This window comes from Mycobacterium sp. 050272, from assembly GCF_039023525.1.
GTDB lineage: Bacteria > Actinomycetota > Actinomycetes > Mycobacteriales > Mycobacteriaceae > Mycobacterium.
Map to the genome: position 1 here is coordinate 1 of NZ_JBCHKV010000003.1, position 228,737 is coordinate 228,737.

Genomic DNA, 228,737 nt, shown 5'->3' on the forward strand with positions numbered 1-228,737 from the left:
ACCAAACGGGCCTTGGACATGAGGACACCTCGCGATCACTGGGCTGTCCTCTATGTCGGGAGACATCCGTCCTCTATGTCAATGAATCACAGACCTCCGCCACCGCAGCGTTTAGTGGCGCGGCCAATCGCGTCCAATCGCGGCCGGCAGCGGTGGCAGCGACCGTTGTCATGCCTTCGTCGGCGACCACCGCGGCGTCGTCGGTTTAGCTGCCGCCACCCTCGGTGTCGTCGAAGAACGACCACTCGCCGTCGTGCTCGACTTCCATGCGCCAGCCCAGTTCGGTGTTGTCGGCCTTGCTGTCGACGAACCAGGCGTGCGCGTCCTCGGCGCTGGCGATGTCCTTGGTCGCGACGACCTCTCCTTGCGGGTTCAGCACTCGATAGTTGGCCATCGATGCAGTGTTCCCACTGGCGGCGTGCTCAATCGGCCGGAATCTCCGCGGCGATGGTGTTCATCAGAGTCGTGTAGCGGCGCAGTTCCGGATCGCGCCCGGGTTTGCCGCTGCTGATCAGACCGGCTGCCAGGTTGCGCTGAGGGTCGGCCCAAATTGCGATGTTGCTCAAGCCCAGGCTGCCGAACGCTTCCGGCGCATCGCGCCCGAACGGACCCCACCGGTTGGTGCCGAGAATGAAACCGGTACCCCAGCGCGCTGGCATCAGGCCCACCGCGAAATCCGGTCGTAGCCGCCGTGATTCGGTGACCGCGCCCCGCAGCGTTTCCGCTTGCAGTACCCGCACACCGTCGAGTTCGCCATAGCGGCGCCAGATTTCGGCGAAGCGTGACATCTCGTTGGCGGTCGAGACGGTATTGGACGACGGGATCACGGTGGTCAAGAAGAAGGGCTGGTTCGTCACCGGAATCATTTCGTGCACGGTGCCGCCGATGGCCTTCCGGAATATCTGCGCAATCACCGGCGGTAAGGGCCGACCGGTGGCATGGCTCGGGGCGACCAGATCGAGGTCTTGCTTGGCGACGCCAAAGTTGGTCCACCGAAACCCAAGCGGGTCAAGGATTTCGGCGGCCAGGATTTCGCGGATGTCCTTGCCGGCGGCCGTGTAGACGATCTCGCGGATCAATGGGCCCCAGGTCAGTGCGTGATACAGGTGGATCAACCCCGGCCGATACAGCGGCCGAAGATTGCTCAGCATTTCCTGCACGTACTCGTGATCGTCGGTCCGTCTGAGGTCCGGCAGCGGCCCGGTCGGAAACGGCAGGCCGGCGCTGTGCGTCAGCACGTGCCGGATCGTGATGCGGTCCTTGCCGTGGCTGGTGAAAGTGGGCATGTACTCGCAGACCCGGTCGTCCAGGGAAAAGACGCCCCGCTCGACCAGCTGGTGCACCACGGTGGCGGCGACGGCCTTGGCCGCCGAGTACACGCAGAACGGCGTGTCCGTCGTGACGGGGACCTTCTCGGCGTCGGGGGTGTCGGTCGGCGCATTGCCCCAGCCGTGCCCGATGGCGCGGTTGAGCACCACGCGACCGCGGTGCCGGATGCACAACTGGATCGCCGGGTGCATGCCCGCCTGATACCAGTGGCGGGCGGCCTGCCAGATTCGTTCAACGGCGGCGCCGTCGATCTCCGAGTGGTCCTCGTCGCCGAGCGCGGTGACCGAGTCCAGGTCGGCCGGGACACGGATCTTGCCGTCTGCAGTCATCGTTGCCACTCCCGCGAGGGTACGTGGCGCCCGGCTACTCCCCGGTGAACTGCGGCGGACGCTTGGCGAACGTCGCCTGGATGCCCTCGGTGAGGTCCTTGGACGGCAGGAAGGCCGAATTCCAGGCGGCGACGTAGCGCAGGCTTTCCGACACCGCCGCGGTGCGTTGCTGGTCGAGCACGTCCTTGACGCCGTAGACGGCCAGCGGCGGGTTGGCGGCGATTTCGGCGGCAGTGGCGTGGGCCGCGGCCAGCGCGGCCTCGGCGTCGGCATAGACATCGTTGACCAGGCCGATCTTTTCGGCGCGGGCCGCGTCGATGTCCTTGCCCGTGAGCGCCAGCTCGCGCAGCTGGCCGTCGTTGAGGATCAGCGGCAGCCGGGCCAGGCTGCCGACGTCGGCGACGATCGCGAGTTTGACTTCACGCACCGAGAACTTGGCGTCGGCGCTGGCATAGCGGATGTCGACCGCCGAGATCAGGTCGACGCCCCCGCCGATGCACCAGCCGTGCACCGAGGCGATGGTCGGCGTGCGGCAGTCGGCGACCGCGGTGATCGCACCCTGCATGCGCCGTAGTTCGGTGTGAAAATCCGTCCGGGGGCGGGCCAGCGCCCCTTCGGCCAACAACGGCGCGAACGTGCCGCCCATGGCGGGCAGGTCCAGGCCGTAGCTGAAGTTCTTGCCCGATCCGGTGATGACGATGGCGCGCACGTCTCGGTCGGCATCCAGGGTGCCGAACACGTCCGGCATCTCCGCCCAGAACGCGGGCCCCATCGCGTTGCCCTTGCCGGGTCCGACCAGCGTCACCTGCGCGACGTGATCTTTGACCTCGACGGTGACGGATTCGTATGTATCGCCCATATCGAGACCGTAGCGTGGGAATTATGTCTCGTGATTTGCGACCCGGCCCCCATTCCCGGCCCACGGACGAATTGCACAGCGCCGAGGACACGTTAGGGATCTTGCAGCGCGTGCTGCATCCCATCGCCACCGACGATCTGTCCAAGCAGACGCCGTGCACGGAATACGACGTGAACCAGTTGACCGAACATCTGCTGAAATCGATCGCCGGCATCGGCGGAATGGTCGGCGCGGAAATTCCGGAGCGCCAACCCAGCGACTCGGTGGAACGACAGATCATCCTCGCGGCTCGCCCGGCGTTGGACGCGTGGCACCGACACGGCCTGGACGGCACCGTGCCGTTCGGAAAGAGCGAGATGCCGGCTAAGTCCGCCTGTGGCATCTTCTCGATCGAATTCCTGGTCCACGCTTGGGATTACGCCGTCGCGGTGGGCCACGAACTTGACGCCCCTCAACCGTTGACCGAGTACGTGCTGGACCTGGCGCACCAGACGATCAGGCCGGAATTGCGTGGCGCGGCCGGGTTCGACGACCCGGTCGACGTGCCCGCGGATGCCGGGGCTTTGGAGAAGCTTGTCGCGTTCACCGGCCGCGATCCGGCCAGATAATTCACGCGGTCGATTCGGACGCGGTGCGGACCTTCTCGCGCAGCCAGCTGTGGGACGGGTCCTGGTCGAAGCGCGGGTGCCACACCGCGTAGAACTCGAGCTCGATCAACTCGCGAGGCGCCGCCAGGATGCGGGTATGCGCGGGGTCGGCGTTCTTACGGGCGACCCGCTCCGGAAGGGTCAACACGAGCTCAGTGCCGGGCAGGATGCTGGGCGCCAGCGCGAAATACGGCACGCTGACGGCCACCCGACGCGTGACTCCGAGCGGCTCGAGGGCCCGGTCGATCCAGGGCTGACCGATGTCGATGGTCAGGTGCGGCCACCGAAGATACGTTGGCAACGAAACCGATGCCTGGCCGGCCAGCGGGTGCTCGGCGGCGACGACGCAGACGAAGCGATCGCTGAAAACGTGTTGGCTGCAATATCTTTCGGGTGCAGCCCGGCCATAGATCGCCAGATCTATCGTCCCCGCGTCGAGCTTGTCGAATGCGCGCTCGTCCAGAACATCGCAACTCACCGTCGAATTGGGCGATTCAGCCAGGACGGTCCGCACCAGCGCGGGTCCGAACGTCGCGACGGTGTAGTCGCTGACGGCGAGGCGAAACGATTGTGCCGCCGTCGCCGGGTCGAACGCTTCGGCGGCAAACAGTTGCTCCAAATGCGTTATGGCCGTGGTTAGTTGGTCACGAAGGCGCTCGGCGCGCGGGGTCAGCGAGTAGCCATCCGGTCCGCGCACCAGCAGCTCGTCGCCGAAGTGCCGGCGCAGCCGCTGCAGCGCGCGACTCATCGCGGGCTGGCTCAATCGGACCCGGTCGGCCGCACGCGAGACGTGTTGCTCCTCCAGCAGGGCCACCAATGGCGGCAACAGATTCAGATCGACCTGATCGATATGCGTAGTGCGCATGGGTGACATGCTAACGATTCATTTCACAAATAGCAGCAGAGAACCGACGTCTCGAGTCTGCACTCTGGACGGCGTAGCTGCACACTCACCACCCTGAGCGCACACTCAAACGGTAAGGGGGCTATACGCGTTCGAGGTAGAAGTAGTAGTGACGGCCATTGTCCAGCACGCCCTTGCCGTTCATGATGCCCATCACAGCCTGGTCGTCGATCTTCTTGAAGTGGTCGTGCACGGGAGCCCCGTCGTAGACCATCGTGGCGGTGACCTCGCCGCGGAAGTCTTCCAGCCACAGGCTGGCCTCGCCGTTCATCCGCTCCACGTTGGAGTACTTGTTGCCGTCGTCGTCGAGACACACCAGCGGCTGGCAGTCCGAGATCGACTTGAAGTTCTTGCCGAACCAGCGGAGCTTTTCGAGCATGCCATTCGCGCGGTGTCCGGTCGGAAAGTCGCCGCCCTTCCATTCGCCGATCATCTCGTCAAGCGTCGCGGGTTCCAGCGTCGCCCAGAAATCGTCGAGCTCGGCGTCGGTGACGTCGGTCCGGTCTTTCAATTCGTTGAAGTTCTTGCGGGCCAAACTCATTCGTCAACCTCCGGGTGTCTGATCCAATCGCGGGCAAACGCTAGCAGTGCATCGTTTTCCTTGGGGGCACCGATCGAGACGCGGACCCCGTCGTCGCCGTACTGGCGGACGACAATGCCGGTGTCGGCCGCGCGCGTGACGAAGTCCCGGGTGCGCAGGCCCAACGGCAACCAGACGAAATTCGCCTGTGACGGCGGCAGGGTGAATCCGGCATCCCGCAGCCCGGCGCTCACCCGAACCCGGTCGGCGACCAAAGCTTCTGTGCGGGCCAACAATTCGTCGGCGGCGTCCAGTGAAGCGATCGCGGCCGCCTGCGAGACGTTCGTCACCGAGAACGGCACGAATACCTGGTCCAACGCCGTGATCAGGTCGGGATGGCCGACCGCATAGCCGACGCGTAGGCCGGCCAGCCCATAGGCCTTCGAAAAGGTACGCAGCACAACGACATTACGGCGGGCGCGGACCAGGCCCAGGCTGTCGGGCAGCATGCCGTCGCGGATGTATTCGACGTAGGCCTCGTCGATCGCGATCACGATGCGCGGTGGAACCGCCTCGACGAAGCGGATCAGCGTGTCGGGATCGACGACGGTCGAGGTCGGGTTGTTGGGATTGCAGACGAAGATCAGCCGGGTGCGTTCGGTGATCGCGGCCAGCATCGCGTCGAGGTCGAAGGTGTGGTCGGTCAGCGCCACCTTGACAGCGGTCGCGCCGGCGACCTGGACCAGCGGCGGGTAGAGCTCGAAGCTGCGCCAGCCGAAGATCACCTCGTCGCCGGTCGAGGCGGTGATCTGCACCAGCTGCTGGCACAGGCTGACCGAACCGGCGCCGACGGCGATGTGCTCGGGATCGAAACCCGGACCGACATGCTTGGCCAGCGCCGCCTTGAGTTGGACGCAGCCGTTGTCTGGATAGCGGTTGACGACGTCGGTCGCGTGCTCGATGGCGGCGCGGACACTGGGCAGCGGGCCGAACACCGTCTCGTTGCTGGCCAGTTTCATCGAACCCGGCACGGTCTTACCAGGAACGTAAACTGGCAGCCCGGCCAGCTCAGGCCGTAGGCGGGCAGTCACTTCGACAGCATATGTCCCCGCTGTGTACGCTATGCCTCCGGCGGTTCAGGGACGCCCGCGTCGAGTCGGGTACCCTCATGAAGTCCAAGGGAGGCGTGCCAGAGCGGCCGAATGGGGCTCACTGCTAATGAGTTGTCCCCCCTAAAGGGGACCGGAGGTTCAAATCCTCTCGCCTCCGCTGAAGTCCTTTCGGGGACACAACTGAAGTACCGGCGCCCGTAGCTCAACGGATAGAGCATCTGACTACGGATCAGAAGGTTAGGGGTTCGAATCCCTTCGGGCGCGCTTCGCTACCAGCTTGGGTCGGTCCCTCGTCCCGTTTCTCGGCTGATTTCTCGGTGAGGTCGACGACTTCGGACTGGGCCAACCGATCGCCGGTGTCGGGGTCGCGCGCTTCCAGCTTCCACTCGCCGGCGGTGATGCCACTGGTGTCCAGCCACCCCCGGCACGCCTGCGTCAACTCCGTCGGGCTGTCCAGTTCGCGGTGGGTATACGGGTCGTGGTCGTACTCCACCCAGCCTGCGGCCTCGCGGCGCATCAGCGCATGCGTCACCAGCAGGTGCGTACGGCACCGCGCGGCGCGGTCATGGACACTGCCCGGTTGGGTGGGAAAGTACGCGCTACAGACCTGGCAGGTTCTCATCACGTGGTCGGGCTCGTCGTCCGCCGCGATCGGCGTGAACGAGAGTGCGTCCGCCGGGAATCCGGGGTCGTCTTCCGTGCTCATCAGCCGCTCCTCGAGCCGTGGCTTCGGGATTTTGACGATAACCCTTGGCGCGCACGGCCGAGACCGCCGGCTACTGCGGTAAGCCGTTGTTCGGCAAGACGTCACAGAGTGGCTAGAAAGCCCCCGGGAAACGGCGTGTCCCTACGCGTCGCCGTCGTCGGACTCGCTCGCCCCATCCTGTTCGGGCATCGGCCCGACCGTCGCGATCATCGGGATTCTCAGCGTCTTGCCGCCGGCGATCGGCAGGTGCACCGCGAAGAACACGATCTTCAGCTCCACGCTGACCTGCCGCATGGGCTGGGCGTAGAGGTCAAAGCGCATGTCCCGCAGCCGCGCCAGGCCGCGTTCGAGCCGACTCATGGCCTCGACCCTACCGGCCCGCTACGGACGCGGATCGAACGGACGACGTGTCGGCACGGTGACGGTCTGGGTGACCGTGCTGGTCTCCGTGCTTGGTGACAGCGTGACTGTGCTCGTCGGCGGAACGGTCGTCGTGGGGACGGTCGTCGTCGGGGTGTCCGTGCTCGGCGGCGGCGCCGTTTCGGTCACGGTCTGGGTCGGCGGTGGCGCGCCGCCGCCTCCGGGTGGGTGGTGCCGCGTGGGTTCCGCGGAGGTGGTCGTCACCGTCGTCGTGGGCGACGGGGTGGGCGTCGTCGTGGTGGTCGGACTCGGCGCCGGCGAACCGCTCACCAGCGTCACGATCGCGTAGGCCACCAGGCCCAGCACGACCACGCCCAGCGCGCCCGCAGCGACCAGAGCAGCCGGGCGCCGGTACCAGGGTGTCGGGGGCGGCGGCTCGGGGTCATAACCGCCCTGGTCATAACCGCCGCCGTACCGCGCGGCCTGCGTCGGCTCGTACTCGGAGTAGTAGTCGGGTTCCTCGGGATAGGGAGGCACGTCCAAAGATGCTAGCCGCTGCCGATCTGGGTCAGCGCGCGCTCGAACAGGTGCACCGTGGCCGTGTGCAATTGATCGCCGACTTCTTTCTCGGCCTTACCGGCACACGCCCGGGCCAGCGTGCCCTCGATGACGATGCCCAGCTTGAAACAGGCCAGCACGGTGTACCAGGTGATGTGCGACAGGTCGCGGGTGGTGTTGGCGGCGTATCGCTGGAACAGCTCGTCGGTGCTGGCCAACCCGTCCTGACCGCCCAGCGCGTGGCTGAACACGCTGGTTCCGTCGTCTTGACGCCAAGTGGCCAGCAGCCAGCCCAGGTCCAGCAGCGGGTCACCGATCGTGCACATCTCCCAGTCCACGATCGCGACCACGTCCGGCCCGGAATGGGAGAACATCACGTTGGCCGCGTGATAGTCACCGTGCATAATCCCGGGCTTCCAGGTCGCAGGTCGGTGGCGTTGCAGCCACGACGACACGTCCTCGATCCCGGGGATATCCGGACCGGGGTAGCCGTCGTACTCGCGGTAGGAGTCCAGCTCCGAAAGCCAGCGCGGCACCTGACGTTCCAGAAAGCCCTCCGGCTTACCGAAATCGGCCAGGCCCACCGCGACGTGGTCGATGGCGCCCAGCTTCGCCAGCGAGTCGGCCATCGACAGCCCCATCCCGTGCCGCACGCCGGCATCGCCGGCATGCAGTGGCGGCAGTCCCTCGCCGGCGTTGAACCCGTCGACCGGGTCCATCAAGTAGAAAACGGCGTCGCCCAGCACGCCGGTGTCCTCGCACGCAGCGATCAGATGCGGATGCGGCACGTCGGAACCGGCAAGGGCCGCAAGGACTTTAGTCTCCCGCAGGATCACGCTGTTGCTGCGCGGACGCAGGTGTCGGGGCCCACGCCGCAGCACATAGGGCCGCCCGGATCTGGTGAACCGCAGCATCACGTTCTGGGTTCCGCCCGTGACGGCCGAAACCTCCTGCAGCGGCCCGTCGCCCAGCCCCTGCTGGGACATCCATTCCGCGACCGCGTTCAAGTCCACGTGCTCCACGTCGCAGAACCTACTCCGCGGCCGCGGCACCCCTAAGCTGTGGACCCTCTGTGAAGACAGCGCATGTCAGCGTCCGCGAGTGCCAAGGGGCGTTGGCAACTGGAAGAATAGTGAACGCAACCGACTATCAGGGTGAAAGAGGGCTGGCGATGCCACGTACCGACGACGATTCTTGGGACATCACTCAGAGTGTGGGTGCCACGGCACTCGGCGTGGCGGCGGCCCGCGCCGCCGAGACCGAGAGTGAGAACCCGCTGATCAACGACCCGTTCGCCCGCGTATTCGTGAACGCCGCGGGAGAGGGGATGTGGAGCGTCTACGCAAATTCGGACGTGCGGGCCAAGCTGCTCGAGATCGAACCGGACGCGCAGAACCGGCTGAAGCTGATGGTCGACTTCATGGCAACCCGGACCGCGTTTTTCGACGAGTTCTTCCTGGGTGCCGCCGACTCCGGTGTCCGGCAGGTGGTGATCCTGGCGTCCGGGCTGGATGCCCGCAGCTGGCGGCTGCCTTGGCCGGAGGGCACCGTGGTCTACGAGTTGGACCAGCCCAAGGTCCTGGAGTTCAAGGGCGCGACGCTGCGTGAGCACGGTGCGAACCCGACCGCTCAGCTGGTCAACATCGCCATCGACCTGCGCCAGGATTGGCCGAAGGCCTTGCAGGAGGCGGGCTTTGACGCATCGAAGCCGAGCGCCTGGTCTGCCGAGGGATTGGTGCGGTACCTACCCGCGCAGGCCCAGGACCTGTTGTTCGAGCGCATCGTGTCGTTGAGCGCGCCCGGCAGCTGGCTGGCTTCCAACGTTCCGGGGGAGGGCTTCTCCGATCCCGAGAAGGTGCGGCGGCAGCGGGAGGACATGCACCGCATCCGCGCCACGGCCGCCAAGCTGATCGACGCGGAGATAACGGATTTCGACGAACTGTGGTACCCGGAGCAGCGCACGGCCGTCGACAGCTGGCTGCGCGATCGCGGCTGGGACGTGCTGTCGTTGAATTTCCCGGAGTTGATGGGCCGCTACCACCGCAGCATCCCGCCGGGATCCGAGGACTCGATGCCACCCACCCAATTCATCTCCGCACAGCTCAAGGCGTGATCACGATCCGCTGATCGGCGTCGGTGTCGTTCCATGCGGCTTCGACATCGGCAAGCGGCACCGCACGAGTGTCGAGTTCGAAAGCACCCCTGCCGATTTCGGCGGTGATCTCGGGCAATGCGGCCAGGATATCGCGGGCCGGCACCGAGCCCTGTCCGCTACCGACGATCTGCAGCCGCACGGCGCGCAGTGCCGCAGAGAGTATTTCGGCCGACGGCCCGGTCACCGATCCGATCTCGATCCAGGTGAGCGGTTTGCCGCGATCGGATCGGTGGGTGGCGATACCGGCCATCACCCGTGCGGTGATCGGTCCCCACAGGTAGTCGATCACGACGTCGACGTCACGTGCGGCGTGCGCGAGATCGTCGATCTCCGAAGCATTGTCGATCTGTACGACGGCATCGGCGCCCAGCTTTTCCAGCGTGGCGAGCCGCCGTGCGTCGCGGCCGGCCCCGACCACGTGCCCGGCGCCGAGCTGCTTGGCGACCTGCACGGCCATCCGGCCCGAGCTTCCGGTGGCGCCGAGAATCAGCACGGATTGACCTGGCTCGAAGACGATACGGCGGCGCAGGGCCAACCACGATGACATGACGGGGTTCATCGCCGCGGCCACCAGGATGGGGTCGGTGCCGTCCGGAAGAACAATGCTGCGGCGCAGGTCGATGACGGTCTGCTCGGCCATCGCGCCCATTGTGGTGTCCGGCAGCACGAAGTAATGCAGCGTGCCGTCGGGCGCGCGGCCGACTCCGTCGACGCCGGGGACCAGGGGCAACTCGCCAGTGCTGGTGTAGTGCGAGCCGTCGGCCTGAGACCGCACCCGCGGATGCAGGCCGGCGGCGATCACGTCGACGACGATTTCGTTGGGGTTTTGTGTTGTGGGACTTGGAAATTCGCGATAGGAGGGGGGCTTGTCGAAGGTGGTGACGACGGCCGCGTGCATGACGATTCTCCTCTTGGACTTCGAGAGTTAGTTGGTAACGCGAACTATATTAGATGGTAGTACGAACTTATTTCAAGGTATGCTCGCCGCTATGGAGACCGAGGACGACCTCAGGGACAACCTTGTGCAGGTGTCATTCGCAGTGATCGCGGTACTCAACCGCGTTGCCGCCGAACATGATCTGTCGCTGACTCAGCTGCGGGTGCTGGGGATACTGCGTGATCGCGAACCCGTGATGGCCGAACTTGCGGCGTATCTCGGCTTGGAGCGCTCGACCGTCAGCGGGCTCATCGACCGCGCGGTCCAGCGCGGACTGGTGCGCAAGACCACCGATGCCGTCGACGGTCGTTCGGTGCGGGTCAGCCTCACCGCCGAGGCGCGGCGGCTCGAGGTGCGCATCATCGCGCAGATCGGTGAGCTGCTGGCGCCCATGACCGGCAGGCTCAACGTCGCCGACCAGAAGCGGCTCATCGCGCTGTTGGCGAAAGTGCTTGAGCGTTAAGGTCGCGCTATGCCCGATCGAGCCGCCCGAGTAAGCGACGTGCATCGGATCGCCGCGTCGATGCCGCACGTGAAACGGCTGGAGGGGCCCAAGGGCAACGCGATCTATCAGGTCGGCGGAAAGTCATTCGTGTTCTTCCGTACTCCGCAGCCCGACGCGACCGACCCGGACACCGGGGAGCGCTACACCGACGTGATCATGCTCTGGGTGGACTCGGAGAGCGACAAGTTGGCGTTGATCCAGGATCCCGGGTCGCCGTTCTTCACCACTGACCACTTCGACGGGCATCCGTCGGTGCTGGTGCGAGCCGGTCGGCTGCCGGAAATCACCAGAGCGGAACTGACCGAGCTGATTCAGGACGCGTGGCTGTCCAGGGCTTCCAACAAGCGCGCCGCGGACTGGCTGGCCGCCCACGCGTAGTGCTGTCTGACACGGCCGATATGTTAGCCACGGCGAGGTTTAGACATGAGTCCAATGGGTATCGCTAGGCGACGGGAAATTCTTTCTCGAACACAACGGAGGTCACGATGCGTGGTCGCGGAATAATCGGCGCGATCGTCCTGGTGTGGCTGCTCATAGGGGTATTCGCAGCATGGCAACGCGGGTACTTCGAAACAAGCCAAACGAATTGTGTCACCGCGGGAAACATCGCGCTGACAGTGGTCGCAGGGCCGTTGAACTATGGGGGTGTGAACCCCAAAGTCAAGGATTGCCATGTGCCGCAACCCAGTTCAATGCCCAGCAGTCTAGTGTCGCTCACGTAAAGGAAATGTCATGGTCGTCTTAGGTATCGTGCTACTCATTCTCGGATATGTGTTCGCTATTCCTTTGCTCTGGACGATCGGCATTGTCCTGATCGTCATCGGCGCGGTGCTGTGGATCCTCGGGTCGGTCGGTCGCCCGGTGGCCGGCAGGCGCTATTGGTATTAGGTCCTGCCTGCTGTTTCACAGGACACACAAAGGAACGTCATAGCGTCGGCCCAGTCCGGCGCGGATACTGGAATCTGTGACGCAGTCTCGAGCCTCCGTGGAGCGCGTTGTCATGTGCCGCGCGGACGGCAATCCGATCAACGTGCTGGTCGTGGACGACGAATCCGTGTTGGCCGAAATGGTGTCGATGGCGCTGCGGTATGAGGGCTGGAACATCGCGACCGCCGGGGACGGATCGTCGGCGATAGCCTCCGCTCGTGCCCAGCGGCCGGATGTCGTCGTACTCGACGTGATGCTGCCCGACATGAGCGGGCTCGACGTCTTGCACAAACTGCGCGAAGAGAATCCACAACTGCCGGTGCTGCTGTTGACCGCAAAGGACGCGGTGGAAGATCGCATCGCGGGATTGACCGCGGGCGGCGACGACTACGTCACCAAGCCGTTCAGCATCGAAGAGGTGGTACTGCGGTTGCGCGCGTTGTTGCGGCGCACCGGCGTCACGACGATCGACAGCGGCGCGCAGCTCGTGGTCGGCGACCTGGTGTTGGACGAGGACAGCCACGAGGTGACTCGTGCCGGCGAGCCGGTTTCGTTGACCTCCACCGAGTTTGAGTTGCTGCGCTTCATGATGCGCAATTCCAAGCGAGTGCTGAGCAAGGCGCAGATCCTCGATCGAGTGTGGAGTTACGACTTCGGCGGTCGTTCCAACATCGTCGAGCTCTATATCTCTTACTTGCGCAAGAAGATCGACAACGGTCGCGAACCGATGATCCACACGCTGCGCGGCGCGGGCTATGTCCTCAAGCCCGCCGTCTAGGGCGCGGCGAGTCTGGTCGCTTCGGCTACGGCTGCTGGTCGGCCAAGTCATTGTGCTCGCCCTGGTCTGTGTCGGGATCACCGCGGCGACCGAACTGTCGCTGAACCACCACTTGATGCGACAACTCGACGGCCAGCTGGGCGGAACCTCGCATCGCTCGGCGCTGATGTACCCGGAGCCGAATCGTCCGGGCTGGCGTCACGACCACGGCTTCAACCCGCGGCCCGGTCCCGGCCCGCGGTTCCTCGACGCTCCCGGGCAGCCGGCGGGCATGGTCGCGGCGGTGGTCAGCGACGGCAAGACGGTCGACGCCGGCTACCTGACCAGCATTGGTTCGCGGGCCGCGCTGACCGATAGGGCCCAGGAGCAACTGGCGGCAATCGCCGGCAGCCGCAAGCCGGTGACGCTGGATCTCGACGGCCTCGGGCGGTACCGCGTCGTGGCCGCCCCGAGCCGGCGCGGTGGCGACTTGATCGTCACCGGCCTGTCCATGGAAGACGTCGACGCCACGCTGATCCAGATGCTGGCCATCTTCGGGATCGTCACCGTAATCGCATTGGCCGCAGCGACGATCGCCGGGATGGTGATCATCAGGCGAGCCCTGGCGCCGCTGCGGCGCGTCGCGCAAACCGCGCGCAGGGTTTCAAATCTGCCGCTGGACCGGGGCGAGGTCGAACTGCCGGTTCGCGTTCCCGAATCCGACGCCAACCCCTCCACCGAGGTGGGCCAATTGGGGTCGGCGCTGAACCGGATGCTGGACCACATCGCGGCCGCGCTGTCGGCCCGGCAGGCCAGCGAGACGAGGGTGCGGCAGTTCGTCGCCGACGCGAGTCATGAATTACGCACCCCGCTGGCCGCGATCCGCGGCTACACCGAACTCACCCAACGGATGGGCGACGATCGCGAGGCGGTGGCCCACGCGATGAGCCGTGTCGCGTCGGAGACCGAGCGGATAACGCGCCTCGTCGAGGACTTGCTGCTATTGGCCCGACTGGATTCGGGCCGGCCCCTGGAACGCGAGCCGGTTGACTTGTCGCGGGTGGCGGTCGACGCGGTCAGTGACGCCCACGTTGCGGGACCGGATCACCAGTGGGAGCTCGACCTGCCCGAGGAGCCGGTGGTTGTCGTCGGCGATGCGGCACGGCTGCACCAGGTGTTGACGAATCTGCTTGCCAACGCGCGTATTCACACCGGCGCCGGGACCGTCGTGACGACGCGATTGAGCACCGAGCCGACCCACAGCGTGCTGCAGGTGATCGACGACGGCCCCGGCATACCCGCGGCTTTGCAGTCGGAGGTGTTCGAGCGGTTTGCCCGCGGTGATACCTCACGCTCCCGCAAGGGTGGCAGCACCGGGCTGGGGCTGGCGATCGTCTCCGCCGTCGTCAAGGCGCACAACGGAACGATCACCGTCGACAGCGCGCCCGGTCGTACGGAGTTCACGGTGCGGTTGCCACTCAACGGGTGGCAACCGCCCGCGGCCTGAATTAGCTAGTGCAGGTTACGTCGATCTCGAAGGGCTTCTTCACCGGCTGGGTCGGGTTTGCCATGTCGACGCCAGTGGCTGTCCCGGTGATCTTGTAGCTGTTGCCGCTCTTGGTGGCCGAGGCATTGCCCCCACCGCCGGCCGCGGCGTACGCGAGCGTCACGCCGTTGACATTGCCCAGCCCAACGGAGGTCACCTGGGGCGGGTCGGCGTCGGTCAGCACCGCGGCGATGCCGGTCGCGGCGCCGCCGATCGCGATGTTGACGTTGCCGCCAACTTTCGAGCACACGACCGAGCCGCTGACGTTCTGGTCCTTGCCATCGATGATCACCTTGGTGCCACCACCGCCGCCGGAACTGGCCGAAGTGCTGGCACTCGATGAGGAACCACTCGAACTATTCTTGTCGCTCGAACAGCCGGAAATGCCGGCGACCAGAATCGCCGCTCCAGCTACCGCGACCGTCAGTTCACGCTTCACCTGTTCTCCTTTGCCCGATCGTTGCGGTCCTCGACATTGAGGGCCGTCAAGGCAGTATGCGGGTTAACTGGATCGAAGGTCCAGAGCCTCCGGCAAGTGATTCTGTATCCCTAAGTCACTTGACAAGTCGCGTATTAGCGCTGCCGCGCAGGGCGCCGTAATGGCAAGGTATTGCCGTGGACCACAAACCCCCCACCGCGGTCATCGAGTCGGCGCATGGTGAACATGTTTTGCCCTGGGATGACACGACGGATTTCGACAACGCCGATCGTGGATTCATCGCCTCCCTGTCTCCCTGCGTCATCAAGGCGGCCGACGGACGGGTGGTATGGGACAACGATGTCTACGCCTTCCTCGACGGTCCCGCGCCAACCTCGGTGCACCCCAGCCTGTGGCGCCAATCGGGGCTGAATGCGAAACAAGGCCTGTACGAGGTGGTGCCGGGCATCTATCAGGTCCGCGGCTTCGACATCTCCAACATCACTTTCATCGAGGGCGACACCGGGATCATCGTCATCGATCCGCTGGTCTCCACCGAGGTGGCCGCCGCCGCGCTGGACCTCTACCGCACCCACCGCGACGCCGAGCGCCCAGTCGTCGCGGTGATCTACACCCACAGTCACGTCGATCATTTCGGCGGTGTGCTGGGCGTGACATCACAGGCGGATGTGGATGCCGGGACGGTGGCCGTGCTGGCACCCGAAGGGTTCACCGCGCATGCCGTGCAGGAGAACGTCTACGCGGGTCCGGCCATGCTGCGACGCGCGACTTACATGTACGGAAGCCTGCTGCAGCGTGGACCGCAGGAGCAGGTGGGCTGTGGGCTCGGCCAGATTCCGTCGGCGGGCGAGGTCGCGATCATCGTGCCCACCATCGACATCCGGGAGACCGGTGAGACGCACACCATCGACGGCGTGGAGATCGAGTTCCAGATGGCGCCGGGCACCGAGGCTCCCGCCGAGATGCATTTCTATTTCCCACGTTTCCGTGCGTTGTGCATGGCCGAGAACGCCACCCACAACCTGCATAATCTGCTGACCTTGCGCGGAGCGCTGGTCCGCGATCCGCACGCCTGGGCGGGATATCTGACCGAGGCCATCGATGCCTTCGGCGGCCGCGCCGAGGTGGTATTCGCCTCGCACCACTGGCCGACCTGGGGACAGGAAAACATCGTCACGTTCTTGTCGCTGCAGCGCGACCTTTACGCCTACCTGCACGACCAGACGTTGCGCCTGCTCAATCAGGGTTACACCGGAGTCGAGATCGCCGAAATGTTCCAGATGCCACCGGCTTTGGATCAGGTGTGGCACACCCGCGGCTACTACGGATCGGTAAGCCACAACGTCAAGGCGGTCTATCAGCGCTACATGGGCTGGTTCGACGGCAACCCGGGTCGGCTCTGGCCGCATCCTCCCGAGGCCCTCGCGCCCCGCTACGTCGACGCGATGGGTGGGATCGATCGTGTCGTCGAGCTGGCCCAAACGGCGTTCGACGCCGGCGATTTCCGTTGGGCCGCAACGTTGCTTGATCATGCGGTTTTCACCGATAGTGAGCACACCGCGGCTCGCACGCTCTACGCCGACACCCTCGAGCAACTGGGCTACGGCGCCGAGAACGCGACGTGGCGCAACTTCTTCATGAGCGGGGCAACCGAATTGCGCGAGGGTAATTTCGGCACAGCGGGCCAGGTCACGTCGTCGACAATGCTTTCCCAACTGACGCCGGAGCAAATTTTCGACGGCCTCGCGATTCGCGTCAACGGGCCCCGCAGCTGGGATCTGGATCTCACCATCGACATCTCTTTCGCCGACCTGGCCACGAACTATCGGCTCGCCCTGCGCAACGGCGTGCTCGTCTATCGCAACGTTGCCGCCGACCCCGCGACCGCGACCGTTACGGCCAAGCTGGACAGCAAATCTCGGCTCCTGAGAACGGCGATGGGCGACTTCACCTCACCTGGTCTGGAAATCGCCGGCGACAAGAACGCACTGCAGGCGTTTCTCGACATACTCGACGAGCCGAACCCGAAGTTCAACATCGTCACGCCGTAACTCACGCGACGTCGATGACCACCTTGCCCAGCACCTTGCGGTCGGCGACGTGTCGCAATGCCGCCGGCGCCTCGGACAACGGGAATCGCGCGCCGATGTAGGGGCGGACCGTACCGTCGGCGAACATCTGCGTCAGCTCTTCGATGTCGCGGACGAATTCCCTCGGATAGTCGGCCATGAACGTGCGGATCTCCATCCCGCGCACGCAGATATTCTTGAGCATAACGAGATTGAGCGGGATAGCCGGAATGCTGCCCGCAGCATAACCGAGGGTGACAAAGGTGCCGCCGCGGGCCAGGGCGCGCAGCGCCGGCTCCGAATACGACCCTCCGACCGGGTCCAGGACCACCCGCGCGGCATCTCCGGTGAGTTCACGGATCCGCAATTTGAGGTCCTCGCGGTCGTAGTCCACGACGGCCTCGGCGCCGCGCTGCCGACACAGTTCCAGCTTCTCCGGGCTCGACGCCGCGGCAAGCACCCGCGCCCCCATCGCCACCGCCAGATCAACGGCGGCCAGACCCACTCCACCTGCGGCACCCAACACGACGACCCAATCACCTTGCCGCACAGCGGCAGTCGTGCGCAGCGCGTGATAAGCGGTGCGGTAGGTCACCCCGAACGCCGCGGCCGACGCGAAGTCGGCGTCGTCGGGCACCAGCGAGGCCTGCGTCGAGTCGAGCAGTGCCTGCTCGGCGAACGCTCCGAACGTGGTGCCGGCCACCCGCTGACCGGGGCGAAATGGCGCGCCCTCTCCGACGGAGAGCACCTCCCCGGCAATCTCATTGCCCGGGATGAACGGCGGTGGGATCTTGACCTGATACTTGCCGGCGATGAACAGCACGTCGGGGAAATTGACCGCCGCGGCGTGCACCCGCACCAGCATCTGGCCGGGTGCCGGGACGGGGTCCGCAACCTCGTCGAGCACCAGGCTCTCCGGTGGCCCGTAGCTGCGACAGACGACAGCGCGCATCAATTAGCTCCTAACCCGTTGAGACAGAACCGCACCACGTGTGCGATGTCGTCGGGCTCGGGCCGACCGGCCGAGCCCATGTATCGGCGCATCGTCGCCGCGGTGCAGCAGAACACCGCTTCGACGTCGCGCTCGACATCGGTACTTCCCAGTGCCGCAACCGGTTCGATCAACAGATCGCGCAAGGGGTACATCATTGCGTGATCGGCCGTACGCCAGTTCGTCGCGGCGGCCATCTGACCGGCCGCGGCGCGGCTTTTCCTGATCAGGTCGGGTTCGGCGACTTGTGCCAGCGTGCCCTCGATCCAGCGGGCGATCTTATCCCGCGGTTGGGGTTCCTTGGCCATCTGGTGCCGAAGGTAGGACACGACGATGCCGACGCCACGCTCCATCACCGCCAGAATGAGGTCGTCCTTGCCGGCAAAGTACCGGTAGAAGGCCTTGTTCGACGACCCGGCTTCGGCGACGATGTCGCTGACCCGAGGCTCATCGGGCGCAACGCGCTCCATCACCCGCACCGCGGCGGCCAGGATTCGCTCGACCTCCGCGGTCGCCCCCCGTTGCCGCTCGTCGAGGGCGCGTTCGACGGCTGCGGCGACCCTGTCGGTCACGGCGAATGTGGTTGTGCCGGAAAGCTACCGACCAGAGCGCCGTATTTCTGCCGGGCAGCGTCGCGGCGCACATCGAGCATTTCGCTCGGCCATTCGCCCTCCTCGGCCTCATACCCTTTGAGCAGCATGCGAGCCAGGTTCACCTTGTGCGCCTCCGTCGGCCCGTCGGCAAGCCCGAGCGCGATGCCACCCAGCAGCGCGTTCACCAGCGGCAGCTGGTCGGTGAGGCCGAGCGCACCATGCACCTGAATCGCCCGCAGCGCAATCGATTTCAGCACCTGCGAGGCCAGGATCTTGCACGCGCCGATCTCGGCGCGGGCGCCATGCTCGTCGCCGTTGTCGATCAGCCAGGCTGCGTGCAGCACGGTCAGCCGAAACGGGATCAGCTCGGTGTAGGAATCGGCGACGAACTCCTGCACGAGTTGCTTGTCAGCCAGCGGGCTGCCTTGGGTGAAACGGCTTTTCGCGCGCCGTGCCATCATGTCGACGGCGCGCTGCGCCATACCAATCGATCGCATCGCGTGATGCAGCCGCCCGCCGGCCAGCCGGGTCTGCAGAATCAGGAAGCCCTGACCGGCTTCACCGAGCAACGCATCCGCCCCCACCCGCACCCCGTCGTAGTGCACCAGCGAATGTCCCGGTTCGTGCGGGTCCGCGCCCACCAGATGATGGTTGGCTTCCAGATTCAGCCCCTCGGTCCCGGCCGGGATCAGGAAGGTCGAGGCGCCACGGTGGACCGGCACGTCGGGATCGGTGATCGCGACGACGATGAAGAACGATGCGACAGCAGCGTTGGAGGAGAAATACTTTCGCCCGGTGATCACCCAGTCCTCACCGTCGCGCACGGCGCGGGTGGTGAACACGCGCGGGTCCGCACCGCCTTGCGGCTCGGTCATCGAGAAGCAGGAGAAGATCTCCCCGGACAACAACCCCGACAGATACCGGTCCTTTTGCTCCTGCGTTCCGAAGCGCGCGATGATCTCCGCGTTGCCGGTATCGGGTGCTTGGGTTCCGAAGACGATCGGTGCCCACGGGCTGCGGCCAAGGATCTCGTTGATCAACGTCAGCTTGACCGCGCCGAAGCCCTGCCCGCCCAGCTCCGGTCCCAGATGCGGTGCCCACAAGCCATTGTCGCGGACCTGCTGCTTGAGCGGATCGACGATGCGCCGGCGTTCGTCGTTGAGCGGCAGGAACTCGCAGCCCGGGAACAGCACCTCGAGCGGTTCCACCTCTTCGCGGACGAACTCGCGGACCCAGGCCAGCTTTTTCTCGAACTCCGGCTCGGTAGAGAAGTCCCATGACACGTGAATACTCCTGCCTTTTAAGGGATTCCGCCGTCGGTCCGCAGAATCGAACCGGTGGTGAAACTGGACGCGTCGGACGCCAAGAACAATGCCGCACCGACAACCTCGCGCGGATCGCCGGCGCGCTTGAGGTGCAGGTGGCTGAAGTTGTCGTTCCCGGACAGATCCCACGCCTTGCTGACGTCGGTCAGGTAGGGCCCGGCCATCAGCGTGTTGACCCGTACCGTCGGACCGAAGGCCTGTGCCAGCCCTTCGGTCATCGCGTTGAGCCCGGCCTTGGCGGCCGCGTAGGGGATGATGCCGCCGTTGGGCCGCAGCGACCCAGTCGAGCTGACGTTGATGATCGACCCGCCACCGGCGGCCACCATTCGTTCACCCACCAACGCCGACAACCGAAACGGCCCTTTGAGATTCAGGTTCACCACCGCGTCGAACAGCTTCTCGGTGACGTTGCTCAGCTTGTCGTACAGCGGCGACATGCCCGCGTTGTTGATCAGGGTGTCGACCTTGCCGAACCGCTCGTAGGTGGCCTCGACCAGGCCGTCGAGCTGGTCCCAGCGTCCAACGTGCACGCCGTAAGGCAGCGCGGATCGTCCGGTTTCGGCCGCGATCTCCCTGGCCACCGCCTCGCAGTTCTCCAAGTTCCGGCTCGCGATCACTACGTCGGCGCCGCAGTGCGCGACGGCGAACGCCATCTCCCGCCCGAGTCCACGGCTGCCTCCGGTGATCAGCACTACGCGATCGGTGAGGTCGAAAAGTTCGTCGGCGTAACCCATTTCAGCGGCGCCTGGTCGGCAGGCCGCGAGCCATCTCGGCCGCCGTCGCGATGAGCTGAAGAATCATCGGGCCGAACGCGTCGGTGATCTTGGAGTCGACCTTTCCGGTCCGCACACCGGCGGCATACGTCTTTTCCAGCACGATGCCCAACTTCCAGTTGGCCAGTACCAGGTAGTAGTCGATGTTCTCGGTGGAAAGCCCGCTGACTTTCTCGTAGTGGCTCAGCAACTCGCTGCGCTTGGGCATCCCGCTCATGTCCAGATAAAACCCGTCGCCCTTGGGGTTTTCGCCGTCGTAGCCCAACAGGCACCAGGCCAGATCGAGCAGCGGATCACCGACCGTCGTCATCTCCCAGTCCACGATCGCGGCGAGCTGAGGCTGACTGCCGTGCGCGAACATCACGTTGGCGAACTGGTAGTCGCCGTGCATGATGCCCGGCTGGTACTGCGCGGGCCGGTTGCGGCGCAACCAATCGGCGGCCTCGTTCAGGCCGGGCAGCTCGCGCACCTGGTAGGCGTCGAGGAATGCCAGCCATCGATCGACCTGCCGATCGTGGAATCCGTCCGGGCGCCCGAAGCCCTCGAGTCCTTGGCCGCGCCAGTCGACCCGGCCCAGCTTCGCGGCGCCCTCGACGAGTTCGAACGCGAGGCCGCGGCGCGCATCGAAGTCGGTGTCGAACGGTGGCTGCCAGCCGCCCTCCATCGGGCTCCATCCGTCGATCGCCTGCATCACGTAGAACGGCATGCCCAGCACGGTGCCGCTGTCGTCGGCGGCGATCAGCGCGGCGTGCGGCACATCGGTACCGGAAAGCGCCCGCACCAGCCGGATCTCGCGCAGCAGGCCGTCGATGCGCGCGGCGTCCGCGCGGGCCCCGGGCATGCGCAGCACCATGCGCTCGCCGCCCCGCCGAATCAGATACAGCGTGTTCTGCGAACCGCCTTTGAGCTGCTCCAGGAGCGGCTTTTCGCCGCTTCCGGGAGCGTCTTTGGTGTCGAGCCATCGACCCAGTACGCCCGGGTCCAGTTGGGTTTCTCCAGCAGTCGTCATTGTCCGCACACCCCACTCTCTGTGTGGAGAATACCATTCTCCACACCCGCCGCTAGTCCGGCTTGTGCGCGCTGAGCAGGAACCCGCGTGCCATGAAGTGCCCATCGTCGTCGCGTTCGATGTTCGGCAGGTCGGCATCGAGGGCGGCCGCGTTGCCGTAGAGCTTCGCGGGGTGGACCTCGTCGACCTGCCACACCGTCGAGACGACGTCGCGCAATTCGCCTTCGGTGAAGCCCTGCGGACCGGGCCGGTCGCCGGGTTCACCGAGCGCCCCGGCCGCGAAGGCCAGAATGTACAGCGCCGCACCGGGCGCAGCTGCCCGAAAGATCGACCGCAGATAGCCCGAACGCCCCTCGGCCGGCAGGGCATGGAACAGCCCGCTGTCGAGGATGGTGGAGAAGCGGCCTTCGGAATCGGGTGGGTAGTCACCGAATTTGGTGACGTCGGCTTGCGCGAAAGTCGCTGTTGTCAACCCTTGTTCGGCGGCAGCCGCGGCCGCGGCATCGATCGCCGTCGCGCTGGCGTCCAGCCCGACGACCGTGTAGCCGCGCGCGGCGAGGGCCAACGACAGGGCGGCGTGGCCGCACCCGGAGTCCAGCACGTCGCTGCGGATCTTGCCTTGACCGATGAGGACCGCCAGTTCGGGCTGCGGCCGGCCGATGCTCCACGGCGGTGGTGATTCTTGTCGGTAGGCGGCGTCCCAATCGATGCTCGGCTGGGTCATCTGTCCTCCTCGGGATGGGGCCTCCCTTGCAGATTAGGCGGCGGCCGCGCCCGTGGCGGCGGGCGATGAGAAACTGCGAACAATCCACTCCGACGACAGGGAGAGACATGCAAGTGCTTCTGGTCCGGCATGCGCTGCCGTTGCGCAGCGAACACGGCCAGGGTTCGGACCCGGACCTTTCGGAAGAAGGGGTAGCCCAGATCGCGCGGCTGCCCGAGGCGCTCGCCAGGTTCCCGATCTCCCGGGTGATCAGCAGCCCGCAGCGGCGTGCCGTCCAGACCGCCGAACCGGTCGCAGCGGCCCGGCAGCTGTCGGTCGAGATCGACGATCGCTTCGCCGAATACGATCGCGACCTTCCGGTGTACATCCCGGTCGAGCAGATCCGTGCGGAAAACCCGAAGGAGTGGGAGCGGCTGGCGCAGGGTCACTTACCCAGTGCGGTCGACGAAGACGCGTTCCGCGCACGGATCCGGGCGGCGATCGACGACCTCGTCGCGTCCGCGGACCCCGAGGACACCGTCGCCGTGTTCAGCCACGGCGGGGTGATCAACCTCTTGCTGCACGAAATCCTAGGCACGAAGCGGCTGTTGTCGTTCCCCGTCGACTACGCATCGGTGACCCGATTGTTGTATTCGCGGACCGGTCAGGCGACCGTGGCGGGGGTCAACGGTGTCGAACACGTGTGGGACCTGTTGCCGCGCAATCAGCGATGGTAGACAAGTTCGGTGACTTCGGCTGATCGACTCGACGGGCTGGACCTGCCCGCCCTGGACCGGTATCTGCGTTCGCTCGGTATCGAGCGCGACGGCGAGTTGCGCGGAGAATTCATCTCCGGCGGCCGCTCCAATCTCACCTTCCGGGTCTACGACGACAAAACGAACTGGCTGGTGCGGCGTCCACCGCTACACGGGCTGACCCCGTCGGCGCACGACATGGCACGCGAGTACAAAGTGGTGGCGGCACTGCAGGACACGCCCGTTCCGGTGGCCCGCGCGATCGCGCTGTGCGAGGACGACTCTGTGCTGGGTGCGCCGTTCCAGATCGTCGAGTTCGTCGCCGGGCAGGTCGTCCGCCGCCGCGCTCAGCTCGAGGCCTTCAATCACACCGTGATCGACAAATGCGTCGACTCGTTGGTCCGGGTACTCGTCGACTTGCACAACGTCGACCCGAACGCGGTGGGACTGGCCGATTTCGGCAAGCCCAGCGGTTATCTGGAGCGCCAAGTGCGGCGCTGGGGCTCGCAATGGGAACTGGTGCGGCTGCCCGACGACCACCGCGACTCCGATGTCGAAAGATTGCATTCCGGTCTGCAGCAAGCGATTCCGCCGCAGAGCCGTACGTCGATCGTGCACGGTGACTACCGGATCGACAACACCATCCTGGACGCCGACGACCCGACGCGGGTGCGTGCCGTGGTGGATTGGGAGCTCTCGACGTTGGGGGATCCGCTCTCTGATGCGGCCCTGATGTGTGTGTACCGTGACCCGGCACTGGATCTGATCGTCAATGCGCAAGCCGCCTGGACGTCGCCGCTGCTGCCGACAGCCGACGAGCTGGCCGACCGGTATTCGCTTGTCTCCGGTTTGCCGTTGGCGCACTGGGAGTTCTACATGGCGCTGGCGTACTTCAAGCTCGCCATCATCGCCGCCGGCATCGACTTCCGCCGGCGCATGTCGGATCAGGCCAGCGGCAAAGACTCCGAGCACACGCCCGAGGTGGTTGCGCCGTTGATCTCTCGTGGACTCGCGGAATTGGGCAAGCTGCCCGGTTAGGCGCGCACCGCCGCCGCGTGATGTTTCTTGGCCGCGCGACGCAGCTGCAGAATCCGTGCGGTGCCGACGGCCACCGTGAGCAGGCCGCCAACCACCGCCGCCAGCAGGATGGCCACGCCTAGCGGCAGGCTCCAATGCCACACCAAGAACTGAAACGGCGTCGATGTCGTGTTCTGCGTGATGAAGATCAGCAACAGGATCAGGATCAGGAAGCCCGCGATCAGTGCGGACCACAGCGCGCCGGCGCGGGTGAACCCGATGGCCGGTTCCTTGGGGCGCGTGGCCGCATGGGGCGGTTGCGCGCCGCCGGGAGGCGCTGGGGGAGGCACAGGGGCGGGCTCGGCGGGATGCGCCGCAGTCGGCTCATGCGGCGGCTTACCCGGCAAGCCAGGGTCGGTGCTGCTCATAGATTCATCTTTGTCCCATCCTGGCGAGAATGAAACCAAACCGGGCAAACCGCCTGCTTCGTGGCCACAGCGCCCGGCCTGCTATGCCGTTACTGTCAGCGTCATGAGGATGCTGCGGCGCCCGCACCGCGTGATCATCCCCGCGGCGGCGTGCCTCGTGGTCAGCTGCCTCGTCGCGGCGTGCAGCAATTCCGATCCGCTGGCGCCGGAGACGCGCAGCATGAAATCCATCGTTATCGGGTCCGCCGACTTCCCGGAATCTCAGATCATTGCCGAGATCTATGCACAAACGTTGCAGGCCAATGGGTTCGACGTGGGACGACGGATGGGCATCGGGAGCCGCGAGACGTATATTCCGGCGCTCAAAGACCATTCCATCGATTTGGTACCGGAGTACGTCGGCAATCTGCTGCGCTACTTCGCGCCCGACTCGACCGCGACCATGCTCGACGCGGTGGAATTGGAGCTCTATCAGAAATTGCCGGGTGACCTGTCGGTTCTGACGCCGTCACCGGCGTCGGATACCGACACGGTGACCGTCACGGGCGCAACGGCCGCCGCGTGGAACCTCAAAACCATCGGCGATCTGGCCGCGCACTCGGCGGAGGTGAAATTCGGGGCGCCGTCGGCCTTCGTGAACCGGTCGTCCGGCCTGCCCGGGCTCCGGCAGAAATACTCGCTCAACATCAGTCCCGCCAACTTCATCGCGATCAACGACGGTGGCGGTGCGGTTACAGTACGCGCACTGGTGGAGGGAAAGGTGAACGCGGCCAACATCTTCACTACTTCGCCGGCGATCGCGCAGAACCATCTGGCCGTGCTGGCTGACCCCGAACACAACTTCGTGGCCGGCAACATCGTGCCGCTGGTGAATTCGCAGAAGAAGTCCGATCGCCTCAAGAATGTCCTGGATGCGGTCTCGGCCAAGCTGACCACTGAGGGTCTGGCCGGTCTCAACGCCGCAGTGGCCGGCAACTCTGGCATCGACCCCGACCAAGCCGCACGAAACTGGGTGCGGGACAACGGCTTCAACCATCCGATTACGCAATGACGACCGGTCTGGGGGTAAGACGGTGATCGTCTTCGACGATGTCTGCAAGACATTCGCCGACGGGACCACCGCCGTCCATCGGCTCAGCCTGGTGGTCCCCAACGGCAAGCTGACGGTGTTCGTGGGTTCCTCCGGGAGCGGCAAAACCACCGCGCTGCGGATGATCAACCGAATGGTCGAGCCGACGTCGGGCACCATCACCGTCGACGGTCGGGACGTCAGCGGCGTCAACCCGGTGCAGCTGCGGCTCGGAATCGGTTACGTGATCCAGCATGCCGGGCTGATGCCGCATCAGCGGGTGATCGACAACGTCGCGACCGTGCCCGTGCTGCGGGGGCAATCCCGCCGACAGGCCCGCAGGGCCGCCTACGAGGTGCTAGAACGCGTCGGGCTGGACGCCAAACTTGCCAACCGTTACCCGGCGCAGCTCTCCGGCGGAGAACAACAACGCGTCGGCGTGGCACGCGCACTGGCCGCCGATCCGCCAATCCTGTTGATGGACGAGCCATTCTCGGCCGTCGACCCCGTGGTTCGCCTTGAGCTGCAGAACGAAATACTGCGTCTGCAAAACGAACTGCACAAGACGATCGTGTTTGTCACGCACGACATCGACGAGGCGCTCAAACTCGCCGACCGGGTCGCGATCTTCGGCCGTGGCGGCGCGCTGCAGCAGTACGACGAACCCACCCAACTACTTTCACGACCGGCCAACGATTTCGTGTCCAGATTCATCGGCCTCGGCCGCGGCTACCGGTGGCTGCAGCTGATCGATGCGAATGGCCTGCCGCTGCACGACGTCGACACGCTCCCGGTCGGCGGCCTTACCGATCGTCCGCTGACCGGGTGGGCGGTGGTGGTCGACGACGACGGCCGCCCGCTGGGCTGGATCGACGGCGAGGGCCTGCGGCGCCACGGTGGCGGCGCGTCGTTGATCGACAGCATGAGCGGCATCAGTGCGTTGTTCCGGCCCGGCGGCAATCTCAGCCAAGCGCTCGACGCGGCGCTGTCGTCGCCCTCGACGGTGGGGATCGCCGTCGACGGGGAAGGCAAGGTCATCGGCGGGGTATTGGCTGCCGACGTGCTGGCCGCGGTCGAATCCCAGCGGCGGATCTGACCATGCACTATCTGTTCACCCATCTCGGCGACGCCTGGACGCTGACGGTGATCCATCTGCGGTTGTCTTTGGTACCGGTGCTGATCGGGCTGCTGATCGCGGTGCCGCTGGGGGTGCTGGTACAGCGTGCTCCGATTGCGCGGCGGCTGACGACGGCGACCGCCAGTGTGGTGTTCACCGTGCCGTCGCTGGCGTTGTTCGTGGCCCTGCCGGTGCTTATCGGAACCCGAATCCTGGACGAGGCCAACGTCTTGGTCGCTCTCGCCGCGTACACCGCCGCGCTGATGGTGCGCGCGGTGCTCGAGGCCTTGGACGCGGTGCCCGCTCAGGTCCGCGACGCCGCCACCGCTGTCGGCTACTCCTCCGTCAAACGGATCCTGAAAGTTGAGCTGCCGCTGTCAATCCCGGTCATGATCGCGGGGTTGCGGGTGGTCGTGGTGACCAATATCGCAATGGTGTCGGTCGGTTCGGTGATCGGCATCGGCGGCCTGGGCACCTGGTTCACCGAGGGATATCAGACCGACAAGAGCGATCAGATCCTGGCCGGCATCATCGCGCTGTTCGTACTGGCCGTCGTGATCGACATGTCGATCGTGCTGGCAGGCCGATTCGCCACCCCCTGGTCCCACGCGGGTGCGGTCACGCGCCGACGGTCCGTGGTGGCCCCGGTCGTCGGTGGTGCGCGATGAACTTCGCCCAGCAGGCGGTGTCTTATCTGCTGACCGCCGACAACTGGACCGGTCCGGTCGGCCTCGCGGCGCGCATCTTGGAGCATCTGGAATACACCGCCCTGGCGGTGGGCGCATCGGCGGTGATCGCGATCCCGATCGGGATGGTCATCGGCCACACCGGCCGCGGCACGCTGCTGGTGGTGGGTGCGGTCAACGGGCTGCGCTCATTGCCGACACTCGGGGTGCTGCTGCTGGGTGTGCTGATGTTCGGCCTGGGCCTCGGGCCGCCGCTGGTTGCCTTGATGCTGCTCGGTGTGCCGTCGCTGCTGGCCGGCACCTACGCGGGCATCGCCAACGTCGACCCGGTGGTGGTCGACGCAGCCCGCGCGATGGGCATGACGGAGGCCCAGGTGCTGCTGCGCGTCGAGACGCCCAACGCGATGCCGTTGATCCTCGGCGGGTTGCGCAACGCGACGCTGCAGGTCGTCGCCACCGCGACGGTGGCCGCTTATGCCAGTCTCGGTGGGCTCGGCCGCTACCTGATCGACGGGATCAAAGAACGCGAATTTCAACTCGCCTTGGTCGGCGCGCTGATGGTGGCCGGGCTCGCACTGATCCTCGACGGCCTGCTGGCAATGGCGGTCTGGGTTTCGGTGCCCGGCACCGGGCGATTGCGCAGGCCTCATCGGCGAATCGATGTGACGGCGGACCCAGTTGCCGACCAGCCTGCCGTAGCGGGTGGGCACGTCTTACGGTAGGGAGTGTGAACAGCCCCTCTGACCCAACCGGCAGCGTCTGGCCCGCGATGCTGACCTGGCGTGCACCGGACATCTCGCGCATGGAATCGGTGCGAGTGCAGGTGTCCGGCAAGCGGATCAGGGCGGCCGGACGCATCGTGGCCGCGGCTACCGCGACGAACCCGGCATTCGGGGCTTTCTACGAAGTGCAGACCGACGAAACCGGAGCTACCAAGAGGTTCGGGCTGACGATCACCCTGGCCGAGCGGGAGCGCCAGCTTGCCATCTCCCGCGACGAAGAGAACATGTGGATGGTCACCGACCACCAGGGCGAGCGTCGCGAAGGGTACAACGGCGCACTCGACGTGGACGTCGTGTTCAGCCCGTTCTTCAACGCGCTGCCCATCCGGCGGCTGGGGCTACACGAGCGGGCCGAAACCATCACGCTGCCGGTGGTCTACGTCAACGTGCCGGACATGACCGTCACCGCGGCCACGGTGAGTTACGCCAGCTCCGGTGGCGGTGCGGGGATCAAGCTGCACTCACCGGTCGCCGACACCACGGTGAGCGTCGATGCCGATGGGTTCATCGTGGACTATCCCGGATTGGCAGAGCGGATCTGATCACCCCGCCCGCCCGGCCGGCGGCGGCCAGCTCTTGGCGCCAGCCGTCCGCGCCGATCGTGACGGTGAAGATGTCGGAGCGCGGGAAGCGGTCGTAGCGCGTTCGCGCGGCATGGCCCGCCTCGACGAGTTCGGCCACCGAGTTGTCCCAATCCAGCGAGTCGCGGGCACGGCTGAGCAGGTCCAGCACCCGGTCGACGGCCGTCAGCAGATGGGCGGTGTTGCCTTCGCACATCGCGCGCACCAGGTCGGGGGCGCTGCCCGCCACCCTGGTGCCGTCCCGGAAGGACCCGGCGGCCAGCGCGAAGGCCAGCGGCACCTCGGCGGCCGTCACCGCCAGCGCCTCGGCGAGCAGGTGCGGCAGATGTGAGATGGCGGCCGCCGCGGCGTCATGCTCGTCGGATCTGGCCGGCACCACGGCCGCACCGCAATCCAGCGCCAGCGTCATCACCATCCACCAGACGACCGGGTCCACATGGTCGTCCACGCTGACAACCCACGGTGCCGCCGTGAACAATCCGGCATGGCCGGCCGCCCAACCCGAGCTCTCGGTGCCCGTCATCGGGTGACCGCCGACAAAGCGGTCCTGCAGACCGGCCGCGACCACCTCGTCGAGGACCGCTGTTTTGACGCTGGTGACGTCGGTGAGAGGGCATTTCGGAGCCAGATCGCTGATGTGGGCGAGCATCGCCGGCAGGGCGGGCATCGGCACCGCCAGAACGATCAGGGCGCCGCTATCGGCGGCGCGCGTCAACGTGTCGGCGAGCTCGGTCGATGCGTCAAAGCCGTCGGCCAATGCGCCGCGCGCGCCCTCCACCGAGCGGTTGTAGCCGAACACGTCCCGGCCGGCGGCCGCGGCCGCGCGCATGAGCGAACCACCGATAAGTCCCAACCCGAGGACACACACCGGGGGCTTGTTCCCGGTCCCAGTCGCCGTCCACGACACAGACCTAGGTTGGCACAGTCGGGTCGGCAACCGCGGCTGGAGGTCCCCTTGCTGGGTTGCGCTGTCTGGTCAAGCCGCCTGGTCAGCGACTAGCGTAGGCGCCCATGGGACGAGAGCGGGCCGCAACGCAAGGCCCGTCCGTGGATACACCGGACGGCTTTGGCATCGCCGTGGTGCGCGAAGAGGGCCAATGGCGGTGCTCGGTGATGGCCCCCAATTCGCTGACGAGTCTGGCTGCGGCCGAGACAGAACTGCGTGAACTGCGTAGTGCGGGAGCGGTCTTTGGTCTTCTCGACATCGACGACGAGTTCTTCGTCATCGTGCGCCCGGCGCCGTCGGGAACCCGGTTGCTGTTGTCGGATGCCACGGCCGCATTGGATTACGACATTGCCGCCGAAGTTCTGGACAGCCTGGACGCCGACATCGATCCCGAGGACCTCGAGGACTCGGAGCCGTTCGAAGAAGGCGATCTCGGGCTGCTGTCCGATATCGGGCTGCCCGAGGCGGTTCTGGGTGTCATCCTCGACGAGGCCGACCTCTACGCCGATGAGCAATTGGGCCGCATCGCTCGCGAGATGGGCTTTGCCGACCAGCTGTCGGCGGTGATCGACCGCCTCGGTCGGTGATCGACCGCTTGAGTCGCCGCCATCAAACTCGGTCGGTGAGGACTGACGAAGATCTGATCCGCGCCGCGCTGGCGGCCGCCGCAACGGCAGGCCCCCGAGATGTGCCGATCGGTGCGGTGATTGTCGCCGCCGACGGAACCGAACTCGCCCGCGCGGTGAATGCCCGTGAGGCTTTTGGTGATCCGACCGCGCACGCGGAAGTCTTGGCAATCCGCGCGGCGGCCGCCGTGCTGGGCGATGGGTGGCGGCTGGAGGGAGCCACGCTGGCGGTCACCGTCGAACCCTGCACGATGTGCGCGGGTGCGCTGGTGCTGGCGCGTGTCGCGCGGCTGGTGTTCGGCGCGTGGGAGCCCAAGACCGGTGCGGTCGGATCGTTGTGGGACGTGGTCCGCGACCGTCGGCTCAATCACCGCCCCGAGGTGCGGGGCGGTGTGCTCGCCGCGGAGTGCGCCGCACCACTGGAGGCGTTCTTCGCCCGCCAGCGATTGGGGTGAGTGGCTCCTGGTTCTGTAAGCTGCTCGGCGGTGGCGTGTCCGAGCGGCCTAAGGAGCACGCCTCGAAAGCGTGTGACGGCTAAAACCGTCCGAGGGTTCAAATCCCTCCGCCACCGCCAATAGCTTCCCGCGAAGAATCGCGGGTGATTGCCAGCGCCAGGAAGCCTCGACCCGCCGGGCCCGGTTGGCGCGTTGCCGGTGCGGCCATCCACCCCGGCTTTCTCGGCGATTCGCGGCATTTGTAACCCGCGATCCTATTTACTGTGACCCAACTCACTCGGTGGCAACCGGCCGCGTAGTTCGTGGGGCTAGTGAGTGCGGGAGGGGCTGGACGATGACGTGGCTGGCGACGTGGTGGGAGCAGGATCACCATTTCGATTGGCTGACAGGCTATTTGCAGTCGCACGGGCTGGGTTCCAACACACGCAGGCTGTTGGCCGGGGTGGCGGCCTCGTTGATCCTCGTGCCGGCCAACGTGTGGTTGGATCCGACCTTGCCGCTGCGGCCCGTGGCGCTGGCCTATTCGGCCTTGGCCGCTGCGATCGGGCTGGGCATGGCCTCGCTGTGGTTGCGCGGGTGGCCCACCCGGCGGCAATCTCTGTTCTTCATTCTGACCGGCAGTGTGATCATCGCCCTCGGCTGCATTTGGCAACCCCAGCCACTAATAGGGCTGATGGCCTGCTCGGCCATGGCGGTCACCGGCGGTTACCTCGCGTTCTTCCACACCGCCAAGTACATGGCCCTGAACTTCGGCCTGGCCTTCACCATCGCCGTCGTGGAAGCGGCGCGTCTGGCCGCCACGGGGCAAGTGATGCTGGCGTTCACCGGCTGCTTTCTGGTCCTCGAACTCAACGTGGTCGTCCCGTTGGCGATTCAGATCGTCGTGCGCGCACTCTGGGTCGATCTATTGCGCGCCAACCGCGACCCGTTGACCGGCCTGCTGAATCGGCGCGCCTGCGATCGGGCCATTGTGGGGCGGATGCTTGTCGGCGCCGACGACATGTTTTTGATGGTGGCGATGATCGACCTGGACCGGTTCAAAACCCTCAACGACACCCGCGGCCACGCCGCTGGTGACCAGGCGCTGGTCGCGGTTGCCGGCGCATTGAACACCGCCTGCAGCGAGACCGCCATCGTCGGTCGCGTCGGTGGGGAGGAATTCCTGATCGCCGAGATCGTGACGGCAGAACAGCGACCAGGGTGGGGTCTTTACCTCTGTGACGCCGTGGCCGCAATCGACGACCCCGTGACCGCGAGCGTCGGAATCGCCGCCCTGCCGTTGCGCGACATGGTCACCGATTATGCCGACGAAGCGTTTCGCCAGGTGGTCGCCCGTGCCGACAACGCCATGTATGAAGCCAAACGTCGCGGGGGCAATCAAACTCGTCACCACGAGGTTGCAGTCTGAGTCGGCGCGGAAATCGCTTGGTGACCAATTCGATTGCCCGCGTGACCAATTCACCGTCTTCCAGCGACAGACCGGCCACTGGTTCGGCGACCGTGTGCAGCGAGTCCGGGCCGATTCTGTAGGCCATCAAGCAGGGGCGTCGTACTACGGTTCAAATCCTTCGGCGACCGTGGGTATGGTTCGACGATGACGCCGAACGGCGCAGCGCGAGAGCGGCGGGACACGTCGGCCATCCGAGCTGACGAATCCGACGCGGCGCGTGGGCGCCCGCGCGACATGCAGCGCCGCGCCGCGGTAATCTCGGCCACCCGGGAACTGTTGATCGCCAACGGCTATGAAGAAATCACGTTGGCCGGCGTCGCGCGTCATGCCGGAGTGTCGCGGCCGTTCGTCTACGAACACTGGGGCAGCAAGTTCGCGCTGGTCGAGGACGCCATCTTTTCCGTCCCGGGCGAATATCCCGCTATCGACCACCTCTCGTTCGCCGATGCATTGACCAGCCTGATCACCGGCATGGTCCGCGTCCAGTCGGACCCTGCCTATTTGGCGGGCATGCCGGGAGTCGCGACCGTGCTCTACAGCCGGCCCGACTTGGTCGAACAGGTCGAAGCGCGCTACATGGCCCCGGTCCGGGCGATGTGGGTCCGACTGATCGAACGCGGAAAGGCCGAAGGTCTGGTGCGATCGGAGGTCGACGGGAGTGCGCTGATGGACACCATGCGCGGTGCGGTCACGCTGCACACCTCGGTGAACAAGGCACTCGGCGAGGCCGAACTGATCGCGCACCTGAAGTCGTTGATCCTGCACGGGATCGGCGTGCGCGAATGACTCTCGTCTGATTTTCTTACACGATGTAAGGTAATGGCGCCATGAAATCGCTGCAGGCACTCTTCGACCTCACCGGCCGCACCGCCATCGTCACCGGCGGCACCCGCGGCATCGGCCTGGCCATCGCCGAGGGATTGGTCGAGTACGGCGCCAATGTGGTGGTCGCCAGCCGAAAGGCCGACGCGTGTGCCGCGGCGGCCGACAAGCTGCAGACGCTCGGCCCTGGTCGAGCCATCGGCGTGCCGACACACGTGGGCGACCTGGACGCCATCGGCCGTCTCGTCGACGCCACCGTCGCGAAGTTCGGCGGAATCGACATGGTGGTCAACAACGCCGCCAATGCCCTGGCGCTGCCACTGGGTGAGTTCACCCCGGAAGCGTGGTCGAAGTCGTTCTCGGTCAACCTGCAAGGCCCGGTGTTCCTGGTCCAGGCGGCGTTGCCGCACCTGCGCCAAAGTGAGCACGCATCGATCCTCAACGTCGTCTCCGCTGGTGCCTTCATCTATTCGCCCGCGACGTCGATGTATTCGGCGGCTAAAGCCGCGATGGTGTCGTTCACCCGGTCTATGGCCGCGGAGTTCGCGTCGCAGGGCATTCGGGTCAACGCCTTGGCGCCCGGTTCGGTCGACACCGACATGGTCCGGGCCAACCCGCCGGAGTTCATCGAGGTGATGAAGGCGTCCGCCCTGCTGAAGCGGATCGCCGACGCCACCGAGATGGTGCCTCCCGCACTGCTATTGCTCTCCGACGCGGGGAGTTACATCACCGGGCAGACCATCATCGCCGACGGCGGCATGGTGGCCAGGTAGGAGGCGATCGTGACCGACACCCACAGCGCGACGCGCGAAGCCAACAGGCAGACCCTGCGGCGGGCGATGGACGGCATCAGTGCGCTCGACCTCGACGCGGTCCTGGCTGAACTCCACGACGATGTCCGATTCGAATTACCTTACGAGGCAGCGGTTCCCGACTCCGGCCGAGACGGCATCCGGGAACTACTCGGGTCCATGTTCGTCATGTTCGGCAAGTTCACGGTCACGCCGACCGACATCTATGACCTGCTTGACCCGAACATGTTGGTGGCGCGCTATCGGGGCGACGCCCTTGGTCGGGACAAGCCCGTCGTCTACCAGAATGACTACCTCGGCGTGTTCGAGTTTCGCGACGGTAAGATCACGCTCTGGCGCGAGTTCGACAATCCCATGGTGTCGGCCGCGATGGTCGCCGGTTTCGCCGCCGACTCCTCCGGGACCGGCTCGTGAGCGCCGCGATCAGCGTCGAGCGCCTCGACGAGGGTGCGATCGCCATCGTCACGATCAACCGACCGCAGCGCCGAAATGCCTTGGACTCACAGACTCTCGTCGACATGCATCGGCTGCTGGACGGAATGAACGGCGATCCCACGCTGCGCGCGATCGTGGTGACGGGTGCGGGTGTCTCGTTCTGCTCCGGAGCGGACCTGAAGTCGCGGCCGGATGACCTTTCCGACAGTGCCGGCGTCCCGTACGCCGAGCTACGCTCGACCGCCACGTCGACCGTCGCCGTCACGATGGCCGCACAAGAACTCATGGCCTCGGCCTTCGAAAAGATTCACCGGCTGCGGGTGCCGGTCATCGCCGCGGTCAACGGATTCGCGTTGGGCGGCGGCTTCGCGCTGGCGTTGGCCTGCGATATTCGGTATGCCGCGGAATCGGCGACCTTTGGTGCGGTTTTCATCCGGCACGGGGTGTCGGCATGCGACATGGGCACCAGCTACTTCCTGCCGCGGTTGGTCGGAGCGGCGCGGGCGGCCGAATTGATGCTCACCGGAAGGGTTTTCGACGCGGCCGAAGCGGCCGCCATCGGGCTGGTTTTTGAGGTGGTCGACGCGGCGAGCCTGCTCGACACGGCGATCGTCAAAGCCCGTGAGATAGCTCAGAATTCACCATTGGCCGTCTGGATGACCAAGGAAACGATGTGGCAGACCATCGACTCGCCGAGCCTGCGTCATGCGCTCGACCTCGAGAACCGAACACAGGTGATGTGCACGGGCACGGGAGACCTGGCCAACTCGTTCGCCGCCTTCCGCGACGACGGCACCGCTCGTTGGAACCCACTGTGACTCAGAAAGGCGACTGAAAGTATGGCGAATTCCCTGTGTGAGCGTCTCGGCATCGAGTTCCCGCTATTCGCGTTCTCGCACTGCCGCGACGTGGTCGCCGAGGTCAGCAAGGCCGGCGGATACGGGGTGCTGGGCGCGCTGGCCTACAACGCCGAGCGCCTCGAGGTCGAGCTGTCCTGGATCGACGAGCACGTCGGTGGCCGGCCCTACGGGGTGGATTTCGCGATGCCGGAAAAGTTCGTCGGCAAGGGCGAGCCCTTCAGTCTTGATGCGCTGCGTGAGCTGATTCCGGCCAGCCACACCGAACACATGGAGAAGGTGCTCGCCAATCACGGCGTGCCGCCGCTGCCGGAGGACGCCGAGCGGCGGGTAATCGCCGCCGGTCTCGGGGTCGAGGCCGAAGGGCCGGGCCAGGTAGAGGTCGCGCTGCGGCACCCGGTGTCGATGATCGTCAACGCGCTTGGCCCGCCACCGGCCTACGCCATCGCCGCCGCACACGAAAAGGGGGTCCTGGTAGGCGCTTTGAGTGGTTCGCCGCGGCACGCTCGGCGTAACGTCGATGCGGGAGTCGACGTGATCATCGCCCAGGGCGGCGAGGCCGGGGGACACACCGGCGAGATCGCCACGATGGTGTTGGTGCCCGCGGTAGTCGATGAGGTCGGGCCGGACATCCCCGTGTTAGCCGCCGGCGGCATCGGTAACGGCAGGCAGATGGCGGCCGCGATGGCCCTTGGCGCACAAGGGGCTTGGACCGGATCGCTGTGGCTGACGGTCGCCGAGGCGTCGACGGAGCCGTGGGTGGTGGAGAACTTGTTGAAGGCCGGCTACTCCGACACGGTGCGTTCGCGCGCGATGACCGGCAAGCCGGCCCGTCAGATCCGTACCGAATGGACCGAGGCATGGGAAGGCCCCGACAATCCCGAACCCTTGCCAATGCCGTTGCAGGGCATCGTGTATGCGGATGCATCCGCGCGGTTCATGCGGGCGCGCTCGAGTGCGTTGTCGGGCTCGCCGGCGGGGCAGATCGTCGGGTCGATCAACAAGGTACGGCGCTCGCGCGACGTGGTTCTCGACATCGTCGAGGAATACCTGGCCACGGTCCGGCGACTGGCAGAAGACGGCTAAGGAGGAATCGCTGTGGTTAGCAACGACGACGTCCGGGACATCGACACCGGCGTACCCATGACGCGCTTCGCCCGCGGCTGGCACTGCATCGGCCTGGCCGAAAACTTCCGCGACGGAAAACCCCATGCGATCAACGCATTCGGGACCCGTCTCGTGGTGTTCGCCGACGCGGCCGGCGAGGTGCATGTCCTCGACGCGTACTGCCGCCACATGGGCGGCGACCTGTCCCAGGGGACCGTCAAGGGTGATTCGGTGGCCTGCCCGTTTCACGACTGGCGCTGGCAAGGCTCGACTGGGCGTTGCTCATTGGTGCCCTACGCCAAGCGCACACCCCGATTGGCACGGACACGGCGCTGGCCGACCGGAGAGGTCAACGGCCAATTGCTCGTCTGGCACGATCCCGAGGGGTCGACGCCGGCGCCGGAGCTCTTCCCGCCGACGATCGACGGGTACGCCGAGGGGCAGTGGTCCCCGTGGTCGTGGAACTCGATCCTCATCGAGGGCTCACACTGCCGCGAGATCGTCGACAACAACGTCGACATGGCCCACTTCTTCTACATTCACCATGCTTACCCGACGTTCTTCAAGAACATCATCGAAGGCCACACGGCGACCCAGATCATGGAATCCAAGGCCCGGCCCGACACCACCAAGAACTACGAGAAGCTCTGGGAAGGAACGAAGCTTCGCTCGGAGGCAACGTATTTCGGCCCCGCGTACATGATCAACTGGTTGCACAACGACGTGGCGCCGGACTTCACGATTGAAGTCGCGCTGATCAACTGCCACTATCCGGTCACGCACAACTCATTCGTGCTGCAGTGGGGCGTGGCCGTCCAGGAACTTCCCGGCCTGCCGGCCGACAAGGCGGCCAAGCTCGCGGCCGCGATGAGTCGATCGTTCGGCGAGGGTTTCCTCGAAGACGTCGAGATCTGGAAGCACAAGACACGCATCGAGAATCCGTTGCTCACCGAGGAGGACGGCGCGGTGTATCAGCACCGGCGCTGGTACGAGCAGTTCTACGTCGATGCCGCCGACGTCACCCCGGCGATGACCGACCGCTTCGAAATCGAGGTGGATACCAACCACGCCAACACTTCTTGGCAGCGCGAGGTTGCGGAGAACCTCGCGGCAACCGTGCGGTAATCGTGACGGCGGGCTAGCCCAGCCCGCCGGTCAGTCCCCGAGCCGCCTGCATTTCGGTCGCCCGGTATGGGCGTCCATCGGGTAGCAGCAGGTCGTGGAACCACAGTTTGGGCGGTGCCGGGTACGGGTGATTCCACGAGTCCCACGGAAAATAAGTCTGGGTTTTGCCCGCCACCAAACCCCAGTTGAACGCACCGACGTTGTGTCGCTTGGCAATTGGCAGGATCGTTTCCAGCGTGCTGCCTTGGGACCGAGCCATGTACTCGGTGCACAGGATCGGTCGCCCCAGCGGAGCCAATTCGTTGATCTTTGACTCGAACTCGGCCGGTTTGCCGTAGTTATGGAAGGTGATCACGTCGGCGTTGTCGAGTTGGATGGCACTGATCGCGCTGCGGCTTCCCGGGTCTCCCCAGGCTCCCTGCCACACACCGCTGGTCAACGGCTGCGCGGGGTCGACCGCTCGCGCCCACCGGAACACCTGGGGAAGCAGGTCGGCCACCCGCTGCAGCTTGTCTGCGCGCTCGACCTTGCGGTACTCCTTGGCGGGATTGTCGGGTTCGTTCCACAGATCCCACCCCAAAACCCGGTCGTCATTGCGGAACTGGCTCAACACTCCCGTGACGTAGTCCTGCATGACTGGGACGTAGCGGGGATCGCCGAGGCGCTCGGCGCCCGGACTCTGCACCCAGCCGGAGTTGTGCACCCCGGGTACTGGCGCGTGCTGCGGGCCGGCCTTCGGCAGCGGGTCCCAACAGGAGTCGAACAAGACGAAGAGCGGCTTGATGCCATGGCGCGACGCGATTCCGACAAACTGGCTCAGACGGCTTTGGAAACCCTGGCGGTCCGTTGCCCACAACTGATCGTGAAGGAAGACCCGCATGGTGTTGAAACCGAGTGTGCGGGCTACGCCCAGCTCGCCGTCAATGCGTTGTGGGTCAAACGTTCCCGGCTGAAACATCTCCAGCTGATTGATCGCGGTCGACGGGATGTAGTTCGCGCCGACAAGCCAACCTTGTGCGCGATACCAGGCGTTGGCACGGTCCGGCGACCACCGTGTTGCCTCAGCAAAAGCGCGGGGCGCTTGGGTCAGCGCCGCACCCGCTGCCAGCATAATGGGCAACTTCAGGGCCGTTCGGCGGTTCACGAAGTGACACTAGATTTCCCTTGTCGCACAGGCGGTTCGACGCGCCGATCGCAATGTATTGAGATGGGAATTGTGACCTGATCGTGATCTGTGAACTAGCGAAGCTTGCGGCCGTAGCTGTCTTTCACGCTGCCGGTGAACATCATGATCGCATCGACGACGGCCCACACGGCGCTGCCGAGTAAGACCGGCAATGCGATAAAGCAGAACAGGCTGAGGACAAGTCCGACGAGACCGAGTACCAGCTGCGCAACCGCGATCTGGGTCGAGTCGATGTAGAAGCGGCCAATGCCGAACACCCCGAAGAAGAGCTGCAACAGACCCGCCGTGGTACCGGATTTGTCGGACAGCGCGACGCCCGTGGCGGGATCGCGCCCGAACGGCGCTTGGGGATCAACCCCCGGATACCCGCCATAGCCGGGATACGGCTGCAAAGGTGGGTAGCCGGGATGCGGCGGCACGTAACCGGGGTGCGGCGGCACGTAGCCGGGCTGCGGAGGGTAACCGGGGTACCCCGACTGCGGTGGCATCGGCGGGCCCGGCGGCGGCACGTAGCCGGGCGGCTGCCAGCTCTCGGGCGGCGGGCCGCCGGGAAACCCGGGCGGGTTGGGCGTCGACATCGCCTGAGTTAACCCCGCCGCGGCGGGTGAGTCCATTCGCCCTGGATACTGCCCGACCACTCCGCGACCGACCGTCTAGCAGAAGGCAATATTTGTAGATCAAAACAATTGCATACTGCTACTATCGTATCCTACATTGTTTTGCTGACCCGGGAGTGCGCCGATGCGGTCCATGTCCTTCGACCCTGCGGTGGCCGTCGTGGGCACTGAGATCGTCGGCAGCGCGACGCAGGCACTTGCGACCAGTGCCGGGGCGGCGCCAGCCGTGGCCGCGCCGGCTCCCGCCGGCGCCGAAGAGGTCTCGGCTCAGGCGGCCGCGGCGTTCGGGGCGGAGGCCAGCCATATGCTGGCTCTGCTCAACGCGGCGCACGCGGAACTGGCGCGGACGGGCAACGCCCTGGTCGAGATTGCCCGGATCTATGCAGACACTGATGCCGTCGCGGCTCGCCGGCTGAACCAGGTCCGCACTGACGTCGCCTTCCGGCTGGCTGGGTGAGGCCAGTGGCACGGCAGATTCACAGGGCACAGTCGGTGCTGTCTCTTCTAACTTTGGCCCCGACGGCGCGATACTAACCAGATGTCCGATCGCAACGTGCTCGGCGGCCCGCTGCAGCCATGTGGCACCGAGCCCTTGACCGGCTTCTACCGCGACGGTTGCTGCTCGAGCGGAGCCGAGGATGTCGGTCGCCACACGATCTGCGCGGTGATGACCGCCGATTTCCTTGAGCACCAACGTTCCATCGGCAATGATCTGCTGACGCCGGTTCCCGAGTACCGTTTTCCCGGCCTGCTGCCCGGCGACCGATGGTGTGTGACCGCCCTGAATTGGTTGCGGGCTCACCGCGATGGTTGCGCCGCGCCGGTCGTGTTGGCCAGCACCCACGAACGCACGCTCGAGGTGGTGCCCCTCGAGGCGCTGCTGGAGCATCAAGTCGACGTTCCCGACGATTTGGCTAACTTGTAGGGCTCGGGATCTGCGCTTCGATCCGTCGGGCCGCGGCGCACACCTGCTCACTGAGCCTCGCGACGTCCGACCTTCTCAGGTCGGTGAAGGGTGCGACGCTGACCGACATCGCGACCACTGCGTCGTCGTCGAAGATCGGGGCGGAAATGGTGGCGATACTGTGCGCCGAGTTCTCGGTGAGCTCGGCGTCGAGCACGTCGATCACCGTGAGGTCCGCGAAGGCCCGCGCCAGGTGTGCGGTGATCGCGTCGGGCTCGCCGTCACCGCGCAGTGCCCGCAGTGCCGCATACACCTGAAGGTATTCGCGGCTGAGCCGTTCGACGGTGTATCCACGATGCCGAATCTCGCTGAGCACCGCGGTGATTCGCCGGGACAGCGCGGTGGACGGTCTTCCCATGCCCTGCAGCCAGGCACGCTGCGCGGGCGCCTGGCTCCAGGCGAGGTAGTCGCGGCCGAACGGCGCTACCAACGGCATGCGCAGTCCACGGTCAATGCGCATCCCGGACGAGGATTCGCCGGCGGTATCGGTCACGACAATGGCATTCCCCTCGCGGCGCGCCAGAAATGCTTGTGCCGCCGACGTTTCGGCGAGCTGCTGCAAGACTCCCCGAAAGACCCGGTCGCCGGTCGGCTTCGCCAGCGCAGCGATGCCCGGCCCCCAGGAGTAGGCGGCCGTGTCGATGTCACGCACCACCCAGTGATGGGCGGTCAGGGTCGTCAGGATCGCGTGCCCAGTAGCGCGGCTGATGCCGAGCTCGCGGGTGATCTCCGCGAGTGAGAACGCTCGCGTGGGTCGGGACCCCAGCAGCCGCATGACCGCGACCACGCGCTCGGTCGGTGGCGACGCGGGTTGACGAGGCGTCAGTCCCGCGTCTACCGTCCGTATCACATGTCGAATGATACGTCGAATATTCGACACCTCAAGGAGGCGGTCGCATGGGCGCTGCGGGCTCCGACATCGCTGACATCGATTTCGACGATCTGACCTCGCCGCAGCTGACCGACGTCCAGCGGCAGATTCTGGAATTCACGGAGGCCAAACGGATCGATTTCGACGTCGACCGGATGCTCGGGGAGGCCGTCGAACAAGCTGGCGTCGACGATCTGGACGACACGGACGGATTCGGGAACCGCCTGACCGCTCACGTCGCGGCGATTGAAGCCGACGACGCACTGCGACAGCTCACCCGGTCGACGTTGCGGCAGCGCGTGGTTCGACTGCTGCGAAACCGCCTGTCACTCAACGATCTCATCAAGCGGTATCCCGAGATTGAGTCCATACCGATCGAGGGGCCCTTCGTCGTTGTCGGAATGCCGCGGTCCGGCACCACCCATCTGGTGAATCTCATTGCCGCCGACCCGCGCCGGCGCGCCTTGCCGTATTGGGAAAGTCAGGAGCCGATCCCCGCGCGCGGCGAAGGCCCCGACATTTACGGGGTCGACCCGCGCTATGCGCGCGCCAAGGCCGAACACGACGCCCTGATGGTCAGCGCTCCCGTGGTGGCCGCGATGCACGACCGGTTCCCCGAGGCGATCGAGGAGGAGGTCGAGCTCCTCGATCTGGACCTGGCAGGCTACGTCCTGGAATGGCATGCCCGCGTGCCGGATTGGCGAGACTACTACCTCGCGCTCGACCAAACACGGCATTACGCGTACCTGAAGAAGGTGCTGCAGGCGCTGACGTTTCTGCGCGGCCCGCAGACCTGGATCCTCAAGAGCCCGCAGCATTGCGAGCAGCTCGGCCCGCTGATGGCGACCTTTCCCGATGCGACGGTCGCGTTCACACACCGCGATCCGGTCGCGGTCGTGCAGTCCGCGATCACGATGATGGCCTACTCGGATCGGCTGCGCCGAACGAGTATCGATCCGGGCTGGCTTCTCGAGTACTGGACGGATCGGGTGCACCGACTGCTGAGCGCGTGTGTCCGCGACCGCGACCTGGTGCCGCCCGACCGCAGCATCGACGTCAACTTCCACCAGCTCAACGGCAATGAATTGCCGGTGCTCGACGAGCTTTACCGCCGTGGCGGGGTGGAACTGACACCGAAGGTGCGCAAGCGATTTCAGCAGTATCTCGACGGCAACCCGCGCGGCAAGCACGGGCGAATCCGCTACGACCTACAGCGGCACTTCGGCGTCTCGGCCGACGAACTGCGTGGGCGGTTCGAGTTCTACTTCGACCGGTTCGACGTCCGTCCCGAATGAGGAGCATCGATGAGCGCCCAGGACTTTGAACCGGTCTACCGCAGCAGGCCAGGCGCCGACGGGCTGCGGCCCGCGTCCGCCGAACAGGCCGAGCAGATCGCCGAGGGACTGTGGTGCTCGCCCGGCCTGTCCAACGCGTACCTGCTGACCACCGGCGACGGTCGGGTGATCGTCAACACCGGCATGGGCTTCGAGGGGCCGGTGCATCGGGCCAACTTCGACGCCGTCGACTCCTCACCGGTGCGCTACATCATCCTCACCCAGGGCCACGTGGACCACGTCGGCGGCCTGGACAGCGTTCGTGACCCCGACACAACCGTTGTCGCCCAGGCGAACTGGACCCAATGGCGAGACGACAACGAGCGCCTCATCCGGTACCGCGCCAGCCGCAGCGCGTTCGCCTTCTCCGATACGTTGGCGACAGGAATCCAGGCCATCCAGCGCCGTCTCGGTACCACGCGGCTACCCGCCCAGAGCGTCCCCTCCGTCGACCTCGACTTCGAAGACACGCTCACCCTCGACGTCGGCGGACGCCGACTGGAGCTGATCTCCGTCCCCGGTGGCGAGACCACCGACTCTTTGGTCATCTGGCTGCCCGATGAGCGAATATGTCTGTGCGGAAACACCTTCGGCCCGATTTTCGGCCACATTCCCAATCTAGTCACGATCCGCGGCGATCGCTACCGGGACGCTCTGACGGCAATCGCGTCGGTCGAGCGGGTGCGCGACCTGCAGCCAGAACTGCTGGTGACCGGCCACTTCGAACCGATCGCTGGAGCAGACCGCATCCACCAGGAGCTCAGTCGGCTGCGCAATGCCATCGAGTACGTCCACGACCAGACGGTGGCCGGTATGAACGCCGGGAAAGATGTCCTGACCCTGATGCGTGAGATCACATTGCCCCCGGAATGCGAAGTGGGCCAAGGCTATGGGAAGGTCTCGTGGGATGTGCGGGCGGTGTGGGAGAACTACTCCGGGTGGTTCCATCACCGGTCGACCACCGAGCTGTATCCCGTCGGCTTCGACGCCGTCGGCACCGACGTGGTGGAACTCGCCGGCGCCGATGCGCTCATCGGCCGAGCGCGAGCACACCTCGCCGAAAACCGTCCCTTGCACGCCATCCACCTTGCCGAGCTCGTCACCACCGCGGAGCCCGGCCATGCGGGGGCGCGCGAAGTGCTGCGGGATGCGCATGAAAGTCTGCTGGGCAGCACAACGAATTTCTGGGAACGGGCCTGGCTCTCGCGGCAAATAGCGAGTAACTCGTGACGGCACGGGAAGGGACATCACGATGACATTTGTGTTGCAGCCCAAGGACTTCTATCACACCGGCATCGTGGTGCCCGACCTCGACACCGCCATGGCCCGCCTCACCGCACTGGCCGGTTACCGGTGGATCACCCCACTGCGCTATACGCTGCCGTTTCGCACCACGGCCGGGGTCCGTGAGCTGACCTCGACGATCGTCTACTCCGTGCAGAGCCCACACATCGAACTGATCCAGGAGGTTCCGGGAACTGCGTGGACCGCCGCAGCGGGCAACTCGGTGCACCACGTCGGCTATTTCACCGACAACCTCACCGAGACCGCGCGCGCGTTGGAGCGCAACGGCTTTACCTTCGAAATGACCGGAGAATTACCGGACGCCGAGTTCGGGATGTTCGCCTACTACGTCGATGCGGTCGGCACCCGCATCGAGATCGTCGACCGCGCGTTGTTCCCCGACTTCGCCGCGTTCGTGGAGTCCATCGCCGCGCCGGCCGCAGACGGAGCCTGACATGGTTTTGACGGTGTTGCGATTCAATTTCGCGTCGCCACAAGGGGATCCGCGCACCCAGAGTAAGCTCTTGTCCGCCGCGCTCGAATTGGCGCAATGGGGTGAGTCGCACGGCATCACGTCGGTCAGCGTCGATGAGCACCACGCCACCGGTCACGGCTGGAGCTGCAACCCGATTATGGCTGCCGCCATGTTCCTGGCGCGCACCTCGACGATGATTGCCAGCGTGGACTGCGCGCTGGGGCCGTTATGGAACCCGGTCCGGCTCGCCGAAGACATCGCGCTCGTGGACAACATGAGCCGTGGCCGGCTGCACACCACGGTGGGCCTGGGCTACCGCACCGTCGAATACGACTCACTCGGAATGGATTTCACCCAGCGGGGCGCGCTGATGGACAGCCTGGTCGAACGGATGCTGGCGGTCTGGTCGGGCGCCGGAGCAGAGACGGGGATTTGCACCGGCACCTGGAGCCGGCCGCATCCGCCGCTGTACGTTGGTGGCGGCGCCCGCGCCACCGCGCGGCGGGCCGCGCGATTCGGGCTTCCGCTCAGCCTGGCCGACCATCTGCCCGATATCGCCACCTACTACCGCGAACTGTGCGCCACAGCGGGCATCAAGCCGCTCATCCTGATGCCCGGGCCGATCAACCGCGGAATGATCTACCTGCACGAGGATCCCGACCGGGCGTGGGCCGAACTCGGCGAGCACATCTTGTGGGAGGCGGTCACTTACGGGGAATGGTCCACTGACCAACGATCGCTGATGCACCTGCCCGGCGTCCGGACGCTCGACGAGGTCCGGGCGTCGGGGCGATACCGCTTCCTGACTCCCGACCAGCTGATCGCCGAAATCCGCGTCAGCGACGACTACGGGCCGTTGGTGTTGCATCCACTTGTCGGCGGCATGCCCGTCGACGAGGCGTGGAAGTCGGTCCAGTTGCTGACCGACACCGTGCTGCCGGCCCTCGGCTAACCCGTGATTGAGCTCGCCGCCACCGGGTATCGCCGCACAATGACCAATATTCGTGCGCTGAAAAAGGGATCAGCTCTGCTGGGTGGTGTGGCCTTGCTCGTGCTGGCGGTCGCCTGCGGAGGTGGCACCGCGGGCCGGGTGGGCGCGCCGCCGACGACGTCACCACCCACGTCCTCCGAGACGGCGGGGCCGACGGTGCTTCCATCGACATCCGTGCCCGCACGACCCAACGGTGGCTAAATACCGCGTGAAATCATGGTTGCGCTCGATATCAACGGGTACCGCCAGCTAGGTATGACACGAGATCCGACAATCGAGTGGAGGGTTACATGACATCGCATGCAGTGAAAAAGGGGTTGGCGCTTCTTGGCGGTGCTGCCGCGATCGGTCTGGGGATCGCCTGCGGTAACGGCGTGACTCAGTCGGTCGCCGCGCCGGCGGCGCCGACACCGTCGCCAACGTCGTCCAACCAGCCGGCACCGGTGGCCCCGGGCTCGCCGATCCAGCCGGGGACGGGCTCCGGCGGCCAGAATATGCCCGGTAGCGGGGGAACCGGTAGCGGACAAGCCGGTGGCACGGGCGGCGGCGGCGCGGCCGGCGGCGGAGGCTAATTCTTGCGCCTAATCGTCACGGCACTGCCGTCGAATACAGCCACGCCTCCCACAGCGGCCGCAGCGACTCATCCGAGTAGTTGGCTGCCAGGCCAGTGAAGTCGTCGGTGACGGCGGTGCCGTGGCGATGCCGCGATGCCCAATCCTTGAGCAGCGCAAAGAAATTGTCGCTACCCAGCCGTTCGCGCAGCGCGTGCAAGGTCAACGCGCCGCGCTTGTATACCCGGTCGTCGAACATGTCGCGTGCTCCCGGATCGGCCAAAAGCAGGTCCTGCGGCTTCGTCCGCAGCTGCGTGTGGTGCAGACCAGCGAGTTCGTCGGCGCTGGGCCCGCCGCTGCGTTCAGACCACAACCATTCCGCATAACACGCGAATCCTTCGTGCAGCCAGATGTCGCGCCACTGGCCCGCGGTCACCGAATTGCCGAACCACTGATGCGCCAGTTCATGGGCGATCAACCGTTCGCTGGACCGCGTGCCATCGCAATGGTTGGCACCGAAGATCGAAATGCCCTGGGCTTCAAGGGGTATCTCCAGTGGGTCGTCGGTCACCACGACCGTATAGCCAGTGGCCAGCGGATATGGTCCGAACAGCTCGATGAACAACGTCATCATCTCGGGCTGACGCGCGAAGTCGTGATCGAAGTCGCGGCTCAGCCGCTGGGGCAGTGCGGCCTGTATCGGCACCGGCGTGCGCGCCAGCCGTCGGACCTCGTAGTCGCCGATCTGCAACGTGATCAGGTAGGTCGATGTCGGCTCACGCTGCTCGTAGGTCCACACCGTCCGCGAGGCGCGGGCCCGCCGCGAAAGCAGCTGTCCGTTGGCGATCACCCGGTACCGGCTTTCGGTGCTGATCTGGAGATGAAACGCGGCTTTGGCGCTGGGGTGGTCGTTGCAGGGGAACCACGACGCGGCGCCGTTCGGCTGGGATGCGACGAGCACGCCGTCGGTCAGCTCTTCGAATCCGACGTTGCCCCACAGCGAACGAATGGGGCGCGGTGAGCCGCCGTATCGCACGACGATCGACAGCGCGGCACCGGTCGGCAGCTTTGAGCTCAGCCGGATACGCAATTTGCCAGCACGGCAAGAGAATTGGTCAACACGTTTGCCGTTCACCGAGACCTTCGACACCGTCAGAGCGGCTGACAGGTCGAGCGTCAGTTGCTGCAATTCGGTCAGCGTGACGGCGGTGATGGTGGCCGAGCCGGACAGCCGGTTCAGCGCGACCTTGTAGTCCAGATCCAGCTCATAGCGCGACACCTGGTACGCGGAGCTGCCGTTGTTCGGCAGGTACTCGTCGATGGCATCGGGCGGCAGCGCCTTCTTCGCCGAAGCTTTCACGCCGCGGTGTCCTGGGCGCCGCGCCCGGAGGCGGCCTTGCGCGCCTTCTTACGGCCCGGATTCCACGGTCTGATCGGATTACCTTGCCAGCGTGTCGATCCCGGCACCTCGTCACCACGCACCACCAGCGACGCGGGTCCGACGGTCGCGCCGGCGCCGAGCCGGGCGGCGGGCAACGCCACACAATGCGGACCCAACGTCGCACCGGGTTCGAGCACCACACCGTCCATCCGCATGATCCGGTCGTGGAAAAGATGTGTCTGCACCACGCAGCCGCGATTGACGGTGGCCCCGTCCCCCAGCGTGACGAGATCCGCCTCAGGGAGCCAATAGGATTCACACCAGACGCCGCGACCGATTCGGGCGCCCAACGCCCGCAGCCACAGATTCAGAACCGGTGTGCCGCTGGCCGCCCGGGCGAACCACGGCGCGGCCACGGTTTCGACGAACGTATCGGCGACTTCGTTGCGCCACACGAACGACGACCACAGCGGGTATTCGCTCGCCTTGATGCGGCCGACCAGAAGCCATTTCGCGACGATCGTGATGCTACCGGCGATCGCACCCGCCGCCAGTAACACCAACCCGGAGCCCAGCGCCGCCCACCAAATACCGAATAGCCTTGCCAGCGCCTGTAATCCGCCTAGCACGGCCAGCCCGATCGCCACCGACACGATCACCGGCAGCAACCGGAACGTCTCCACCAACGCTCGCATCGCCTTCAATCGCTGCGGCGGGTCGTAGGTGGTCGCCGCGTCGGCCTCGGCCGGACGACGGCGCAACCGCATCGGCGGGCTGCCCAGCCAGGACGACCCGCGCTTGGCCTTGGGCGGTGCGGCGGACAGCACCGCTACCAGGCCGTCGTCGGGAACACGGCGACCGGGCTGGGTGATGCCGGAATTTCCGAGGAATGCCCGCCGGCCGACGGTCGTCGTCGCCGCGTAGATCCAGCCACCGCCCAGCTCGTAGGAGGCCACCATCGTGTCGTCGGCCAAAAACGCGCCGTCCTCGATCACGGTGAACTTCGGCGTCAGCAACACCGTCGAGATCTCGGTCCCCTGGCCGACTTTCGCGCCCAGCAGCCGCAGCCACATCGGTGTCAGCAGGCTGGCGTACAGCGGGAACAGGTAGTTACGCGCGGCGTCCATCAGGCGTTCGGTGGCCCACAGCTGCCATCCGGCGCGGCTGCGCACCGGGTGATAGCCCTCGCGCAGTCCGAGCGACAACGCCCGCACCCCGAGCACCGTCAACAGCGCGTACACCGCCAGCGCGGTCAGCGTCGCGACCGGTGTCCACAGCAGCGCCGGCACCACGGCCTGCGACAGTCGACCGGTGTGGCGCACGGCCAGCCCGATGACCGCGAGCCCGCTCGCCACCGCGACCAGCGGCAGCGCCCCCAGCAGCACCGACGTCAACCCATACATCGCGACCCAATGCGTGCGGCGTGACGGCCGTTCGTCTGGCCACGGATGGTTGACCCGGCCGGATTTCACCGCCGGTGAGCCCTTCCAGTACTGGCCGTTCTTGATCTTGTCCAGCACGCCCGCGCCCGGTGCGACGTCGGCGTTCTTGCCGACGACCGCACCGGGCAGCAACGTGCTGCGGGCGCCGATCGTCGCGTCGTCACCGATCGTGATCTCGCCGACGTGGAATGCGTCACCATCGATCCAGTGACCACACAAGTCGACTTCGGGTTCGACCGCGCTGCGGTGGCCAAGGGTGAGCAACCCGGTGACCGGCGGCAGCGAATGCAGGTCGACACCCTTGCCGATGTCGGCCCCGAGGGCGCGGGCGTAGTACACCAGCCACGGCGCCCCGGAGAGATTGTGCGCGCCGCTGGCCTCGGCGACCCGTTCGGTGAACCAGATCCGCAGGTGCACCGACCCGCCGCGACGATAAGTACCCGGGCGCACCTTCGACAGCAGGACCCGCGCACACAGCACCGCGATGCCCATGCGGCCCAACGGGGTAACGAACAAGACGAATGCCACCGCGATCAGCCACCAGTTCACCGGCACCGTCCATGGCACCACGTGCCAGGCGCGGGCGACGTTGTTGCCCAGCGCCAGCCAGGTCAACCACGGCAGCGCCGCCAGCGTCGCCAGCGGAACGGCGAGCACGGTTTGCGTGAGTCGCGTCAGCCACGGTGTCGGCCGGACCTCGCGTTCGGCAACCCGCGGCGGCGCCTCGAGTTCGTCGAGGAACCCGGCGAGTGAGCCCAGCCGCGGGTGGTCGTACAGATCGGCAACGGTCACCTGCGGGTACTGCTGGCGCAGCACGGCGACGAGTTGTGCAGCGGACAGCGAGCCGCCGCCGAGCGCGAAGAAGTCCGCCTCGACGGTGTCGACCGCCGCACCCAGCAAGTCGCGCCACAGTCCGGCGAGCCAGCCCGTCGTGCCGCCCAGATCGAGCGCTTCGTCCGACTCGCCGCCCGGCGGCGGCCACGGCAGCGCGTCGCGGTCGACCTTGCCTGACGTGCGGGTGGGCAGCTCGTCGACCCGGACCAGCCGCGGCACCAGCGAGGCGGGCAGCTGCGCGGCGAGCCGGGCGCGCGCCTCGCCCAGGTCGAACTCCGGATCCGCGCTGACCAGGTAGCCGACCAAAACCGGTGTGCCGGTTGAGGTGTGGCGGACCGCGGCCGCGCCGCCGCTGACGCCGGGCAGGTGCACCAACGCAGAGTCGACCTCGCCCAGCTCGATGCGCCGGCCCCCGACCTTGACCTGGTCGTCGCTGCGGCCACAGAAGTACAGCCCGTCGCGCTCCAGCCGAACCAGGTCGCCGCTGCGGTAGGCGCGCGCCCAGCCCAGCGACGGCATCGCCGCGTATTTTTCGGCGTCCTTGTCTTTGTCCAGGTAGCGGGCCAGCCCGACGCCACCGATCACCAGCTCGCCGACGTCGCCGTAGGCGACCGGCAGGCAGTCGGCGTCGACGACCGCCAGGTCCCAGCCGGGCAGCGGCAGCCCGATGCTGATCGGCCCGGGGCCACCAAGTTTCGCCGCACACGCCACCACCGTGGCCTCGGTCGGTCCATAGGTGTTCCATACTTCGCGACCGTCGACGGCGAGGCGCTCGACCAGCTCCGGTGGGCAAGCCTCGCCGCCAAAGATCAACAACCGCACCGCCTCCAGCGCCTCGCTGGGCCACAGCGCGGCCAGCGCCGGCACCGTCGAGACCACGGTCACGTCCCGGGTGACCAGCCACGGACCCAGGTCCATCCCGCTGCGCACCAGCGAGCGCGGCGCGGGAACCAGGCAGGCACCGTGGCGCCAGGCCAGCCACATTTCCTCGCACGACGCGTCGAATGCCACCGACAGCCCGGCCAGTACCCGGTCACCGGGCCCAATCGGGTTGTCCTGCAGGAACATCTGCGCCTCCGCGTCGACGAACGCCGCGGCGCTGCGGTGCGTTACCGCGACACCCTTCGGCGTGCCGGTCGATCCGGAGGTGAAGATGATCCAGGCGTCGTCGCGGGCCAGCGGCGCCGTGGCCCGCCAGCCCCGAGACAAGCCGACGCCGCGGAGCAAGCCCGCCTCGGTGATGACGCCCACGACGCCGGCCTCACCGAACACCAACTCGGCGCGTTCGTCGGGATCGTCGGCATCGACGGGCACGTATGCCGCGCCGGTGGCCAGTGTCGCAAGGATGGCCACGTACAGGGCGTAGCTGCCCGACGGCATCCGGATTCCCAGACGGTCGCCGCGTCCGATGCCCCGAGCGGCCAGCCATTGCACGCTGGCCTCGATGTCGCCGATCAGCTCGCTGTAGGTGAGCTGGACGACGCCGTCGTCGATGGCCGCCGCGTCCGGGTAACGCGCGGCGGTCGCATACAGGATGTCGATCAGCGTGCGCGGGCTCGGAGCAGCGGGCGACAGCGTGTATTGCGCTGGGACTCGTGCGGGGACAGGAGGCCCAGAAGTCGATGGCACCCCACGAAAATACTCAAATCCCGGCGCCGCGCCGGCAACCGCTCGCGGCGTGTGACACCCCGGTCGGGTCTCACGCGGTGCGGCGGTGCTCGAGCCAGTCGGCCAGCGAGCGCCCCGCGTCCAGCACATGGCGTTCGGCGATCGTGCGGGACCGCTCGACGTCCTTATCGCCGAGTGCGTCGAGTAATTCCTGGTGCTCGTCGAGCGAATTTTTCTCATGGTCGGGAAACAGGGTGAGGAAGTTGCTCGGCACCACCCGCGCGGCCTGCTTGATCTGCGTCATTAGCCGCGCGGAGTGTGCGGCGCGGTGGATTTTCTGGTGAAAGTGCCAGTTGGCTTCCCCGATGCTGTCGTCACCGGAGCGCGCCACCACATCCGCGGCGAGCTCGCGCAGCATCTCGAGCTCGCCCGGTTCGATGCGCTGGGCAGCCCACGCGGCGGCTTGTCCGGTGAGAACGCCCAGGATGGTGAAGCTGTCCATGACGTCGGTGGGGCTGATGCCGATCACGGTGATGCCGCTGCGCGGCGCGATCTGGACCAGACCTTCGAAGGAGAGTTCCAGCAACGCCTCGCGGACCGGGGTCCGGCTGGTCGCGAACTCCTCGGTGATGGCGTCGAGATCGACTCGCGTGCCGGCGGACAACGCGCCGGTAAGGATCCGGTCCCTGAGTTCGCGGGCGGCCCGTTCTCGCACGGTGCCGGAGATGTCGATCCTCGAGATCGAAGCCATCCCGGAATGCTACCAAATGACACATCTCACATTTGATATCTAAAATATCAGATGCTACGTTTCGAGCATGGTCGACCGACGACAGGACAAGATGGCGCTGGTTGCTTTCATGCAGGCGGGCAACACCTCGGTGTACGCCGGATCGTGGCGGCACCCGGCGACCGAACACGGTTACCTCGACGCTTCGTACTACGCCAAGATCGCCCGTCAGCTCGAAGAAGGCTGCTTCGATCTGATGTTCTTCGACGACCGCCTGGCGATGCCGGGGGTCTACCGGGGTTCGGTCGCTGAGGCGGTGTCCTACGGCGCGCGCCCAGTGAAGCTGGACCTCAGCATCGTGCTTGGCGTGCTGGCCCAGGCCACGTCGCGCATCGGACTGGGCGCGACCTACTCGACCACCTACTACCAGCCGTTCCACGTCGCGCGAACCTTCGCCACGCTGGATCACCTGTCCGGCGGTCGGGCCGCCTGGAACGTGGTCACCTCCGTCAACGACAGCGAGGCGCAGAACTTCGGTGTCGATACCCATCTCGGCCATGACGAACGCTACGACCGCGCCGACGAGTTCATGGACGTCGTCGCCGGGCTATGGGACAGCTGGGAGGACGACGCGATCCTGCACGACCGGGCGTCCGGGCACTACGGCGATCCGGGCAAGGTGCACGAGCTTGGGCATGTCGGGCAGTACTTCTCGTCGCGTGGACCGCTGACCGTGCCGCGCACTCCGCAGGGGCGACCGGTCATCATCCAGGCCGGATCATCGGGACGCGGGCGCGAATTCGCTTCGCGCTGGGCGGAATTGATCTTCACCGGAGATCCGGGTATCGCGGTCGCACGCCGTCACTACGCCGACCAGAAGGAGCGCATCGCCGATGCGGGGCGCAATCCTGCCGCGGTACGAATCTGCCCGATGGCCTACGCTGTGGTGGGCGAATCCGAGGCCCACGCCAAGGATCGCGAGGCTCTGTTCCTCAACGATCTCGTTCATCCGACGGCATCACTGACACTGTTGTCGGAGTTGATGAATTACGACTTCGCGCAACACGATCTGGACGATCCCGTCACCGACGAACTGATCGCGTCGTCCTCCGGAATTCGCGGACTGGTGCAGAACCTGCGCTCCCATATCGGTGGTGACACGGTGACCGTGCGCGATCTGGCCGGCCATCGCGCGACGCTGCTGCAGGGACCGCGCTTCGTCGGCACCGGCGAGCAGGTCGCCGATCAGATGGCGGACTGGTTCGAAAGCGGGGCGTGCGACGGCTTCGTTCTGGCCGCAACGCATCTGCCCGGGGCATTCGAAGACGTGGTGCGGATGGTGGTTCCGGAGTTGCAGCGGCGCGGGCTGTTCCGCACCGAGTACGAGTCCTCCACATTGCGGGGACACCTTGGGCTGCAACGTCCTTCGAATAGCAGGGTGGGTGCCGGTGCGGATGCTTGAGGGTGTGCGAGTGCTCGACCTCGCGACGTTGGCGGCCGCACCGCTGGTCGCGACGTACCTGGGCGAATTCGGTGCCGAAGTGATCAAGGTAGAAGACCCGCGGCATGGCGACCCGATCCGCGGTTGGGGCAATCAGCGCGAGGATGTCGGGCTGATGTGGAAGTCCTTGTCGCGCAACAAGCGAGCGATCACCCTGGATCTGCGGTGCGCCAAAGGTCAGGCGATGGCGCGCAGGCTGGTCGGGCATGCCGACGTCGCCATCTTCAACACCCGGCCGCAGACGTTGCGCAAGTGGGGGCTGGACTACGAGAACCTGCGCGCGGTCAACGACCGGATCGTGATGCTGCACATCACCGGGTACGGATTGACCGGGCCGAAGAGTGAGCGCCCGGGCTTCGGCACGCTCGGTGAGGCGATGAGCGGGTTCGCGCACATCACCGGACAAGCCGGCGGACCGCCGACGCTGCCGCCGTTCATGCTGGCCGACGGCGTCGCCTCGCTGAACGCCACCTACGCGGTCATGATGGCGTTGTATCACCGCGACGTGCATGGCGCGCCGGGTCAGCTGATCGACGTCAACCTGATCGACCCGCTGGCGCGCCTGCTGGAGCAGACGCTACTGGGCTACGACCAATTGGGACTGGTGCCCGAGCGCGCCGGCAATCGCTGGGACATTTCAGCTCCGCGCAATACCTACCGCACCGCTGACGGGCGGTGGCTGGCCATGTCCGGCAGTTCACCGGCCTTGGCGTTAAGGGTGTTTCGCGCCATCGGCCGAGACGACCTGCTGTCCGACCCAGACTTCGCCGACCCCCAGCGGCGGCTGGCCCGGGCCCGCGAGGTGGATACCGTGGTAGCGGATTGGGTTGCCACCAAGACTCTTTCGGAAGCCATGCATACTTTCGAAACCCACGACGTCGCCGCGGCGCCGGTCTACGACATACGGGATCTCGTCGCCGACGAGCAGCTGACCCATCGGGGGGTGTTCATCTCGGTCTCCGACCCGCAGCTCGGTTCGATGACGGTGCAGGCCCCCGTTCCGCGCTTCTCGTCGGCGTCCGCAACGGTGGGCCATCTCGGGCCTGGCCTCGGTGAACACAATGACGAAGTCTATGGCGAGCTACTCGGCTTGACTCCCAACGAGATCAACGATCTGCGTACCCGCGGCGTGTTGTGACAGAAGGAAATCAATGACTGGTCTGCTCCGTCGTTCCGAACTCGCGGTGCCGGCGTGCAACGACAACATGTTCGAGAAGGGCGCCAAGTGTGGGGCGGATTTGGTGTTCCTCGATCTCGAGGATGCCACCCCGGTCGGCGCCAAAGTGCAGTCCCGTGCGAAAGTCATTGCGGCGCTCAACGATATCGACTGGGGGCGCACCGCACGCGCCATCCGGATCAACGGTCTGGACACTCAGTGGTGCCACGACGACGTAATCGACGTCGTCACCCAGGCGGGCGAGAACCTCGACACGATCATCATCCCGAAAGCCCGCACCGCACAGGATGTCTGGTGGGTCGACGTCCTGCTCACTCAGCTGGAGTCGAAACTTGGCCTGAGCAACCGAATTCGGCTCGAGGTTCTGATCGAGGAAGTGCAGGGCCTGGCTAACGCCGAGCAGATCGCCGCGGCCAGCCCTCGCCTGGATACCCTGATCTTCGGGGTCGGTGACTTCTCGTTGTCGCAGGGTGCCCGGGTGGACACCAACTTCGTCCCGCTCGGCGAATACCCCGGCGAATTCTGGGCCTATGCGCGTAACAAGGTCATCGTCGCTGCGCGCATCGCCGGCCTAGACGCCATCGACGCGCCTTATCCCGACTACCGCGACCTGGCCGGATACGAGCGTGATGCGCGGCGCGCGTCGCTGCTCGGTTACACCGGCAAGTGGGCCATCCATCCCGAGCAGGTGCCCGTCGCCAACGGTGTTTACGCACCGACCGCCGACGAGATCGCCCGCGCCGAAGCCAATGTGTCCGCCTACCGCAAGGCCGAGGCCGCGGGCCGCGGGGCGGTCGGAGTCAACGGGGTGCTGGTCGATGCCGCCCACGTGAAGCAGGCACAGCAGACTCTGGCCCGCGCCGAGCTGGTCAAAGCGTGCAGCTCGGAAACGAATGGGCGAATGTCTGATTGAAGGTATTCGTGCCGGGGTAGTCCGTTGGGGATCAATTCGACTGACGCCCAATAGAAAGGGGCACGACGTGATTATCCTCGGCATCATTCTTGTTGTCATCGGGTATTTCGCCGCCATCCCGATTCTGGAAACCATCGGTGGCATCCTGGTGCTGATCGGTGTGGTCTTGTGGATCCTGGGAGCGGTCGGACGTCCGGTTGCCGGCCGAAAAGTCTGGTTCTAGGGTTAGCTTCGCTTGACCGCTTGTGGGTCCCACACCGCATACCGGCGTGCGGGACTGCTTTGACAAGGGAAGTGACCGTCTGATGGCAAAAGTTCTGTTCGTCGTCACCGCATCGAGCTACTGGACACTGAACGACGGCACCCGCCATCCGACCGGTTATTGGGCCGAGGAATTCGCGGCCCCGTACGAGGCGCTCAGCCGGGCTGGCCACCAGATCGTGGTGGCCACGCCCGGCGGCACCGTCCCGTACGTAGACGTGATGAGCTTGCGGCCGTCGATGGCCGGCAGCGTCGAGATCGCCGAGAAACTGGAAGGAATTCTGCGTTCCGCCGAACAGCTGCGTGCGCCGATCCAGCTGGCCAACGCGCGCCTGGACGATTACGACGCCATCTATTACCCCGGTGGGCACGGCCCGATGGAAGACCTCTGGCGTGACGCCGATTCCGGTCGCCTGCTCATCGCGGCGCTTGCCTCAGGCAAGCCGTTGGCAATCGTCTGCCACGCACCGGCGGCAATCCTGGCCACCCGCCGCGATGGCACTTCGCCCTTCGCGGGTTATCGCGTCACGGCCTTCACCAACGACGAAGAGGACGGTGTCGGACTCCGCGAAAAGGCGCCGTGGACGGTCGAAGACGAACTGGTCAAGATGGGCATCGACTTCGTCAAAGGCGAAATGTGGAAGCCGTTTACGGTGACGGACCGCAATCTTTACACCGGGCAAAACCCCGCCTCGGCCGGACCGCTGGCCGAAAAGCTGCTCGAAGTACTGAAGTAGCCAAGCAAATACATCATCCGCTGAGGTCCAACGCCTCGATACGGTACGTTTCCTTCCGGGCACCTTCGGGTGACATGTCGGGCGGCGGGTCGGGCTTACGGGCCGGCCTCAAGGAGTGAGGGCGGATGTCGAACTGGCTGCGCGACTTCGCGACAGATGTCAATTCCGAGCGGTCGCTGTCCGGGCGGGCACGCGGCCGTCGTTGGCGGCACCTGGTCACCTGCTTCCCGGAATTCTCCGAAATGAGAGTGCTGGACCTGGGCGGGACGCCCGAGTCGTGGCAGCTCGCGCCGGTGCAACCCCGCGCCGTCACCACGGTGAACCTGATGCCCGCGCAAGCGCAGGCTCCGGGCGTGACCGCGATTCAGGCCAACGCGTGTGATCTGCCGAGGTCGGTGACGGATGATCATTTCGACCTGGTGTTTTCAAACTCACTGCTCGAACACGTCGGTGGGCATGTACAGCGCCAGCGACTCGCGGACTATGTTCACGCACTCGCCGACCGGCACTGGATCCAGACTCCCTACCGCTACTTTCCGATCGAGCCGCATTGGCTGTTCCCGGGCATGCAGTGGCTGCCCTACGAGGCGCGCATCCAGGTGTCGCTGCGATGGAATCGCGGCCACATTCGCACGCACACTCGCGAGGAAGCCCGGGAACAGGTCGACGAGATCGAACTGGTCGGCATCTCACAGATGCGCGGGTTGTTCCCGTCCTCGGACATCTGGTTTGAACGATTCGCGGGACTGGTCAAGTCTCTGGTCGCCATTCAAACCTGAGCCTCGGGATCCACACGGCGCGGGACCATCTCCGCACCCACCCGGGACCAGTTGGGCCGTCACTTCACCGACCCCGAACGCATGGACCTGGTATTCACCAGCGGGGGCAATTGCCTGCTAGCGGTGGCGGTCAACGCTTTTGGCGTTGAGGATGAGTAAGCGTTAGCCGCGCTAGGACGCCGTGCAGCAGGCCTCGTCGGTCCCGGGACCGAAGGTGTCTGAGTCGGCTAAGACGGTGTAGACCTCCCATCGCTCACCGTTGGGGCCGGTGACCCAAACCTTGTCCTGGGCTGCGAAGCAGCAGGTGCTGTTGAGCTCTTCCTCGGTGAACAGGCCTTCGTTGGTAAGCCGGTCGATCTCGGCACGCACCGTGTCGCTGTCGCCAACTTCAACGCCGAGGTGGTTGAGGGTACCGGCGTGGTCCGGGTTTTCGATCAGTACCAGCTTGAGTGGGGGCGAGGTGATGGCGAAATTGGCGTAGCCGGGTTTGACCTTGGCGGGCTTGGTGTCAAAAAGCTTGGAGTAAAAGGCGATTGCCTCGTCGAGATTGTCGACGTTGAGGGCTAGCTGCACGCGCGACATGGTGGTTCCTTCCTTCGGGTGAGGTTATGTGGTCGAGGTGGTGGGCAGGAGTTCGGCGATCAGAGTCCTGACGCGGTGCGCGATGTCGTCGCGGATGGTGCGGACGGTTTCCAGGGTTTGGTCGGCGGGGTCAGCCACCTTCCAGTCGCGGTAGGAGACCCCGGGGAAATACGGGCACGTGTCACCACAACCCATGGTGATCACGATGTCGCTGGACTGTACATCTTCGCCGCTCAGAAGCTTGGGAATCTGTGCGGTGATGTCGATTCCGAGTTCCGACATGGCCGTGACCACCGCGGGGTTGAGATGGTCAGCGGGTTCGGTTCCCGCGGAACGGACTTCGATCCGGTCCCCGGCCAGATGCATGAGAAACGCGGCCGCCATTTGGGAGCGGCCGGCATTGTGCACACACACGAACAAGACACTCGGGCTGTCAGTCATCACCGGCGCTCCTACCCGCGTCTGACGTTGCACGAAAGAGCCGACCTCGAAGTGCCAAGGAAAGGTACACCAGGCCGACAAGAACGGGGACCTCGATCAACGGTCCGACCACTCCGGCGAGAGCCTGCCCGGATGCGACACCGTAGGTGCCGATCGCTACCGCAATGGCCAATTCGAAGTTGTTACCGGCCGCGGTGAACGCCAACGTGGTGGTCCGGGCATAGCCGAGCCGCAGTGCTGTTCCAAGGGCATATCCGCCGGCCCACATGATCGCGAAGTAGCCCAGCAGAGGGATCGCGATGCGGGCGACATCCCATGGGCGGGAGGTGATTTGGTGGCCCTGTAGAGCGAACAGGATGACGATGGTGAACAGCAACCCGTACAAGGCCCACGGTCCAACGCGAGGAACAAAGCGCGTCTCGTACCACTGCCGGCCCTTGGCTCGTTCCCCTAGGCGGCGTGACAGGTACCCGGCGAGCAGCGGAATGCCGAGAAAGACGAGGACGGATTTGGCGATGCCCCATGGGGAGACATCGATGCCCGTCCGGGGCAGGCCCAGCCAGCCGGGCAACACCGACAGGTAGAACCAGCCCAACACGGCGAACATCAGCACCTGGAAGATCGAATTGAGAGCGACCAGCACAGCAGCCGCTTCGCGGTCGCCGCAAGCCAAGTCGTTCCAAATAATCACCATCGCAATGCAGCGGGCCAGGCCGACGATGATCAGGCCGGTGCGGTACTCCGGAAGGTCCGGGAGTAGTAGCCAGGCCAGCGCGAACATCACCGCCGGGCCGATCAGCCAGTTGAGTACCAGCGAGGAGACCATGAGTTTGCGGTCACTGGTGATCTCGCCGAGCCGGTTATAACGAACCTTGGCCAGCACCGGATACATCATGACCAGCAGACCGGCCGCGATCGGCAGCGAAATGCCATCGACCTCGACCGCGCTCAGCGCCGATCCCAAACCGGGCACGACCCGGCCGAGCAGCAGACCGGCCGCCATGGCTACCCCGATCCACACCGGAAGCATCCGGTCCAAGAGTGGAAGCCGCGCGACTGTCTCCGCGGCCACAGGTTCCGACCGAGCCCGTGTCACGGGCAGCGCTCCGCTGTGGTGGCAACCATGTCGTCGACCTGCAAAGCCGACGAAAGTTGCTGCAATGCTGCGGGAATCACCCAGTAGTACACCCAGGTGCCGCGTCGCTCGCAATCGATCAGACCCGCTGAGCGCAACAGTTTGAGGTGGTGAGAAATCGTCGGTTGGGAGACGTCGAACGTGGCCGAGATTTCGCACACACACGCCTCGCCGCCGGGATGGCTGGCGATCAGGCTTAAGAGCCGTAGGCGGACCGGGTCGCTGAGCGCTTTGAACATCGTCGCCATGGTTGCGGCCTGGGACTCGTCCAGCGCGGTCGCACCCAAACTTGGGCAACACCGCGGTGGCGATTGATTTGACATTCTTCTATATAAACAGACATCGAATCAGAGCGCCAGTGGCGAGCTGGGATCGGAACCGGCCGACTAGTCCGTGGAGCGCTTCTTTCGCCAGTAGCTGCTCTTGACCGCCTCGAGAGCCTCGATCACATAGCGGTCCAGCGGTTGTCGGTTGGCCGACCGCAGGACCCACTGCTGAAACGCGAAATCGGCCGCACCGAAGGCGAGTTGGATCAGCAGCCCGGGTCGCATATCGGTCTCGGGGTCGGTGCCCATCCGTTCGGCGACGAGTTTCATCGCCCGCTCCTTGTCAGCGGGAGTGTGGATCGTTGCCTTGTCGAGCAGGCCCGGAGCGACCAGCAGGGCGGCGCGCCACTCCTCGCAGTCGGCTTGGTCGAACGACTGAGTCCGCGTGATGATGGCGTTGATCAGGGCGACGTCGGGTGCCTCGGTGGCGGGACGCTTTTCCAGGTGATTGACGATCGCGGCGCCGCCGTGGCGGACGGGTGCCAGCAGCAGTTCCTCCTTGGTCGGCACATGCCGGAAGAACGTTCGTGGCGAAACGCCTGCGGCAGTGGCGATCTCCTCGGTGGTTACCGCGTCGTATCCGCGTTCGACAAACAGCCGGAACGCCGCGCGCCGGATATCGGCGCGGATCTGAGCCCGCTGGCGATCCCGCAGCGACTCGCCGGTCACCGGAAGCAGCCGATCCCACCGTCGACGTGAATGGTCTGACCGGTGATGAAGGTGGCGTCACTGCCCAGCAGGAACGCCACCAGCGCTCCCACATCGGTGCGGACGTCGCCGATGCGCTTCATCGGAACACGCCCTACGGCCTTGTCGTATTCCTTGGGCGCAAACGACTTCCAGAACTTCACGCCGTCGGACTCGGCGAACGGGCAGATGACGTTGACGCGGATGTTGTCGCGTCCCCATTCCAGCGCTGCGACCTTGGACAGCCCGCGGATGCCTTCTTTGGCGGTGGCATAACCGCCCCACTTGGGTTCGCCGCCGGTTCCCGTCCCCGAGCCGAGGTTGACGATCGACCCGCCGCCGGCCTTGACCATCAACGGGTGCACGGCCTGCATCAGCAGGAAGGTCGCGCGGGGGCCGACGTCATGGCCGAGCGCGAAGTCCTCGAGGGTTATGTCGACGAATGCCTTGGGCTCGTTGGTGGCGATGGCATTGTTGACCAGCCCGTGCACGGTGCCGAAGGCGTCGAGCGCGGCCGCGGTGATGCGTTGGGCGCTTTGGGGATCGCGCAGGTCGGCGACCACGCTTGCGACCGGACCCATTTCCTTGAGCTCGTTAACCGTCGCGTCCAAGACCTCGGCCTGTATGTCGGCCAGCACCACCGACGCGCCGCGTTCCAGCAGTGCCGTCGCGGTGCCCTTGCCCACGCCCTGAGCCGCGCCGGTGATGATCGCGACGTGGCCGCGCATCGAATCGGGATGGGTGTAACTCATCTAACGGGTCCCATCTGTAGCCGTACACCGCGGTACATCTCGTAGGTGCTACGCACCCCGTCGGGCAGTTCGATGAACTCCACCGGTGTGCCGTCCGGGTCTTTCACGAAAAACATTCGGACTCCGCCGATCTCGAATGGCTCCTGATCGGGCGGGTAACCGGCGGCGACGACGCGTCGGTGGGTGTCGTCGAGATCGGTGACGGACAACGAGACGTTGTGGATGCCGGTGATGCCCCGCCGAGCCGCGCGATCGGTGGCCGGCTTGCTGCCCAGGGACAGCAGCTCGATCATCAACCCGCCCAGCAGGCCGCCGACCACGCGGCCCTCTTGTTTGCGGCTAGCGTGCAGCACCGCGTCGAAAGGCTCGCCGGATATCAGGGATTCGAAGACGATCTCCATCCCGAGCACGCCCCGGTAGAACGCCAGCGCGCGGTCCATGTCGGTAACACCGATGACGAGGTGGCAGAACGACACATCGTCGAGCACGCTTTCGCCGGTCACGATGGCTTCGCGAGATTGGGCGCCGGACGTCCGGCGAACAACGGCAGATCCAGGTAGGTCTTGATACCCGGCTCCGCCAGGCAGACATCCGGGATGGCGTTGATGCAATGGTTGGCGGTGACCACCACGCCCGGATTCTTGATCAGCCCCTCTTCGATCGTCTCGGGTTGCAGGCCTTTGAAAGTCAGCTTTACGTCTGGGTCTCCGGTGATCTCGACCTCGAAGCGTTCGCCGATCCCCCCGAAATCCCATGCGGGGTCCAGGTTTTCCTCACCCATCAGCCAGTTGACCGCGGCTGTGATGACAGGTTCGCCGTCGACCAGAGCCTGCCAGCGGAACCGGCGCGCGGCCACCGAGCCCGTGGTGATCGGGAATGGGGCATAGTCGATTTCGGCGGTCGCCACCGCGACGTCTTGGATGGTCCTGATATTGGGATCGATGCGGAATCCCATGTGATCGGCAATCATTCGCACCGACTGCTTGAATCCGGCCTCGAGCAGGCTGGCCATGGGTCCCCCCATGGCCTCTTCGGGTGTACCGCCGAAACCCATGATGTGGCGCACCACATCCGGTGCGTTGTAGGTGCGGATGTCGGAGAATTCCTCGGCGCGCACGTGGGTGACCGCGGACGAGAGCGAGGAAATCATCAGCGGGAACCGTTCCGTGATGCCGCCGGGGTGAATACCCGAACCATGCAGGGTCACACCGCTTTCCACTGCGGCATCGGCGACGGCTTGGTGACGCTTGTTGCCAGGATCCGGGTAAACCCAGCCAACCGGGGTGACCACGTTCTTACCGGACCGCAGGATGGCGATGACCTCGTCGTCGTTAGGCACCAACGGGCTGTACATCACGCAGTCCGCGTCCGTCGCCAGAATCTCGTCGATGCTCGACGTGGCGGTCACGCCAAGGTCCTCGGTCCCGATGATCCGGCCGACATCGACACCGTTCTTCTCGGCGCTGTGCACCCAACAGCCGGCGAGTTCGAGCTGCGGGTGGTTGAGCACGCACGCGATGGCGGCCTTGCCCACACCGCCCGTCGCCCATTGAATGACGCGAAGCTTGGCCGAACTGCTCATCGGTGTCCTTTCGATTGCACGCCTTTACATGCCAACGACCGAAATGGCACAGTATGACCCGCTGGCAGTCACTGTCAATGATGGCTGCGGGTAGGAAGGTCTGTTCATGAGCGTCCTCGAGGGCAAGATCGCAATCGTCACCGGAACCAGCCGGGGCGTGGGTGTCGGCATCGCCCATGAACTGCTACGTGCCGGCGCAACAGTCATCGGTTGTTCGCGCGGGCCATTGGACACCATGCCGGGCGTCGCAGCTGACTCCGAGTGGGCGCCGCGAGCCTCGCAGCGCGTCTGCGATCAGGGCGACTGCGGCTCGATCGATTCCTTCGTCACCGACGTGGTCGCCACGCACGGCCGGGTCGACATCCTGGTCAACAACGCCGGCGGCACCGTCCCAGCGCCGCATGTGGAGAGCATTCCCGAACTCGTGCAACGGATTCAGGGCGCACCACCGAGCGACGACGAGTACGAACGCACCGCGCTGTTCCACGCGTTCGCGGTACAGATGAACCTGATCAGCCCGCTCTGGTTCGCGATCCGCGCCTACCGGCAGATGGCGGCCCAGGACGGCGTCGGCTGCATCATCAATATCTCCAGCGGCGCCGGACACCCGGCGGGCTCGCCCACCCTGGTCTCCTACGGCGCGGCCAAGAGCGGCCTCAACCACCTCACCCGATCACTGGCCGAGGAGTGGGGGCCGAAGGTGCGCGTCAACTGTGTGGCCCTGGGCCCCACGATGACCGAGAACTTCCGCGCGTTCGTGTTACCCAAGGACGATCCAACCGGGGAGAAGTATTTCGCCGCCGTTCCTATGCGCCGTGCCGGCGAGCCCGAAGAGGTTGGGCGGGTTTGTGTTTTCCTCGCCGGCGGCCAGGCCGACTTCGTCAACGGCACTACGATCGAATGCGACGGCGGCATGATGCCCGGCGTGCTCTACGAGGCGGGTCTGAAGACGATCACGGATCTGCAGTAAGCATTGAACGGGCCACGCCCGCAACGGTTATCGCCTACGTTTGGCCGGCTTCGAGTCGTCGCGCGCTCGGGCTTGGATGCCGGCGAGCAGCATGTCGAGCGCACGGTCGAAGTCGTCAGCCATTGTCGAACGCTGACTGGTCTCCGACAGTGCCGCCAGGTGCGGGTGCTCGGTGCCGGCGAGATCGCCGATGCGCTTGGCGATCGACGCATTGGATTGATCGCGGTTTGCTCCGGTGAGTGGACCGGCCAATTCGACTTGGGCGGCACCCATTACGAGGCTGAGCACTCCGCGAAACGCGGCAAGCAGATCGAGGTCGCTCAGTCCTGCCCGCCGGAGCGCTTCGATGAGGCGCTCGGCGGGAAGGTATCCGGCTGCCGACACGGTGCGACGTGTCAACACCAACGGCGCGGCATTGGGGTGTTGACGCACTCCGCGCCAGAAGGCGGTTGCGATGGCTTTGACGTCGCAACGCCAATCGCCGGACGGGCGGGGCAGGCGGATGTCGGCGAGCACCGCCTCGGCGACGAGGCCCTCGAGCTCCTCGCGATCTTTGACGTAGTTGTAGAGCGTCATCGGCCCGGTGCCCAGAGCAGCAGCAAGTGAGCGCATGCTCAGGGCCGCGAGCCCGTCTTTGTCGACGATGGAAATCGCCTGCGCCCGCACCTCGGCGAGAGTGAATCGTGCCCGCACCTGCAGCCGACCTCCTCACCAGGTGAATCCATTGACACGTACACCGTACGTAAGCTAAAACGTACGGTGTACGTATTAGGGGAAGGATCTCACATGTCCGCTGCCTTGGACACCGCCAGGGTGTCCTTTCTGTCCCGTGGTACCCGTTGTGCCGCTTGGCTGACGCTGCCTGCGGGGCCTGGTCCGCATCCGGGGCTGGTGTTGGCGCACGGTCTGGGCGCCACGCATGGCATGTCGATGTCCCAGTACGAGCAGCATTTCGCCAAATCCGGCGTCGCGACCCTGGCGTTCGAGTATCGCCACATCGGGGAGTCCGACGGCGCGCCTCGTCAGCGGTTCAGCATGCGCGGGCACCGCCACGACGTCGAGGCGGCCTGCGCTTATCTGCGCACCCACGGCAGCATCGACGCCGCCCGGGTGGGACTGTGGGGGACCAGCCTGGGCGCGCTGCACGTGCTGCAAGCGGCGTCGCACGGGGTTGACGTCGCCGCGGTCGTGGTGCAATGCCCGATCGTGCACGGGCCGGCAACCTTGCGGCGAGGCGGCCTGCTGCCGGCACTGCGGCTGACGCCGGCGATCGTCGCCGATGCCATCAGCCGGTTGCGCGGGGCCGGCCGCAGGTATGTCCCCATCGTCGGCAGACCGGGGGATCTGGCCGCGGTGACCGTCGCGGGTGCGCTGCAGGGCTGGCACTCCACCGTCTCGCCCGGGTACACATTCGACAACCGGATGGCGGCGATGGACATGCTCGGCATCCTGCCGAGCAGCGCCAAGCGCGGAGCAGTGAAAATCAAAGCACCACTTCTCGTTTGTGTATCGCGACGGGAAACCCTGATGGACCCCCGTCACGCCGAAGATGTCGCCGCCGCGGCACCGCGTGGGATCGCGCGGCACTACGACAGCGACCACTTCGAGGTCTATCACGCACCGCTGCTAAACGAGCTGCTCGCCGATCAGACAGCCTTTCTTCAGGAGCACCTCGGTGTCAGGGTCGGCTAACACGTTGCGCGACAACGACGCCCGGCTCATCGAGTCGGCTCGGGGCCTCAGCGCGGCGCAGTGGTCCAAACCGAGCCTGTGCACCGAGTGGACCAATCACGAGGTGTTGGCCCATCTCGTCATCGGCTACGGTGTCGCGGTCTCCGCAGTAGCCACCAGCCTGCTGCGACATCGCGGCTCGTTCGACGTCGCTAACACCGAACTGGCTCGTGTGCTGGCCGCACAACGCGGTCCAGGACAGTTGCTCGACGACCTTGTCGTGCTGGCCCGCCGTCCACGCGGAATTGGCCGCTTGTTTCCCAAGTCGCTGCTGCTGGGTGACCATGTCATCCACGAACTCGACATCACCTATGCGTTGGGCCGAGAGTCGGCGGTGCCCGTATCGACCGTCGTCGCGGTGCTCAACACCCAGGTACGGGTGCCCAACCCGTTCGTCCCGGCAGCCGCGCGGGCCCGTGGTCTCAACCTCCTTGCGTCCGATGCTGCCTGGTCTCATCGCGCCGACGGGCCTGCCGTCACCGGGCAGGCCGCCCACCTCGCCTCCGCGCTCGCGGGCAGGCCGTGGGCGCTTTCGCGCCTCAGCGGTGCGGGAGTCGAGGTACTTTCGTCTCGCATGTGAACGCACGACAGCAGGGAGATTCATATGAGCGAGCTGCAACCCACCCCCGAGCAATTCGCGGCGCTCGCCGCGCGGCCGGCCGACGCGCCGGTGGTGATGATCAACCTCCTGAAGTTCAAGGCCGAGGGCGGCCTAGAGCGCTACGCCCAATACGGCCGCGAGGTCACACCGCACCTCGAACGCGCCGGTGCGGCCGTCCGCTATATGGGCGGATCACCTTCGGTCGTGATCGGTGAGGGTGAAAAGCCTTGGTGGGATGCGATTCTCGTCGTCGAATATCCCTCGCCGCAGGCCTTCATCGACATGGTGACCAATCAGGACTACCTCAAGGTCCACGAGCATCGCGCCGCCGCCCTGGACCGCGGCGACCTTATCGCCACCTCGGTGTGGGCGATCGGCGAAAGCTGACCCCTATGAGTCCATCGGCCCTCGAGGCCGGGACCTATGGCCACTAGAACCGTGCGGTCAGTGCGGTTAGCGTCGGGCCAGGAATAGCTACAGCCAGGAGGTGGGTCTCGTGGATACCCACTGTCTTCGAGGGTCGTCTGATCATGCGTGAATTCAGCGTTCCCGCGAACTTCAGCATCGACGAGCGCGACAGCATCGTCGCCAGTGTGTATGCGCATGAGCGGGACGACCCCGATCATGTGATCTTCCAGCGACTGGTCAACGACGTATGGCGGGATGTGACCTGCGCCCAGGCTGCTCAGCAGATACGGGAAACCGCGCTCGGTTTGATCGCCGAGGGGGTGAACGCCGGGGACCGCGTGGCGATCTTGGCGGCCACCTGCTACGAGTGGGTGATTCTCGACTACGCGATCCTCTCGGTGGGAGCGGTCACCGTCCCCATCTACGACACCTCGTCGGCCGAGCAGGTCCGCTGGGTGTTGGAGGATTCGGGTGCGGTGTTGGTGATTACCCAAAGCGATGCGCACGGCCAACTGGTCAAGGAACTGAGCACCGAGCTGCCTGCACTGCGCAAAATCCTGCACCTCGAGACGGGCGGGCTATCCGCGCTCGATGAGCTGGCCACGTCCGGGACATCGGTCGACGTGGGCGAACTGAACAAGCGGCTGGCGGCATTGCGGGCCGCGGACCCCGCGACGCTGATCTATACCTCGGGTACAACGGGCCGGCCCAAGGGCTGCCAGTTGACCCACTCCAATCTGCTTTACGAGACACGCGGTGCGGCAATGTATTTCCCGACACTGCTGTGCAAGGGACAACGGCTGCTGGTGTTCTTGCCGCTGGCACACGTATTGGCCCGCGCATTGTCGATGTCGGCCTTCGCCACCAAAGTCACCATCGGCTACACCAGCGACATCAAACACCTGATTCCAACCCTGGCCGCATTCAAGCCCACTGTCGTCGTGTCGGTTCCCCGTGTCTTCGAAAAGGTCTATAACACGGCCGAATTGAAAGCCCACGACAGCGGGAGGCGGGGGATCTTCGAGGCGGCCGTGCGGGCGGCGATCGAGTGGAGCATGGCCCTGGATGCCGGCGGTCCGGGGCCGCTGTTGCGAGCCAGGCACGCTCTGTTCGATCGGCTGGTCTATCACAAATTGCGCACGGCGCTGGGCGGCGAGTGCCACGCCGCGGTTTCCGGTGGGGCCCCGCTGGGCAAGCGCTTGTGCCACTTCTACCGGGGCGCGGGCCTGACCATCTATGAGGGCTATGGCCTCACCGAGACCAGCGCCGCGATCACGGTGAACCTGATCGGCGAAGAGCGTCTCGGCACGGTGGGAAAGCTGTTGCCCGGCAACAGCATGGCAATCGCCAACGACGGCGAGGTGCTGGTGCGCGGCGGCGTCGTGTTCAGTGAGTACTGGCACAACGAGAAGGCGACCCGAGAGGCGATCACCAACGGGTGGTTCCACACCGGCGATCTCGGCACGACGGACGACGACGGCTACTTGTCGATCATCGGCCGCAAAAAGGAAATCATCGTCACCGCGGGCGGCAAAAACGTCGCTCCGGCCGTCCTTGAGGATCAGCTGCGGGCGCATCCGCTGATCAGTCAGGCGATGGTGGTCGGCGACAACAGGCCCTTCGTCGCCGCCCTTATCGCGATTGACCCTGAGGGTTTCGAGGTGTGGAAGCAGCACCACGGCAAGGCTGCGACCGACTCTGTCGCAGATCTGACCCAGGACCCGGATCTGGTCGGCGAGATCGGCGGGGCGGTCGAACAAGCCAATCGCGCGGTGTCGCATGCCGAATCGATCCGCAAATTCCGGATCTTGCCGGTCGACTTCACCGTGCTCACCGGTGAACTGACTCCCACTCTGAAGGTGAAGAGAAACATCGTCAGGATGCGCTTCGCCAACGAGATCGAGGCGATGTACGCAAAGGCGTGACCTCCGGCGTCTGGTCAGCCTCCGGTGGGCGCGAGATGCGCCGACATGGCTGCGCAGGATTGCACCTTCGCTTCGCACCTCGATCGCGGTCTAATTGGGTGATGGAACTGATGAACCCCACCGACGGGATCTTTCTGCTGGGCGAATCCCGTGAACACCCCATGCACGTCGGTGGTCTGCAGCTGTACGAACCCCCGGATGGCGCCGGCCTGGAGTTCGTGCGGGAGTTCTACGACAGGCTGGTGGTCCAGCGTGATTTCCAGCCCACCTTTCTCAAGCGCCCGGCGACCTTCTTGGGTGGCATCGCCAACCTCGGATGGTCCTACGACAAGGACCTCGATATCGACTATCACGTCCGGCGCTCCGCGCTGCCCTCGCCGGGACGGGTCCGCGATCTGCTCGAGCTGACCTCGCTGCTGCACAGCGCCCTGCTCGACCGCCACCGTCCGCTGTGGGAGGCGTACGTGATCGAGGGACTCAAGGACGGCCGGTTCGCGATCTACACCAAGATGCACCACTCGCTGATCGACGGCGTCTCGGCGCTGAAGCTGATGCAGCGTGCACTGTCCGCCGATCCCGGGGACACCGAGATCCGGGCACCCTGGAGCCTACGTAAACCCAAGCACAAATCCGCGCCGGCGTCGCGGTTGAGTTCGTTGATGCATACGGCGGGATCCCTTGTCGCACTTGCTCCGTCGACGTTGTCATTGGCCCGTGCCGCGCTGTTCGAACAGCAACTCACGTTGCCGTTCGGCGCCCCGCGCACGATGCTCAACGTCAAGATCGGTGGCGCCCGCCGGTGTGCTGCGCAGTCGTGGTCGGTGGACCGCATCAAGAACGTCAAGAGCGCGGCGGGGGTCACGCTCAACGACGTCGTCCTGGCGATGTGTTCGGGTGCGTTGCGTTACTACCTACTCGAGCGGGATGCGCTGCCGGAAACGCCGCTGTTGGCGATGGTCCCGGTGAGCCTGCGCCGCGAGGACGAGGCCGACGCCGGCGGAAACCTGGTCGGGGCCATCCTGTGCAACCTGGCCACCGACATCGAGGACCCCGCCAAGCGGCTGGAGACGATCAGCGAGTCGATGTACAAGAACAAGACGGTGTTCTCCCAGCTGCCGCGGACCCAGGCGTTGGCGCTTTCCGCGGTGAACATGAGCGCGCTGGCGATGTCGGTGGTTCCCGGATGGGTGAATTCGACGTCACCGCCGTTCAACATCATCATCTCCAACGTTCCGGGACCCCGTGAGCAGATGTACTACGGCGGCGCCCGCCTGGACGGCAGCTATCCGCTGTCCGCGATTCTCGACGGCCAAGCGTTGAACATCACCCTGGTGAGCAACGCCGACAAGCTCGATTTCGGGCTGGTCGGGTGCCGGCGTAGCGTCCCGCATTTGCAGCGGCTGCTCGCGCATCTGGAGGAGTCGCTGAAAGACCTGGAACGCGCCGTCGGAGTCTGAGCCCGTTGCCGAAATTCAGTGCGGGAGTGCTGCTGTACCGGGACCGCGACGGTGTTGTGGAAGTCTTGATCGCACACCCGGGTGGTCCGTTTTGGGCCCGCAAAGATGACGCGGCGTGGTCGATCCCGAAGGGCGAGTATTGCGACGGCGAGGATCCCTGGGCCGCCGCGCAGCGCGAGTTTTCCGAGGAGCTCGGGCTACCGGTCCCGGCCGGACCGCGCCTGGACCTCGGTGCGCTGAAGCAGCCCAGCGGCAAGGTGGTCACCGCCTTCGCGGTCCGGGGCGACCTCGACGCCCGTAGCACGCGCAGCAACACCTTCGAGTTGGAGTGGCCGAAGGGCTCGGGCAACGTCCGCGAGTTCCCCGAAGTCGATCGGGTCGGATGGTTCCCGGTGGCACAGGCACGCGTCAAATTGCTTAAGGGACAACGACCTTATCTCGACTTGTTGATGGCGCAGCCGGAGCTGACGGGCCTCACCGAAGGGTGTTAGTGCGCTGCTTTCGCCGGCGGACGGCGAAGAAGACCACCGGCACCGCGATCGCGACCACGGCGAACACGAACACCACAAAGACGATCAGCTCGATCGGGATGACCGTGTTGCGGTCGACGTAAATCACCTGCCGGTACGGGTCATCGTTGGCCGCGTTGGCGAAGCTGAAATCCGACGAGATCTGTTCCGGCTTAGGAATATTCACCTGTAGCTTGGTCAGATAGCCGCCGTGGTCGGCGGACAATTCGCGCAGCAGTGGGTTACGTACCTCCGCCGCGACATTGCCCGCGAATTGGACTTGCACCGTCTGGCCGGCCGCCGGTGCGGCATCGGCGTCGGTGCGCTGCTGGCGATGATCGGACAGCGTGAAGACCGTGACTTGTTGGGGACCTGCTGCCGCGACCGACAATCGCATGGGATACACCAGTTTCGTCGACGGGAAGGTCATCCGCACCGGGTTCAGGCCACCCACGATGGGATCCGAACTGGTCAGCCGGATCGCGACGAACGACCATCCGTCACGCACATATGGACCCAGCGCGTCCGACACCGCCGGACGGACCGCATAACCGTTGTCCGCCAACCACTTTTGCAATCCGCTCAGATCACCGCCGGCCAGCGTGGTGGCCTCCAGCGGGCCGAGCTGAACCTGGTTGACGACGGTCGGTCCGCGGGGGGCCGCAGCGTCGAGTGGCGCGGGCGCGCTCGCACCCAGCCCGCCCAGGACCCAGTGCCGGCGCTGCTCGACCCGGGGGGCGGTGAGTGTGTCCAGCTCGGCGAAGGTCTCCTTGTCGCCCTCGGTGACGGTCGCCGGGGCCGGCGTAGGCACCACCAGGGCGACGTTGTTCGTGTCGGCATTCAGGGCCAGCTGCATCACGATGGTTTCGCTGGATCCGTTCCAATGCAGCAGCGCGACTTCGTGGTTCATGACGGCCTGGCCGCCGGTGGGAGGGACGATCGCGCCGCACGCACAGGCATAACCCGGAGCAGCCATGGCCACATTGGCCAGGGTAGCCAGCAGAACCGCGATCAGACCCAACCCGCAAGTGCGGGGTATCTTCATGCCGCACATGCTAGTTGCTGACGAGCGCGTGGTCACCCACTTCTCAGGGCTACTTAAGGTCGGGAATGCACAATGTGGCCATGACGACTGTGCCGATTCAGCCGCCCGCCGAACGCGATGACCAGGCCGAATCGCAGAAGCTGCTGTTCGCATTCCTCGACCCGGCTGCTCGAGCTAACCCGTATCCGCTGTGCGCGGAATTTCGCGATCGCGGACCGATCCTGTTGCCCGACGCGCACCTCGCCGTCTTCTCGACCTACCGGGACTGTGACGACGCCCTGCGGCACCCGGCGTCGAGCAGCGACCGGATGAAGTCGACGCGCGCTCAAGAGCAGGTCGAAGCGCAAATCCGGGAGCTCACCGCGGCGGGTGCGCCACCACCCGCGCAGCCCCCGCCGGGATTTCTGTTCCTCGATCCTCCCGACCACACGCGCCTGCGCAGACTGGTCAGTAAGGCGTTCGCGCCGAAGGTGGTCAATGCGCTGCGGCCCGACATCAGCGTCCTGGTGGGCGGATTGCTCGACGTGATCGCCGAGAAGGGCAGCTTCGACGTCGTCGACGATTTCGCGTACCCGCTGCCGGTCGCCGTCATCTGCCGACTGCTCGGCGTACCGCTGGAGGACGAGCCGAAATTCAGCCACGCCTCGGGACTGCTTGCGCAAGCACTGGATCCGTTCGTCACGTTCACCGGTTCGGCCTCCGATGGTTTGCAGGAACGCCTCGACGCCGGAACGTGGCTGCGGGGGTACCTACACGGCCTGATCGACCGGCGTCGTTCGCGGCCCGGCGAGGACCTGATGTCTGGTCTGATCGCGGTGGAGGAGTCCGGTGATCAGCTCACGGAGGAGGAGATCGTCTCGACTTGCCTGCTGCTGCTGGTCGCGGGTCACGAGACCACGGTCAACCTGATCGGCAACGCCGTCTTGGCCATGCTGCGAGAGCCGGCGCACTGGGCGGCGTTACGCGCCGACGCGAACCGTGTTTCGGCGGTGATCGAGGAGACCCTGCGGTACGACCCGCCCGTGCAGATGGTTGGCCGAATTGCCCTCGAAGACATGAAGATCGGGCACGTCGAGGTGCCCGAAGGTGATGTGATGATGCTGTTGCTGGCCGCGGCACACCGCGACCCCGCCGAATTCGACCGCCCCGATACGTTCGACCCCGATCGGGGAACGTTGCGGCACTTGGGCTTCGGTCGCGGCCTGCACTACTGTCTGGGCGCACCGCTGGCGCGAATGGAAGCCGGTATCGCCCTGTCGGAGGCGGCTGCGAGATTCCCGAACGCGCGACTGGACAGCGAACCGCAGTACAAGGCGAACGTTACGCTGCGGGGGTTATCCGAGCTGACCGTCGCGGTCTAGCCGCTCGGCGCTCTAGTGGGGGCCCAGCTTGGGGGCGAACTGCGGGCAGTAGTAGGTGACAGAAGCGGCGATGAAGAACGCGGACTGATTCCGGTCCAGACCGGAGTGCTGATTGAGGTACTGGTATGCGCTCTCTTGATAGTCGAGCATGTCGCATATCTCCTTGGCATCCTCGATCACGGCGCCGTCCGGTGCATTGACGCCGATCCCATTGGCCCGTACCTGCCGGAGGAAGTCATCCGTCGGGGTTGCCTGCGCTACCGGCGCCGCCACTGCCGACAAGAGTCCGATTGTCGCCAGGATCCCCATGGCCATGGACTTCTTCACGGCCGCTGCTGCGTTCATGCGGTCCCTTCCTTCGAAGTTTGCACACTAAGGATCCACTTCCGCCGCCGGTCCTGCAACGGAACTTTTTACGAACGCGCACGGAACGCCGCCGGATTCGCTGGAAGCAATCAGCCGCTGCTCTTTCAGCCAAGGCCGGGCACGATGTCGCCCAGGCTGAAAGTGACTGGCTGTTCGAGTTGCTGGTAGGTGCACGAGCGGGGATCGCGATCGGTACGCCACCGGCTGAACTGGGCGGTATGACGAAACCGCCGGCCTTCCATGTGGTCGTAGCGGACCTCGACTACCCGCTCGGGTCGAAGCGGGACGAAGGACAGGTCCTTACCGGCGTTCCACCGCGACGTCTCGTTCTTGCGCGGGGTGCGCTCGCCGGCCTCGTGCGCGGCCCAGCTCCATGGGTGGTCGTCGAAAGTGGTTATCAGCGGCTGTAATTCGGTAAAGAGGCGCCGTCGTTCGGCCATCGGGAACGCGCCGATGACGCCGACCGACGCCAGCTGTCCATCGTCTTGATAGAGCCCGAGCAGCAGCGACCCGATCGCGTCGCCGCCGGACTTGTGGACCCGATAGCCGGCGACCACACAATCGGCGGTCCGCTCGTGCTTGATCTTGAACATGACGCGCTTGTCCGGCTGGTATGTGATGGTCAGTGGCTTGGCGATGACGCCGTCGAGACCGGCTCCCTCGAACTCGTCGAACCAGCGCTGCGCCGTCTCGAGATCGGTGGTCGCCGGCGTGACGTGAAACGCCGCGGCCGATCCGGCCGCGGAAACAGGCACCGCGTCGACCAGGGCGGCGCGCCGGTCGCTGAACGGGCGTTGGGTGAAATCCTCGTCGCCTAAGGCCAGCAGATCGAATGCGATGAAGGCCGCCGGGGTCTGCCCGGCCAGCATCCGCACCCGCGAGTCCGCCGGGTGAATGCGCTGTTGCAGTGCCTCGAAGTCCAGGCCATGGTCGGTGGCGATGACGATCTCACCATCGATCACGCAGCGCCGTGGCAGCTCGGCCTGGGCCGCGGCGATCAGCTCGGGGAAGTAGCGGGTCATCGGGCGCTCGTTGCGGCTACCCAGCTCGACCTGCTCGCCGTCCCGGAAGCAGATCGATCGGAAGCCGTCCCATTTGGGCTCGTAGGAGGCTTCCGGGGGTATCGCTTTGACCGACTTGGCCAGCATCGGCGAAACCGGCGGCATGACGGGCAAGTCCATTGGTCCATTCTGACGCGGGGCGTGCTGGAATCGAGAGATGGCTGCGGCATCCGAAGAGCTCGACGTCGACGGCGTCTCGGTACGTCTGTCCAACCCGGACAAGGTGTACTTCCCGAAGCTCGGGTCCAACGGCACCAAGCGGCGGCTCGTCGAGTACTACCGTGCCGTGGCGGGCGGCCCGATGCTGGACGCGCTGCGCAACCGACCGACGCATCTGCAGCGCTTTCCGGACGGCATCGACGGCGAGGAGATCTACCAGAAGCGGATACCGCAGCATCATCCCGACTATTTGGAGACCTGCCGGGTCACTTTTCCGTCCGGGCGGACCGCCGATGCGCTGATGGTGACGCATCCCGCCGCGATCGTGTGGGCGGCGCAGATGGGCACGATCACGCTACATCCCTGGCAGGTGCGCTGCCCCGACACCGAGCACCCCGACGAGCTGCGCATCGATCTTGATCCCCAGCCCGGCGTCGGGTTCGAGCAGGCCCGTTCGGTCGCGGTGGACGTGCTGCGTCCGTTGCTCGACGAGCTTGGCCTCGTCGGCTATCCCAAGACCTCCGGGGGCCGCGGGATCCACGTTTTTCTCCGGATCGCCACCGACTGGGATTTCATCGCGGTGCGCCGCGCCGGCATCGCACTGGCGCGCGAAGTCGAACGCCGCGCGCCGGCCGCGGTGACCACGTCCTGGTGGAAGGAGGAACGCGGTCAGCGCATCTTCATCGACTTCAACCAAAACGCGCGCGATCGCACAATGGCCTCGCCGTATTCGGTGCGACCCACGCCGATCGCGACGGTGTCGATGCCGTTGAGCTGGGGGGAGTTGGCGGGCGCGGAGCCGGACGATTACACGATGGCGACCGTGCCGGACCTGATGCGGAACCGCGACGACCCGTGGGCCGGCATGGACGGGGACGCTCAATCGTTGACCCGGTTATTGGACATGGTCGAGGCGGACGAGGAGCGGGGAATGGGTGATATGCCCTATCCGCCGAATTACCCCAAAATGCCCGGTGAGCCGAAACGAGTGCAGCCGAGTCGGGATACGGACCTGACCAGGAAAAACAGGCCGAATTGAAGGACAGTTTTTGCTGCTCGCACATTCGGAAGGCGATCAATTTCTGCATTCAGCAGCCCTGTGCGGGGCATATTCTGGCATTCTGACAGCTAGATCATCGCGTTTCGCCGCGGAGGGGAATTGCTGCGCGCGGGCCGACAACGGCTGGGGGCCTGAAGGACGGAGTGGCCATGCCTGGCCTGAGGAGCAAGCTCATTGTCGCGGCGATTCTCGCGGCCGCCGCCACCGCGACGGCCGGATGCACAACGCCGCTCACGATCGACTGCAGTCCCTACACCTGTTCTGCCTGATTCCTGACGGGCGAGGCTCCTGTCGGCAGGAACAGCATCGTCAGCGGGAATTTCAGCGCTGCGCCGCCACCGGAGATCGTGCAGTAGACGATTTCCATCTCCAGCGGCAGCTGGGCTATCGGCCGGGTTTCCATAATTTTCGAGTCTTTGCCGGCCAATTGACTAGGGCTGTGCCGGCTGGGGCAGCAATCCCGGCTGGCCCGAAAATGCGCGCGGTGCGCCGTCGCGTGACCGCAACATCCAGGATGCGACGAATGCGATCAGGGCACCCGCGACGCCGGCTGTCGGTGCCGGCCCGGCCGGTCCACAGAGCACCATGTAGCCGAACGCGGAGCCGACCACGAGCAAAGCCGAGTGCACAAAAGTCCAGCTGATGATGGAGCGCAGTCGGAAGGACACAGCGATACCCAGCAACAGCGCAACGACGTGACCAACCGCGGTGAAATCTGCGCTCAACGCCGCCGCGACGGCGTTGCCCATCCACCACCCGACCCACACCGGCCGCCAGCGCGACGGTATCGATGCCGTGAGCGCCCCCAGAACGCACACGGCGCCGTAGCTCATCCCCACATCGGTGGCGCGCGCCAAGGACATCGGCAGCCAGCCTGCGGTCAGCGCTGTGGTGAGCCAGACGGCTACGACCAGCGTGGCACCAATATGGCCGAGTGCGAATGCGATGACCAAACCCTTACTGCGCCAAATCAGTTCGCCCAGCGCTAGCAGACACACCAGGCCCGGTAGCCAAAGCAGCACGTGGCCGCCGTCGCTGACGAACGCGCTACCGACCAACGTGACAATTTGACCGTGCGCCAGATTGTGCAAATTGGTGCTCATCTCCCGCACCGCGACGTCGTGCACATGCGGACCGAGCGCCGTCAGCAGGAACGACACAACGAGCAGCATGGTGGCGTACACGATGGTGGCCGGCAACCACGCCGCCACCGACAGCACCCGCGAGCTCCACGCTGTCCGGCGGTTCTCAATACGAAGCACGGCGGTTACACCTTCGTGAGTCCGGTCGACTATTGGCGGCCAGTGGTCACCGCCTGGGTCAACAGCCATGTCCGACATGCCTATTCCCCCTCACAGCGTTGACAACCATTGTGACGGAACCGGGGCGGTGCGGCCGGTGAGACCAATCACAGTCGCAGGCCAACACGTCAGCAATGGTTTTTTCGGTCAACGGCGAGATGGCGCGATCGAGGTGCGGGCTCAATCCGTGCCAAAGCGACGGATGCAGCTCGAAGCGCGTCATGCTTCTAAATTGAGGTCTGCGGCGTCGGCGTGCCACGTTCTTAACGGATTCTTCACACCCGGGTGCTCAATCTTCACGGTTGCGGCAACGATGCGCCGGAAGACCGGCTGGGCCGGCCGCCCTGCGAGCATGCCCAGCGCACTTTGGCCACGCAGACAGGGCTTCGTCGAATCCTTGACGTCGTCCTCCCGCGGCTGTTAGATATGGCCTGCGTGACCGATTTGGGCGATCGCTCAAACACGACCCGGTGGAGGCTACCGTGGGTAGGGGAAAGCATCGATGACTGTCGCGGAGGGCACCGAGGTCTACTACGACCCCTATGACGTCGCTATCAACTCCGACCCCTACCCGACGTACGCGCGGCTGCGCGAAGAGGCTCCGCTCTACTACAACGAGCAATACGATTTCTGGGCGGTGTCAAGGCATTCCGACGTCGAGCACGGGTTGGCCAACTGGCAGACGTTTTCGAACCGTCGCAGCGACATTCTCGAGCTGGTGCAATCGAAGTTCGATATGCCCCGCGGCGTGATGATGTTCCAAGACCCACCCGAACACACGATGCTGCGCGGACTGATGTCGCGGGTGTTCACCCCGCGCCGGATGGCCGAAATCGAAGGCCAAATCCGGCGTTATTGCGTGCGCTGCCTGGATCCGCTCGTCGGGTCATCGGGATTCGACATCATTGCCGAGCTGGCGTCGATGATGCCCATGCGAGTGATCGGCATGCTGTTGGGAATTCCTGAATCCGAACAGGTTTCGGTTCGCGACGCCAACGACGCCAACCTGCGCACCAAGCCGGGCGCGCCGCTGAAGGTCGCCAACGCCGACTCCATCGCCGATGGCCGCATCTACGCCGACTATGTCGAATGGCGGTCGAAGAACCCGTCCGACGACCTGATGACCACGCTGCTCAACGTCGAATTCGACGACGAAGACGGGGTGCATCGAAAACTGACTCGCAAGGAGGTTCTGCACTACACGCAAGTGGTGGCCGGTGCGGGCAACGAGACCACGGGACGCCTGATCGGATGGCTGGCCAAGGTGCTCGCCGAAAACCCGGACCAGCGTCGGGAAATCCACCAGGACCGCTCACTGCTGAACCGCACTGTCGATGAGACATTGCGCTTCGAACCCACGGGGCCGCACGTAGCTCGCTGGATGGCAAAGGAATTCGAGTGTTACGGGAGGACCGTTCCGGCGGGCAGCGCGATGTTGCTGCTGTTCGGCGCCGCTAACCGTGACCCCCGCCGTTACACCGACCCGGACACCTTCAACATCCATCGCGACAACATCTCGCACATCACCTTCGGAAAAGGTGTGCACTACTGCCTGGGGGCGAACCTGGCCCGGCTGGAGGGCCGTGTCGCGCTCGATGAGATTCTCAACCGCTGGCCGGAATGGGATATCGACTACGACACAGCACAACTCGCCCCGACCTCGACCGTGCGCGGCTGGGAGAGACTGCGGGTCGTGCTGCCGTAACCTGCGTGAGGTGTGACTCAGGCCTGTATGTCGCGATTGCGGCGGGTTTTCGGCTCCGGCATCTCGAATCGGTCCAGCAGCCGGTTCACCAGTGCGATGGCCGCGTCGTGACCCCCGGAGGTACCCAGTCCTTGCTCCAGGATCAGGGTGCGGCCGATTGAGGTGATGAAGACCGCGATGGCCGCCGGCGGGAACTCGTCGGTGTCGATGCCGTGCTGGCGGATGATGAAGTTCAGCGCGGTGATCTGTTGCTCGCGCCACCGCTCCGACCATGCCGCGATCTCCGCGCGAATCTCCTTGCGGTGGTTAGCAAGTCCCATGAACTCCAGCAGCAGTCGGGTGTCCTTGGGTGCGATCAGCGTTTCCCAGAAGGCGTGCAGTGGGCGATCGGATGACAATGCCGTCTGCTGCCGCTCCAGGTAGACGGCGGCGCCGCAGCGGAAGACGGCTAGATACAGCTCGTCCATTGTGGGGAAGTAGTAGTGCACCAAGGCCGGTTTGACGCCGGCCTTGGCGGCCACCCGACGCGACGTCGCCGCGGCGTAACCCTCCTCGACCATGATCTGACTCGTCGCGGCCACCAGCATGTCGCGCGTCGTGGAGTCGCGCGCCCTCGGTCGCTCGGATGCAGTCACAGTCCGGTCATATCACACCGCAGGTTTGGCGACCATGTCGAAGAATGCGGCACGGTGCCGCACCATTCGGGCCCGCCCGCGGTGTTGGTCGCGTGCACCCCGAAGCGAGAGGGAGGCCGGTTCATCGGCTTGACCGTAATCGATACCGGGTGATAGGCATGTGAAGCTGACCGTTGAGCGATCGCTCAGGAAAGGTGGACGACGGCTTGAGCGCGAAGACAGCGGTTGTGACCGGCGGTGCCTCGGGGATTGGCCAGGCCTGCGCCGAAAGGTTGCGCAAAGACGGATTTCAGGTGGCCGTCATCGATCTCTCTGCCACCGACGACGGGTTCGGCCACGTCGCCGACGTCACGGATCGGACGCAGGTCGACGCCGCGATGTCGGCCGTCCGCGACGCGCTCGGCCCGATCCAGGTGCTGGTCAACGCCGCCGGGGTGGAGGGCTTCAAAAAGTTCTTGAGCATGTCGTTCGAGGAATGGTCGAAGGTGATCGACGTCAACCTCAACGGCGTTTTCCACACCATCCAGTCCGTGCTGCCCGACATGGTCGAGGCGGGCTGGGGGCGCATCATCAACATCTCGTCGTCCAGCACGCATTCCGGTCAACCGTTCATGGCCCACTACGTGGCGGCGAAGTCCGCGGTCAACGGGCTGACCAAGTCGCTGGCCCTCGAGTACGGGCCGAGCGGCATCACCGTCAACGCGGTGCCACCGGGATTCGTGGACACTCCGATGCTGCGCAGCGCCGAGAGCCGGCAGCTACTCGGCGGAACCGTGGAGGACCACATCGCCCGCACCCCGGTTCGACGAGTGGGCAGACCCGAAGATATCGCCGCCGCGTGCGCCTTCTTCGCTTCCGAGGAAGCCGGCTACATCACCGGTCAGATCCTCGGCGTCAATGGCGGCCGCAATACCTGACGGGCCAGATCCCAAGACATCCAAGGAGTTTCATGTACGACAGGGACCAACTCTTCATCGACGGGAAGTGGGCGGCGCCAGCCGACGGCCATGACTCCATCTCGGTGGTGTCCCCGCACAGTGAGGCGGTCATCGGCCACGCGGTCAGTGCCGGACCTGCCGACGTAAACCGCGCGGTCGACGCCGCCCGGGCGGCCTTCGATGCCGGACCGTGGCCGCGCATGCAACCGGCCGAGCGCGCCGAGGCAATCACCCGGCTGGCCGGCATCTATAAGGAACGGCGAGCCGATATGGCCACGTTGATCTCGGCCGAGATCGGTGCCCCAATCACCTTCGCCAAGATGGCCCAGGTTCGGCTGCCGCTCACCATGATGTCGGCGTTCTGCAATTTCGCGGCCGGCTACCAGTGGTGCCAAGATCGTCCTGGGCTGTACGGGAAGAACATCCGGATCCGCAAGCAGCCGGTGGGCGTCGTCGCCGCGGTGGTGCCGTGGAACATGCCGCAGTTCCTTACTGTCACGAAGGTGGTGCCGGCGTTGCTGGCCGGCTGCACGGTGGTGCTCAAGCCCGCGCCCGAGTCGGTGCTCGATGCGCAGCTGCTCGCGGATCTTGTTGCGGCAGCTGATCTTCCGCCCGGTGTGTTCAACGTTGTGCCCGGGGGGCGTGACGTCGGCGAGCTGCTGGTGCGGCATCCGGGCGTCGACAAGGTGTCGTTCACCGGCTCCACCGCGGCCGGCCGGCAAGTGGCCCTGGCGTGCGCCGAAGGCCTCAAACAGGTCAGCCTCGAATTGGGCGGCAAGTCGGCAGCCGTCGTGCTCGACGACGCCGACCCTTCGGCCGTCGCGACCGGCATCCAAATGGCCAGCCTGGCCAACAGCGGGCAGGTCTGCAACGCGCTGAGCCGGATCCTGGTGCCGCACCAGCGCAAGGACGAATTCGTCGACGCGCTGGCCGCCGGAATGGCCTCGATGACCGTCGGTGACCCGGCCGATCCGGCCACCCAGATCGGTCCGCTGGCGGCCCAGCGCCAGCAGGAGCGGGTCCGCGGCTACATCGAGGCGGGCAAAAGCGAAGGGGCACGGGTGGTTATCGGCGGCAGCCAGATGCCCGACGGTCTCGACGCCGGTTGGTATGTGCGCCCGACGCTGTTCAGCGACGCGACCAACGACATGCGGATTGCGCGCGAGGAGATCTTCGGCCCGGTGCTGACGGTCATCTCCTACCGAGACGAGGATGAGGCGATCAGCATCGCCAACGACTCTGAATACGGGCTGGCCGGAGCGGTGTTCACCGGTGACGTCGAACGCGGGTACGGCGTCGCGGCCCGGGTCAGGTCCGGAACCTTCGGCGTCAACGAGGGTTACATCATGGATCCGGCCGCCCCGTTCGGGGGCGTAAAGAACAGCGGATACGGCCGCGAGCTCGGCACCGAGGGAATCGACAGTTACACGGTGAGCCAGTCGATTTCGACGGCCGGCTGATCAAAGCTTTTTGAGGCCGCTGACGACCTTCCTGAACGGCATGACCGATGCCAGGCCTTTGCGCAAACTGCGCTGCAGCAGGCTCACATTGCTCATCACGAGGTAGCGCACTCCTGCGTCACGCCAGTGCGCGACCGTCTCGATGATCTCGTCGGGCGTTCCGTTGAGCAGGAACTCCCGCAGCACCGGCGGTGGAATCTTGGCTTGATGGGACAGGGCGGTTTGCTCGTCCCAGCCGTGCGGCACCAGATCCTGAGCGCCGGCGAAACCCGCCCCGAGCGGGTGCTGCGCGCTGTGGCGAACGAAGACGTCGTCCGGTGCGTTGAGCCCGAATGCCCGCACTACTTCGGAATCGAGGGCCTCGTCGACGTCGTCGCGGCTGCGGCCGGTCACGACGAACACCTGAAGCGCCGGGAGGATCGACAGGGGATCGCGACCGGCGTCGGACGCGGCCGAGCGGACCACGTCAAGTCGTTGCGCGTAGTCCTCCGGCAGGTGCGCAAAGCTCGGATAGTAGGCATCGGCGTAGCGTCCGGCGGCACGCAGCATCCGCGGACCATGCGCACCGATCCAGATCTCGGGCCACTTGCCGCGATAGGGCGGCAGCTCGAAGAGCGCATCCCGCAGCGGGAAAAAGGGTGAGTCGCGGTTCACGAGTTCACCGCCCGAATTCCACAGCGCGCGGATGGTGGCCATCGCCTCCTCGAACCGGGCGACCGGCTTAGACCAGTCGACACCGTACGGTTCGTTTCCCTCGCGCTCGCCCGGGCCGATACCCAGGATTGCCCTGCCCCGGCTGATCAGGTGCAGCGTCGCAGCGGCCTGCGCGGTCACCGCGGGGTTGCGCCGGCCGCTGTCGGTCACTCCTACGCCTAAGCGGAGGCGGCCGATCCGGTTGCGCGCCGCGATGTGCCCGAGCATCGTCCACGGCTCCATGGCCGCATCGATCTTGGGTATGAGTCTGGTTGCACCGCAATACTTTTGCTGCCAGAGCGAGCGCGGAAACAACTGATTGAGGTGATCAGGTACCCAGAAAGAGTCGACCCGGTCGGCGACTGCGCCGAGGTAATTGGCCCGGGTGAAGGCGGCTGCCGCCGACCTGGCCGCGAGGATCGGGTCCCCAACACCCACACGAAATCCAGTCATCGTCGGCCCTTCCGGCAACGTCGTCGAAGACGATTGGAGTATCGCCTGAATCGGTGGCATTTGCTCGATGAATACGGCCAGCCACCCTGATGATCGTCATGATTAGGGAATTAGGGATCGGGGAATGGTGTGAAAAACCATTCACTTACTTAAGGAACACCCGTGGCTCTGAGCTTTCAGGACGTCATTCAGTCCAAGTACCTTCTGTTGACGACGTTCACCAAGGATGGTCGTCCGAAGCCCACGGCGATCTGGGGTGTGCCCGACGGCGACAAGCTTCTCGTCATCACCGACGACGGCTCCTGGAAGACCAAGCGGATCAACAACACGCCACGTGTGACGGTCGCCAAGAGTGGGGCGCTGGGCAAACCCAAGAGCGAAGAGGTCGAGGGGGTCGCCCGCGTGCTGCCGAAGTCCGAGACGCAGCGGGTCTACAACGCCGTGCTGAAGCGGTACTGGTATCACGCCCCGTGGTTCTACGTGCACTCGATTGTGCGCGGCGGCATCGATAAGGTCCACGTCGGCCTCGAGATCAAACCCGCCGAATAGCAACACTTCCCGGCGTGCAGCGCCGCGGTTAGGGTTGACCGGTGGCACCGGATTCGACCCGAACGTCGTCGCCGGTTCTGGCACTGGTCGCGGCGGCCCGCGTCGGTGTGGGAGCCGCGATGTTGCTGGCGCCCGATCGATTCTTCAAACCGGATTCGGGGACCGAGACGCTGCTGATGCAAACGATCGGGATTCGGGACCTGGTCATCGGGTCGGGTGCCTGCGCCGCGTTGTTGCGCGGTGGCGACGGTGACTTCCGGCGCTGGGCGGCCTTCGGCTTGATCAGCGACAGCGCCGACCTGCTGCTCGGGCTGCGCAGCCGGCACATCGTCGGAACCAAGAGCGCGATGATCGCCACGCTGGCACCCGTGCCGTTCGTCGGCGCCGGTGTGCGCGGCTTCGTCCGCAGCTTCGGGAAGGGCCGGCAGCCTTAGCTGTCGGCGCGGCGCAGCGCATCGATGGTGTCGGCCACCGTTTCGCGCGGATCCCGGTAGGTGATGCCGAGCTCTTTTTCGCTGGGCGAATCATCCGACGCCGGCATCTGCGTGTAGTACTGCATCCCCGCCGCGGTGAACGGCGTGTTGAACGGCAGGTAGGGCGTCGCGATATCGAGAACGGCTCCCGCCGCGCGGATTATGGTGTCGGGAACCGGCACCGCGACCATGGGAGTGTCAGCCACCTCACCGAACATGCTCGCCAGCTCGCTGACAGAGACACGGTGACCACCGGCCATGTAGCGTCGCGGCCCGCGCCCGGGTTCCAGCAGCGCCACGTGCAGCGCCGCCACGTCGCGGGCATCGACGATCAACCAAGCCGCACCCCGCCCGGGTACTACATGCAGGTCCAGCAGCGACTTCACGCCTTGACCGGCTTCACCGTACTGATCGCCGACCGGTGGTCCCAGGACCATGCCGGGATAGGTGATGTTCACCGGTGCGCCGGCGTCCTGCAGGCCGCGGGCGTAGATCTCGACCTGGGCCTTGGACTTTCCGTAGCCGTCGGCCCCGCCGACCACCGGCAAGTCCGCGGACAGCGTCTCCAGGTTGGGATGAAACAGCGCGGTGAAGCTGGACACGTGCACGATCGGGTCCAGGCCGAGTTCGACCGCCTGGCCGAGCACGTTCTGGGCGCCCTGCATGTTGGTGGTCAGCATCTCGTTGGTCTGGCGGGGATCGGTTGCCACCAGGGCCGCGCTGTGCACGACGGCGTCGCACCCCTGAAACGCTTCGCGCACCGAGACGCGATCGGTGATGTCCCCGACGGCAAAGTCCGACACATCGACGCCGAGCTTGGCGACCGAGGTGTGCAGCCGATCCGGGTTGCGTACCAGGAACCGCACCGAGTGCCCCGCGTCCGCGATGGCCTTGGCGGTCCACCCACCCACAAATCCAGTACCGCCCGTTATCAGAATTCGCACGCAGCGATTCTGCAAGGCTGGCCGGCCGCGGGGCAACCGGCAGTGCGTTAACTACAGGTGGCTGGCCACGAAGCTCGCGGCTTGGCCCGTCATGCCGTTCACGACATACGACGCGTGCGCCGCGCCGTCGCTGCCGCCGCCGCAGATCGGGTCGCCGGGAGCGCACAGCTGCAGTGTCTTGGCCTGGTACAGCGGGCCGATCGCGATGTCCGGCGCGCCGTAGTGCTCCAGGAATTGATTGGACGGCGTGCCGAAAAGCGTGACGGCGGCGACGTGGTTGGCGATGTCCGCCGGCATCGGGCTCGGGACGTCAGCGGGAGAGATGCCCTTCGGCACAGCCGACGAGGTGACGAACCCGGCCACGGCCGCGCCCTGCGAGAAACCGCCGAGCACTTCCTTGGTCTTCGGGCAGCTGGCCGCCATCGACTCGATGTGCGAGCTAGCGTCACGAATGCCGTCGATGAACGTCGTCGGGAAGTTGGGGCTGCCGAAGTCGCTGCTGGCGGGATAATTCACCGGGTACACCGTCAAACTCCGTCCGCCGAGTTGCCCGCGCAGCGCGTCGACGAAGCCGGAACCGATGCCGCCGACACCGGGCGGCTCGCTGGTACCGCGGGCAAAGACCAATTCGACGTCAGGACAGTCGGCGTTGGCCGCCGGGGCGTAGCCGCTGACCAGCACGGCCGCCGCCGTCAGCGCGGCCGCGGCGCCGGCCCCCGCGAGCCTGCGTAGCCGGCCATCGATCACCTTCCAGAAATTCATGCGTATCCCACCGTGTTTGTCCTGACTTTGCTTTACCCGTATTCGATGCAGGTAGCGGTAAGGATTGCCCAAAGCGCCATTTCTCAATCGCTACCTGGACGCAGGCGCAATACCGGGATGTGGCGGCCGATGGCCGCGGTCGCCGCGCGGTAGTCGCGGTAACCCGGGTAGGAGCGTTCGGCGAGGCCGTAGAGCCGCTCGTACTCCGCCGGATCGGTGACCTCGGTGGCCAGGAAGCGCTCCCCGCCCAGTTCGCACTCGGGATGGGCGTTGAGGTTGTAGTACCAATTCGGGTGGGTGGTCCCGCCGAAGTTGGAGGCGACCGCGATTACGTCGCGACCGTCGTGGAAGTAAGAGATTTGAGCTTGCCGCGGCTGCCCGGATTTAGCACCCGTCATGTGCAGCGTCGCCGACGGCACAGCAAACATTCCCCAGGACACTTTGTCGTGGGACACCCGCATCAGCCACGGATCTGTCTTCGCCGCGATCCGTTGTGCCAGAAACTTTCCCGCACCGCTGCGGGCAAACGTTGTCATGATGCGGTTGAACCACGAAACGTGGCGCTGCGGGTCGACAATTGGGAGCGGCATGAATCGACGATAATCCGATCTCCGGCGTTGCGTACAAGCCGCGGTTCAGGCGGCGGCATGCGCGGGCCATTGCCGCCAGAAAAGTGACCAGCAGGTTTACCGGATTCTTCAGTAAACCTGCTGGTCGAGAGCGATGGCTACTTCTTGAAGGCGTCCTTGACCTTCTCGCCGGCGTCCTTCAGGCTCGACTTAGCCTGATCCGCACGGCCCTCGTTCTTGGTGCTGTCGTCCCCGGTGACCTTGCCGAGGGCTTCCTTGGCCTGGCCGCCGAGGTCCTCGATTTTGTTCTTGATCTTGTCTTCGGTGCTCATGTGCTTTGCTCCCTCCTAAGACGACGTTGTTCTCGCTTCGGCTACCCCCGAAGTAGTGGTTCCGAAACCCCGGCGCCGGCTCGGCTGACGATGCGGCCAGGATTGTTTCGCGAGATTCCGTGGTCAAGCTGGCAAACAACCCGATCATCCGAGCGGCATGGCATGGATCACAATGGATCGATGAGCACCGCAGCGGTGATAGCGATAGTCGTCGTGCTGATGCTGTTAGGCCTTGGCATCGTGATCAATCAGCTGTTGCGGCTGCGGAAGTACTTGGGGGAATCGCCGCCCGGCCATTTGCCCGATGCGGACGGCCGCGAGCCCCCGGAGCGCGAGCTGCCCGGGTGATTTCCAGGCCTCTGCTCGACTGATAGCTTCAATCCCGTAATCGCACCTCATCGGGGAGGGGCCGCCGCGGCGGTAGCTGCCCGATGCGCATCAGGCTCGGGGGCGCCATGACTCTGCTGGTAACGGACGACGGTCTGCCCCGTGGCGTGTCCGGGGCCGCCGATCCGCATTTCGCGAACGTCATCAAGAAGTTTGCGCAGCAATTTCCGGGACGGCGGCTCGGCGGCGGAGCACTGTCGGTGTATGTCGACGGCGTTCCCGTCGTCGACATCTGGACGGGTTGGTCGGACCGCGCCGGTACCCAGCCCTGGACCGCCGACACCGGCGCGATGGTGTTCTCGGCGACCAAGGGCGTCGCGTCGACGGTGATCCATCGGCTGGCCGATCGGGGCTTGCTGTCCTACGACGACCACGTCGCCGAGCACTGGCCGGAGTTCGGCGCCAACGGAAAGGCCGACATCACGGTGCGTGACGTCTTGCGCCATCGCGCCGGGCTGTCGCATCTGCGGGGTGTCACCAAAGTGGAGTTGATGGACCACTTGGCCATGGAGGCTCGGCTGGCCGCCGCGCCGGTCGATCACCTGCGGGGGGTGCAGGCTTATCACGCGCTGACCTACGGCTGGCTGTTGTCCGGGCTGGCCCGTGCGGTCACGGGCAAAGGCATGCGAGAGCTGATCCGTCAGGAGGTGGCGCGCCCGCTGAACACCGACGGCCTGCATCTGGGCCGGCCGCCGCAGGGCTCGCCGACGCAGCCGGCGCAGATCCTGATGCCACAAAAACTCGTCGTGCGGACCCCGGTGCTCAACTTCATCGCCCCTCGGGTGGCCAATATGCGCTACTCCGGAGCGCTGGGCGCGATGTACTTCCCCGGCATCATGTCGCTGATGCAGGGCGACACCCCGTTCCTGGACGGCGAGATCCCCGCGGCCAACGGCGTGGTGACCGGCCGCGCGCTGGCCAAGGTGTACGCCGTGCTGGCCAACGACGGCCGCATCGACGGCAAGAAGTATTTGTCCAAGGAATTGGCACGCGGGCTGACCGGGCGAGCGCGCATCAAGTGGCCGGACGCAAACATGGTGGTGCCCATGCCTTTTCACCTCGGTTATCACGAGTCGCCGGTGCCGGGCCTGTTGCACGGGTTCGGGCACGTGGGTCTGGGCGGGACGCTCGGCTGGGCCGACCCCGAGGTAGGCGGCGCGTTCGGTTACGTCCACAACCGGTTGTTGACGTCACGGGTGTTCGACATGGGATCGTTCGCCGGGTTGGCCGGTCCGCTGCGCTCCGCGATGGAGGCCGCCCGGCACCAAGGGCCGCACGAGGTGCCACAACTCGGCGCGACCTACCCCAAACCCGGCCGGCGGCGGACGGCCGCGCCGGCCCGGGCTGCGTCGGGGGACTAGACCTTCGCGAAGCCGCGCGGCAGCGTCAGCGGAAGGTCGGCGTAGGTCGCGATGCCGGGTGTCGCGGCGACGACGGCGGGAATCGCGTTGATCGCGGGCACCGCGGTCATGATGTGGCCGAGGTCCATGAACTCCTCGAGCGTCGTCGCCTCGAAGTACGGCGGCGGCAGGAAGCCGACCTTGGTGGTCACCGTCGGTTGACCGTCGATCTGGATCACCCAGCCGTCCTGCTCGATCTTCCAGTCGGGTTCCAGTGTCTGGCCCTTGCGCCACCGGACGTTCAGGTCGATCAGCGTCTTGCCGTTGACGATGCCCTGCCAGCTGATGTATGTGCCGGCGACGTGTCCGGCCGGGATGGTCCACGACGCCATCTCGAGGTCGGCTGTGGTTTGGGCGAATTCGGCCACGCACTTGATCTCGTCGAGCTCGACACCGAGCGCGTCGGCCACCAGCCGGACGGCCTCGCCGAAGATGGCGGTGCCTTTGGCGGCCATCGCCGGCAGGTCCGGGTGGTCGATCGGCTGCCCGAAGCCCACCGGCTTCTCGGTCTCCGGGGAGTCGTAGAACGTGGTGTCGGCGGCCTCGTTGACGGTGACCTTGTCGATCCGGTTGCACACCATGGACGAAACGATCGCGAGCAACTCGGCGAAGCCTGGGCTGACTCCCGACCCGAAGATCGTCGACCCGCCCTTCTCGCAGGCCTCGAGGAGCCGGTCGCGGCCCTCGCCCAGGTTGTGCCCGGTGATGAACGACGCCGTGGTCACCACGTTGACGCCGGCGGACAGGATCGCGACCAGCTCGTCGACGTTGATCCACATCGGGTTGTAGACCACGCAGTCGGGTTTCAGGGCGAGCAGCGCGTCGATGTCGTTGGTCGCCGCGACCCCCAGCGTGGGGATGCCGACCAGTTCGCCGGCGTCCTTGCCCACCTTCTCCGGTGACCAGGCAAAGCACCCGACCAGTTCCAGGATGGGATTGTCGGCGATCGACTTGAGCGAACTCTTGCCCACGTTTCCGGTGTTCCACTGAACGACTCGATAGTTGTTTGGCACTCGCTCAGCATAGGGAAGTGTTCGCACGCTTAATAGGCGGACTCCGAAGCCAAAATCTCGGCCAGAAACGCGTCCGCCGGCGGCCGGTCCAGCCGGGTGCTCGCCCAACGGCGGATCCGGTCCCGGGTCTCGCGGGTCTCGTTCGTGTCGGCCCCGACGATCACCGCGGTCGCCGTCCAGTCGTGATCCCAGGCGGCGGACTCGCTGATCGGCTGGCCCCGCGCATCGAGCAGGGGGAGGATCGCGCGGCCGTCGCCGTCCAGGGCACCGGCGCCGCTGATCGCGCCGGACTGCAATCGCACCGCGACGCCCGACGGCAAGTCCGGACCGATGATCGCCGCGCGCACCACTGCCCCCGCCGTCTCGACGCTCCAGTCGACGGTGTTCTCGCCGGCGTCGAAGATGGCCGGGGGTACCGCGGTCCAGTTGATGGAGGCGACGCCTCGGGCGATCGATGTGCCACGGGTGCGTGCGTCGGCGCCCGCGGCCAAGGCGTAGTCGTCGCGACGCCCGCTCGGGATCGCTAACACCACATTCGAATCGTCAAGGGCGGCAATCAGTTCCGCCCACGCATCGTCGTCCACTCCGACCTCTTCGGCCAGCTCGGCGCCCGCGCGTACCAGGTCCACGATCCGGGCATCGTCACTGCGGATATGGGTGAACAACGCCGCTGCGTGCGGCATCAGCAGCCCGACGACATCCGAATCCAGCGTGTCGTCGGCGAAGAAGTCCTGCGCGTCGGTGGTCAGCAGGGCGATCTCGAGGTCCAGCAGGGCGCGGTCCAGGCTCGCGATGCCGTCACGCTGACTCGCCGGCCACCAGCGCCGCAGCCAATGCCCGACGGCCAGCCGGCGCAGCGGGTCGACCGAACCCGGCACGATGTCGATGCCGGCGAGCTCGGCCATGCCGTCCGTCGCTCCCGCGGCACCGGCCAGCGCGACATGGCCGGCCTCGCCGAACACGCGCCACAGCCAGTCCGCGCGCGACAGATCGGTGAAGGTGATCTGGGTTCGCTCGTCGCCGGGTGGATCGTCGATGGTCCAGGACAGCACGGCGCCGCTGACTTCCAGCACCGCTGCCAGCGGCGTCGGGGCGCTGGCGGGCCCGACGGTCCAAAGGCCGGACTCGGCAACCAATTTCATCCGGCCACCTGCAATTCCAGCATTGACTTGATCCGCTGGCGGTGATCCAGGCTCACCGATCGCGCGACGCCCTCCAGCAGCGACCGCATCTCGTCGACGTCCTCGCACGACTCCTGCCAGACGTCACGGCCGTGCAGTCGAGCCCACAAGCGGCTCAGATAGGGCGGCGCATACGCGGCGAGGTCGTCCACCACCTGGCGTTGTCGCGGATGCATCGGGCCGCCCTCGGCGAGGTAGCGACGGGCGTGCAGGACGTACGCCTCCTTACGCAGCCGCGCCTGGATCTGTGCCGCCAGCGCATAACGGCTCGTGACGGATCGGTCCAACGGCGCCAGCTCGACCGCGACCTCGATGCCGGCCACCAGGGTGGCCTGCTTGTCCTCCGAGAGCAGCCCCCACGGAGCGCAGGCGCGGTCGACCTCCTCTTCGCACAGCAACGGGATGTCGGGCAGGGCGTCGCGGTCCAGGGCGCGGCGCAGCGTCGCGCGCACTCGATCCACCACGCTGCGATCCAGTGGACGATCGCCGTCGGCGCCGCCCGCGATGCGCGGGGGCCGTTGCGGCGCAACCGAACTCAAGCCCAGCTGCACGATCGACCAGGGTACGTCGGACGATTCGACCCGGACCAGAGCGCCCAGGTTGTACGGGGTGGTGTCGCTGATCATGGCCGACCAGACCCGCTGACGTGCGGTCTCGGCGCGGTGGCCGTGGGCCGGCCCGAGCACCGTACCCAGCTCGGCCAGGAACGGGGCCGTTGATGTTTCGGACGCCCGCACGTCATGCCAGCTGTGTTCGAGCTGATCGGTAAGCGTGGCAACGACATCCTGGCCGGCCACGTACTGGTGCAAGACTTCGATCGCCGTGCGGTCGCGGCCCTGGTGAATCTCGCCGAGCACGGTGGCCGCGGTTTCGCGGTCCTGCGGCGCCGGTGCGCCTTTGGTGACCGCCAGCTCGTAGCAGACCGGGAAGTAGAGCTCCTGGGCGTTCCCGGAACGGATTCGCTGCCTGCGGCGCTCGAGTTTGAGGACCTCGAACCACGCTGCGGCGGAGCGCAATTCGGATGCGCTGCCCACGATCAGTTCGTGCATGGCCGCAGCGGTGTCGGGGGCGACCACCGGGGCGGAATACTGCGGATTGGACCGCAGCCGCAGCACCAGCGGATCGATGATGCGTTTGACGGTTCGGGTCAATGGTCCGCCGTCGTCGCTGCTGAGCACCTCGACGCCGAGCCCGATCGCCCGCCACGCCTGGTCGATCACCGACCGGCGTGGGTGGCCTGCGGCCACGGTGGTGGCCAGCTGCGGGTCCGCGCTCATCAGCACAGGATAGGGGCATTTCACAGATACCCCTAGCCAAAAAGTTGGGTTCGGTAGCCGCCCGGCACCCGGACCCTGGATGCATGAAGAAGCTGATGACATCGCTTTACCGATTGGCGTTCTGGCGGCACGGCAACGCCGAGGGCCGCACCGTCGGCGTCGGCACCGTGCGCACGGTGGCCGGCCAGCGGCAGGTTTTCATCGAAGTGGTCGCCGTGTCGGGTGAGACGTTCATCGGCCGACTGGCGCGCTGCGAGGACGACCTGGACGTGTCGGCACTGCGGCCCGGCCTCGTGGTTCTGGTCGCGTTCGATCCCGCTGCCCGCGAGGAGCTTTCGCTGCCCGACGACGTATTGGCCGTTCATGCGTCGTGGCTGGCCGCGGTCTGAGCGCTAGCGTGCGCCGTCGACCGCGAAGGTGACCAGCGCGGCCCAGTACAGCGGATTGGCGGACAGGTCGCCGTCGCGCCAGCGCCGCATCTGTTCGCGCTGCCATCGATTGACCGCGCACCCCGCCTCCTCGGCCTCATGTGCGCGGTCCACGGCGACGACCACATCGGACATCGGATCGGTCGCATCGCCGTCGTCAGCGGCGAACTGACGGTACGCGGCGGTGGTGGGTAGCGACCACAGCGTGGCGGTCACCAACTGTGCGCCGCCCAGGATCATCGCCGCGACCAGACCGGTCGCCTCGTCGAACCGGTAGTCCCCGCCGGACCCGCAGGCCAGCAGGGCCACCCGCGGCGGCATCGGCAGCCGCAGCGCCATCAGGTCCGACGCGGTGAGCGGGCGGTGGTCCCCGATGGTGTCGGCGTCGCCCCGCGCCGCCGCCGTACACGCCAGATGCAGCGCCGCGCGGTCGGCCTGGGCGGCGTGATCATGTTGTGCGTCAGCAGAACTCGCGTGGCCGACGTAGAGCAGCCTGCTCGGGGCCCGCGCCAGCAGGCCGGCCAGCCAGCCGCGGTCGGCGTCCTGACGGCGGAACAGTTCGACGGCCCCGTCGACGCCGGGCAGGACCGCGCGGTTGCCCATCAGTTCGGCGAAGTGGCGGGCCAACGGCGTTTCCGCAGACGGCCTGCCGAGCACCGAACCGAGTGCGGAGTCGGGCCGTTGCCCCGGTACCCGCGGATCGAGGACAAGCACCGGCGGAGCATTCTGGCGGACTTCCCATCGCGCCGGGGTGCGTGGCGCGTGCACGATGTTCGGCGGCACCGCCATCAGCACATCGACCAACTCCATCAGTCGATGGCCGTCGGTATGGTCGCCGATATTCGCGAGCTGCCAAGGGATCCGGGCGGCCACCCGACCGCTGGACGTGATGGCGTCCTGGCGGGCACGCACCAGTTCCTCCTTGCTGGGGCCCGATTTCGGTACCGCGAGCAGCCCCCAGGGGACGCGGGCCAACCGCGCACTGGGGGCCACGAACAACGTGGCGCGCGGCGCGGACACACACTCGTTCAGCAGTTGCCAGCCCTGCGTCGAAATCAGCAGCACACCCAGGATGTAGGCGACGGTGAGCTCGGTGTCCGGATTCGCGAAAGGGCCAGTGGCCAAAGCACGCTCGATGGCATCGCGACGGCTCTCGCTGCCATGCGGCTCGGGGATGGCGTCGGTCAGCTCTTCGATGGCCGCCAGCAGCAGCGGCTCCTCCACCACCCAGGTGACGGTCCGCGACGGCTGTCCGATGATCCGCAGGCTGCCGTAGGTGGCGATCCCCACGTCGGCGAAGCGCAGGACCGCAGTGACCCGGTCGCTCATGGCCAGGTCGACCAGGGCGGTTCGGCGGCGGTGACATCGCGGCCGTAGCGCTGCAGCGCCAGGGCGCGGTAGTGGCTCATGATCGGCGGGCTATCCGGCTGCATCTGTAGCGGCGGCAGCGGGCCGAGTCTGGTGAGTGAACGTCCGGCCGCCGGCGGTCCGGCCGCGGCCAGCGCCGGTTCCAGGTCGGCGTCGACCAGCACCGTGGCCGTGCCCGTCGACGCCCATTCGCCGATGGCCGGGCGCTGCGGGTCGGTGTCGAAAGTGCCGCGCGCGCTGTGGTATTCGACAAGCTCACTGATCAGTTGAGTGTTCTCCCACTCGTACGCGACGGCGAAGGCCCCGGCCAGGATGGGTGCCGAAATGCTGGTTGCCCAGCGCGCTCGCGCGTCGGGGTCGGCGATCGAAAACCGCACCGAGTCGACCGCGAGCGCGGCCGGGACCTTGAGCTCGGCGGCCTGTTCGAGTTTTGTCATGCCGCGCCGGTACTCGGGAGTTCCGACCTCGCCCTTCAGGATGCCGAGTCCCTCGGCCTGCCGCGCCTCGGTTTCCGCCAGTGTTTCGTCGGGATCGCCCGAACTGTCGAAGCCTAGGTCCGCCAACGCATCCGCGCGCCACACCGTGCCGAGATGGCTGTCCAGCTGGGCGTACTGCAGCCAACTGCTGCGTGGTGTGGAGTCGAGCAGTTCCCGGGCCTGGGCAATCAGCTCGACAGCGTCGGCGAATTTGCTCCAGAAGATCGCTATCCAGCTGCGCTGCAGCAGGATACGGTGCAGATGCAATGGCTTGCCCAGCTCGCGCCAGTGCCGCTCGGCATGCTCCCAGCATTCGTCGGCGCCTTCCAGCGCGCCGGAAGCCAACCGGGTGAGACCCATGTACAGCCAGCACCGTGCGACGTCGTGAGCCCGCTCATATCGTGCGATGACGGGATACGCCGCCGACACGAGCTGCTCGGTCCCCGCGTGATCGCTGACCAGCCAACGCGCCGACGCGCGCTCCAATTGCGTTCTGGCCTCTGCCAATTCCCACCCGCGCGACTTCGCCCGCGCTCCCGCTCGACGCAGCCAGGGTTCGGCTTCGCTCAGCCGGCCGGTCTCGACGCAGAACCTGCCGTATGCGGTGGACGCGTCCACCCGCAGCTGGTCGTCGAATTCGTCGTCGCCCAAGCGATCGATCGCATCAACTACGTTCTCCCACAACGGAACCGAACGCACATGTAGGTCATCGTCACACAACGCCGTCGCGCACAACAGCTGCGCGTGCACAATCAGGCGGGCGTGCTCGTCGGCCAGCTCGGGAAACGTTTCGTCGGACCGGCTCAACTCGGCCAGCGCCGTCTCGGCGCCTTCGTGATCGCCCAGCGCGGCGGTCAGCCCGGTCTGCAGGAACTGCGCTCGTCGCGAATAGCGACGGATCATCCGCGCAATGTCGGCTGCCGGCATCGTCACCGAAGCGGCGGCTTGCGGCGGCATCGTGCCGGCCAAGATTGCGGAGTAGATCGCCAGGCAGTCGCGGATGCGCCGGATGCACTCCTGCACTCCGTCATTCGCACCCCGTGCCAGGTAGATACCGCCCAGCTGAGCGAAGACCTCCAGGGCCAAGTCGTCACGGTCTTCGCGCTCGATCGCGGGAACCAGGGACAGCAACAGGTCCCGGGCGCCGGTCTCGTCGGCGACCAGTGTCAGGCGGCGTGCTCGCTCTAAATCGCCGGAGATCGACACGGCTGCATCATAAGTCTCGGGACAGCCCGGTGCGGCGGACGTGTGAGTGAGGCACGTCCGCCGCCCGGAGTAGAACCGACTAACCGCACGTCACCTTGATGCTGAAGTCCTTGGTGATCATTCCGGCCATCGGGTTTTTCAGGTCGGCGCCCTGCGCCTGCCCGGTGATGGTGTAGGTCTTGCCGTCGACCGCCACGTTGGCCGACCCGACCTTGGCGCCCATGTTGTTGGCGACCGACAGCGCGTTGCCGTCCACGACCAGGGCCAACGATTCGACCTTCGGGGTCGCTTCGTCGGTCATCACGACGGCCAGCGCCTGCTGCGCACCGCCGGTGGAGCCGCTACCGATGTCGATCTTGCCGCCCTGCTTCACGCAGGTCACCGACGCCGGGTTGACGCCCGCCAGGTCGGCCCCGCCGACCTTGACCTGAGCACCGCTCCCGGAGGCGACGCTGGCGGCTGTGCTCGACGCCGGGCTGGCCGTGTGGCCGCCGCTCGAGCAGCCCACCACGGTCGCGGCCACGCCGAGCGTTCCGATTGCGCCCACGAGAAGACGTTTCACTTGTCGTTCCTTCCTTCATGCGTCGCCCCGTTGGCGTCGTCATGAAGCAAGTACAGAACTCCGGCCGTGCTACCGATCCCAATTTTCAGGTGCAGCCGGTAGGCTACGTCGGCGGGGACCCGACGAAGGGAGAGATCCGGTGGCCAGCGTGAAGTGGTTGGAATCGCCTGACGCACATGACTTTCCGGCAGCATCCGATTACCTGGACCTACTCGCCGACCCGCCGACCGTCAAGAAGCTCGCCAAACGGCTGCAGAGCGGATCGGTGACACATAAGAAGGCCAAGGACATCCTGCGGGCCGCTCAGCTGAGCCTGTTACCCGTCGATAATCCACACGTCGCCGCCGATCTCACCAAGATCGAGAAAGGCATTGCGCTGTCGCCGATCCTGCTGGTGCGCGGTGACATCGTGACCGGCGTTCCGCTGCAGATCGCCGACGGCTATCACCGCGTCTGCGCGAGCTATCACTCCGACGAGAACACCGATATTCCGGTGATCCTGGCCAGACTGACCCACCAGCAGTAGCGATTCCCGTGAGTGCTTGAGTGTCCTTGTGATAGAGATCCAGACTGTCGGTTCGGTGCGGGTGTTGACCCTGTCGTCGGGGCGCGTCAACGCCCTCGATGTGGAAGTGCTCGAGGAGCTGACCCGAACCTTTCGTGAACTGCAGGAGTCGGGCAACGGTCCGCTGGTCGTCACCGGGGCGGGCCGGGTGTTTTCCGCGGGGGTCGATCTCAACCGGGTGGTCGAGGGCGGCCGTGACTACACCGATCGGCTGGTTCCGGCGCTGTCCGACACCTTCGACGCGCTGTTCAACTTTCCGTGGCCGACCGTGGCCGCCGTCAACGGTGCCGCGATCGCCGGCGGGTGTGTGCTGGCGTGTGCCTGCGATCGCCGGCTGATCGGACCCGAAGCCGGTATCGGTGCGGCCGAGGTTCGCGTCGGCGTCTCTTTCCCGGTCGCCGCGCTGGAAGTGATGCGCTACGCCTGCGGTGATCGCGCCGAGGAAGTGCTGCTCGGCGCCGGCACCTATAAGGGGGCCGAGGCGATCGCCCGTGGGCTGGCTCACCGCGTCGTCACCGACGATCTGATCGAGGCGGCGGTCGCCGAAGCCGCGGAGCTGGGCGAGCTGCCGGTCGAGGCGTACAGCGATACGAAGGCTCAGCTGCGCGCCCCGGCCGTGGCGCGGATTCGGCACGGCGCTGCGACCGACGCCGACGTGCGCCAGCTGTGGGGTTCAGACGACACGCAACGGCGCCTGGCCGCCTACGTGGAAAGCCTTAAACGCCGCGACTGATCACTCGTCGAGCGCGACACCGCCGCGGGTGCGCCTGCGCCGCATGCGATGCGAGCCCTTGCCCTCCGGGCGACGGTTGCGCAGCCCGGAGCGGGATTCCTCGGCGTCGTCGCCGGCCTCGTCGGACGGCTCCGCGGCGTCGTCGGTCAGCGGCTTCTCGGCTTTGACGGCGTCGACAGCCTTGGCGGTGGGCTCGACGGACTCTGCTGCGGGCTCTTCGGCTGGTTCCGGTTCGGCCTCTTCGGCCGTGACGGTCTCGGCTTCCTCGACGTCGGCGGCCTCGGTGTCCTCGACTTCGCTGGCCTCGGTGTCCTCGACTTCGCCGGTTTCCGCCTCATCGGCTTCGGTGGCGTCCTCGGCGTCCGCCTCGTCGCCCTTCTTACGGCGCAGACGACGCTTCTTGGGCTTCTTCGCCTTGATCGGCTTCGGCGGAGGTGGCGGCAGCTCGGCGACAAACGACAGATAGAACGCGAAAAATCCGAGCAGGGCGATCGCCGCGGCCGCGCCGTAGATCCCGAAAAGATACTGTCCGGCAGCATCCAGGCTGAGCCAGATCTCGCTGATAGCGGTGCCGATGATCAGCACCCCGGCCAGCACATGCCCCACGATCGACCAGACCCGCAACGTCAGGGCCATTTGCGGGACGCCCAGCTCCGGCTTGCGGGTCCGCAGCTGGGTGAACACCACGGGCAGCGCGGCCAGGGCGATCAGCGCGCCCGCGCCAATGCGGCCCGCCATCCCCAGTCCGCGCGAGGTGTCGCCCATCAGCTCGGACCAGCGGGGCAACACGCAGAGGAAATAGAGGACGCCGGCACCGATCGAAAACACCAAGTGCCACGGTATGGCGACCTTGCGCCCCATACGCCTCCCTCATCCTGGTGAGCCCACGTCAGCCTAAAGGCAGCCAAACAGATTCCAAACAACCGTTTGGCCGCGTCTGCCAACCGAGTGGACCCGATTTGCGGAGGATGCGGGATTTGAACCCGCGAGGGCTGTTAACCCAACCCGCGTTCCAGGCGAGCGCCATAGGCCACTAGGCGAATCCTCCGTGGCAATGGTAGCGGCTGGGTCAACGTGGAATGTCGGTCGGCCGTCATCGGCTGCCCCGAGCCAGGTATTACACTCGCCATGGACCCCGCGCGGCGTCTATCCTGTGAACTCCCCCAGGGCCGGAAGGCAGCAAGGGTCAATGGGCTCTGTCGGGTGCGCGGGGTCCCCTATGTGCGGGGCCAGGCAACCAGCGCTTACGCCGCGAGCCGGCCCGTCACCCTCCGGCGTTCGACAGTGAAGGGGCCTCCAAAAACATGGCGGCGTTCGATTCCCTCAGCCCCGACGAGCTCACCGCGCTGCACTCCCGCAACCAGCAGGGTTATGCGGAATTGCAGGCCAAGAAGCTGCACCTGGACCTGACCCGTGGGAAGCCCGCCCCCGAGCAGCTGGATCTGTCCAATCAGCTGCTGAGCCTGCCCGGCGACGACTTCCGCGATGCCGAGGGGACCGACACGCGTAACTACGGCGGCCTGCACGGCCTGCCCGGACTGCGGTCCATCTTCGGCGAGTTGCTGGGCATCCCGGTGCCCAACCTGATCGCCGGGAACAACTCCAGCCTGGAGCTGATGCACGATCTCGTCGCCTTCTCGATGCTCTACGGAGGCGTGGACTCGCAGCGGCCCTGGAAGGACGAGCCGGCCATCAAGTTTCTGTGCCCGGCGCCCGGCTACGACCGGCACTTCGCCATCACCGAGACCATGGGCATCGAGATGATCCTGATCCCGATGCGCGACGACGGCCCGGACGTCGACATGATCGAGGAGCTGGTGGCCGTCGACCCGGCGATCAAAGGGATGTGGACGGTGCCGGTGTTCGGCAACCCCACCGGCGTGACGTACTCCTGGGAGACCGTTCTGCGGCTGGTGCAGATGCGCACGGCGGCGCCCGACTTCCGGATCTTCTGGGACAACGCCTACGCGGTGCACACCCTGACGCACGACTTTCTGAGCCAGATCGACATCCTCGGGCTGGCCGCCGCGGCCGGCAACCCGAACCGGCCGTACGTCTTCGCGTCCACCTCGAAGATCACCTTCGCCGGCGCGGGCGTCAGCTTCCTGGGCGGATCGCTGGGCAACATTGCCTGGTATCTGCAGTACGCGGGGAAGAAGTCGATCGGCCCGGACAAGATCAATCAGCTGCGGCACCTACGCTTCTTCGGCGACGCCGACGGGGTCCGCCTGCAGATGCAGCGTCACCAGCAGATCCTGGCGCCGAAGTTCGCCCTGACGCTCGAGATCCTCGAGCAGCGGCTTGGCGACTCCAAGATCGCGTCCTGGACCGAGCCTAAGGGCGGCTACTTCATCAGCCTCGACGTGTGGCCCGGGACCGCGCGCCGGACCGTCGCGCTGGCCAAGGACGCCGGTATCGCCGTCACCGAGGCGGGTGCGACGTTCCCGTACCGCAAGGACCCCGAGGACAAGAACATCCGCATCGCCCCCACCTTCCCGTCACTGCCGGACCTGCGCGACGCTGTCGACGGGCTGGCGACCTGCGCGCTGCTGGCCGCGTCCGAGGCCCGGCTGGGCGCCCCGGCGCCGAGTGTCAACTGAACCGACTGCAGCTGACGGCGCCACTGCCTGTCGCCATAGGGCTGCCGATGCCCCTGCGTGTGCGTTGATGGCGTTGCGTGTGCGCTGATGGCGGGAAACACGGCGAAATCGCGCCCTACGTTCACACGCGACGCCGCTGACGCACACTCGACGCCCGGCCCGGGCTGTAGTCACCCGCGTTGATGGTGCGACTCCTCAGCGGGACCTGCGGTGCCCGCATCGTCGTCGCACGGCGCCGGTAGCCTGCTGACCGTGGCTCTCTACCGCAAATATCGACCGGCAACCTTCGCCGAAGTGGTGGGGCAGGAGCATGTCACCGAGCCGCTGTCCATCGCGCTGGAAGCCGGCCGGATCAACCACGCGTACCTGTTCTCCGGGCCGCGCGGCTGCGGAAAGACGTCGTCCGCCCGCATCCTGGCCCGATCGCTGAACTGCGCGCAGGGGCCGACGGCCACCCCGTGCGGGGTGTGCGACTCGTGTCAGGCGCTGGCGCCCAACGCCCCCGGCAGCATCGACGTGGTGGAACTCGACGCGGCCAGCCACGGCGGCGTGGACGACACCCGCGAACTGCGCGACCGCGCCTTCTACGCGCCGGCCCAGTCGCGCTACCGGGTGTTCATCGTCGACGAGGCGCACATGGTGACGACCGCGGGGTTCAACGCGCTGCTCAAGATCGTCGAGGAACCACCCGAGCACCTCATCTTCATCTTCGCCACCACCGAACCGGAGAAGGTGCTCCCGACGATCCGGTCGCGCACCCATCACTACCCGTTCCGGTTGTTACCCCCCAAGACCATGCGCTCACTGATCGGGCGGATCTGCGAACAAGAAGGTGTCGCCGTCGACGACGCGGTGTACCCGCTGGTGATCCGGGCCGGCGGTGGTTCGCCCCGCGACACGCTGTCGGTGCTCGATCAGCTGGTGGCCGGCGCCGACGACAACCACGTCACCTACCCGCGAGCACTGGGCCTGCTGGGCGCCACCGACGTCGCACTGATCGACGACGCCGTCGACGCGCTGGCCGCCGGGGACGCCGCCGCGCTGTTCGGCGCGGTCGAATCGGTGATCGACGCCGGCCACGACCCGCGCCGCTTTGCCACCGACCTACTGGAGCGGTTCCGCGATCTCATTGTGCTGCAAGCGGTTCCGGATGCGATCAGCCGCGGCGTGGTGGACGCTCCGGAAGATGTGCTGGACCGCATGCGCGATCAAGCGGCCCGAATCGGTGCGGGAACGCTGACGCGCTATGCCGAAGTGGTGCAGGCGGGCCTGGGGGAGATGCGCGGTGCGACCGCACCGCGGCTGCTGCTCGAAGTGGTCTGTGCCCGTTTGCTGTTGCCGTCGGCCAGCGACGCCGAATCGGCTCTGCTGCAACGCGTCGAGCGCATCGAGACCCGGCTGGCGATGTCCATCCCCGCCTCGGAAGCGGCGCCGGCCGCCGCACCCGCGGCCGCACCACCGCCGGCCTCGACGCCGGCCGAGCCGGTTTCCCGCCCGGCCGCGCGCCCACCGGTCGCGGCCACGCCCGCCGAACCCGAGCGCGAGCCGGCCCCGGAACCGGTGGTGGCGCCGCCGCCCGATCCGGTGCCGAACCCGGAGCACACTTCCGCCAACATATCCGAACCATCTTCTGCCCCAGGCGAACTCAATGCCGCAGCGGTGCGAACGATGTGGCCGACGGTGCGCGACAAGGTGCGTGAGCGCAGCCGCACCACCGAGGTGATGCTGGCCGGCGCCACCGTACGCGCCGTGGAGGGCGACACCCTGGTGCTCACCCATGAGTCGGCGCCGTTGGCCAAGCGGCTCTCCGAACAGCGCAACGCCGACGTCATCGCCGAGGCGCTCAAGGACGCGCTGGGCGTGAATTGGCGGGTCCGCTGCGTGGCCGGCTCCCCGGCGGCGGCACCGGCTGCGCCGCCGCCGCCCGTCAACGCGGTCGCGCCGCCGCCGCCTCGCCGCAGAGTCGTGCCGCCACCCGCCGAGGACGAAGCCCCCGTAAACGATGCGGCCGCTGCGGAATCCGCTCAGCGTGACGAAGAAGAACACATGCTTGCCGAAGCCGGTCGCAGCGACCCGTCGGCACCACGCCGTGACCCGGAAGAGGCCGCACTCGAACTGCTGCAGAGCGAGTTGGGGGCACGCCGGATCGACGGGGTCTGAGCCTCGTTAAGGCTGCCACCACGGGCGCAGCGGCAGATCGTCGGCGCCGCGCCGCTCCACGTTGGCGGCCAGCACGTGATGAAGCTGAAGGTTGTTCTCGTCGAACGCAACTCGGGACGCCGCCATGTACAGGCCCCACACCTTGGCGACGGGAAGACCCACTTCCTCAACCGCCTCGTCCCAGTGCTCGACGAGGTTGCGGCACCAGTCGCGCAACGTCATCGCGTAGTGGTGGCGGAAGTTCTCGGTGTGCAACACCTCGAAACCCGAGTCCTGAATGTCGATCATGATGCGTCCCGAACCGGTCAGCTCACCGTCGGGGAAGACGTAGCGGTCGGTGAAACCGCCGGCAAACGTGTGCTGCTCGTTGTCGTGACGGGTGATGCAGTGGTTGAGCAGCAGCCCGCCGGTGCGCAGCTTCGACTTGAGGAAACTGAAATACGTGGGGTAGTTCTTCACCCCGACGTGCTCGGTCAGCCCGATCGACGAGACGGCGTCAAAGCCCGACTCCCGCACGTCGCGGTAGTCGGAGTGGCGCACCTCGGCCAGGTCGGCCAGGCCCTCGTTCTCGATCGCCCGTTGGGCCCACTTCGCCTGTTCGGCCGACAACGTCGCGCCGATGGCCCGGACGCCGTGGCGAGCGGCGTAGCGCACCATGCCGCCCCAGCCGCATCCCACGTCCAGCAGCCGGTCGCCCGGTTGCAGCTTGAGCTTGTCGAAGACCAGCCGGTACTTGTTGTCTTGCGCCTCTTCCAGAGTCGCGTCGGCGTCCGGATACACCGCGCAGGTGTAGGTCATCGACGGCCCCAGTACCCATTCGTAGAACGTGTTGGACACGTCGTAGTGGTGATGGATGGCTCCCGCATCGCGGGACTTGCTGTGCAGCAAGCCTTCTGCGAATCGGCGCCACCGCGGCGGGGTTTCCAGCGCCGGCGGGGCAATCGGCAGCAGGTGCTCGATACCGATCGAGCGGACCACCTGAGCCAGGGTCCACGCCGACGGCCGCTTGAAATCCACGCGGTCGGCCAGCATTCGGAGCAGCTCGTAGGGATCGCCGGGATGCACGCCGATGGGCTGCAGGTCTCCCGAGATGTAGGCGCGGGCGATGCCGAGCTCGCCGGGCGCCGTCGCCAGGTAGGTCGTGCCGCGCGGCGAGCAAAGGTCCAGTCCCAGCTCGGCGTCCGCGCTTCCGGCTGTGCTGCCGTCGTACGCGGTGAACTTGAGTGGGTGCCCACCGCTCGCGGTGAAGATGGCCAGCACCTCGGCCATGTTCAGCTTGCCCGTAATGGAGTGGTCGGGCTCTTTGGTTGTCGTCATCGCCGTTGCACCGCCTTTGCATAGAGATCGAGCAGACGAGAGTCGGGATCGTAAGACTTCTTGACCGTCTTGTACGCCTCACCGCCGTACAGCTGGTCGAATTCCTCACGGCTGTAAAAGGAGTCGGAGTACAACGACTTGTGCCCGTCGAGCTCACCGACCTTCGCCTCGATCGCCCGGTTGGTAGCTCCCACACCGTCGCCGGCGGGCACCGAAGACCAGAACCCGATGTTGACGTAGCTGACCTCCGCCGGTATCGGATACAGCGGCCAGCCCTCGTGGTCGCGAAGTCGCAACGGGCACAACCAGATCGGCGTGATCGGCACGTTGTCCAGAAACCACTCCAGAAATTCGCAGGCGCGCCCGATCGGCACCTCGACGTCCTGGACCACCCGCTCCCGGCCCGGACGCCCATGGTGGGCCTCAATCCGGTCGGAAACCCCGAAACGGCGATCCAACGCCACGAGCTTGGAGTAGACGCTGCTGCGCCGGTAGCGGCGCGGCCACCAGCGGCGCAGCCGCGGGTTCTGCACGCCGAATGCGCGTGAGCACCAAAACCAGTCGGTGTCCCAGCGCCAGAAATAGTCGTGCACCGTCAGCCGGTCGTCTTTGCTGTCCGTCGGGCCTGCGGGGTCGTGCCGCATCGACTGGTAGTAGATGTTTTTGCCGGTGTAGTCGCTGACCGGCCCGGGGGTGGTGGTGCGTCGGCCCACGCACAGGTAGCTCTCGTCGGGACCGAAGACCACCCCGTCCAGATAGTCGACCGGGATTCCACCTTGCCCACCGGTGTCGATGATGCGTTCGGCGGCCGCGATCAGTTCGGGCAACGAGTGAAATCGGATGTGCCGTAAGGCCACAAACGGCGCGATCGGTTCCAGCTCGATCCGCAGCCTCGTCGAATAACCGAGTGTCCCATAGGAATTGGGAAAAGCCCGGAACAGATCGCAGTGCTGATCGCGCGAAGCGGTGAGTAATTCGCCCGCGCCGGTCAGGATATCCATTTCCAGCACCGATTCGTGTGGCAAACCGTTACGGAACGACGCCGATTCGATGCCCAGTCCACTGACCGCGCCGCCGAGCGTGATGGTCTTGAGCTGGGGAACGACCAGCGGCGACAGGCCGTAGGGCAGGGTCGCGGCCACCAAATCCTGATAGGTGCACATGCCGGCCACATCGGCGGTGCGGGTATCGGGATCGACACTTAGGACGCCGGTCAGTCCCGAGGTGTCCAGGCCGCGGGCATCGCGTTTAGTGCGGGCGCGGAACAGGTTTGACGTGGGCTTGGCGAGCCGGACCGCGGACGTTACGGGGATGCAGCGATAACTCGCCATCAACCGATCGACGCCCGACGTGTGAGCCGAGAGTGCAGATCCAGAGCCTGGCACCACATATACCCTAGTCTTCGACCACACCCCGTGCACCCGCTCGCGAGCGGCATCACAACAGAGGAGTCGCGCCTGATGGCACAGGTCAGCGCAGCTAGCACCATTTTGATCAACGTCGAGCCCGGGGCCACGCTCGCCGCGGTGGCGGACTACCAGACCGTCCGCCCGAAGATCCTGTCCCCGCACTACAGCGAATACCAAGTGCTGCAGGGCGGTCAGGGCCAGGGCACCGTTGCGAAGTGGAAGCTTCAGGCCACCAAATCCCGGAGCCGCGACGTGCAGGCGACCGTCGATGTGGCTGGTCACAGCGTCATCGAGAAGGACGCGAACTCGTCGATGATCACCAACTGGACGGTGGCTCCGGCCGGCCCCGGATCTAGCGTGACCGTCAAAACCAGCTGGAATGGAGCCGGCGGCGTCAAGGGGTTTTTCGAAAAGACGTTTGCCCCGTTGGGACTGAGGAAGATTCAGGGTGAGGTGCTGGCCAACCTGAAGAAGGAGCTCGAAGGCTAGGCCTCAGCGCTGCGTCACCCTGGTGTGCAGGTAGAGCCCGAGCTGTTCGCCGTAGGTGCTCAGCGCATCGGCGGTCAGCATCTCGAGATGCGTACTGTCGACCGAGTAGATCGCGATCTCTCCGGCGACGTACGGTCGCCAAAGCCGCTGCTGGGACCGGGCCGCTCGCCCGGTTCGCAGGCCTCGCCACCGTGACCTTCCCCGCTTGTCGTCGGTTCTGCCGCGGGCGGCGGAGAAGATGACCATGTCACCGTCGAACACGCCGGGCACGTGGTCCAGCAGGTGTCGCTGGTTGGTCTGGACGCTGTGCACCATGAACTCCAGCAGCTGCTGGGGCGGCAGCGGGATCCCGGCTCCGTGCTGGTGCACCAGTTCTTCGGCCTGGCGGTATCCCAGCGGTCCGGACTGCGCGGGAATGTCGATCCGATTGGTCCGCAAGATGTGTTCCAGGATGTGGCTTTCATCCAGCGCCTGATTCTTTGCGATGGCCCGGTTGGCGGTGAGTCGCGCGACGAACTTGTTGGCGCTGAACACCGGGTCGATCAGCACCAGGCTCTCGACGACGCGTCCGCGCCGTTGCAGTTCGATCGCGAGTTCGTGGGCGACGACACCGCCGAACGACCAGCCGAGCAGCTTGTAGGGCCCGTCGGGATAGCGGGCTTGGATACGGTCCGCGTAGTTGGCCGCGAGGCCACGAATCGACGCCGGCTCGACCTCGCCGTCGTGCGAGATCTGGTTGATCCCGATGATCGGGCAATCCACGTACTCGCCCAGCGCGCGATACGCCCAGCTCAGTCCGAGCCCGTCGTGAATGCAGCACAGCGGTGCGCCGGAGCCGTCCCGGAAGACCTCGACTCCGACCACCTCCGCGGCGCTGTCCTGGGCGCCGAGTTGCTCACTGAGATTTCGGACCGACGGGGCGTAGAACATGGTGCGTACCGGAAGGTGGACATCGAGAGCGGCGTTGATCGCGGCGATCACGCGCATCGCGGACAGCGAATCGCCGCCGAGATCGAAGAACGAGTCGTCGACTCCGACCCGCTCGATCCCCAGGACCTGCGCATAGATCCCCGCGATGATCTGCTCCGTCTCGGTTCGCGGGGCCTGGAATGGCGTGGCGGCGAACACCGGCGCCGGAAGCGCCTTGGTGTCGATCTTGCCCGACGAAGTCAATGGGAACTCGTCGATCACCACGATCTGCGCCGGCACCATGTACTCGGGTAACCGCGCACTCAGCCGCTGGCGCACCGCGCTGATCTCCATGTTGGTGTTCGGGTTGTTGGCGTGCGCGCTGCGCTGGTCGGCCTCGGGGCGGGGCAGGTAGAGGTCGGTCAACGGAAGACCGGGGGACACGAGGAAAACGGCGTCAAGACTGCCCGGCTCGGCGCCCCAGGTCACCGCGACCTGGTAGCCGGCGTTTTCGCCGAGGCGGTGCAGTTGTTCGGGAGTGACGCTGTCGGGGCCCGGCGGTGGTGGGGTGAGCGCATCGGCCAACGGCAGCCCGTCGGCAAGGGCGCGTTCGATGCGCACGTCGCCGGCCAGTCCGGCTCGCGGGATCCCGGTGACGCGCACCGCGGCGGGACGTTGCGAGGCCAGGCGGGTGTGCAGACCCAGCAGGCCGGCGCATTCGCTCCACGTCCAACTGGGCGCCGACGCCACGGAACGTAGGGGTCCCGGGGTCTTGCGGATGACGACGTCGTAGCGGTACCGGTTGAGTTCGTTGTCGGCCATCCCGCGCTTGACCTGGATGTCGAGTCCGGCAGCGCCCGGGTGGTCGGCGGTCCAGGTGGTGAAAAACTCTGGGGCCAAGAGTAATTCAGGTTCGCTGACGACTGCGCGGTGGACCCGCTGGCGGATCTCGGCGACGTCGGCAGTGGTGGTGCGTGCCAGCGCGACCCCGGTTTGGAAGGCGTCCTGCAAAGCGTGGTTGCGGATGTCGCCGAGAAACAGTGCGCCGCCTGGCGCGAGCAGCTCCATGGCGTTGCCGATCACGTCGGCCAGGTACGCCGCGTTCGGGAAGTACTGGATGACCGAGTTGACGATGATCGTGTCGAAGTCGCCGGCCGGCAATCCCTCGGTCACGTGGGCGGGCCGGGCCAGCAGCTGGACCCGATCACGCCACGGGATCTGCAGCCGCTCCAGCGAACGGGCGAGGTTCTCGATGGCCACCGCCGACATGTCGGTCGCGACATAGCGCTCACAGTGCGGGGCGATCTGCGACAGCAGCAGCCCGGAACCGGCGCCGATCTCCAGCACCCGTCTGGGCCGCAGGCCCATGATCCGGTGCACCGTGGCCGCTCGCCACTCGTGCATCTGTTCGAGCGGAATCGGTTCACCGGTGTAGCTGCTGTTCCAGCCCCGGAAATCCATGCCGAACTGCGGCACCGCGTCTTGGCCGTCGTACAGGTCGTCATACACGTCCTGCCACTGGCCGACTATTTCGGCGTCGTGGTCGGCGGTGCTGGCGCGCCGCAGGGTGAGGTACGCGACCAGGTTTTCGCCCGCGTTGCCGTGGTGCACCATGGTGACGGCCTGCGTGACCTGTGGGCAGTCCAGCAGGGCATTTTCGATCTCGCCCAACTCGATGCGATAGCCGCGGATCTTGACCTGCTCGTCGGCGCGCCCGACATACCGCAACTGCCCCTCGGCGCTCCAGGACACCAGGTCGCCGGTGCGATACATTCGTGTTCCCGGCCCACCGAAGGGGCACGCCAAAAACCGCGACGCCGTCAAGTCGGGCCGGCGCACGTATCCGTCGGCCAGCCCGGCACCGGCCACGTACAGTTCCCCGACCACCCCGGCCGGAACGCGGCGTAACCAGTTGTCCAGCACGAAAAACGCCAGATGTGCCAGCGGCCCGCCGATGGGGCTGACCGGGCTGTCGACGTCGCCGTCGACGAGCTCCCGGAACGAGGCGTGCACCGTCGTCTCGGTGATGCCGTACATGTTGATCAGGCGTGGCGAGCGCGGATGCCTCTGCAACCACGTCCGAAGACGTTGTGGCTCAAGGGCTTCACCGCCGAAGACCACGGTCTCAAGCTCCAGCTGTTTGGCGAGCTCGGCCGAAAGCTTATCGGCGGTTTGCAGCGCGTAGAACGCCGTCGGGGTTCGGCTCAGCACGCCGACACGTTCGGCGACCAGCAGCGCGTGGAAGTCCTCGGGTGAACGGGCCACCGATTCGGGCACCACCACCAGCCTCCCGCCATAAAGCAGCGCACCCCAGATCTCCCACACCGAGAAGTCGAACGCCAACGAATGGCATTGTGTCCATGCCTGTTTCATCTCCAGCTCGCCTTCCAGCGAGTGCAGTAGGCGGGTCACGTTGCGGTGCGCGACGGCGACACCCTTGGGAGTGCCGGTGGTGCCCGACGTGTAGATGATGTAGGCGGTGTCATCGGGGTCCGGCATCGGCAGAGCGGTGCTCGAGTAGCCGCAGATGCGGGGATCGTCGACCGAAATGACCGCCAGGTCGTGCCCGTCCAGACGGCCGGACAGCGCGGCCGTGGTGATCGCGGCGACCGGCTTGGCGTCGGTGACCATGAATCCGATCCGCGCGTCGGGGTGAGCCGGATCGATCGCCAGGTAAGCCGCCCCGGTTTTCAGCACCGCCAGGATCGCGATGATCGCCTCGGCCGAACGGGTAAACAGCAGTGCCACAGTCTGTCCCGGGGCGGCTCCGTGCGCCGTGAGCAGATGCGCCAACCGGTTCGCGTCCTCCTCGAGCTCCCGATAGGTCATCGACAGACCGGCGAAGGTGACGGCGAGCGCACCGGGCGTGCGTGCGACTTGCTCGGCCCAGCGCAGCGGGATCGACGCGACTTCGGAAGTGGGGCCGCTCAGCACTGCCCGGTTGCCCCATTGGTCCAGGCGCGCATACTCTTCGGGCTCAAGGAGATCCGCCGACGACAGCCGCTGGGCCGGATCGGTGGTGATGGCCACCAACACCCGTTGCAGTCGCTCGATCAGCGCACTGATGGTCCCCGCGTCGAACACGTCGGTGCGATATTCGACCGTCCCGCCGATCCCGGCCGGGTCACCGGCGTCGTCCCAGTGCTCGGCGAGGTGAAACACCAAGTCCATTCGCGCGGTTTGGGTGTCCATCGGCAGCTGAGCGACCTGCAGATCATCGAGGGTCAATCCGGTCGCGGAGTCGACCTGGTGTCCCGGGGCGCTCTGCCAGGCCAGCATCACCTGGATCAGCGGATGATGAGTCAGGGAGCGGGTGGGATTGATGCGCTCGACCAGCACCTCGAAGGGGACGTCTTGGTGCTCGTAGGCGGAAAGGCTGCGTCGGCGGACCTGCGCCAGCAGCTCGGCATAGGTGGGGTCACCGGCCACCTCGACGCGCAACACCAGGGTGTTGACGAAGAAGCCGACCAGTTCGTCGAGCGCGGGGTCACGCCGCCCGGCGATCGGGAAGCCCACCGCCACATCGGAACTGGCGCTGACCGCCGAGAGCAGTACCGCCAGGGCGGCCTGGATCACCATGAAGCTGGTCGCGTTGTGCTCGCGGGCGGTCTCGCGGATGCGCTGTTGCAGCTCGGCCGGCCACTGCAACGCCACGTGGGAGCCGCGGTAGTCGGCGACCAGCGGGTAAGGCCGATCGGTGGGCAACTGCAACTGCTCGGGCATTCCGGCCAGCGCGTGTTCCCAGTAGGCCAGCTGCGCGGCGATCGGGCTGTCGGCGTCGGCCAGATCACCGAACTGCTTGCGCTGCCACAGTGTGTAGTCGACGTACTGCACCGCCAACGGCGCTCGTTGCGGGTTCCGGTGCTGCCGTCGAGCCCGGTAGGCTTCGCCGATGTCTCTGACCATCGGCGCCAGCGACCATCCGTCAAAGGCAATGTGGTGCACCACAATCCCGACGTAGTGTTCCTCGGCTGTCACCGAGTAGATCTGGGCACGAATCGGGATCTCGGTCGACAAATCGAACCGGTACTTGGCCAATGCCACCATTTCGGAGACCATGTGGTGTCGCGCCAGCGGTACCACCGCATCACGGCCGCGTCGCCACATTCCCGACGCAGCCGATAGCACCTCCTGGTAGGGGACGCCGTCGATCTCGACGAAGATGGTGCGCAGCGATTCGTGACGGGCGATCACGTCGTCGAGGGCCGCGTCCAGTGCCGCGACGTCCAGTGAACCGTTGATCCGGAACGCGGTCGGCATGTTGTAGGTCGCGACCCCGCCCTCGAACTGATAGAGGAACCACAACCGGGATTGCGCGAAGGACAGCGGAATCAGAGCCGGCCGCTGGCCTGCGACCAGCGGCTGACGCCGGCCGGCTCGGTCGCTGCCGACGCGGGGTGCCAACCGCGCGATGGTGGGTGCGTCGAACAAGGTGTGGACTTCGAGATCGGCATCGAGAGCGGAGTTGATGGCGGTGATCAGGCGCATCGCCGAGAGCGAGTCGCCGCCGAGGTCGAAGAACGAGTCATCGGTGCCGACGTGCTCGAGCCCCAGAACTTGGGCGTAGATGCCGGTCAGGATTTCCTCGACGGCATTCGTCGGGGCGCGGTAGTTGCCCCGGTCGTGGTAGTCCGGCGCCGGCAAGGCGCGGACATCGAGCTTGCCGTTTGTGGTCAGCGGTAATGCCTCGAGTGCCACGATGGCAGCCGGGATCATGTAGGCAGGAAGCTTGTTCGCCAACGCATTTCGCAGTGCGACAGGGTCTGCGGTTCCGGTGACATACCCAACCACGCGGGTGGTGCCTGGTGCGTCCTCCCGGGCGATCGCGGCGGCTTGTTCGACGCCGTCCAAATTGACCAGCGCAGTTTGGATTTCACCCAGCTCGATACGGTAGCCGCGGATCTTGACCTGCTCGTCGGCGCGCCCGACGTAGTCCAGCTGCCCGTCGGGATGCCAACGGACCAGATCTCCGGTGCGATACATCCGTGCCCCGCGCGCACCGAAGGGACAGGGCACAAATCGTGATGCCGTCAATCCCGGCCGGTTCAGGTATCCGCATGCCACGCCGTCGCCGGCGACATACAACTCACCGACCACGCCGATGGGGACCGGGCGCAGCCAGTCGTCAAGCACGAACAGCGCAGCGGTCGAAACCGGGCCGCCGATGGGCGCCGTCCCCGACCCCGCCGTCAGGGGCGCACTCATCGAGGCGTAGACGGTGACTTCGGTGGGGCCGTAGGCGTTGATCACCACGCGGCCGTCCGCCCATTGGTCCACGACGTCGGCGGGGCAGGCCTCTCCGCCCAGCAGCACCGCCACCGAACCCAACCTGCTGGGCGTCAATGATGCCGCGGCTGACGGGGTTTGGGTGAGGACGGTGACGCGCTCATTGACGAGTAGATCGTGGAAGTCCTCGGGTGAGGCGGCTACCGACTCCGGCACCACGACGAGGCGTCCGCCGCCGAGCAGGGCGGCCCAGATCTCCCACACCGAGAAGTCGAAACCGTAGGAGTGACATTGCGTCCACACCTGTGCCAGCGGCAGGTGTGCGGGGGTTGAGCTGACCAGGTGGGCCAGGTTGCGATGGGTGACCGCAACGCCTTTGGGAACACCGGTGGTGCCGGAGGTGTAGATCAGGTACGCGATGTTGTCGGGCGACGGTGCCACCGGCGCGGTGGCGGGCTGGGTATGCACGACGGGGTCGTTGACGTCGACGATCGATACGTCGTAGCCGTCCAGTCGCGGGAGCAGGTCGTCGGTGGTGAGCGCCGCGATTGGGGTGGCGTCGGCGAGCATGAACCCGATCCGTGCGTCGGGGAGGGCCGGGTCGATCGCCAGATAGGCCGCTCCGGTCTTGAGTACCGCGAGCATCGCGACAATGGCTTCCGGCGAGCGAGTAAACAGCAGTGCCACAAACTGTCCCGGGCCGGCACCGTGGCCGGCCACCAGGTGCGCCAGCCGGTTGGCCGCCTCATCCAGCTCGCGATAGCTGTGCGAGCGTCCCCGGAAGCTCACCGCCACCGCATCCGGGTCGCGTTGTACGTGCTCGGCGAACAATTCGGGGATCGACACCGGCGTGGCCGCGCGCCGCGACAACATCGCCCGGTTACCGACCTCATCCATCAGCGCCTGCTCGTCAGCGTCCAACAGCTCAACCGACGACAGCCTGCGGGTGGGTGCGGTGGTCATGGCCAGGAGTACGTCGTGCAGCTGCAGGATGAGGGTGTCGATGCTGTCCGCCGCGAAGATGTCGGTGTTGTACTCGACGCGCAGCCCGAGTTCCTTACCGGGCATGGCTTGCAGCGTCAGGGGGTAGTGATTGTATTCGCGCGCGGTTATCTCGGTGATGGCCAGCCCGTCGACACCGGCGAGGCCGGCGGCGTCGACGGGGTAGTTCTCGAACACGAACAGCGTGTCGAAGAGTTGGTCGTGACCCGTCACCCGGTGGATCTCGGACAGCGCCAGGTGCTGGTGCTCGAGGGTGTCGTTGTTGGCGCGATGCAGTTGGTTGAGAAGGTCGGCGGTGGTGGTCAGCGGCGTGCAGTTGGCCCGCACCGGGACCGTGTTGATCAGCAGGCCCACCATCGAATCCGCGCCGGGGAGCTCGGTGGGACGGCCGGAGACCGCGGTGCCGAAGGCGACGTCGTGTTGACCGGTCAGCCACATCAACAGCTGTGCCCAGCCGACCTGCAACACCGTATTGAGCGTGGTGTGATGTGCCCGAGCCAGGTCACTCAGCGACTGAGTCATCTGTTCGCCGACCTGAGATGTCCGTACCCCTCGGCGCCCCAGCCCGATTCGCGCTGGTGGGCCCACCAGGGTGGGAATCTCGAACCCCGCGAACGCCTGTCGCCAGGCCGCCTGGGCGGCACCGATGTCACGTTCGGCCAGCCACGTGACGAACCGGCGGTAGGGCGTGGGTGCGGGGAGTCGATGCCCCAAATAGCCGGCGAAGATCTCCTGGGCCAGGATCGGTAACGACCAGCCATCCAGCACGATGTGGTGGTTGGTCAGCACCAGTCGATGGCGATCCCTGGCGGTGTGGATCAATGCGACCCGGAATGCCGGCGGCTCATCAAGATTGCAGACCGCGCTACGTTCGGCCGCGGACACTTGCTCGACGGACTGCGCATCGTTGCCGAGTTCGATGTATTGCCACGCCGGCACCGGATCGGCCGGGATGACCTGGACCGGTTCGTCGAATTGACGGCAGAAGCGGGCGGCCAGGTTGGGGTGGCGGCCGACCACGGTGTGTACGGCCCGGCGTAGCCGGTCGGGGTCCAGCGGCCCGGTGATGGTGATGCCGAGTTGCATGGCGTAGACGTCGTCGGCGTTGCCGTGGATTGTGTTGGCGTGGAACAGCAGTCCCTGCTGCAGCGGGGTGAGCGGCAGGATATCGGCGGTGGCATGCTGCCGGCACACCTCGTCGATCTGCTGCTGATTCAGTCGCGCCGGGACGATATCGGAGGGGGTCAGTCCGCCGCCGCCGCGCTGGACGTGAACGCAGATTCCCGCCAGGGCCTCGAACCACAGCTGGCTGAGCCGGCTGATCTGCGCCTCATCGATTGCCGAGGGCGCCCAGGTCCAGCTGGCGTGCAGCGCAGGCCCGGTGTCGGTGTCCAGCGTGCTCGCGTTGAGTTCGACGGTGTGCCCCAACGGCATTGGAACCGCGGCGGACGCCGCGGCCATCGAGAGTCCGTCTTGGCTGATCTGCCACAGGTCGTCGGAGAGTTCGGTCGCGCCGCCGAGTCGCCCGAGATAGTTGAACCCGATCGCCGGGTCGGCCCCGGTCAGGTCGACGTCGGGGTTGAGATAGCGCAACAGCCCGTAGGTGAGTCCGTCCGGCAGTGCGCGCAGTTGTTCTTTTGCATCCTTGATCAGCGCACCCAACGCCGCGTCGCCGGCGCGCACCTGCGCCCAGTTCGGGCCGTCAACACGCAGTGCCACCGGGTATTTGGTGGTAAACCAGCCCACGATGCGCGACAGGTCCACATCGTCGGCCAGCTCTTCGTGCCGGCCGTGGCCTTCGACTTCGATGCCGATCGGCGAGTCGCTGTTCAGAAACTCTGCCCAGGCCATTGCGAACGCGATCAACAGAATGTCTTGCACGCCAGCGTGAAACGCCGCGGGCACCTCCCCCAGCAGCATTCGGGTGGTCTCGGTGTCCAGCTCCACCGCCATCTGGTCGGCACTCGCGTAGGTGTCGATGTCGGGGTTGGGTGCGGCAATCGCGGCCGGAGTAGCCAGCGTGCGCGTCCAGGCGTCGGCCTGCTCGACGACCGCCGCGGTGTGCGCGTATTCGGACAGCAGTGACGACCACCGGGCGAACGACGTTCCGCCCGCGGGTAGCGCGATCGGCTGCCCGTTGTGCTGCTGACCCCACGCGATATTGATGTCCTCCAACAGGATTCGCCACGAGACCGCATCGACGGCCAGGTGATGGATGATCAGCATCAGCTGACCGGTGGAGGTCGCCCACACGGCGCTCAACATTGTCCCGGCGGCCGGGTTCAGCCGCGCCCGGGCCGCGATCAGCGTCGTTTCGGACAGTTCGTCGACGATGTCCAGGCAACCGCGGGCATCCGCCGAACCGACCTCGGGTACTTCCAGGGAGCCGTCGGCGGCGACGCGCAACCGCAACATGGCGTGCCGATCGAGCAACGCCTGGAGAACGAGAACCACGTCATCGTCGGTCACAGCGGCGGGCGCCTGCACCACCAATGCCTGGTTGAAATCCTCGACCGGGCCGTCGATGTTCAGCAGCCAGCGCATGATCGGGGTGGCCACCGCGGGCCCGACGCCGTCATCGACGGTCACACCATCGCCGGCCACCGTGGCGACCTGGGCCAGCCGCGCGACCGTCTGCTCGACGAAAATGTCGCGCGGGCGGCACACCACACCGGCCGCCCGGGCCCGCGCGACCACTTGCATCGACAAGATGCTGTCGCCGCCCAGATCGAAGAAGGAATCGTCGACCCCTACCCGCTCCAGGCCGAGGACCTGGGCGTAGATCGTGGCCAGGATTTCCTCGGTGGCGCTGTCCGGAGCGCGGTAGCGATCCACATCGCGATATTCCGGAGCGGGCAGGGCGCGGGTGTCGAGTTTCCCGTTGACCGTCAACGGCAGCGCGCCGATCGCCACGACCGCCGACGGGATCATGTACGGCGGCAGCCGATCGGCCAGCGCCGCGCGTATCTGAGCGGGGTCGGCGGTGCCGGTGATGTAGCCGACCAGGCGGGCAACGCCGGGGCGGTCTTCGCGGGTGACCACCACCGCCTGGTCCACGCCGTCCAAACTGGCCAGTGCCGAACGGATCTCGCCGAGCTCGATGCGGTAGCCGCGGATTTTGACCTGTTCGTCGGCACGCCCGAGGTAGTCGAGCTGTCCGTCCGTCCGCCACCGCACCAGGTCTCCGGTGCGATACATCCTTGCTCCGGGCGATCCCGGTCCCCCGAAGGGGCAGGCAATGAACCGTGCTGCCGTCAGGCCGGCTCGTCCGACATACCCGCACGCCACGCCGTCACCGGCGATGTACAACTCGCCGACCACGCCAATGGGCACCGGGCGCAACCAGCCATCGAGGACGAACAGCGCAGCCGTCGACACCGGCGCACCGATCGGCACCACCGCCGTGTCCGGCGCCAACGGGGCGCTCATCGACGCGTACACGGTGGCCTCGCTAGGACCGTAGGCGTTGATCACTACGCGACGGTGCGCCCATTGCCTCACCACCTCGGCCGGGCAGGGCTCGCCGCCGAGCAGCACCGCCGTCGACTCCAATTGCTGCGGCGCCAACGCCGTTACCGCAGAGGGAGTTTGGGTCAGCACGTTGACACCCTCGGTGACGAGCAGGGCGTGGAAGTCGTCTGGAGAGGTCGTCACCGCCTCGGGCACCACCACCAGCCGGGCTCCGCCGAGCAGGGCGGCCCAGATCTCCCACACCGAGAAGTCGAACGCATAGGAGTGGCACTGCGTCCACACCTGGTCGCCCGGCAGCTCTCGCGGCGTCGACTCCGCCAAGTGCGCCAGGTTGCGGTGCGTGACCGCCACCCCCTTCGGAGTCCCGGTGGTACCCGAGGTGTAGACGAGATAGGCGATCTCGTCGGCCGACGGCGCCGGCAGCGCCGTGCCCGGCGCAATGCCCACCGCGGGGTCGTCGATGCTGATCAACGCGAGGTCGTGACCATCGACCCGGTGCAGCAGCTGCCGGGTGGTGATCGCGGCGGACGGCGCGGCATCGGTGAGCATGAAGCCGATGCGAGCATCGGGCAGCGCCGGGTCGATCGCCAGGTAGGCAGCACCCGTCTTCAGCACCGCGAGCATCGCGACGATCGCCTCGGCCGAGCGCTCCATCACGAGCGCCACACACTGTCCAGCCCGAACGCCATTAGCAATCAGCAAGTGCCCCAACCGGTTCGAGGCCTCATCGAGATCGCGATACGTCAACGAGTCGCCCTGGAAGGTTATCGCCACCGCTTCGGGTGCACGGGCCACATGTGCGGCGAACAGTGCCGGGACCGACTTCGCGGCCGCGGCAGGCCGGGTCAATACGGCGCGGTTGCCGATCTCGTCGAGGCGGACGCGCTCGCCGGCGTCCAGTAATCGGATCGAGGAGAACCGCCGGGTGGGGTCGGCGGTGACGGCTTCCAGCACCCGCTCGAATCGCCGGATCAGGGTGTGGATACTGTCGGCGTCGAATACGTCGGTGCGATACTCCACCGTCCCGCGGATACCAGCGGGCGCACCGGCGCGGGTCCAACGCTCCACCAGCGAGAACGCCAAATCCATTCGTGCGGTGTGGGTTTCAATCGGCAGCGGGGTGGCCCGGACATCACCGAGAGCCAGCGCGGCGGCGGGGTCGTCGCCGTAGAGGTTCTGCCAGCCCAACATCACCTGGACCAGCGGGTGATGCGTGAGGCTGCGGGACGGGTTGAGGCGTTCGACGAGAACTTCGAAGGGTACGTCTTGGTGTTCGTAGGCGCTCAGGCTGCGCTGGCGGACCTGGGCCAGCAGCTCGATGATGGTGGGATCGCCGTCGACCTCGACGCGCAGCACCAGGGTGTTGACGAAGAAGCCCACCAGCTCATCGAGTGCCGCCTCGCGGCGTCCCGCGATCGGGAAGCCCACGGCGACATCGGAACTCGCGCTGACGGATGCCAGCAGTACGGCGAGGGCGGCTTGCACCACCATGAAGCTGGTCGCGTTGTGCTCGCGGGCCAGCGTGCGTATCCGCTGCTGCAGTTCGGCCGGCCACTCGATGTCCACGGTCGCGCCGCGCTGGTCGGCCACCGCCGGGTAGGGGCGATCGGTGGGAAGCGTCAAGCGTTCGGGTATTCCGGCCAGCGCGTCTTGCCAGTAGGACAGCTGGGTGGCGATGGGGCTGCCGGGATCGTCAAGACTACCGAATTGCGCGTGCTGCCACAGTGTGTAATCGGCGTATTGCACCGGCAATTGCGTCCAGGCCGGTTGTTGTCCGGCACACCGAGCGGCGTACGCCGCGCCCAGGTCACGTACCAGCGGGGCGACCGAGGAGCCGTCGGCGGCGATGTGGTGCACCACGCCGACCAGTACGTGCTCGTTGGGGGCGAGGTGGAAAAGCGTTGCGCGTAACGGGATCTCGTTCGTCAAATCGAACGTGTATCCCGCCGCGGCCTCGAACGCCGCGTCCTGCTTCGACGTGGTCCAATCGCGGGCATCGACCACCTGCCAGGCGAACTCGGCGCGCTCGGTGGGCACCACCACTTGCTGGGGGACGCCGTCGGGCGCCACATACAGCGTCCGCAAGCTCTCGTGCCGGGTGAGCACATCGCCGAGCGCGGCTGCCAGCGCGTCGACATCGAGGCGACCGGACAACCGCAACGCGACCGCCATGTTGTAGACCGGGGACGGCCCCTGCAACTGATCCAGGAACCACAATCGGGATTGGGCGAAGGACAGCGGCACCACCGCGGGTCGCGGCCAGGCCGCCAATGGCTCCAGCCAACCTCGGCCGGTCCCGACACGCGGTGCCAGCCGGGAGATCGTCGGAGCGTCGAACAGGGTGTGCACCTGCAGGCCTGCGTCGAGGCCGGAGTTGATCGTGGCAATCAGGCGCATCGCCAGCAGCGAGTCGCCGCCGAGGTCGAAGAAGGAATCGTCGACACCGACCTGTTCGACACCAAGGACTTGCGCGTAAATGCCGGCGAGGATTTCCTCGATGGCCGTAGCTGGGGCGCGGTGATCGCCACCGATACCTTGATATTCGGGTGCGGGCAGGGCACGGACGTCGAGCTTGCCGTTGGGCGTGCGCGGCAGTGTCTTCAGGGCGACCAACGCGGATGGCACCATGTAGGACGGCAGCCGCTCGACCAGTGCGCTGCGCAGCGCGGCGGTGTCCGCGGATCCGATGATGTAGCCGACGAGCCGTTTGGCGCCGAGGCGGTCATCGCGGGTGATCACCACGGCCTGTTCGACGCCGTCGAGGTTGACCAGGGCCGTTTGAATTTCGCCGAGTTCGACACGATAACCGCGGATCTTGACCTGATCGTCGGCGCGGCCCAGGTAGTCGAGTTGCCCGTCGTCGCGCCAGCGCACCATGTCCCCGGTGCGATACATCCGATCGCCCGGTTGTCCGTAAGGGCACGCGACAAAACGGGATGCGGTCAACTCGGTGCGGCCGAGATATCCAGCTGCCACGCCCGCTCCGGCCACATACAACTCGCCGACCACTCCGGGTGATACCCGGCGCAACCAGCCGTCGAGGACGAACAGCGCTGCGGTCGATACCGGCGCTCCGATCGGCACGACGGCGGTGCCCGGTGTCAACGGGGCGCTCATCGCGGCGTACACGGTGGCTTCGGTGGGGCCGTAGGCATTGATCACCACCCGACCGGGCGCCCACTGATCCACCACCTCCGCGGGGCATGCCTCCCCTCCTAGCAGCACCGCCACCGACTCAAGGCCACGCGAGGTCAATGCCGCTGCGGCCGAGGGGGTTTGGGTGAGAACGTTGACCCGTTCGCGCACCAGCAGGGCGTGGAAGTCTGGTGGCGAGCTGGTCACCGCCTCGGGTACCACCACCAGGCGGCCGCCCCCGAGCAGCGCCGCCCAGATCTCCCATGCCGAGAAGTCGAAGCCATAGGAATGGCATTGCGTCCACACCTGTGGCACGGGCAGCGCAGCGGGCGTCGACTCGGCCAGGTGGGCCAGGTTGCGATGCGTGACCGCAACACCTTTCGGGACACCGGTGGTGCCGGAGGTATAGATCAGGTAAGCGACATCGTCTGGTGACGGTGTCGCTTCTGGCGCACTGGCGGGTTGCAGATCGACGGCGGGGTCGTCGACGTCGATGATCGGTAGGTCGTGCCCACGCAGCCGTGGCCGCAGGCCCGCGGTGGTGAGCGCGGCGACGGGCGCGGCATCGGTGAGCATGAACTCGATGCGGCTGTCGGGATGCGCGGGGTCGATCGCCAGGTACGCCGCTCCGGTCTTGAGCACCGCCAGCATCGCTACGACGGCTTCGGTAGAGCGTGAAAAAAGCAGTGCCACCGAATGTCCCGGGCGAGCACCCTGGTCGGCGAGCAGATGCGCCATCCGGTTGGCGGACTCGTCCAATTCGCGGTAGGTGATCGAGTGGCCGTCGCAGCTGATCGCGATCGCTTCCGGGGTACGTACGGCTTGCGCGGTGAACAGCTGCGGAATCGACGTGGGAGCAGGACCGCGTCGCGTCAGCACAGCTCGGTTGCCGAACTCGTCGAGTCGGGCATGTTCGGCGTCGTCCAGCAGCTGGATCGAGGACAGCCGTTGTTCCGCATCGGCCGTCATCGCCGTCAGTACCCGGTGCAACCGCCCGATCAGCGTCTCAATGGTTTTCGCGTCGAAAAGCTCCGTGTCGTATTCCACGCGAAGGCCGAGCTCGTCGGCGGGCATCGCCTGCAGGGTTAGCGGGTAGTGGTTGAATTCGCGTGCGGTCATCGCGGTGATGGCCAACCCGTTACCGAGTGCGGTCGACGTGTCAATAGGGTAGTTCTCGTAGACGAACAGGGTGTCGAAGAGTTGGTCATGGCCTGCGGCGCGCTGGATTTCGGTGAGCGCCAGATGCTGGTGGTCGAAGGTGTGGTTGTTGGCGCGGTGCAGCTGGTCCAGCAGGTCGGCCGTCGTAGTGGCCGCGGTGCTGGTAGCCCGCACCGGCACGGTGTTGATCAGCAGGCCGACCATTGAATCGGAGCCGGCCAGCTCGGGCGGGCGGCCCGAGACAGCGGTGCCGAAGACGACATCGCGCTGGCCGGTCAGCCACATCAGCACCTGCGCCCAGCCGGCCTGCAACACGGCGTTGACGGTGGTGTGATGCGCGCGGGCCAGCGCGCTCAGGGCGCGGGTACTCTGCTCCGACAAGGCCGAACCGGCGGTGCCGCGGCGTCCGGGCCGCACCCGACCCGGTGGGCCCACCAGGGTGGGGGAATCCAAGCCGGCCAACACTTCTCGCCAGGCCAGCTCCGCGGCCCCGACGTCTCGTTCGGCCAGCCAAGCGACGAACCTGCGATACGACCCGGCCGCGGGTAGTCGCTGCCCGTGGTAGCTGGCGAAGATCTCCTGCGCCAGGATCGGCAATGACCAGCCATCCAGCACTATGTGGTGATTCGTCAGCACACAGCGGTGCACGTCGTCGCCGGTGCGGATCAACGCGACCCGGAATGCCGGCGGTTCGGTCAGATCGCAGACCGCGGTGCGTTCGGCGGCACAGACCTGCTGGATTCGCTCCTCGGAGCTCAACACGTAATACCGCCACGACACAACGGGATTGACGAGCATGACCTGCACCGGCTCGTCGAACTGCCGACAGAATCGGGCGGCCAGGTTGGGGTGCCGGTTAACCACCGTACGCACGGCTTCGTGCAGCCGGTCCGCATCGAGCGGGCCCGCGATCGTGAGATCCAGCTGCATCGCGTACAGGTCGTCGGCGTTGCCGTTCGCGGCGCTGGCGTGGAAGAGCAGTCCCTGCTGCAGCGGGGTGAGCGGGAGGATATCGGCGACGTCGTCTTGCCGGCACAGCTCGTCAAGCTGCTGCTGGGTAAGGCGGGCCGGGACGATGTCCGACGGTGTCAGCCCGCCGCCGCCTCGGCGAACGTGTGCGCAGATCCCCGTCAACGCTTCGAACCACAACTCGCTGAGGCGGTCGACTTGCTCGCCGCCGAGCACCGACGGCGCCCATGTCCACCTCGCCTGCAGGCGTGGACCGGTGTCGGTATCGACGGTGACGGCGTTGAGTTCTACGCTGTGTCCCAACGGCATTGGGATCGCCGAGGCGGTGGTCGCCACCGCTGCGCCGTCCCGGCTGACCCGCCACAGATCGTCGGACAGCTCGGTGGCGCCAGCGCCGAGTCGTCCGAGGTAGTTGAACGCGATCACAGGGTCGGCCCCGGTCAGCTCGGCGGCAGGATTGAGATAGCGCAGCAGCCCGTAGCTGAGCGGATCGGGCAGCGCCCGCAGTTGTTCCTTGGTGTCCTTGACCGCCGCACCCAGCGTGGAGTCACCGGCGAGTAGCTGCGCCCAAACCAGATCGCCGATGCGCAGCGCCACCGGGTATTTCGTGGTGAACCATCCCACTGTGCGGGACAAGTCGACACCGGGGGCCAATTCGTCGTGGCGGCCGTGGCCTTCGACATCGATACCGATTACCGCGGGGGTGCCCAAGAATTCCGACCAGGCCAAGCCGAACGCGATCAGCAGAATGTCCTGTACGCCTGCGTGAAACGCCGCCGGGACCTCGGTGAGCAGCATGCGGGTCGTCTCGGCATCGAGTTCGGCCGACAACTGTCCCGCGCTGGCGTAGGTGTCCAGCTCGGGCCGAGGTGCCGGCAATGCGTTCGGCACGGCCGCGACCTGCCGCCACGCGTCAGCGTGTCGAAGCACCGCCGCGGAGTGAGCGTGCTCATCGAGCAGCGAAGCCCATCGGGCGAACGAGGTCCGCGGCGCGGGCAGTGCTACCGGCTGCCCGCTGCGGTGCTGGGCCCACGCGATATTGAGGTCCTCCAACAGGATTCGCCACGACACCCCGTCGACGACCAGATGGTGCGCGATCAGTACCAACTGGGACGTCGAGGTAATCCACAGCGCGCTCACCATCGTCGCGCTGCCCGGATCCAATCGTGCCCGCGCCCCCACCAGCACCTGATCGGAGAGCGCTTCCACCGATTGCAGACAGCTCCGCGCATCGACCGCCCCGGCCTCGCGCACCTGCAACGACCATGCATCGTCGACCCGCAGCCGCAGCATCGCGTGCCGGTTCAGCAGGGCTTGCAACACCGTTGCCACGTCGTTCTCGGTCACGCCGGCAGGTGCCTGCACGACGACCGTCTGGTTGAACTGCTCGACCGGGCCGTCGACATCGCGCAGCCATCGCATGATCGGGGTGGCCACCACTGGTCCGATGCCCTCATCGTCGCCGGCAGCGTCATCGTCGACCACGCTGGCCACCCGGGCCAGCCGAGCCACGGTCTGCTCAACGAAAATGTCACGCGGACGGCACAACACACCGGCCGCGCGCGATCGGGCAACCACTTGCATCGACAAGATGCTGTCGCCGCCCAGGTCGAAGAACGAGTCATCGATGCCGACGCGTTCGAGGCCGAGGACTTGGGCGTAGATACCGGCCAGGATTTCTTCGATAGCGTCGGTGGGGGCGCGATAGTGACCGGCGTCCTCGTAATCGGGTGCGGGCAGCGCGCGGGTGTCGAGTTTCCCGTTGACGGTCAGCGGCAGTGCGTCCAGCACGACGATCGCCGACGGGACCATGTAGGCCGGAAGCTGCTCGGCCAGTGCGGCGCGCAGCCCGGCCGGGTCGGCCGTGCCCGTGACATAGGCGACGAGCCGGGTGGCGGTGCGCTCGTCGCGGGTGACGACGACGGCCTGATCGACGCCGCCAAGGCCGGCGAGGGCGGTTTGGATCTCGCCGAGTTCGATTCGGTAGCCACGAATTTTGACCTGCTCGTCGGCGCGACCGAGGTAGTCGAGTTGCCCGTCAGCGCGCCAGCGCACCAGGTCGCCGGTGCGGTACATCCGGGTGCCGGGCTCGCCGTACGGGCAGGCGATGAATCGCGCGGCCGTCAACTCGGGCCGGCCGAGGTATCCGCACGCCACCCCGGTGCCGGCGACGTACAGCTCGCCGACCACTCCGGCCGGTACCGGGCGCAACCAGGGGTCCAATACGAACAGCGCCGCGGTGGCCACGGGCACGCCGATGGGTGCGGCGCCCGATCCTGGCGCCAGCGGGTTGCTCATCGAGGCGTAGACGGTGGCTTCGGTGGGGCCGTATGCGTTGATCACCATGCGCCCGGCGGCCCACTGATCCACCACCTCGGCCGGGCAGGCCTCCCCACCGAGGAGCAGCGACACGGAGTCCAGCCCGTCCGGGGTTAATGCCGCTGCGGCGGAGGGGGTTTGGGTGAGCACATTGACATGCTCGGCGACCAGCAAAGCGTGGAAGTCGTGCGGCGAGGCCGTCACTTCTTCGGGGACGACGACCAATCGGCCGCCGCCGAGTAGGGCGGCCCAGATTTCCCAGACCGAGAAGTCGAATCCGTAGGAGTGGCATTGTGTCCATACCTGCGTCACCGGCAGCTGGCTGGGCGTGGACACCGCCAGGTGGGCGAGGTTGCGGTGGCTGACCGCAACGCCTTTGGGTACGCCGGTGGTGCCCGACGTGTAGATCAGGTACGCGATATCGTCAGGCGACGGCGCCGGCAGCGCAATCGCCGGCTGGGACACCACGGCCGGATCATCGATGTCGATCACCGCGAGGTCGTAATCGCTCAGCCGCGGCCGCAGCACCGCGGTGGTGATGGCGGCGACCGGGGCGGCGTCGGTGAGCATGAACCCGATTCGCGCGTCGGGGTGGGCCGGATCCATCGGCAGATACGCTGCCCCCGTCTTCAGTACCGCCAGCATCGCGACAATAGCGTCGGCAGACCGCGAAAACAGCAGCGCCACAATCGTTCCCGGCCCTGCGCCCCGGGTGGCCAGTAGATGCGCTAGCCGGTTGGCGGATGCATCGAGCTCGCGATAGCTCAGTGACCTGCCCGCGTAGGTAATGGCTACCGCGTCCGGGGTGCGCTGCGCGTGCTCGCCGAAGAATTCCGGCACCGACACCGCCACCGGCGCGGGCAGCGCCAACATCGTGCGGTTACCCAAGATATCGAGTCTGGCATGCTCGTCGGTGCCCAGTAGCTGGATCGACGAGAGGCGTTGCGCGGCATCGGCTGTCATCGCCGTTAACACTCGTCGCAGCCGCTCGGCCAATTCCTCGATGCTGTCGGCGTCGAATACATCGGTGCGATATTCAACCGTGCCCGAAATCCCGGCCGGCTCACCGGCCGCGGTGAAGAGTTCGGTCAAGGAGAACGACAGGTCCATGCGTGCGGTGTGGGTGCCGATCGGGAGCGCCGTGGCCTTCACATCGCCCAGTTGCAGCTCGGCGGGCTGGGCGTTCTGCCAGCCCAGCATTACCTGGATCAGCGGGTGATGTGCCAGGCTTCGGGTCGGGTTCAACCGTTCGACCAGAACCTCGAAGGGCACGTCCTGGTGTTCGTAGGCGGCCAGGCTGCGCTGGCGCACCTGCGCCAGCAGCTCGGCGACGGTGGGATCGCCGGTCACGTCGACGCGCAGCACCAGGGTGTTGACGAAGAAGCCCACCAGCTCGTCCAGTGCTGGGTCGTGTCGCCCGGCGATCGGGAAGCCCACGGCCACATCCGAACTCGCGCTGACCGCCGACAGCAGCACCGCCAACGCCGCCTGGGCCACCATAAAGCTCGTCGCGTTGTGTTCGCGGGCCACCTCGTGTACCCGCCGCTGCAACTCGACCGGCCACTGCAACGCCACCGTGGCCCCGCGCTGATCAGCGACCGACGGGTAAGGCCGGTCGGTGGGTAGGGCAATGCGCTCGGGCATCCCAGCCAGTGCGTCGCGCCAGAACGCCAACTGGGTGGCGATCGGGCTGTCGGGATCGGCCAGATCGCCGAACCGCGTGTGCTGCCATATTGCGTAATCGGCGTACTGGACTGGTAATTCGGCCCACGCGGGTGCTTGCTCTCGGCATCGTGCCGCATACGCCTGGCCCAGATCGCGCACCAGCGGAGCGATCGACCACCCATCGGCGGCGATGTGGTGCACGACACCCACCAGCACGTGCTCGTGATCGCTGCGCCTGAACAGGGTTGCCCGAAGGGGGGGTTCGGCAGACAGGTCGAACCGGTGACCCACCGTGGCGTCGATGGCTTCGTCGAAAAGAGTCGCGGACCATCGGGTGGAATCGACGAAGCGCCAGCCGAATCCGGCCCGGTCTGGTTCCAGCACGACCTGCCGCGGGATGCCGTCCGGTGCCGAAAAAACCGTTCGCAGACTTTCATGGCGCGCCACCACGTCACCCAGTGCCGCAGCCAGCGCATCGACATCGAGGCTCCCGGACAGCCGCAACGCCACCGCCATGTTGTACACGGCGGACGGTCCCTGCAGCTGATCCAGGAACCACAACCGAGATTGGGCGTACGACAGCGGCACCACGGGGGGTCGCTCGGAAGCGATCAGCGGCTCACGGTGGCTCGCCGCCGCGCCGAGATGAAGTGCCAACTGGGCAACAGTGGGTGCGTCGAAAAGCCTGCTTACCTTGAGGTCTGCGTCCAGAACTGCATTGATCGCGGCGATCACCCGCATCGCCGACAGCGAATCTCCGCCGAGATCGAAGAAGGAATCGTCGACTCCGACCCGCTCCACATTCAGCACTTGGGCGTAGACCCCGGCCAGGATCTCCTCGACGGCGCTGGCCGGCGCCCGGTACCGATCGGCATCGCGGTAGTCCGGTGCCGGCAAGGCCCGAGTGTCGAGCTTGCCGTTGACCGTCATCGGCAACGCGTCGACCTTCAGTACCGCCGACGGCACCATGTAGGCCGGAAGCAACTCGGAGAGCTCGGCGCGGACCAGGGCCGGGTCGGCGGTCCCGGTGATGTAGCCGACGAGGCGCTTGGTGGCGAGGCGGTCCTCGCGGGCGATCACCGCGGCCTGTTCCACTCCGTCCAAACTGGTCAGGGCCGCGCGTATTTCGCCGAGTTCGATGCGGTAGCCACGGATCTTCACCTGCTCGTCGGCGCGTCCGACATACTGCAACTGCCCGTCGGGGCCCCACCGCACCAGGTCGCCGGTGCGATACATCCTTTGTCCAGGGGCGCCGGGCGCCGCGAACGGACACGCCATGAAGCGCGATGCGGTCAACCCGCCGCGGCGCCAATACCCGTATCCCACCCCGCGCCCGGCCAGGTACAACTCGCCGACCACGCCGACTGGCACCGGGCGCAACCAGCCATCGAGCACGAAGAACGCCGCGCCCGCTGTCGGCGAACCAATCGGCACCACCGCGGATTTCGCGACGAGGGGCGCACTCTTGGACAGCCACATCGTCGTCTCGGTAGGCCCATAGACGTTGACCATCGTCCGCCCGGGCGCCCATCGATCCACCACCTCAGGCGGGCAGGGTTCGGCGCCGATCACCAGTGCCGCCGATTCCAAACCGTCAATGGAAAGGGCGGCCACCGCGGACGGGGTTTGGGTGAGAACCGTGACGCGTTCGTTGACGAGGAGGTCGTGGAAGTCGTCGGGTGAGCGGGTCATCGGCTCGGGCACCACCACCAGCCGTCCACCGTGCAGCAGCGCGCCCCAGATTTCCCACACCGAGAAGTCGAACGCGTACGAGTGGAACTGCGTCCACACCTGCTCCGCGGTCAGTTCCAGCCCGGCCTCCAGGGAGTTGAAGAGCTGGGTGACGTTGGCGTGGTTGACCGCAACGCCTTTGGGCGCCCCGGTAGTGCCGGAGGTGTAGATGATGTGGGCGACATCGTCGGGCTGCGGCATCGGTAGCGCGGTGGCGGGTTGAGCGTTGAGCGCGGGATCTCGGATATCGATGGTCGTCAGGTCGTACCCATCGACTCGCGCGCGCAGCTCGGTGGTGGTGAGTGCGGCGATCGGCGCCGCATCGGTCACCATGAATTCGATCCGTGCCGCGGGGTGCGCCGGGTCGATCGGCAGGTATGCCGCCCCGGATTTCAACACCGCCAAGATCGCCACGATAGCCTCGGCCGAGCGCGAAAACAGCAGTGCCACACACTGTCCGGCGGCCGCCCCGTGCAAGGTCAGCAGGTGTGCCACCCGGTTTGACTCTTCGTCGAGCTCGCGGTAGGTGATCGAGCGGCCATCGAACGTGATCGCGATCGCGTCGGGGGTGCGTGTGGCCTGGGCGGCGAACAAGGCGGGCACGGACGTCCCGGTTGTCGGCCGAGCCAGCACCGCTCGGTTCCCGATCTCATCGAGGCGGTGGTGTTCGTTGGCGTCGAGCAGGTCCATCAACGACAGCCTGCCGGTGGGATCGGTGGTGATGGCCACCAGCACCCGCTGCAACTGCCGGATCAGGGTGTGGACGCTGTCCGCGGTGAAGACGTCGGTGTCGTACTCGATCCGCAGGCCGAGTTCGTCGCCGGGCATTGCTTGCAAAGTCATTGGGTAATGGTTGTTTTCGCGAGCGGTGTACCCGGTGACGGCCAGGCCGTTGACGCCGAACAATGTGGGATCAACGGGGTAGTTCTCGTAGACGAACAGGGTGTCGAACAGCTGGTCGTGGCCGGCGGCACGGTGAATCTCCGGCAGCGCCAGGTGCTGGTGTTCGAGGGTGTGGTTGTTGGCGCGATGCAGTTGGTCGAGCAGGTCGCAGGTGGTGGTGGCCGTGGTGATCGTGGCGCGCACCGGCACGGTGTTGATCAGCAGGCCGACCATCGAATCGGAGCCGGCCAGCTCGGGCGGGCGGCCCGAGACAGCGGTGCCGAAAGCGACGTCGCGCTGGCCGGTCAGCCACATCAACAGCTGTGCCCAGCCGGCCTGCAGAACGGTGTTGACTGTGGTGTGATTCTGCCGTGCCAGCTCGGTCACGGCCTGTGTCGTATCGGCGGGCACTCGCGACGTCACCACCGCTCGCCGCCCGAGCCCAACGCGTCCCGGCGGGGCCACCAGGGTGGGAACCTCGAAGCCGGCGAACATTTGCCGCCAGGCCGTCTCGGCGCTGCCGCGGTCCTGGTCGGCCAGCCAGGACACGAACCGGCGGTACGGCGCGGGTGCCGGGAGTCGCTGGCCGTAATAGGTAGTGAAGATCTCCTGCAACAGGATTGGCAGTGACCAGCCATCGAGCACGATGTGGTGGTTCGTCAACACCAACCGGTGCAGGTCGCTGCCGATGCGGATCAGCGCGACCCGGAACGCGGGCGGCTCGGTCAGGTCGACGACCGCCGTGCGTTCGGCAGCGCACAGCCGCGCGAGGTGCTCCTCGGTATCGACGGCCCCGTCGAGTTCCAGGTATTGCCAAGCAGATTCGGGATCGGCCGGAATGACCTGGATCGGGTCGTCGAACTCCGGACAGAACCGGGCGGCCAGGTTGGGATGGCGGCCGACCACCGTGTCGACCGCGGCGCGCAACCGGTCGGGTTCTAGCGGGCCGCTGATCGTGATATCCAGCTGGACCGCGTACAGCTCGCCCAAATCGCTTGTGCCATGGGTGTTGGCGTGGAACAGCAGGCCCTGTTGCAGCGGCGTGAGCGGCAAGATGTCGGCGATGTCGTCGCGCCGGCACAGCTCGTCGATCTGGTGCTGGCGCAGCCGCGCCGGGGCGATATCCGACGGAGTAAGACCGCCACCCCCGGCGCGGACATGAGCGCAGATCCCGGTCAGGGCGTCGAACCACATTTGGTTGAGCCGGCCGACTTGCTCACTGGTGAGCGCTGAGGCGGCCCAGGTCCAGGTCGCGTGCAAGCGTGGTCCGATGTCGGTGTCGAGGGTGCCGGCATTGAGTTCCACGGTGTGCGCCAACGGCATTGGGATCGCCGAGGCCACGGCCGCAACCGTCACACCGTCCTCGCCGATCAGCCACAGATCGTCGGAGAACTCGACGGCGCCGGCGCCCAGGCGTCCGAAGTAGTTGAAGCCGATCAACGGGTCGGCCGAGTCCAGATCCACTTCGGGGTTCAGGTAGCGCAGCAACCCGTAGGTCAGGCCGTCGGGCAGTGCGCGCAGTTGCTCCTTGGCGTTCTTGATTACCGCGCCCAGCGCGGGCGCACCGGCGAGCACCTGTGCCCAGGACAAGCCACCGCCATCCAGGGCTACCGGATACTTGGTGGTGAACCAGCCGACCGTCCGTGACAAGTCCATGTCGCCGGCCAGTTCACCGTGGCGCCCATGACCTTCCACATCGATGCCGATCGGGCCGGCGCCCAGAAACTCCATGCAGGCCAAGCCGAACGCGATTAGCAGAATGTCTTGCACGCCGGCGTGAAACGCCGCGGGCACTTCGCCCAACAACATCCGGGTGGTGTCGACGTCGAGATCCACCGACAACCGTCCCGCACTGGCGTAGGTGTCCAGCTCGGGCCGGGGTGCGGGCAGTGCGGACGGGACCGCGGCTATCTGCCGCCACACCTGCGTCTGTGCGACGACTTCGGGATCGCGGGCGTGCTGCTCGAGCCACGACGCCCAGCGGGCGAACGACGTTCCCGGTGCCGGCAACGCCACCTCTCGATCGGCGCAATGCTGTGACCAGGCAAGGTTGATGTCTTCCAACAAGATTCGCCATGACACCCCATCGACGGCCAGATGGTGAATGATCAGCACCAGCTCACCGATCGGCGCCACCCACAGTGCGCTCAGCATCTTTCCGGTGACCGGATCCAGCCGGGCCCGCGCTTGGACCAGTACCTCATCGGTTAGCTCTTCGACGACGCGCAGGCACCCTTGCGCGTCCACCGAGCCGGGCTCGGGCACCCACAGTGACCAGCCGCCGGCGAAGTCGTCGTCGACGCGCAGCCGCAGCATCGCGTGCCGGTCGAGCAGCGCCTGCAACACCACCACCACGTCGGCTTCGGTCACCGCGACGGGGGCCTGAATGGCGACGGTCTGGTTGAACTCCTCGACGCGACCCGCGACGCCCTCCAGCCAGCGGATGATCGGGGTGGCCGGCACCTCGCCCACGCCTTCATCGACGACTCCGGCGTCATCCGTTGCGACACTGGCTACTCGGGCCAGCCGGGCCACGGTCTGCTCGACGAAAATGTCCCGAGGGCGGCACACCACCCCGGCCGCGCGAGCCCGCGACACCACCTGCATCGACAGGATGCTGTCCCCGCCCAGGTCGAAGAACGACTCATCGACCCCGACGCGCTTGCATCCCAGCACCTGCGCGTAGATCCCGGCCAGGATCTCCTCGACGGCATCGGTCGGGGCGCGGTAATGATCGGCATCGTGATACTCGGGTGCGGGTAAGGCGCGGGTATCGAGTTTGCCGTTGACCGTCATCGGCAACGCGTCGAGCACCACCACCGCCGACGGAACCATATACGGGGGGAGGCCGTCGGCAAGCGCGGCGCGGGCGTGGTTGGGCTCGGCGGTTCCGGTGATGTAGCCGACGAGGCGTTTGACGCCGGGCCGGTCTTCGCGGGCGACGACGGCCGCCTGCTCCACGCCTTCCAAACGTGCTAGGGCCGCGCGTATTTCGCCGAGCTCGATGCGATAGCCGCGAATCTTGACCTGTTCGTCGGCGCGGCCCAGGTAGTCGAGTTGCCCGTCGGGACGCCACCGCACCAGGTCGCCGGTGCGGTACATCCGGGCACCGGGTTGCGCGAACGGACAGGCCATGAAACGCGACGCGGTCAGCCCGCCCCGGCGCCAATACCCGCATCCGACCCCGCGGCCGGCCAGATACAACTCACCTACCACGCCGACGGGCACTGGGCGCAACCACTCGTCGAGCACGAAGAATGCGGCCCCCGATACCGGCGAGCCGATCGGCGGAACGCCCGAACCCGTTGCCAGCGGCGCACTCTTGGCCGCCCACATCGTCGTCTCAGTCGGGCCGTAGACGTTGATCATCAGTCGGCCGCGCGCCCACCGATCCACCAGTTCCGCCGGACAGGGTTCGGCGCCGATGACCAGCACGGTCGATTCCAGCCCCTGCGGGGAGAGCATCCCGACCGCGGACGGGGTCTGAGTGAGAACCGTGACATGTTCGGCGACCAGCAGGGCGTGGAAGTCTTCCGGTGAGCCGGCCACGGCTTCGTGCACCACCACCAACCGGCCGCCGTGTAGCAGCGCGCCCCAGATCTCCCACACCGAGAAGTCGAAGGCGTACGAATGACATTGCGTCCACACTTGCCCTGGTGACAGTTCCAGGCCGGTGTCGAGTGAGTCGAAGAGTTGAGTGACGTTGTGCTGAGTGACCGCAACGCCTTTGGGCATGCCGGTGGTACCCGAGGTGTAGATGATGTGAGCAATGTCGTCTGGGGACGGCCCGGGTGGCGCAGTCGCGGGTTGGGTGTCGATGCGTGGGTCGTCCACGTCGATGATCCGCAGCTCGCATTTCTGCAGCCGCGGCCGCAACTCGGCGGTGGTGAGCGCGGCGATCGGCGCGGCGTCGGCCACCATGAACGCGATTCGCGCCGATGGGTGGCCGGGATCTATCGGTAGGTAGGCCGCGCCGGACTTGAGTACCGCCAGGATCGCGATGATCGCTTCGGCGGATCGCGAAAATAGCAGTGCCACAGACTGTCCCGGTGCGGCGCCTTCGGCGCGCAGTAGGTGTGCCAACCGGTTGGCGGCCGCGTCGACCTCGAGATAGGTCATCGACCGGCCCTCGAAGGTTACGGCTACCGCCTCCGGGGCGCGGGCCACCTGCGCGGCCCACAGCGCCGGAACTGTGGTCGGGGTCTGCGACCGAGCCAGTGCGGCGCGATTGCCGAACGCGTCGAGCTGGTTGCGTTCGGCGGAATTCAACAGCTGGATCGATGAGAGCCGTTGGGTGGCATCGGTTGTCATGGCGAGCAGCACGCGATGCAATCGCCCGACCAACGCCTCGATGCTGTCCGGGTCGAACACGTCGGTGCGATACTCCACCGTCCCGCCGATGCCGGCCAGTTCACCGGACGCGGTGAAGCGCTCGGTCAGAGTGAAGGCCAAATCCGCTCGTGCGGTGTGGGTGTCGATTGGCACGGGGATGGCTCGCACATCACCCAAGGCCAGTTCGGCCGGCTCCGTGTTCTGCCAGCCCAGCATCACCTGCACCAGCGGGTGGTGTGCCAAACTGCGGGTCGGGTTCATTCGCTCGACCAGAACCTCGAACGGCACGTCTTGGTGTTCGTAGGCGGCCAGGCTGCGCCGCCGTACCTGAGCCAACAACTCCGCGACGGTGGGATCACCGGTCACATCGACCCGCAGTACCAAGGTGTTGACGAAGAAGCCCACCAGCTCGTCGAGCGCGGGGTCACGGCGCCCTGCGATCGGGAAGCCCACGGCCACATCGGAACTCGCACTGATCGCCGACAGCAGCACCGCCAGCGCGGCCTGGACCACCATGAAGCTGGTGGCGTTGTGTTCACGGGCCACCTCGCGGACCCGCTGCTGCAATTCGGCCGGCCACTGCACGGCGACACTGGCTCCGTGCTGATCGGCCACCGGCGGGTAGGGACGGTCGGTGGGAAGGGGCAGGACCTCCGGCATTCCGGCCAGTGTGTCTTCCCAATAGGATAGTTGCGAGGCGATCGGGCTGTCGGCGTCGGCCAGGTCACCGAATTGCTCGTGCTGCCAGAGCGTGTAATCGGCGTACTGCACTGGCAATTCGGCCCAGTCCGGTACGCGTCCCAGCCGCCGAGCGGCATACGCCTGCGCCAGATCGCGCATCAGTGGCGCGATCGACCAGCCGTCGGCGGCAATGTGGTGCAGCACGCCGACCAGCAGATGATCGTCATCGCCGCAGCGGAAAAGCGTGGATCGTAACGGGATCTCGCTGGTCAGGTCGAAGGTGTGGCGGGCCGCCGCATCGACTGCTTCGGTGAGGCGCTGTGCCGGCCAGCCGTTGGAATCCACGATCTGCCAACCGAACTCGGCACCGTCGGCGGCCAACACCAGTTGCCGCGGGGTGTCATCGGTCGCAGGGAACACCGTACGCAGGGTCTCGTGCCGGCCGATCACATCGGCCATCGCGGCGCCCAGCGCGTCGACGTCGAGGCTGCCCGACAGCCGCAACGCGACCGCGATGTTGTACATCGGCGATGGACCTTGCAGCTGGTCAAGGAACCACAGCCGCGATTGGGCGAACGACAACGGAACCACCGCCGGGCGCTGGCCGGCCGTCAACGGCGTCAGCCGCCCCTGTCCGGTGTCGATGCGGGGTACCAGCTGCGCGATCGTCGGGGCTTCGAACAATGCCCGCACCGAAAGCCCGGCGTCCAGGGCGGTGTTGATCGCGGCGATCACCCGCATCGCCGAAAGTGAGTCCCCACCCAGATCGAAGAAGGACTCCTCGATGCCGACCCGCTCCACTCTCAGCACCTGGGCATAGATACCGGCCACGATCTCCTCGACCGCGGTGGCCGGTGCGAGGTAGTTCTCGACGTCGCGGTAGTCCGGTGCCGGCAGCGCGCGGGTGTCGAGCTTGCCGTTGACCGTCAAGGGCAAGGCGTCGATCGCCAGGACCGCGGCGGGCACCATGTACGCGGGCAACCGCTCGGCCAGCGCGCTGCGCAGCTCGGCCGGGTCGGCGGTGCCGGTGACATAACCCACCAAGCGCTTCTCGCCGGGGCGATCCTCGCGGGAGATCACCGCGGCCTGCTCGACCCCGTCGAAACCTGCCAGCGCGGCGCGGATTTCGCCGAGCTCGATGCGGTAGCCGCGAATCTTGACCTGCTCGTCGGCGCGCCCGACATAGTCCAGCTGTCCGTCGGCGCCCCAGCGCACCAGGTCTCCGGTGCGATACATGCGGGCGCCGGGTCCGCCAAAGGGACAGGCCACGAACCGCGCTGCCGTCAACGGGGCCCGCGCCACGTAGCCGTATCCGACGCCGCTGCCGGCGACGTACAGCTCGCCGACCACCCCGGCGGGCACCGGGCGCAGCCAGTCGTCGAGCACAAACAGTGCCGACGTGGAGACCGGCGCACCGATCGGTACCGCATTCCCCGCCCTCAGGGGCGCGCTCATCGCCGCATAGATCGTGGTTTCGGTGGGGCCGTAGGCGTTGATCATCACGCGCCCAGGCGCCCACCGGTCGACCACCTCGGGTGGGCACGCCTCGCCGCCGATCAGCAGCGCCACCGATCCCAGACCTTCCGGCGACAGCGCCGCGACCGACGACGGTGTCTGCGTCAGTACGCTGACCCCCTCGGCGAGCAGCAGGGCGCCGAAGTCGTCGGCCGAAGCGGTCACCAACTCGGGGACCACCACCAGCCGGCCGCCGTGCAGTAGCGCAGCCCAGATCTCCCACACCGAGAAGTCGAAGGCGTAGGAGTGGCATTGGGTCCACACCAGTCCGGGGCGCAATCCGGCGCTCAGCGAGTCGAGCTGCGCGGTGACGTTGTGGTGGGTGATGGCCACGCCCTTGGGGACACCGGTGGTGCCGGAGGTGTAGATGATGTGCGCGATGTCATCTGGTGACGGATCGGGCGGCGCGGTGGCGGGTTGGGCGTCGACCGCCGGGTCGTGGATATCGATGGTCGCCAGGCCGTAACAGTCCAGCCGGCCCGCGAGCGCGGTGGTGGTCAGTGCGACCACCGGCGCGGCGTCGGCGAGCATGAACTCGATCCGCGTCGCGGGGTGAGCCGGGTCGATCGGCAGGTACGCGGCTCCGGTCTTGAGCACCGCCAAGATCGCGACGATGGCGTCGGCCGAGCGCGAAAAGAGCAGCGCCACAGACTGTCCCGGCCCCGCGCCCCGCTCCGCGAGCAGGTGGGCCACCCGGTTGGCGTTCTCGTCGAGTTTGCGGTAGGTCAGCGAACGGCCCTCGAAGGTGACCGCAGCCGCGTCGGGGGTGCGCGTGACTTGTGCTGCCAACAATTCCGGAATCGACGCCGCGGTCGCGGGCCGGGTCAACACCTCCCGGTTGCCCAACCGGTCCACGCCGGTGTGTTCGTCGTCGTCCAGCAGATCGATCGAGGGGAGCTCGCACTCGGGTGCCGACGCCATGGCGCTCAGCACGCGCTGCAACCGCTGTGTCAGTTCCGCGACGTCGAAGTTCGAATATGGTTGCCCGGCACCGGCAGTGGTGACGAACTGCTCGTCGCCGGCACCGACGAAGAACAGCCCGAAGTGATTTATCGGTCCAAAGCTGGTGTACGTCGCGGTGGCCGGAACTCCGGCGAAGTTCAGGGTGATCCTGGACGGGATGAAATTGAGGACCACTCGATTCGCCGTCTGGCCGGCGCCGCGAAGGCCCCCCTCATCCCCCAGCTCCTGCACCGGAAAACGCTGATGCCGCAAAGCTTCTCGTGTTCGTTGATCGACGTGTTTGCAGAAATCGGCAACCGTCGATCCCGGTGACGTCGTGAGCACCAGGGGCACCACACCGGCGACCATTGCGGGAAGGGTCTTCGACTCCGGGTGCACCCGCCTGCTGACCGGGAAGTCGAGCACGACCTCCGAACCGCCGGTGCACCCGCGCACCACCAGCGCACACGCCGCCGTCAGGATCGAGGATCGACGTACGCCCAGCGTTTTGGACAGCTGTTTGATCTGGCCGACGACGGACGGATCCAGTTGAACCGGCTCGGTCGGCTGATTCGGATCCGGCCGCGCGGTAGCTTGCGGCAATCGATAGTCCGGACCGTTGTGCGTCGGCCCGTTGGCGGTCCAGTAGGCCTGGTCTTCCAGGTATTCCGCGGACGCCTCGTACTCCAGCTCGCCGCGAACGAGGTCCTGCAATGAGCCGAAGAACGCCGGCGAGCTCACCGTGCCGGACGCAAGTGCGGTGTAGATAGCCGCAATCCGGCGGCCGATGAGCCCAATGCCCAATCCGTCGAGGACTATGTGATGGCAGCAGGCGGACCAATAGTATTCGTCGGATTTCGTGCGGAATAACGCGAATTTGAGTAGCCGGCCATCCAGCGGCATCGGTGTGCGCTGGATCGACGACGCAATCTCGCGGGCTTCGGCCACGGGATCGCTCGAACCGCGGAGATCGTGGAAGTCCAGCTCGAAATCCGGGTAATCGACTGCCTTTTGGAAAACCTGACCGTCGACTTCGAAGAATGCCGCGCGGCACGGCTCGGCCTCGTGCAGCGTTTTGCTGATTGCTTGATGCAGCAAATCAGGCTCGACCGTGCCCTCGATTTTGATGAATAGACCGAGCTGCCAGTCGGTGCCGGCGCGTCCCGTTTCCTGAGCGAGCCAGATATCCAATTGTCGGCGCGTCAGCGGGAGGGCGCGGGCGTCAAATTCCATCCGACCGCCCCTACCCGAAAGGCTTACGCAATAAAGGCCTTATCCGGTTCCGGGTGCCGCAGATGCCATGGCCGTGGATCGGTGCGATAGCGGGGGACGCAGCCGGAAACCACCGCGACGGCCGCCCTGTGGTGAACCGCTTATCCACAGGCGGCGACGTCCGCGGAAGCCCACCCCGGGCGGTGCGGATGGTCGTCGCTGACCTGGACGAATATGTCGCCGACGGTTTGTTGCTCACCGATTCTCCCCACACGTCTAATCGACATGAGTGGAACAAACCCTAATGGACCAAAACGGGCTCCGACAGGGGTTTCGGCAAAGTTCTTGATGTTAGCGATGTGTTAGCCGCGAGTTTTAGCGCAGCGGACCACACCGCGAAACCGCTAGGGCCGCAAGCGATCTGGTTTCCTGACTGCCCCAGATCAGAGGCCCGCAAACTGTGGTCAACGCTACCGGGTGGACGGCATCGCCGCTACCCGAAATCGCGGAATCGCCGCGGTCAGCGCGCCTGGCCCTGGGTGGCCAGGAAGCCCGCCACGCCACGCACGAGTGCGTCGGCGTACTTCTGCCGGCCATCCGGGGACTCCATCAGCGCCGAATCCACCGGGTTCTTCATGTTGCCGCATTCGACCAGGATCGCGGGATATTGCGCCAGGTTGAGGCCGGTCAGGTCGGACCGTCCGTACAGCCCGCCCTGGCCGATGTAGGTGGACGGCGGAATACCGGCGGCCTGCATCTGGTCGCGCATGATCCGCGCGTACTGCACCGACGGTCCGGCCTGCACCTGGTTGAGCGGCGGGGCCGAATAGTTGACATGGAATCCGCGCCCGGACGGTGGACCGCCGTCGGCGTGGATGCTCAGGATCGCGTTGGGCCGCAACGAGTTGGCCACGTTTGCGCGCTCGTCGATACACGGTCCGAGGGCGTTGTCGTTGCCACGGGACAGGGCGGTCCTGACACCGAGTGCTGTCAGTGCGGCGCGAACCCGCAGCGCGGTGTCCCAGGTGAAGGTGTGTTCCTGGTAACCGCTGTTGGTCGCGGTGCCGCTGGTCTGGCAATCCTTGGTGCCGCCACGGCCGGTGGTGACCTGCCGGCCGATGGACGCGTCGTTGGCGCCGTTGTGGCCGGGATCGATGAAAACGACCATCCCGGCGATGTTGGATGGGGTCGCGGTCGCGGTCGGCACGATCAGGGTCGATGCGGCGACCAGCATGCTGATCGCCGTCTTGATGCCGACACGCCTGCTCACTCGTTGGTCCACGGCGCAAAGGTAACGTCGCGCGGTCTACGCTGGGTGTTTCGAATCGCCCGACATCCACAGGCGAAACCAACTCGAGACCAAGATGCGAAGGGATTGTCATGCAACCCGGAGGCGATATGTCGGCGCTGCTCGCTCAGGCGCAGCAGATGCAACAAAAGCTAATGGAAGCTCAGCAACTGCTCGCGAACGCCGAGATCCGCGGTCAGGCGGGCGGCGGGCTGGTCGAGGCAATCGTCAAAGGCAGTGGTGAAGTCGTCGCGGTCAAGATCGATCCCTCGGTCGTCGACCCCTCGGACGTCGAGACGTTGCAGGACTTGATCGTCGGCGCCATGGTGGACGCCTCCAAGCAGGTCACCAAGATGGCGCAGGAGCAGCTGGGATCGCTGACCGCCGGCCTGAGCGCGCCGCCGGCGCCGCCGGCCCCACCGACTCAGATACCGGGGCTCTGACCTTCTAGATGTTCGAGGGACCGGTCCAGGACCTGATCGACGAACTCGGCAAGCTGCCGGGTATCGGGCCAAAGAGCGCGCAGCGCATCGCCTTTCACTTGTTGTCGGTCGAGCCGCCGGAGATCGACCGGCTCACCACCGTGCTGGCGAAGGTCCGCGACGGCGTCCGCTTCTGCGCGGTCTGCGGCAACGTGTCCGATGACGAGCGCTGCCGGATCTGCGGCGATCCGCGCCGGGACGGTTCGCTGGTGTGTGTCGTCGAGGAGCCCAAGGACGTCCAGGCCGTCGAGCGCACGCGCGAATTCCGCGGTCGCTACCACGTACTGGGCGGCGCGCTGGATCCGCTGTCCGGCGTGGGCCCCGATCAGTTGCGGATCCGCGAGCTGCTCAGCCGCATCGGCGAGCGGGTTGACGGTGTGGACATCACCGAGGTGATCATCGCGACCGATCCCAACACCGAGGGGGAGGCGACGGCCACCTACCTGGTCCGGGTGTTGCGCGACATTCCGGGCCTGACGGTCACGCGGATCGCGTCCGGGCTGCCGATGGGCGGTGACTTGGAGTTCGCGGACGAGTTGACGCTGGGCCGCGCGCTCACCGGCCGCCGGTCCATGGTCTGAGCTCGCTACTTGGTCACCACGGCGAAGTTGTCGCTGGCGGCCCACGCTTCTTCGAACGTCGCGATCGAGACCTGCTCGTCACGGCCCGCGCGGGCGCCGCTGTCGTTGAGGTGCACCACACCGGCGTCGTAGTCGATCCCGATGACGACCACGAAGTGGTTTTCCTTGGTGCGGTTGCCGGGCCTGTTCCAGATCACGTTGTCGTTGACCCCGACGATGATCTTGCGGCCGTGATCGAGATCGATCGCCAGCGCTTCGGTGTCGGGGTGGACGGCGTTGGCGTGGACGGCGTAGTGCTCCAGTAGCGGGACCAGGTCGCGGTTGCTGGTTCGGCCGCCCGGGTGGTAGATCGGCCCGGGGTGGGCCACGCTCGGGATGTTCTCCGCCGCGACGGTGATCTCGTCCTCGCTGGGCTCGTGGCCGCTGACCTGGCCGATCACGTCGGCGACCGCCATCTCGCCGCAGTCGAGGTCCTGTTGCTGGTAGCGCCAGTAGGGCGCGGCGGCGGCCGGGTCGCCGTGCATACCGGCGACGAGATGAGGGGCGGGAATGCTCGGGGCGGCGTGCGCGCCGGCGATTCCGGCGGCCCAGCCGGCGGCGGCCGCGGCCATCAACGCCGCAAGGGCGGCGAAGCGTGGCTTGGTCACGGCGGCCATGGCATCCGGGGTGCTGGTCATGGGGACCCTTTCTCGGGCCGCCGCGGGGCGCGTCGGCGTAGCGGAAGGGTGGGGTAATGCCCTATAAGGAAGCTTGTCGCCCAGGTAGGGCGGGTCTGACGTTCCTCAGGCCTTGCTCAACTGGAACGGCCTGGTGAAGGTCTTGCCCGGCTCGGCACCACACCCGTCGGAGGCCGTGGTCTGGGCTTCGCCGGCGAGCGACACCGCATCGAAGCTGTAGTCGACGGTTACCGGGGCCGAGGCGCCGTTCGGGCACGGTGCCTGGGCCGTGCCGCTGTGCGTCCAGCGTCCATTGGCCAGGTGAAATTCCCAGCTGATGACGAAGGTCCCGCCATCTTGCGAGGTCGCCCGGGTGCAGTCCGATCCGCATGGGGCGAAAAGCCAGGCGGTCGATTTGCCGTTGTCCGGATAGAGCACGTCGTACCGGCCGCTCGGGACTTCCAGGTCGGCGTTCGCTGGTGCCGACGACGCGATGAACGCGGCGAGCAGCGCGCCGCCGGCAGCGATCTTCACGACAGGCACTAGCGCGCCGCCAGTCGTTCGCCGCGCAGCAGGTCCACCTCGGGCAGTCGCAGCGGCGCCAGCTCGCCGACCACCTTGCTCAGCAGCAGGTCGGCCAGCTCCGGGTTGCGGGCCAGACACGGCCCGTGCATGTAAGTCGCGACGACGCTGCCCTGAATCACGCCGTCAAAACCGTCGCCGAGCCGGTTGCCCGCGCCCTTGACCACCGCCCCCAGCGGCGCGGCGGCGGGGCCGAGCACGGTGCCGCCGCGATGGTTTTCAAAGCCGGTGAGCGGCTGGGTCAGCCCGGCCAGCAGCGGCTTGCTCACCAGTTCGCCGATCGTGCGCGCCTGCTGTGGCGAGGTCGTCACGTCCAGCATGCCCACGCCGTCCACCCGCTCTCCCGACGACGTCTCGTACCAGTGCCCGAGCACCTGGACGGCGGCGCAGATCGACAGCACGGGTGTGCCGCGCTGCGCGGCGCGCTGCAGGCCCGGGTACCGCAGCAGGTGCCGGGTGGCCAATCGCTGCGCGTAGTCCTCCGCGCCGCCCAGGGTGTAGATGTCCAGGGACTCCGGCACCGGGTCGTCCAGCGTGATCTCGACGATCTCGGCGGCGATACCCCGCAGCCGCAGCCGTTGCCGCAGCACCACCGCGTTGCCGCCGTCGCCGTAGGTGCCCATCACGTCGGGCAACACCAGCCCGATCCGCACGTGGGAGACCGACCCGGTGTCAGCCATGGCGTCCCAATGCCCGGTGCAGCTGCAGGAAGGCGGTGTAGTTGGCGACGACCTCCACGCGTCCCGGCGGGCAGGACGCGATCGCCGCCAGGGTGTCGTGCACCAGGGTGTGCTCGACGCCGGCGTACCCCAGGCGCACCGCCAGGTCGGTCCCGCGTTCCCCGGCGGCGACCACGTGAGTGTCTTCGAAGTGTTCGAAGCGCACGTCCCACAGCCAGGACAGGTCCTCTCCGTCGGGCACCTGCCCGTTGACCGAGATGACCACCCCGGCCGCGTGTTTGTCCACCATCGACAGCGCCTCCTGCCAGCCGGCCGGATTCTTGGCCAGCAGGATCCGGGCGTCGTGCGGGCCGATCCGCACGGTCCGGTACCGGCCCGCGACCTCGTCCACTCCCGACACCGCCGCGACGGCGGCCGCGGGGTCGGCGCCCAGCGCGACCGCGGCCGCGACGGCCTGGGCGGCATTGCCGCGATTCACCGTGCCGGGCAGCGCCAGCCGCATCGGCAGGGCCAGCCCGTCGGGCCCGTACAGCGTGTCGTCATCGAACCACCACTGCGGGCTGGGCCGCTTGAAATCGGCGCCGGTGGAATACCAATGGCCCGGCTCGCGGACGATCACCTCGCCACTGCGCGGACAGCTGACCGAGTCGTTCGCCCACGCGCCGCCGGCGGCCACCCACACCACGTTCGGGGCGTTGTAGGCGGCCGAGGTCATCAGCACGTCGTCGCAGTTAGCGACGACGACGGCGTTCGGGTGGCGGGTCAGCCCCGCTCGCAGCGTGCGCTCGATGACGTTGATCTCGCCGACCCGGTCCAACTGATCGCGCGACAGGTTGAGCAACACGATGACGCGTGGTTCGACGGCATCGGAAACGTGGGGCACGTGCATCTCGTCGACTTCCAGGGCCGCGAGCCCCGCGTCACGGTCGGCGGCCAACGCGGCGACCAGGCCGGCGTCCATGTTGGCGCCCTCGGCGTTGGTGGCGACCGATCCCAGCGTGCCGAGCGCGGCCGCGGTCATCCGGGTGGTCGTGGACTTGCCGTTGGTACCGGTGACGATGACCGTGCGCCGGCCCGTGCCGAGCTGGCGCAGCACCGAGCGGTCCAGCGTCATCGCGACCAGGCCACCGATCATCGCGCCGGCGCCGCGCCCGGTCATCCGCGACGCCCAGCGCGCGCTCGCTCCTGCGGCGAGCGCCAGACGTGCGCGGGTGGTGACCACCCGCGCAGTTTAAGGGTGGCCGCTTAGATCCAACTAACCGCCGACACGGCCGCGCAGCGGCGCGGTGATGTCGGTCAGACGTGCGATTCTTCGTCTATGAGCCCCACAAATCCGACGCCCTGGGGCCGGCCCGCGACCGATCCGGATGCCGGTTGGGCCGTCATTGACGTCGAGACCTCGGGTTTCCGGCCCGGTCAGGCGCGGGTCATCAGCCTCGCGGTGCTCGGGCTCGACGCCGAGGGCCGCGTCGAGCAGTCCGTCGTCAGCCTGCTCAATCCCGGGGTGGATCCCGGTCCCACGCACGTACACGGGCTGACCGCCGCCATGCTCGAGGATCAGCCCCAGTTCGGCGACATCGTCGGTGACGTGATCGAGGTGCTGCGCGGGCGCACGCTGGTGGCCCACAACGTCGCGTTCGACTACGCGTTCCTGGCCGCGGAGGCCGAACTCACCGGCATCGCATTGCCCGTGGACAGCGTCATGTGCACGGTGGAGCTGGCCCGCCGGCTCAACCTCGGCGTCGAGAACCTGCGATTGGAGACCCTCGCCACGCATTGGGGTGTGACGCAGGAACGGCCGCACGACGCCTTCGACGACGCCCTGGTGTTGACCGGTGTGTTCGCGTCCGCGCTGGGGCGGGCCCGCGAACTCGACATCTGGCTGCCGGTGCGCCCCGTCACCCGGCGTCGCTGGCCCAACGGCCGAGTGACCCACGACGAGCTGCGCCCGCTGAAGGCGCTGGCTTCCCGGATGCCGTGCCCCTATCTCAACCCCGGGCCGTATGTCCGCGGCCGGCCGCTGGTCCAGGGCATGCGGGTGGCGCTGGCTGCCGAGGTGCGGCGCACCCACGAGGAGCTCGTCGAGCGGATCCTGCACGCCGGGCTGGCCTACACCGACGTCGTCGACCGCGAGACCTCGCTGGTGGTGTGCAACGCCGCCGCCCCCGAGCAGGGCAAGGGCTACCAGGCTCAGCAGCTGGGTGTGCCGGTGGTGTCCGACGCGCAGTTCATGGCCGGCGTGGGCACCGTGATCGGCGGCACCAGCATGGAGGAGTTCGTCGACGCCGCCAGCGCCGACGACCAACTCGCACTGTTCTGATCAGCCACCGCTGCGATCAGGGGCCGCCGCGCCAGTGTTCGATGCGATGGTGATCCGGCATAAAGCCGTGGTCGACTCCCCACAGCACCGCCTGAGTGCGGCTCGCCACCCCGATCTTGCGGTAAACGGTCCGGATATAGGACTTCACGGTGTTGGGACTCAGATACGTCAGCCGCGCCACTTCGGCGTTGCTCTTGCCCTGGGTTATCAGCGCCAGGATCTCGGCCTCGCGGTCACTGAGCCCTTCACCGCGTCCGGGCCAATCGAGACCCAGTGCGCTGCGTGCCCGCGGCGGAGCCTGGCTGATCACCGTCTCACCGGCATGCACCGCTTCTAACGCCGCCACCAGTTCTCGAGCCGGCAACGCCTTCGACAGGTAACCGTCGGCGCCCTTATCGCGCGCGTGGCGAATCAGATCGGGGTGAAAGTTCCACGTGTACACCACGACTCGGGCCGCACGGGGATTCGCCGCCAGCTCGGCGATCTCGTCGTAATCCGACTCAGGCTGTGCGAACGAGTCGTACATGACGATGTCGACGGTGTCGTCGAGGGACATGTTCGAGTCCAGTTCGGCGACGACGACGCGGTCCTTGTATCGGTCGAACATGTTGGCCACTCCCATCACGACGACGTCGTAGTCGTCGACTAGCGCCACCGTGATCGGTTCTGCGTTGCGAGCGGCCATGGGCGTAGAACTTACCTCCCTAGGGGTGTAGTGCCACCACCCTTTGGGGTTGTTGTCTGGGAGATGTGTCGGGCACCCGCTCGGCCACGCAGGTACGAAACGCCGCTTGCGGCACAAAGTGAAAGGCTCGCATCATGATCGGACTTATCGTTACCCTCCTCGTCGTCGGGCTCATCGCCGGAGCGCTGGCGCGGCTGCTGGTTCCGGGTAAGCAGCCGATGTCGATTCTGACGACGATGGTCTTAGGGATCGTCGGCTCGTTCGTCGGTGGCTTTCTCGGCTACGTGCTCTTCCACAAGGATGCTGCGGAGGGCTTTTTTCAACCCGCCGGACTCATCGGGTCGGTTATCGGCGCGGTGATCGTGTTGCTGATCTGGACTCGGGTGGGCGCCCGCACCTCCGGGCGAATTCGCTGAGGTCCATATCCACCCGCTGCGTACGCGACCCGCTCGGCACATGTTGTGCCCAGCGGGTCGCGTCGCGGGTTATCGATCGGCGGGGAACAGGATGGTCTTGCCCGGCAACCGGCCGGTGTCCGAGGCTTCGTGGACTGCGGGGGCCTGGTTCAACGGGCGACGCTCGGCGACGTCGATGCGCAGCTGGCCGGCGTCTACCCGGCTGACCAGGTCGGCCAACTGCCCGGCGTCGCTGCGGACGAATATCCGCTGCGCACGCACGTTTCGGTCGGGGTGCTCCGTCCCCGACGTCATGGTGCCGACGTAGCAGCCGCCGTCGGCAACCACGTCGACGAGGGCTTCGGTCTCTTCGGGCGTGGTGCTCACCAGGTTGAGCACCACATCAAACGGCCCGACGGCGATCGGTGTCTGCGTGTAGTCGATGTAGCCGATGATCCGGTCGGCTCCGTACGCACGTAGCCGGTCCGCGCTGCGCGCCGATGCGGTAGCGGTGACGATGGCACCGGCTTGCTTCGCGAGCTGGACCGCGTAGCCGCCGACCGCTCCGCCCGCGCCGTTGATCAGGATGGTCTGCCCGGCCGTCAGGCCCGCCATCTCGAACAGTGCCTGCCACGCCGTCAAGCCGACGGTCGGCAGCGCGGCCGAATCCGCCAGGGCCACGGTGCGCGGCGCCATCGCCAAAGCCTCGGCCGGTGCCAGCACGTACTCGGCGGCGGCACCGTCGGCATCCATCGGAAGCAACGCCACGACCGCGTCGCCGACGTTCCAGCCTGTTACCCCGCCACCGAGTTCGGCGACCGTGCCCGCGACGTCGATACCCGGCACATGCGGGAAGGTGATCTCGTACACCTCGGACAGGTAGCCGCCGCGGATGCCCGCGTCGACCGGATTGAACGAAGTCCCGGCCACTTTCACCAGAACTTGCCCGGCGCCCGGCGTCGGTCGCTGGACTTCGGAGTACTCCAGCACCTCGCTGCTGCCGTACCGGTGGTAAAACACTGCCTTCATGATCTCCTCCATTCCTCGTTTGCTTCGAGATTGAAGCAGTTACCTATGCGGTAACTTGTTTCGATGTCGAAGCAATCCCCGGGCGCACTGTGGCCTTCGTCTCTTTGCTTCGATATCGAAGCAGTACGATCGCGGCATGGTCGAAGCACTCAAGCCGGAGCAGATGCGCACGTACTTCGCCCTCACCGAAACGGTCAGCCTGCTTCAGTACGCAGTGCGCCAGCAGCTACAGGCCGAAGGCGATCTCAGCTACGTGCAGTTCGAGATACTGGCCCACCTCGCCGACGCCGACGGCCAACTGACCATGACCGATCTGGCGGACAGAGTGGTTTACAGCCGCAGCGGCCTCACTCATCAGGCGGGACTGTTAGAGAGAGCGGGGCTCATCGCTCGCGCGGCCAGTCCGCACGATCAACGGGCGACCGTCGTCGATATCACCGAGGCGGGCCGAGCTCGTCTCACCAAGGTGCTACCCGGGCACATCGAGGTGGTACGCGGCTTGCTGTTCGATCGGCTGTCAGACGACGACGTCGGCCACCTCGGCGACATCATGAGCCGGGTTCGCGACCATATGCGAGCCCGCCCGCCCCGCTCCGCTGTCAGCCGCGCGATGCGCGGTTGACAGCCGACACCACGGCACGCAGCGACGCGGTGGTGATCGACGGGGCGATGCCGACCCCCCATACCGTGCGGCCGCCCACCGACGCCTCCACATAGGCCGCGGCCTGCGCGTCGTCACCGGAGCTCATCGCGTGTTCGGAGTAGTCGAGGACGGCGACGTCGAACCCGACGTCGCCCAGTGCGTGCACGAACGCGGCGAGCGGACCGTTGCCGGCACCGCTGATCTCGGTCTCCGCCCCATTGATCTTGACGGTCGCGGCGATTCGGGTGGTGCCGCCGTCTTCCTCCGAGGCGTCGACGCGCTGCTTGATCCGCTCCAGCGGCAGGATCGGCGCCAGGTACTCCTCGGAGAACGCGTCCCACATCTCCTTCGGCGACACCTCGCCGCCCTCGCCGTCGGCGATCTTCTGGATCACCTGGGAGAACTCGATCTGCAGCCGTCGCGGCAGGGCCAGGCCGTGATCGGCCTTCATGATGTAGGCCACCCCGCCCTTGCCGGACTGCGAGTTGACCCGGATCACCGCCTCGTAGGTGCGGCCGACGTCGCGCGGGTCGATCGGCAGGTACGGCACCTGCCAGAGCATGTCCTCGACATCGGTGTCCGCGGCGTCGGCGTCGGCCTTCATCTGGTCCAGGCCCTTGTTGATGGCGTCCTGGTGGCTGCCCGAGAACGCGGTGTAGACCAGATCGCCGCCGTAGGGGTGCCGCTCGTGCACCGGCAGCTGGTTGCAGTACTCGACCGTGCGGCGGATCTCGTCGATGTTGGAGAAGTCGATCTGCGGGTCCACCCCGCGGGAGAACAGGTTCAGCCCCAGCGTCACCAGGCATACGTTTCCGGTGCGCTCACCGTTGCCGAACAGGCAGCCCTCGATCCGGTCGGCACCCGCCTGATAGCCCAATTCGGCTGCGGCGACAGCGGTTCCGCGGTCGTTGTGTGGATGCAGGCTCAGGATCACCGACTCCCGGTTGGCCAGGTTGCGGCTCATCCACTCGATCGAGTCGGCGTAGACGTTGGGTGTCGCCATCTCCACCGTGGCGGGCAGATTGAAGATGATCGGGTGCTCCGGCGTCGGCGCGATGATTTCGCCGACGGCGTCGCAAACCTGCTTGGCGTACTCCAATTCCGTTCCGGTGTAGGACTCCGGCGAATATTCAAAGCGCCATTGCGTGTCCGGGTACTTGGCCGCCTCTTCGACGCACTTGCGCGCGCCGTCGGTGGCGATGGCCTGGACCGCGGCCCGGTCGGCACGAAATACCACGCGGCGCTGCAGGATTGACGTCGAATTGTAGAAGTGCACGATCGCGCGATGCACGCCGCGACACGCCTCGAAGGTGCGCTCGATCAGTTCCGGACGGCACTGCGTCAGCACCTGGATGGTGACGTCGTCGGGAATCGCGCCGTCGGTGATGATCTCGCGCACGAAGTCGAAGTCGGTTTGGCTGGCCGACGGGAAGCCTACTTCAATCTCCTTGTAGCCCATGGCAACCAGCAGGTCGAACATGCGGCGTTTGCGGGCCGGGCTCATCGGGTCGATCAGCGCCTGGTTGCCATCGCGCAGATCCACCGCGCACCACAGCGGTGCCTGGCTGGTGACGCGGTCCGGCCAGGTGCGGTCGGCGAGCCGGATGGCCTCCACTTCGTCGGCGAAGGGGCGATATCGGTTGACCCGCATGGACGAGCCGCGCTGCGGATTCCAGGCCGGCTGGTCGGGTCGGATCGGGCCCGCGGGCTTCGTCACGGTGCGGGCTGAGATGTATGCGTCCGGGTTGGCGGGCTGTGAAAAGTTGGTCACGGTAACTGCTCCGGGGATGTCAGAAGGGACTTCAGACCGGCGCATCGCGAACACCCGCGACGGGAAGCCGGTCTGGATCAGACCCCGTCGCGGCGTCCGAGAAGGAGCACCCGCTGCACGCTGTGAACTCTACCGCGATCGGTGCCCAGGCGAAAACTACGCCCAATCGAACCCAAAACCGCAGGCTGTGGCACCCGCTAGCGGGTCAAAAAGCAAGATGCGCCGCCACGTATCCTGTTGTGAACTTGAACCACGTCTGTGGGTGTGGAAGGGCAGGCAGGAAAACAGTGGCGCTCGTCGTACAAAAGTACGGCGGATCCTCGGTGGCCGACGCCGATCGGATCCGTCGTGTCGCGGAACGCATCGTCGAGACCAAAAAACAGGGCAACGACGTCGTCGTCGTGGTCTCGGCGATGGGCGATACCACCGATGACCTGCTGGATCTGGCCCAACAGGTGTGCCCGGTGCCGCCCGCCCGCGAACTGGACATGCTGCTGACCGCCGGGGAGCGGATCTCCAACGCGCTGGTGGCCATGGCGGTCGAATCGCTCGGGGCCCGCGCGCGCTCGTTCACCGGCTCGCAGGCCGGGGTGATCACCACCGGCACGCACGGCAACGCGAAGATCATCGACGTCACGCCGACGCGGTTGCAGTCCGCGCTCGAGCAGGGCGACGTCGTATTGGTCGCGGGGTTTCAGGGCGTAAGCCAGGACAGTCGCGATGTGACCACGCTGGGCCGCGGCGGCTCCGACACCACGGCCGTGGCGCTGGCCGCGGCGCTGCACGCCGACGTCTGCGAGATCTACACCGACGTGGACGGCATCTTCAGTGCCGACCCGCGCATCGTGCCCAACGCCCGCAAGCTCGACACCGTGACCTTCGAGGAAATGCTCGAGATGGCCGCCTGCGGCGCAAAGGTTCTGATGCTGCGTTGCGTGGAGTACGCCCGTCGCTACAACCTTCCGGTGCACGTCAGGTCGTCGTACTCGGACAAGCTAGGCACCGTCGTTGTCGGATCGATCAAGGACATATCCATGGAAAGCCCCCTTCTGACCGGCGTCGCCCACGACCGTAGCGAGGCCAAGGTGACGGTCGTCGGTATCCCGGACATCCCCGGGTATGCGGCCCGCGTCTTCCGGGCGGTCGCCGAGGCCGACGTGAACATCGACATGGTGCTGCAGAACGTGTCCAAGGTCGAGGATGGCAAGACCGACATCACGTTCACCTGCTCGCGCGACAGCGGGCCCACCGCGGTGGCCAAGCTCGACGCCCTCAAGGACGAGATCGGCTTCACCCAGCTGCTCTACGACGACCACATCGGCAAGGTGTCGCTGATCGGCGCGGGTATGCGCAGCCATCCCGGCGTGACCGCGACCTTCTGTGAGGCGCTTGCCGAGGTGGGCGTCAACATCGAACTGATCTCCACCTCCGAGATCCGGATCTCGGTGCTGTGCCGCGACACCGAACTAGACAAGGCCGTCGTGGCGTTGCACGAGGCGTTCGGCCTCGGCGGCGAGGAGGAGGCCACGGTGTATGCGGGGACGGGTCGATAGATATGGGCGCCGATAGGCTCGCAATTGGTGTAGTGGGGGCCACCGGCCAGGTGGGCCAGGTGATGCGCAATCTGCTGGACGAGCGCGACTTCCCGGCGAGCACGGTGCGGTTCTTCGCGTCCGCCCGCTCGCAGGGCCGCAAGCTGGAATTCCGCGGCCAGGAGATCGAGGTCGAAGACGCCGCGACGGCGGATCCGAGCGGCCTGGACATCGCGCTGTTCTCGGCCGGCAAGACGATGTCGCTGGTGCAGGCACCGCGGTTCGCCGCGGCCGGGGTGACCGTGATCGACAACTCGTCGGCCTGGCGTAAGGACCCCGAGGTGCCGTTGGTGGTCTCCGAGGTGAACTTCGCGCGCGATGCCGGCAACCGGCCGAAGGGCATCATCGCCAACCCGAACTGCACCACGATGGCCGCGATGCCGGTGCTGATGCCACTGCACGAGGAAGCTGGGTTGCGGCGCCTGGTGGTGTCGAGCTACCAGGCGGTATCCGGCAGTGGGTTGGCCGGTGTCGAGGAGCTGGCCACGCAGGCACGCGCGGTGATCGACGAAGCCGAACAACTCGTGCACGACGGTCGTGCGTTGCAGTTTCCGGCGCCGAAGACCTATATCGCGCCGATCGCCTTCAACGTGCTGCCGCTGGCCGGTTCGTTGGTGGACGACGGCTCCGGGGAGACCGACGAGGACCAGAAGCTACGGCACGAGAGCCGCAAGATTCTCGGCATTCCCGATCTGCTGGTGAGCGGGACCTGCGTGCGGGTTCCGGTGTTCACCGGCCACTCCCTGTCGATCAATGCCGAGTTCGCCCGGCCCATCTCACCCGAGCGGGCCCGAGAATTGCTCAGCGCCGCTGCGGGGGTGAAAGTGGTCGACGTGCCAACAGCTTTGGATGCCGCCGGCGTCGACGACTCATTGGTGGGCCGGATTCGCCACGACCCCGGGGTGCCCGACGGGCGTGGCCTGGCGCTGTTCGTCTCGGGGGACAACCTGCGCAAGGGGGCTGCGCTCAACACCATTCAGATCGCCGAGCTGCTCGCCGCGCAGCTGTGACTCGCGGGTGAGCGGCGCGCGGGCCTCGCTGCTCACTGCGCTGTGTTTACTTGGGCCGCAAGCTGTTTCGATCGCACGGGCCGACCCTCCGGCGCCTGTCCCGCAGCCGATCGTGCAGCCACTGGCGCCCGGCCAGGTGTTGCGCATCGGTCCGACGGCCGGAACCGGCACTCCCACAGGCGATTACGGCGTCGGCGCCACCGATCTCTGCGAATTCCTGGAGTTTCCGACCGAACTGCTGCAGGTCTGCGGCGATAGCTTCGCCGGGCAGGGCGTGGGGTTCGGCGGCTGGTACGCGCCGATCGCGCTGCATGTGGACACGTCGTCGGTCGACGACCCCGCCGGGGTGCGCTACACCGGCGTCACCGGAACCACCAAGCCGCTGTTGGCCGACCCCACGCCGTCGGGGGATTCGCAACTGCCCGCCGGAGTCGTGCAGATCAACCGGCGTAACTACCTAATGGTCACCACGACAAAGGATCTCAAGCCGCAGAACTCTCGGCTGGTGGTGGCCGAAGCGGCGCGCGGAGGATGGCAGACAGTAGCCGGGTCGAAGCGCGAGGCCACCTATCAGGGTGGTTCGCAGACGCAGATCAGCGGCTACTACGACCCGATCCCGACCGGCGATTCGCCGAGCGGATGGGTCTACGTTGTGGCTAACAGTTTCACTCGCAGTCAACCGGTGGTGCTGTATCGGGTTGCGCCGCAGAACTTTACGGACCGGTCACGATGGCAGGGCTGGGCCGCCGGCCCCGGCGGCGGCTGGAACAAGGTCCCCACGCCGTTGTGGCCCGACCAGGTGGGCGAGTTGTCCGTCCGGCAGGTCGAGGGCAAGACAGTGCTGTCCTACTTCAATGCCAGCAACGGCAACATGGAGGTCCGGGTGGCCAACGATCCGACATCGCTGGGCACCGCGCCGGTGACCACGGTCGTGCAGCACGACGAATGGCCCGAGCCGGCGGAGAGCCTGCCGCCGCCGACCGACAACCGGCTCGCGCAACCATATGGCGGCTACATTTCGCCCGGTTCCACGCTCGACGAGCTGCGAATCTTCGTCAGCCAGTGGGACACCCGCGCGCGGGTGTCCGCGCCGTATCGGGTGATTCAGTTCGCGGTGAACCCGTTCAAACCCGAATAGGCCCTCAGCCGGCCGCCTCGGCGAGACCGGCGGCCAGGTCGGCACCGGAGAGGCCCCGGACCCATTCCGCGAGTCCCATCGGGTTGAACTGCGGTTGGATGCCGGCCGTCCCGGCCAGGCCCGGCGTGGCCGCCGCCGCGGGCGCCGCGCCGACGCTGCTCGAAGAGGCGCTGGCGATCGGGGTGGTGGTGATGGAAACCACGCCTTGCAGGTTGGTGATGGTGGCACCACCGGCGTCGACCGTGACGGTGGCGGCGGTATTGCCAACGGCCCCGACGACACTGAGCGCTGAGGCATTACCAGGGACGGTTACCGAGCCGCTGACAACCGTGCCTTCGACTGCGTCACCCGCGGCGACCGGGGCGAGCGTGACGGGATTGGCGCCGGCGGTCACCGTGGCACCCACTGGGTAGACGACGCCGTCCGGCGTGACGGCGCCACTATTGAAGTTGAGGAGGATGCTGCTGCCGGCGTTGAGGATGATCGAGGATTCGCTGGCGACGGCGGTGCCGGGCGTGGCGGTCACACTGCCGCTGCTGATGTAAGCGACAGAGCCGGGGTCCAGGGTCACGGTGCTGCCGGCCGGGGCGGTCACGGTGTCGCCGACAGGGACGTTGGTCGAGCCGAGCTGAGTCGCCTGCGACGAAGCGAGTTGGATCGCGGATTGGGCGCGGCCGCTGGTGCCGTCGGCGGCGGCCCGTGCGACCGCGTTGGCCTGGTCCGCCTGGCCATTCGGGTCGGTGGTCTGCGACGGTTCGGCGAAAGCTTCCAGGGCGCCGGCGGTTTCGGACGCGGTGGCGTAGCCGTACATGGCCGTGGCGTCCTGGATCCACATCTGCATGTACTGCGCTTCGGTCGCCGCGATCGCCGGGGTGTTCTGCCCGAAGAAGTTCGTCGCGACCAGCATCATCAGCCGCATCCGGTTCTCCACGACGACCGGCGGGGGCACCGTCATACCGAACGCGGCCTCGTAGGCGGCTGCCGCGGCGTACGCCCGGGCGGCGGTCTGGGCAGCCTGCGCGGCACTGACGTGTAGCCACGTCACTTGGCGAGTCGCCGCGGCGGCCATCCGCATCGACGAGGGGCCCAACCACCGCCCGTTCAGCGCGGCGATCTCCGATGAGTAGCCGGCGGCGGCGGACTCCAGCTGGGCGGCCACCGCCTCCCAGTTCGCCGCCGCCGCCAGCATCGGCCCCGAGCCGGGCCCGGTGTACATCAGTTCCGAGTTGACCTCCGGCGGCAGCAAACCAAAGTCCATGTCTTATCCCTTTTTGGAGCTAAGAGCGGTGATTTGCTCGGCACCCTAACGTGTGTCTAATAAGACTGAGGTGAACGCTCGGTAATCGCGCGCTGAAGCTCGCCCGAAACCGTGGTGCGCCGCAGGCGTTGCCTGGGCCGGCTGGAACGGGCCGGGCGCCTCGGAGCCTTTGTGAGATCTGCGGACTAGTGCCTGTTGTGCACTAATACAGCGAAGAGGGCCGTACGGCCGTCCACATGATCTAGGAGGTTGTGCAGCAATGGATTTCGCAACACTTCCACCGGAATTCAACTCCGGCCAGTTGTATGCCGGCCCTGGAGCGGGCTCGATGCTGGCCGCTGCGGCGGCCTGGGACGAGCTGGCCGCTGAGTTGCACATGGCGGCAGCGGGTTACACATCGGTGATCGCCGGGCTGATCGCCGGGCCCTGGCTGGGTCTGGCATCCACGTCGATGGCGGCCGCTGCTGCTCCCTATGTGGCGTGGATGCGCAGCGCCGCCGGCCAGGCCGAGCAGGCGGCCACTCAGGCCAAAGCGGCTGCGGCCGCATATGAGGTGGCGTTTGCGGCGGTGGTACCTCCGCCGGTGATCGCGGCAAACCGCAGCACACGCAGGGCGCTGGTGGCGACGAACCTTTTCGGGCAGAACACCACGGCGATCGCCGTCACCGAGACCGGCTACGCCGAGATGTGGGCACAGGACGCCGCGGTGATGTACAGCTATGCCGGGCTGTCGGCGTCCGCGACAACGCTGACTCCGTTCACCCTGTCGCCGCAAAGTACCCGCCCCGGCGGCTCCAGCGACCAAGCAGCCGCGCTCGCGCGGGCCACGGCCACGTCGGCGTCGAGCGAGACCCATACGGCGCTGGCGCAATTGAGCTCGGACGTGCCCACGACGCTGCAGGCGCTCGCTTCCTCCCCGACCTCCGCGGCCGACGCGGTTTCACCCGCGTCGGGAATCTTCGACGCGCTGCAGAGCCTGGACCTGATATCGCCCTCGACGTTCTTCGAGCCCGCGAGCCTGGGTGTCGCGACGAGTGAGTTGGGCACCGCGTCCGGGGCATGGGCCGACGCGGCGAAAGCCGATACCGAGATCGAGGCCGCCGGCCGTGAAATCGCCGACGACCAGGATGCGCTCACCCGTCAAATCTCGGGTGCCGAGACGCGGATCATGGGCAGGTTCGATCAGTTGGGGACCGTCGGCCAGGCGGGATCGGCGGCCTCAGCAGGGTTGGGACAGGCGGCCACGATCGGGGCGTTATCGGTGCCGCCCGGCTGGACCACCGCGGCATCGCAGCTCCGGCTGGCCACGCTGGCGTTGCCGGCGACCGGCCTGGGCGCCGTGCCGGCAGCCTTCGCCGGCCCCGCTGCGGTGTTCGGTGAGATGACCCTGGCAAGCATCGCCGGCCAGGCGATCAACGGCACGGTGAGCCCGGCTCGCCGTGAGCCGGTCGGAACGGCTGCTCGGCCACGCCCGCCGGCCCCGTCCGCCGCGACCGGCCAGATCAGCGGTATCGCCTCCGACGTGCGTGAATTCGCCGAGCTCCTGGGCAAACTCGGTGACCTGCGCGGCTCGGGGCTGTTGACCGACGAGGAGTTCAACGAGCAGAAACAACGCCTTCTCAGCCGGCTCTGGTGAGCCGAACCGCCCGCGCGAATGCCGGCGGTTTCACCCGCTGAGCAGGGGTTTCGGCTCACAGCTGCTACATAAGTAGCGCATAGCCAGAACCATTGTTTACCCCCGCATCATTTGTCTCATGAGTGAAACATCTGACACCCCCACTGTGCGGTCCTCGACCGCAACGGCGCCGGCGCCCGCCGAGCCGGTCGTCGTCCACCGGACCCCCAGGGTCTTCCAAGCGGCGGCTTACGTCGCCATCGCCGCCGGGACCGTGTTCATTATCGCGGTCATCTTCTTCACCGGCTTCCTGCTCGGTAAGTCGACCGGGCACCACGGCCACGGCCACCACCACAAGCACCACGCGATGGTGCATCCCCACCGATTCGGCGGTCCGGGTGGCCCCGGCGGTCCGGGTTGGCCCGGTGCGAACCAGCAGCCGGGTGGGCCCGCGGCCGTGACCCCCGGCGCTCCGGGGCCCAGCCAGGTTCCGTCCTCGGTCGCGCCGTCTCGCACGCCGTAGCCCACACCACAACCATTCAGATGCTCACGGGGTAATAGGAGGACTCCGGGGGGCCACCAATTCACACGCACTAGCCCGGCGCTCACCAGAGCGCCGGGCTACCAGTGGTTTCGCCGCCTTGCGCTCGCTGATCGCATTCGGATTAATTCACAGCAACTCTTTCACCGGAATCTGTTGCAGCAGTTGCATTCAGGGGCACTATTCAAGGCATGAGTGAAACACCTGAACGCGGGATACAGCCGGCGGCCGTCGACACGGCCGCGCCCCCACCGCCGCATCTGGTCAAGCCACCCAAGGTCTATACGGCCGCGGCGTGGGTGGTGATCGTGGCGGGGATCGTCTTCATCTTGTCGGTCGTCTTCTTCTCCGGCGCCATGATCTTCGGATACCACCACCACTGCCGCCACCACCACGGTCAGATGTGGAAGCCCGGCGGCCCGGGCGGCCCCGGACCGTGGCAGTACGGCGGCCCAGGCGGTCCCGGAATGATGCCGCCCTACCAGTACGGTCCGCCTCCGGGATACGGCCCGGGCGGTCCCGGCGGCCCCGGCGCCGGCCCGAGTGCTCCGGCCGCGCCCGCTCCCGCGACCAGTGCCCCCGCGCCGCGTCCCTAGCACCGATCTCGCAAAACGGCCCGGCGTCCCACGAAGGGATGCCGGGCCGTTTCATGCCCTGAACGCGCTTGCCACCGATTCGGGTTCACACTGGATGGGTACACGTCGCACGGCCCTCGGATTCAGTCCAGTTAGCGAGGAGATGGCGAGATGACGGAGCGCTTCACCACGACCGATGCGGGCATTGCCGCGCCCAGTGACGACCAGTCGTTGACGGTCGGTCCCGACGGTCCGATCCTGCTGCAGGACCACTACCTGATCGAGCAGATGGCGCAGTTCAATCGGGAACGCATCCCGGAGCGTCAACCGCACGCCAAGGGTGGTGGCGCCTTCGGTCATTTCGCGGTGACCAACGACGTCAGCCAGTACACCCGGGCCGCGGTGTTCCAGCCCGGCACCAAAACCGAGATGCTGGCCAGGTTTTCGACGGTGGCCGGCGAACGCGGCAGCCCAGACACCTGGCGCGACCCGCGCGGCTTCGCGCTGAAGTTCTACACGACCGAGGGCAATTTCGACATGGTCGGCAACAACACGCCCGTGTTCTTCATGCGCGACCCGATGAAGTTCCAGCACTTTATCCGTTCCCAAAAGCGGATGCAGGCAACTAATTTGCGTGACCACAACATGCAATGGGACTTCTGGAGCCTGTCGCCGGAATCCGCGCACCAGGTGACCTGGTTGATGGGCGACCGGGGAATCCCCAAGACGTGGCGCAATATGAACGGCTACAGCAGCCACACCTACAGCTGGATCAACGCCGGCGGTGAAATCTTCTGGGTGAAGTATCACTTCATCACCGATCAGGGCATCGAGTTCCTGACCCAAGAGGACGCCGACCAATTGGCCGGTGCGGACGGCGATTACCACCAGCGGGACCTCTACGACTCGATCGAGAGCGGCAACTTCCCGAGCTGGACGCTGAAGATGCAGATCATGCCGTACGAGGAGGCCAAGACCTACCGGTTCAACCCGTTCGACCTGACGAAGGTATGGCCGCACGGCGACTACCCGCTGATCGACGTCGGCAAGATGACGTTGAACCGCAACGTCACCGACTACCACACCGAGATCGAGCAGGCCGCGTTCGAGCCCAACAACACCGTGCCCGGCACCGGTCTCAGTCCGGACAAGATGCTGCAGGCCCGCGGCTTCTCCTACTCCGACGCGCATCGCGCCCGGTTGGGGGCCAACTACCGGCAGATCCCGGTCAACGAGCCGAAGGTCGAGGTCAACAGCTATTCCAAAGACGGGGCGATGCGGATAAAGAACGTGTCGGATCCGGTGTATGCGCCCAACTCCTACGGCGGCCCGCACGCGGACCCGCAGCGCGCTGCCGAGGTGCGTTGGCAGGCGGACGGCGAGATGATCCGCGCCGCCTACACACTGCGCGCCGAGGACGACGATTTCGGACAGGCCGGCACCATGGTGCGTGAGGTTCTCGACGATGAGGCCCGAGACCGCTTGGCCCACAACATCATTGGGCACGTATCCAAGGGTGTCAAAGAGCCGGTGCTGTCCCGGGTCTTCGAGTACTGGCGCAACGTCGACCCCGATCTCGGCAAAAAGGTCGAGGAGGGCGTTCGGGCTCAATAGTTCTGTCGTCGAACGTCGAGTTGTCGCGCTTGCCGCAGCAGCTCGACGTTCGCCGTCAGGCGCCCTGTTCGGCACGGGCCGTCGCCCTGGCATGATCGAGATTCATGATGCGGATCTCCGCCGTGGCGGTAGGCGTCGGTCTGGGCTGGGGGGCCGCTTGGGGCGTGCCCATCGCGACGGCCCATCCATCCGATCCCGGGGTGGTGTCGTATGCGGTCCTGGGCAAAGGGTCGGTGGGCAACATCGTCGGCGGGCCGATGGGGTGGGAAGCGGTGTTCACCGCACCGGTCCAGGGCTTCTTCGTCGACTTGGCCGACTGCAACAACTGGGCCGACATCGGACTGCCCGACGTGTACAACGATCCCGACCTGGCGTCCTTCAACGGCGCCACGTCGCAGACGTCGGCCAACGATCAGACGCATCTCGTCAAGCAGGCCGTCGGCGTGTTCGCCACCAACGATGCCGCGGACCGGGCATTCCATCGGCTGATCGACCGCACCGGGGGCTGCTCCGGCCAGACCACCACGATGCACCTGGATAACGGGCAGACGCAGGTGTGGTCATTTGCCGGCGCACCCGCCACCGCGACCGATGCGAACTGGACCAAGCAAGAAGCGGGCACCGATCGTCGCTGCTTCAATCAAACCCGGCTGCGTGAAAACGTGGTGCTGCAGGCGAAGGTTTGCCAGTCTGGCAACGCGGGGCCCGCGGTCAATGTGCTGGCCGGGGCGATGCAAAACGCGCTGGGGCAATAAGCGGTGAAGTGGGTATGCGTGTAAGCCGTGCGGCCAGAACCTGCGGGAACGGGAATATGTCGGGGCGATCTGGAAGATGAAGAGACGGCGGCTATCGTTCGGATAGCTGCCCAACGTGGCGCTCGGCCCGGTGATGTTCCGGCGTGGTCGGGCCCGGAGGGATCGTGATATGACGCTCGCCGCTATCACCGTCGCGGCCTCGCAGCTAGATGCCGCCCGCCCGGCCGACTCCGAATTGACCAGTTCCGAGGAAGCCGCCCAGTACATCGCCGATGGCTGCTTGATCGACGGCCCGCTGGGGCGCGTCGGGCTGGAGATGGAAGCGCATTGCATCGACCCGGTCGATCCCTACCGGCGGCCGAGCTGGGACGAGATCACCGAGGTCATCGACCAGCTACCGCCACTGCCTGGCGGCAGTGCGGTGACAGTGGAGCCCGGTGGCGCGGTCGAACTGTCCGGGCCGCCTGAGGACGGCGTCGCCGGCGCCATCAAAGCGATGAGCAACGACCAGGCCGTGCTGCGCAAGGCCTTCGCCAATGACGGGCTGGGACTGGTCTTTCTGGGTGCCGACCCGCTGCGGGCACCCGGGCGGGTCAACCCGGGCGCGCGTTATCGCGCGATGGAGGAGTTCTTCGCCGCGAGCAATTCCGCCGAGGCGGGCGCGGCGATGATGACGTCGACGGCCTCGGTCCAGATCAACCTGGACGCCGGCCCGCAGGCAGGCTGGGCGGCGCGGGTCCGGTTGGCGCACGCGCTGGGCCCCACGATGATCGCGATCGCCGCCAACTCGCCGATGCTGGGCGGCGACTTCTCCGGTTGGGTGTCCACCCGGCAGTGGGTGTGGGGCCAGATGGACTCCGCGCGCTGCGGGCCCATCCTGGGCGCCAGCGGTGACGACCCCGGCACCGACTGGGCGCGCTACGCCCTGAAGGCGCCGGTGATGATGGTGCACAACCCGGAGGTCCCGGACTTCCGAGCGCTCACCCACTACGTGTCCTTCGCAGATTGGGCGGACGGCTCGGCGCGGCTGTGCGATCGCCGGCCCACCCTCGCCGATCTCGACTATCACCTGACCACGCTGTTCCCGCCGGTGCGTCCCAGGCAATGGCTGGAAATCCGCTACCTCGACAGCGCTCCGGACGCCCACTGGCCCGCGATCGCGTTCACTCTGGCCGCACTGCTCGACGACCCGGTCGCGGCCGACGCCGCCGCCGCGGCGGTCGAACCCGTGGCCACCGCGTGGGACAACGCTGCCCGGCTCGGCCTGAGTGACCGGCGTTTGCACGAGGCCGCCACCTCCTGTGTGGCGATCGCCGCCGCGAAGTCGCCGCCCGAGCTCACCGACGCGATGGAACAGCTGATCCGCGCCGTGGAGCGGGGGCGATGTCCCGGCGACGACTTCTCCGACCAGGTAATCGACCACGGCATCGCGGCCACCGTGTCGCAGTTGGCGCAAGGGGGCTTGTGACTCCGCGGGAACGCATCGCCGACGATCTGGAGCGGGCGCGCACGCGTACGTTGCGGCTGGTCGATTTCGACGACGCCGAATTGCGTCGCCAGTACGACCCGTTGATGAGCCCGCTGGTGTGGGACCTCGCGCACATCGGTCAGCAGGAGGAACTGTGGCTGCTGCGCGGCGGTGACCCGAGTCGCCCGGGGATACTGGATCCGTCGGTCGAAGGTCTCTACGACGCCTTCGAACACTCCCGCGCCAGTCGCGTCGATTTGCCGCTGCTATCTCCCGACCAAGCCCGATCATATTGCCGCACAGTGCGTTCCGCCGCCCTGGATGCGCTGGACGCATTGCCGGACGACCCCGCCGGAGACCGCGCGGCCTTCGTCTACGCGATGGTGGTCAGCCACGAAAGCCAGCACGACGAAACGATGCTGCAGGCGTTGAACCTGCGCACCGGCGCCGCGCTGCTGCGCGACCCCGCCAACTTGCCCGGCGGCAGGACGGGCCTGGCCGGGACGTCGGTGCTGGTGCCCGGTGGCCCGTTCGTGCTGGGCGTGGACGCCACCAGCGAGCCGTTCTCGCTGGACAACGAGCGCCCCGCCCACGTCGTCGATCTGCCGGCGTTCCGCATCGGCCGGGTTCCGGTGACCAACGGCGAATGGCAGCAGTTCATCGACGACGGCGGCTACCGGGACCGGCGCTGGTGGTCCGGTCGCGGTTGGGATCATCGCTGCGGCGCGGGCCTGACCGCGCCGCAATTCTGGGGCACCGACGGTCGCACCCGCACCCGCTTCGGCTACATCGAAGACATTCCGCCCGACGAACCCGTGCAGCACGTCACCTACTTCGAGGCCGAGGCATACGCGGCCTGGGCCGGCGCGCGGCTGCCCACCGAAATGGAATGGGAGAAGGCCTGCGCGTGGGACCCCGTCACCGAGTCCCGGCGTCGCTACCCCTGGGGAGCGCAGGACCCGTCGCCCGAATTCGCCAACCTGGGCGGCACCGCGCTGCGGCCGGCCCCGGTCGGCGCATACCCCGCCGGCGCGTCGGCCTATGGCGTCGAGCAGATGCTGGGTGACGTCTGGGAGTGGACCAGTTCACCGTTGCGGCCCTGGCCCGGTTTTGTCCCGATGATCTACGACCGCTACTCCCAGCCGTTCTTCGACGGCGACTACCGGATTCTGCGCGGCGGATCGTGGGCCGTCGAATCCGCCATCCTGCGGCCCAGTTTCCGCAATTGGGACCACCCGATCCGTCGTCAGATCTTCTCCGGTGTCCGCCTGGCCTGGGATGTTCCCGACGCGGGGGACTGCGCCTGATGTGTCGTCACCTCGGCTGGCTCGGCGCCGACGTCAGCGTCTCCTCGCTGATTCTCGATCCGCCGTTCGGCCTGCGCGTGCAGTCGTATTCCCCGCGCCGGCAGAAGCACGGCCTGATGAACGCCGACGGTTGGGGCGTCGGGTTTTTCGATCGTTCTTCCGGAGGCCTTCCAGAGGGCGGTGTGCCGCGGCGCTGGCGCAGCACCGCGCCATTGTGGGGTGACACGTCGCTGGAATCGGTCGCGCCCGCGCTGCGCAGCGGCTGCGTGGTGGCCGCAGTGCGCTCGGCGACCGTCGGCATGCCGCTGGACGTCAGCGCGACGGCGCCGTTCACCGACGGACAGTGGCTGCTGTCGCACAACGGTGTCGTCGATCGCGGCGTCCTGCCTTTGACAGCGACGGCCGAATCCGTCTGCGACAGTGCGATATTGGCGGCGACCATATTCTCGCTGGGGCTTGAGGTGCTCGGCGAGACCATCGCGCAGATCGGGTCTCTCGATCCCAATGCCCGGCTGAACATCTTGGCCGCCAACGGGTCTCGCCTGCTGGCTACCGCCTGGGGTGACACCCTGTCCATCCTGCGCCGCGACGACGGAGTGGTGCTGGCCAGCGAGCCCTACAACGACGACTCCGAATGGGAGGACGTACCCGACCACCACCTTGTCGAAGTGAGCGCTAAAGGCGTAATGATGACCCCGCTGGACGAGCCGAAAGGATTTTGATGACACTGACGTTGTCCAACCATCTCGCCGCCGACTCGGCGTACCACGCATTGCGTCGCGACGCGCTCGACGGACTGCAGCGCACGCCGAAGAGCTTGCCGCCCAAGTGGTTTTACGACTCGGTGGGTAGCGATCTGTTCGACCAGATCACCCGCTTGCCGGAGTATTATCCGACTCGGGCCGAGGCGGAGATCCTGCGCGGCCGGGCCGCCGAGATCGCCTCGGCCAGCGCGGCCGACACCCTGGTCGAACTCGGCAGTGGCACCTCGGAGAAGACTCGCCTGCTGCTGGACGCGCTACACGGCCGCGGATCGCTGCGCCGTTTCGTACCGTTCGACGTCGACTCGACGATCTTGTCGACGGCAGCGGCCGCCATCCAGCAAGAGTATGCGGGCGTCGAAATCAAAGCTGTCTGCGGCGATTTCGAGGAGCACCTGGGCGAGATTCCGCGCGGCGGTCGGCGCCTGTTCGTGTTTCTCGGGTCGACGATCGGCAACCTCACGCCCGGCCCGCGTGCGGAATTCCTCAAGTCCCTGGCCGACGTGATGCAGCCCGACGACACCCTGCTGCTGGGCACCGACCTGGTCAAGGACATCGGTCGATTGTTGCGCGCCTACGACGATTCCGCCGGCGTGACGGCGCGGTTCAATCGCAATGTGCTCGAGGTCGTCAACCGCGAACTCGACGCCGATTTCGACATCGAGGCCTTCCGGCACGTGGCGCGCTGGAACGCCGACGAGGAGCGCATCGAAATGTGGCTGCGGACCGATCGGGCGCAGACGGTCCGGGTCGGCGCCCTCGACCTGACCGTCGAGTTCACCGCCGGCGAGGAGATGCTGACCGAGGTGTCGAGCAAGTTCCACCCGGGTGGCGTGAGCGCCGAATTGGCCGGCGCGGGACTGCGTCGCGTCCGCTGGTGGACCGACGCCGCAGGCGATTTCGGGTTGTCGTTAGCAGTCAAGTGAGCGATGGCGGGTCGCTGGCCGACCGATGGCGGGAGGCCCGCCCGCCGGTAGCCGGTTTACACCTGGACAGTGCGGCCTGCTCGCGCCAGAGTTACTCGGCCATCGACGCCGCCGCGCAGCATGCCCGCCACGAGTCGGAGGTCGGTGGATATGTCGCGGCACAGGCCGCGGTGCCGACGCTCGACGCCGGGCGTGCCGCGTTCGCCGCGCTGGCCGGGATGACCGACGCCGAGGTGGTCTACACCACGGGATCGCTGCATGCGCTGGATCTGCTGCTGGGCAGCTGGCCCGCCGAGCGCCGGAGGCTGGCCTGCCTGCCGGGCGAATACGGTCCCAACCTCGCCGTGATGGCTGCCCACGGATTCGACCGGCAGTTGTTGCCGGCCCTCGAGGATGGTCGCCTCGCGCTCGACGACGCGGCCTATGTCCTCGACGACGACCCGCCCGATTTCGTCCACCTGACCCCGGTCGCCAGCCATAGCGGTGTCGTGCAACCGATTTCGATGATCGCGAAATTGTGCCGCGAGTTGGGGCTGCCGCTGGTCTTCGACGCCGCCCAGGCGCTGGGCCAGGTCGACTGCGCGGTCGGCGCCGACGTCACCTACTCCTCGTCGCGCAAATGGATCGCGGGTCCGCGCGGGGTGGGTTTCCTGGCGGTGGAGCCCGACCTGATGCAGCGGCTGCATCCCCGACTGGCCGCGCCGGAGTGGTCTGAGTCGTTCTCGGTGGCCCAGCAGCTCGAGTTCGGCGAAGCCAATATTGCTGCGCGAGTGGGTGTTTCGGTGGCGCTGGGTGAGTATCTGGCGTTCGGACCCGATGCGGTGCGCGCGCGCCTGGCCGAACTCGGCGGCATCAGCCGCACGACGCTGGCCGACGTACCGGGGTGGGCGGTGATCGAGGAGGTCGAAGAGCCAAGCGCCATCACTACTTTGGCTCCGGTCGACGGCGCCGACCCGCAAGCGGTGCGGGAATGGCTGCTCGCCGAGCGGCGAATCCTGACCACCTTCGCCGGTGTGCAGCGGGCGCCACTGGAGATGACCGCGCCGCGGCTGCGGATCTCGCCGCACGCCGACACCACCGTCGACGATCTGGAAAGCTTCGCCGAAGCGCTGATCGCCGCGACCGCCGCAACGGCGACGTGACTGAAACCGCGATGTCCACCCTGACCTGGCTCGGCGTACCTGGTGACGAAAGTGCTTGGAGTGCACTGGGGTTCGTTGTCGATGACGACACGATCCGCATCGGACGGGTGGGCTGTGCGCTGACGGTCGAGCGCGGCTGGGGATTCGACGAAATCCGCGCGCAGCCCGACGCCCTCGGGGTGCCGACGGCGGTCCGCCCGCCGGTGACCGGCGCGGTGCACCCTTGCGGTGTCACTCACGTCGACCACATCGTCTACACGGTGCGCGAATTGGAGGCTGCCATCACCGCTCTCACCGCGGTGCTCGGTGCGCCGCCGCGTCGACGATTTCACCCGCGGGGTGCCCAAGGTCCCGAGATGGCGTTCTACCGTGTCGGCGAAGGCTTCATCGAGGTGGTTGCCGCGGCCGGCGAGCCGGCGCTGATCGGGCTCGCGCTATGGTCGCCCGACCTGGACGCCACCGTCACCGCGATTCGTGCAGCCGGCGGTCCAATCGGTGATCCGAAACCCGCGGTGCAGGGCGGGCGGATCGCCAGCGTATGGCAGGGCCACCTGGACTGGGGCCTGGCCATTATGGGGCCGTGAGCTGAATCAGCCCGCCTTGTGCGCCGTCAGCAGATAAGCGGGAAGCTTCATCCGTCCCTTTTCGTCGCGGTCGTGCGGCGGGAACTGGAACGGCGCGTCGGCCATGGCGTGCATGTTCGCGTGGATGTAGGCGGGCCGAATCTCGTCGATCTCCCAGTACCTGCTCACCGCGGCGCGCAACTCGTCCTCGTCCACTTCGTTGGGCTTCTCGTCCATCTCGGCAGGGAAGGCGCCCTTGGCGAACACCAGCACGTAATAGTTGGCGCCAGGGGCGGCCGCACGGTGCACCGAACGCAGGTAGTCGTCGCGATTCTCAACCGGCAGCGAGTGGAACAGCGTGCTGTCGGCGATTGTCGCGAACCGGCCCTCGGAACCGGGCGGGTAGTCGGTGAACGAAGTGATGTCGGCCTGGACGAAGCTGGCGGTGCGCAGGCCGCGTTCCTCGGCCGCCTTGGTGGCCGTCGCGACAGCGGTAGGTGTGAGGTCGATGCCCACCACCGTGTAGCCCTGGGCGGCCAGCGTCAACGACAGCTCTGCGACGCCGCAACCGGCGTCCAGCACGTCGCTGTGGAACTTCCCGGCCGCGATCAATGCGGCCAATTCAGGCTGTGGCTCACCGATATTCCACGGCGGAGGCCCCGCGAACTGGCCCTGCTCCCGATAGGCGCTGTCCCAGTTCATGACGTCGTCGGTTGCCATGAATCCAACCTACCCGCGGTTAGCAGGGCCAGGTGTGGACCGGTTCGTTGGCGTGCATGTGGTCGCAATACCGACGCAGCATCTCGGCCAGCGCCGCGCGCCGGGTCATGCCGGAGTCCTGCAGCGCGCGCACCGTTGCCACCTGCCAGCTGGCGCCGTTGCGGCCGGCCTTGGCCCGTCCCTCGATGACACCGAGAAAACGATCGCGCACCTCGGCGTCCACCCCCCACCGGCGCAGTCCTTCGTCGGCGATCGGTAGCAGCGTGTCGAGTACCAACGTGGTCGCCGCTACCTCACCGAGCCCGGGCCAATGCAACACGGTGTCCATCCCATGGCGGGCCGCTTCGAGAAAATTGTGATGCGCCGCAGTGAAACTCATCTTCGTCCACAGCGGGTTCTCCTCCTCGGACAAGGTGCGCAGCGTGCCGTAGAAGAACGCGGAGTTGGCCAGCATGTCGATGACGGTGGGCCCGGCCGGCAACACCCGATTCTCCAGCCGCAGGTGTGGGCGCCCGTCGACCACGTCGTACACCGGCCGGTTCCACCGGTACACGGTGCCGTTGTGCAGGCGAAGTTCGGGAAGGTGCGGGATGCGGCCGGCGGCCAGCTCGGCGGCCGGGTCCTCGTCGGACAGCTCGGGCAGCAGGGACGGAAAGTAACGGATGTTCTCTTTGAACAGCTCGAGGATCGAGCCGATCCAGCGCTCACCGAACCACACTCGCGGCCGTACCCCTTGAGTCTTGAGTTCCTCGGGCCGGGTGTCGGTGGACTGCGCGAACACCTCGATACGGGTCTCCGACCACAGCTGATGACCGAAGAAGTAGGGCGAGTTAGCGCCCAGCGCCAGCTGCGGGCCGGCTATCACTTGCGCCGCGTTCCAGTTCGGGGCGAAGTCGTCGGGAGCCACCTGCAAGTGCAATTGCATGCTGGTGCAAGCGGATTCGGGAGCGATGGTCACCGATTCCCAACTCAGCGGCTCCGGACCGGAAATATGTATCGGAATGTCCTCACCGCGCGCATTGAAGATCGAGTCGTTGAGCGCGGCGTACCGTTTCGAATCGCTCATCCAACCGTCGCGGGACAGATGCTCGGGCATCAGCGTCGGCAGGATGCCGATCATCACGATGCGGGTGTGCTGCGCGCCGGCCTTGGTCTGCGCCTCGTTGAGGCTGGCTCGCACCTCCGCCTCCAGGTCCAATCCGGTGTGTCCCGGCAGCGAGCGGGGAGGCACGTTGAATTCGATGTTGTAGGCGCCTAATTCCTTCTGGTAGGCCGGATCTGCGATGGCATCGAGCACCGGCCGATTCGACATCGCGGGCTGATAGTCAGCATCGACGAGATTGCATTCGATCTCCATGCCGGTCAGCGGACGGTCGGAGTCGAAGCGCGACTGGGCGAGCATCGTCTCGAAGACGTCGAGACACAGCTGCACCTTGCGCCGGTACTCCCGCGCATGTGCGCGGTCGTACGTGGTGCGCTTGACCTCGTCGCCCACATCGCCGATGGAACAGGGTTACCGGCGGTAGCGCAAGGGCCACCGGACTCCTCAGCGGCGGATTGCGCCGGCGCGGGTGCCCCTACTCATCGCGAATCGAGTCGGTTAGCTGCAGATCTGGTGGGCCGGTCCACCATCATGGACGATGGCAGGAACGTGTCGCAGTTCACGACGAAGGAGACAGGTGGCCGAGTTCGTCGCAGCTATCGATCAAGGCACCACCAGTACCCGCTGCATGATTTTCGATCACGACGGCGCCGAGGTCGCACGTCATCAGCTCGAGCACGAGCAGATCCTGCCGCAGGCCGGCTGGGTCGAGCACAATCCGATCGAGATCTGGGAACGTACCGCCTCGGTATTGATGTCGGTGCTCAATACCTCGAAGTTCTCGACGAAAGACATTGCCGCGCTGGGGATTACAAACCAGCGCGAGACGACTCTGGTGTGGAATCGGCGTACCGGCCGGCCGTATTACAACGCGATCGTCTGGCAGGACACCCGTACCGACCGGATCGCGTCGGCGCTGGAGCGCGACGGGCGCGGCGACGTGATCCGCCGCAAGGCCGGCCTGCCGCCGGCCACCTATTTCTCCGGCGGGAAGCTGCAGTGGATCCTGGAGAACGTCGACGGCGTGCGCGCGGCGGCAGAAAACGGTGACGCCCTGTTCGGCACCCCGGACACCTGGGTGTTGTGGAATCTGACCGGCGGTGTGCGGGGCGGGGTGCACGTCACCGACGTGACCAATGCCAGCCGGACCATGCTGATGGACCTGGAAACGCTGGACTGGGATGACGAGCTGTTGTCGTTCTTCTCGATTCCGCGCGCGATGCTGCCGGCGATCGCGTCGTCGTCACCCACGCAGCCCTACGGCGTCACGTCCACCGATGGGCCGCTCGCCGCCGAGGTACCGATCACCGGCGTGCTGGGTGACCAGCACGCCGCGATGGTCGGACAGGTGTGTCTGTCCGCGGGTGAAGCCAAAAACACCTACGGTACCGGCAATTTCCTGCTGCTCAATACCGGCGAGACCATCGTGCGCTCCGACAACGGGCTGCTGACCACGGTCTGTTACCAGTTTGGGGACGCCAAACCCGTCTACGCGCTGGAGGGCTCGATCGCGGTCACCGGCTCGGCGGTGCAGTGGCTGCGCGATCAGCTCGGCATTATCAGTGGTGCCGCGCAAAGCGAATGGCTGGCCCGCGAGGTTCCCGACAATGGCGGGGTGTATTTCGTCCCGGCGTTCTCCGGATTGTTCGCCCCGTATTGGCGTTCCGATGCGCGCGGTGTGATCGTCGGGCTGTCGCGGTACAACACCAACGCCCATCTGGCCCGCGCGACACTCGAGGCGATCTGCTACCAGAGCCGCGACGTGGTGGACGCGATGGCAGCGGATTCCGGTGTGCGCCTTGAGGTGCTGAAGGTCGACGGCGGCATCACCGGCAACGAGCTGTGCATGCAGATCCAGGCCGACGTGCTGGGCGTGGACGTGGTGCGGCCAGTGGTCGCCGAGACCACCGCGTTGGGTGCCGCGTATGCGGCCGGGTTGGCGGTCGGGTTCTGGGCCGACCCGTCCGACCTGCGGGCCAACTGGCAGGAAGACAAGCGGTGGACGCCGGCCTGGGACGACGATCAGCGCGCGCAGGGATATGCGGGCTGGCGTAAGGCGGTGCAGCGCACGCTGGATTGGGTCGACGTCTCGTAGCGAAGTGCCCGCCGGCGGGGGCCGACGGGCACTTCCCAGCGCAACGGTCAGTCCTCGCCGAGGATGCCGTAGACCTCACGGCGCGCATTGTTCAGAATCTCGATGATGCGCTGCTGCTGTTCGGCGGTGGCGGTGTGCGCGGATTGCGCGACCGCCCCGAACAGCTGGCCGATGGCCGACCGCAGGTTCATCTGGCCGGGGTCGGCGCCTTCGGCGATCTCGTCCCACGGCGGGGTCTCGACCTTCTCGGCGGCCGTGCGCCCTGCTTCGGTCAGCTCGAAAAGCTTCTTGCTGCCGTCGGTTTGGCTCGCGGTGATCAGGCCCTCGTCGTCGAGCAGTTGCAGCGTCGGGTACACCGAGCCGGGGCTGGGCTTCCAGATTCCATTGCTGCGTTCGGCGATCTGCTGGATCATCTCGTAGCCGTGCATCGGCCGCTCGGCGAGCAGTGCCAGGATGGCTGCCCGCACGTCACCTCGTTTGCCGCGGTTGTGGCCGCCGCGCCGCCAGCCGCCGCGTCGTCCGCCGGGGCCGAAACCGAACCCGGGGCCAAAACCGGGCCCGAAGCCGGGGCCGAAGCCCGGGCCGAAACCGGGGCCGAAGCCCGGATCGCCGGCCTGGTCGCGGAGGTTTTCGAAGAATTCCCGCCGGGCCTGTCGCCGTGCGCCGTGTAACGCACGGCGCTGCTCACGGCCGTGACCGGGGCCGAAGCCGAATCCAGCGCCGGGATGACCCGGGAATGGCACGTCGGGGGGAGTGAATGGGTTGCTCATTGTGTAGTCCTCAATGTTCTCGGGGGTAGCGCACCGTCTGTGCGCTTCGGAATATCACGATATATCGGAAACGATCGCGATGCAACGGCGGATTCGGGCAGAACCCGTTTGAATCGGCTTTTTGCAACTCTGACCTGCGGAAAAGACTCCGTGCAAGGTTTCGTTTGTCCCGGGTGGGCGACGGGTACGGACTTCGGGATGAACGCAGAGAACCCGACGTTCAGCGACACGCATCGCACGGCACCGGGGCGCCACGACGGCGGCCAGGACCGACCCGTGTGGCCGTGGGTGAACTGGGGTTTGGCGCTGTCGACGGTGCCCGCCGCGGCGATCGTCATGCTCTTCGCGCTCGGCGCCGTGATGAGTACCGACGGATGCACCGGCCGCAGCTGCCCCAACCAGGGCGGCGGGATTGATTTCGGCCTGGCCTTTTATGGGCCGCCGCTGGTGGCGTTCGTCGTCATCCTGATCACGTTTTTCACGGCCAAACGCCGCGGCGGCATCGTGGTGCCGCTGTTCGGCTGGGCGTTATTGGTCGCCGATGTGGCGCTGATGGCGGCCTCTGTCGCGCGCTAGTCGCGAGGTGACTAGCGCGGCGGCGCGAAGCCGCCCGTTTGCCGTTCCTGCTGGGGAGGCATCGCCTGCGGTGCTGTCGGCTGTGGCCACGGGACGGGTGCCGGCTGCGGCATGGCTGCCGGCGGTGCGGCGGGCCACCCGGGCGCAGTGTGGAATTGCGGCCCGGCAGTCCAGGGTCCCGGTGGTGGGCCCGGTGGCATTGCCGTGCGCAACCGCGCCAGCTCGCGACGGTGGCGTTCGGCCAGGACGGCGGCCAGGATCTGCTCGGGCGCAGTGCCGGGCGGCGGCGGCGGCGCGATCCGGGAGACCACATCGCCGGCGATTCGGTATGACATCTGCATGCGCAGCGCAGGATCGAGTTGGTGTGCGCGGGAGAGGAATTGGCGCGCGACTTCGGCCTGGCCGGCATCGAGATTCGACAACTGCAGCGACGACGCCCACCACGCCAGCGACGGAGGCATCATCGGGGGCGGCCCCAATCGTGGCCCGCGTTCACTGACGACGACCGTGCCGGCGAAGATGTCCCCGACGCGCTTGGCCTTCGACGAGAAAATGCTGCAGATCACGGCCGGGCTCCCGGCGAGCATCCAGATCTCTACCACCGCTGCCAACGCGCGAAAAAGGGCCTGCCGGAAGCGTTCTGGGCCGCCGTCGTCGGACACCACGCGCAAGCCCATGATGATCTTGCCTACCGAACGTCCCCGGGTGGCCGTTTCGAATGCCATCGGATAGCCGACGATCACCAGCACCGTGAAGATGATCAGGATGGCACCGCTGAGCGCGCTGTCGAATTGCGTCAGCGTCGCCGCCCAGAGCATCAGTCCGACGAAGTACAAGAGGAAGATCACCGTGATGTCGATCAGCGCGCTCAGGGCTCGCACCGGCAGCTGGGCGATCTGCACGTCCAGCACCACGGCGTCCCCGGTCACCACCTCCGACATAACACCGAACGGTACAGGTTCGCCGGGTGCGACCGGCTGTGGTCGGTGACCCCGAAAAACCGATTAGGCTGCCAAGGTGGACGTCGACGCATTCGTGCTGACCCATCGCCCCACCTGGGACCGGCTTGACCAGTTGATCAAGCGGCGCAGGTCGCTGACGGGCGCGGAGGTCGATGAACTCGTCGAGCTTTACCAGCGAGTGTCCACCCATCTGTCAATGCTGCGGTCGGCGTCCTCGGATTCGCTGATGATCGGTCGACTGTCCAGCCTGATCGCGCGCGCCCGTTCCGCGGTCACCGGTGCCCATGCGCCACTGACCAGCACGTTCACCAGGTTCTGGACGGTGTCCTTCCCGGTGACCGCATACCGTGCCTGGCGGTGGTGGTTGGCCACCGCGGTCGCCTTCTTCGGCGTCGTGGTGATCATCGCGGTCTGGGTGGCGAACAATCCCGATGTGCAGGCCGCCGTCGGAACACCCAGCGACATCGACCATTTGGTCAACCACGACATCGCCGAGTACTACAGCGAACACCCTGCCGCGGCGTTCGCTCTGCACGTCTGGGTGAACAACTCCTGGGTATCTGCCCAGTGCATCGCGTTTTCGGTGTTACTGGGCCTACCGATTCCGTTCGTGCTGTTCCAAAATGCCGCCAACCTGGGTTTGATCGCGGGGCTGATGTTTGCGGCCGGTAAGGGCGGCATCCTGTTGGGTTTGCTGCTCCCGCACGGGCTGCTGGAGCTGACCGCGGTGTTTCTGTCCGGGGCAGCGGGGATGCGCCTGGGATGGTCGGTGATATCACCCGGCGATCGGCCCCGCGGGCAGGTGCTCGCCGAGCAGGGCCGGGCCGTCGTGTCGGTAGCGATTGGGCTCGTCGGCGTGCTGCTGGTGTCTGGGCTGATCGAAGCGATGGTGACGCCGTCCCCCTTGCCGACGTTCATCCGTGTCGCTATCGGGGTCCTCGCCGAGGCGGCGTTCCTGACCTACATCATCTACTTCGGGCGCCGTGCGGTGAAGGCCGGCGAGACCGGCGATATCGACGATGCGCCCGACGTGATTCCCGCCGCCTGAAACTTACAGCCGCCCTGTCGCTTTCATCGCCAAGTAGCGGTCGGCCAGCGCGGGCGCCAATTCGTCGGGTGGCGCGTCGACGACTTCCACCCCGCTTTGGCGCAGGCGGGTCGCGATCGCACGGCGGTCGTTGCGGGACCGTTCGGCGGCCGCCGCGTCGTAGACCGCCGCCGCATCCGAACGCCCGGTCGCCATTTCGTCCACCCGGGGATCGGAGACCGCGGCGACCAGCAGATGGTGCTTGGACGACAGCTGCGGTAGCACCGGCAGCAGTCCCTCGTCCAGGGCGGTGGCGTTGAGGTCGGTCAACAACACCACCAGCGATCGCCGCCGGGTACGCCTAGCGATCGCGGCAACCATTGCACGCCAATCGGATTCGATGAGAGTGGGCTGCAGCGGGGCCATCGCCTCGACCAGCTGGGCGAGCAACTCGGTACGCGATGCACCGAACACGCCGGCCCGAGTCAACCGGTCATGAGCGAGGAAGTCGACATGATCGCCGGCCCGCGATGCGAGCGCCGCCAGCAACAGCGCGGCGTCCATCGACCAGTCCAGCCGGGGCCAGCCCGCGGGGTCGGACGCGGTCGGATCTACGCCGACGCGGCCCGCCGCCATGCGCCCGGTGTCCAGCACGATCACCACCCGCCGGTCGCGTTCGGGCCGCCAGGTGCGGACCATGACGTCGGAGCGCCGCGCCGAAGCGCGCCAGTCGATGGACCGCACATCGTCGCCGACGACATACTCACGTAGCGAGTCGAATTCGGTTCCCTGGCCGCGGATCAGCGTCGGCAGCAGTCCGTCGATCTCGCGCAGTTTGGCCAGTCGCGACGGCAGGTGCTTGCGCGACAAGAACGGCGGCAGTACCCGGACCTGACCGGGCACCGGCTGCGAACTCTGCCGTCCGGCCAATCCCAGCGGCCCGATCGACCGGGCGGTGACCACCGCCGCGCGCTGGTCGCCCCGGCGGACGGGTCGCAGGTGCGTCTGGACATGCTGAAATTGCCCGGCGGCGACCTTGACCGCGTGAATGCGCGGTTCGGCGCGCGCGCTGGGTGGCCAGGCATCGCGGATCTGGCCGCGGAAACGGCGGGAGCCGTCGTTGTGGATCTCCAGCGTCATGTCCACCGGTTGACCAAGCCGTACCGAAGAGTTCGGCGAACGGACATAACGCAGTTTGCGGGTACTCGCGGCGAGTGCGATATCGACAGCCACGGCTACCGCCAGCGCGGCCAGCAGCACCTCGAAAACCTTTGCCGGCCAAGGAGAGAGCGCGATCGGAATAATGCAGATCAGCGCCACCAGGCCGGTGCGCCCGGTCAGAATCACTAGCGCGGCACCGGGACCGATGCCAGGATGCCGTCGAGCACTCCGTCCGGCGTCGCGCCCTCGAGTTCGGCTTCGGAGCGAAGCATCACCCGGTGCCGCAGCGTCGGGCGGGCCATCGCCTTCACGTCGTCGGGAGTGACGTAGTTTCGGCCGGACAGCCACGCCCAGGAGCGCGCGGTGCCCAGCAGGGCCGTCGCGCCACGCGGTGACACGCCCAGTTGCAAGGCGGGGGAGGAGCGGGTCGCTCCGACGATGTCGACGATGTATCCCAATACCTCGTCAGCGATCAGAACCTGTTGCACCGCTTGCCGTCCCGCAGCCAGCTCGGCGGGCCCGGCGACCGGTTTGATCGCGGACAGATCGCGGGGGTCGAAGCCGTGCGCGTGCCGGCCGAGGATGGCGATTTCGGAATCACGAGACGGCAGCGTCACATTCAGCTTGAGCAGGAAGCGGTCGAGCTGCGCTTCCGGCAACTGATACGTGCCCTCGTATTCGATGGGGTTCTGGGTCGCGGCGACGATGAAAGGGTCTGGCAGCGGCCGCGATTCGCCGTCCACGCTAACCTGCCGTTCCTCCATGGCCTCGAGTAGCGCGGCCTGCGTCTTGGGCGGGGTGCGGTTGATCTCGTCTGCCAGCAGCAGATTGGTGAACACCGGGCCCGGCCGGAACGCGAACTCGGCGGTGCGCGCGTCGTACACCAGCGATCCGGTGACATCACCGGGCATCAGGTCGGGGGTGAACTGCACTCGCTTGAATTCCAGTTGCAAGGCCGCGGACAGCGCCCGCACGAGCAGTGTCTTCGCTACTCCCGGAACACCTTCCAGCAACACGTGCCCGCGACACAGCAGCGCGATCACCAGGCCACTGATCACCCCTTCCTGTCCGACGACGGCCTTGGCGAGTTCGCCGCGCAACGCCAGCAGTGCGTCGCGCGCCGAGTCCGCGAGTGGGGATTGGGCGGTAGCTTGTGGGGCGGAAGGGGACTGTGTCACGAGTGGGTGACCTGCCTTTCGATTTCGTCGAGCGCACGGGAGAGTTGGAGCAAGTCGTTGTCGGTGCCCGGCGGCGGTCCGAACAGGTGGTAGGAGACAAATCCCGCGTCGATCCCGGTGCGCTGGGCGACGGTCATCACCACCGCCTGTGCCGGGGCGCCGGCACCCAGGCCGAGCCTGGGCAGCAGCCGCTGCAGTGTCGCGGTGCGCAGGGCGGCGGCGGCGCGATCGCGTGCCCGCCGGGATCGGTACAGGCGGCCGCGGCCCTCCACGGTCTCCGAGGCGCGCACCACGACGGGCAGGTCCTCGGCAACCAGCGGACCGGGCCTGCGGGCCTTCCACAGCGCGACCAGCAGCACGACGACGCACAGTTGCCCGACGATCCAGTTCACGTTGTCCGGAATCAGGTCGAAAATCGATGTGGCGGAGCTTGTTTCACCTTCGACGTGATGAGGCGCGTACCAGATCAAGCGGGGTCGGTCGCCCGCGAGATTCATCGCCAGCGCGGCATTGCCGGCCTGTGTCAGGGCTTGATTGGTCATGAAGTCGCTGCTTCCGACCGCGGTGATGGTTCGGCCGTCGTCCCGGAAACGAATCAGAACACCGGCGTAGCAGCGGGTAATCACCCGGGTGTCTTTGACGTCGAATGTGTCGGCGGGGCCGAAACGAACCGATCCGGCTCGAGTCGCCTCGCGCAGCGTGCAGTCCGGATTGCTGTCAAAGGAACTGGCGCCCGAGATGCGCACGCCGGGCAGCAGAGCTTCGCGGGTTCGGGCCGTAGGTTCGACCAGGAGCAGATCGCCGGGTGCCTTGGCCAGTCGCTCCAGCATGTCTTCGGACAGATACTGGCTCTGCGCCAACAGGATTTGCGTGTCGGGACGGGCCGCGTGTTCGACGTCGGCGAGGTTGTCGGCCACCACAACGTCGACACCGCCGTCGCGCAGCAGAGTGACCAACGCGTGGGCGCCGTCGGTTCCGGTGGACTCCGCGTCCAGACGGGCACCTGGTCGCGGCGCGGTCAGGTAGGCACCGAGCCAGGCGATGGCCGCCAGCACAACCAATACGAGGACGACGCCGCGCCACGACCGCCAACGGCCGGTGGTCGCGATTGCGGATTGAGCTGCGGTGGTGGCCATCACCGCACCTGAGCCCATGATTCGACCGGGGTGTAGTGCCCGGCCGTGGCTGGGGTGGTCGGCGCCCGCATCCGCACATGGTCGTCGAGGTCAGCGATCATCTGATATGCGGACTGGGTGCCCGGCACCTCCCCGTACGTGACGTCGTTGAACGCCGTTGCCGCTTGCGACAATTCGCCGGTCAAGTGAGGCAGCACCTCGCCGGCGTCTCGGGCCAGCTCGTTGGCGGTGCGCCCGGGCGCCGGGTTCAGCACCCCGGTCTCTTCGAGTTGGCGCGCGATGGCTCGCAACCGGTGACGAATGGCGGCGGTCCAATTCCCTTCCGCTGCATAGCGTTCCGCCGTCGCACGATGCTGTGCCGCAGTCAGCTGAGCGGCTTCGAATAGTTGATAGTCACCGCGGCGCCTGCTGCGCATGGTGCGTCGCGCGGTGTGAATGGCAACCACGATTGCGATGGCCAGCAGGGTGAGCAGCACCGCGGTGGTCAACCAGCCGCCGGGTAGCGAGGAGGTCTTCTGTAACAGCCGGTACAGCAACTCGTTGATCCAATCCATGAGCTGCTGGGTCGCGGACGCCTTGGTATAGATCGGCTTGCTGAGCTCGTCGGCTGCGGCCTGGTGTGCGGCATCACGGTCGATGTCGATAGAAGGCACTGTCGTCCTCGCTCAGCCCGCCAGGGGCCGGGTCAGCCAGAGGTTGTCGGTCGAGGCAGCCGCGTACGGCCCGCTCGCCGCACCGGATTGCAGAACCAGGTCGAATGCCTCGGCGCGGATGCGCCGGTCGGTGTAGAGCAGCACGATGACGCCGGCGTTGAACGGAGCCGTGATGATCTGGCCGATCGCCGATCCGATCGACGTGATCATGGTGCCCAGGAGCAGCAGTCCCGTGGACGGCATCCCGGCCAGCATCACCTGCCCGACGATGCTGAACGGTGCGCTGATCGCCCCGGAGACGACACCGGCCACAATGAACGTCAGCACCCGGATGCCCAGCACCCGCCAGAAACCATTGCGAAGCAGCGCAAAGGATCTGGTGATTGCGCTGAGGACCGGCAGCCGCTCCAGCACGATCAGCACCGGCGCGAACAGCACGACCATGTACAGGTACACCATCAACGCGATCAGGGCCAAGAACATCGGGATACCGATCAGCACGGCCGCGGCCCCGTTGCCGATCGCCGCGATCAACGCGACGATCACGGCGGCGAGCCCGAACAGGGCGGCCACCACGGCGAATTCCAGCAGCGCCAGGCCGAGCAAGGGGAGCAGCCGACCACGGATCTTGGCCCACGTCTCGCCGATCGTGATCGACGATCCGAACACCGCCCGCCCGACAATGACGGTGAGCATTCCGGACAGCAGCATGCTGCCCAGCCAGGTGACCAGCACGCCGACACCCATCGAGCCGAACCACGCGCCGACCACTCCCCAATTCATTTCTGCCGATCGATCGCGGGTGATCCCGCCGAACGCGGCGATGGGCCCCACGGTCGCGACCAGCGAAATGATCTGCATGACCACAACGACGATGGCGGTTAACCCCAACGTGGCCTTCGGGTTGGTGCGGATGTAGCCGACCGCGCCGTTGAAGATGTCGCTGAGGCTTAGCGGTCGCAGCGGGATGATTCCGGGTTTGATCGCACCCGGGGTCAGCTGGGGCGATCCGTACTGAGGCCCATATCCGTACTGCGGCCCATAGCCGGGGGGTGGGCCGTAGCCGGGTGGTGGGCCGTAACCGGGCGGTGGAACGTAGCCGGGGGGTGGGCCGTAACCGGAAGGGGGACCGTAACCGGGTGGTGGGCCGTAGCTGGGCGGTGGGCCGTAACCGGAAGGCGGCCCGTAGGCGGAAGGCGGCCCGTAGGCGGGCTGCGCCCCGTATCCGGGCGGTGGACCGCCGTGGGCGGGTGGCGTGCCGTATGCCGGCGGAAAGGCGTTGGGTGTGGGCCCTGCAGGTGGCGGGCCGGCCGGATAGCCAGGCGGTGGCGAGCTCACCGTGTCCAGCAGCCGTCGTCGTTCGTCATGGGGTCCATCCTGTCGGCGGTCGGGGCTTTTCTCAATCTTGCCCAGTGTCCGGTCGCGCCGCCGCTGGCCTGCACAGTCTGGGCGCGTAGCGTCTCTGAGCATGGCGGAACTCAAAGCCCGGCTTCGGGCGGACCTCACCGGGGCGATGAAGACCCAGGATAAGTTGCGGACCGCGACCCTACGCATGTTGCTGGCCGCTATCCAGACCGAGGAAGTTTCCGGCAAGGAGGCCAGGGAGCTCTCCGATGACGAAATCCTCAAGGTATTCGCCCGCGAATCCCGCAAGCGCGGTGAGGCTGCCGAGATTTACACCCAGAACGGCCGTGGCGAGCTGGCTGCTAACGAGCATGCCGAGGCGCGGATCATCGACGAGTATCTGCCCACGCCGCTCACCGAGGCGGAGATAGCCGACGTGGTCGACACCGCCATCGCCCAAGTTGCTGAGGCCATCGGCGAGCGCCCCAGCATGAAACAGATGGGACAGGTCATGAAGGCCGCGACCGCGATCGCGGGCGGCAAGGCCGACGGCTCCCGGCTATCGGCGGCGGTCAAAGACCGGCTTTAGCCGTCGTTTGCGTCCGTGGGCCGGGGGTACTCGGTCTGTTATGACTAAGTTCGGCTACACCTTGATGACCGAGCAGAGCGGACCCAAAGACCTTGTCCGGTACGCGATTTCGGCCGAGCAGCGCGGGTTCGACTTCGAGGTCTGCAGCGATCACTTCTCCCCGTGGCTGACCTCACAGGGGCACGCGCCCAACGCCTGGGCGGTGCTGGGCGCGGTGGCACACGCGACCGAGCGAGTCGACCTGTACACCTACGTGACCTGCCCGACGATGCGGTATCACCCCGCGGTCGTCGCTCAGCAGGCCGCCACCGTGCAGATTCTCGCCGACGGGCGGTTCACCCTGGGGCTGGGCAGCGGGGAGAACCTCAACGAGCACGTTGTCGGTAAGGGCTGGCCAACCGCCGAACGGCGCCAAGACATGCTTCGCGAAGCCATCAAAATCATTCGTGAGCTGTTCGGCGGCCGGCTGGTGAGCTGGCGTGGTGACTACTTCCAGGTGGACTCCGCGCGGCTGTGGGATCTGCCCGACGTTCCGGTCGGCATCGGTGTGGCCATGAGCGGCCACAGCAGTGTCGAGAACTTCGCCAAGCTCGCCGACCACCTGATCGCGGTGCAGCCCGACAAGGACCTGGTTGACTCCTGGCATGCCACCCGGCAGGCCGCCAATGGAGCCGAGGGCGGGCGGGTGGTCGGGCAGATTCCGGTGTGCTGGGATCCTGACCGCGACGCCGCAATCGCACGCGCCCACGACCAGTTCCGGTGGTTCGGCGGTGGCTGGGCGGTCAACGCCGACTTGCCGACCCCGGCCGGTTTCGCCGGCGCGACTCAATTCGTGCGACCCGAAGACGTCGCAGATTCCATTCCGTGCGGGCCGGACCTGGACGCGATCGTGGACGCCGTGCGGCCGTACTGGGAAGCCGGCTTCACCGATATCGCGCTCATCCAGATCGGCGGGCAGACACAAGATCTATTTCTCAAAGAAGCGGCCGAACCCTTGCTGAACGCATTGCGCGCGGCATCGTCTTAGGCACGCGTTTGATGTTTTCCGGCAAGGGTATTCGGGCCGGCGTTACGCAAGGGAGGTACCCATGACCGATTCATCCGGCAAGACGACCACGGCGTTGGTGAATGGCCTCGGCGGAGCCAGTTTCGGCCTCGGGCTGAGCGAAATCGTGGCGCCCGGGAAGGTCGCCGCCCTCGCGGGGGTGGATGACACCAGGCTGACACGCCGAGTCATCCGGGCGCTGGGCGTGCGTGAATGTGGCCATGGCGCAGCCCTGTTGGGCGGCCCCGCCAGGCTGGTGTGGACTCGGGTTGCCGGTGATGTGCTGGACCTGGCGTTGCTGGCGGTGGGAGTGGCGCGCCGCGAACGCGGACGTCGACGGCGCGGAGCCGTTGCCGGTGTGGCTCTTACCGGAATCGCAGCGGTGGACCTCTACACGGCGTTACGCACCACAAGCAACGGCGCAGCCTACGCCGTCTAACCGTGAAGGAGAACACGATGGCAAACGAACTGCAAGGCAAGACGATCGCCATTCTGGCGGCCGACGGGGTGGAGAAGGTCGAACTCGAGCAGCCGCGCGCGGCCCTCAAGCAAGCGGGCGCGCACGTCGAGGTCCTCTCGCTGAAGGCCGGCGAAATCCAGGCGCGCGAGCATGATCTCGAGCCCGCCGGGCGATTCACGGTCGACCGTGCGGTGTCGGATGCCTCGGTGGAGGAGTTCGACGGACTGGTATTGCCGGGCGGCACGGTGAACCCCGACAAACTGCGCAACGACGCGACCGCGGTCTCGTTCGTTCGCGACTTCGTCGGGTCGGGAAAGCCGGTTGCGGCCATCTGCCACGGGCCGTGGACGCTGGTCGAGGCCGGGGTGGTCGCCGGGCGCAAACTCACCTCGTATCCGAGCATTCGCACCGACCTGCGCAATGCCGGCGCGGACGTGGTCGACGAGGAGGTCGTCGTCGACGGCAACCTGATCACCAGCCGTTCCCCGTCGGACCTGCCGGCGTTCTGCTCCACGCTGATCAAGCAGATCGCGCACGCAGTAACGGGTTAGGTCTCGCCAGGCGGGTGAGGCGTTTTAACGCATTGTTTGTGGGCATTACCCACGAAATGCCGTGATCGCCACGGCGATGTTGCGAAAGGCCCGCCGTTGACGAGCACGTACCCCGTTACCGCCGACGTTCTAGTTGAGCCGACCGTGTATCAGCCACAAGCCGATTCCCGATTGCTGGTTCGCGCAATGCAATACAGTGGCCTGATTCCGGGTCGTCGGGTCCTGGATCTGTGTACCGGAAGCGGGTTCGCCGCGATTGCCGCGGCTGAAATGGGTTGTGCCAGTGTGACGGCGTTCGATATCTGCCCGCACGCGGTGAATTCCACCCTGGGCAATGCGGACGTCGCGGGGGTCGATATCGATGTCCGGGAAGGCTCGTGGATCGCCGCCCTGCGATGCGAACCGTTCGAGGTGGTGGTGGCCAACCCGCCTTACGTGCCGACCCCACCGGAGGACGACATCGACATGGTCTCGCCGGGAGTAGGGCCGTCATGGGCGTGGAATGCCGGCCGGGACGGCCGGCGGGTGCTGGACCCGCTTTGCGCTGCGGCATCAGATTTGTTGTGCGATGGCGGATCCCTGCTCTTGGTCCAGTCGGCCCTGGCCGGCATCCACCGTTCGCTGGACTACTTGCGCTCTACCGGGTTGAACGCCGATGTTGTTGCCTCCGAACGTATTCCATTCGGGCCCGTGTTAACCCAGCGTGCCCGTTGGCTGGAGCAGATCGGGCTGGTGCCGCAGGGCTGCCGGGAGGAGGACCTGGTGGTGATCAGGGCGGACAAGCGATGACCGGCACGCGGGTACGTGTGGTCCCCAAGGGGCCCATCCTGCTACCGGGTCCGGTGCGTATCGAAGTCGACGACGGCCGGGTCGTCGAATCCGACCGGTTCATGGTGGCCATCTGCACCTGTGGGCGCAGTCGCGAATACCCGTTGTGCGACACCAGTCACCGTCGCTGTCGGCACGTCGAAGGCGTTAACACCAAGTCTGATTGAGGCCTAATTGAGCGGTCGCCGCAGCGAGGTCTGGTCCTGCTTCCAGGCTGTCAGGATGGTGTCGGCGAGGCGATCTTCGACCGCGGCGAGCGCCCGCATCCCGAACACGATGTCGCGGTCCAGCTCCGGTTCGCGGGCGATGAGATCACCCACCACGTCGTGGCGCACCACCTGCTCATGCACGGCGTCAGCCTCGACGTGTTCGCGGTAGAACGCGACGCACGCTTGTGGCGCATCCATCCGCTCCAGCGCTTGAGCCATCCGCCGCGAACCGGGCGACGACGTGATCTCCGTGGCGGCGAAATGTCCGATCGCCGCGCCGCGCAGCCGACGATGCAGGCCGAACAGCGACATCAGGTTGACCACCGCAAGCGCTTCGGCGGGCACGGCGTCCAGATACCCCAGGTAGGTCGTGTCCAGATCCGCCGCCGCCATCAGGTCCGCGAAGAGCTGTTGGTGCACGCGGTGGCCCTGTCCGGCGCCGTACTCGTCGAATTCGATCGCCACGAATGCCGCCTTGGCGCCGCCCGTCAGCCGCGGGATGGCCCAGGCATGCGGATCGCCCTCCTTGAGGTGATACATCGATCGGTGCACGAAGTACTCGCGCATCTGCTGCCAGGTCCCGGTGTCGCGCAGATAGTAGGACGGCCCGGTGCCGTCGACGGGTTCGACGGAAATCGCGTCCATCTCCGCCGTCGCGGTCCGGTCGGGTTCGATCGGGCCGACATCGCGACGTACACCCGCCAGGAAGGCACGCTCGAGTTCGCCGCGCAGTCGCAGCAGGTCGGGATTCCATTCCCAGGCGGGATCCACGCCCGCAAAACCCCGGTAGTGCAGCTCGTAGCACATGCACAGGGCCAGTTGCAGGTCGAGGCCGTACGGATCCGAATCGCCCACCGACGAACCGATCCGCGCGAGGTGGTCTACGGATGACGGCCCGGCCAGCGCCCGGTGCACGGCCGTCGACAGTGGGCCGTGTGCCGCCGGCAGGGCGGGTTCGATGCTGATCGACGCGCGGGTCACGTCGTTGGACATACCACGGCTGGGGTCATGGCAAACGGTGCCCTTTCTAACGGCCGCCGGACCAGTCGTCGTCGCCGGCGGGTGCTGCGGGCAGCCGGAAGGTGATGTCCACGACCGTTCCGGTTGGGCTGCTGTCGATCTGCATCATGTCGCTGATGGCCCGCATCAGGATCAGGCCGCGTCCGCTGTTGCCCGGGTTGATCGCCGGCGGTTTCCAGGAACCGCGGTCGGTGATGCGGGCATGGACCTGGCCGTCCACGGTCTTGACTTCGAGCAAGGTTGACCCGAGGCCATGTCCGCGGTAGGCGTGCTCAACGCAGTTGGTGCATCCCTCGTTAATGACCAGCACGATGTCATCGACGAGTTCGTCCGGGACATCAGCGGCCCTGAGCCAGTCGGCCAGCCGATGCCGGATGCTGGCCAGTTCGTCTGCGATAGCGTGCGTTTCTATCCGCAGCGGTGCCTGCTGGTGCCGGTAGATCACCATCGCCACATCGTCGTCGTATCCGCCCGCCGGCGCCAACTCGCGCAGCACCGCATCGGCGACGGCGTCCAACGGCAACGTCCTAGTCTCCACCAAAACGTCTGCGGCGCGGGTTATTCCGTCATCGAGCGCCTCGTGTTTGCGTTCCACCAGTCCGTCGGTGAACACCATCAGCGTCGAGCCGGACGGCAGCCGCCGGGAGACTTGCGGGCGAGGTTCGTCTCGAAGGACCGCCAGTGGCACCGATCGGGCGTCGGTGAGCACCGTGTTGCCCGAGGGTCCCGCAAGCACCGCGGGCATATGCCCGGCATTGCTGTACTCCAAGATGCCGGATTCGGTGTCCAGAATCGCCAGGAAAACAGTGGTGCAGTACGCATTCGGAATGAGCGAAGCCGCCAGGTCGAGTTGTTCGAGCACCACTGCGGGGCCAGCGCCGTTGATCAGCAGCGCGCGCGCCGAACTGCGCAACTGACCCATGATCGCCGCGGCGGGCAGGCCCCGCCCCACGCAGTCGCCGACGACGATGCCGATGCGGTGATCGCCGATCGAGAGCACGTCGTACCAGTCGCCGCCGATCTCCAGCGGCGGGACGGCGGGCTCGTAGCGCATCGCGAAACCCGGCGGCGACTCGATGGGCGGCAACATCGCGCGCTGCAACGTCAGCGATGTCTCACGGGCACTTTCGAATTGGCGTACATGCTGCATGGCCAGACTGAGATGACCGATCAGCACCGTGACCAACAGCCGATCCTCCGCGCTGAGCCAGCGCGGTGCGCCGAGCTCCAGCCACAAGGCAAGGTCTCCGGTGCCGGATAGCACCGCGACCAATCCCTGCGCCTTGCCGGGTTTATTGGTCCGCTCAACGGTTTTGGCCGTCAGCGGGAGCTGCTGGCGGGCATCCTGAAAGGTGTCACGCAACCAGGGATCCAGTCCGCGCCAGGTGGTCACGGCGGGTTCGCCCGCCACCTGCACCGTCGGTTCGCCGTCGCCGCCCGGCCAGGTCACGGCGATCACACGCTGGACGCCGATCGCCGTGCGGCATTCGTCGAGGGTGATCGCCAGCAGTTCGGCCACGCTTTTGGCCACTGCCACCGCGGTGGCCAAGCGCAAGACCGCACTCTCGCGAGCCGCGAATGCCCGTTCCGCGGTGACGTCGCGAATCGTGCCCACGTAGACCGCTTCGGCGGTTTCAGATTCTTTGACGGCATTGATGCTCACCATCACCCAGGCCAGGTGTCCGTCCCGATGCCGAATTGGTGTCTCGTACTGGGTCCCGCCCTCGCTGCGGACCCGGGACTGGTGTTCTCGCGCCGTCTTCTTGTCGACCAGCCATGGGTGCGGCCAGCGGTAGGGCAAGCCCTCGGTGGGGTAGCCGAGGATGTCGATGAAGGCGTTGTTGATCTCGATGATCGAGCCCTCGTGATCGGCGACGAAGAAGCCCTCCTGCAACGAATTCACAAGGGCGGTACGGAATTTGTCGCGGTCGGCCAGCCCGTCGGCACGAGCCCGCTGCTCCGCGTAGCGCTTGGTGCCGTCCAGGAATCCGCGAGTCGCGACGTCGAGCGGCGCCAGGGTCTGCAGCAGGAATTCCAGCGCGACCGGTGCGTCGACTTGGATGTCCTTGGACATCTCCAGCACCAGCCGGACGTGGTTCTCGATGATGTCGAGCATGCTGATTTGTTGCTGCAATGCCCGGCGTCCGAGATCGTGGGCGACGGCCAGGACGTTGTCGTCGCGCGCGTCCACGTAGCTGCGCAGCGCGCCGAGATACTGGGCGTGAAAATCGTCTGCATCGGTCATTGCGAGGCTCCCCGGTGACGCGCGGCGAGCACCATGGCGTCGTCGGTCTCCTTCGCATGCTTACCCAGAATGTGGTCGGCGATCACCATGGCCGACGCGGCGAAGTCGATATGGTCCAGGTGATCCTCGGTGATGCCGTCGCTGGCCAGCACGATCAAGTCGCCGACGCGCAGTGGTACCACCTGAGCGGGCCGGATTTCCGGGATGCGATAGCCGACGATGCCGGCGGCCAGACGCGCACTGGACCGGATGTGCGCGCCGGTCACATCCTTGGAGACTAGGTGGGCGCTGACATTTCCGACTCCGGTCCAGGTGAGCGTTTTCGCCCCGAAATCCACCCGCGCCAACGTCATCGCGACTCCTCTGGTCCCACCCAACACCCGGTGGCAAAGCTGGATCAAGACCTCGAGTCGTTCGCCGGGGGCCCGCTGGACCGTTTCGACGGCGCGCATCGCGGCGCTGGCGGCAGCGGGGCCGTGGCCGAGGCCGTCGACCACACCGAACAGAGCGGCGTCGTCACCGATCGCGACCGCGATTTTTCGGTCGCCGCTGGTGTGCTCGCCGGGTAGCGGGCGCCCCGCGTTCGCCCACTCGATAGGCCCTAGCCGTCCGTTTTCACGCACGGTCGGGAACCCACTTCCACATCTCGATGACGGTTCCCTTGCCGAGTGCGGATTCCACGATCAGCCGGTCCATCAGGCGCCGTGACCCGGGCAGGCCCATGCCCAGCCCGCGCCCGGTCGAGTAACCGTCCTCCATAGCCCGCTCGATGTCGGCGATGCCCGGACCGTCGTCCTCGGCGCGAACGACCAGCGCCTTGCGGCCGTCGCGCTGGGCCACCCAGACCCGCACCGAGCCGCGGCCGGCGTAGCTGGTGATGTTTCGGGCGATTTCGGAGATTGCCGTGGAGATCATCGTGACGTCGGTCAGCGAGAACCCCAGTTCTAGCGCGAGCTGATGACCGGCTTTGCGGGCTGCGACGATGTCGTCGGGATTGTTGATAGCGACGACAATGTCACCCGCCACCGTCGCGCCCGATCGTCGGCTTCCCTACTCCCCGTTGGCGATTCAGAAGCGCGAGGCCTTCTTCGAGATCCAACGCGGTGTTCATGTCGTCGAACGCAAGTCCCAGCTGGACCATCGCAAATGCCACCTCGGGCTGCAAACCCACGATCACGGTGTCGGCGCCGCGCAGCCGGGTCATGTGGGCGATCGTCCGCAGTGAACGTGCCGCAAAGGAATCCATTACGTCGATCGCGGTGACATCGACGATGATGCCCTGGGCGCGGAATTGGCTGACCCGCTCCATCAGGTCATACCGCAGTCGTTCGGCGTCGGAATCGGTCAGTGCGGCCTGCACGGAGGCGATAAGGATCGAGCCCTGTTTCAGGATGGGTACTGGCATGCGGGGCTCGTGTCAGTGGTGCTCACCCGGTCAGCTCGCCGGTGCGCGTGACTTCGTAGCCGAGCAACCGCTCGGCTTCTTCGATTCCACCCTGCAGGTCACCGACGGCATTCATCTTCGACAGATCCAGGCCGATCGTCACCAGCGTCAGGGCGATCTCCGAGGACAAACCGGTGATGATCACGCTGGCGCCCATCAGGCCTGACGCGTCGACCGTCTGCACCAGGTGGTTGGCCACCGTGGAGTCGATGGTCGGCACACCGGTGATGTCGATGACGACGACTTTCGCGCGGTTGGCGCGGATGGCTCGCAGCAGCTGCTCGGTGACCTGGCGGGCGCGCTGGCTGTCCAGCACACCGATGATCGGCAGAATCAGCAGCTGCTCGCGCACCTGCAGCACCGGCGTGGAGAGCTCGCGGATCGCCTCCTGCTGCTGGCGGATGATGCGCTCGCGCTCCTGCACGAAGGACACGCCCACGGTGTTGGCGATGCGGTTGGCGGCCGGTTCATAGGCGTCGAGCACCCGGTTGAGCATCTCGAACTCGGTTTGATACTTCTCGAACAGCGAGCGCGCCAGCACGTCACGCAGCAGCAGCACGATGCCGAGAACCTCGTCGGTTTCCACCCCTCGGGGGATGATGCGCTCGGACAGGTCGCGGGCGTAGGCCTGCAGCGCCTCGACGCTACCGGTTTCAAGCACCTCGACGTAGTTGTCATAGACGGCGGTCGCCTCGGAGAAGAGTTCCTCGGGCGTCATCGCGGTGAGCAGTTCGGCCTCGGTGATTCTTCGGGCCCACTCCTCGCGCAGAACCGTGCGATTTTGCCGCAAGTGCTGCACTAGCTGGGGAAGTAGACCTTCGCTGGAGATGCTTGCGGTGGTGCCGGTGCTGCTGGAATCTGACATCTGGCCTCCCGTGTGCCGCGTCGCGCTCCGCAGTGCGCAGGTTCTATGGGGAGACTAGCCTGGTTTGACGCGGGGCAGGTGTTGAGGTCTTCTTCTTCTCGCAGTTCGCAAGGCAGGTTAGGCTTGCACCACACTCAAGGCCCAGACGAAGGATCGCCATTGTCAGCTCCTGATTCGATTACCACGTTGGTTGCGGACCACGATGGCGTGTCCGTGGTCAGTGTCAGCGGTGAAATCGATTTGGTCACCGCTCCGGCCCTGGAGCAAGCTATCGGTGCGGTCGTCGCGGAAGGCCCGACGGCGCTGGTCATCGACCTGTCCGCGGTGGAGTTCCTCGGCTCGGTCGGGCTGAAGATCCTCGCGGCGACCTACGAGAAACTCGGCAAGTCGGCGGAGTTCGGGGTGGTCGCGCGGGGTCCGGCGACCCGGCGCCCGATCCACCTCACTGGTCTGGACAAGACGTTCCCCCTGTATCCGACGCTCGACGACGCGTTGACCGGCGTGCGAGACGGCAAACTCAACCACTGACGTTCGCCGCTATGGATGTCGACCACCCGGAAGACGACCAGCGGTGGGACCGCGTTAAGCGCGGTGAGACCGAAATCGAGCGGCTGGACCGCAACTGGAACAGCCTGTTGCAGGAACTGCGGGTGGTGCAGACCGGCGTGCAGTTGCTCACCGGCTTCCTGCTGACGCTTCCGTTTCAGCAGCGGTTCGATGTGCTCGATCAACGGATGCGGATCGCCTATCTGGTGACGGTGGGATGTTCGGTGGGGGCGACGGTGCTGCTGATCGCCCCGGTCGGCATCCACCGGCTGTTGTTCCGGCGGCATCGCCTGCAGGTGCTGGTGAAGGCCGCGCACCGGTGCGCCTTCGCCGGGCTGGCGCTGCTGGGATTGGCGCTGACCGGAGTGACGGCCATCATCTTTGTCGCGGTGGCCGGAACGACCGCGGGAGTGATTGCCGGAGCGTGTGCGCTCACGCTGTTCACCTTCTTCTGGTGGGCGTTGCCGCTGGCGTTGCGTACCCGCGGCATGTAGATCAGCGGCTGCGCGCGAGCGCCGCGACGCGGGTGGAGTTCAAATGATCGAGAAGGTCCTGTGGGTCGTCGAAGATCGGTGCTGCGCCGGCCGCCCGCAGTTCGGCATCCGAGACACCACCGCTGAGCACGCCGATACACGGCACTCCCGCAGCCTTGGCGGCGTGGGCATCCCAGACGGCGTCGCCGACGAACACCGCTTGCTCGGCGGTGACCCCGGCCCGGTCCAGCGCCACCTGCACGATGCCCGGCTCGGGTTTGGCGGTGTCGACGTCGTGGGATGACGTCGTCGCTGAGATCACGTCGTCGCAGTCGAGCACCTTGCGCAGCGTCTCGAGTTCGTCCTCGGGCGCCGAGCTGGCCAGTACCACCTGTAGGCCCAGCTCGGCGACCCGGTGCAGCAGTTCTCGCGCACCGGGCAGTGGTGCGAGCAGACCAGAGACCTCGCGGTAGTAGCGGCTGTGCCCATCGCTGAGCCGCTCTTGCACATCCGCCGGGGCATCGCCGGACAGGGTGCGCACCAGCGTCGAGCCGTCCATGCCGATGCCTCGGTGGATCTTCCACGCCGCGACCGCGAGGCCCTCGGCGTCGAAGGCGCGTTGCCACGCATAGACGTGCAGATAGGTGGAATCGACCAGGGTTCCGTCCACGTCGAACAGGACAGCGGGAGCATTCATCGCTGCGGCATACCCGCCTGGGGGTCGCCTGACACGGTCCTTTGAGCCGCCCTGAACGTGTAGGCGCGCTGCTGCGAGCGTCCAAATCGTGAACCGTAGGCGTCCGCTCGACGTGAATAGTAGTAATCCACACCATGGTTCGTGAGGAGTCGGGATGGACTACACCGCCCGGTGGACAAGGAGAAACGGGTGTCCACACACCGAATTGTCGTCCAGGCAATTTTCTTAGATTTGCCACAGTGTGGGGCGCCGCGAAATGGGGTAACGACTGTGCCACGGGGGAGTACATCGGACGTGCGTCATCCCGCCACTTTGCAGGAAAGGGTATGCCCATGAAGACCGCAAGCGATTACGACGCACGTCGCGTGACCGACACCGACGGCCAGGAATCCGAACTACGCCAACTGGATCCGAGCTTGTCGGGATCGTCCACGGCAGTTGTCGACGAGGACCCCAACGATGTGCATTTCTTCGAGCTGCCCGGCGCGGATCTGTCCGGTGAGGAACTCGCCGTCACGGTTATTCCGCAGCGCTCCGACGAATTCACCTGCACGAGTTGCTTCCTGGTCCAGCACCGGCACCGGATGATCCTGTCTATCTCGGGGCGGCCCATTTGCACCGATTGTGCCTAGTGCGTCGGGAACTACAATCGAAGGATGCACGGCGTTCTAGTCTTTGACGGCCGGTGCGGGGTGTGCACCCGGGCGGTCAACGCGTTGGTTCGGTGGGACCGGACCGGCATGTTGCGCGTCGAACCGATGCAGACACCAGGGATGGCCGAGCGACTCGGCGTCACCGACGACCGAATGCTCGAATCCGCCTGGTGGGTGGATTCTTCCGGTGTGGTCTTGGCCGGGGCCCACGCAATGAACGCGGCCCTGTCGGCCGCGCTGGGTACCTCCGTCCCGCTGTGGGTCTATCGGCTCCCCGGCGTCGGGGCGGTGCAGAACGGCATCTACCGGTGGTTTTCGTCGCACCGCTACCGTTTCCGCGGTGCGACGCCGCTGTGCGAGGCCGAGCCCGAGCGTTGCGCATAGTCACCATCGCCGGGTCGCCGACTGCGTGAAATATGTTCTGCGGGTTTGCTTTAGGTCAGCTGCAGCGGGGGAGTTAACTCTGCGCCCACTCGCGCCCGCAGGTGCGGCACTGTCGAATGGCCGTCGACCATTCCGGCTCACCCTCCACGGGCTGGCGAACCAGATGGTTGGACTCGTCGCCGCAGCCGGGGCAGGTGCAGACCGCGAGGTACGGCTCGGCGGGTTGCGCGTTCATCAGGTGCAGGTTCTCTGCTCGTGAGAACGCCACGATGGTCAGCCGCTCCGGGCGGGGGCCGGCTTTGGGAGTGTCGAACCACAACAGGCCACAGACCACCATGGCCACGGCGCCGAAGATGGCCACGATGACCAGCGGAATGTTCCATGGCCAATTCGGCGGGATCGGCGTGAGTGCGAGAACCAGCATGACGGCGGAGGCCAGAAAGCTGATGATCGTGCCCGGTTTGGCGAATCGGTAGCCGCCAACCTGCAGCGCCTCCCAGACGTCGAGCTCTTGCTGTCGTTGAGCGATCTCTAAAAGCGTTGGATGATAAGGAAATTCGTCCTTCGACCTGAAATCAGGCAGGTCGGTCCCGCGCGGAGTCGTCTCGCGCAGCTCGGGGATCGGCCTGACCGCCGCCATGCGCGCCAAGTGTAGTGCGGGGTTCCCGCCTCGGCGAGGCGACGAATGAGGCCTGGGTCGGCCCGCGGCCACGCGTGAGCGACTCGATGGCGCAGCGGTGTTAGCCGGACCGGCCAACGTTGCGGAGCCGTCGAACGGGCTGAGCAAATGCCGTAGAAATTCCAGCGCGGACGGTCACACAGGCTGTCGGCGACAGTCAATAGCTGATACAGGCCATATTCCAATAATTCCTCAGCGATGACTCAGCGAGGAATCAGTAGCCTCGGGCGCTGTGAGCAACATCGGGAGGACTGCTCACGCGGAACGATTTTCGCTCGCCGCGGGGCCGGATCGATTTGCGACTGTCCGCTCGGCGGCCGGCCGGAAGACCCATGTGCAGCATCCGCCCACGCGGGGCGTAGCCACCCGCGCCGCGACGCCTACTACGGAGACCACCGATGAAACCCAATAGCCGCTACGACCATCGCGCCGCTACCGGTGCGCGGTCTTTGCGTTAGGCGCCGAAGGGGAACCATGCTGGATTTTGCGGCGTTACCGCCGGAAGTCAATTCGATCAGAATGTATTCCGGCCCCGGATCCGGGCCGTTGCTGGCGGCCGCCTCCGCCTGGTACGGGCTGGCATCCGAAATGCGCTTGGCAGCAGCAGGTTACGGCTCGGTGATCGGCGACCTGATCGGCGCGGCCTGGAACGGTCCGTCATCGACCGCGATGGTCGCCGCGGCTGCGCCCTATATTGCGTGGCTCAACACCACCGCCGCGCAGGCCGAGCAGACCGGGATGCGCGCCGACGCGGCCGCGGCCGCTTTCGAGGCTGCGTTCGCGATGACGGTGGCCCCGCCGGTCGTGGCGGCCAATCGCGTCCTGCTGGCAAACCTGTTGTCTACCAACATCGTCGGTCAAAATACACCGGCGATCGCGGCGACCGAAGCTCAGTACGCCGAAATGTGGGCGCAGGATGCCGCAGCGATGAACGGCTACGCCATGGCGACGAGATCCGCGATACAGCTGACGCCGTTCGCCTCGCCGCAGACGAACACCGCCCCCGACGCGGCGGCCGGACAAAATAAGGCCGTCTCCCAAGCGGTCGACGCGACTGCCGTTGCTGTCGCGGCGCCCCAAGGGTCCTTGACCGAGTACCTGACGGGTCTGTTGGACGGGTCGAACAACAGCGCGCTCGGAAGTTTTCTAGGGAGCACCTTTTTCAGCAACTCGGTCATCACCGGTTCGCTCGGCGGAGGTCCGTTCAACCCGCAAACCATCCTGGCGTCGGCGGTCGGTGCGGGTGCCATGGGATCGAGCGCCACCATCATGTCGGGTCTGGAAGAGTTCGGCTTCGGCGCGGAAGGCGCCGGGACTGCCGCGCTGGCATCCAACACCGTCTCGTTGGGCGGCTCGTCCGGTGCATCGGCCCGGATGGCCAACGCGCATCTGGTGGGGTCGATTTCGGTACCACATAGCTGGGTCTCCGCCGCCAACATCACCCCCGCTCAAGCGGCGGCGCCGGTCACGGGGCTCAGTGATATCGGCTCGTCCGCGGCGGGCGGCCCGGGTGGTGTCGCCGGACCGCCGGGCGGTAACGGCCGCCGGTTACGTCGCTCCATTCCCAGGTACGGGATTCGCCCCGTCGTCATCCCGCGTCCGCCGGCTGCCGGTTAAGAGACTTCAGGAGAAATGTCATGCTGAATTTCGGGGCGTTACCGCCGGAAGTGAACTCGGCGAAGATGTACGCCGGCCCCGGCGCGGGATCGATGTTGGCCGCCGCGGCGGCATGGAACGCGATAGCTGCTGAATTGCGTTCGGCGGCAACCAGTTACGACGCGGTGATCCGTTCACTGGTCAGTGAGGGCTGGCTGGGCCCGGCGTCGGCGAAGATGGTGGCGGCTGTCCAACCATATGTCGAGTGGCTGGCGACAACGGCGGCGGCGGCCGAGCAGGCCGGTGCGCAGGCCAACGCGGCCGCTGCCGCATATGAGGCGGCGTTTGCCGCGACGGTGCCACCACCTGTGGTCGCGTCCAACCGCACGCTGCAGGCAAACCTGCTGGCCACCAACATCTTCGGCCAGAACACCGGTGCCATCGCGGCCACCGAAGCCCAATACGGCGAGATGTGGGCACAGGATGCCTCGGCAATGACCAGCTACACCAGCGCGTCGCGCGTGGCCAGCGAGATGACGCCGTTCAGCCAACCGCGGTCCGAAACCACCGCGGGCGCGACGGCCCTGCAGGCCGACGCGCTCAGCAATGCCCTGGCGGCTCCGGCGGTGGCTCAGGCGACCAATATCTGGGATTGGCTTGGCCTTTCGCCCAATTCGAATACGTCCACCGAGGGCCTGGCCGGCATCATGAACCTTTTCAGCAACTCCAACCAGAACCTGCTCGGGGCTTTCCTCAACAACCCCTCCGTCTCGGGCCTGTCGAACGCCTTCACCACCAATGGGATCCTGAACCCGACGGCATTCATCGATTCGGCGGTGACGATCAACGGCCTGGGTGCGGTGGGCGCAACCACGTCGGGGCTGGAGGATTTGGCCGCCGGCCTGGTCGGCGTCGCTGCGGTGTCATCGACCACGAGCCTGCCCGGTGCGGCAGCATCGGCGGCCCTGGGCGAGGCCGGCCTGGTGGGAGCCTTGTCGACCCCGCCGAGTTGGGCCGCCGCCGGGGCGACGGTCAGCGCCGTTGCCACCACGACCCGGATCGGGGCCGGGGCTTACCACGGCTTCGGCGCCGCCACCCCAATGGTGCTGGAAGACGTTGGGGCAGTTGGTCCCGGGGTGCCGCTGGCCGGCATCCCCGGGCCACCCGAAGACGAATTCGCCGACCCCATCTACGGGTTCCGCCCCCGCGTCATCGGGCGCCCACCGGCCGCGGGTTAGGGGACCGATGAAAGCCTTCCCGCTTCTGGCGAGCGCCGTCGCCATGATCGGCCTCGCCGCAACCGCTCACGCCGATCCCACCGACGATGCGTTTCTCGCCGCGCTCACTAACGCGGGCATCACCTATCCGAGCCCGGACCGGGCGATCAAAGCGGGCCAAAAGGTCTCCGATCTGGCTAACTCAGGGACCTCGCAGCTTGACATCGTCCGCGACATCAAAGATCTCAACCCGGCCGTCACCATGGCCAAAGCCGCTCGGTTCGCCCACGCCGCGGCTAGTGCTTACTGCCCGGAACTCCTCGGCACCGGCAGCGGGAACTAATCAGCCACCGGCTCCGCCTGCGCCGATTCCACGCCGGGATGCCGGCCCGGCCGCTGCGGCAGCACGATGATCAGGACGATGATGACGACGGCGAGCACCGCGGAAGCCAGCGGGCGGCTCAGGTTCAGGCCGCCGTGGTCGACGGGCTTGTCGAGGAAATCGCCGACCGTCGCGCCGAGCGGCCGAGTCAGGATGAAAGCGACCCAGAACAAGGTGACGCGCGAGATGCTCGTCCAGAAATACAGGGCCGCGACCACGAGCAACGCGACACCGAACACCAGCGCACCGCCCTCGTATCCCAAGCCGCCGTCGTCGGCGAGCCAATCGCCGAGGGCGGTGCCCAGGGTCTGCGAAAAGGTGATGGTGGCCCAGTAGAACGCTTCGACTTTCGGTGTCGAGACGGTGTTCACCGACACCGTTCCCTGTGACCAGTGCCAGAGCCCGAGGGTGGCCAACAGCAAAAACAGCAGCAGCAGCGAGCCGCCCGCGTAACCAATCCCCAGCGAGCGGTCGGCGAAGTCGGCCAGCACGGTACCGAAGGTCGTCGAGGCGACGATCGTGAGCCAGTAGAGAACGGCGTGGAAGCGCTTGGCCAGAATCTGAGCGACCACCAGCGCGATCAGCGTGCCGCCGAACAGGGCCACGCCCGCCAGATATCCCCAATCGAGCGTCATCGTGACGGTATCGCCGCCCGTCTCGCCCAGCGTCGTCGCCAGCACTTTGATGACCCAAAAGCCAAGGGTCACTGCCGGTACCTTGCTCAATGCATGCTTCGTCATATCGCTCATGGGTGATCACCTGTCGATGTGCGGACCGCGTCTGTTTCATCCTTGCCGAACCCCGTTGAGAAGTCGCTGAGACTCGTTATGGGTCAGCTGTGTGCCTGACGATGAGAACGTCCTAAGCGCCTTCTCAGCGTTCTCGTGCCACCGTGGCCTTGACGAGCAGGTGCAAGATGATGGCCAGGGGTCTACCGGACTCGCGCCGCTGAAGAAGGAGCCGAGCGGGTGAAGGTGCTGGTCGTCGAGGACGAACCGCGTCTGGCGGCAACGCTGACGATGGGCCTGCGCGCCGAGGGTTGTGTGGTGACGACCGCCGACAACGGTGACGACGGCCTGTGGGAAGCCACCGAGCACCGCTTCGACGCCATCATTTTGGACATCATGTTGCCCGGGCTCAGCGGCTACGAGGTGGTGCGGCGCATGCGCGCCGCCCAGGTGTGGACACCGGTGTTGATGCTGTCCGCCAAAGACGGCGACTACGAGCAGGCGGACGCGTTCGACCTGGGTGCCGATGACTACCTGACCAAACCGTTTTCGTTCATCGTGCTGGTCGCGCGGCTGCGGGCACTGGTTCGTCGCGGCGCCCCGCACCGCCCGGTGGTGTTGACCGCCGGCACGTTGTCGCTGGACCCGGCGCGTCGCATCGTGCGCCGCAACGACGACACGATCGCGCTGACACCGCGCGAGTTCGGGCTGCTGCACTACCTGATGCGCAACAAAGGCACCGTGGTGAGCAAGACCGACATCCTGCACAACGTCTGGGATCCGCACTTCTCCGGTGACGACAACCTCGTCGAGGTCTATGTCTTCTATGTGCGGCGCAAGATCGATTTGCCGTTCGGCACTAACACAATTGCAACGGTGCGCGGGGTCGGTTATCGACTGGAGGCCGGCGAGGACGCCGGCGTCGCGGCGACCAGCGGAAGCTGAGCGACCACCGCGGTGCCGCCGCCGGGTCGGTCGTCGATGTGCACGCTACCGCCGTGCGCGGCCACGATTTCGAACACGATTGCCAGGCCCAGTCCAGTGCCGCCACCACTGCGGGAGCGGTCGGTGTCCAGCCGCACGAACCGCTCGAACACTCGTTTGCGGGCGGCCGGCGCGATCCCGGGACCATCATCGGCCACGGTCAGCCGGGCTTGACCGCCTTCGGGACGGACCGTCACCTCCACCCGCGACGTCGCATGTCGTGCCGCGTTGTCGAGCAGGTTGCGCAGCACGCGCGCCAGGGCGCTCGCGTCCCCCACCAGCCGCGTCGGAGCGAGTTCGGCGTGCACGTCCAGCCTCGTCTCGCGCCGCAGCCGGGCGACCTCGGCGAGGGCCAGGTCGTCGAGGTCGGTGTCCGTGCGGCGCAGCGCGAGTCCGCGTTCGTCGGCGCGGGCGAGCAGCAGCAGGTCCTCCACCAGCGCCTGCATCCGACGCGCTTCCGGCAGCAGCGTGTCAGCGGCGAGCCGATCGTCGAGCAGGTCGGGGTGGGCGACGCCGACCTCGAGTGCCGAGATCACCGTGGACAGCGGGCTACGCAGTTCATGGGAGGCGTCGGCGATGAACCGGCGCTGGACGGCCTGGCTGGATTCGAGCCGCGACAGCATCTGGTTCATTGTGGTTGCCAGCGTGAAGATCTCGTCACGTTGCGGTGGCACCGGCACCCGCTCGGCGAGATCGGAGGCGCTGATATCGGCGACCCGCGAGCGAATCGCTTCCACCGAGCGCAGCGACCGTCGCACCAGGATGTAGGTGGCCACGCCCGCCGCCGCGATGACCAACGGCGCGGCCGCGGCCAGCCCGATCGCCACGGTGGAAACGGTGGCTTCCACGTCGTCGGTGCCGGCCCCGACGAGTACGACGTAACGTCCCGTCGGCGTCTCGAGTGACTGCGCGGCCACCCGGACGTCGTGCATCCGCACTGCCGCGCCGGTGATTCCGATCCGCGGGGTGCTTGCGATCGCGTTGAGCGTCATCATCGGCGGCTCGGGGGTGGAACTCGACGAAGCCACCGAATGCCCTGCGCCGTTGAAGATTTGGACGGCGACGATGCGTTGGTCGGTGGCCAGCAGGGGTGGATCGATGTCTGGGGTGGCTTCGGACTGCAGCGTCTTGGCGATGTCGCGCAGCCGACTCGCCGCCGCGTCGTCAGCGGCCGAGACCAGCGCGAAGTACAACACCAGCAGCAGGATCGCGCCGGCCATGACGAGCGCCACCAGAATGACCGTCGCCGACACCAACGCCGAGCGCGCCGAGATGCTCCACGCGCGTGGGTGTAGCAGTGTCGGCGTCCGGCCTGAATGTGCCATCAGCACGGACCGTACTACTGCAGCGCGCTCAACAATGCGGTCACGCGCTGCTTCTCGGTGACCGGGTTGGGCATCGGGGCCCGCACGGCGGCCAGTGCGCCATCGATCTGCTTATCGAGGGTGTGCCAGGCGTTTTGGTCGATCGGCTTGAGCTTGGACTCGTCGTCATCCCATGCGGTTTCGAGGTCCTTGATCCGGGCCTTGGCGCCGGCCTGATCGCCGGACTGCAACTTCGACAGCGTGTCCTGCGTGATGGATCGGAATTTGGCCACCTCGGCCGGTGGGAAGGCTGAGGCTGGCTGCCCGGGCTGCGCGGGGGCGGTGATCGCGGAAGTCGTCGCCGAGTCCGATTCCTCGTCGGTTTCAGCGCCGCCTTCGTGGCCATGGCCGGCCCAGAGCAACAGTGCGCCGGTGGCAACGGCCGCTGCCGTATAGTAGCCCAGCATCAGGCGCTCCCGCGCCGGCGTGGTGCTGACAGTCGTTGCACGGGTGGGGTTTTCGCCGCCGATGACGTCGCTGCGGCTGACCGTTAGATACCCGACCGTGGCGAGGATCGCGGCCAGGAAGATCGCGCTGGTGATCGCGGGTCCCCAGCCCAGGCCGTGTTTGGCCGGTGCGCAGGCCAGCCAGTCGCCGAGGTTGGCGCCCAGCGGGCGGGTCAGGATGTAGGCCAGCCAGAAGGACAGCACCGGGTTGGCGCCCATCCGCCAGCCGAGCGCAATCGAGGCGATCAGCGCGGCTGGCAGCAGCACCGAGGTGCCCGGGCCCCAGCCGGTGAGCTGCAGCGTCCAGTCGCCGACGGCGGTACCCAGGGCGAAGGTGACCAGCACCGCCAGCCAGTAGAACAACTCGCGCGGCGTCGTGACGATGGTGTGGATCGACAGCGTGCGTTCCCGGGCATACCAAACCCCGAAGACGACGGCCAATATCGCCGCGAACACCGCCGTGCTGAACGCCAGCGGTACGTGCAGCTTGTCGGTCAGCAGGTCGGTGTAGAGCGTGCCGGTGATGCTCAGCACGACAACCGCCAGCCAGTAAACGCTCGGCAGATAGCGGTCGAGGATCAACTGGAAGCTCAAGACGATGCCCAGGGCGACGGTGAAGATCAGCGCCGTCACGCTCAGACCCAGGCCGACCGTGGTACTGATCCAGTCGGCGAAACTCTCGCCGACGGTGGTGCACAGGATCTTGATGATCCAGAACCACACGGTGACCTCGGGGACCTTGCTGAGCATCCGGCGGGGTGTGCGGAGGGTGAGGGAACGCAGCATCTGGCTCATGGCGCCCGAAGGTACAGAGGAGTCGCTGAGTTAACGCTTAGGAATTGCCAGCCGCAAAACTGGTCGGGGTGGCGGGATTTGAACCCACGGCCTCTTCGTCCCGAACGAAGCGCGCTACCAAGCTGCGCCACACCCCGCTTGAAGCCACGACAGCCTATCGCACCCGCCCGCCGACTGCCCAAACCGCTGGCAGCGGGCACCCCGAGAGCTACGTCCAGCTGCAGTTGTGTTCGAAGTCGACCAGCGCCGCGGCCGAGCCGACGAGATCGAGCCCCTGCGCGGCGACCCATTCGTCGCTGAAATAAGTGTCGGCGTAGCGGTCGCCGCTGTCGGCGATCAGCGTGACCACCGAGCCACTGCGCCCCGCCGCGACCATCTCGGCCAGCAGCCCGAACGCACCCCACAGATTGGTTCCCGTCGACGGCCCCACCCGACGTCCCAGCACGGCGCTGACGTGACGGGCGGCGGCGATCGACCCGGCGTCGGGCACGGCGACCATGCGGTCCACCACGTCGGGCAGAAACGACGGCTCGACCCGCGGCCGCCCGATCCCCTCGATCCGCGACGACGTCTCCATCACGAGGTCGTAGCGCTGTTCGGCGTAGGCGGGGAAGAACGCGGAGTTCTCCGGGTCGACGACGCACAGCCCGGTGGCGTGCCGGCGGTAGCGCAGGTAGCGCCCGATCGTCGCGCTGGTTCCGCCAGTGCCCGCGCCGACGACGATCCACTCCGGGATCGGATACTTCTCGTCGCGCATCTGCGCGAAGATCGACTCGGCGATGTTGTTGTTGCCGCGCCAGTCGGTGGCCCGCTCGGCATGGGTGAACTGGTCCATGTAGTGGCCGCCGGTCTCCCGGGCGACCCGATACGCCTCGGCGTACACCTCGCTGGAGTTCTGCACGAAATGGCAACGGCCGCCTTGTGATTCGATCAACGCGACTTTAGACGCGCTGGTGTTCTCCGTCATCACGGCGACGAACGGCAGGCCGAGCAGCGACGCGAAGTACGCCTCGGAGATCGCGGTGGAACCCGACGACGCCTCGACCACAGTGGTGCCCTCGCCGATCCAGCCGTTGCACAGCGCGTACAGAAACAACGAGCGCGCCAGTCGGTGCTTGAGGCTGCCGGTGATATGCGTCGATTCGTCCTTGAGGTACAGCGCGATGTCGACGTCCGTGCCCCAGGCCGACGGCAACGGGTAGCGCAACAGGTGGGTGTCGGCGCTGCGGCGGGCATCGGCCTCGATCAGCCGGATCGCGTTGTCCGTCCAGCCGCGGGACATACTGCGGACCGCGAGCCGGGTCCGATCGTTCAACGCAGCGATGCCGCGGGCTGCGAGCGGCCCAAGTTGCTGCTGGAATCCCGCCCACCCATCGGGGCGGCGATCAACGTCAGCAGGGTCGCTTCGGGACGGCAGCAGAACCGCACCGGCGCGAACGGAGAGGTCCCCAGTCCCGCGGACACATGCAGCTGCATGTTGGCGCCCCAGCGCGACGGCCCCTTGGCCCGGGTGCGGTCCAGGCCGCAGTTGGTCACCAGCGCGCCGTAGAACGGCAGGCACAGCTGCCCGCCGTGGGTGTGTCCGGACATCACCAGCTGGTAGCCGTCGGCGGCGAAGCGATCCAGCACCCGCGGCTCGGGGGAGTGCACCAGACCCAGCCGCAGATTCGCCGCCGGGCTGGCCGGGCCCGCGATCGTCTCGTAGCGGTCGCGATCGATGTGCGGGTCGTCCACGCCCGCGGCGGCCAGATGCAGGCCGGCCACTTCGAACTCGCGGCGGGTGTGGGTGAGATCAAGCCAGCCGCGTTCGGTGAACGCCGCCCGCAGATCCTGCCAGGGCAGCGGTTCGCCCGTGATCCGGTGGGACGGGTTGGTGAGGTAGTTCAGCGGGTTCTTTAGCCGCGGCCCGAAGTAGTCGTTGCTGCCGAAGACGAAGACACCCGGGCGCGACAGCAGGTCGCCCAGCGCCTGGATGACCGCGGGGACCGCTTTCGGGTGGGCCAGGTTATCGCCGGTGTTGACCACCAAGTCGGGCTCCCAGCCGGACAGCTCGCGCAGCCACGCCTGCTTGCGGCGCTGGTTGGGCATCATGTGCAGGTCGCTGATATGCAGTACGCGCAGCGGCGTGGAACCCGGCGACAAGACGGGCATCGTTATCTCGCGCAGGACGAAGGCGTTGCGTTCGACGACCGCGGCGTAACCGATGCCGGCGACCGTCGAACCGAGCGCGACGGCGCCGGTACGGATCAGAGCGGGCAAAACATCAGCCATGCACGCAGCCTACTGCCGGTTGCGGCCTCAGGAGCGTCTTGCGCGGCTACGGAGGCGGCTGTCCGGGCGGTGGTGGCGGCGGCGCCAGCAGCGGAATGGTGATCGGTGGCAGACCGGGGATCTCCACGACCTGCGAGCCGATCGGCAGCGGCGCTCCGTCCGGCGGCGGAGGCGGTGCCGGCGGGATGCCGTTACTGACCTGAATGGTGACGACCGAGCCGGGGATCGTGTTGCCCGACGGCGACGTCCCGACCACCTCGCCCAACTTCGCGGTGCTGTTGACCGAGTTGGTCTGGTCGGCGACCTGGAAGCCGGCCTCTTTGAGGCGCGAGCGCGCGGCGTCGACGTCCATGCCGGCCACGCTCGGCACCCGCGACCCGGGCGAGCCCTCGACGTAGCGCGGATCCGTCGGCGGCAACTTGATGTCGCCGAAGCTCAGCGCGATCGGCTTCATCGCGGTGAACCAGGTGCGCGCGGGCTCGTTACCGCCGTACAGGTCGCCCTCGCCGCAGTGGCGCAACGGCGCCGAGCACAGGTCCGTCGGCGAGGTGGAGTCGTCGTAGATGTAGTTGGCTGCGGCATAGCGGCTGGTGAACCCGACGAACCCGGAGGAGCGGTGCGCCTCGGTGGTGCCGGTCTTACCCGACACCGGCAGATCCCAGCCCGCCGCGCCGGCCGAACCGGCCGCGGTACCGCCGCCGGTCGCGTCCTTGCTCATCGCGTTGGCCAGGGTGTTGGCCAGCCCTTCGGGCACCACCTGGTCGCAGGTCTGGGTGGTCACGGCAACTTCATTGCCGTTGCGGTCGATCAGCTTGTCGATCGGGTTGGGCGGGCACCACACCCCGCCCGACGCCAGCGTGGCGGCGACGTTCGACAGCTCCAGGGCGTTCACCTCGATCGGGCCGAGCGTGAACGACCCGATGTTCTGCCGTTTGACGAAATCGGCCAGGCTTTCGTTGCTGTCAGGGTTGTAGTCACGGGCCGTGCCGGGGTCGGCGTAGGACCGCAGCCCCAGCTTGACCGCCATGTCGACCGTGCGCGTCACCCCCACCTGCGAGATCAGCTTGGCGAACGCGGTGTTGGGCGAGGTGGCCAGCGCCTCGGTGACGTTCATCGAGCCCCGGTAGTTACCGGCGTTGACCACACACCAGGTGTCCTTCGGGCAGCCCTTGGCGCCACCGCTACCCAGGCCCTTCTGCTGGAACCGCGGCGGCACGTCGAGCGTGGCGTTGATGCCCATGCCCATGTCCAGCGCGGCGGCGGTGGTGAAGATCTTGAACACCGATCCCGCGCCGTCGCCGACGAGCGAGAACGGCTGCGGGCGCATCGTCTGGCCGGCGTCGACGTCGAGGCCGTAGGTGCGGTTGCTGGCCATCGCCATCACCTTGTGCGAATCCTTGCCGGGCCTGATCACGCTCATCACGCTCGAGATGCCGGGCAGGGTCGGGCTGGCGAACTTGTCGATGGCGCTCTTGACCGGGATCTGCACGTCGGGATCCAGCGTCGTGCGGATCAGATAGCCGCCCCGGGCCACCTGTTCCTTACTGATGCCGGCGCGTGAGAGGTACTCCTGGACGTAGTCACAGAAGAAAGCGCGGTCGCCGGCGGCGATGCAGCCGCGTGGCAGCTCGTTGGGCTGCGGCAAGATGCCCAGCGGCGTCGCCTTGGCGGCGCGCAGCGCGTCGGTCTCCTGCGGCAGGTTCTCGATCATCGTGTCGAGCACCAGGTTGCGCCGGGCCAGTGCACCGTCGGGATTGGTGTAGGGGTTCAGCGTGCTGGTCGACTGCACCATGCCGGCCAGCAGCGCCGCCTGCTGCCAGTTCAGATCCGACGCGTTGATCCCGAAATAGGTCTGCGCCGCGTCCTGCACCCCGAACGAGCCGTTACCGAAGGAGACGAGGTTCAGGTAGCGGGTCAGGATCTCCGGCTTGGTGAAGGTCTTGTCGAGCGTGAGCGCCATCCGGATCTCGCGCAGCTTGCGCGCCGGGGTGGTTTCGACGGCAGCGCGCTTTTCGGCGTCGGTCTTCGCGGTGACCAGTAGTTGGTAGTTCTTGATGTACTGCTGCTCGATCGTCGAACCCCCTCGGGTGTCGACGTCGCCGGACGCATAGCCCGCCAGCCCGGTCAGTGTGCCCTTCCAGTCCACCCCGTTGTGTTCGGCGAATCGCTTGTCTTCGATCGAGACGATCGCCAGCTTCATCGTGTTGGCGATCTTGTCGGTGGGCACCTCGAACCGGCGTTGCTCGTACAGCCAGGCAATGGTGTTGCCCTTTGCGTCCACCATCGTCGAGACGGCGGGCACCTGACCCTCGAGCAGCTGGGCTGAGCCGTTGGCGACCACTTCGGAGGCCCGGTTGGACATCAGTCCCAGCCCGCCGGCCATCGGGAACAACAGCGCCGTGGCCACCACGCTCGCCAGCAGACAGCAGCCAGCCAGCTTAAGAATCGTGAGAGCTGCCGGGGGGCGGTCTGACATGCGTACTACAGTAACCGCCGTTTGTCGCGTGACGCGCCGCCGATCCGCACAGCGGATCTAGATCATGTGACCTGCAGCTTTGCTGCCGATCGGGATGCGATGTTCTCGATCGCGTTACATATCAGCTACCCAAAACGGGTACTCAATCTCATGATCGCGCCTACGCTCAAGGACAAGACGGCACGCCCGTCCCAAAAAAAGCGTTATCAGACTGTTGCGCAATTGGCTCCTGACCACCTAACTTATACAGACGGTGAGATTCAGGTAACACCGATCAGCACAGTGTGGTGTGGATCGCAGCATTGATCTGCTACCCAGGAGGGCGGTCGTTAATAGCGACCGGGAGGAAGGGAACAGCTCGTGTCAGGAACACGACCGGCGGCACGCCGAACCAACATTGCGGCGGCACAGGGGGTGCTGCACAGTGTTGATGCTGAAGAACGAATTGCCTGGGTGTCCCAAGCGCTATGCCGGACCACTGACCCCGACGAACTGTTTGTCCGGGGGGCCGCCCAGCGTAAGGCCGCGGTGATCTGCCGGCACTGCCCGGTGATGCAGGAATGCGGCGCCGACGCGCTGGACAACAAGGTCGAGTTCGGCGTCTGGGGTGGCATGACCGAACGCCAGCGCCGGGCCCTGCTCAAGCAGCACCCCGAGGTCGTTTCGTGGTCCGATTTCTTCGACAAGCGCCGGAGCCGCGGCGTCAGCTGACGCTTGGAACGCGGGTGCGCCGCAGCGTCGCGGCGCACAGGTAGGTCGAAACTTATTATTACAAAACCGTTACAGCGCCCTCGGGTTGGGCGCGTGTGCAATAGCGGCTCTAGCGCGAACTAGCTTGTGCCAGATGGCAATTCGCCGATTTAACTGGTTCTGACTCCAATCGTCGTCACCCGCCCAAATTTTTGGCAGCCGCTCAGCGGCTTATTGAACTGGCCGTATCGCGGCTCTGTGCAGGCCGGATCGGCCCTGAACGAGCGTTCCTTTGGCGAGTCTCAGCGATCCGCTGCGCGGGCCTTGCCGTCGCCGGCGGGGTTCGGATTCGCCGGTTCCTCAGCGCCCCGCCGCGCGGGCCGCATCATCACCGGCGGCGGTGATCTGATCGGCGAGCGCACGCAGGGCGTCCAGGTCCGACACGTCGAACGGCAGCGACGGAACGCCCACGACCGGCACGTTTGGGTTGGCGCCGGTGAATCGGGACAGCAGCCGGATCTCCCGCTTGGCGGTCTGGCCCCGGTCGGCGTGAATCCGCAGTACCGCCGTGGCCAGCGATGCGGCGTCGGAGTCCACCTCCGACTTCAGCGACTCGATCCCGTCGATGGCCCGCTCCACCGGCAGTGCGCACAGCAGGGGATGGGTGCGGTTCAAGATCAGGCCCGCCAGCGGCATGCTCTCTTGGGATAGCCGGTCGACGAAAAAGGACGCCTCACGCAGCGCGTCGGGTTCGGCCGCCGACACCACCACGAACTGGGTGCCACGCCGCTTCAGCAGCGCGTAGGTGCGGTCCGCCTTCTCGCGGAAGCCGCCGAAGGTGGCATCCAGTGACTGCACGAAGGCCGCCGCGTCGCCCAGCATCTGCGAGCCGAGCACGGTTGAGAGCGCCTTCATCGCCAAACCCATTGCGCCGGTGACCAATTTGCCGATGCCGCGGCCCGGCGCAAGAAGCAGTCGCCACAGTCGGCTGTCCATGAAGCTGCCCAGGCGTTTCGGCGCGTCCAGGAAGTCGAGTGCATTGCGAGACGGGGGAGTGTCCACCACCACCAGGTCCCAGCGGTCCTCGCCCAATAGCTGGCCAAGCTTCTCCATCGCCATGTACTCCTGCGTACCGGCCAGAGAGGTGGCGACCGTCTGGTAGAACTGGTTGTCCAAAATCGTTTGCGCCCGAGCGCCTCCCGAGTATTGGATCACCATTTCGTCGAAAGTGCGGCGCATGTCGAGCATCATCGCGTGTAACTCGCCGGTGACCTCGGGTGCCAGCGGCACCCGCTGTGGCGTATTGCCGAGGTCGTTGACGCCCAACGCCTGCGCCAGCCGTTTAGCCGGGTCGATCGTCAAAACGCAGACCGTGCGGCCATATTCGGCGGCACGTAGGGCCATCGCCGCCGCGGTGGTCGTCTTGCCGACGCCACCTGCGCCGCAGCAGACGACGACGCGGTTGGCACGGTCGGCCAGAATTTCAGCCATGTCAAGGGTTTTCGGTGTGGTAGTCATCGGACTCCCTGCTGTGCAAGCGATTCCGACAGCTCATACAAGCTGCCGAGGTCGACACCGTCGGAGATCGCGGGCAACTCCAGCCGCGGCACTTTCAAGGCGTCGAGCTGTTGTGCGGTCTCGGCCCGTGCCGTGATCCGGGTCGCGTGCTGAATGGTTTCGGTTAGTAAGCCGGCAAAGTCGTTGTCGCCCAGCTCGATTCCTGCCGTCTTCAACCCGGCGCGCACCGCGTCGGCGTCGATGTCGCCCTCGGCGGCCTTGGCCAGGTCGCGGGGCTCCAGGTATGCCGGAATATTGCGGTTCACGATCACGCTGCCGATCGGCAGTTGCATCTCGGCAAGCTCCTCGATGGCTTCCATCGTCTCCTGCACCGGCAGCGCTTCGAGCAGCGTGACCAGGTGGATGGCGGTCGCATCGGAGTGCAGCAGCTTGACAACGCCCTCGCTTTGCGAGTGCACCGGGCCGCCCTTGGCCAGATCGGACACCGCTTTGGTGACGTCAAGAAAGCGCGCGATGCGCCCGGTCGGTGGTGCGTCGACGACGATCGCGTCGTACACCGGCAGCTTGTTCTTGTCCCTGCGGACGACCGTCTCCTTGATCTTGCCGGTGAGTAGCACGTCGCGCAGGCCGGGCGCGATCGTCGTCGCGAACTCGATCGCACCGATCCGGCGCATCGCCCGTCCGGCGATCCCGAGGTTGTAGAACATGTCGAGGTATTCCAGGAACGCGGCCTCGATGTCGATCGCCAGGGCATTGACCTGACCGCCGCGCTCGGCGGTGGCGATCTTCACCTCCTGGTAGGGCAGCGGCGGAACGTCGAACAGTTGCGCAATCCCTTGGCGACCCTCCACTTCGACCAGGAGGACTTTGCGTCCGCCGGCCGCCAGGGTCAGCGCCAGCGCGGCCGCGATCGTCGATTTGCCCGTCCCGCCTTTGCCGGTGACGAAGTGCAAGCGGGCCTTCGACAGTCGGGCCGGCCAGCCGACGGCAGCGTTGCCGCTAGAAGTGGTTGCCACCATCGCATGCTAGCCCGAGCTCCGCGCGACCCCGGCAAATCGGGTAGCTACATCGGATCGCGGTCCACCGGGCTGACCCGTGGGGTTCACGCCCGACCGATAAGCTCGCGTCATGAGCCAACCGACCCCATGGGAATACGCCACGGTTCCGCTGCTGACGCACGCCACCAAACAGATCCTCGACCAGTGGGGTGCCGACGGCTGGGAGCTGGTCGCCGTGCTGCCCGGGCCGACCGGTGAGCAACACGTCGCCTATCTGAAGCGCCCCAAGTAAAGAGGACACTCGCAGATGACTGCTTCGGCCCGGCTTGAGCAGCTCGGCATCGCGCTTCCGGACCTGGTTGCGCCGTTGGCCTCTTACGTTCCCGCGGTGCGCACCGGCAACCTGGTCTACACCTCGGGCCAGCTGCCGATCGTGGCGGGAACGTTGGCCGGCACCGGCAAGGTGGGCGCCGACGTCAACCCCGATGACGCCAAGGCGATGGCGCGGCTGTGTGCGCTCAACGCTCTGGCCGCGGTGAATTCCCTGGTAGGTATCGACGCGGTGACCCGGGTGGTCAAGGTCGTCGGATTCGTCGCCTCCGCACCCGGCTTCAACGGTCAGCCCGGCGTCGTCAACGGGGCCTCAGAACTGCTCGGTGAGGTGTTCGGTGACCAAGGTGCGCATGCACGTTCGGCGGTGGGCGTTTCCGAGCTACCGCTGGATGCGCCGGTCGAAGTCGAGTTGATCGTGGAGGTCGGCTAACGGCCGTGACCGAGACAGTTGAGCCGCTGACTCATCCCGCATACGGCAGTTTGCGGGCGGTCACCGACACTGCCTCGGTCCTGCTGGCCGAGAACCCGGGCCTGCTGACGCTGGAGGGCACCAACACCTGGGTGTTGCGCGGACCCCGCAGCGACGAGCTGGTCATCGTGGACCCGGGGCCCGACGACAACGAGCACATCGCCCGGATCGCATCGCTCGGGCGCATCGCCCTGGTCCTGATCAGTCACCGGCACAGCGATCACACCGACGCCATCGACAAGTTGGTCGAGCTCACCGGCGCGACCGTGCGCTCGGCGGGCAGCGGATTCCTGCGTGGCCTCGGCGGCGAGCTGGTCGACGGCGAGATCATCGACGCCGCCAACCTGAAGATCAAGGTGATGGCCACGCCGGGGCACACCGCGGACTCGTTGTCGTTCCTGCTCGACGACGCGGTATTGACCGCCGACAGCGTGCTTGGCCGTGGCACCACCGTCATGGATAAGGAAGACGGCAGCCTGACCGCTTACTTGGAGTCGCTGCACCGGCTGCGCGGGCTGGGCCGTCGCGCGGTATTGCCCGGGCACGGGCCCGACCTGCCGGATTTGGAATCCGCCACGCACGGATATCTGGTCCACCGTCAGGAGCGGCTGGAGCAGGTGCGCTCGGCGTTGCGGGAAATCGGCGACGACGCCAGCGCCCGTCAGGTCGTCGAGCATGTCTACACCGACGTCGATGAAAAGCTCTGGGATGCCGCCGAATGGTCGGTGCAAGTGCAGTTGGACTACTTGCGCCGCGAGTGAACTCGCCGAGAGTGCGGCGGCGCCGGGCGTGATGTGCGCGGTTACCGCGCGCGGCGGGCTAGTCTCTCGGAGTCCGAGATCAGCACGCTTTTACCCTCCAGCCGGATCCACCCACGGTGGGCGAAGTCGGCGAGGGCCTTGTTGACCGTCTCCCGGGACGCCCCGACCAGCTGGGCGATCTCCTCTTGGGTCAGGTCGTGGGTGACCCGCATCGCGCCACCCTCCTGGGTGCCGAAACGCTGAGCGAGCTGCAGCAGCTGCTTGGCCACCCGGCCGGGCACGTCGGTGAAGATGAGGTCGGCGAGATTGTTGTTGGTGCGACGCAACCGCCGGGCGAGCACCCGCAGCAATTGCTCGGCGATTTCGGGCCGATCGGCGATCCACGCGCGCAGCGCATCGCGGTCCATCGAAACCGCACGCACCTCGGTGATCGTCGTGGCGCTCGACGTCCGGGGGCCCGGGTCGAAGATCGACAGTTCGCCGAACATGTCCGACGGGCCCATGATTGTCAGCAGATTCTCCCGGCCATCGGGTGACCGGCGACCGATCTTGACCTTCCCCGAGACGATGATGTACAGCCGATCGCCTGGTTCCCCCTCCGCGAAAACGGTGTGTCCACGCGGGAAGTCGACGGGTTGTAATTGCTTGGTCAGTGCGGTGACTGCGCCGGGTTCAACCCCTTGGAAGATTCCTGCCCTTGCCAGGATCTCGTCCACTTTGACCTTCAGCTTTCCAACGAAGTGATATGGATACCTACCTAGCTCGGGTTACGAGTCTAGAGGTAGGCCAACGTGCCAACGCTACACACGATTGACGTGTCTAGTCGCCCCATATTGCGGATTTCCGCCGGAATGCGCGTGTATCCGCATCGGTAAAGCGCGCGCGGGGGGATCGGTGAATGCGGTTGCGAGCAGCGATTCGGCGCGATGGCGACCGCTGGGCGGCGGGGACAGCGCGAGTTGCTGGGCCTGGCGTCGATGCAGGTACTCCAGCGCTTCGGGCATGCCCTCGCGGGCCAACGTGCGCATATCCATTGCCTGCGCCTGTTCGAGAAACTCGTCGACGTCGGTCGACGTAATCGACTCCCGGCCGAGCTCCTTTTCGAGCCGCCCCAGGCCGAGCGCGGCGAGCATAAGCAGCCCCGGCACGCACGCCACCAGCAACCATGACACAAGGAGAGTAAACATGGCCAAGGTCTCAGGGAGATTACGAAATCAGTACTCTGTCGTAGGTGACAGTGGCACGGCCGTCCGGGCGTTCGAAAACCACCGCGGCTTCCGCTGATTCCAAGCCTGATTCCGCACTTGCCCGGCGTTGGGCCTCGGAAACTCGAGTGGGTTTGGTGCGTCGCGCGCGCAGGATGAATCGCACACTGGCACAAGCATTTCCGGACGCACATTGCGAGCTGGATTTCAGATCGCCGCTGGAACTGGTGGTGGCCACCATTCTTTCGGCGCAGAGCACCGACAAACGGGTGAACCTTACGACGCCGGCTTTGTTCGCCAGATATAAGTCGGCACTGGATTATGCGAAAGCCGATCGCGATGAGCTGGAAAACCTCATCCGTCCCACTGGCTTCTTCCGCAACAAGGCGAGCTCACTGATCGGGTTGGGGCAGGCCCTGGTCGAGAAGTTCGACGGCGAGGTGCCGTCGACGATGGAGGAGTTGGTGACCCTGCCCGGGGTCGGGCGCAAGACGGCCAACGTCGTCTTGGGAAACGCCTTCGACATCCCCGGAATCACGGTCGACACCCACTTTCAGCGGCTGGTGGCCAGATGGCGTTGGACCGAGGAAAAGGACCCGGTCAAAATCGAGCACGCGGTCGGCGAACTGGTCGAACGTAAGGAATGGACCCTGCTGAGCCACCGCGTGATCTTCCACGGCCGCCGGGTGTGCCACGCCCGCAAGCCGGCCTGCGGGGTCTGCCTGCTCGCTAAAGACTGCCCGTCGTTCGGGCTCGGCCCCACCGAACCGGCGCTGGCCGCGCCCCTGGTGCAGGGCCCCGAAGCCGAACACCTGCTGTCGCTGGTCGGGCTGTAGCACGGCCGGGACGTTGACCCCGAGAACTCGGTGGACCATCGCGATCTTGGCGGTGGTGATGGCGCTGGTGGCCGCGTTCGTCGCGCAACTGCGCGACGACTCCCGGCCGGCCGCGACGACGTCGCCCGCAAGCTCGGGACCGAATCGAGAGCACCGCGACGCCGACACACCGGCCGCGCTGGCCGGCCCCCGCGCGCGAGCAAACCTGCCACCCTGCCCCGCGCCGGGCAACGGTGCCGGCCCCGCGGTCCTGCGCGGCGTGGTGGTCGAATGCGCGGCCGACGGATCCACCGTCGACGTCGCCCGTGCGCTGGCCGGCCGCCGGGTGGTGATCAATATATGGGCGTACTGGTGCGCGCCGTGCGCGGCCGAATTGCCCGCGATGGCCGAATATCAGCGCCGGGTCGCCTCCGACGTCCTGGTGGTGACCGTGCATCAGGACGAGAACGAGACCGCGGCATTGTTGCGGCTGGCGGAGCTGGGTGTTCGGCTCCCGACCTTGCAGGATGGGCGGCGGCTGATCGCCGCAGCACTCAAGGTCGCGAATGTGGTGCCCGCGACCGTAGTGCTGAGACCGGACGGTAGCGTTGCGCAGACGCTGCTGCGCGATTTCGCGAGTGCCGACGAGATCGAGGCCGCGGTCGGAAACAACGGATGACCGAGTTCGGCGGTCCGACAATGGCTGGGCAGGTGGACCCGACAAGGAGGCGCCGGTGAGTGGTGGGGGTGCCGCCCGCGCGCAGGGGACGGCTCCCCTGACGCCCGACGTCTGCCCGCCCTGGTTGCGGCCGCTGGTCGACAACGTGGGCCAGATCCCGGAGGCCTACCGGCGCCGGTTGCCTCCCGATGTGCTGGCGATGGTGACCGCGGCCCGGGCGGCATCCGCCGACGACGACCGCGAGGCCGCTGTGCTGGTGCTGTTTTCGGGTCCCGAGTCCGGGCCGGGCAACGGTGCCGTGCCCGACGACGCCGACCTGTTGCTCACCGTGCGGGCGTCCTCGCTGCGACACCATGCGGGTCAGGCGGCGTTCCCCGGCGGCGCGGCCGACCCGGGCGATCGCGGACCGGTCGCCACCGCACTGCGAGAAGCCCACGAGGAGACCGGGATCGACGTCACTCGGCTGCACCCGCTGATCACGATGGAGAAGACGTTCATCGCCCCGTCGCAGTTCCACGTCGTCCCGGTGCTGGCCTACTCTCCCGACCCCGGGCCGGTCGCGGTGGTCAACGAGGGCGAGACGGCGATCGTGTCGCGGGTTCCGGTGCGCGCGTTCATCAATCCGGACAACCGGCTGATGGTTTACCGGGGCGACCTCGGCAATCGTTGGGCAGGTCCGGCGTTTCTGCTGAACCAAATGCTGGTTTGGGGATTCACTGGCCAGGTGATCTCTGCCGTTCTCGACGTCGCCGGCTGGGCAAAGCCGTGGGACACCAACGACGTCCGTGAACTCGACGAAGCGATGGTGCTGGTCGGCCGGCAGGGCGGCGCGCGATGAACTCGATGACCCCGTCGCAGTGGCTGGATATCGCGGTGCTCGCCGTCGCTTTCATCGCGGCCATCTCGGGCTGGCGTTCGGGCGCGGTGGGTTCGCTCTTCTCGTTTATCGGTGTGCTGCTGGGCGCGATCGCCGGGGTACTGCTGGCGCCCCACATCGTCAGCCACATCGCCGCCCCGCGCGCCAAGTTGTTCGGCGCGCTGTTCCTCATTCTTGCGCTGGTCGTCGTCGGTGAGGTCGCCGGCGTGGTGCTGGGACGCGCTGTGCGCGGCGCGATCCGCAGCCGCACGTTCAGAACCGTGGACTCGGTCATTGGGGTGGGGGTGCAGCTCGTCGTCGTGCTCACCGCCGCGTGGCTGCTGGCGACGCCGCTGACCCAGTCGAAAGACCAGCCCGAGCTGGCGGCCGCGGTCCGCGGTTCGCGGGTGCTCGCCGAGGTCAACACCATCGCGCCCCCGTGGTTGAAGACTGTGCCCAAACGCCTTTCGGCGTTGTTGAACACCTCGGGGCTGCCCGCGGTGCTCGAGCCGTTCAGCCGCACGCCGGTGGTCCCGGTCGAATCACCGGATCCCTCGCTTGCCACCAATCCAGTGGTCACCGCCGCCGCGCCCAGCGTGGTGAAGGTACGCAGCCTGGCGCCCAGCTGCCAGAAAGTGTTGGAGGGCACGGGATTTGTGATCGCTCCCGATCGGGTGATGACCAATGCGCACGTAGTGGCGGGGTCGAGCAGCGTACAGATCTACGCCAGCGGTAACCCGTTGGACGCCACCGTCGTCTCCTACGACCCTTCCGTCGACATTGCCATTCTTGCCATTCCGAACCTGCCGCCTCCGCCACTGGCTTTCAGCGACACCGAGGCGAAGACCGGCACCAACGTGGTGGTGCTGGGTTACCCCGGCGGCGGCAACTTCACCGCGACCCCGGCCAGGATTCGCGAGGCCATCAAACTCAGCGGCCCCGACATCTACCGCGATCCGCAACCGGTCACGCGCGACGTCTACACCATCAGAGCCAATGTGGAGCAAGGCAATTCGGGTGGGCCGCTGATCGACCTCAGCGGCCACGTGCTGGGCGTGGTATTCGGCGCTGCTGTCGACGATCCCGACACCGGATTTGTGTTGACCGCCGGTGAGGTGGCCGGCCAGATGGCCAAGATCGGTGACACCCAACAGGTGGGCACCGGGACCTGCGTCAGCTGATCAGTGCACCTGCTCGAAAAACCTCATCAGGTGTCTGTTGATTTCCTCGGGCATCTCTTCGTGGCTGTAATGCCCTGCGCCGGTGACGGATACGTACCGGCCCTGCGTCGCATAGCGCTGACTGTGATCGACCGGATCGGCCAGTACGTAGGGGTCGGCGTCGCCGCGCAGATGTAGCAGCGGCACCCCGAGCTGGCGCGACATCGACTTCATGAATCGCCGGCCTTCACCGCGCAGCTGGCTGCGCACCGCCCAGCGCTGGTATTCCAGGGCGCAGTGCGCCGCACCGGGAATCTGGATCGCCGTGCGCAGATAACCGATCGTTTGCGAGAAGTCCTCGGAGGCAACCCATTTGGCGGAGCTACGGTGCTTGATCAGACGTTCGATCTCGGCGCCGTTGTCGCGGGTCAGCAACCGCTCGGGCCATAGCGGTAGCTGATAGCGCAGCAGGGTCGGCAGCAGTGCGGAACTCTGGTCGCGGCGCGTTAACGCCGATCGGCGCAGCGCCGCCGGGTGTGGCGAGCTGACCAGCGCGATGGCGCGCACCAGCCGCGAATGTAGCAGCGCGGTGGCCCAGCAGCACAGCCCGCCGTCGGCGTGGCCGACGAGCGTCGCCGACGAATGCCCAAGCGCGCGAATAAGTCCGGCCGTGTCGCCGGCGAGCGTCCAGCCGTCGTAACCACGCGGCGGCTTGTCGCTGCCGCCGTAGCCGCGCAGGTCGACCGCGACCACCCGGGCATCGGTCAGCCCACGCAGCTGATGCCGCCAGGACCACCAGAACGAGCCGAAACCATGCAGCAGCATCACCAGCGGTCGTGCGGCTGCCGCCGCCGGTGCGCCCGGACCGGTCGGTAGCGCCTCGACGACGTGGAATCGAATGCCGTTGGCGTGCACGTCCAAATGGCGCCACGGCCCGTCGATGCGGACCATCGACGGATCAGGTACTGCCATTTACCAACCTGAGGGGTCGCCGGGGTTGCCGTTCTCGGGCTTGGCGTGCTTGCCGGGTGTGTCGGTGAGTTGCTTGGTCGCGGCGGCGTGCTTGTCGTGGCCCGGGGTGAGCGCGCTGCGCGTCTCCTTGACCGATTCGATGGTCTCCTGTGGTCCGCGGATCCGGCGCACCTTCAAATAGCCCAGCAGCGCCAGCACAGCTCCGACCACGACCATGAGCGCGAACACGATCAGGAAGGCCACCCACCGCCACAACCAGTTGTCGAGCAGCTCGGCGAGAAAGAAGAAGAAAAAGAAGGTGGAGTAGAACAGCACCACCAGCGCGGCGATGAAGAAGACGCTGCCGGTGAGGCCCTTCTTGATGTCGCGGGTGATCTCCGCGCGGGCCAGCTCGACTTCGGCCCGCACCAGCGTGGACGCCTGAGTCGTCGCGTCTTTGATCAGGTCGCCGATCGACGGTTCGCCGGGCCTGGCGTGCGGGTCGGCCAACGGAATCGTGGTCAGCGTGCTCGGCACACCATTACTGCGATCGACCTTGCTCACTAACGGTCCTCTCCGTTGAACTGCCCGGCTCCTGACAAAGCCGCTGCTTGGCTCGCATAGTCGCCGAGCCCGTTCGCTGTCGTCGCGGTTTATGTTGCCATGCGCCGCGATGCCAGACGAGGCCAGCCGAAGTCCGCGGGACCCGGCGACCGACGGGCCCGGCCGCCGCCATTCGCACAGCAAGAGGGGCGCCGGGGTGATCATCTAGACTGGCGCAGCTGTTCTCCGACATCCGGCCCGCTGATGGGAGTTACGCATTGCAGACGGCGCATCGGTGCTTTGTGGCGGCGCTGGTGGCCGTGCTCCTCGTCCAGCCCGCTGTGCCTGCAAATGTCGCGGCCGCTGACGACCGGGTCCCGATGGGTGGCGGTGCCGGCATCGTCATCAACGGAGACACCATGTGCACGCTGACCACGATCGGCGGCGATGCCGCCGGTGAGCTGATCGGTTTCACCTCCGCGCACTGCGGTGGACCGGGCGCGCAGGTCGCCGCCGAGGCGGCCGAAGGCAGAGGCATCCTGGGCGTCATGGTCGCGGGCAACGACGCCCTGGACTATGCGGTGATCAAGTTCGATCCGGCCAAGGTGGCGCCGGTGGCCAACTACGGGGGGTTCATCATCAACGGCATCGGTCCGGAACCGGTGTTCGGGCAGATCGCCTGCAAGCAGGGCCGGACGACCGGCAATTCGTGTGGTGTCACCTGGGGGCCGGGCCAGGATCCGGGAACCATCGTCATGCAGGTGTGTGGCCGCCCGGGTGACTCCGGTGGGCCGGTGACGGTCGACAACCTGCTGGTCGGGATGATCCACGGCGCGTTCAGTGACAACCTGCCGACCTGCATCATCAAGTACATCCCGCTGCACACTCCGGCGGTGGTGATGTCGTTCAACGCGATCCTGGCCGACATCAACGCCAAGCACCGGCCCGGCGCGGGCTTCGTCCCGATACCGGTCTGAGCTACTTGGCCTCTCTGATCGCGTCGAAGACGCCCGGGTCAAGCAGTGTCGACGTGTCTCCGAGGTCGCGATTTTCGGCGATGTCGCGCAGCAGCCGGCGCATGATCTTGCCGCTGCGGGTCTTGGGCAGTTCGGGCACCACGTGGATCTCGCGTGGCTTGGCGATCGGCGAGATCTCCCGGGCCACCTCGGCGCGCAACTCCTCGACGATGCCCTCGTGCATGTCGTACTCGGCGCACATCACGACGAACGCGCAGATGGCTTGGCCCGTGGTCTCGTCTTTCTTGGCGACCACCGCGGCCTCGGCCACTCCGGAGTGGCCGACCAGCGCCGACTCCAGCTCGGCGCTCGACAGCCGGTGCCCGGACACGTTCATCACGTCGTCGATGCGGCCCACCACCCAGATGGCGCCGTCGCGGTCGTAATAGGCGCTGTCACCGGCGAAATACCAGCCCTGCTCGGCGAACCTGGACCAGTAGGTCTCGATATATCGGTCCGGGTCGCCCCAGATGCCGCGCAGCATGGACGGCCACGGCTGGTCCAAGACCAGGTAGCCGGTCACGTGTTCGCCATGGTGGACGGTCGGCGTCAGCTGATCGCCGTGGTCGTCGACGATGCTGGCCGAAATCCCGGGCAACGCCCTCATCGCCGAACCAGGTTTGGCCGCAGCGACTCCGGGCAGCGGGGAGATCATCGCCGAACCCGTTTCGGTCTGCCACCAGGTGTCCACGATCGGGAGGCGGTCGGCGCCGATCACCCTGCGGTACCAGCGCCAGGCCTCGGGGTTGATCGGCTCGCCCACCGTGCCCAGCAGTCGAAGGCTGGACAGGTCGTGTGCATCGGGGATCTCGCGACCCCACTTCATGAACGTCCGGATCAGCGTGGGTGCCGTGTAATAGATTGTGACACCGTACTTTTCGATGATTTCGAAATGCCGGTGCTGACTGGGCGAATCGGGAGTGCCCTCGTAGAGGACCTCGGTGACGCCGTTGGACAGCGGACCGTAGACGCCGTAGGTGTGCCCGGTGACCCAGCCGATGTCGGCGGTGCACCAAAACACGTCGCGGTCGGGCTTGATGTCGAAGATGTTGTAGTGCGTGTACGACGTCTGGGTTAAGTAGCCGCCGCTGGTGTGCACGATGCCCTTAGGCTTTCCGGTGGTGCCCGAGGTGTACAGCAGGAACAGCGGGTGCTCGGCGTCGAAGGGCGCCGCGGTGTGTTGGGCCGACGCGGAATCCACCACGTCGTGCCACCACACGTCGCGGTCGTCGTTCCAGGACACGTCGATTCCGGTGCGCCGCACCACCAGAACCTTCTGGACGGGGCTCTCGCCGTCCGGTCCGGGCGCCACGGCCTCGTCGGCGGCATCCTTCAGCGGTGCGGGCTTGCCGCGCCGGAACTGTCCGTCGGCGGTGATCAGCACCTTGGCCTGGGCGTCGGCGATGCGGGCGCTCAGCGCCTTGGCGGTGAAACCGGCGAACACGACGCTGTGCATGACACCCAGTCGCGCGCAGGCCAGCATCGCGATCACGGCTTCCGGGATCAACGGCATATAGATGGCGGCGCGGTCGCCGGCGACCAGACCAAGATCGGTCAGCGCGTTGGCCGCTTTGCACACCTCGTCCTGCAGGTCGGAGTAGGTCAGGCTGCGGCTGTCGCCGACCGGCTCGCCCTCCCAGTGAATCGCCACCCGGTCGCCGAGGCCGGCCTCGACGTGGCGGTCCACGCAGTTGTAGGCGACGTTGAGCTTGCCGTCGGAAAACCATTTGGCGAATGGCGCCTGCGACCAGTCCAGCACCTCGGTGAACGGCTTGGCCCACGTCAGCCGGTTGGCCTGCTTGGCCCAGAACGCCAGCCGGTCCGCTTCGGCCTCGCGGTAGAGATCCTCGCGGGCGTTGGCCTGCTCGGCGAATTGCGCCGGCGGCGGGTACGACGAAGGGCCTTCGGTGTGCGTGGCGGTCACTGGCTTCGCTCCTATGTCGAGTATGTCGAGGGCCGGGTCTCGAGCTGGTCAACCGTCTGTGAGCCTAGACCCGCCAGCCGAATCTGTGGACGCCAATCCGGGGGTAAACCTCGTTGTCATCCCGCATAATCACGGTTGTGCCGGAATGTCGCGGGCAGCGTGCCCGTTGGTTATCTCTCAGCATCGCCGCGGCCGCAACGAGTTACGCGGTAGCCGGCGTGCTGGGGCCGCACGCGTCGGCGGTGCCGGTCGGCGATCAGGCGCTGCCGTGTCGCTCGGAGCAGGTCGACGTCGCCGGTTCCCCGACGCAGGCCGCCGTGGGCCACCGCTCGGTGACCCTGACGTTCAGCCTCGCCGGTGGTGCGGAACCGTGCACGCTGACCGGTTACCCCGCGGTCGAGACGGGCGAGGGCGGGCCCAATATTCACGCCAAGCCCACGCCGCGCGGCTACATGGGCGGCTTGCCGAGCGATGTCGATGAGCCGCCTACCGTCACCCTGTCGCTGGCCTCACAGGCCCAGGCCGTCGTGGAGGGCGTGGCCATAGACCGCAAGGGCAACCCGTGCCCCAATTACACCGCGCTGCAGGTCAACCCGCCGAACACGATCATCGTGTTCATGGTGCCGGTCGCCATCGACGCCTGCGAATTGCAGGTGCACCCGGTCACCGCCGCGCAGCAGTAGGACCTAGTACGGGCTCGCCCTCTCCAGGCAATAGACCACCGGGGGAGTGGGGTAGCTGACTCCGTTGAGCCCCGACGGGCAGTCCGAACTGTTCGCGGTGCCGTCGATGCGCTGGATGACTCGCATCACGCCCGACTCATGGTCATTGCAGTCACCCAGAGTCAGTTTGGGACTGTCGCGCTCGCCGGACACGAGATAACACTGGCCCTGTTTGAGGTTCAGGGCGAAACAGAGGATGGTCGAGCTGTCGGTGTAGCGGTCATAAACGGAGCCCTCACGCTTTCCGTCGGGGCACTGTGCCGACGGTCCGCCTTTGGCGGCCAGCAAGTAGGTATTCGCCGGATTGGCGCAGTCGTTGCCCGGGCTCGAATCGAATGCCTCTGAGCGATAAGACATTTGAGTAATGCACTCGCCAACCTGCATCGACGTGCGTTCTTGATGCTTGGCGAGCCGCGATGCCGCGTTGACGAAGTCTGCCACGATTCCGAGCACCAGTACGACCGCGCCGATCGTGATCAGCGCGGTGGACGCCCCGCTCGCGCGCCGCGGCGGGGCGGGCGCGCCGTACGGCGGATACCCGGGGTAGGGCGGGTAGCCGGGATAGGGCGGTTGCGGGCCCGGATACCCCATCGGCGGCGGGTAGGGGTAACCGGGGCGCGGCCGTCGGCGGCTTCGGGAACGCTCCCATAGGCCGACGATCAGACAGATCAATCCGATGAGGGGAACGCCCAGAGCGAACGCCGTCTCGCCCAGCGCCACACCCACGTCGTGGTCCGAGGCGAGAAGCGTGACCCCCATGTCGAAATCCTAGGTTGTCGGCGCCGCCTGGCGCACCTCACCGGCGGTCCTTGCGTGGCTGGTGTGCTCGCAGGCCCTAGGGTCGCTGTCATGTGTTGGATGCGGGCTATGACCGCTGTCGTCGTGCTTGCGACCGCGTCGCTGGCCGGCTGCGGCGGCGGCGTGCTGAGCCCTGAACTGGTGGTGGTGAACGGCGGCGAACCGCCGAACCCGCTGATACCGACCGGCACCAACGACAGCCTCGGCGGGCGGATCCTGGATCGGCTGTTCGCCGGCCTGGTGTCCTACGACGCCGACGGCAAACCGTCACCGGAAGTGGCGCAGTCCATCGAGACCACCGACAATGTCAACTACCGGATTGTTCTCAAACCGGGCTGGAAGTTCACCGACGGCTCTGCGGTAACGGCACATTCGTTTGTCGACGCGTGGAATTACGGTGCTATGAGCGCCAACGCCCAACTGCAGCAGGACTTTTTCAGTCCGATCGCCGGATTCGACGACGTAGCCGGCCCGCCGGGCGACGGCAAGCCGACCACGATGTCCGGGCTTGCGGTGGTCAACGATCTCGAGTTCACGGTGCGGCTCAAGGCACCGACCGTCGACTTCAAGTTGCGCTTGGGTCACAATGCGTTCTATCCGTTGCCGGACCGGGCATTTCGTGACATGGCGGCGTTCGGGCGCAACCCGGTGGGCGACGGGCCGTATCGGCTGGCCGACAATCCCGACGGACCCGCCTGGGAACACAACGTGAAGATCGACATGAAGCCCAACCCCGATTACCACGGCAACCGCAAACCCCATAACAAGGGCTTGAGGTTCGAGTTCTACGGCAACCTGGATACCGCCTATGCCGACCTGCTATCCGGCAATCTCGATGTCCTGGACACGATTCCGTCCAGCGCGCTGACAATTTACCGCCGCGACCTCGGTGACAACGCCGCCAGCGGGCCCGTCGCGGTCAGCCAATCACTCGACACACCATTGCGGCTACCGCATTTCGGCGGTGAGGAGGGCCGGTTGCGACGGTTGGCCTTGTCGGCCGCGGTCAACCGTCCGCAGATCTGCCGGCAGATCTTCAACGACACCCGCAGCCCGGCCCGCGATTTCACCGCCCGCTCCCTGCCGGGGTTCGACCCGAACATCCCAGGCAACGACGCACTGGACTTCAATCCCGAACGGGCACAGCAACTTTGGGCGCAGGCCAACGCAATCTCGCCGTGGAGCGGGCGGTACGCCATCGCCTACAACGCGGACAGCGGCCACCAAGAGTGGGTAGACGCGGTGGCCAACAGCATCAAGAACGTGTTGGGCATCGACGCCGTCGGCGCTCCGCACCCGACCTTTGCGGGGTTCCGCACTCAGATCACCAACCGCACCATCGACACCGCCTTCCGCGCCGGATGGATCGGCGACTATCCGTCGATGATCGAATTCCTCGCCCCGCTGTACGCCACCGGTGCGGGATCCAACGACGTCGGGTATTCCAGCCGGGAGTTCGACGCCGGGCTCGCGGCCGCCGAGGCCGCGCCCAGCCTGCAGCAGGCCGATGTTCTGGTCAACGTGGCGCAACGAATCCTGTTGCACGACATGCCCGCTGTACCGTTGTGGTACTACATCGCCGTGGTGGGGTGGTCGCCGGAGGTCAGCAACGTCAAGGTCACCTGGAACGGGCTGCCCGACTACGAGAACATCGTCAAGGCCTAAGACATGGGTTGGTATATCGCACGACGGCTCGCGATCATGGTGCCCGTTTTCCTGGGTGCCACCTTGTTGATCTACGGCATGGTCTTCCTGTTGCCGGGTGACCCCCTGGCCGCGATCGCCGGGGACCGGCCGATGACGCCCGCGGTCGCCGCGCAGCTACGGGCGCGCTACCACCTCGACGATCCGTTTTTGCTGCAATACCTGCGCTACCTCGGCGGCGTGCTGCACGGCGACCTGGGCCGAGCTTATTCCGGTTTGCCGGTCAGTGCTGTTCTGGCACACGCCTTTCCGGTCACCATCCGGCTGGCGCTGATCGCGCTCATCGTGGAGGCGGTGCTGGGCATCGGATTCGGCGTGATATCGGGCCTGCGGCAGGGCGGGCTTTTCGATTCGACCGTGCTGATCACCGGACTTGTCATCATCGCGATCCCGATCTTCGTGCTGGGCTTTCTGGCACAGTTTGTGTTCGGGGTCCGGCTGGGCATCGCCCCGGTCACCGTCGGCGAACGGGCGAGCGTCGCGCGCCTGCTGCTACCAGGAGTCGTGCTGGGCTCGGTCTCCTTCGCCTACATCGTGCGGTTGACCCGCTCGGCGGTGGCCGCCAATGCGCATGCCGACTATGTCCGCACCGCCACCGCCAAGGGGCTGTCGCGGCCGCGGGTCGTGACCGTGCACATCCTGCGCAACTCGCTCATCCCGGTGGTGACGTTCCTGGGCGCCGATGTGGGTGCGCTGATGGGCGGCGCCATCGTCACCGAGGGGATCTTCAACATTCACGGCGTCGGCGGTGTGCTGTATCAGGCCGTCACCCGACAGGAGGCGCCGACGGTGGTGTCGATCGTGACGGTGCTGGTGCTGATCTATCTGATTACCAACCTGCTGGTCGATCTGCTTTATGCGGCGCTGGACCCGAGGATCCGCTATGGCTGAGCACTCCGGCTTTTGGGGTGAGACCTGGCGCAAACTGCACCGGCGCCCGAAGTTCATCGTCGCGGGCCTGATGATCCTGATCATCGTGCTGGTGGCGCTGTTTCCGGCCTTGTTCACCGACGCCGACCCCGCTTACGCCGATCCCAGCCAAAGTCTGCTCGGCCCCTCGGCGGCACACTGGTTCGGCACGGATCTGCAGGGCCACGACATCTATGCGCGCACGGTCTACGGGGCGCGGGCCTCGGTGACGGTTGGGTTGGGTGCCACGCTGCTGGTGTTCGTCGCCGGCGGGGCGCTTGGCGCGCTGGCCGGCTTCTACGGCGGCTGGGTCGACGCGGTGGTTTCGCGCGTCACCGACGTGTTCTTCGGGCTGCCGCTGCTGCTGGCCGCGATCGTGCTGATGCAGGTCCTGCACCACCGCACGGTGTGGACGGTGATCATCATCCTGGCCCTGTTCGGCTGGCCGCAGGTGGCCAGGATCGCCCGCGGTGCGGTGCTCGAGGTACGGGTCAGCGACTATGTGCTCGCGGCTAAAGCATTGGGGCTGAGCAGGTTTCAAACCCTGCTGCGGCATGCGTTGCCCAACGCCGCCGGCCCGGTGATCGCGATGTCCACGATCGCGCTGGGCGCCTTCATCGTCACCGAGGCCACGCTGTCGTATCTCGGTGTCGGACTGCCGAGCACGGTGGTGTCGTGGGGTGGCGACATCAACCTGGCGCAGACGCGGCTGCGGGCCGGCTCGCCGATTCTGTTCTATCCCGCCGGCGCACTGGCTTTGACGGTGCTGGCGTTCATGATGATGGGCGATGCCTTGCGCGATGCCTTGGATCCGGCCTCGCGAGCGCAGCGGGCATGACTGACCCGCTGTTGACGGTCGAGGGCCTGGAAGTCAGGTTCGGCGACCACGACCCCGCGGTCAGCGGCGTCGACCTGAGCGTCATGCGCGGGCAGACCGTCGCCGTGGTCGGCGAATCGGGATCGGGCAAATCGACCACGGCCGCCGCGGTCCTGGGCCTGCTGCCGCCCGGCGGGCGAATTACGGCCGGCCGCATCACTTTCGACGGCCAAGACATCACCTCGGCCGATCGTAAGCTGCTCCGTTCGATCCGGGGTGGACGCATCGGTTACGTACCCCAGGACCCGATGACCAACCTCAACCCGGTCTGGAAGGTCGGCTTCCAGATTCGAGAAGCGTTGCGGGCCAACACCGATGGCCGACAATCCCGTCGGCGGGCAGTCGAATTGCTCGCCCAGGCCGGCATGCCGGATCCGGAGAAGCAGGCAGGCAAGTACCCGCACCAGTTGTCGGGCGGCATGTGTCAGCGCGCGCTGATCGCCATCGGGCTGGCGGGCCACCCGCAGCTGTTGATCGCCGACGAACCGACGTCCGCGCTCGACGTCACGGTGCAACGTCAGGTCCTCGACCATCTGCAGCGTCTCACCGACGAACTTGACACCGCGCTGTTGCTGATCACGCACGATCTCGCGCTGGCCGCCGAACGCGCCGAGCGGGTCGTCGTCGTGCACCGCGGCATGGTGGTGGAATCCGGTGCCGCGCAGTCGATCCTGGCCGATCCGCAACACGAGTACACGCGCCGGCTGGTGGCCGCGGCCCCGTCACTGACGGTGCGGAGTTCGGCGCCGGCACGCCGGGCGGCCGACACCGGGGCGGGCGACATCCTGGTCGCCTCCGAGCTGACCAAGGTCTACCGTGAGTCGCACGGAGTACCGTGGCGCCGGACCCAGTTCTGTGCCGTCGACGCGGTGTCGTTCGGGCTGAAGCGGGCCGGCACCCTGGCCATCGTCGGCGAATCGGGCTCGGGCAAATCGACGGTTGCCCGGATGGCGCTGGGCCTGCTCCAACCGACCTCGGGCACAGTGGTTTTCGACGGTACCGAGATTTCTGATGCGCGCAACCGCGACGCGATGATGGCTTTTCGCCGGCGCGTGCAGCCGGTATTCCAGAACCCCTACAGCAGCCTGGACCCGATGTACTCGGTGTTCCGCGCGATCGAGGAGCCGTTGCGGATCCACCGCGTCGGCGACCGCGGGCAGCGCGAGAAAGCGGTGCGCGAACTCGTCGACCAGGTGGCCTTGCCGTCATCGGTGCTCGGCAGGTTGCCGCGCGAGCTCTCCGGCGGCCAACGTCAACGGGTTGCGATCGCGCGGGCCTTGGCGCTGCGGCCCGAGGTGCTGGTCTGCGACGAGGCGGTCTCAGCGCTCGACGTGCTGGTGCAGGCGCAGATATTGGACCTGCTGACTTCGTTGCAGGCCGAACTGGGCTTGGCCTACCTATTCATCAGCCACGACCTGGCGGTGATTCGGCAGATCGCCGACGATGTACTGGTGATGCGCGCCGGGCGGGTTGTCGAGCGCGCGGCGACCGAAGAGCTGTTTACCAGGCCCCGCCACGAATACACCCGCCAATTGCTGGAGGCCATTCCCGGGGCGTCCATGCCGCCCCGCTAGGTTGGCAACCTGTGACGGCTGACCCGCTGGCTCCGCTGATGGAGCTCCCCGGCGTCGCCGAGGCCAGTGACCGGGCCCGCGACGCGTTGGGCCGTGCCCACCGCCATCGAGCAAATCTGCGCGGCTGGCCGGTAACCGCCGCCGAGGCCGCGCTGCGGGCGGCCCGCGCTTCCTCGGTGCTCGATGGCGGGCCGGTGCGGTTCGAGGACTTAGCGGACAGCTCAGGGGTGAGCGATCCGGTGTTCGGCGGAGCGCTGCGGGTGGCTCAGGCGCTGGAGGGCGGTGGCGGCGCATTGATCGGCGTGTGGCAGCGATCGCCGTTGCAGGCGCTGGCCCGGCTGCACATGCTGGCGGCGGCCGACCAGGTCGACGACGAACAATTGGGCCGGCCGCGGTCCGACCCCGAGATCGGGCCTCGTCTCGAGCTGCTCGGCGAATTGGTGACCGGTCGCACGCAGGTGCCGGCACCGATCCTCGCCGCGATCGCACACGGAGAATTGCTCACGCTCAAGCCCTTTGGCAGCGCGGACGGTGTCGTCGCGCGGGCGGTATCTCGGCTGGTGACGATCGCCAGCGGGCTGGATCCGCACGGGCTGGGTGTGCCGGAGGTGAGCTGGATGCGCAAACCCGGTGACTATCGCAGCGCCGCAAGTGGATTCGCCGAAGGCACACCGGCCGGCGTCGGAGCTTGGTTGGTGCTGTGTTGCCGGGCGATGCAGGCCGGCGCGCAGGAGGCGTTGTCGATCGCCGAGTCGTTGCCAGGCAAGGGCTGATCCGCGTCCAGAAAAGGGTGCGGACATGCAGAGCGGGCGGCGTTCCGAAATATTCGGTCCGCCGCCCGCTAGCACGGAACTCGGTTACCAAGCGTGCATGTATGGGGCTGCGTGGGCGGCCTCGGCGATCTTGCGACGCTTCGAGCTACGACCCCACCCAAAGGGTTGTTCACGCTCTCTGCATTTTCGCAATTACGCAGGCCCGCAACACTTCTGCCATCTTCGCGGCTATGACTCCGCGTGGGTGCCGAGCACCGTGCTGGGCGCCCGGTTCGGGAGAACGAACCTTCTCTTCCGGATCGACCTAGGCCTTACCGGGCTTCCGTGGTTCCTTTGTACTACTGGAGCCTTAGCACAGCAAGGCCCAATTCTGCGAACGTTGCGAATCCACCGGGATCTGGGTGCGCGCCGGATTTGCTGCGACGCGCGGCTAGAACGCGAGGCGCCGCAGCAGCGAGTAGGTGACCGCGCCGGCGGCCAGCGCGGTGATACTCACCGCGGCCGTGGTGGCGATCGCGGCTCCTGAGGGCGCGGGAATCCGGTCTCGCAGCGAGACCGGTCGCGAGAAACTCAATACCGGCCAACCACGTTCGGTCGCCTCTTTGCGCAAACCGCGGTCGGGGTTGACCACGCTGGGATGTCCGACCGACTCGAGCATCGGTAAGTCGGTGATGGAGTCCGAGTAGGCGTAGCAGTGTTCCAGCGGGTAGCCCTCGCGGGCCGCCAGTTCGCGGATGGCTTGGACCTTGCCCTCGCCGTAGCAGTAGAAGGCGACGTCGCCGGTGTACTTGCCGTCCTCGACGACCATCCGGGTCGCCATCGCATGCGTGGCGCCCAGTGCCCGGGCGATCGGCGCGACGATTTCCTCGCCCGAGGCGGACACCACGACGACGTCGCGGCCGCACAATTTGTGCGCCGCGATCAGGTCCGCGGCCTCGGCGAACACCAGCGGAGTCACGATGTCGTGCAGCGTTTCGTTGACGATCGACTTGACCTGAGCGACGTCCCAGCCGGTGCACATGTTGGTCATGTGAGTGCGCATTCGGTCCATCTGGTCATGATCAGCACCGGAGAGCAGGAAGATGAATTGGGCGTAGCTGGACTTCAGCACGGCGCGCCGATTGAGCAGTCCCTGGTTGAAGAACGGTTTGCTGAACGCCAGGGTGCTGGACTTGGCGATGATCGTCTTATCCAGGTCGAAAAAGGCCGCGGTGCGAGCGTGCGTGGTGCCGGGTGCGGCTGTCTGCGGCGAGGTTTGCTGAAGCGCGTCCGAGTCGGAGACGGTCACCGACACAGCATAGGTCGGTCAGTCGGCGCGTCCGGGGGTTGCCGCCAAAATGGGGGCTGATCTGGGGGTAACAGACGAGGCCAGCGGTGTTTTTACGGCTCGAATTATTTCTGTGAAAAAAACAACCACTTGCGGCACCGCCCACTGTCGTGTGTATAGTAAGCATTACTCGGCCTGAGCCGAGGGTGTATCAGCCCGACCCCCCGGGGCTGATGCACGACGACCTCCGCCTCCTCCCCCCCTGGCGGGGGTCGTCCCTTTTCTGGGGTAATTTTCCCGACAAACACGCGTTCTAACGCGGCCTCCGGTGCGTTGCGGGCACAGCGTTATCCCTCGGCCGGGCAAGCGTCGTACCCCGAAGTTTGTGCACACCCTCGTATCTCTCCACAAATCCCGATCTGGGACTGGTGTGCCATCCTGAGCTGCCCGCACGGTGGTGGGGTGACTATCGCGACCAGTGTTGAGGCGAGAGGTGTCGCCGGCGTACTCGCGGTGCTGACGGACCCGATTTTGCGTGACGAATTGGACCGGGTGGCCGCTGCGGTCGGCGTTCGAGTGGTGCATGCCGGCGGTGCGGCGGTCGGACGCAAAACGTGGTCGGCGGCCGCGGCGGTGGTGCTCGATGCGACGGGCGCGGACCGTTGCCGGCGCGCTGGTCTACCGCGTCGCACTCACGTCAGCGTGTTGAGCGCCGCCGAACCCGCGACGGCCACCTGGTCGGCCGCGATCGGGATCGGCGCCCAGCAGGTGCTGAGCATGCCCGCCCAGGAGCACGAATTGATCCGCGAGCTCGCGGAGTCCGCTGAATCTATCCGGGACGACGAGCGGCGCGGCCACGTCGTCGGGGTGATCGGTGGGTGCGGCGGGGCGGGCGCGTCGTTGTTCGCCGCCGCACTGGCGCGGGTCGCCAATGATGCACTGCTAGTTGATCTTGATCCGTGGGGCGGCGGCCTCGATTTGTTGCTGGGCGGTGAGAACACACCCGGCTTGCGGTGGCCCGACTTGGCATTGCACGGCGGACGGCTCAGCTGGCCGGCCGTGCGCGATGCCCTGCCGCGCCTGCAGGGCATCAGCTTGCTGTCCGGCACGCGGCGTGATCACGAGCTGGACGCGGGGCCGGTGGATGCGGTCATCGACGCGGGCCGCCGCGGCGGGGTCATGGTGGTGTGCGATCTGCCCCGTCGGCTGACCGACGCCACCCGGGCCGCGCTCGATGCCGCCGACCTGGTGGTCGTCGTCAGCCCGTGCATTGTGCGGTCCTGCGCGGCGACCGCGGCGATGGCGCCGGTGCTGGCCACGATCAACCCCAATCTCGGGCTGGTGGTCCGTGGTCCGTCGCCGGGTGGATTGCGGGCGGCGGAAGTCGCCGACATCTGCGGCTTGCCGCTGCTGGCGTCGACGAAGGCTGAGCCGCAACTAGCCGAGCAACTCGAACACGGTGGTCTGCGGTTGGGGCGGCGATCGGCCCTGACCGCGGCGGCTCGCCAGGTGCTCACGGTGCTGCCGCGCGCGGCAGTCCGGCCGAAAGCCGGTGCGGCGTGAGCGAATCGCTGATTGAGCGGGTGCGCGAGCGGTTGGCGACGGAATCGGCTCCGTTGCGGCCCAACGTGGTGGCCGCCGCGATCCGGGCCGAATCCGGCGGGATGCTCGGGGATACCGAAGTCCTGGCCAACCTCCGGCTGCTGCAGACCGAACTGACCGGCGCCGGGATCCTCGACGCACCGCTGTGTGCGGACGGCACCACCGACGTCCTCGTCACCGCCCCGGACGCGGTGTGGGTCGACGATGGAAACGGTCTGCGTCGCAGCCACATCCGGTTTACCGACGAGGCGGCGGTGCGGCGGCTGGCACAGCGGTTGGCGATGGCCGCCGGGCGTCGGCTCGATGACGCACAGCCGTGGGTGGACGGCCAGCTGACCGGGGTCGGCGCCGGCGGATTTGCGGTCCGGTTGCACGCCGTGTTGCCGCCCGTGGCTGCCGGCGGCACGTGTTTGTCGTTGCGGGTTTTACGGCCGGCCACCCAGGATCTGGCGGCGCTGACCGCCTCGGGCGCGATCGAACCGGCGGCTGCGGCGTTGGTGGCCGACATCATCGCGGCCCGGTTGGCCTTCCTGGTAAGCGGCGGCACCGGCGCCGGCAAGACGACCTTGCTGGCGGCCATGCTGGGTGCGGTGTCGCCGGCCGAGCGGATCGTCTGCGTCGAGGACGCGGCAGAATTGGCGCCTCGGCATCCGCATCTGGTCAAGCTGGTCGCGCGGTGCGCCAATGTTGAAGGCGTAGGCGAGGTTTCGGTGCGCCAACTCGTCCGGCAGGCGCTGCGGATGCGGCCGGACCGCATCGTGGTCGGAGAAGTCAGGGGCGCCGAAGTGGTCGACCTGCTCGCGGCGCTGAACACCGGCCACGACGGCGGGGCCGGGACGGTGCATGCCAACAATCCAGGCGAGGTTCCGGCCCGGCTGGAGGCGCTGGGCGCGCTCGGCGGTTTGGACCGGGCCGCGTTGCACAGTCAGCTCGCGGCCGCGGTCCAGGTACTGCTGCACGTCGCCCGGGATCGCAGCGGCCGGCGCCGCCTCGCCGAGATCGCGGTGCTGCGACAGGTCGGGGGACGGGTTCAGGCGGTAACGGCGTGGCAAGCCAAGCGCGGAATGACCGACGACGCCGACGAACTGCATTCCTTGCTGCGAAGCCGGCTGCCGGCATGAACGGTATCCCGGCCGGTGCGTTACTGGTGGCGTTGGCGCTCTTGGCTCTTCCGCCATCACCGCGACGGCGGCTCGGACCGACGCCAGTGCGCAGACGGGTTGTCGACGCTCGTGGGGTGGGTTGCCTGGCCGCATGCGCCGCCGTTGCCGGCGTGGTGCTGCTGCCGCTGACGACCGTCCTGGCCGGCGCGGCCGTGGCTGCCACGGTGAGCCTGCGTTGCCGCCGGCGTCGGCAGCGCCTACACGCCGCCGGGGAGGGCCGGGCATTGGAGGCCGCGCTGGATGTGTTGGTCGGAGAGCTGCGAGTGGGTGTGCATCCCGTGCAGGCGTTTGGTGTTGCTGCCGACGAAACCGCCGGCGCGGTGTCGATCTCGCTGCGAGGTGTCGCGGCGCGGGCGCGACTGGGCGCTGACGTCGTGACCGGCTTGCGCGCCGCGGCGCGCTCCTCGGCTCAGCCCACGCAGTGGTATCGACTGGCCGCGTGCTGGCAGCTGGCCGCCGAGAATGGCCTCGCGATCGCCACCCTGATGCGCACCGCCCAACGCGATATCGTTGAACGGCAGCGATTCTCGTCGCGAGTCGACTCAGCCATGGCCGGAGCCCGGGCCACCGCGGCGATACTGGCGGGACTGCCGGTGCTGGGGGTGTTGCTAGGCCAACTGATCGGGGCGCGTCCGCTGAGCTTGCTGCTGAGTGGGCACGCGGGCGGGTGGCTGCTGGTTGTCGGGTCGGTGCTGACATGCTCCGGGCTGCTCTGGTCGGACCGAATCATCGCGCGTGCGGGAGCCGGACCGTGAGCATCGCGGCGGTACTGCTCGCCGTGGCGCTGTTGATCGGGCCGGGCCCGTCGGTGGTGCGCGCACGTGCCGGCACAACGCCTCGCGCGCAACGGTTTCGGATCGCACGGACCGTCGAGAAGGCCTGCGGAACGGACCCGCTGGCCGTCGCATCCAGCTTCGACGTGCTGGCAGTGTGTCTGGAGGCCGGGATGGCCGTGTCGACCGCGGCCGCCGCGACCGCAGCCTCCGCCCCGCCCAGGCTGGCCCGAGTATTGCGGCGGGCCGCCGATCTGCTGGCCCTGGGATCCGATCCCGCTGTGGCATGGTCAATCTCACCCGAGAAGACGGTCGACGTGCAGACCGACGCGCTACTGCGACTGGCCCGACGTTCGGCGTCGTCGGGTGCGGCACTGGCCGGCGGCGTCACCGAGCTGGCCGACCAGTCTCGGCACGACGCCGCACATTCCGCCGCTGCGGCCGCCGAGCGCGCGGGCGTGCTGATCGCGGGCCCGCTCGGGCTGTGCTTCCTGCCGGCGTTTGTCTGCTTGGGCATTGTCCCGGTGGTCGCGGGGCTGGCCGGAGATGTCCTGCAATCGGGCTTGCTGTGAAGGGATTACAACAGAGGGGATATATTGGTGATCAACATGTTTCGCGTAATGATGACGCGGATGGCCGTGCTTGCCGCCGACGAGTCGGGAATGTCCACGGTCGAATACGCGATCGGCACTATCGCGGCGGCCGCCTTCGGCGCGATTCTCTACACCGTCGTCACCGGCGATTCGATCGTGTCCGCGTTGACCAATATCATCGGTCGTGCGCTCAACACCAAGGTCTGATCGGCTGCGCCGGTGCGAGCACCGTGGAAGCGGCTTTGGCGATCGCCGCACTGGTGGTGGTGCTGGCGCTTTGCCTGGCCGGCATTGCGGCCGTGTCAATGCAGGTTCGCTGTGTCGATGCCGCCCGCGAGGCGGCCCGTCTGGCCGCGCGCGGTGACGAAAGTTCGGCCGTCGACGCTGCGCGCAGCATCGCACCGGACGGATCGCGGATCCAGGTGCGCCGCGAGGGTGATTTCATCGTGGCCACGGTTATCGCGCACTCAAAGTTGCTGCCCACCTTGGATATCAGCGCTAAGGCCGTCGCCGCGGCGGAGCCGTCGCGATGAGCGTGGCGCGGCGACCGTCCTCGCGGCGGCAATGGTCGCGGTGCTGCTGTGCGTCACGGGCGCCGGCGCGTACATCGGCTCGGTGGTGGTGGCACGCCATCGTGCGCAGGCGGCTGCCGATCTGGCCGCGCTGGCCGCCGCGGCGCGACTTCCTTCCGGAGCCGAGGCGGCCTGCGCCCGGGCGGGCGCGATAGCCCGCACGATGCGAGTCGACGACATCGGCTGCCGGGTGGACTATCTCGACGTCGTCGTCACCGTGCGGGTGGCGGTGGTTTTCGGCGGTGTGGCTCAGGCCGCCGCTCGCGCGGGGCCGGTCGACGCGGCGTAGCTCAGCTGTTGTCGTCCGGGGCTTTCGGTAGCCCGGCGTTGGCGAGTTCTTCATCGCTGGGCAAGCGCAACGAGAGCAGCCCGACGAAGGTCTCCGGTTCCAGTTCCACCCGGTTGGCGGTCACGTGCACGGGCACCCAGTCGCCGTCGAAGCCGCGCATCCGCAGCACCCGGTTGGTCGATCCCTTGTCGAATTCCTTTGTCATGGCTGACATTTGGGGCACGTCGTCGGGATGGACCTTCGGCCTGTCCTTATCGGAGCCTCGCCAGTCGTAGAAGGTACACGGCTCGTCGAGCCATTTCAGCAGGGTCCAGGTGTTGAGGTCCACCAGTGCCCGGTGAACGCCGGCCTGCCGCAGCCCGTCGAGGATCCGCAACGCCAGATCGTCGGTGGAAACGTTCGGGCCCTTGAGCTCGGCGCGCCAGTTCATCGCACGTGCGACGAGGTGGTCCTTGCCGTTGGGCCCGGGCTCGAGCGCGCTGCGGCCGATGAAGCCTATCCGGATAGGATTGCCCTGCCAGTCGGTGAGATCCCATGTGCTGCAGATGGTTTGGCCGGGCTCGGCTTTGACCGCCATGGCAAGCACTTTGGTTTCGTTCGGATTGAGCTCGCGCGAAGGAAGGTCTTCGGCAAAGGCCCTGCCGTAAGTGACTTCGACTTCGGGGTTTTTGCCGCTGATGGCCAGCGATTCCCGGGTATCCGTG

General features: G+C 66.6%; 215 protein-coding genes, 5 tRNA genes, 1 other RNA gene and 1 pseudogene (1 of these 222 running past the window's edge). 123 read left to right on the forward strand and 99 right to left on the reverse strand.

Going from position 1 to position 228,737, the window contains the following annotated elements; genetic code table 11:
* Positions 1-205 precede the first annotated feature (205 nt).
* Genes AAHS21_RS07715 through AAHS21_RS07725 form a run of 3 tightly spaced genes read right to left on the reverse strand, consistent with a single transcriptional unit; the run spans position 206 to position 2,517 of the window.
* Positions 206-394: a hypothetical protein gene (locus AAHS21_RS07715; protein ID WP_342927118.1), complete on the reverse strand. Its 189-nt coding sequence runs from the start codon at positions 392-394 to the stop codon at positions 206-208.
* Between the two features lie 28 nt (positions 395-422).
* Positions 423-1,658: a lipase LipE gene (lipE, locus tag AAHS21_RS07720; protein ID WP_342927484.1), complete on the reverse strand. Its 1,236-nt coding sequence runs from the start codon at positions 1,656-1,658 to the stop codon at positions 423-425.
* A gap of 34 nt (positions 1,659-1,692) precedes the next feature.
* Positions 1,693-2,517, reverse strand: a complete 825-nt coding sequence (locus AAHS21_RS07725; RefSeq protein ID WP_342927119.1) for a crotonase/enoyl-CoA hydratase family protein — start codon at positions 2,515-2,517, stop codon at positions 1,693-1,695.
* A 23-nt stretch (positions 2,518-2,540) separates the two neighbouring features.
* Between AAHS21_RS07725 and AAHS21_RS07730 the strand changes: the two genes are divergently transcribed.
* Positions 2,541-3,125 (forward strand): TIGR03086 family metal-binding protein, encoded by a 585-nt coding sequence (locus AAHS21_RS07730; RefSeq protein ID WP_342927120.1) that lies wholly within the window; start codon positions 2,541-2,543, stop codon positions 3,123-3,125.
* Between the two features lies 1 nt (position 3,126).
* Here AAHS21_RS07730 and AAHS21_RS07735 read toward each other — a convergent pair whose 3' ends face one another.
* The 3 genes from AAHS21_RS07735 to AAHS21_RS07745 form a co-directional block, all read right to left on the reverse strand.
* Positions 3,127-4,029 (reverse strand): LysR family transcriptional regulator, encoded by a 903-nt coding sequence (locus tag AAHS21_RS07735; RefSeq protein ID WP_342927121.1) that lies wholly within the window; start codon positions 4,027-4,029, stop codon positions 3,127-3,129.
* A 121-nt stretch (positions 4,030-4,150) separates the two neighbouring features.
* A complete protein-coding gene (locus tag AAHS21_RS07740) occupies positions 4,151-4,609 on the reverse strand; it encodes a DUF4334 domain-containing protein (RefSeq protein WP_342927122.1) in 459 nt (152 codons plus the stop codon).
* On the reverse strand, positions 4,606-5,679 hold the full coding sequence (locus tag AAHS21_RS07745) for a pyridoxal phosphate-dependent aminotransferase (protein WP_342927123.1): 1,074 nt from the start codon (positions 5,677-5,679) through the stop codon (positions 4,606-4,608). The genes AAHS21_RS07740 and AAHS21_RS07745 overlap by 4 nt, the downstream gene beginning before the upstream one ends.
* A gap of 89 nt (positions 5,680-5,768) precedes the next feature.
* Here AAHS21_RS07745 and AAHS21_RS07750 point away from each other — a divergent pair.
* Both AAHS21_RS07750 and AAHS21_RS07755 read left to right on the forward strand, forming a co-directional pair.
* Positions 5,769-5,857 (forward strand) — tRNA-Ser (locus AAHS21_RS07750).
* Positions 5,858-5,891: 34 nt separating this feature from the next.
* Positions 5,892-5,964 (forward strand) — tRNA-Arg (locus AAHS21_RS07755).
* Here the strand turns inward: AAHS21_RS07755 and AAHS21_RS07760 are convergent.
* From AAHS21_RS07760 to AAHS21_RS07775, 4 genes are all read right to left on the reverse strand, one after another.
* On the reverse strand, positions 5,930-6,406 hold the full coding sequence (locus AAHS21_RS07760) for a hypothetical protein (protein WP_342927124.1): 477 nt from the start codon (positions 6,404-6,406) through the stop codon (positions 5,930-5,932). The two genes, AAHS21_RS07755 and AAHS21_RS07760, sit on opposite strands and share 35 nt — an antisense overlap.
* A gap of 141 nt (positions 6,407-6,547) precedes the next feature.
* Positions 6,548-6,766 carry a hypothetical protein gene (locus tag AAHS21_RS07765; RefSeq protein ID WP_342927125.1) on the reverse strand — a complete coding sequence of 73 codons (219 nt, stop codon included), beginning with the start codon at positions 6,764-6,766 and terminating at the stop codon, positions 6,548-6,550.
* 21 nt (positions 6,767-6,787) lie between these two features.
* Positions 6,788-7,303, reverse strand: a complete 516-nt coding sequence (locus tag AAHS21_RS07770) for a hypothetical protein (RefSeq protein ID WP_342927126.1) — start codon at positions 7,301-7,303, stop codon at positions 6,788-6,790.
* 11 nt (positions 7,304-7,314) lie between these two features.
* On the reverse strand, positions 7,315-8,310 hold the full coding sequence (locus tag AAHS21_RS07775) for a phosphotransferase family protein (protein WP_342927485.1): 996 nt from the start codon (positions 8,308-8,310) through the stop codon (positions 7,315-7,317).
* Between the two features lie 185 nt (positions 8,311-8,495).
* Here AAHS21_RS07775 and AAHS21_RS07780 point away from each other — a divergent pair, with 185 nt between their 5' ends.
* Positions 8,496-9,437: a class I SAM-dependent methyltransferase gene (locus AAHS21_RS07780; protein WP_342927127.1), complete on the forward strand. Its 942-nt coding sequence runs from the start codon at positions 8,496-8,498 to the stop codon at positions 9,435-9,437.
* On the opposite strand, the gene AAHS21_RS07785 is transcribed toward AAHS21_RS07780, so the two are convergent.
* Positions 9,427-10,377 (reverse strand): zinc-binding alcohol dehydrogenase family protein, encoded by a 951-nt coding sequence (locus tag AAHS21_RS07785; RefSeq protein ID WP_342927128.1) that lies wholly within the window; start codon positions 10,375-10,377, stop codon positions 9,427-9,429. The two genes, AAHS21_RS07780 and AAHS21_RS07785, sit on opposite strands and share 11 nt — an antisense overlap.
* Positions 10,378-10,468: 91 nt before the next feature.
* Between AAHS21_RS07785 and AAHS21_RS07790 the strand changes: the two genes are divergently transcribed.
* The 6 genes from AAHS21_RS07790 (at position 10,469) to AAHS21_RS07815 (ending at position 14,112) form a co-directional block, all read left to right on the forward strand.
* The gene (locus AAHS21_RS07790) at positions 10,469-10,879 is read left to right on the forward strand and encodes a MarR family transcriptional regulator (protein ID WP_342927129.1); all 411 of its coding nucleotides are present in this window, start codon (positions 10,469-10,471) and stop codon (positions 10,877-10,879) included.
* Positions 10,880-10,888: 9 nt separating this feature from the next.
* Positions 10,889-11,299 carry an MmcQ/YjbR family DNA-binding protein gene (locus AAHS21_RS07795; RefSeq protein WP_342927130.1) on the forward strand — a complete coding sequence of 137 codons (411 nt, stop codon included), beginning with the start codon at positions 10,889-10,891 and terminating at the stop codon, positions 11,297-11,299.
* 107 nt (positions 11,300-11,406) lie between these two features.
* The gene (locus tag AAHS21_RS07800; protein WP_096290551.1) at positions 11,407-11,643 is read left to right on the forward strand and encodes a hypothetical protein; all 237 of its coding nucleotides are present in this window, start codon (positions 11,407-11,409) and stop codon (positions 11,641-11,643) included.
* Positions 11,644-11,653: 10 nt separating this feature from the next.
* On the forward strand, positions 11,654-11,809 hold the full coding sequence (locus AAHS21_RS07805; RefSeq protein ID WP_342927131.1) for a hypothetical protein: 156 nt from the start codon (positions 11,654-11,656) through the stop codon (positions 11,807-11,809).
* A 112-nt stretch (positions 11,810-11,921) separates the two neighbouring features.
* Positions 11,922-12,626 carry a two-component system response regulator TcrX gene (gene tcrX / locus AAHS21_RS07810; RefSeq protein WP_342927132.1) on the forward strand — a complete coding sequence of 235 codons (705 nt, stop codon included), beginning with the start codon at positions 11,922-11,924 and terminating at the stop codon, positions 12,624-12,626.
* Positions 12,604-14,112 (forward strand): HAMP domain-containing sensor histidine kinase, encoded by a 1,509-nt coding sequence (locus AAHS21_RS07815; RefSeq protein WP_342927133.1) that lies wholly within the window; start codon positions 12,604-12,606, stop codon positions 14,110-14,112. The genes tcrX and AAHS21_RS07815 overlap by 23 nt, the downstream gene beginning before the upstream one ends.
* 1 nt (position 14,113) lies before the next feature.
* Here AAHS21_RS07815 and AAHS21_RS07820 read toward each other — a convergent pair whose 3' ends face one another.
* Positions 14,114-14,590, reverse strand: coding sequence for a lipoprotein LpqH (locus AAHS21_RS07820; protein WP_342927134.1), 477 nt, complete (start codon positions 14,588-14,590; stop codon positions 14,114-14,116).
* A 170-nt stretch (positions 14,591-14,760) separates the two neighbouring features.
* On the opposite strand from AAHS21_RS07820, the gene AAHS21_RS07825 reads away from it, so the two are divergent.
* Entirely contained in the window at positions 14,761-16,641 is a 1,881-nt protein-coding gene (locus AAHS21_RS07825; RefSeq protein ID WP_342927486.1) for an alkyl sulfatase dimerization domain-containing protein, read from the forward strand.
* Position 16,642: 1 nt separating this feature from the next.
* On the opposite strand, the gene AAHS21_RS07830 is transcribed toward AAHS21_RS07825, so the two are convergent.
* The 6 genes from AAHS21_RS07830 to AAHS21_RS07855 are packed head-to-tail and all read right to left on the reverse strand — an operon-like array spanning position 16,643 to position 22,074.
* Positions 16,643-17,611, reverse strand: coding sequence for an NADPH:quinone oxidoreductase family protein (locus AAHS21_RS07830; RefSeq protein ID WP_342927135.1), 969 nt, complete (start codon positions 17,609-17,611; stop codon positions 16,643-16,645).
* Positions 17,611-18,222, reverse strand: a complete 612-nt coding sequence (locus AAHS21_RS07835) for a helix-turn-helix domain-containing protein (protein WP_342927136.1) — start codon at positions 18,220-18,222, stop codon at positions 17,611-17,613. The genes AAHS21_RS07830 and AAHS21_RS07835 overlap by 1 nt, the downstream gene beginning before the upstream one ends.
* Positions 18,219-19,526, reverse strand: coding sequence for an acyl-CoA dehydrogenase family protein (locus AAHS21_RS07840; protein WP_342927137.1), 1,308 nt, complete (start codon positions 19,524-19,526; stop codon positions 18,219-18,221). Before AAHS21_RS07840 ends, AAHS21_RS07835 begins: the two co-directional genes overlap by 4 nt.
* A gap of 17 nt (positions 19,527-19,543) precedes the next feature.
* On the reverse strand, positions 19,544-20,302 hold the full coding sequence (locus AAHS21_RS07845; RefSeq protein WP_342927138.1) for an SDR family oxidoreductase: 759 nt from the start codon (positions 20,300-20,302) through the stop codon (positions 19,544-19,546).
* Between the two features lies 1 nt (position 20,303).
* Positions 20,304-21,350, reverse strand: a complete 1,047-nt coding sequence (locus tag AAHS21_RS07850; RefSeq protein WP_342927139.1) for a phosphotransferase family protein — start codon at positions 21,348-21,350, stop codon at positions 20,304-20,306.
* A gap of 52 nt (positions 21,351-21,402) precedes the next feature.
* Positions 21,403-22,074, reverse strand: coding sequence for a class I SAM-dependent methyltransferase (locus AAHS21_RS07855; RefSeq protein ID WP_342927140.1), 672 nt, complete (start codon positions 22,072-22,074; stop codon positions 21,403-21,405).
* A 107-nt stretch (positions 22,075-22,181) separates the two neighbouring features.
* Here AAHS21_RS07855 and AAHS21_RS07860 point away from each other — a divergent pair, with 107 nt between their 5' ends.
* Complete coding sequence (locus AAHS21_RS07860) at positions 22,182-22,790, forward strand: histidine phosphatase family protein (protein ID WP_342927141.1); 609 nt, start codon at positions 22,182-22,184, stop codon at positions 22,788-22,790.
* A gap of 9 nt (positions 22,791-22,799) precedes the next feature.
* A complete protein-coding gene (locus AAHS21_RS07865) occupies positions 22,800-23,846 on the forward strand; it encodes a phosphotransferase family protein (RefSeq protein WP_342927142.1) in 1,047 nt (348 codons plus the stop codon).
* On the opposite strand, the gene AAHS21_RS07870 is transcribed toward AAHS21_RS07865, so the two are convergent.
* Complete coding sequence (locus tag AAHS21_RS07870; protein ID WP_342927143.1) at positions 23,843-24,253, reverse strand: lipopolysaccharide assembly protein LapA domain-containing protein; 411 nt, start codon at positions 24,251-24,253, stop codon at positions 23,843-23,845. The two genes, AAHS21_RS07865 and AAHS21_RS07870, sit on opposite strands and share 4 nt — an antisense overlap.
* Positions 24,254-24,356: 103 nt before the next feature.
* Between AAHS21_RS07870 and AAHS21_RS07875 the strand changes: the two genes are divergently transcribed.
* Genes AAHS21_RS07875 through AAHS21_RS07895 form a run of 5 tightly spaced genes read left to right on the forward strand, consistent with a single transcriptional unit; the run spans position 24,357 to position 28,449 of the window.
* A complete protein-coding gene (locus AAHS21_RS07875) occupies positions 24,357-25,304 on the forward strand; it encodes an ABC transporter substrate-binding protein (protein ID WP_342927144.1) in 948 nt (315 codons plus the stop codon).
* 22 nt (positions 25,305-25,326) lie between these two features.
* Positions 25,327-26,418: an ABC transporter ATP-binding protein gene (locus AAHS21_RS07880; protein WP_342927145.1), complete on the forward strand. Its 1,092-nt coding sequence runs from the start codon at positions 25,327-25,329 to the stop codon at positions 26,416-26,418.
* A 2-nt stretch (positions 26,419-26,420) separates the two neighbouring features.
* Entirely contained in the window at positions 26,421-27,107 is a 687-nt protein-coding gene (locus AAHS21_RS07885; RefSeq protein WP_342927146.1) for an ABC transporter permease, read from the forward strand.
* Complete coding sequence (locus AAHS21_RS07890) at positions 27,104-27,847, forward strand: ABC transporter permease (RefSeq protein ID WP_342927147.1); 744 nt, start codon at positions 27,104-27,106, stop codon at positions 27,845-27,847. Before AAHS21_RS07885 ends, AAHS21_RS07890 begins: the two co-directional genes overlap by 4 nt.
* 5 nt (positions 27,848-27,852) lie before the next feature.
* Positions 27,853-28,449 (forward strand): putative glycolipid-binding domain-containing protein, encoded by a 597-nt coding sequence (locus AAHS21_RS07895; RefSeq protein ID WP_096290533.1) that lies wholly within the window; start codon positions 27,853-27,855, stop codon positions 28,447-28,449.
* Here the strand turns inward: AAHS21_RS07895 and AAHS21_RS07900 are convergent.
* Entirely contained in the window at positions 28,412-29,356 is a 945-nt protein-coding gene (locus AAHS21_RS07900) for a prephenate dehydrogenase (RefSeq protein ID WP_342927487.1), read from the reverse strand. The genes AAHS21_RS07895 and AAHS21_RS07900 overlap by 38 nt on opposite strands.
* 143 nt (positions 29,357-29,499) lie before the next feature.
* On the opposite strand from AAHS21_RS07900, the gene AAHS21_RS07905 reads away from it, so the two are divergent.
* The 10 genes from AAHS21_RS07905 to AAHS21_RS07950 all read left to right on the forward strand — a co-directional run bounded on the left by AAHS21_RS07905 (position 29,500) and on the right by AAHS21_RS07950 (position 37,123).
* Positions 29,500-30,021, forward strand: coding sequence for a tRNA adenosine deaminase-associated protein (locus AAHS21_RS07905; RefSeq protein WP_342927148.1), 522 nt, complete (start codon positions 29,500-29,502; stop codon positions 30,019-30,021).
* 35 nt (positions 30,022-30,056) lie between these two features.
* A complete protein-coding gene (locus tag AAHS21_RS07910; RefSeq protein ID WP_342927149.1) occupies positions 30,057-30,515 on the forward strand; it encodes a nucleoside deaminase in 459 nt (152 codons plus the stop codon).
* A gap of 29 nt (positions 30,516-30,544) precedes the next feature.
* A tRNA-Ser gene (locus AAHS21_RS07915) sits at positions 30,545-30,634 on the forward strand.
* Positions 30,635-30,849: 215 nt separating this feature from the next.
* Positions 30,850-31,923: a GGDEF domain-containing protein gene (locus tag AAHS21_RS07920; RefSeq protein ID WP_342927150.1), complete on the forward strand. Its 1,074-nt coding sequence runs from the start codon at positions 30,850-30,852 to the stop codon at positions 31,921-31,923.
* 186 nt (positions 31,924-32,109) lie between these two features.
* Complete coding sequence (locus AAHS21_RS07925) at positions 32,110-32,751, forward strand: TetR/AcrR family transcriptional regulator (RefSeq protein WP_342927151.1); 642 nt, start codon at positions 32,110-32,112, stop codon at positions 32,749-32,751.
* A gap of 41 nt (positions 32,752-32,792) precedes the next feature.
* A complete protein-coding gene (locus tag AAHS21_RS07930) occupies positions 32,793-33,560 on the forward strand; it encodes an SDR family oxidoreductase (RefSeq protein ID WP_342927152.1) in 768 nt (255 codons plus the stop codon).
* Between the two features lie 9 nt (positions 33,561-33,569).
* Complete coding sequence (locus AAHS21_RS07935; RefSeq protein WP_342927153.1) at positions 33,570-34,013, forward strand: nuclear transport factor 2 family protein; 444 nt, start codon at positions 33,570-33,572, stop codon at positions 34,011-34,013.
* Positions 34,010-34,852, forward strand: a complete 843-nt coding sequence (locus AAHS21_RS07940) for an enoyl-CoA hydratase/isomerase family protein (RefSeq protein WP_342927154.1) — start codon at positions 34,010-34,012, stop codon at positions 34,850-34,852. Before AAHS21_RS07935 ends, AAHS21_RS07940 begins: the two co-directional genes overlap by 4 nt.
* A gap of 21 nt (positions 34,853-34,873) precedes the next feature.
* Positions 34,874-35,977 carry a nitronate monooxygenase family protein gene (locus AAHS21_RS07945; RefSeq protein ID WP_096290522.1) on the forward strand — a complete coding sequence of 368 codons (1,104 nt, stop codon included), beginning with the start codon at positions 34,874-34,876 and terminating at the stop codon, positions 35,975-35,977.
* Between the two features lie 57 nt (positions 35,978-36,034).
* Positions 36,035-37,123 (forward strand): Rieske 2Fe-2S domain-containing protein, encoded by a 1,089-nt coding sequence (locus AAHS21_RS07950; protein ID WP_342927488.1) that lies wholly within the window; start codon positions 36,035-36,037, stop codon positions 37,121-37,123.
* Positions 37,124-37,136: 13 nt separating this feature from the next.
* On the opposite strand, the gene AAHS21_RS07955 is transcribed toward AAHS21_RS07950, so the two are convergent.
* Both AAHS21_RS07955 and AAHS21_RS07960 read right to left on the reverse strand, forming a co-directional pair.
* On the reverse strand, positions 37,137-38,267 hold the full coding sequence (locus AAHS21_RS07955) for a cellulase family glycosylhydrolase (protein ID WP_342927155.1): 1,131 nt from the start codon (positions 38,265-38,267) through the stop codon (positions 37,137-37,139).
* A 95-nt stretch (positions 38,268-38,362) separates the two neighbouring features.
* Positions 38,363-38,887, reverse strand: coding sequence for an NINE protein (locus tag AAHS21_RS07960; protein WP_342927489.1), 525 nt, complete (start codon positions 38,885-38,887; stop codon positions 38,363-38,365).
* 163 nt (positions 38,888-39,050) lie between these two features.
* Here AAHS21_RS07960 and AAHS21_RS07965 point away from each other — a divergent pair, with 163 nt between their 5' ends.
* Both AAHS21_RS07965 and AAHS21_RS07970 read left to right on the forward strand, forming a co-directional pair.
* Positions 39,051-39,383: a PE domain-containing protein gene (locus AAHS21_RS07965; RefSeq protein ID WP_342927156.1), complete on the forward strand. Its 333-nt coding sequence runs from the start codon at positions 39,051-39,053 to the stop codon at positions 39,381-39,383.
* 81 nt (positions 39,384-39,464) lie between these two features.
* Positions 39,465-39,851 carry a DUF2237 domain-containing protein gene (locus AAHS21_RS07970; RefSeq protein WP_096290518.1) on the forward strand — a complete coding sequence of 129 codons (387 nt, stop codon included), beginning with the start codon at positions 39,465-39,467 and terminating at the stop codon, positions 39,849-39,851.
* On the opposite strand, the gene AAHS21_RS07975 is transcribed toward AAHS21_RS07970, so the two are convergent.
* Positions 39,841-40,740 carry a helix-turn-helix domain-containing protein gene (locus AAHS21_RS07975; RefSeq protein ID WP_342927157.1) on the reverse strand — a complete coding sequence of 300 codons (900 nt, stop codon included), beginning with the start codon at positions 40,738-40,740 and terminating at the stop codon, positions 39,841-39,843. The two genes, AAHS21_RS07970 and AAHS21_RS07975, sit on opposite strands and share 11 nt — an antisense overlap.
* Before the next feature lie 47 nt (positions 40,741-40,787).
* Between AAHS21_RS07975 and AAHS21_RS07980 the strand changes: the two genes are divergently transcribed.
* The 6 genes from AAHS21_RS07980 to AAHS21_RS08005 all read left to right on the forward strand — a co-directional run bounded on the left by AAHS21_RS07980 (position 40,788) and on the right by AAHS21_RS08005 (position 45,417).
* The gene (locus AAHS21_RS07980) at positions 40,788-42,056 is read left to right on the forward strand and encodes a sulfotransferase (protein WP_342927158.1); all 1,269 of its coding nucleotides are present in this window, start codon (positions 40,788-40,790) and stop codon (positions 42,054-42,056) included.
* A gap of 9 nt (positions 42,057-42,065) precedes the next feature.
* Complete coding sequence (locus tag AAHS21_RS07985) at positions 42,066-43,325, forward strand: MBL fold metallo-hydrolase (protein WP_342927159.1); 1,260 nt, start codon at positions 42,066-42,068, stop codon at positions 43,323-43,325.
* Between the two features lie 22 nt (positions 43,326-43,347).
* Complete coding sequence (locus AAHS21_RS07990) at positions 43,348-43,833, forward strand: VOC family protein (protein ID WP_342927160.1); 486 nt, start codon at positions 43,348-43,350, stop codon at positions 43,831-43,833.
* Between the two features lies 1 nt (position 43,834).
* A complete protein-coding gene (locus AAHS21_RS07995) occupies positions 43,835-44,806 on the forward strand; it encodes an LLM class flavin-dependent oxidoreductase (RefSeq protein WP_342927161.1) in 972 nt (323 codons plus the stop codon).
* 39 nt (positions 44,807-44,845) lie between these two features.
* The gene (locus tag AAHS21_RS08000) at positions 44,846-45,046 is read left to right on the forward strand and encodes a hypothetical protein (RefSeq protein WP_342927162.1); all 201 of its coding nucleotides are present in this window, start codon (positions 44,846-44,848) and stop codon (positions 45,044-45,046) included.
* Positions 45,047-45,135: 89 nt separating this feature from the next.
* Positions 45,136-45,417, forward strand: coding sequence for a hypothetical protein (locus AAHS21_RS08005; RefSeq protein WP_342927163.1), 282 nt, complete (start codon positions 45,136-45,138; stop codon positions 45,415-45,417).
* A gap of 16 nt (positions 45,418-45,433) precedes the next feature.
* On the opposite strand, the gene AAHS21_RS08010 is transcribed toward AAHS21_RS08005, so the two are convergent.
* The 3 genes from AAHS21_RS08010 to AAHS21_RS08020 form a co-directional block, all read right to left on the reverse strand.
* Positions 45,434-46,756: a M1 family metallopeptidase gene (locus AAHS21_RS08010; RefSeq protein ID WP_342927164.1), complete on the reverse strand. Its 1,323-nt coding sequence runs from the start codon at positions 46,754-46,756 to the stop codon at positions 45,434-45,436.
* Positions 46,753-50,682 carry a Pls/PosA family non-ribosomal peptide synthetase gene (locus AAHS21_RS08015; RefSeq protein WP_342927165.1) on the reverse strand — a complete coding sequence of 1,310 codons (3,930 nt, stop codon included), beginning with the start codon at positions 50,680-50,682 and terminating at the stop codon, positions 46,753-46,755. The genes AAHS21_RS08010 and AAHS21_RS08015 overlap by 4 nt, the downstream gene beginning before the upstream one ends.
* Positions 50,683-50,752: 70 nt before the next feature.
* Positions 50,753-51,412, reverse strand: a complete 660-nt coding sequence (locus tag AAHS21_RS08020) for a GntR family transcriptional regulator (protein WP_342927166.1) — start codon at positions 51,410-51,412, stop codon at positions 50,753-50,755.
* Between the two features lie 67 nt (positions 51,413-51,479).
* Between AAHS21_RS08020 and AAHS21_RS08025 the strand changes: the two genes are divergently transcribed.
* The 6 genes from AAHS21_RS08025 to AAHS21_RS08050 all read left to right on the forward strand — a co-directional run bounded on the left by AAHS21_RS08025 (position 51,480) and on the right by AAHS21_RS08050 (position 56,759).
* Positions 51,480-52,853, forward strand: a complete 1,374-nt coding sequence (locus AAHS21_RS08025) for an LLM class flavin-dependent oxidoreductase (RefSeq protein ID WP_342927167.1) — start codon at positions 51,480-51,482, stop codon at positions 52,851-52,853.
* Positions 52,846-54,030 carry a CoA transferase gene (locus AAHS21_RS08030; protein WP_342927490.1) on the forward strand — a complete coding sequence of 395 codons (1,185 nt, stop codon included), beginning with the start codon at positions 52,846-52,848 and terminating at the stop codon, positions 54,028-54,030. The genes AAHS21_RS08025 and AAHS21_RS08030 overlap by 8 nt, the downstream gene beginning before the upstream one ends.
* A gap of 13 nt (positions 54,031-54,043) precedes the next feature.
* On the forward strand, positions 54,044-54,982 hold the full coding sequence (locus tag AAHS21_RS08035; RefSeq protein ID WP_342927168.1) for a CoA ester lyase: 939 nt from the start codon (positions 54,044-54,046) through the stop codon (positions 54,980-54,982).
* 67 nt (positions 54,983-55,049) lie between these two features.
* Complete coding sequence (locus AAHS21_RS08040) at positions 55,050-55,205, forward strand: hypothetical protein (RefSeq protein ID WP_096290506.1); 156 nt, start codon at positions 55,050-55,052, stop codon at positions 55,203-55,205.
* A gap of 82 nt (positions 55,206-55,287) precedes the next feature.
* Entirely contained in the window at positions 55,288-55,980 is a 693-nt protein-coding gene (locus AAHS21_RS08045) for a type 1 glutamine amidotransferase domain-containing protein (RefSeq protein WP_342927169.1), read from the forward strand.
* Between the two features lie 125 nt (positions 55,981-56,105).
* Positions 56,106-56,759: a methyltransferase domain-containing protein gene (locus tag AAHS21_RS08050; RefSeq protein ID WP_342927170.1), complete on the forward strand. Its 654-nt coding sequence runs from the start codon at positions 56,106-56,108 to the stop codon at positions 56,757-56,759.
* Positions 56,760-56,930: 171 nt separating this feature from the next.
* Here the strand turns inward: AAHS21_RS08050 and AAHS21_RS08055 are convergent, their stop codons facing one another.
* From AAHS21_RS08055 to AAHS21_RS08085, 7 genes and pseudogenes are all read right to left on the reverse strand, one after another.
* Positions 56,931-57,341, reverse strand: coding sequence for an ArsI/CadI family heavy metal resistance metalloenzyme (locus AAHS21_RS08055; RefSeq protein ID WP_342927171.1), 411 nt, complete (start codon positions 57,339-57,341; stop codon positions 56,931-56,933).
* A 24-nt stretch (positions 57,342-57,365) separates the two neighbouring features.
* Positions 57,366-58,812: pseudogene (gene arsB, locus AAHS21_RS08060) on the reverse strand (ACR3 family arsenite efflux transporter).
* A gap of 62 nt (positions 58,813-58,874) precedes the next feature.
* The gene (locus AAHS21_RS08065; RefSeq protein WP_342927172.1) at positions 58,875-59,240 is read right to left on the reverse strand and encodes a metalloregulator ArsR/SmtB family transcription factor; all 366 of its coding nucleotides are present in this window, start codon (positions 59,238-59,240) and stop codon (positions 58,875-58,877) included.
* 63 nt (positions 59,241-59,303) lie between these two features.
* Positions 59,304-59,912, reverse strand: coding sequence for a helix-turn-helix domain-containing protein (locus AAHS21_RS08070; RefSeq protein WP_342927173.1), 609 nt, complete (start codon positions 59,910-59,912; stop codon positions 59,304-59,306).
* The gene (locus AAHS21_RS08075; protein ID WP_342927174.1) at positions 59,909-60,682 is read right to left on the reverse strand and encodes an SDR family oxidoreductase; all 774 of its coding nucleotides are present in this window, start codon (positions 60,680-60,682) and stop codon (positions 59,909-59,911) included. Before AAHS21_RS08075 ends, AAHS21_RS08070 begins: the two co-directional genes overlap by 4 nt.
* Complete coding sequence (locus AAHS21_RS08080) at positions 60,679-61,185, reverse strand: VOC family protein (RefSeq protein WP_342927175.1); 507 nt, start codon at positions 61,183-61,185, stop codon at positions 60,679-60,681. The genes AAHS21_RS08075 and AAHS21_RS08080 overlap by 4 nt, the downstream gene beginning before the upstream one ends.
* A complete protein-coding gene (locus AAHS21_RS08085) occupies positions 61,182-62,264 on the reverse strand; it encodes a dihydrodipicolinate reductase (RefSeq protein WP_342927176.1) in 1,083 nt (360 codons plus the stop codon). Before AAHS21_RS08085 ends, AAHS21_RS08080 begins: the two co-directional genes overlap by 4 nt.
* Before the next feature lie 106 nt (positions 62,265-62,370).
* Between AAHS21_RS08085 and AAHS21_RS08090 the strand changes: the two genes are divergently transcribed.
* Positions 62,371-63,234 carry an SDR family oxidoreductase gene (locus AAHS21_RS08090; protein ID WP_342927177.1) on the forward strand — a complete coding sequence of 288 codons (864 nt, stop codon included), beginning with the start codon at positions 62,371-62,373 and terminating at the stop codon, positions 63,232-63,234.
* A 27-nt stretch (positions 63,235-63,261) separates the two neighbouring features.
* Here AAHS21_RS08090 and AAHS21_RS08095 read toward each other — a convergent pair whose 3' ends face one another.
* The gene (locus AAHS21_RS08095) at positions 63,262-63,927 is read right to left on the reverse strand and encodes a TetR/AcrR family transcriptional regulator C-terminal domain-containing protein (RefSeq protein ID WP_342927178.1); all 666 of its coding nucleotides are present in this window, start codon (positions 63,925-63,927) and stop codon (positions 63,262-63,264) included.
* A gap of 93 nt (positions 63,928-64,020) precedes the next feature.
* On the opposite strand from AAHS21_RS08095, the gene AAHS21_RS08100 reads away from it, so the two are divergent.
* The 6 genes from AAHS21_RS08100 (at position 64,021) to AAHS21_RS08125 (ending at position 69,847) form a co-directional block, all read left to right on the forward strand.
* Entirely contained in the window at positions 64,021-64,926 is a 906-nt protein-coding gene (locus AAHS21_RS08100) for an alpha/beta fold hydrolase (protein WP_342927179.1), read from the forward strand.
* Positions 64,910-65,545, forward strand: coding sequence for a maleylpyruvate isomerase family mycothiol-dependent enzyme (locus AAHS21_RS08105; protein ID WP_342927180.1), 636 nt, complete (start codon positions 64,910-64,912; stop codon positions 65,543-65,545). Before AAHS21_RS08100 ends, AAHS21_RS08105 begins: the two co-directional genes overlap by 17 nt.
* Before the next feature lie 24 nt (positions 65,546-65,569).
* Positions 65,570-65,953, forward strand: coding sequence for a DUF1330 domain-containing protein (locus AAHS21_RS08110; RefSeq protein ID WP_342927181.1), 384 nt, complete (start codon positions 65,570-65,572; stop codon positions 65,951-65,953).
* A gap of 143 nt (positions 65,954-66,096) precedes the next feature.
* A complete protein-coding gene (locus AAHS21_RS08115; RefSeq protein WP_342927182.1) occupies positions 66,097-67,899 on the forward strand; it encodes a long-chain fatty acid--CoA ligase in 1,803 nt (600 codons plus the stop codon).
* A 101-nt stretch (positions 67,900-68,000) separates the two neighbouring features.
* Positions 68,001-69,356 (forward strand): wax ester/triacylglycerol synthase family O-acyltransferase, encoded by a 1,356-nt coding sequence (locus tag AAHS21_RS08120; protein WP_342927183.1) that lies wholly within the window; start codon positions 68,001-68,003, stop codon positions 69,354-69,356.
* Between the two features lie 5 nt (positions 69,357-69,361).
* The gene (locus AAHS21_RS08125; RefSeq protein ID WP_342927184.1) at positions 69,362-69,847 is read left to right on the forward strand and encodes an NUDIX domain-containing protein; all 486 of its coding nucleotides are present in this window, start codon (positions 69,362-69,364) and stop codon (positions 69,845-69,847) included.
* Here AAHS21_RS08125 and AAHS21_RS08130 read toward each other — a convergent pair.
* Positions 69,831-70,910, reverse strand: a complete 1,080-nt coding sequence (locus AAHS21_RS08130) for a DUF2330 domain-containing protein (protein WP_342927185.1) — start codon at positions 70,908-70,910, stop codon at positions 69,831-69,833. The genes AAHS21_RS08125 and AAHS21_RS08130 overlap by 17 nt on opposite strands.
* Positions 70,911-70,990: 80 nt before the next feature.
* Between AAHS21_RS08130 and AAHS21_RS08135 the strand changes: the two genes are divergently transcribed.
* Positions 70,991-72,271, forward strand: coding sequence for a cytochrome P450 (locus AAHS21_RS08135; RefSeq protein WP_342927186.1), 1,281 nt, complete (start codon positions 70,991-70,993; stop codon positions 72,269-72,271).
* Between the two features lie 12 nt (positions 72,272-72,283).
* Here the strand turns inward: AAHS21_RS08135 and AAHS21_RS08140 are convergent, their stop codons facing one another.
* Together AAHS21_RS08140 and AAHS21_RS08145 are read right to left on the reverse strand one after the other, a co-directional pair.
* Positions 72,284-72,616, reverse strand: coding sequence for a DUF732 domain-containing protein (locus AAHS21_RS08140; protein ID WP_342927187.1), 333 nt, complete (start codon positions 72,614-72,616; stop codon positions 72,284-72,286).
* Positions 72,617-72,741: 125 nt separating this feature from the next.
* The gene (locus AAHS21_RS08145) at positions 72,742-73,818 is read right to left on the reverse strand and encodes an ATP-dependent DNA ligase (protein ID WP_342927188.1); all 1,077 of its coding nucleotides are present in this window, start codon (positions 73,816-73,818) and stop codon (positions 72,742-72,744) included.
* Positions 73,819-73,855: 37 nt separating this feature from the next.
* Here AAHS21_RS08145 and ligD point away from each other — a divergent pair, with 37 nt between their 5' ends.
* The gene (gene ligD / locus AAHS21_RS08150; protein ID WP_342927189.1) at positions 73,856-74,896 is read left to right on the forward strand and encodes a non-homologous end-joining DNA ligase; all 1,041 of its coding nucleotides are present in this window, start codon (positions 73,856-73,858) and stop codon (positions 74,894-74,896) included.
* 271 nt (positions 74,897-75,167) lie between these two features.
* Here ligD and AAHS21_RS08155 read toward each other — a convergent pair whose 3' ends face one another.
* Both AAHS21_RS08155 and AAHS21_RS08160 read right to left on the reverse strand, forming a co-directional pair.
* Positions 75,168-75,344, reverse strand: coding sequence for a hypothetical protein (locus AAHS21_RS08155; protein ID WP_342927190.1), 177 nt, complete (start codon positions 75,342-75,344; stop codon positions 75,168-75,170).
* Between the two features lie 4 nt (positions 75,345-75,348).
* A complete protein-coding gene (locus tag AAHS21_RS08160; RefSeq protein ID WP_342927491.1) occupies positions 75,349-76,137 on the reverse strand; it encodes a rhomboid-like protein in 789 nt (262 codons plus the stop codon).
* Between the two features lie 583 nt (positions 76,138-76,720).
* On the opposite strand from AAHS21_RS08160, the gene AAHS21_RS08165 reads away from it, so the two are divergent.
* Positions 76,721-77,923 carry a cytochrome P450 gene (locus tag AAHS21_RS08165; protein WP_342927191.1) on the forward strand — a complete coding sequence of 401 codons (1,203 nt, stop codon included), beginning with the start codon at positions 76,721-76,723 and terminating at the stop codon, positions 77,921-77,923.
* 17 nt (positions 77,924-77,940) lie between these two features.
* Here AAHS21_RS08165 and AAHS21_RS08170 read toward each other — a convergent pair whose 3' ends face one another.
* Positions 77,941-78,510, reverse strand: coding sequence for a TetR family transcriptional regulator (locus AAHS21_RS08170; RefSeq protein WP_342927492.1), 570 nt, complete (start codon positions 78,508-78,510; stop codon positions 77,941-77,943).
* A 254-nt stretch (positions 78,511-78,764) separates the two neighbouring features.
* Here AAHS21_RS08170 and AAHS21_RS08175 point away from each other — a divergent pair, with 254 nt between their 5' ends.
* On the forward strand, positions 78,765-79,475 hold the full coding sequence (locus tag AAHS21_RS08175; RefSeq protein WP_342927192.1) for an SDR family NAD(P)-dependent oxidoreductase: 711 nt from the start codon (positions 78,765-78,767) through the stop codon (positions 79,473-79,475).
* Positions 79,476-79,507: 32 nt separating this feature from the next.
* Positions 79,508-80,956, forward strand: coding sequence for an aldehyde dehydrogenase (locus AAHS21_RS08180; RefSeq protein WP_342927193.1), 1,449 nt, complete (start codon positions 79,508-79,510; stop codon positions 80,954-80,956).
* On the opposite strand, the gene AAHS21_RS08185 is transcribed toward AAHS21_RS08180, so the two are convergent.
* Positions 80,957-82,102, reverse strand: coding sequence for an LLM class flavin-dependent oxidoreductase (locus tag AAHS21_RS08185; RefSeq protein WP_342927194.1), 1,146 nt, complete (start codon positions 82,100-82,102; stop codon positions 80,957-80,959).
* 162 nt (positions 82,103-82,264) lie between these two features.
* Here AAHS21_RS08185 and AAHS21_RS08190 point away from each other — a divergent pair, with 162 nt between their 5' ends.
* Both AAHS21_RS08190 and AAHS21_RS08195 read left to right on the forward strand, forming a co-directional pair.
* Positions 82,265-82,651, forward strand: coding sequence for a PPOX class F420-dependent oxidoreductase (locus tag AAHS21_RS08190; RefSeq protein ID WP_342927195.1), 387 nt, complete (start codon positions 82,265-82,267; stop codon positions 82,649-82,651).
* Between the two features lie 41 nt (positions 82,652-82,692).
* The gene (locus AAHS21_RS08195; protein ID WP_342927196.1) at positions 82,693-83,085 is read left to right on the forward strand and encodes a hypothetical protein; all 393 of its coding nucleotides are present in this window, start codon (positions 82,693-82,695) and stop codon (positions 83,083-83,085) included.
* Here the strand turns inward: AAHS21_RS08195 and AAHS21_RS08200 are convergent.
* The 4 genes from AAHS21_RS08200 to AAHS21_RS08215 form a co-directional block, all read right to left on the reverse strand.
* Positions 83,082-84,068 carry an SDR family NAD(P)-dependent oxidoreductase gene (locus tag AAHS21_RS08200; RefSeq protein WP_342927197.1) on the reverse strand — a complete coding sequence of 329 codons (987 nt, stop codon included), beginning with the start codon at positions 84,066-84,068 and terminating at the stop codon, positions 83,082-83,084. The two genes, AAHS21_RS08195 and AAHS21_RS08200, sit on opposite strands and share 4 nt — an antisense overlap.
* Positions 84,069-84,119: 51 nt before the next feature.
* Positions 84,120-84,830: a cutinase family protein gene (locus tag AAHS21_RS08205; protein WP_342927198.1), complete on the reverse strand. Its 711-nt coding sequence runs from the start codon at positions 84,828-84,830 to the stop codon at positions 84,120-84,122.
* A gap of 83 nt (positions 84,831-84,913) precedes the next feature.
* On the reverse strand, positions 84,914-85,420 hold the full coding sequence (locus AAHS21_RS08210; protein ID WP_342927199.1) for a nitroreductase family deazaflavin-dependent oxidoreductase: 507 nt from the start codon (positions 85,418-85,420) through the stop codon (positions 84,914-84,916).
* 137 nt (positions 85,421-85,557) lie between these two features.
* Positions 85,558-85,731, reverse strand: a complete 174-nt coding sequence (locus tag AAHS21_RS08215) for a CsbD family protein (RefSeq protein ID WP_342927200.1) — start codon at positions 85,729-85,731, stop codon at positions 85,558-85,560.
* A gap of 162 nt (positions 85,732-85,893) precedes the next feature.
* Here AAHS21_RS08215 and AAHS21_RS08220 point away from each other — a divergent pair, with 162 nt between their 5' ends.
* Together AAHS21_RS08220 and AAHS21_RS08225 are read left to right on the forward strand one after the other, a co-directional pair.
* Entirely contained in the window at positions 85,894-86,079 is a 186-nt protein-coding gene (locus AAHS21_RS08220) for a hypothetical protein (RefSeq protein WP_342927201.1), read from the forward strand.
* A 107-nt stretch (positions 86,080-86,186) separates the two neighbouring features.
* Positions 86,187-87,479 (forward strand): serine hydrolase domain-containing protein, encoded by a 1,293-nt coding sequence (locus AAHS21_RS08225; RefSeq protein WP_342927202.1) that lies wholly within the window; start codon positions 86,187-86,189, stop codon positions 87,477-87,479.
* Here the strand turns inward: AAHS21_RS08225 and AAHS21_RS08230 are convergent.
* Genes AAHS21_RS08230 through AAHS21_RS08240 form a run of 3 tightly spaced genes read right to left on the reverse strand, consistent with a single transcriptional unit; the run spans position 87,476 to position 90,989 of the window.
* The gene (locus AAHS21_RS08230; protein WP_342927203.1) at positions 87,476-88,531 is read right to left on the reverse strand and encodes a dihydrodipicolinate reductase; all 1,056 of its coding nucleotides are present in this window, start codon (positions 88,529-88,531) and stop codon (positions 87,476-87,478) included. The two genes, AAHS21_RS08225 and AAHS21_RS08230, sit on opposite strands and share 4 nt — an antisense overlap.
* 29 nt (positions 88,532-88,560) lie before the next feature.
* Entirely contained in the window at positions 88,561-89,673 is a 1,113-nt protein-coding gene (locus tag AAHS21_RS08235) for a hypothetical protein (protein ID WP_342927204.1), read from the reverse strand.
* Positions 89,670-90,989, reverse strand: a complete 1,320-nt coding sequence (locus tag AAHS21_RS08240) for a hypothetical protein (protein WP_342927205.1) — start codon at positions 90,987-90,989, stop codon at positions 89,670-89,672. The genes AAHS21_RS08235 and AAHS21_RS08240 overlap by 4 nt, the downstream gene beginning before the upstream one ends.
* A gap of 95 nt (positions 90,990-91,084) precedes the next feature.
* Here AAHS21_RS08240 and AAHS21_RS08245 point away from each other — a divergent pair, with 95 nt between their 5' ends.
* Complete coding sequence (locus tag AAHS21_RS08245) at positions 91,085-91,378, forward strand: hypothetical protein (protein ID WP_342927493.1); 294 nt, start codon at positions 91,085-91,087, stop codon at positions 91,376-91,378.
* A 3-nt stretch (positions 91,379-91,381) separates the two neighbouring features.
* Here AAHS21_RS08245 and AAHS21_RS08250 read toward each other — a convergent pair whose 3' ends face one another.
* The 3 genes from AAHS21_RS08250 to AAHS21_RS08260 form a co-directional block, all read right to left on the reverse strand.
* The gene (locus AAHS21_RS08250) at positions 91,382-92,752 is read right to left on the reverse strand and encodes a CHAT domain-containing protein (protein ID WP_342927494.1); all 1,371 of its coding nucleotides are present in this window, start codon (positions 92,750-92,752) and stop codon (positions 91,382-91,384) included.
* Positions 92,743-94,467 carry a hypothetical protein gene (locus AAHS21_RS08255; protein ID WP_342927206.1) on the reverse strand — a complete coding sequence of 575 codons (1,725 nt, stop codon included), beginning with the start codon at positions 94,465-94,467 and terminating at the stop codon, positions 92,743-92,745. Before AAHS21_RS08255 ends, AAHS21_RS08250 begins: the two co-directional genes overlap by 10 nt.
* Positions 94,468-94,546: 79 nt before the next feature.
* Complete coding sequence (locus AAHS21_RS08260; protein ID WP_090609663.1) at positions 94,547-95,029, reverse strand: lipoprotein LpqH; 483 nt, start codon at positions 95,027-95,029, stop codon at positions 94,547-94,549.
* 139 nt (positions 95,030-95,168) lie between these two features.
* Between AAHS21_RS08260 and AAHS21_RS08265 the strand changes: the two genes are divergently transcribed.
* Together AAHS21_RS08265 and AAHS21_RS08270 are read left to right on the forward strand one after the other, a co-directional pair.
* The gene (locus AAHS21_RS08265; RefSeq protein ID WP_342927207.1) at positions 95,169-95,555 is read left to right on the forward strand and encodes a hypothetical protein; all 387 of its coding nucleotides are present in this window, start codon (positions 95,169-95,171) and stop codon (positions 95,553-95,555) included.
* A gap of 28 nt (positions 95,556-95,583) precedes the next feature.
* Entirely contained in the window at positions 95,584-96,327 is a 744-nt protein-coding gene (locus tag AAHS21_RS08270; RefSeq protein WP_342927208.1) for an enoyl-CoA hydratase/isomerase family protein, read from the forward strand.
* On the opposite strand, the gene AAHS21_RS08275 is transcribed toward AAHS21_RS08270, so the two are convergent.
* Together AAHS21_RS08275 and AAHS21_RS08280 are read right to left on the reverse strand one after the other, a co-directional pair.
* Complete coding sequence (locus tag AAHS21_RS08275) at positions 96,328-97,188, reverse strand: hypothetical protein (protein WP_342927209.1); 861 nt, start codon at positions 97,186-97,188, stop codon at positions 96,328-96,330.
* A 101-nt stretch (positions 97,189-97,289) separates the two neighbouring features.
* Positions 97,290-97,375, reverse strand: a tRNA-Ser gene (locus AAHS21_RS08280).
* Positions 97,376-97,454: 79 nt separating this feature from the next.
* Between AAHS21_RS08280 and ffs the strand changes: the two genes are divergently transcribed.
* From ffs to AAHS21_RS08295, 3 genes are all read left to right on the forward strand, one after another.
* Positions 97,455-97,549, forward strand: an RNA gene (ffs, locus tag AAHS21_RS08285) — signal recognition particle sRNA small type.
* Between the two features lie 82 nt (positions 97,550-97,631).
* Positions 97,632-98,927 carry an aminotransferase class I/II-fold pyridoxal phosphate-dependent enzyme gene (locus tag AAHS21_RS08290; protein ID WP_342927210.1) on the forward strand — a complete coding sequence of 432 codons (1,296 nt, stop codon included), beginning with the start codon at positions 97,632-97,634 and terminating at the stop codon, positions 98,925-98,927.
* Between the two features lie 252 nt (positions 98,928-99,179).
* Positions 99,180-101,087, forward strand: a complete 1,908-nt coding sequence (locus AAHS21_RS08295; protein WP_342927495.1) for a DNA polymerase III subunits gamma/tau — start codon at positions 99,180-99,182, stop codon at positions 101,085-101,087.
* Positions 101,088-101,093: 6 nt separating this feature from the next.
* On the opposite strand, the gene AAHS21_RS08300 is transcribed toward AAHS21_RS08295, so the two are convergent.
* Together AAHS21_RS08300 and AAHS21_RS08305 are read right to left on the reverse strand one after the other, a co-directional pair.
* On the reverse strand, positions 101,094-102,404 hold the full coding sequence (locus AAHS21_RS08300; protein WP_342927211.1) for a class I SAM-dependent methyltransferase: 1,311 nt from the start codon (positions 102,402-102,404) through the stop codon (positions 101,094-101,096).
* The gene (locus AAHS21_RS08305) at positions 102,401-103,735 is read right to left on the reverse strand and encodes an FAD-binding oxidoreductase (RefSeq protein WP_342927212.1); all 1,335 of its coding nucleotides are present in this window, start codon (positions 103,733-103,735) and stop codon (positions 102,401-102,403) included. The genes AAHS21_RS08300 and AAHS21_RS08305 overlap by 4 nt, the downstream gene beginning before the upstream one ends.
* Before the next feature lie 129 nt (positions 103,736-103,864).
* Here AAHS21_RS08305 and AAHS21_RS08310 point away from each other — a divergent pair, with 129 nt between their 5' ends.
* Complete coding sequence (locus tag AAHS21_RS08310) at positions 103,865-104,302, forward strand: SRPBCC family protein (protein ID WP_342927213.1); 438 nt, start codon at positions 103,865-103,867, stop codon at positions 104,300-104,302.
* A gap of 3 nt (positions 104,303-104,305) precedes the next feature.
* On the opposite strand, the gene AAHS21_RS08315 is transcribed toward AAHS21_RS08310, so the two are convergent.
* Both AAHS21_RS08315 and AAHS21_RS08320 read right to left on the reverse strand, forming a co-directional pair.
* Positions 104,306-135,472 (reverse strand): non-ribosomal peptide synthase/polyketide synthase, encoded by a 31,167-nt coding sequence (locus tag AAHS21_RS08315; RefSeq protein ID WP_342927214.1) that lies wholly within the window; start codon positions 135,470-135,472, stop codon positions 104,306-104,308.
* Between the two features lie 499 nt (positions 135,473-135,971).
* A complete protein-coding gene (locus AAHS21_RS08320) occupies positions 135,972-136,733 on the reverse strand; it encodes an Rv3717 family N-acetylmuramoyl-L-alanine amidase (RefSeq protein WP_243394203.1) in 762 nt (253 codons plus the stop codon).
* A 98-nt stretch (positions 136,734-136,831) separates the two neighbouring features.
* Between AAHS21_RS08320 and AAHS21_RS08325 the strand changes: the two genes are divergently transcribed.
* Both AAHS21_RS08325 and recR read left to right on the forward strand, forming a co-directional pair.
* Positions 136,832-137,182, forward strand: a complete 351-nt coding sequence (locus AAHS21_RS08325; RefSeq protein WP_096290456.1) for a YbaB/EbfC family nucleoid-associated protein — start codon at positions 136,832-136,834, stop codon at positions 137,180-137,182.
* An 8-nt stretch (positions 137,183-137,190) separates the two neighbouring features.
* Positions 137,191-137,802, forward strand: coding sequence for a recombination mediator RecR (gene recR / locus AAHS21_RS08330; protein ID WP_342927215.1), 612 nt, complete (start codon positions 137,191-137,193; stop codon positions 137,800-137,802).
* A 5-nt stretch (positions 137,803-137,807) separates the two neighbouring features.
* Here the strand turns inward: recR and AAHS21_RS08335 are convergent, their stop codons facing one another.
* From AAHS21_RS08335 to AAHS21_RS08350, 4 genes are all read right to left on the reverse strand, one after another.
* Positions 137,808-138,479: a C39 family peptidase gene (locus AAHS21_RS08335; protein WP_342927216.1), complete on the reverse strand. Its 672-nt coding sequence runs from the start codon at positions 138,477-138,479 to the stop codon at positions 137,808-137,810.
* A gap of 105 nt (positions 138,480-138,584) precedes the next feature.
* Positions 138,585-139,001, reverse strand: a complete 417-nt coding sequence (locus tag AAHS21_RS08340; RefSeq protein WP_342927217.1) for a hypothetical protein — start codon at positions 138,999-139,001, stop codon at positions 138,585-138,587.
* Positions 139,001-139,720, reverse strand: coding sequence for a type 1 glutamine amidotransferase (locus AAHS21_RS08345; RefSeq protein ID WP_342927218.1), 720 nt, complete (start codon positions 139,718-139,720; stop codon positions 139,001-139,003). Before AAHS21_RS08345 ends, AAHS21_RS08340 begins: the two co-directional genes overlap by 1 nt.
* Positions 139,713-140,942 carry a Mur ligase family protein gene (locus AAHS21_RS08350; protein WP_342927219.1) on the reverse strand — a complete coding sequence of 410 codons (1,230 nt, stop codon included), beginning with the start codon at positions 140,940-140,942 and terminating at the stop codon, positions 139,713-139,715. The genes AAHS21_RS08345 and AAHS21_RS08350 overlap by 8 nt, the downstream gene beginning before the upstream one ends.
* Before the next feature lie 96 nt (positions 140,943-141,038).
* Between AAHS21_RS08350 and AAHS21_RS08355 the strand changes: the two genes are divergently transcribed.
* Complete coding sequence (locus tag AAHS21_RS08355; RefSeq protein WP_342927220.1) at positions 141,039-142,040, forward strand: DEDDh family exonuclease; 1,002 nt, start codon at positions 141,039-141,041, stop codon at positions 142,038-142,040.
* A gap of 16 nt (positions 142,041-142,056) precedes the next feature.
* Here AAHS21_RS08355 and AAHS21_RS08360 read toward each other — a convergent pair whose 3' ends face one another.
* A complete protein-coding gene (locus AAHS21_RS08360) occupies positions 142,057-142,725 on the reverse strand; it encodes a response regulator transcription factor (RefSeq protein WP_342927221.1) in 669 nt (222 codons plus the stop codon).
* 134 nt (positions 142,726-142,859) lie between these two features.
* Between AAHS21_RS08360 and AAHS21_RS08365 the strand changes: the two genes are divergently transcribed.
* Positions 142,860-143,141, forward strand: coding sequence for a GlsB/YeaQ/YmgE family stress response membrane protein (locus tag AAHS21_RS08365; protein WP_342927222.1), 282 nt, complete (start codon positions 142,860-142,862; stop codon positions 143,139-143,141).
* Between the two features lie 69 nt (positions 143,142-143,210).
* Here the strand turns inward: AAHS21_RS08365 and AAHS21_RS08370 are convergent, their stop codons facing one another.
* A complete protein-coding gene (locus AAHS21_RS08370; RefSeq protein ID WP_342927223.1) occupies positions 143,211-144,149 on the reverse strand; it encodes an NADP-dependent oxidoreductase in 939 nt (312 codons plus the stop codon).
* 136 nt (positions 144,150-144,285) lie between these two features.
* On the opposite strand from AAHS21_RS08370, the gene AAHS21_RS08375 reads away from it, so the two are divergent.
* Positions 144,286-144,771, forward strand: a complete 486-nt coding sequence (locus tag AAHS21_RS08375) for a MarR family transcriptional regulator (RefSeq protein WP_342927224.1) — start codon at positions 144,286-144,288, stop codon at positions 144,769-144,771.
* On the opposite strand, the gene leuA is transcribed toward AAHS21_RS08375, so the two are convergent.
* Positions 144,749-146,608: a 2-isopropylmalate synthase gene (gene leuA, locus AAHS21_RS08380; protein ID WP_342927225.1), complete on the reverse strand. Its 1,860-nt coding sequence runs from the start codon at positions 146,606-146,608 to the stop codon at positions 144,749-144,751. The two genes, AAHS21_RS08375 and leuA, sit on opposite strands and share 23 nt — an antisense overlap.
* Positions 146,609-146,850: 242 nt before the next feature.
* Between leuA and AAHS21_RS08385 the strand changes: the two genes are divergently transcribed.
* From AAHS21_RS08385 to AAHS21_RS08395, 3 genes are read left to right on the forward strand one after another with little or no spacing between them, the layout of a single operon-like run.
* Positions 146,851-148,116 carry an aspartate kinase gene (locus AAHS21_RS08385; protein WP_096290444.1) on the forward strand — a complete coding sequence of 422 codons (1,266 nt, stop codon included), beginning with the start codon at positions 146,851-146,853 and terminating at the stop codon, positions 148,114-148,116.
* A gap of 2 nt (positions 148,117-148,118) precedes the next feature.
* Positions 148,119-149,165, forward strand: coding sequence for an aspartate-semialdehyde dehydrogenase (locus AAHS21_RS08390; RefSeq protein ID WP_342927226.1), 1,047 nt, complete (start codon positions 148,119-148,121; stop codon positions 149,163-149,165).
* Positions 149,166-149,193: 28 nt separating this feature from the next.
* Positions 149,194-150,303, forward strand: coding sequence for a DUF4185 domain-containing protein (locus AAHS21_RS08395; protein ID WP_342927496.1), 1,110 nt, complete (start codon positions 149,194-149,196; stop codon positions 150,301-150,303).
* A gap of 4 nt (positions 150,304-150,307) precedes the next feature.
* Here AAHS21_RS08395 and AAHS21_RS08400 read toward each other — a convergent pair whose 3' ends face one another.
* Positions 150,308-151,561, reverse strand: coding sequence for a PPE family protein (locus AAHS21_RS08400; RefSeq protein WP_342927227.1), 1,254 nt, complete (start codon positions 151,559-151,561; stop codon positions 150,308-150,310).
* Positions 151,562-151,820: 259 nt separating this feature from the next.
* On the opposite strand from AAHS21_RS08400, the gene AAHS21_RS08405 reads away from it, so the two are divergent.
* From AAHS21_RS08405 to AAHS21_RS08455, 11 genes are all read left to right on the forward strand, one after another.
* A complete protein-coding gene (locus AAHS21_RS08405; RefSeq protein WP_342927228.1) occupies positions 151,821-153,197 on the forward strand; it encodes a PPE domain-containing protein in 1,377 nt (458 codons plus the stop codon).
* A gap of 118 nt (positions 153,198-153,315) precedes the next feature.
* Positions 153,316-153,699, forward strand: a complete 384-nt coding sequence (locus tag AAHS21_RS08410; RefSeq protein WP_342927229.1) for a hypothetical protein — start codon at positions 153,316-153,318, stop codon at positions 153,697-153,699.
* A 209-nt stretch (positions 153,700-153,908) separates the two neighbouring features.
* Positions 153,909-154,313 (forward strand): hypothetical protein, encoded by a 405-nt coding sequence (locus AAHS21_RS08415; RefSeq protein ID WP_342927230.1) that lies wholly within the window; start codon positions 153,909-153,911, stop codon positions 154,311-154,313.
* A 150-nt stretch (positions 154,314-154,463) separates the two neighbouring features.
* Positions 154,464-155,906 carry a catalase gene (locus AAHS21_RS08420; protein WP_342927231.1) on the forward strand — a complete coding sequence of 481 codons (1,443 nt, stop codon included), beginning with the start codon at positions 154,464-154,466 and terminating at the stop codon, positions 155,904-155,906.
* A gap of 107 nt (positions 155,907-156,013) precedes the next feature.
* Complete coding sequence (locus tag AAHS21_RS08425) at positions 156,014-156,661, forward strand: sensor domain-containing protein (RefSeq protein WP_342927497.1); 648 nt, start codon at positions 156,014-156,016, stop codon at positions 156,659-156,661.
* Positions 156,662-156,830: 169 nt separating this feature from the next.
* Complete coding sequence (gene egtA, locus AAHS21_RS08430; protein WP_342927232.1) at positions 156,831-158,129, forward strand: ergothioneine biosynthesis glutamate--cysteine ligase EgtA; 1,299 nt, start codon at positions 156,831-156,833, stop codon at positions 158,127-158,129.
* Complete coding sequence (gene egtB, locus AAHS21_RS08435) at positions 158,126-159,436, forward strand: ergothioneine biosynthesis protein EgtB (protein WP_342927233.1); 1,311 nt, start codon at positions 158,126-158,128, stop codon at positions 159,434-159,436. The genes egtA and egtB overlap by 4 nt, the downstream gene beginning before the upstream one ends.
* Positions 159,436-160,158 carry an ergothioneine biosynthesis protein EgtC gene (gene egtC / locus AAHS21_RS08440; protein WP_342927234.1) on the forward strand — a complete coding sequence of 241 codons (723 nt, stop codon included), beginning with the start codon at positions 159,436-159,438 and terminating at the stop codon, positions 160,156-160,158. Before egtB ends, egtC begins: the two co-directional genes overlap by 1 nt.
* Positions 160,158-161,123 (forward strand): L-histidine N(alpha)-methyltransferase, encoded by a 966-nt coding sequence (egtD, locus tag AAHS21_RS08445; RefSeq protein WP_342927235.1) that lies wholly within the window; start codon positions 160,158-160,160, stop codon positions 161,121-161,123. The genes egtC and egtD overlap by 1 nt, the downstream gene beginning before the upstream one ends.
* Positions 161,120-162,265, forward strand: a complete 1,146-nt coding sequence (gene egtE / locus AAHS21_RS08450) for an ergothioneine biosynthesis PLP-dependent enzyme EgtE (protein ID WP_342927236.1) — start codon at positions 161,120-161,122, stop codon at positions 162,263-162,265. Before egtD ends, egtE begins: the two co-directional genes overlap by 4 nt.
* Positions 162,262-162,849 carry a VOC family protein gene (locus AAHS21_RS08455; protein ID WP_342927237.1) on the forward strand — a complete coding sequence of 196 codons (588 nt, stop codon included), beginning with the start codon at positions 162,262-162,264 and terminating at the stop codon, positions 162,847-162,849. The genes egtE and AAHS21_RS08455 overlap by 4 nt, the downstream gene beginning before the upstream one ends.
* A gap of 6 nt (positions 162,850-162,855) precedes the next feature.
* Here the strand turns inward: AAHS21_RS08455 and AAHS21_RS08460 are convergent, their stop codons facing one another.
* A complete protein-coding gene (locus AAHS21_RS08460; RefSeq protein WP_342927238.1) occupies positions 162,856-163,548 on the reverse strand; it encodes a class I SAM-dependent methyltransferase in 693 nt (230 codons plus the stop codon).
* A 19-nt stretch (positions 163,549-163,567) separates the two neighbouring features.
* On the reverse strand, positions 163,568-165,043 hold the full coding sequence (locus tag AAHS21_RS08465; RefSeq protein ID WP_342927239.1) for a glutamate--cysteine ligase: 1,476 nt from the start codon (positions 165,041-165,043) through the stop codon (positions 163,568-163,570).
* 145 nt (positions 165,044-165,188) lie between these two features.
* Here AAHS21_RS08465 and glpK point away from each other — a divergent pair, with 145 nt between their 5' ends.
* Complete coding sequence (gene glpK / locus AAHS21_RS08470) at positions 165,189-166,745, forward strand: glycerol kinase GlpK (protein WP_342927240.1); 1,557 nt, start codon at positions 165,189-165,191, stop codon at positions 166,743-166,745.
* Positions 166,746-166,792: 47 nt separating this feature from the next.
* On the opposite strand, the gene AAHS21_RS08475 is transcribed toward glpK, so the two are convergent.
* Positions 166,793-167,515, reverse strand: coding sequence for a PadR family transcriptional regulator (locus AAHS21_RS08475; protein ID WP_342927241.1), 723 nt, complete (start codon positions 167,513-167,515; stop codon positions 166,793-166,795).
* A 198-nt stretch (positions 167,516-167,713) separates the two neighbouring features.
* Between AAHS21_RS08475 and AAHS21_RS08480 the strand changes: the two genes are divergently transcribed.
* Entirely contained in the window at positions 167,714-168,091 is a 378-nt protein-coding gene (locus AAHS21_RS08480) for a hypothetical protein (protein ID WP_342927242.1), read from the forward strand.
* Between the two features lie 11 nt (positions 168,092-168,102).
* Here the strand turns inward: AAHS21_RS08480 and AAHS21_RS08485 are convergent, their stop codons facing one another.
* Positions 168,103-169,032 (reverse strand): RDD family protein, encoded by a 930-nt coding sequence (locus AAHS21_RS08485; protein WP_342927243.1) that lies wholly within the window; start codon positions 169,030-169,032, stop codon positions 168,103-168,105.
* Positions 169,033-169,108: 76 nt separating this feature from the next.
* Between AAHS21_RS08485 and AAHS21_RS08490 the strand changes: the two genes are divergently transcribed.
* On the forward strand, positions 169,109-170,101 hold the full coding sequence (locus AAHS21_RS08490) for a stage II sporulation protein M (protein ID WP_342927244.1): 993 nt from the start codon (positions 169,109-169,111) through the stop codon (positions 170,099-170,101).
* A 3-nt stretch (positions 170,102-170,104) separates the two neighbouring features.
* Here AAHS21_RS08490 and AAHS21_RS08495 read toward each other — a convergent pair whose 3' ends face one another.
* The 5 genes from AAHS21_RS08495 to AAHS21_RS08515 are packed head-to-tail and all read right to left on the reverse strand — an operon-like array spanning position 170,105 to position 175,558.
* Positions 170,105-171,427 carry a DUF58 domain-containing protein gene (locus AAHS21_RS08495; protein WP_342927245.1) on the reverse strand — a complete coding sequence of 441 codons (1,323 nt, stop codon included), beginning with the start codon at positions 171,425-171,427 and terminating at the stop codon, positions 170,105-170,107.
* Positions 171,427-172,419 (reverse strand): MoxR family ATPase, encoded by a 993-nt coding sequence (locus AAHS21_RS08500; RefSeq protein WP_342927246.1) that lies wholly within the window; start codon positions 172,417-172,419, stop codon positions 171,427-171,429. The genes AAHS21_RS08495 and AAHS21_RS08500 overlap by 1 nt, the downstream gene beginning before the upstream one ends.
* Positions 172,416-173,555, reverse strand: a complete 1,140-nt coding sequence (locus AAHS21_RS08505) for a DUF4350 domain-containing protein (protein WP_342927247.1) — start codon at positions 173,553-173,555, stop codon at positions 172,416-172,418. The genes AAHS21_RS08500 and AAHS21_RS08505 overlap by 4 nt, the downstream gene beginning before the upstream one ends.
* Positions 173,555-174,208 carry a DUF4129 domain-containing protein gene (locus AAHS21_RS08510; protein ID WP_342927248.1) on the reverse strand — a complete coding sequence of 218 codons (654 nt, stop codon included), beginning with the start codon at positions 174,206-174,208 and terminating at the stop codon, positions 173,555-173,557. Before AAHS21_RS08510 ends, AAHS21_RS08505 begins: the two co-directional genes overlap by 1 nt.
* Positions 174,209-174,220: 12 nt before the next feature.
* Positions 174,221-175,558, reverse strand: coding sequence for a hypothetical protein (locus tag AAHS21_RS08515; RefSeq protein ID WP_342927498.1), 1,338 nt, complete (start codon positions 175,556-175,558; stop codon positions 174,221-174,223).
* Positions 175,559-175,676: 118 nt separating this feature from the next.
* Between AAHS21_RS08515 and AAHS21_RS08520 the strand changes: the two genes are divergently transcribed.
* The 6 genes from AAHS21_RS08520 to AAHS21_RS08545 all read left to right on the forward strand — a co-directional run bounded on the left by AAHS21_RS08520 (position 175,677) and on the right by AAHS21_RS08545 (position 179,192).
* Positions 175,677-176,141 carry a GatB/YqeY domain-containing protein gene (locus AAHS21_RS08520; RefSeq protein WP_342927249.1) on the forward strand — a complete coding sequence of 155 codons (465 nt, stop codon included), beginning with the start codon at positions 175,677-175,679 and terminating at the stop codon, positions 176,139-176,141.
* Between the two features lie 40 nt (positions 176,142-176,181).
* On the forward strand, positions 176,182-177,168 hold the full coding sequence (locus tag AAHS21_RS08525) for an LLM class F420-dependent oxidoreductase (RefSeq protein WP_342927250.1): 987 nt from the start codon (positions 176,182-176,184) through the stop codon (positions 177,166-177,168).
* Between the two features lie 61 nt (positions 177,169-177,229).
* A complete protein-coding gene (locus tag AAHS21_RS08530) occupies positions 177,230-177,625 on the forward strand; it encodes a malate dehydrogenase (protein WP_342927251.1) in 396 nt (131 codons plus the stop codon).
* A 17-nt stretch (positions 177,626-177,642) separates the two neighbouring features.
* Positions 177,643-178,197: a type 1 glutamine amidotransferase domain-containing protein gene (locus AAHS21_RS08535; RefSeq protein ID WP_342927252.1), complete on the forward strand. Its 555-nt coding sequence runs from the start codon at positions 177,643-177,645 to the stop codon at positions 178,195-178,197.
* A gap of 96 nt (positions 178,198-178,293) precedes the next feature.
* A complete protein-coding gene (locus tag AAHS21_RS08540; RefSeq protein WP_342927253.1) occupies positions 178,294-178,986 on the forward strand; it encodes a HemK2/MTQ2 family protein methyltransferase in 693 nt (230 codons plus the stop codon).
* The gene (locus tag AAHS21_RS08545; protein WP_342927254.1) at positions 178,983-179,192 is read left to right on the forward strand and encodes a CDGSH iron-sulfur domain-containing protein; all 210 of its coding nucleotides are present in this window, start codon (positions 178,983-178,985) and stop codon (positions 179,190-179,192) included. Before AAHS21_RS08540 ends, AAHS21_RS08545 begins: the two co-directional genes overlap by 4 nt.
* Before the next feature lie 3 nt (positions 179,193-179,195).
* Here the strand turns inward: AAHS21_RS08545 and AAHS21_RS08550 are convergent, their stop codons facing one another.
* The 6 genes from AAHS21_RS08550 to AAHS21_RS08575 are packed head-to-tail and all read right to left on the reverse strand — an operon-like array spanning position 179,196 to position 184,808.
* The gene (locus AAHS21_RS08550; RefSeq protein WP_342927499.1) at positions 179,196-180,215 is read right to left on the reverse strand and encodes an iron-containing redox enzyme family protein; all 1,020 of its coding nucleotides are present in this window, start codon (positions 180,213-180,215) and stop codon (positions 179,196-179,198) included.
* Positions 180,216-180,261: 46 nt separating this feature from the next.
* Positions 180,262-182,499 carry a SpoIIE family protein phosphatase gene (locus tag AAHS21_RS08555; RefSeq protein WP_342927255.1) on the reverse strand — a complete coding sequence of 746 codons (2,238 nt, stop codon included), beginning with the start codon at positions 182,497-182,499 and terminating at the stop codon, positions 180,262-180,264.
* Positions 182,496-183,122: a SpoIIE family protein phosphatase gene (locus tag AAHS21_RS08560; RefSeq protein ID WP_342927256.1), complete on the reverse strand. Its 627-nt coding sequence runs from the start codon at positions 183,120-183,122 to the stop codon at positions 182,496-182,498. Before AAHS21_RS08560 ends, AAHS21_RS08555 begins: the two co-directional genes overlap by 4 nt.
* The gene (locus tag AAHS21_RS08565) at positions 183,115-183,525 is read right to left on the reverse strand and encodes an anti-sigma regulatory factor (RefSeq protein WP_342927257.1); all 411 of its coding nucleotides are present in this window, start codon (positions 183,523-183,525) and stop codon (positions 183,115-183,117) included. The genes AAHS21_RS08560 and AAHS21_RS08565 overlap by 8 nt, the downstream gene beginning before the upstream one ends.
* Positions 183,515-183,904 carry an STAS domain-containing protein gene (locus AAHS21_RS08570; RefSeq protein WP_342927258.1) on the reverse strand — a complete coding sequence of 130 codons (390 nt, stop codon included), beginning with the start codon at positions 183,902-183,904 and terminating at the stop codon, positions 183,515-183,517. The genes AAHS21_RS08565 and AAHS21_RS08570 overlap by 11 nt, the downstream gene beginning before the upstream one ends.
* Positions 183,905-183,926: 22 nt before the next feature.
* Complete coding sequence (locus AAHS21_RS08575) at positions 183,927-184,808, reverse strand: STAS domain-containing protein (protein WP_342927259.1); 882 nt, start codon at positions 184,806-184,808, stop codon at positions 183,927-183,929.
* A gap of 159 nt (positions 184,809-184,967) precedes the next feature.
* On the opposite strand from AAHS21_RS08575, the gene AAHS21_RS08580 reads away from it, so the two are divergent.
* Together AAHS21_RS08580 and AAHS21_RS08585 are read left to right on the forward strand one after the other, a co-directional pair.
* Positions 184,968-185,336: an STAS domain-containing protein gene (locus AAHS21_RS08580; RefSeq protein WP_342927260.1), complete on the forward strand. Its 369-nt coding sequence runs from the start codon at positions 184,968-184,970 to the stop codon at positions 185,334-185,336.
* Between the two features lie 11 nt (positions 185,337-185,347).
* The gene (locus AAHS21_RS08585; protein ID WP_342927261.1) at positions 185,348-185,848 is read left to right on the forward strand and encodes a DUF6328 family protein; all 501 of its coding nucleotides are present in this window, start codon (positions 185,348-185,350) and stop codon (positions 185,846-185,848) included.
* A 1-nt stretch (position 185,849) separates the two neighbouring features.
* On the opposite strand, the gene AAHS21_RS08590 is transcribed toward AAHS21_RS08585, so the two are convergent.
* Complete coding sequence (locus tag AAHS21_RS08590; RefSeq protein ID WP_342927262.1) at positions 185,850-186,524, reverse strand: HAD family hydrolase; 675 nt, start codon at positions 186,522-186,524, stop codon at positions 185,850-185,852.
* A gap of 332 nt (positions 186,525-186,856) precedes the next feature.
* On the opposite strand from AAHS21_RS08590, the gene AAHS21_RS08595 reads away from it, so the two are divergent.
* On the forward strand, positions 186,857-187,156 hold the full coding sequence (locus tag AAHS21_RS08595; RefSeq protein WP_342927263.1) for a DUF4193 domain-containing protein: 300 nt from the start codon (positions 186,857-186,859) through the stop codon (positions 187,154-187,156).
* 24 nt (positions 187,157-187,180) lie between these two features.
* Positions 187,181-187,561, forward strand: coding sequence for a DUF393 domain-containing protein (locus AAHS21_RS08600; RefSeq protein ID WP_342927264.1), 381 nt, complete (start codon positions 187,181-187,183; stop codon positions 187,559-187,561).
* Positions 187,562-187,634: 73 nt separating this feature from the next.
* Here AAHS21_RS08600 and AAHS21_RS08605 read toward each other — a convergent pair whose 3' ends face one another.
* Positions 187,635-188,201 (reverse strand): hypothetical protein, encoded by a 567-nt coding sequence (locus AAHS21_RS08605; RefSeq protein ID WP_342927265.1) that lies wholly within the window; start codon positions 188,199-188,201, stop codon positions 187,635-187,637.
* Positions 188,202-188,714: 513 nt separating this feature from the next.
* On the opposite strand from AAHS21_RS08605, the gene AAHS21_RS08610 reads away from it, so the two are divergent.
* Genes AAHS21_RS08610 through AAHS21_RS08620 form a run of 3 tightly spaced genes read left to right on the forward strand, consistent with a single transcriptional unit; the run spans position 188,715 to position 191,396 of the window.
* A complete protein-coding gene (locus AAHS21_RS08610) occupies positions 188,715-189,857 on the forward strand; it encodes a PPE family protein (protein ID WP_342927266.1) in 1,143 nt (380 codons plus the stop codon).
* A 20-nt stretch (positions 189,858-189,877) separates the two neighbouring features.
* Positions 189,878-191,074, forward strand: a complete 1,197-nt coding sequence (locus tag AAHS21_RS08615; protein WP_342927267.1) for a PPE family protein — start codon at positions 189,878-189,880, stop codon at positions 191,072-191,074.
* Positions 191,075-191,081: 7 nt separating this feature from the next.
* On the forward strand, positions 191,082-191,396 hold the full coding sequence (locus AAHS21_RS08620; protein WP_342927268.1) for a DUF732 domain-containing protein: 315 nt from the start codon (positions 191,082-191,084) through the stop codon (positions 191,394-191,396).
* On the opposite strand, the gene AAHS21_RS08625 is transcribed toward AAHS21_RS08620, so the two are convergent.
* Positions 191,393-192,184: a hypothetical protein gene (locus AAHS21_RS08625; RefSeq protein WP_342927269.1), complete on the reverse strand. Its 792-nt coding sequence runs from the start codon at positions 192,182-192,184 to the stop codon at positions 191,393-191,395. The genes AAHS21_RS08620 and AAHS21_RS08625 overlap by 4 nt on opposite strands.
* A 219-nt stretch (positions 192,185-192,403) precedes the next feature.
* On the opposite strand from AAHS21_RS08625, the gene AAHS21_RS08630 reads away from it, so the two are divergent.
* Positions 192,404-193,108: a response regulator transcription factor gene (locus tag AAHS21_RS08630; RefSeq protein WP_342927270.1), complete on the forward strand. Its 705-nt coding sequence runs from the start codon at positions 192,404-192,406 to the stop codon at positions 193,106-193,108.
* On the opposite strand, the gene AAHS21_RS08635 is transcribed toward AAHS21_RS08630, so the two are convergent.
* The 6 genes from AAHS21_RS08635 to ponA2 form a co-directional block, all read right to left on the reverse strand.
* A complete protein-coding gene (locus AAHS21_RS08635) occupies positions 193,054-194,472 on the reverse strand; it encodes a HAMP domain-containing sensor histidine kinase (protein WP_342927271.1) in 1,419 nt (472 codons plus the stop codon). The two genes, AAHS21_RS08630 and AAHS21_RS08635, sit on opposite strands and share 55 nt — an antisense overlap.
* A 14-nt stretch (positions 194,473-194,486) precedes the next feature.
* Entirely contained in the window at positions 194,487-195,752 is a 1,266-nt protein-coding gene (locus AAHS21_RS08640; protein ID WP_342927272.1) for a hypothetical protein, read from the reverse strand.
* Between the two features lie 60 nt (positions 195,753-195,812).
* A tRNA-Pro gene (locus AAHS21_RS08645) sits at positions 195,813-195,889 on the reverse strand.
* 71 nt (positions 195,890-195,960) lie between these two features.
* The gene (locus AAHS21_RS08650; protein WP_342927500.1) at positions 195,961-197,034 is read right to left on the reverse strand and encodes a PLP-dependent cysteine synthase family protein; all 1,074 of its coding nucleotides are present in this window, start codon (positions 197,032-197,034) and stop codon (positions 195,961-195,963) included.
* A 29-nt stretch (positions 197,035-197,063) separates the two neighbouring features.
* Positions 197,064-198,023, reverse strand: coding sequence for a metallophosphoesterase (locus tag AAHS21_RS08655; protein WP_342927273.1), 960 nt, complete (start codon positions 198,021-198,023; stop codon positions 197,064-197,066).
* A 46-nt stretch (positions 198,024-198,069) separates the two neighbouring features.
* Positions 198,070-200,499 (reverse strand): transglycosylase/D,D-transpeptidase PonA2, encoded by a 2,430-nt coding sequence (gene ponA2, locus AAHS21_RS08660; RefSeq protein WP_342927274.1) that lies wholly within the window; start codon positions 200,497-200,499, stop codon positions 198,070-198,072.
* A 360-nt stretch (positions 200,500-200,859) separates the two neighbouring features.
* Here ponA2 and AAHS21_RS08665 point away from each other — a divergent pair, with 360 nt between their 5' ends.
* Positions 200,860-201,210 (forward strand): WhiB family transcriptional regulator, encoded by a 351-nt coding sequence (locus tag AAHS21_RS08665; RefSeq protein WP_342927275.1) that lies wholly within the window; start codon positions 200,860-200,862, stop codon positions 201,208-201,210.
* A gap of 339 nt (positions 201,211-201,549) precedes the next feature.
* Here AAHS21_RS08665 and AAHS21_RS08670 read toward each other — a convergent pair whose 3' ends face one another.
* Positions 201,550-202,707: an ArsA family ATPase gene (locus tag AAHS21_RS08670; protein WP_342927276.1), complete on the reverse strand. Its 1,158-nt coding sequence runs from the start codon at positions 202,705-202,707 to the stop codon at positions 201,550-201,552.
* Positions 202,704-203,726 (reverse strand): ArsA family ATPase, encoded by a 1,023-nt coding sequence (locus tag AAHS21_RS08675; RefSeq protein WP_342927277.1) that lies wholly within the window; start codon positions 203,724-203,726, stop codon positions 202,704-202,706. The genes AAHS21_RS08670 and AAHS21_RS08675 overlap by 4 nt, the downstream gene beginning before the upstream one ends.
* Positions 203,727-203,835: 109 nt before the next feature.
* Between AAHS21_RS08675 and AAHS21_RS08680 the strand changes: the two genes are divergently transcribed.
* From AAHS21_RS08680 to AAHS21_RS08690, 3 genes are read left to right on the forward strand one after another with little or no spacing between them, the layout of a single operon-like run.
* Positions 203,836-203,997, forward strand: a complete 162-nt coding sequence (locus AAHS21_RS08680; protein ID WP_090607515.1) for a DUF4177 domain-containing protein — start codon at positions 203,836-203,838, stop codon at positions 203,995-203,997.
* Positions 203,998-204,012: 15 nt separating this feature from the next.
* Complete coding sequence (locus AAHS21_RS08685; protein WP_342927278.1) at positions 204,013-204,468, forward strand: RidA family protein; 456 nt, start codon at positions 204,013-204,015, stop codon at positions 204,466-204,468.
* A gap of 5 nt (positions 204,469-204,473) precedes the next feature.
* The gene (locus AAHS21_RS08690) at positions 204,474-205,268 is read left to right on the forward strand and encodes an MBL fold metallo-hydrolase (RefSeq protein ID WP_342927279.1); all 795 of its coding nucleotides are present in this window, start codon (positions 204,474-204,476) and stop codon (positions 205,266-205,268) included.
* Between the two features lie 41 nt (positions 205,269-205,309).
* Here AAHS21_RS08690 and crp read toward each other — a convergent pair whose 3' ends face one another.
* Both crp and AAHS21_RS08700 read right to left on the reverse strand, forming a co-directional pair.
* On the reverse strand, positions 205,310-205,984 hold the full coding sequence (gene crp, locus AAHS21_RS08695) for a cAMP-activated global transcriptional regulator CRP (RefSeq protein ID WP_036465140.1): 675 nt from the start codon (positions 205,982-205,984) through the stop codon (positions 205,310-205,312).
* Between the two features lie 84 nt (positions 205,985-206,068).
* On the reverse strand, positions 206,069-206,455 hold the full coding sequence (locus AAHS21_RS08700; protein ID WP_342927280.1) for a hypothetical protein: 387 nt from the start codon (positions 206,453-206,455) through the stop codon (positions 206,069-206,071).
* A gap of 173 nt (positions 206,456-206,628) precedes the next feature.
* Between AAHS21_RS08700 and nth the strand changes: the two genes are divergently transcribed.
* The 4 genes from nth to marP are packed head-to-tail and all read left to right on the forward strand — an operon-like array spanning position 206,629 to position 210,004.
* The gene (gene nth, locus AAHS21_RS08705; protein ID WP_342927281.1) at positions 206,629-207,309 is read left to right on the forward strand and encodes an endonuclease III; all 681 of its coding nucleotides are present in this window, start codon (positions 206,629-206,631) and stop codon (positions 207,307-207,309) included.
* A gap of 58 nt (positions 207,310-207,367) precedes the next feature.
* Positions 207,368-207,967 (forward strand): TlpA disulfide reductase family protein, encoded by a 600-nt coding sequence (locus AAHS21_RS08710; protein WP_342927501.1) that lies wholly within the window; start codon positions 207,368-207,370, stop codon positions 207,965-207,967.
* Positions 207,968-208,022: 55 nt separating this feature from the next.
* Positions 208,023-208,805: a CoA pyrophosphatase gene (locus AAHS21_RS08715; RefSeq protein ID WP_342927282.1), complete on the forward strand. Its 783-nt coding sequence runs from the start codon at positions 208,023-208,025 to the stop codon at positions 208,803-208,805.
* A 5-nt stretch (positions 208,806-208,810) separates the two neighbouring features.
* A complete protein-coding gene (gene marP, locus AAHS21_RS08720; RefSeq protein ID WP_342927502.1) occupies positions 208,811-210,004 on the forward strand; it encodes an acid resistance serine protease MarP in 1,194 nt (397 codons plus the stop codon).
* Here the strand turns inward: marP and AAHS21_RS08725 are convergent, their stop codons facing one another.
* Together AAHS21_RS08725 and AAHS21_RS08730 are read right to left on the reverse strand one after the other, a co-directional pair.
* Entirely contained in the window at positions 210,005-210,955 is a 951-nt protein-coding gene (locus AAHS21_RS08725) for an alpha/beta hydrolase (protein ID WP_342927283.1), read from the reverse strand.
* Entirely contained in the window at positions 210,956-211,498 is a 543-nt protein-coding gene (locus tag AAHS21_RS08730) for a phage holin family protein (RefSeq protein ID WP_342927284.1), read from the reverse strand. It lies immediately after the preceding gene.
* Positions 211,499-211,755: 257 nt separating this feature from the next.
* On the opposite strand from AAHS21_RS08730, the gene AAHS21_RS08735 reads away from it, so the two are divergent.
* Positions 211,756-212,454 (forward strand): serine protease, encoded by a 699-nt coding sequence (locus AAHS21_RS08735; protein ID WP_342927285.1) that lies wholly within the window; start codon positions 211,756-211,758, stop codon positions 212,452-212,454.
* Between the two features lies 1 nt (position 212,455).
* Here the strand turns inward: AAHS21_RS08735 and acs are convergent, their stop codons facing one another.
* The gene (acs, locus tag AAHS21_RS08740; protein WP_342927286.1) at positions 212,456-214,417 is read right to left on the reverse strand and encodes an acetate--CoA ligase; all 1,962 of its coding nucleotides are present in this window, start codon (positions 214,415-214,417) and stop codon (positions 212,456-212,458) included.
* 218 nt (positions 214,418-214,635) lie between these two features.
* Here acs and AAHS21_RS08745 point away from each other — a divergent pair, with 218 nt between their 5' ends.
* Positions 214,636-215,100: a DUF4232 domain-containing protein gene (locus tag AAHS21_RS08745; protein ID WP_342927503.1), complete on the forward strand. Its 465-nt coding sequence runs from the start codon at positions 214,636-214,638 to the stop codon at positions 215,098-215,100.
* Positions 215,101-215,103: 3 nt separating this feature from the next.
* On the opposite strand, the gene AAHS21_RS08750 is transcribed toward AAHS21_RS08745, so the two are convergent.
* On the reverse strand, positions 215,104-215,898 hold the full coding sequence (locus tag AAHS21_RS08750; RefSeq protein ID WP_342927287.1) for a hypothetical protein: 795 nt from the start codon (positions 215,896-215,898) through the stop codon (positions 215,104-215,106).
* A gap of 90 nt (positions 215,899-215,988) precedes the next feature.
* Between AAHS21_RS08750 and AAHS21_RS08755 the strand changes: the two genes are divergently transcribed.
* The 5 genes from AAHS21_RS08755 to AAHS21_RS08775 are packed head-to-tail and all read left to right on the forward strand — an operon-like array spanning position 215,989 to position 221,774.
* A complete protein-coding gene (locus tag AAHS21_RS08755; RefSeq protein WP_342927288.1) occupies positions 215,989-217,602 on the forward strand; it encodes an ABC transporter substrate-binding protein in 1,614 nt (537 codons plus the stop codon).
* A 3-nt stretch (positions 217,603-217,605) separates the two neighbouring features.
* Positions 217,606-218,532, forward strand: coding sequence for an ABC transporter permease (locus tag AAHS21_RS08760; RefSeq protein WP_342927289.1), 927 nt, complete (start codon positions 217,606-217,608; stop codon positions 218,530-218,532).
* Positions 218,525-219,388, forward strand: a complete 864-nt coding sequence (locus tag AAHS21_RS08765; RefSeq protein WP_342927290.1) for an ABC transporter permease — start codon at positions 218,525-218,527, stop codon at positions 219,386-219,388. Before AAHS21_RS08760 ends, AAHS21_RS08765 begins: the two co-directional genes overlap by 8 nt.
* Positions 219,385-221,001, forward strand: a complete 1,617-nt coding sequence (locus AAHS21_RS08770; protein WP_342927291.1) for an ABC transporter ATP-binding protein — start codon at positions 219,385-219,387, stop codon at positions 220,999-221,001. The genes AAHS21_RS08765 and AAHS21_RS08770 overlap by 4 nt, the downstream gene beginning before the upstream one ends.
* An 11-nt stretch (positions 221,002-221,012) precedes the next feature.
* Positions 221,013-221,774, forward strand: coding sequence for an oxidoreductase (locus AAHS21_RS08775; RefSeq protein WP_342927292.1), 762 nt, complete (start codon positions 221,013-221,015; stop codon positions 221,772-221,774).
* 430 nt (positions 221,775-222,204) lie between these two features.
* On the opposite strand, the gene AAHS21_RS08780 is transcribed toward AAHS21_RS08775, so the two are convergent.
* Complete coding sequence (locus AAHS21_RS08780) at positions 222,205-223,062, reverse strand: HAD-IB family hydrolase (RefSeq protein WP_342927293.1); 858 nt, start codon at positions 223,060-223,062, stop codon at positions 222,205-222,207.
* Between the two features lie 492 nt (positions 223,063-223,554).
* On the opposite strand from AAHS21_RS08780, the gene ssd reads away from it, so the two are divergent.
* Genes ssd through AAHS21_RS08815 form a run of 7 tightly spaced genes read left to right on the forward strand, consistent with a single transcriptional unit; the run spans position 223,555 to position 228,033 of the window.
* Positions 223,555-224,604: a septum site-determining protein Ssd gene (ssd, locus tag AAHS21_RS08785; protein ID WP_342927504.1), complete on the forward strand. Its 1,050-nt coding sequence runs from the start codon at positions 223,555-223,557 to the stop codon at positions 224,602-224,604.
* Positions 224,601-225,764 carry a TadA family conjugal transfer-associated ATPase gene (locus tag AAHS21_RS08790; protein WP_342927294.1) on the forward strand — a complete coding sequence of 388 codons (1,164 nt, stop codon included), beginning with the start codon at positions 224,601-224,603 and terminating at the stop codon, positions 225,762-225,764. The genes ssd and AAHS21_RS08790 overlap by 4 nt, the downstream gene beginning before the upstream one ends.
* Entirely contained in the window at positions 225,761-226,561 is an 801-nt protein-coding gene (locus AAHS21_RS08795; RefSeq protein ID WP_342927295.1) for a type II secretion system F family protein, read from the forward strand. The genes AAHS21_RS08790 and AAHS21_RS08795 overlap by 4 nt, the downstream gene beginning before the upstream one ends.
* Entirely contained in the window at positions 226,558-227,151 is a 594-nt protein-coding gene (locus tag AAHS21_RS08800; RefSeq protein WP_342927296.1) for a type II secretion system F family protein, read from the forward strand. Before AAHS21_RS08795 ends, AAHS21_RS08800 begins: the two co-directional genes overlap by 4 nt.
* A 21-nt stretch (positions 227,152-227,172) precedes the next feature.
* Positions 227,173-227,379, forward strand: coding sequence for a DUF4244 domain-containing protein (locus tag AAHS21_RS08805; protein WP_342927505.1), 207 nt, complete (start codon positions 227,173-227,175; stop codon positions 227,377-227,379).
* 23 nt (positions 227,380-227,402) lie between these two features.
* Positions 227,403-227,705 (forward strand): TadE family type IV pilus minor pilin, encoded by a 303-nt coding sequence (locus AAHS21_RS08810; protein ID WP_342927297.1) that lies wholly within the window; start codon positions 227,403-227,405, stop codon positions 227,703-227,705.
* Positions 227,706-227,736: 31 nt separating this feature from the next.
* Positions 227,737-228,033 carry an Rv3654c family TadE-like protein gene (locus AAHS21_RS08815; protein WP_342927298.1) on the forward strand — a complete coding sequence of 99 codons (297 nt, stop codon included), beginning with the start codon at positions 227,737-227,739 and terminating at the stop codon, positions 228,031-228,033.
* A 1-nt stretch (position 228,034) separates the two neighbouring features.
* On the opposite strand, the gene AAHS21_RS08820 is transcribed toward AAHS21_RS08815, so the two are convergent.
* A protein-coding gene (locus AAHS21_RS08820; protein WP_342927299.1) for a PAS domain-containing protein crosses the window boundary here: on the reverse strand, positions 228,035-228,737 show its 3' portion. The gene runs 335 nt beyond the window's last position; 703 of the gene's 1,038 nt are visible here — the last part of the coding sequence; the start codon falls outside the window, past its right edge; the stop codon is at positions 228,035-228,037.

Coding starts and splice junctions, on each gene's coding strand:
- AAHS21_RS08180 (WP_342927193.1), top strand. CDS start 79,508: ATGTACGACAGGGACCAACTCTTCATCGACGGGAAGTGGGCGGCGCCA.
- AAHS21_RS07725 (WP_342927119.1), bottom strand. CDS start 2,517: ATGGGCGATACATACGAATCCGTCACCGTCGAGGTCAAAGATCACGTC.
- AAHS21_RS08425 (WP_342927497.1), top strand. CDS start 156,014: ATGCGGATCTCCGCCGTGGCGGTAGGCGTCGGTCTGGGCTGGGGGGCC.
- AAHS21_RS08235 (WP_342927204.1), bottom strand. CDS start 89,673: ATGAAATTGGTTGCCGAGTCCGGCCTTTGGACCGTCGGGCCCGCCAGC.
- AAHS21_RS08655 (WP_342927273.1), bottom strand. CDS start 198,023: ATGGCTGATGTTTTGCCCGCTCTGATCCGTACCGGCGCCGTCGCGCTC.
- AAHS21_RS08085 (WP_342927176.1), bottom strand. CDS start 62,264: ATGAGCAGTTCGGCCAAGCTTCGCGTCATTCAATGGGCGACGGGCGGT.
- ponA2 (WP_342927274.1), bottom strand. CDS start 200,499: ATGTCAGACCGCCCCCCGGCAGCTCTCACGATTCTTAAGCTGGCTGGC.
- AAHS21_RS07985 (WP_342927159.1), top strand. CDS start 42,066: ATGAGCGCCCAGGACTTTGAACCGGTCTACCGCAGCAGGCCAGGCGCC.
- AAHS21_RS08670 (WP_342927276.1), bottom strand. CDS start 202,707: ATGACTACCACACCGAAAACCCTTGACATGGCTGAAATTCTGGCCGAC.
- AAHS21_RS08675 (WP_342927277.1), bottom strand. CDS start 203,726: ATGGTGGCAACCACTTCTAGCGGCAACGCTGCCGTCGGCTGGCCGGCC.
- AAHS21_RS08585 (WP_342927261.1), top strand. CDS start 185,348: ATGGATGTCGACCACCCGGAAGACGACCAGCGGTGGGACCGCGTTAAG.
- AAHS21_RS08240 (WP_342927205.1), bottom strand. CDS start 90,989: ATGAGCGCGGACCCGCAGCTGGCCACCACCGTGGCCGCAGGCCACCCA.
- AAHS21_RS07970 (WP_096290518.1), top strand. CDS start 39,465: ATGTCCGATCGCAACGTGCTCGGCGGCCCGCTGCAGCCATGTGGCACC.
- recR (WP_342927215.1), top strand. CDS start 137,191: ATGTTCGAGGGACCGGTCCAGGACCTGATCGACGAACTCGGCAAGCTG.
- egtC (WP_342927234.1), top strand. CDS start 159,436: ATGTGTCGTCACCTCGGCTGGCTCGGCGCCGACGTCAGCGTCTCCTCG.
- AAHS21_RS07990 (WP_342927160.1), top strand. CDS start 43,348: ATGACATTTGTGTTGCAGCCCAAGGACTTCTATCACACCGGCATCGTG.
- AAHS21_RS07870 (WP_342927143.1), bottom strand. CDS start 24,253: ATGAGCAGCACCGACCCTGGCTTGCCGGGTAAGCCGCCGCATGAGCCG.
- AAHS21_RS08460 (WP_342927238.1), bottom strand. CDS start 163,548: ATGGCAACCGACGACGTCATGAACTGGGACAGCGCCTATCGGGAGCAG.
- AAHS21_RS08390 (WP_342927226.1), top strand. CDS start 148,119: ATGGGCGCCGATAGGCTCGCAATTGGTGTAGTGGGGGCCACCGGCCAG.
- AAHS21_RS08520 (WP_342927249.1), top strand. CDS start 175,677: ATGGCGGAACTCAAAGCCCGGCTTCGGGCGGACCTCACCGGGGCGATG.
- AAHS21_RS08030 (WP_342927490.1), top strand. CDS start 52,846: ATGCTTGAGGGTGTGCGAGTGCTCGACCTCGCGACGTTGGCGGCCGCA.
- AAHS21_RS08210 (WP_342927199.1), bottom strand. CDS start 85,420: ATGCCGCTCCCAATTGTCGACCCGCAGCGCCACGTTTCGTGGTTCAAC.
- AAHS21_RS08760 (WP_342927289.1), top strand. CDS start 217,606: ATGGGTTGGTATATCGCACGACGGCTCGCGATCATGGTGCCCGTTTTC.
- AAHS21_RS07930 (WP_342927152.1), top strand. CDS start 32,793: ATGAAATCGCTGCAGGCACTCTTCGACCTCACCGGCCGCACCGCCATC.
- AAHS21_RS08005 (WP_342927163.1), top strand. CDS start 45,136: ATGACATCGCATGCAGTGAAAAAGGGGTTGGCGCTTCTTGGCGGTGCT.
- AAHS21_RS08545 (WP_342927254.1), top strand. CDS start 178,983: ATGACCGGCACGCGGGTACGTGTGGTCCCCAAGGGGCCCATCCTGCTA.
- AAHS21_RS08170 (WP_342927492.1), bottom strand. CDS start 78,510: ATGCTGGTGGCCGCGACGAGTCAGATCATGGTCGAGGAGGGTTACGCC.
- AAHS21_RS08605 (WP_342927265.1), bottom strand. CDS start 188,201: ATGGCGGCGGTCAGGCCGATCCCCGAGCTGCGCGAGACGACTCCGCGC.
- tcrX (WP_342927132.1), top strand. CDS start 11,922: ATGTGCCGCGCGGACGGCAATCCGATCAACGTGCTGGTCGTGGACGAC.
- AAHS21_RS08335 (WP_342927216.1), bottom strand. CDS start 138,479: ATGACCAGCACCCCGGATGCCATGGCCGCCGTGACCAAGCCACGCTTC.
- AAHS21_RS08045 (WP_342927169.1), top strand. CDS start 55,288: ATGGCAAAAGTTCTGTTCGTCGTCACCGCATCGAGCTACTGGACACTG.
- AAHS21_RS08075 (WP_342927174.1), bottom strand. CDS start 60,682: ATGAGTTACACCCATCCCGATTCGATGCGCGGCCACGTCGCGATCATC.
- AAHS21_RS07995 (WP_342927161.1), top strand. CDS start 43,835: ATGGTTTTGACGGTGTTGCGATTCAATTTCGCGTCGCCACAAGGGGAT.
- AAHS21_RS07980 (WP_342927158.1), top strand. CDS start 40,788: ATGGGCGCTGCGGGCTCCGACATCGCTGACATCGATTTCGACGATCTG.
- AAHS21_RS08360 (WP_342927221.1), bottom strand. CDS start 142,725: ATGGCCGCTCGCAACGCAGAACCGATCACGGTGGCGCTAGTCGACGAC.
- AAHS21_RS08535 (WP_342927252.1), top strand. CDS start 177,643: ATGGCAAACGAACTGCAAGGCAAGACGATCGCCATTCTGGCGGCCGAC.
- AAHS21_RS08115 (WP_342927182.1), top strand. CDS start 66,097: ATGCGTGAATTCAGCGTTCCCGCGAACTTCAGCATCGACGAGCGCGAC.
- AAHS21_RS08750 (WP_342927287.1), bottom strand. CDS start 215,898: ATGGGGGTCACGCTTCTCGCCTCGGACCACGACGTGGGTGTGGCGCTG.
- AAHS21_RS08795 (WP_342927295.1), top strand. CDS start 225,761: ATGAACGGTATCCCGGCCGGTGCGTTACTGGTGGCGTTGGCGCTCTTG.
- AAHS21_RS08165 (WP_342927191.1), top strand. CDS start 76,721: ATGACTGTCGCGGAGGGCACCGAGGTCTACTACGACCCCTATGACGTC.
- nth (WP_342927281.1), top strand. CDS start 206,629: ATGAATCGCACACTGGCACAAGCATTTCCGGACGCACATTGCGAGCTG.
- AAHS21_RS08595 (WP_342927263.1), top strand. CDS start 186,857: ATGAAGACCGCAAGCGATTACGACGCACGTCGCGTGACCGACACCGAC.
- AAHS21_RS08375 (WP_342927224.1), top strand. CDS start 144,286: ATGGTCGAAGCACTCAAGCCGGAGCAGATGCGCACGTACTTCGCCCTC.
- AAHS21_RS08770 (WP_342927291.1), top strand. CDS start 219,385: ATGACTGACCCGCTGTTGACGGTCGAGGGCCTGGAAGTCAGGTTCGGC.
- egtD (WP_342927235.1), top strand. CDS start 160,158: ATGACACTGACGTTGTCCAACCATCTCGCCGCCGACTCGGCGTACCAC.
- AAHS21_RS07730 (WP_342927120.1), top strand. CDS start 2,541: ATGTCTCGTGATTTGCGACCCGGCCCCCATTCCCGGCCCACGGACGAA.
- AAHS21_RS07965 (WP_342927156.1), top strand. CDS start 39,051: ATGCGGTCCATGTCCTTCGACCCTGCGGTGGCCGTCGTGGGCACTGAG.
- AAHS21_RS08620 (WP_342927268.1), top strand. CDS start 191,082: ATGAAAGCCTTCCCGCTTCTGGCGAGCGCCGTCGCCATGATCGGCCTC.
- glpK (WP_342927240.1), top strand. CDS start 165,189: ATGGCAGGAACGTGTCGCAGTTCACGACGAAGGAGACAGGTGGCCGAG.
- egtA (WP_342927232.1), top strand. CDS start 156,831: ATGACGCTCGCCGCTATCACCGTCGCGGCCTCGCAGCTAGATGCCGCC.
- AAHS21_RS07760 (WP_342927124.1), bottom strand. CDS start 6,406: ATGAGCACGGAAGACGACCCCGGATTCCCGGCGGACGCACTCTCGTTC.
- AAHS21_RS08815 (WP_342927298.1), top strand. CDS start 227,737: ATGGTCGCGGTGCTGCTGTGCGTCACGGGCGCCGGCGCGTACATCGGC.
- AAHS21_RS07780 (WP_342927127.1), top strand. CDS start 8,496: ATGCCACGTACCGACGACGATTCTTGGGACATCACTCAGAGTGTGGGT.
- AAHS21_RS08185 (WP_342927194.1), bottom strand. CDS start 82,102: ATGACTGGATTTCGTGTGGGTGTTGGGGACCCGATCCTCGCGGCCAGG.
- AAHS21_RS08525 (WP_342927250.1), top strand. CDS start 176,182: ATGACTAAGTTCGGCTACACCTTGATGACCGAGCAGAGCGGACCCAAA.
- AAHS21_RS08680 (WP_090607515.1), top strand. CDS start 203,836: ATGAGCCAACCGACCCCATGGGAATACGCCACGGTTCCGCTGCTGACG.
- AAHS21_RS08405 (WP_342927228.1), top strand. CDS start 151,821: ATGGATTTCGCAACACTTCCACCGGAATTCAACTCCGGCCAGTTGTAT.
- AAHS21_RS07845 (WP_342927138.1), bottom strand. CDS start 20,302: ATGGGTTACGCCGACGAACTTTTCGACCTCACCGATCGCGTAGTGCTG.
- AAHS21_RS08055 (WP_342927171.1), bottom strand. CDS start 57,341: ATGTCGCGCGTGCAGCTAGCCCTCAACGTCGACAATCTCGACGAGGCA.
- AAHS21_RS07925 (WP_342927151.1), top strand. CDS start 32,110: ATGACGCCGAACGGCGCAGCGCGAGAGCGGCGGGACACGTCGGCCATC.
- AAHS21_RS08685 (WP_342927278.1), top strand. CDS start 204,013: ATGACTGCTTCGGCCCGGCTTGAGCAGCTCGGCATCGCGCTTCCGGAC.
- leuA (WP_342927225.1), bottom strand. CDS start 146,608: ATGCGCCGGTCTGAAGTCCCTTCTGACATCCCCGGAGCAGTTACCGTG.
- AAHS21_RS08215 (WP_342927200.1), bottom strand. CDS start 85,731: ATGAGCACCGAAGACAAGATCAAGAACAAAATCGAGGACCTCGGCGGC.
- AAHS21_RS07795 (WP_342927130.1), top strand. CDS start 10,889: ATGCCCGATCGAGCCGCCCGAGTAAGCGACGTGCATCGGATCGCCGCG.
- AAHS21_RS08355 (WP_342927220.1), top strand. CDS start 141,039: ATGAGCCCCACAAATCCGACGCCCTGGGGCCGGCCCGCGACCGATCCG.
- AAHS21_RS08505 (WP_342927247.1), bottom strand. CDS start 173,555: ATGGCCACCACCGCAGCTCAATCCGCAATCGCGACCACCGGCCGTTGG.
- AAHS21_RS08530 (WP_342927251.1), top strand. CDS start 177,230: ATGACCGATTCATCCGGCAAGACGACCACGGCGTTGGTGAATGGCCTC.
- AAHS21_RS07735 (WP_342927121.1), bottom strand. CDS start 4,029: ATGCGCACTACGCATATCGATCAGGTCGATCTGAATCTGTTGCCGCCA.
- AAHS21_RS08310 (WP_342927213.1), top strand. CDS start 103,865: ATGGCACAGGTCAGCGCAGCTAGCACCATTTTGATCAACGTCGAGCCC.
- AAHS21_RS07875 (WP_342927144.1), top strand. CDS start 24,357: ATGAGGATGCTGCGGCGCCCGCACCGCGTGATCATCCCCGCGGCGGCG.
- AAHS21_RS07860 (WP_342927141.1), top strand. CDS start 22,182: ATGCAAGTGCTTCTGGTCCGGCATGCGCTGCCGTTGCGCAGCGAACAC.
- AAHS21_RS08225 (WP_342927202.1), top strand. CDS start 86,187: ATGACTCTGCTGGTAACGGACGACGGTCTGCCCCGTGGCGTGTCCGGG.
- AAHS21_RS08205 (WP_342927198.1), bottom strand. CDS start 84,830: ATGAATTTCTGGAAGGTGATCGATGGCCGGCTACGCAGGCTCGCGGGG.
- AAHS21_RS07790 (WP_342927129.1), top strand. CDS start 10,469: ATGGAGACCGAGGACGACCTCAGGGACAACCTTGTGCAGGTGTCATTC.
- AAHS21_RS08755 (WP_342927288.1), top strand. CDS start 215,989: ATGTGTTGGATGCGGGCTATGACCGCTGTCGTCGTGCTTGCGACCGCG.
- AAHS21_RS08000 (WP_342927162.1), top strand. CDS start 44,846: ATGACCAATATTCGTGCGCTGAAAAAGGGATCAGCTCTGCTGGGTGGT.
- AAHS21_RS07715 (WP_342927118.1), bottom strand. CDS start 394: ATGGCCAACTATCGAGTGCTGAACCCGCAAGGAGAGGTCGTCGCGACC.
- AAHS21_RS08245 (WP_342927493.1), top strand. CDS start 91,085: ATGACATCGCTTTACCGATTGGCGTTCTGGCGGCACGGCAACGCCGAG.
- AAHS21_RS08130 (WP_342927185.1), bottom strand. CDS start 70,910: ATGAAGATACCCCGCACTTGCGGGTTGGGTCTGATCGCGGTTCTGCTG.
- AAHS21_RS08700 (WP_342927280.1), bottom strand. CDS start 206,455: ATGTTTACTCTCCTTGTGTCATGGTTGCTGGTGGCGTGCGTGCCGGGG.
- AAHS21_RS08305 (WP_342927212.1), bottom strand. CDS start 103,735: ATGGCGAGTTATCGCTGCATCCCCGTAACGTCCGCGGTCCGGCTCGCC.
- AAHS21_RS08290 (WP_342927210.1), top strand. CDS start 97,632: ATGGCGGCGTTCGATTCCCTCAGCCCCGACGAGCTCACCGCGCTGCAC.
- AAHS21_RS08300 (WP_342927211.1), bottom strand. CDS start 102,404: ATGACGACAACCAAAGAGCCCGACCACTCCATTACGGGCAAGCTGAAC.
- AAHS21_RS08140 (WP_342927187.1), bottom strand. CDS start 72,616: ATGAACGCAGCAGCGGCCGTGAAGAAGTCCATGGCCATGGGGATCCTG.
- AAHS21_RS08625 (WP_342927269.1), bottom strand. CDS start 192,184: ATGAGCGATATGACGAAGCATGCATTGAGCAAGGTACCGGCAGTGACC.
- AAHS21_RS07950 (WP_342927488.1), top strand. CDS start 36,035: ATGACGCGCTTCGCCCGCGGCTGGCACTGCATCGGCCTGGCCGAAAAC.
- AAHS21_RS08710 (WP_342927501.1), top strand. CDS start 207,368: ATGGCGCTGGTGGCCGCGTTCGTCGCGCAACTGCGCGACGACTCCCGG.
- AAHS21_RS07830 (WP_342927135.1), bottom strand. CDS start 17,611: ATGCGCGCTGTCGTCTGTCGCAGCTACGGGCCACCGGAGAGCCTGGTG.
- AAHS21_RS07945 (WP_096290522.1), top strand. CDS start 34,874: ATGGCGAATTCCCTGTGTGAGCGTCTCGGCATCGAGTTCCCGCTATTC.
- AAHS21_RS07775 (WP_342927485.1), bottom strand. CDS start 8,310: ATGTCCCAGCAGGGGCTGGGCGACGGGCCGCTGCAGGAGGTTTCGGCC.
- AAHS21_RS07785 (WP_342927128.1), bottom strand. CDS start 10,377: ATGCACGCGGCCGTCGTCACCACCTTCGACAAGCCCCCCTCCTATCGC.
- AAHS21_RS08025 (WP_342927167.1), top strand. CDS start 51,480: ATGGTCGACCGACGACAGGACAAGATGGCGCTGGTTGCTTTCATGCAG.
- AAHS21_RS08635 (WP_342927271.1), bottom strand. CDS start 194,472: ATGGCACATTCAGGCCGGACGCCGACACTGCTACACCCACGCGCGTGG.
- AAHS21_RS08765 (WP_342927290.1), top strand. CDS start 218,525: ATGGCTGAGCACTCCGGCTTTTGGGGTGAGACCTGGCGCAAACTGCAC.
- AAHS21_RS08325 (WP_096290456.1), top strand. CDS start 136,832: ATGCAACCCGGAGGCGATATGTCGGCGCTGCTCGCTCAGGCGCAGCAG.
- AAHS21_RS08480 (WP_342927242.1), top strand. CDS start 167,714: ATGAACGCAGAGAACCCGACGTTCAGCGACACGCATCGCACGGCACCG.
- AAHS21_RS08370 (WP_342927223.1), bottom strand. CDS start 144,149: ATGAAGGCAGTGTTTTACCACCGGTACGGCAGCAGCGAGGTGCTGGAG.
- AAHS21_RS08110 (WP_342927181.1), top strand. CDS start 65,570: ATGAGCGAGCTGCAACCCACCCCCGAGCAATTCGCGGCGCTCGCCGCG.
- AAHS21_RS08135 (WP_342927186.1), top strand. CDS start 70,991: ATGACGACTGTGCCGATTCAGCCGCCCGCCGAACGCGATGACCAGGCC.
- AAHS21_RS08615 (WP_342927267.1), top strand. CDS start 189,878: ATGCTGAATTTCGGGGCGTTACCGCCGGAAGTGAACTCGGCGAAGATG.
- AAHS21_RS07815 (WP_342927133.1), top strand. CDS start 12,604: ATGTCCTCAAGCCCGCCGTCTAGGGCGCGGCGAGTCTGGTCGCTTCGG.
- AAHS21_RS08475 (WP_342927241.1), bottom strand. CDS start 167,515: ATGAGCAACCCATTCACTCCCCCCGACGTGCCATTCCCGGGTCATCCC.
- AAHS21_RS08600 (WP_342927264.1), top strand. CDS start 187,181: ATGCACGGCGTTCTAGTCTTTGACGGCCGGTGCGGGGTGTGCACCCGG.
- AAHS21_RS08220 (WP_342927201.1), top strand. CDS start 85,894: ATGGATCACAATGGATCGATGAGCACCGCAGCGGTGATAGCGATAGTC.
- AAHS21_RS07740 (WP_342927122.1), bottom strand. CDS start 4,609: ATGAGTTTGGCCCGCAAGAACTTCAACGAATTGAAAGACCGGACCGAC.
- AAHS21_RS08725 (WP_342927283.1), bottom strand. CDS start 210,955: ATGGCAGTACCTGATCCGTCGATGGTCCGCATCGACGGGCCGTGGCGC.
- marP (WP_342927502.1), top strand. CDS start 208,811: ATGACCCCGTCGCAGTGGCTGGATATCGCGGTGCTCGCCGTCGCTTTC.
- AAHS21_RS07885 (WP_342927146.1), top strand. CDS start 26,421: ATGCACTATCTGTTCACCCATCTCGGCGACGCCTGGACGCTGACGGTG.
- AAHS21_RS08650 (WP_342927500.1), bottom strand. CDS start 197,034: ATGTCCCGCGGCTGGACGGACAACGCGATCCGGCTGATCGAGGCCGAT.
- AAHS21_RS08420 (WP_342927231.1), top strand. CDS start 154,464: ATGACGGAGCGCTTCACCACGACCGATGCGGGCATTGCCGCGCCCAGT.
- AAHS21_RS07765 (WP_342927125.1), bottom strand. CDS start 6,766: ATGAGTCGGCTCGAACGCGGCCTGGCGCGGCTGCGGGACATGCGCTTT.
- AAHS21_RS08275 (WP_342927209.1), bottom strand. CDS start 97,188: ATGGGGCGCAAGGTCGCCATACCGTGGCACTTGGTGTTTTCGATCGGT.
- AAHS21_RS08345 (WP_342927218.1), bottom strand. CDS start 139,720: ATGGCTGACACCGGGTCGGTCTCCCACGTGCGGATCGGGCTGGTGTTG.
- AAHS21_RS07960 (WP_342927489.1), bottom strand. CDS start 38,887: ATGTCGACGCCCAACCCGCCCGGGTTTCCCGGCGGCCCGCCGCCCGAG.
- AAHS21_RS08410 (WP_342927229.1), top strand. CDS start 153,316: ATGAGTGAAACATCTGACACCCCCACTGTGCGGTCCTCGACCGCAACG.
- AAHS21_RS07890 (WP_342927147.1), top strand. CDS start 27,104: ATGAACTTCGCCCAGCAGGCGGTGTCTTATCTGCTGACCGCCGACAAC.
- AAHS21_RS08065 (WP_342927172.1), bottom strand. CDS start 59,240: ATGTCAAATCAATCGCCACCGCGGTGTTGCCCAAGTTTGGGTGCGACC.
- AAHS21_RS08485 (WP_342927243.1), bottom strand. CDS start 169,032: ATGTCGGAGGTGGTGACCGGGGACGCCGTGGTGCTGGACGTGCAGATC.
- AAHS21_RS07855 (WP_342927140.1), bottom strand. CDS start 22,074: ATGACCCAGCCGAGCATCGATTGGGACGCCGCCTACCGACAAGAATCA.
- AAHS21_RS08400 (WP_342927227.1), bottom strand. CDS start 151,561: ATGGACTTTGGTTTGCTGCCGCCGGAGGTCAACTCGGAACTGATGTAC.
- AAHS21_RS08145 (WP_342927188.1), bottom strand. CDS start 73,818: ATGGACTTGCCCGTCATGCCGCCGGTTTCGCCGATGCTGGCCAAGTCG.
- AAHS21_RS08090 (WP_342927177.1), top strand. CDS start 62,371: ATGAGCGTCCTCGAGGGCAAGATCGCAATCGTCACCGGAACCAGCCGG.
- AAHS21_RS08575 (WP_342927259.1), bottom strand. CDS start 184,808: ATGTCAGATTCCAGCAGCACCGGCACCACCGCAAGCATCTCCAGCGAA.
- AAHS21_RS07800 (WP_096290551.1), top strand. CDS start 11,407: ATGCGTGGTCGCGGAATAATCGGCGCGATCGTCCTGGTGTGGCTGCTC.
- AAHS21_RS08555 (WP_342927255.1), bottom strand. CDS start 182,499: ATGACCGATGCAGACGATTTTCACGCCCAGTATCTCGGCGCGCTGCGC.
- ligD (WP_342927189.1), top strand. CDS start 73,856: ATGGCTGCGGCATCCGAAGAGCTCGACGTCGACGGCGTCTCGGTACGT.
- AAHS21_RS07905 (WP_342927148.1), top strand. CDS start 29,500: ATGGGACGAGAGCGGGCCGCAACGCAAGGCCCGTCCGTGGATACACCG.
- AAHS21_RS08365 (WP_342927222.1), top strand. CDS start 142,860: ATGATCGGACTTATCGTTACCCTCCTCGTCGTCGGGCTCATCGCCGGA.
- AAHS21_RS08120 (WP_342927183.1), top strand. CDS start 68,001: ATGGAACTGATGAACCCCACCGACGGGATCTTTCTGCTGGGCGAATCC.
- AAHS21_RS08570 (WP_342927258.1), bottom strand. CDS start 183,904: ATGCCAGTACCCATCCTGAAACAGGGCTCGATCCTTATCGCCTCCGTG.
- AAHS21_RS08050 (WP_342927170.1), top strand. CDS start 56,106: ATGTCGAACTGGCTGCGCGACTTCGCGACAGATGTCAATTCCGAGCGG.
- AAHS21_RS08100 (WP_342927179.1), top strand. CDS start 64,021: ATGTCCGCTGCCTTGGACACCGCCAGGGTGTCCTTTCTGTCCCGTGGT.
- AAHS21_RS08415 (WP_342927230.1), top strand. CDS start 153,909: ATGAGTGAAACACCTGAACGCGGGATACAGCCGGCGGCCGTCGACACG.
- AAHS21_RS07920 (WP_342927150.1), top strand. CDS start 30,850: ATGACGTGGCTGGCGACGTGGTGGGAGCAGGATCACCATTTCGATTGG.
- AAHS21_RS08640 (WP_342927272.1), bottom strand. CDS start 195,752: ATGAGCCAGATGCTGCGTTCCCTCACCCTCCGCACACCCCGCCGGATG.
- AAHS21_RS08315 (WP_342927214.1), bottom strand. CDS start 135,472: ATGGAATTTGACGCCCGCGCCCTCCCGCTGACGCGCCGACAATTGGAT.
- AAHS21_RS07850 (WP_342927139.1), bottom strand. CDS start 21,350: ATGACGACTGCTGGAGAAACCCAACTGGACCCGGGCGTACTGGGTCGA.
- lipE (WP_342927484.1), bottom strand. CDS start 1,658: ATGACTGCAGACGGCAAGATCCGTGTCCCGGCCGACCTGGACTCGGTC.
- AAHS21_RS07805 (WP_342927131.1), top strand. CDS start 11,654: ATGGTCGTCTTAGGTATCGTGCTACTCATTCTCGGATATGTGTTCGCT.
- AAHS21_RS08610 (WP_342927266.1), top strand. CDS start 188,715: ATGCTGGATTTTGCGGCGTTACCGCCGGAAGTCAATTCGATCAGAATG.
- AAHS21_RS08035 (WP_342927168.1), top strand. CDS start 54,044: ATGACTGGTCTGCTCCGTCGTTCCGAACTCGCGGTGCCGGCGTGCAAC.
- AAHS21_RS08020 (WP_342927166.1), bottom strand. CDS start 51,412: ATGGCTTCGATCTCGAGGATCGACATCTCCGGCACCGTGCGAGAACGG.
- AAHS21_RS08590 (WP_342927262.1), bottom strand. CDS start 186,524: ATGAATGCTCCCGCTGTCCTGTTCGACGTGGACGGAACCCTGGTCGAT.